This window comes from Syntrophaceae bacterium, assembly GCA_013177795.1.
Lineage (GTDB): Bacteria > Desulfobacterota > Syntrophia > Syntrophales > UBA2192 > UBA2192.
In genome coordinates this window covers 113995-337960 of sequence record JABLXY010000002.1, presented here as the reverse complement: position 1 = coordinate 337960, position 223966 = coordinate 113995, and the positions used below count along the sequence as shown (strand labels likewise).

Here is a 223966-nt window from a genome sequence, read left to right as displayed (position 1 = left end):
TACGGCGTGCAGCTCATGGCGCACACGCTGGGCGGGAAGGTCACCGCCTCGCCGCTGCGCGAGTACGGGCCCGCCGAGCTCGAGCTCAACGAGAAGGGGAAGCGGTCGCTTCTGTTTGCCGGTCTCGAGGGACGCCAGCGGATCTGGATGAGCCACGGCGACCGGGTCACGAAGCTGCCGAAGGGGTTCTCCGTCACCGGCACGACGGTCAACTGCCCCGTGGCGGTCATGGAAAACCCCGCACGCAGACTCTACGGCGTGCAGTTCCACCCCGAGGTGCACCACACGGTCAACGGCATCGCCGTCATCCAGAACTTTCTCTTCCGCATCTGCGGCTGCAGCCCCAGCTGGACCATGGGCTCCTTCATCGAGGAGAACGTCCGGCGCATCCGCGAGCAGGTGGGGGGCGAGCGGGTGCTCTGCGCCCTTTCGGGCGGCGTGGACTCGTCGGTGCTCGCCGTGCTCCTCCACAGGGCCATCGGGAAGAGGCTCGTCTCGATCTTCGTGGACAACGGGCTGCTGCGGGAAAACGAGGTCGAGGAGGTCGTCTCCACCTTCCGGGACCAGTACCACCTGAACTTCCGGCTCGTGCGGGCGGGCGAGCGCTTCCTGAAGAGGCTAGCCGGCGTGGCCGACCCCGAGCGCAAGCGCAAGATCATCGGCCGCGAGTTCATCGCCGTCTTCGAGGAGGAAGCGAGGAAACTGGGCAGGATCAAGTATCTCGCCCAGGGGACGCTCTACCCCGACGTCATCGAGAGCACCTCGTCCTTCGGCGGGCCCTCCGTCGTCATCAAGAGCCACCACAACGTGGGCGGTCTGCCCGCGCGGCTCAAGATGTCGCTCGTCGAGCCCCTGCGGGTCCTCTTCAAGGACGAGGTCCGGGAGCTGGGCCGCGAGCTGGGGCTTCCCGAGAGCCTCGTGGGGCGGCACCCCTTCCCGGGGCCGGGCCTGGCGGTGCGCATCCTGGGGCCCGTCACGAAGGAGAAGCTCGCCGTCGTGCGCAGGGCCGACGCCATCCTGCGCGAGGAGGTCTGGAAGGCGGGCCTCTTCCACCACGTCTGGCAGGAGCTGGCGGTGCTGCTGCCGGTCAAGACCGTCGGGGTCATGGGCGACGGGCGGACCTACGAGAACGTCATCGCCCTGCGGGCCGTTACGAGCACCGACGGGATGACGGCCGACTGGGTGCGCTTCCCCCACGACGTCCTCGAAAAGATCTCGAGCCGCATCGTCAACGAGGTCAAGGGCGTCAACCGTGTCGTCTACGACGTGAGCACCAAGCCGCCGAGCACGATCGAGTGGGAGTGATGACCGGGAATAATGGAGGAATGGAGCATGGGGTTTTCTTGATCCCCATCATTCCATCACTCCGTGTGTGCAGGACATACAGATAGACTGGACAACCCGAACCGACCTCACCGAAAGGCATAGCGATGCGAACGAAATACATCTTCATCACCGGCGGCGTCCTGTCGTCCCTGGGAAAGGGCCTGGCGGCGGCCTCCATCGGGTGCCTGCTCGAGGCACGCGGCCTCACCGTGACGAACATGAAGCTCGACCCCTACATCAACGTCGACCCCGGCACGATGAACCCCTTCCAGCACGGCGAGGTCTTCGTCACCGACGACGGGGCCGAGACGGACCTCGACCTGGGCCACTACGAGCGCTTCACCAGCTCGAAGCTCGGCAAGCTCAACAACCTCACGACGGGACAGGTCTACTACTCCGTCATCTCGAAGGAACGCCGGGGCGACTACCTGGGCGGGACGGTCCAGGTGATCCCGCACATCACCAACGAGATCAAGGACTACATCCACCGGGCCTCGGAGGGCTGCGACGTGGCCATCGTCGAGATCGGCGGCACCGTGGGCGACATCGAGGGGCTGCCCTTCCTCGAGGCCGCGAGGCAGTTCCGCTACGACGTGGGCAAGCAGAACGCCGTGTTCATCCACCTCACCTGGGTGCCCTACCTGAAGACGGCGGGGGAGGTGAAGACGAAACCCTCCCAGCACAGCGTGGCGGCCCTTCGGCAGATCGGTATCCAGCCCGACATCCTGCTGTGCCGCGCCGAGAACTACCTCGCCGACGGCATCAAGGCCAAGCTCGCCTTGTTCTGCAACGTCGAGGTGGAGAGCGTCTTCACGGCCAAGGACGTGGAGCACATCTACGACGTGCCCCTCATGTTCCACCAGCAGGGCGTGGACGAGAAAATCGTCAACCTCCTGAACATCTGGACGGGCCAGCCGCGCCTGAGCGAGTGGGAGGAGATGGTCAACCGGATGAAGAACCCGAAGCACGAGGTGACGATCGCCGTCGTCGGCAAGTACGTCAACCTCGTGGACTCCTACAAGAGCCTCAACGAGGCCCTCGCCCACGGCGGCATCGCCAACGACGCACGGGTGCGCCTCGTCTTCACCGACTCGGAGAAGATCGAGAAGGAGGGGGTGGGCGACAAGTTCAAGGGCATCGACGGGATCCTCGTGCCCGGGGGGTTCGGCAACCGCGGGATCGAGGGCAAGATCCAGGCGATCCAGTACGCGCGGACGAACCGGGTCCCGTACTTCGGGATCTGCCTGGGCATGCAGGTGGCCGTCATCGAGTTCGCCCGAAACGTCGCCGGGATGAAGAAGGCCAACAGCACCGAGTTCGACCCCGAGACGCCCTACCCCGTCATCGACTTCCTGCCCGAGCAGCGGCAGGTGACGGAGAAGGGGGCCTCCATGCGCCTCGGCTCCTATCCCTGCGTGCTGGACAGCAAGTCCTTTGCCTTCAGCGCCTACTGCGAGCGCGAGATCGAGGAGCGGCACCGTCACCGCTACGAGTTCAACAACGACTTCCGTGAGGCGCTCACCAAGAAGGGCCTGAAGATCACGGGGACCTCGCCGGACAAGCGCCTGGTCGAGATCGTCGAGATTCCCGATCACCCGTGGTTCCTGGGCTGCCAGTTCCACCCCGAGTTCAAGTCCAAGCCCCGCAGGCCGCACCCGCTCTTTGCGGCCTTCATCGCCGCATCCCTGAAGGCCAAACAGCAGAAGGGCAAGAGCGGGAAAAAGAAAAAAGGGGCATAGAGTATCAGGTACAGGGAAGGCAACAAAAGAGGGCGGGGCCGGAAAGCGGCCCTGCCCTCTTTGTCTGTGCTGACCGGCTTGGAAACGACGGAAGTCAGGAAGACCGGAAGTTAAGAAAGCTGGAGATAAGCAATGACCGTCAGATCCTCCAAGCTTCTCATCTTCACAGCGTTACAACTTCTCCATTGCACTCAATCCACCTGGTGCGCCTCGAGGAACATCGCCTTCTCCAGCGAGTTGAAGAAGTTCTGGTAGGGCTTCGGATCCGTAACGGGACTGCGCTGGTACTCCGCGCTGGCCCGCACCAGCAGCTGTCTCTCCCCGCGGGGGCGGACCGTCACGGTGATCCGGAGCGTGGCGGGCGCCTGCAGCTGGTAGATGTCCGCCCGGCCCTTGCTGGCCGTGACGACCCCGAGCGTGTAGTCCGCCCGGTCGAGCATGAACCCCAGGTCCTGCAGGGTCGCGATGACGGCCCGCATCGTCCTTTCCTTGTCCGTCGTGTCGAAGGCCCGCGACTGGATGCTGCGCAGCTGGACCTGGCTGGTGTCCATGTCGAGCAGCCGGTCGTGGGTCGACATGCACCCCGCCAGGAGCAGCGGGACCAGGAGAGCCAGAAGGCATCGGCAGGGTCTGTCAGAAATCATGGGCCTCCAGGAACAATGCCTTGGCAAGCTTCTCGAAGAAGCTCCGGTAGATCATCGGGTCGTCGAGCGCCTCGATCTTCGTGAGGCGGCCGTCCGTGTCGAAGACGAACCGCTCGAACACGACCCGGACGGCGGTCTGCCGTCCCTCCGGCCCGGCGGGGCGGGTTGTCACGAAGGCCCGCATGACCTGATCCTTGTCGGGCGGCAGGGAGATCCCGACCATGGCCAGGGCCAGCCGCGCCGCCACCTGTACCGCATCCGTCGCGTCGCGCTCCTTCGACGCCGTCAGGACGCCGAGCCTCGCCTCGGACTCGTCGATGGTGAACCCCGTGTCCTGCAGCAGCGCCGCGCAGGCCCGGAGAATCCTCTGCTCGTCCGCCGTGTCGAAGCGTCGCGTCTGCGCCTGCCGCCGGGCGAACAGCTCCGGCGTCAGGCTCAGGTCCTTTTCGAGCGTGACGGCGGCGCAACCCGTCAGCAGAAGCACGCCCGCCAGCAGGACGCGGCCGATGCGGAGAGACGAGCCCATAACCGTCAGAATGTCGATGAGCGGTAGGCGAAGTCCCGGACTTTCTTCTGCTCGTCGAACTTGATGATCACCGTGAGCGACTTCTGCGTCGAGGAGCTGGCGCCGGAGCCCGTCCCGGCCAGGCCGCCTCCGCCGCCGGAGCCGCCGGTGAGGATGCCGAGGATCAGGGCCGTGCTCGACGAGTAGACGTTCTCCGTCGAGATGCGGTCGTAGACCCAGACTTCCCTGCCCTTCTCGTCCGTGGTGACGACATTGGGGGAGCCGAGGGCTTCCACCACCTGGGCGCCCGACATGCCCACGCGGATTTCGCGCTGCACCGTCCCGACGGTGAGCTTGTCGCCCTCGCGGGCCTTCTGCACATCCGCCGCGTGCATGGAGGCGCAGCCCGCCGACAGGGCAATCGACAGCAAGATCAGCGCGGCCGGTTTCCAGTGTCGCATGGTTCCTCCCCTTTTGCGGACCGGTCATTCCGTTCTTTGCCGCTATTTTGATCCGGTGCCCTTTTTTGTCAAGGCCTTTTGCGGACGGTCGCAATTCCCTGTGGACCGCCGGGCCCGCTACGTATAAAGTATGAGAAAATTTACCCGGAGATTTCATGAAGGCTCCCCCCTGCGCATTCAACGGGATCGTCGACAAGATCCAGGTCCTTTCCATGGAGGTCCGGACCCGCTTGTCGCCGCCGACGCTGGGGGATCGCCTCAAGGACGTTTTCGGGAGGGGAGGCCCGGGGCTGGAGCTGACGGAGGAGGGCTCCGGGTCGTTGACCTTCCGGGGCGCAGGAGGCCACGTGTCGGCGACCTTCCACCCGGCAGGGAACGGGACGCTCCTGCGGATCACCACGATCGGGTGGGCGGCGGCGGTGAAACGGTTCGTCGCGGAATTGCCGTGAACCGATGTCCACCCCGGGGCGCGCGGACACGCCCGCGAGCCGGGTATGCGGGCAAAAAAGACAGGAGGGAACGGAGATGAGGATTCGAGACGGATGGCTGCTCTGCGCGGCTGGGCTGGCCCTTAGCGCATTTGCGGCCGCGACGCCCGCCGTCGGGCAGGACCTTCAGAAGACCATGACCTACGACGACTATGCCGCCCTGCCGAAGCTCGAGATCGTGACCGAAGAGGTCGGGGGCACCTTCGCGTCGGCGCGGATCGAACATGTCTCTTTCAGGGACGTGGAGGGCATCGACCGCTACCACATGACGGGGATCACGGCCAAGGGCAGGGCCTCGGGCATGAAACCCCTCGTGCAGGACTACAAGAAGACCCGCCTCGCCGCAAAGGACCTGATGGCCAGGCTGTGCGGGAAGAGGAAGCCCGTCGTGGAATCGGACCTGCTCTACCCCGACCACTTCACGACCCAGTTCCGATGCCAATAGGGCTCGAGGGGTTCACGCCCTCACGCCGACAACGAGACGCCCGCGGACCTTCCCGGCCAGGAGATCGGCGGCGTACCGGGGGACGTCGGCAAGGGGGATGATGCCGGGGGTGATCTTCTCGAGCGCCCCTGCCGGCAGGTCACGCACCAGCCTGGACCAGGCCGCCTTGCGCCGCGGGATCGGGCACATCACGGAGTCGACGCCGCGAAGGCTCACGGCCCGCAGGATGAAGGGCATCACCGTCGTGGGCAGATCGGAGCTGCCGGCAAGCCCGCAGTTCGCCACGCAGCCGCCGTAGTTCATCTCGGCCAGCACCCGGGCGAGGACCCTGCCGCCCACCGTGTCGATCGCACCGGCCCATCGCTGGCTCTCCAGCGGCCGGGGCATCTCGGACCACTCCGGCCCGGCGACGAAGTCCGTGGCGCCGAGGTCCTGCAGGTATTCGTGCGTGTCCTCCTGGCCGGGCGCCGTCAGGACGGCGACCCGGTAGCCCAGATTCGCCAGGACCGCCACGGCCACGCTGCCCACACCGCCGGCCGCGCCGGTCACGAGGACCGTTCCGCCGCCGGGCTTGACCCCCGCCTCCTCGAGCGTCATGATGCACAGCATGGCCGTGAAACCGGCCGTGCCGATGGCCATGGCGTGGAGCGTGCTCAGGCCTTCCGGCAGCGGGACGAGCCAGTTGGAATTGACGCGGGCCCTCTGGGTATAGCCGCCCCAGAAGCGCTCACCCACGCTCCAGCCCGTGAGGACGACCTTGTCGCCCTCCCTGTAGAACGGGGACTTCGACTCCAGGACGGTGCCCGCCAGGTCGATGCCCGGCACCATCGGGTACGTGCGGACGATCGTCCCCGTGCCGGTGACGGCCATGGCGTCCTTGTAGTTCAGCGAGGAATACTCGACGGCCACGAGAACGTCGCCCTCGGGAAGATCGCCGACCGTCAACTCCTCGACGGCGTGCCGGACCCTGTCGCCCTCCTTCCGCAGCACCAATGCCTTGAACGTGTCGGACATCTTGCCCCCCTCCTTCGTCGGGTTCGGGTCTCCCCGGTCAGTGCCGTCCATTCCGTCCGTACCGTCAAATCCCCCCTGCCCCCTCCGTGAAAGGGGGTGTTGTCTTTCCGGGTCCCCCGCTGCACCTGTGCGATGGAAGGGGATGGTCCTGCCTTGGCGCCTGATGCCTGCCGCTTGCGCCTTCTACCCAGCCTCTGCGAGCCGCACGGGCCTCTGCTCGAACTCGTCGCTGCGGATGAACTGCACCGCGTTCTTGAAAAAAGCCAGCCCCATCCCCTCCTCGGGGAGCTCCTCCCGCGTCCAGCGGGGGTGGTTCGTGAAGTGGGTGTAGGCCTCGGGGTGTGGCATCAGGCCGAAGAGGCGCCCCGTCTCGTTGCAGATCCCGGCGATCGCGTCGACGGCCCCGTTGGGGTTGGCGGGGTATTCCATGGTGGGTTTGTCGCTGTCCTGCGTGCAGTAGCGCACGACCACCTGCTGCTGCCGGTGCAGGCGCCTGAGGACCGCGGCGCTTTTGGCCATGAACTTCCCCTCGCCGTGGCGCACGGGGAGGTAGACCCTCTTGAGCCCCCGCGTGAAGACGCAGGGCGACTTCCCGTTGACCGCAAGCCACACCCAGCGGTCCTCGAAGCGGCCCGAGTCGTTGAAGGAAAGCGTCACGGTCTGCCTGAAGAATTCGTCGTCGAATGCGGGCAGGATGCCGAGCTTCACCATAAGCTGGAAGCCGTTGCACACGCCGAGGATGAGCTTGCCCTCGGCGATGAAGCGCAGGAACTGCTCGCGCAGGGGCTCACCGCTGCCCTTCACCCTCGCGTGGATGATCCGGTTGGCGGCCGCCTTGGCCGAGCCCAGGTCGTCGCCGTCGAGGAACCCGCCGGGCAGGTTCAGGAAGTGGTAATCGTCGAGGCGCTTCTCGCCGCTCAGGATCTCATGGATGTAGACGATGTCCACCTCGTCCGACCCCGCAAGCCGGCAGGCGTGGGCCATCTCCCGCTCGCAGTTCGTCCCGTTGCCCGTCAACACAATCGATTTTACGATTCTCGGCATTCTCTTCCTTCCCTGCTTTGCAGTTGAGAGGGAAAGGTTCCGAAGCCCGGGTTACGGCTTTTTCGGGCACCGCACGCATCGAAGCGGAGCGGCCGCAGCGCAAACTGTTTGAGCCCGAAGGGCGAGTTTTTGCGTCTGCAGCGCAGCGAGATGCAGTACGGTCGAAAACGCTGTATCGGGCGAGGAACGCTTTCCATCGAAATCGCTAAAAGCGAAGCGTCCTCTGCCATGCTTCCTTCAGATCTTCGATTTTCTCCTCGAGGATCACGCCGCCCCTCAGGCCCTTCACCCGGAAGAGGCCCCCGGCCGTCACGGCGCCGACGCAGGCCAGCGCGCTGCCCGCCATCGCCTCCTCGAAGGCCGCCTTCTTCTCGGGCCGGACGGTGACGACAAAGCGGCTCTGCGACTCGGAGAAGAGCATCTCGTCGTCGCGGGCGATCCCGCTTGCGGGCACCGCCGCCAGGTCGACGTCCATGCCGAACCCCCCGGAGAAGGCCGTCTCGGCCAGGGCCACCCCGAGGCCCCCGTCGGAGCAGTCGTGGCAGGAGGCCACGAGCCCCTCGCGGATGGCCCTCGCCAGGGCCCGGTAGAGCGCCAGGGCGCGCGCGCCGTCGACCTTCGGCACGTCGTTGCCCACGAAGCCGTGCAGGGCATACCACTCGGATCCCCCGAGCTCCCGTTTCGTCTCGCCGAGCACGTAGACCAGGTCCCCCGCGCGCTTGGCGTCCATCGTCACGGCCCTGCGCACGTCCTCGATGCGGCCGATGACCGAGAAGAGCAGCGTGGGCGGGATGGAGATCTTGGTGTCGCCGATCTGGTAGTCGTTCTTCATGCTGTCCTTGCCCGAGATGCAGGGCACGCCGTAGATGCGGGTGAGCTCGTAGAGGGCGAGGTTGGCCCGCACGAGCTGGGCGAGCTTGTAGTGGCCGTCGGGCGTTTTCTCCGACTGGACGGGGTCGCACCAGCAGAAGTTGTCCAGGCCCGCGAGCCTCTCCAGCGAGCCGCCCACGGCGACGGCGTTGCGCACGGCCTCGTCGATGGCGCAGGCCGCCATGTGGTAGGCGTCGATGTCGCTGTAGCGCGGGCAGATGCCGTTGGCGACGACGACCCCTTCGGTGGACTCGAGCACCGGGCGGATGACGGCGGCGTCGCTGGGCCCGTCGTTGGCGATGCCCACGAGCGGCTTGATGACGCTGCCGCCCTGGACCTCGTGGTCGTACTGGCGCACGACGTACTCCTTGCTGCAGATGTTGAGGCGCGCAAGCATCGCCCGGAGGGCCCGGCCGTAGTCGGCGGGCTCGGGGATGTCGGGCTCGGGGTGCCGCGGGGGGACCCACTTCGCGGCAAGCCGCATCTGGGGGACCCCTTCGTGGAGGAATTCCATGTCGAGGAAGGCCGCCGTCTTGCCGCCGTACCGGACGTGGAACTTGCCCGTGTCGGTGAACGTGCCCAGGATGGTGGCCTCCACCTCCATCTTGCGGGCCAGCGCCATGAACTCGTCGATGTTCTCGGGCTGGACGGCCAGGCTCATCCGCTCCTGCGCCTCGGAGAGCAGGATCTCCCAGGGGGCGAGGCCCGCGTACTTGAGGGGGGCATGGATCAGGTCCATCTCCACGCCGCCCGACATCCGCGCCATCTCGCCCACGGAGGACGAGAGGCCGCCTGCGCCGTTGTCGGTGATGGCCCGGTACAGGCCGCGGTCCCTGGCCAGGAGCAGAAAGTCCGTCATCTTCTTCTGCGTGATGGGGTCCCCGATCTGGACGGCCGAGACGGGCGAGTCCTCGTGGAGCTCCTCCGAGGAGAACGTGGCCCCGTGGATGCCGTCCTTGCCGATGCGGCCCCCGGTCATGACGACGAGGTCCCCCGGCCGGATCGACTTGACGTGGCTCGGCTCGCCGAGGATCTCGGCGGGCATGAGCCCCGCCGTGCCGCAGTACACCAGAGGCTTGCCGAGGTAGCGGTCGTCGAAGACGATGCAGCCGTTGACCGTGGGGATGCCGCTCTTGTTGCCGCCGTGCTCGACGCCCTCGCGCACGCCCTCGAAGATGCGCCGCGGGTGCAGGATCCGCTTCGGCAGCGGCCTGTCGTAGAAGGGGTCGGCGAAGCAGAAGACGTCGGTGTTGAAGATGAGCCGCGCGCCCTTGCCCGTGCCGAAGGGGTCGCGGTTGACGCCCACGATGCCCGTGAGCGCCCCGCCGTAGGGGTCGAGGGCCGAGGGGGAGTTGTGGGTCTCCACCTTGAAGACGAGGTTCCAGTCGTCGTTGAACTTGATCACGCCGGCGTTGTCCACGAAGACCGAGAGGCACCAGTCGTCGGCGCCGAGGCGCTCGCGGATCTCCTGCGTCGAGCGCTTGATGCAGCTCGCGAAGAGCGAGTCGATCTCGAGGCGCCTGCCGCCCTCCTCCTCGTAGGTGATGAAGCTGTTGAAGATCTTGTGCTTGCAGTGCTCGGACCAGGTCTGGGCGAGGGCCTCGAGCTCCATGTCCGTGATCCTGGGCCCGAGGCCGACCTCCCGGCGCGCCGCGACGACCGCCGGGTCGTTCATGTAGGCCTGGATGGCCTTCATCTCCTCGAGCGAGAGGGCGAGCGTGCCGCGGCTGCTGATGGCCATCAGTTCCGCGTCGGGCACGTTGAGGTCGATCTCCGCGATGCGGGGGTCGTCGACGCCCGTCACCTTGGGCACGGTGGGCTTCATGCCCTTTTTCGGGTCCCAGCCCTTCCCTTCGACGATGTCGTAGCGCTCGATGAGATCGTTGGCGAGCACGCCCGAGGCGATCCGCTCCGCCTCGTCCCGGCTGATCCTGCCCCGGATCACGTACTGCCGGGACGTGTAGACCTTCAGGGGCGTGCGCTTGCCGATGAGCAGCTCGATGGCCTCGGTGGCCGTCTTGCCCACGTTGTCCGTGACCCCGGGGCGGAAGCCCACCTCGATGAGCCAGTCGAAGCTCTCGGCCAGGCCGCGGTTGACGGCATACCGCTGGATCACGGGGTCCGACAGGGGGCCCGAGGCGGCCTGCCGGAGCTCCGCCTTCGTCAGGGCGCCCTCGATGGTGAAGACGTCGATGGTGCTGACCTGCTCCACGTCGAGCCGGAGGTTCTCGACGATGCGCCGCCTGACCTTCTCGCCCAAAGCGTCGCGGATGTTCTTCCTGAAACCGATTTCGATCCGGTTGACCATGGCCTCTCTTCCTTCCCCGCTCAGCGGAGACTGTATTTTGCCAGCTTCAGATGCAGGCCCCGGCGGCTCAGACCCAGCTGCCGGGCCGCCTTCGAGATGTTGCCCTCGCACTCCTCGAGCGCCCGGAGGATCATCTGCTTCTCGATGTCCTCCGTCTTCTCCCGGATGAGATCCTTGATGGACCGCTTCTCGTCCGGCGCGCCGGCCTGCGTTCGGGCCTCGACGGCCTCGATGAGTTCCGCGGGGACGTCGCCCATGACGATCCTCTCGCCCCGGGCCATGAGGACGAGCCGCTCGGTGAGGTTCTCCAGCTCACGGATGTTGCCGGGCCAGTCGTGATCCATCAGGAGATCCACGACCTCGGGGTCCGCGCCGGCGATCCGGCGGTCGAGCTTGCGGTTGAACTTCCCGATGAAGTAATCGAGCAGGGCCGGGATGTCCTCCTTGCGCTCCCGCAGGGGCGGGACGTGGATCGGCATGACGTTGAGGCGGTAGAACAGGTCCTCCCGGAAACGGCCCTCCCTGACGTCCTGCTGGAGGTTGCGGTTGGTGGCCGCCACGAGCCGGACGTCCACCTTGATCGTCTGGATGCCGCCGACGCGCTCGAACTCGTGGTCCTGGATCACCCGCAGGAGCTTCACCTGCATCTCCCGGGGCAAATCGCCGATCTCGTCGAGGAAGAGCGTCCCCTTGTGCGCGAGCTCGAAGCGCCCGGGCTTGCTGGAGACGGCTCCCGTGAAGGCGCCCTTTTCGTAGCCGAACAGCTCGCTCTCGATGAGATTCTCGGCGATCGCCGAGCAGTTGATCTTGATGAAGGGGTTGAGCTTCCGGGGGCTGCCGGCGTGGATCGCGTTGGCCACGAGCTCCTTCCCGGTCCCCGTCTCGCCGGTGATGAGGATCGTCGTCGTCGTCGGGGCCACCTTCCGGATGATCTCGAAGATCTTCGCCATGTGCGGGCTCGACCCCACGATCTCGCTGCGGTCGATCTCGGCCGGCGCCAGATGGATCTCCTCGTCGCTCAGCACCCGCGTCTTCACGGCCTTGCCGATCACACGCTTGAGCTCCTCCTGGTCGAAGGGCTTCGTGATGTAGTCAAAGGCCCCCTTCTTGAGGGCATCCACGGCCGTGGCGACGGTCCCGTGTGCCGTGATGAGGATGACGGGGATGGACGGGTATTCCTCTGCCATGCGGCTCAGGAGACCCATGCCGTCGAGCTTCGGCATCTTGAGATCGGTCACGCAGGCCGTCACGTCGTGGCGCCTGAGCAGGGCGAGGGCCTCGAGACCGTCGGCCGCGGTCTCGACCTCGTAGCCCTCCTTGGTCAGCATCGCCTTGAGCACGAGGCGCATGTTGACCTCGTCGTCGACGACGAGGATCTTTTTCCTCGGAATTTTGGACACTTGCGTTCCCATGGACGGGTGATTGAAAGCCCGACTTTAGTTTACTTTGCGCCGGGCGTCAAGGCTCTTTGAGACCGTGTGCCCGTGACGATTTTGTTTCTTCACAGGGCTGTCCGAGAGGTCTCGGCACGGGTTGCCCCGAACAAAACGAAGCTGGGAAGCTGAGAAGTTGTGAAGCTCGGATCATCCGCGGATATGAGATCGTCTCCTGCCCGTCCAAGCTTCTCAACTTCCCAACTTCTCAACTTCGCATCGTGACAGGATGCGCCCCCGGTCACCCGCCTCCTTACCCCTGGGGCAGGTTGAGCCGGATATAGAAGACCGACCCCTGACCGGGGATCGATTTCGCACGGATGGAACCGTTGTTGTTCTTCACGATCCGCTGGCAGATGGCCAGGCCCAGGCCCACGCCCCGCTCCTTCGTCGTGAAGAAGGGCTTGAAGATGCTCTGGAGATCCTCCTTGGACATCCCCCTGCCCGTGTCGCGGACGGAGATCCCCACGGCCTCGCCCTCCTCGCTCTCGATGCGGGTTGTCCGGATGGTGAGGGTGCCCCCGTCGGGCATGGCCTCGATGCCGTTGAATGCGATGTTGAGGATCACCTGCTTCATCTGCTCGCCGTCGACGCAGACCTGCGGCAGGCCGGGGTGGAGGTCCGTCTCGATTGAGATCCCCTCGGGCAGGCCGCTCACCCGGATGACCTCGACGGCCTTCTCGATGATGCCGTTGATGTCGTGGAGCTTCGGGCTCACGGCGTAGGGTTTCGCGTAGTTCATGAACTGCGTCACCACGTTGTTGAGCCGGTCCGCCTCCTCGACGATCACGTCGAGGAGCTTCTGGTTCTCGGGGTTTGCCTCCTCGGAACGAAGGACCTGGCCGGCGCCCTTGATGGAGCCCAGGGGGTTGCGGATCTCGTGGGCCAGCGCCGTGGCCATTTCCTCCAGAAGCTGCGACTTCTCCCTCTCCAGCTCCTGGTCGAAGCCGTAGATCGACGAGAAGATGTCCTTCGCCTCGGGGAAGAAGTAGTTGAAGACCTTCTTCATGATGACCCGGAAGGGGTCGTAGGAGATGACGATGATGAAGGAGGCCGTCAGCACGTGGGTGAAGTACACGGGCTCGATGCTGCCGAAGAGCCCCAGGATGAAGAAAAAGGTGCCCGTTGCGAAGAGCGTGACGACGGACAGGACGAGCCCGCGCACCATGATCTCGTAGAGCTCGGGGAGACGGGGATGCAGGATGATGATGAGCACGAAGTACAGCAGGCCCGCCAGGGCGAGGTTGGAGATCGGGGGAAAGCGGAACCCCAGGTAGTGGAAGACGTCCAGAAGGCTCACGGCCGCCGTGATGGCGCAGGCCATCGTGACGTAGACCATCCGGGTGCGCTCCACCCCGGGGGCGCGCCCGCGGATGAACAGCAGCAGGGCGCCGAGGCAGGTGAGGATCGTGAGCCACAGGTACGCCAGGAGCGCGGGCTCGAACCAGGGCGCCTGTGCAAGCGGCGTGAAGAACGCCGCGGCCCAGAGCAGACTCACGGCCGATGCGGCGGCGACCCCCTTGCGGGACAGGACGCTCTTGCCGCGGAGCATGCTGCGGGTAAACTCGATGAGGAGCGGCGGCAGGAGCAAAAACCCCGCCCGGCTCAGAAACCCCCAGAAGGGGTCCTCGAAGAGGCTGTTGAAGAACGTCCCCCCCTTGTGGAGGAAGAGGGCCAGGCACACGAGCGCGAAGGAGACCTGGACGGCGTCCCGTTCCTTCTTGAGGAGCAGGGAGACGGCGATGGTGAGGCTCACCGCCGCCAGGATGAAAAGTTCCATAGGCGGTCCCGTCCCGGGCGAAAGAAAAAAGACCATCGCCGCGCGCGCTCTGACCCGGCCGCGGCATGGCCCCTGGCTGCTCCCCCGGATCGCGTGGGGTTCCGGGGGCTCAAGTGTTTGGAATCATACCGGGAACGGCACGGCAAGTCAACACCCGGGACGTTGCAGCGCCGAAACGCCGCAGAGCGGAGAGGCCGGACGGGAGCCGGGCGGGTCCGCCGGCGGGATGACGGCGGCCCCGGCCTTTAGAATGCCCCTCCGCCCAGCACCTTGTAGAGCGTCACCAGGTTGGCAAGGCGGGCCAGGCGGACGGCGATGAGCCCCTGCCTGGCGCCGTAGAGCGAGCGCTGCGCGTCCAGGACGCGCAGATAACTGTCGATCCCGCGCTTGTAGCGCGCATCGGAGAGGCGGTAGCTCACTTCGGAGGCCTCCACGAGCGACCGCTGGGCCTCGAGCTGCTCCCCCAGGGTTGCACGCTGGGCCAGGGCGTCGGCCACTTCCCGGAACCCCGCCTGGATCGCCCGTTCGTACCGGGCCAGGGCGATCTCCCGGTCCACCTTCGTCACGTCGTAGGCCGCCCACGTGCGGGCGTCGAAAATCGGCACGACGATCCGCGGCACGAAGGACCAGGTCTCGGAGCCCGACGCGAAGAGCCCGGAGAGCTGATCGCTCGCCGTGCCGATGCTCGTGGTGAGCGTGATGCGGGGAAAGAAGGCCGCCCGGGCCGCGCCGATGTTCGCATGGGCCGCCTTGAGCTGGTGCTCGGCCGCGACGATGTCCGGCCGGCGCTGCAGCACCTCGGAGGGCAGGCCCGGGGTGAAGTCCCTTGGCTCCGCCACCTCGTCGAGGGCACCGGGCAGAAGTTCCGGGGGCACAGGGGAGCCGACCAGGAGCCTCAGCGCATTCTCATCGAGGGCCGCCTGGGCCGCGTAGCGGGCGATGTCGACCCGCGCCGCGTCCACCCGGGTCTGGGCCTGGCGCAGGTCCAGCTCGGAGGAGGCGCCCACCTCGGCTCGCTTCCGGATCATCTCGTAGGTCTGCAGCTGCGTCTCGAGGGTCGCCCGGGCGAGTTCGAGGTTCTCGCGGTCGGCGGCAAGGGCGAGGTACACAAAGGCCACCTCGGCGATCAGCGCGATCTGCGCGCCCGCGCGGGCCTGCCCCGTGGCGAGGTACTGCTCGAGCGCCGCGTCGCTTAGGTTCCGGATGCGGCCGAAGAGGTCGATCTCCCAGGCGCTGACGCCCGCGCTGACGCTGTAGTACTCCGTGGTCCTCGGCTGGCCGCTGCCCGACAGGATGCCGGGGACCCGTTCCTTGCTGAAGGCCGCGCCGGCGTTCACGGTCGGCAGCAGCTCGACGCGCTGGACGCGGTACAGGGCCTGCGTCCGCTCGACCTGCAGGGCGGCCACGCGCAGGTCGCGGTTGTTGGCAAGCGCCATGCCGATGACCTGCCGCAGTTTTTCGTCGACGAAGAAATCCTTCCACGGCACGTCGGCGGCGGCCTCCCCCGGCTTGCCCGCCTGCTGCGCGGCGCCCGGCCAGGCGGCGGGAACGGGCGCCTCGGGCCGGGAGTAGGTCGGCGCCAGGGAACACCCCGCCGCGCACAGGACGGTCAGGCCCAGCAAGACGATCAGCCGTCTGTTCATGTCATCGATCCCCCGATGGATGTGTTTCTTCTGCTCCGGTGACCCGCCCGCCGGCCCGTTTGGCCATGAACCGTTCCCGGATGCCCGAGAGCAGGCCCCCCATCCCCGCGAACACGCCCGCGGCGGGCGTCCCCTGACCCTTCCCGGCTTTCCCGATGAACGTCTCGACCAGCACGAAGAACAGGGGGGTGAAAATGATCACCAGGACGGTGGCCGTCACCATGCCGCCCAGCACGCCCGTGCCGATGGCATTCATGGCGCCCGCCCCGGCGCCGGTCGCCACGGCCAGGGGCAGGACGCCGAACCCGAAGGCCAGCGACGTCATGACGATCGGGCGGAAGCGCAGCCTCGCCCCCTCGAGGGTGGCCTCCACCAGCCCCATCCCCTGCTCGACGCCCGCCTTGGCGAACTGGACGATCAGGATCGCGTTCTTGGTGGTCAGGCCGAGCGTGGTCAGCACGCCGATCTGGAAATAGACGTCGTTGGGCAGACCCCGCAGGCTCGATGCGATGACGCCGCCGATGACCCCGAGGGGCAGGACCAGCAGGACGGCAATCGGGATGGGCCAACTCTCGTAGAGCGCCGCCAGGCACAGGAAGATCACGAAGATGGAGAAGGCGTACAGCAGCGGCGCCTGGGCTCTGGACATCCGCTCCTGGTAGGACAGCCCCTGCCAGTCATACCCGACGCCCTGGGGCAGTTCGCGGACGAACCCCTCCATCGCCTGCATCGCCTCGCCGGAACTCCGGCCCGGCGCCGCCTCGCCCACGATGTTGATCGACGGGAAGCCGTTGAAGCGCTCCAGCTTCGGGGACCCGGTCGTCCAGTAGCCCGAGGCGAAGGACGAGAAGGGCACCATCCGGCCCGCGCTGTTGCGCACGTGGAGCCGTTCCAGGTCCGTGGGCAGCATGCGGTAGGGGGCGTCGGCCTGGACGTAGACCCGCTTGACCCGACCGGCGTGGATGAAATCGTTGACGTAGGCGCTCCCGAAGGCCGCCGCGATCGTGTGGTGGATCGAGGTGATGGGGACGCCCTGGGCGCCGGCCCTCTGCCAGTCCACGTCGACCCGGTACTCGGGCACGTCCTCCAGGCCGTTGGGCCGGACCTTGGTCATCGCGGGGCTCCTGGCCGCCATGCCGAGGAGCTGGTTGCGGATCTCCATGAGCCTGGCGTGTCCCAGGCCGCCGCGGTCCAGCAGCTGGAAATCGAACCCCTTGGCCTGCCCCAGCTCCACGACCGCCGGCGGCGCGAAGGCGAACACCATGGCGTTGCGGATCTTCGAGAATTCCGCCATGGCGCGCCCGGCGACGGCCCCGACTTTCAGCTCCGCGCCTCTGCGCAGATCCCAGTCCTTGAGCTTGACGAAGGAGAACCCCGCGTTCTGCCCCCGGCCCGAAAAGCTGATGCCGGAAACGGTGAACACGGCCTCGACCGCGTCCTTTTCGTTCTCGAGGAAATAGTCCCGGACCCGCCGCAGGACCGCGTCGGTCTGCTCCAGGGTCGAGTTGGCCGGCAGCAGCGCCTGCACCGTGAGAATGCCCTGGTCCTCGTCGGGCAGGTAGGCCGTGGGCATCCGCATGAACAGGATGCCCATGGCGCCGACGATCAGGACGAAGACGGCCAGGTACCGGAGCTTGTTCGTGATGGACCGGCGGACCATGCGCATGTAGAGGTCCCGGGTTTGAAAAAACGCGCGATCGAACCGCAGGAAAAACGGGCGCAGGAACCAGACGGCGTTCTCCGCCGGCTCGTGCCCCTTCGGGACCGGCTTGAGAAGCGTCGCGCAGAGCACCGGCGTGAGGATCAGGGCCACCAGCACGGAGAGGAGCATGGCGGTGATGACCGTCACCGAGAACTGGCGGTAGATGACGCCCGTGGAGCCCGGGAAGAAGGCCATGGGGCCGAACACCGCCGAGAGCACGAGACCGATGCCGATCAGGGCGCTCGTGATCTGGTCCATGGACTTCGCCGTGGCCTCCCGGGGCGAAAGACCCTCCTCGCTCATGATCCGCTCCACGTTTTCCACGACGACGATGGCGTCGTCGACGAGCAGGCCGATGGCCAGCACCATGGCGAACATGGTCAGCATGTTGATGGAGAACCCGAAGATCCCCAGGGACGCAAAGGTCCCCAGGATGACCACGGGCACGGCGATCGTGGGGATGAGGGTGGCCCGCATGTTGCCCATGAACAGGTACATGACCAGGAACACGAGCACGATCGCCTCGAAGAGCGTCTTGAACACCTCCTTGATGGCCACCCGGACGAAGGGGGTCGTGTCGTAGGGGTAGACGACCTTCATGCCCTTGGGGAAGAAGTGGCCCAGTTCCTCCATCTTGGCCTTGACGTTGTCGGCCGTCTGCAGGGCGTTGGCCCCGGCGGCCTGGCGGATGGCCATCCCGGCGGCAGGCATGCCGTTGAACCGGGCCTGGACGTCGTAGGTCTCGGTGCCCAATTCCGTCCGGCCCACGTCCCGGACGCGCACGACGGAGCCGTCGGGGTTGGTGCGCAGGGGAATGGAGGCGAACTCCTCGGGCGTCTTGAGCAGGCTCTGGACGATGATGCTGGCGTTGAGCCGCTGCCCCTCGACGGCGGGCGCGCCGCCGAACTGCCCCGCGGAGACCTCGACGTTGTAGGCCCGGAGGGAGGTGATGACGTCCTGGATCGTCATCCCGTAGTTGGTGAGCTTGTCGGGGTTGAGCCAGATCCGCATGGCGTACTGGCTGCCGAAGATCTCCACCTCGCCCACGCCGGGGACCCGGGAGAGCACTTTTTCCAGGTTGGACTGAGCGTAGTCGCGCAGGTCGTTTCCGTCCATGCTGCCGTCTTCCGAGATCAGGCCCACGAACATCAGGTAGTTGCGGGTGGACTTGCTGACCCGCACGCCCTGGTTGCTGACGACCTCCGGCAGGTTCGCCATGGCGAGCTGCAGCTTGTTCTGCACCTGCGCCCAGGCCAGATCGGGGTCGGTGCCCGGCGCGAAGACCAGCTCGATGCGGCTCGACCCGGACGAGTCGCTCGTCGCGGTGAGGTAGAGCATCCGCTCGAAGCCGGTCATCTTCTGCTCGATGATCTGGGTGACGCTGTTCTCGACGGTTTCGGCCGAGGCCCCCGGGTAGTATGCCGTCACCGCGATGGACGGCGGGGCGATCGGCGGGTACTGGGCGATGGGCAGGTTGTAGATGGCCAGAGCGCCCCCCGCCATCATGATGATGGCGATGACCCACGCGAAGACGGGACGGTCCAGAAAGAATCTCGACAGCATCGCGCGCCTCCCCTCACCTCGGCTTCGCGGCGGCCGGCTCTGCGGCCTTGCCGTCGGGGACCTTGGCCTCGCCGTAGGGGACGGCCCTGACGGTCATGCCGGGCCTGACCTTCTGCACGCCCTCGACGATGACGCGGTCGCCCGGCGCAAGACCGTCCGAGACGAGCCACTTGTCCTTGATCGTGCGGACGACGGTGAGCACGCGCTGCTGGACCTTGCCCTCGGCATCCACGACCAGGGCCAGGGGGTTGCCCTTCGGGTCGCGGGAGACGCCCTGCTGCGGGACGAGGATCGCCTGCTCGTTGACACCCTCCTCCAGCACGGCGCGGACGAACATGCCGGGCAGCAGAATCCGCTTCGGGTTGGGGAAGATCGCCCGCACGATGAACGACCCCGTCGTCGGGTCCACCGTGACGTCCTGGAACTGCAGGGTCCCTTCCATCGGGTAGGCGGTCCCGTCCTCCAGGATCAGCCTGACCCGGGCCCGGTTGGCGCTGTCGCGCCTCAGGGCGCCGCTCGCCATGGCCTTCTGCAGCTGCAGGAGCACGGCGCTCGACTGGGTGACGTCGACGTAGACCGGGTCGATCTGCTGGATGGTCGCCAGGGACGCCGGCTGGTTCGCCGTGACCAGCGCGCCCACCGTGACCGACGACTTGCCGATCCGCCCGCCGATGGGCGCCGTCACCCGGGTGTAGCCCAGATTGATCCGCGCGGCCTCCACGGCCGCCTTGCCGGCTGCGATCTCCGCCTCGGCCTGCTTGAGGGCGGCCATGGCGTCGTCGTGTTCCTGGCGGCTCACCGCCTTGATCTCCACGAGCTCCTTGTAGCGCTCCGCCCGGAAGCGGATGGCGGTGATGTTGGCCTCCGCCCGGGCAAGCGATGCCTTGGCGCTGTCATAGGCGGCCTGGTACGTCGCCGGGTCGATCTGGTAGAGGACGTCGCCCGCCTTCACGTCGGTGCCCTCCCTGAAGAGCCTCTGCTGGATGATGCCGCTCACCTGGGGCCGCACCTCGGCGATCAGGTAGGCCGATGTCCTGCCCGGCAGCTCCGTCGTGACGGCGATACGCTCTGGCTTGACTTCGACCACGGCCACCTCCGGCGGGCCGGCCTGCCCCGGCCCCTTGCCCGCGGTGTTCTGGCAGCCGGCCAGCAGGCTCACCGCGGCGAAAACCGCGGCGGCAAGAATCACCCCGTTTTGCTTGCGGATTGGCATGCGACACCTCTGTGTTTGACTTCGTCCGCCTGCCGCAGCCGAAGCCTCGGCGGCGGGAATGGGATCCCTGCCCGTTCGACGGGTTTCCGCCCTGCCGGCGCCGACGCTCACCGGCCGGGCTCCTCCTGCCTTCTGACCGCGTCCCAGCAGGCCTCCGCCGCCTTGCGGATCAGCACATCGTCGAGTTCCACGAATCCCAGGATTTGATCACGCAGGAGGGAAAGGGCGGGCCCGAAGGCCAGGGCAAAGTGGACGGGCATGGGCAGGTCCTTCAGCTCCCGGCGGTCGATCCCCTCCTGCAGGAGATGCCGGAACAGATCGATGTCCCGCGCTTTCCCCAGGAGACGCTCCCGACGAAGGGTCACCCCGTAGGGGGAGTTCATGTACTGCTCGATGAACCGGAAGTGGATCGCGTGGTCCATGAAATACCGCATGATCATGGTGGAGAGATGCATGAAGCGCTCGCGAAGAGGGCGGCCGACGGAGTAGCCCTGCATCAGGTACTCCACCACCGTCTTCTCCAGGTCGCTGAAGATCTCGGCGATCAGCGCCTCCTTGCTCTCGAAATAGCGGTAGATCGTGCCGGCCCCCACGCCCGCCCTCTCGGCGATCATGGCCATGGGGGCCCCGTGAAAGCCCTTCTCCGCAATCAGTTCGAGGGCCGCCTGCATGATCTCCTTGCGCTTGTCCGAATTCTTCATGCTCGAACCTCTGCATCATCCCTATCGGAATGAACGTTCATTCCTTTACACCTTTCCTTCCCCCCAGGCAAATAATTTTTTCGGTCCTTGTATACCCCCCTTCCCAGTGTGAAGCGAAGTATACACCCCGGTGCCCATCCCCGGGCCTCCGGCCATTTGCCGAATTTTCTTTTTACGTATTCATTACAAAGGCTTACGATGATCTTCCCCCAACCCGGCCGCCTGGCACAACGGTTGCTCCTACACGGCCGGGCCGCAGGGAGCGGCTCGTTCGACAAAGAGAGAGACAGCGAGAAGCAGCGAAGGAGACGACGACAAATGGCCAACGGCAAGACCGCCATCGTATTTCCGGGTCAGGGTTCCCAGCGCCACGGGATGGGCAGGGATTTCTACGAGAGCATCCCCGAGTGCCGGCGGATCTACGAGGAGGCCTCCGACGCCCTCGGTTGGGACGTGGCCGCACTCTGCTTCGGCGAGGACGAGAGGCTCAACCTGACCGCCTATGCCCAGCCGAGCATCGTGGTGACGGAGATCGCCATGCTGAAGGCCATCATCGACAAGTACGGCATCACCCCCGACGTGTTCGGCGGGCACAGCCTCGGCGAGTACACGGCCCTGGTGGCCGCGGGCGTCCTGCCGCTCGAAACGGTCATCCGCATCGTCCACATCCGCGGCAGCCTCATGCAGGAGGCCGTCCCGGTGGGCGAGGGCGGCATGGCGGCCGTCATCCGCAAGGACCTCAACTCCCGGATGATCCGCGAGCTGCTCGCCGACCTGCCCATCGACGTGGCGAACATCAACTCGCCCAACCAGATCGTCATCAGCGGCCACTCCAAGGCCATGCCCGAGGCCGAGGCGCGCCTCGCGAAGGCCCTGGCCGACGAGAGCCCGGCCCGGTTCGTGGCCCTCAACGTGAGCGCCCCCTTCCACAGCCGGTTCATGCAGGTCATCGAGGAGCCCTTCGAGGAGGAGCTGGCCTGCGTGCGGCGCCGGATGAAGGCCGAAAACGCCGTCCGGGTCACCTCCAACTTCACGGGCGGCTTCCACTCCCCCGACCGGGAAGAGGTCATCGAGCGGCTCGTGGCGCAGCTCTCGGGCACCGTCCAGTGGTGCGACAACATGAGGGCCATCGCCTCGCAGGCCGACACCGTCTACGAAATCGGTCCCAACCGTCCCCTCCGGGACTTCTTCAAAACGATCGGCGTGACCTGCATCTCGCTGACCACGCTCGCCTCCGCCGAACGGGCCTTTTCCGGCAACTGACCGGCAACGGGCCGCCCCCCTGCGGGGATCATCCGAACACGCACACACGCAAGGAGAACTCCATGGATTTCCGCCTCAATGAAGACCAGCAGATGTATGTCGACACGGTCCGGCGCTTCGTGAAAAACGAGATCCTCCCGAACATCCTGCAGATCGACAAGTCGCACGAATTCCCCTACGGGATCATCGCCAAGGCCTGGGAACTGGGCATCCTCAACCTGAGCATCCCGAAGGAGGTGAAGGGCTTCGAGATCGACGCCGTCTCGTCGGCCCTCATCATCAAGGAGCTCTCCTACGGCGACACGGGCATCTCGACCTCGGCCATGTGCAACGACCTGGCCAACACGGTCATCGCCCAGCACGGCAGCGAGAAGCAGAAGCAGGATTTCCTGGGGCCCTACGTCCAGGCGCCCCTGCTGGCCTCCTTCTGCCTGACCGAGCCCGGCGCCGGGTCGGACAACTCGTCGATGAGCACCTTCATCGCAAAGGGCCCCGGCGGCAAGTACATCCTCAACGGGGCCAAGTGCTTCATCACCAACGCCTCCTACGCGAGCCAGTTCACGGTCTTCTGCAAGGTGGGCAAACCCACGGCGCAGCTGCTGGCCTGCTGCATCGTGCCGACGGAGGAGATGTTCCAGGGCGGCAGGCCCAACCTGCCGGCCAAACCGCAGACGGTGCTCACGGCCAAGGGCGGCGGCCGGATCGTCCTCGGCAAGCCCGAGGAGAAGCTCGGGCAGCATCTGTCCAACACGGCCACGGTCACCTTCGAGGACGTCGTCGTCGACGAGAGCCAGATCATCGGCGACAGGCGCCAGGGATTCAAGTACCTCATCGACGTGCTCGACTACGCCCGGCCCATGGTCGCCGCCATCGGCGTGGGCCTGGCCCGCCGGGCCCTCGATCTCACCCTGCAGTACACCCGCGAGCGCAAGCAGTTCGGCCAGCGGATCTGCGACATGCCCGTGGCGCGGGAGACGCTCGTGGCCATGTGGAAGAAGGTGGAGCTGGCGGAACTGGCCCTCATGAAGGCGGCCGTCAAGGTCCAGGAGCGCGACGAGGACCGCGGGATGTACTCGTCGCTGGCGAAGAACACCGCCGCCGAGGCGGCCCTGTTCTGCGCCAACGAGGGGCTGCACCTGCACGGCGGCTACGGCTACATGCAGGAGTACGAGATCTCGAAGCTCGTCCGCGACGCCCACATCATCGACATCTACGAGGGCGTGCGCGAGGTGCAGCACATGATCATCGGCAGGGAGCTGGTGTAGGACGGCCGGCACAGGCGGCCATAAAAGGCAAAGGGTCATCGGTAAGGCAATGCTGTACTTACATGGACTGGGGCACTTCTACCCGGAAAACGTGATCACGAACCGCTTCCTGAGCGATCTGGACATCGGGTCGAGCGAGGAGTGGATCGAGGAGCGCGTGGGGATCCGCGAGCGCCGCACGGTGCTGCCCCTCGATTACATCCGGGCGACGAAGAACCGCGACGTCCGCGCCGCCCAGGAGGCGAGCCTCTACACCAACGGCCAGACGGCGGCCCTTGCGGCCCGCATGGCCATCGAGCGGGCGGGGATCGCCGCGGGGGACATCGGCATGGTGATCTCCGGCAGCTCGGCCCCCGACGTGGCCTCGCCGGCGGAGGCCTCCACGGTGGCCGCCGAGCTGGGGATCGACGTACCCGCCTTCGACATGAACTCGGCCTGCACGAGCTTCTCCCTGCAGATGCACGTCCTGTCGAACATGCACGCGGGGGCCCTTCCCCCGTACATCCTGGTCACGCAGCCCGAGAACCTGACGCGCTGCCTCGATTACTCGGACCGCCGCTCGGCATGCCTCTTCGGCGACGGGAGCACCGCCGCCGTCGTGTCGCTCACCGTCCCGTCGGACAAGGTCATCGACGCCACCCGCTTCGACGCCAAGCCCTCGTGCTGGGACAAGGTCTCGATCCGCCGCACGGGCCACTTCGGGCAGGACGGCAACGCCGTGCAGGGCTTCGCGATCCGCAAGACGACGGATGCGCTGCGCATCCTCCAGGCGGCCAACCCCTCGCTCAACGGCCATCTCAAGTTCGTGGGCCACCAGGCCAACCTCGGCATGCTGCGGACCGTCTGCGAGCGCTGCGGGATCTCCCCCGAGAACCACTGGCACAACGTCGAGTGGTTCGGCAACACGGCCACGGCCGGGGCCCCGGGGTCGCTGAGCCTGCACTGGGCCGACCTCGCGCCGGGCGACCATGTCGCCCTCGTGCAGGTGGGCGCCGGGTTGTCCTGGGGACACATGATGCTGGCGGTAAAGGAGAGGCCATGACCTACCAGGAATTCATGGAGAAGAGCCACTTCGATCTCAAGGAGATCCTGGCCATCGCGTACGGCAACCTCGTCTCCGACCCGCCGAAGGGCATGGACGCAAAGCTCCCGGCGCCGCCGTTTCTCATGATCGACCGGATCCTGTCCGTCACGAAGGACAACCGCCACGGGGCGATCGTGGCCGAGCAGGACGTCCGCCTGGATGCCTGGTACTTCCAGTGCCACCTGCCCGGCGACCCGGTCCAGCCGGGATGCCTCTGCGTGGATGCCGTCTGGCAGCTCCTGGGCTTCTACTGCCTCTGGCGCGGTGCCCTGGGGACGGGGCGTGCGCTGGGCTGCGGCGAGATCTTCTTCAGCGGCCAGATCCGGCCCTACAACCGGGTGGTGCGCTACGAGGTGAACGTGAAGCGTTTCCAGCGGCTCAAGGACTCCGGGGCGAGCATCGTCATCGGCGACGCCAACATCTTCGTCGACGGCGAACAGATCATGACCTTGAAGGACGCCCGGACGGGCGTCTTCCACGGGATCGCCTACCCGGACTACCCGCACAAGTCGAAAAACGCCGTCGGCGGCGTGATGGTGAGGGAGGAGAGATGAGCGACAAACCGGTAGCCGTCGTGACGGGGAGCGGAACGGGGATCGGCGCGGCCTGCGCAAGGGCGCTGGCGAAGGAAGGCTTCCGCGTGGGCCTTCACTACAGGAAGAGCGCCGAGAGCGCAAAGGCCCTCCAGTCGGCGCTGGGCGACGCCTTTCTCCTGCAGGCCGACCTGGCCGACCTCGACCAGGTGGAATCCCTGGTCAACGCGATCAAGGAGCAGGCCGGCCGCGTGGACGTGCTCGTCAACAACGCGGGGCTGTCCATCAACGCCGACATCCACACCATGAAGGTGGAGCAGTTCGACGAGCAGCGGGCCATCACGCGGGGCATCTGGTTCCTCACGAAACGGGTGCTTCGCCAGTACATGCTCCGGAAGGGGAGCGGGCGCATCATCAACATCTCCAGCGTCGTGGGGCACACGGGCAACGCGGGGCAGATCCCCTACACGATGGAGAAAGCGGCCCTGGACGTCTTCACGAAGTCGCTGTGCCGCGAGCTGGCGGGCCGCAACATCCTCGTCAACTCCGTGGCGCCGGGCTTCATCGACACGGAGATGACCGCCGTGCTGCCCGGGGAGATCCGGGAGCGGCTCCTGGCGGGCGTCCCGCTGGGCCGGATGGGCAGGCCCGAGGAGGTGGCCGAGGTGGTGGCCTTCCTGGCGACGAAGGGCTCCTACATCACGGGAAGCGTCATCCACGTCAACGGGGGGCTCTATGGCGGCTGATCGCGAAACGAGGCAGAAGGTCCTGGCGGCGGTTCCGCAGCAGGCCCCCTTCCGCTTCATCGACGAGATCCTGGAGCTCGACGAGACGCACATCGTCGGGGCCTACCGGTTCAGGGAAGACGAGTGGTTCTACCCGGGGCACTTCCCGGGGCGTCCCGTCACGCCGGGGGTGATCCTCGTGGAGGCCATGGCCCAGACGGGGGTGGTCGCCTTCGGGCTCTACCTCGTCATGGCGCAGGGCCGGGAGGAAGAGCTGCAGAGAGGGAATCTGACCACCCTCTTCACCGTCATCGAGGCCGTGGAGTTCGCGGGCATGGTGAAGCCGGGCGAGCGCGTCATCATCCGGGGGGAGAAGGTCTATTTCCGGAAGGGGAACCTGAAAGCGAAGGTCAGCATGGAGAGGGAGAACGGGGAGCCCGTCGCCTCGGGTGTGCTGGCCGGCATGGGGGTCAGCGTGCAATGAGAACGAGGATTGTGATCACGGGCCTGGGGATCATGGCCCCCAACGGTCATGGCCTTGCCGAATACGAACGCGCCCTGCGCGAGGGCCGCTCGGGGATCCGGTATATCCCGCACCTCAAGGAGCTGGGGTTTGCCTGCCAGGTCGGGGGGGTCCCGCAGAACTACGAGGCGCTTCGCGACCAGTACTTCGACGCCGAGGATTTGCTCTCGGTCAACGACAACATCGGCTACGCCTGCATCGCCGCCATCGACGCGTGGCGCGACGCGGGGTTCTCCGTGCCCCGGCCGGACAGCGCCGCGGTGGACTGGGACACGGGGGCCATCATGGGATCCGGGATCGGCGGCATGGACACCATCGCCGGCCAGGTCGTCCCGAAGGTCAACGACCGCCAGATCCGGCGCCTCGGGAGCACGGTCGTCCAGATGGTCATGAACAGCTCCACGAGCGCGAAGATCGCCGGGCTGCTCGCCTTGGGCAACCAGGTGACCTCCAACTCGTCGGCCTGCAGCACGGGCAACGAGGCCATCATCGACGCCATGCTGCGCATCCGCTGCGGGCTGGCGAAGCGGATGATCGCCGGGGGCTCCGAGGGATCCTCCCCCTACATCTGGGCGGGCTTCGACGCGATGCGCGTGCTGTGCCGGAAGTTCAACGACGCCCCCGAAAAGGCCTCCCGCCCCATGAGCGCCACGGCGGCCGGCTTCGTGCCCGGCTCGGGCGCCGGCGCCCTGATCCTCGAGGACCTGGAAACGGCCCGGAAGCGGGGCGCGAGGATCTACGCCGAGCTTCTGGGCGGGGCCGTCAACTGCGGCGGGCACCGCAACGGAGGGTCCATGACCGCTCCCAACCCCGAGAGCGTCCAGCGGTGCATCCGCGCGGCCGTGGCCGACGCGGGGATCTCCGTCGCCGACGTGGACGCCGTCAACGGGCACCTGACGGCCACCTTCGCCGACCCCCACGAGGTGAAGAACTGGGCCGTCGCGCTCGAGCGGACGCCGGCCACCTTCCCCTGGATCAACGCGACCAAGTCGCTCGTGGGCCACTGCCTCGGCGGGGCCGGGGCCGTGGAGTCCGTGGGCGTGGTGCTGCAGCTCCACAAGGGGTTCATCCACCCGTCGGTGAACTGCGAGGACGTGCACCCCGAGATCGCCGACTTCGCCCCGCGGATCCCGCAGGAGATGATCGAAGACCCCAAGGTGAAGATCTTCGCCAAGGCCGGCTTCGGCTTCGGCGACGTGAACAGCTGCATGATATTCAAACGATGGGACGGCTGAGGGCTTAAGGCGAATAGCGCAATGCCCAGGGCAAATGAAACGGGCCTAAGGCGACTGGCAAAAGGCGAAGGGCCGGGGGGCAGAGAACTTCTTTGGATTTCCCCCGGCTTTGAGCCCTTTGCCCCTAGCCATTCTATTCTATTGAAGGAGTCTGACATGGACGAGAAGAAGATTTTCCAGGAGCTGTGCAACATCCTCAAGCTGTACACGAAGAACCCCGAGCTGCTCGACACGGCGACGAAGGACACCCACATCCTCAACGACCTGAAGGTCAACTCCGCGCGCCTCGTGGACGTGGTGATCAAGTGCGAGGACGTCTTCGGCATCTCCATCGACGACGACGAGGCGGACAAGATCCGGACGATCGGCGACGCCGTCGAGATCATCCTGAAGAAGGCAGCGTAGACTGCGGAAGCCGGGAAGTTGAAAAGTTCCCGGATCCAGCGATAACCCACGTCATCGCGAGCGAAGCGTGGCGATCTCGCCCTTTTCATGAGATTGCCGCGCACCCTGCGGGTGCTCGCAATGACCCGTTCTAAGGGCGTTTCAGCTTCTTGTCGCTGGATTCGGGAAGCTGTGCAGTTCGGAAAAGCCGAAAGCCACTCGTGCAATCCCCGTTTCTCCGAACTTCCCAACTTCATCGCTTCGCCGTACCATCAGCACCTGCGAAGTGAAGGAAAGAGAAGCACAAATAGAACGAAAGATGGACAGAAGCGATCAACGGTGGCTGGCGGTTCAGCAGGTGCTGAGCCTTTTGGCCGCGTTCCTCTACATCCCCCTCGTTGCCGCCGTTATCCGGCTGATGGGCTACCGGTTCCGGGACCTGAAGGCCTTCCGGCGGCAGTGCAGGGAGCACTTCAGCCGTCACGACGGCGGCTGGCTCATCTGTGCCAACCACCTGACGCTCATCGACTCGGCGTTCATCGCCTTTGCGATGCTGCCGTGGTGGCACTACCTGTTGCGATACCGGCGATTCCCGTGGAACCTCCCGGAGAGGCGCAACTTCAACCGCAACCCCCTCGACACGGCCGTCTGCTACCTCATGAAGTGCATCCCCATCACGCGGGGCGGGGACCGCGAGGAGGTGAGACGGACCCTCGAAAAGTGCGATTACCTGCTGAACACGGGTCACTCGATCCTCGTGTTTCCCGAGGGTGGCCGTTCCCGGACGGGGCGGATCGACACGGAGAATTTCGCCTACGGTGTGGGCCGGTTCGTGAAAAACCTTGACCGAATCAAGATTCTGTGCATTTACATGCGGGGTGATCGCCAGGCGACGTGGAGCTCCATCCCGGAGCCGGGCGACACCTTCACCATGGCCGCGGACGTCTTCGAACCCGAGAGGCTCGCGTACGACGGTCTCAAGGCCCAGAGGGACTATGCCGGGCAGATCATCCGGAAGCTGTCCCGGATGGAGGAGAGGTATTTTGAGAGTCGGCAACGACATCGTGGATTTGACGGAACTCCACAGCAGGGAGAAGAGCCGGGACTCCCGGTACGTCAACCGGGTGTTCACCCCCGCTGAGCGGAGGCGCATCGGAAGCTTCCCGGAGCCTGACGTTCTTCTTTGGGCGCTCTGGGCCGGAAAAGAGGCCGCCTTCAAGGTGCTCGCAAAGAAGGACCCGGCCCTGCCCTTCATCCCCCGGAACTTCGAGGTCCACCTGGACGACTACGGTCTCCGCGGCACCTCGACGGACGCCGGGACCTGCAACCCCCCCGTCGAGGGGGCCGTGCTGACCCCCGAGGGGCCGGTCCCCCTGCGGATCTACCGCCGCTGCACGTACATCCACGCCCTGGCCCTTTCGGAGGGGGAGGAGTACTTCGATTACATCTTCTGGCGGGTGGAAGTCCTGCCTGAACTGAGAGGCGTGGATTCCCTCGAAGTGGAATCCCGCATCGTCCGCGAGGCCCTCAAACGCTGTGTCGCCGCGCACATGGGCTGGAACCCGAAGGAAATGGAAATCCGCCGGACCGAGTCGGGAGGCCGTCCCGGCCCGCCCCGCCTGTACTACCAGGGGAAGCGCACGACGCTGGATCTGAGCCTCAGCCACGACGGCCGGTTCGGGGCCTACGCCGTGCTGATGCTCAACCCCGACGACAGACCTTCCCGGACCGGCAAGCCGGGCATCTCCCTCCGGGCCGGGGACGCAGCCCGTCCGTGAAGGACCACGGAGCCCGTCATCACGATTTCCCCCATCCCCTCGCCGGAGGGGCCGTGCAACCCCACCCCCCTCATCCCCAACGGGAGGGCGTGCGTAGGCGGCGGCCGCCCCGCGCGCCACGTTGCCGCTGACAGGGAAGGGGCCTAGCGGGATTTTTCCTCGGCGTCTCCCGAAATCAGGATGCCCAGGATTTCCTTTCCGTAGATTTTCGCCTTCTTGGGTGAGAGGCCCCCGCTGCGGACCAGGCCGTCGAGGGAGAGGGAATCGGTCTTCGCGATGTCGAAGAGGTCTTGGTCCGATAGGATCATGAAACGGGCCGTGTTCGTCTCCTGGGCCTTGCGGAACCGCCAGCGGTACAGGTCGCGCAGGCGCCGTTTCTTCTCGGCGGAAAGCGTGTCGTAGCCCGGGATTCCCCGGTAGCCGCGGAGGTTGAACTTCTTCTCGGACCACCGCACGGCGGCGATCCCCTCGAAGGCCCGCGCCGCCTGCCATTGGAGGCCCTTCGCCTCGATCTCCGCGTTGAGCCTCCGGTACAGCGGGATGAGGTGCTGGGTGTCCTCGACGGCGTAGTGGAGCTGGTCCTCCGTCAGGGGGCGCTTCTCCCAGCGGGATCGCTGCATCTTCTTGGGCTTCTCGAGACGCAGGCCCAGGTATTGCTCGATGACGGAGGAAAGGGACAGGTGGTTGGACCCCAGCAGGCAGGCCGCCCGGTGCGTGTCGAAGACGTTGGCGAACTCGAAGCCGTAATCCCGGTTCAGGATCCGGATGTCGTTGTCTCCGGCGTGGATGACCTTGACCTGGTTCGGGTTGGCAAAGACCCCGCCGAGAAAGGACAGATCCATGGCCGTGTCAAGGGGGTCGATGAGGTAGATGCGCTGCTCCGTCCCGATCTGCAGCAGGCAGAGCTTCTCCCTGAAATAGCGGAACGAATCGTACTCCGTGTCGATGGCGATGACCGGGGAGCCCTCGATGTCATCCCGGACTTTCGAAAGTTTTTGCTTGGCGTCCACCCACAGCCACTTGCCCTTCATGCAGCCCGCCTGACAGGTTTCTTCGGGTTTGTATATAAACCTCTTTTTCGCGAACTGCAACCGGAGATGCGGGATCAGGCCGGGCGGGGGCCGTGAGCCGCCGTCAGAGGGGAAGGAACCGCAGGGCCTCGACGCCGATCAGGAATGCCGTGACGGCCAGGAGGGCGGCGTAGTCGGCCCGGGTGAGCTTCAGCTCGTGCAGGTAGGTGCGGGGCCCCCGGTGATAGCCCCGGCCCTCCATGGCCAGGGCAAGCTCGTCGGCGCGGCGGAACGTGCAGAGGATCAGGGGGATGACGAGGGAGGCCGCCTTCCGGAGCCGCCTCACGGGGCCGCCGGCGCCGAAATCGGCGCCCCGGGCGACCTGGGCCTCCCGCATGCGCTCCACCTCCTCGAGCAGGGTGGGGACGAACCGCAGCGCCACGGAGACCATGACGGCCAGATCGTGGGACGGCAGGCCGAGGCGGCTGAAGGGCCGGAGCAGCCTCTCGAAGCCCCCCACGAGCCCGGAAGGGTCCGTCGTCATCGTGAGGATCGCGGCGCACACGACGAGGGCGACGAACTGCCAGGTCACAGCCGTCCCCCGCCACAGCCCCTCCCAGGTGACCGCCGGGAGGGCGGCGACGATCGGCCGCCCGTCGGTGAAGAACAGGTGCAGCCCGAAGAGCAGCGCAAAGAACCACGCCAGGGGCCTGAGCGCCCCCATCATCCGGCCGCCGGAGAGGCCGGCGAGCGCCGCCGCCGCCAGCAGGAAGGCCGTCACGGCGAGGCTCTCGGCGGCGCCCGCGTTCAGGATGACGATGCTCGCCAGCAGCGTCGCGACGATCTTCACCCTCGGGTCGAGCCGGTGCACCGGCGAGTCCCCGGGGACGTACTGTCCGAGGAGAAGGGTCTTCACCGGCTCCCTCCCGCCGCCTGCCCGAGGAGGGCGGTGATTTCGCGAAGCGCCTCGTCCACGGAGAGGACGTCGGGCCGCACCCCGCAGCCCCGGTCCCGGAGCCGCCCCATCAGCTCCGTGACCTGGGGCGTGGCGAGCCCGATGGCCCGCAGGGCATCGGCCTCCCGGAAAACGTCCCTCGGGACGCCGTCGCGCACAATCCTGCCGCCGCTCATGACGACGACACGGTCGGCCTCGACGATCTCCTCCATGCTGTGCGTGACGTGGATGACCGCAATGCCCTCCTGGCGGAGATCCCAGAGGACGTTGAGGACCCGCTCTCGCCCCGCCGGGTCGAGGTAGGAGGTGGGCTCGTCGAGGATCACGTAGGCCGGCCTCATGGCGAGCACGCCCGCGATGGCCACGAGCCGCTTCTCGCCGCCCGAAAGCGAGTGGGGGGCGCGCTTGGCAAGCCGCAGCATCCCCACCATCTCGAGGGCCACACCGACCCGCCCCCGGATCTCCGAGGGCGCAAGGCCGAGGTTGCCCGGCCCGAAGGCCACGTCCTCCTCGACGGTCATCCCGACGATCTGGTTGTCGGGGTTCTGGAAGACCATGCCCACGCGGCGGCGGATCTCGCGGTGGGCCTTCGGGTCTTTCGTGCTGAGGCCGTCGACCAGGACCTCCCCCTCCTGCGGGACGAGCAGGGCATTGAAGTGCTTCACCAGGGTCGTCTTGCCGCACCCGTTGGGGCCGATGAGGGCCAGGTACTGCCCCTCGGGGATCTCGAGGCTCACCTCCCGAAGCACGGGGGGGGCCTTCGGGTCGTATCGGGTCGTCAGCCCTCTTGCCTCGATCATATCCGGACCCTGTCCCTGACCCTGAGAGTGATGAACGCAGCGGCGGCGATCTTGAGCGCATCGCCCGGCAGAAAAGGCAGCACGCCGACGGCGGCGGCTTTTCCCACGGAGAGCTTGCCGACCGCGACGAGCTGGAGAACGCCCAGGGCGTAGACGGCGGCCGTGCCGGCCAGCATGGCGAAGACGACCCAGACGAGCCCTGGGTTTTCCCGCCACCGGACGATCTTGCCCGTCACGTAGGCGCCGGCCACGAACCCGACGAGGTAGCCCCCCGTGGGGCCCAAGAAGACTCCCAGGCCCGCCTTGCCGCCCGAGAACACCGGGAGGCCGATCACGCCGAGGACGAGGTAGATCAGCTGGCTGAGCGCCCCGAGGCCCCCCCCGAGAAGCGAGCCTGCCAGGTAGAGAAACAGCGTCTGGAGGGTCACGGGCACCGGCTGCAGGGGAATCGAGACGAGCGCCCCCATCGCCGTGAGCGCCCCGAACAGCGAGGCGTAGATCATTCCTCTTGTCGATAACCGGTCAGTCGTCATGGGTGATAATCCTTCATGCCATGGGCGAAGGGCTCAGGGCAATCAGAGGGGACTTCCTTGCTTTTGCCTTTTGCCTTTTGCCTTTTGCCTTTTGCCTTTTGCCTTTCGCCCATCTTCGTCTGCCTGAATCCCTTCGCCTTTCGCCCTTAGCCCTTCGCCTCTTGGATGTACTCCACATCCCCCGCGATGACGTGCTCGACGGTGCCGTCCGCCCCGGTCAGCACGAGTGCGCCGTCATCGCCGATCCCCGAGATGATGCCCTCGAGGCACCGGTCGAACGAGCGCACCCGCACCCGCCTGCCCGCCATGTCGGAGAGTTCCCTCCAGCGCCGGATCACGGGGCCGAACCCTTCGCGCGCGGCACGGTCGTAGTGGCTCTCGAAGCGCCCGAGAAAGTCGGCGAGGACCTCCGCGCGGCTCACGGGACGGACGGCCTCGGCCGCAAGCGACGTCGCCCGTTCCCGCAGCTCGGGGGGGAAGCGCCGGCGGGGCGTGTTGACGTTGATCCCCACGCCGATGATCAGGTAGTCGATGGCGTCGATCTCCGCGGCGGCCTCGACGAGGATGCCGGCGACTTTTTTCCCGCCCGCCAGGACGTCGTTCGGCCACTTGATGCTCACGCGGCCCGGGACGATCGGGATGAGCGCTTCCGCCAGGGCGACACCGGCCAGCAGGGTCGTCTTCGGCGCCTCGGCCGGCTGGAACCGCGGCCTCAGCAGCAGCGACAGGTAGATCCCCTCGCCGGCGGGGGAAAACCAGCTGCGCCCCATTCTGCCCCGCCCCGCCGTCTGTGACTCGGCAATGACGACCGTCCCTTCGGCGGCCCCTGCGATCGCCAGGTCCCTGGCCAGCCGGTTCGTCGAGTCCACTTCCCGCTCGCAAACGATACGGCGGCCCAGGCGCGCCGTGCGGAGGGAGGCCTCGATCTCCGAGGGAACGAGCCTGTCCAGGGATTCCCGGAGCAGGTAGCCTTTTCGCGTGGAGGATTCGATGACATAGCCCTCGCTGCGGAGGCTGCAGACATGCTTCCACACGGCGGTCCGGGAAATCCGCAGCTCGCGGCTCAGCTCCTCCCCGGACACCCATCCGCCCCCCGCTTTCTTGAGGCGGCTGAGCATGTGCTGTCTGGCGCTCGATTCCATGACGACATACGCCCCCTGCCGAAGGGGGCGATATGCCATATCATCATCGGCGGCAATTGTCAACCATGTGCATTGAAATGGTTGACAATCACGACGGCTCGCCGGCCGCAGGGCAGAGCACAATAGGTCTTGCCCGGCTCGGTCATTTCATGTATGCTTCCGTTCTCATTCGGAAAAACGGAGGTCACCCATGGGCAGTCACAAGAAGCACGAGAGAAAAAAGGAACTGCAGCGGAAGCGGAAGCGCCGCGAGAAGAGGAAGAAACTGATCGCCAAGGGCCTCAACCCCGACGAGAGCAACAAGATCCACAGGATGGCCTGATCGAACCCCCGTCAACCCAGGGCCGACGCCCCCTGTCAATGCGGCGTCGGCACTGCCTGCCAGAGCATGATCAGCCCCTTGCGCACCATCATGACGGCAATGGCGGCCAGGAGGATGCCCGCCAGCTTGGAGAGGGCCCTCGATCCTGCGCGGCCCAGGACCCGGTGAATGGGCTCGGAGAGCCAGAACACGGCGCCGGCGATCACGATGTTGACCACCGTGGCCGCCACGACGGGCACGACACCGTATTCGCCGACGAGGACGAAGATCGTCGTCAGCACGGCCGGCCCCACGATGAGCGGCACGCCGATGGGGACGACCCCCAGGCTTTCGGTGTCCACCTGGGCGATCCTCTTTTCCACGGTGATGACGTCGGTGAGCGAAATCGTGAACAGGAGAATCCCCCCGGCGATGAGAAAATCCGCCACGGTGATCCCGAGGTAGTGGAAGACCCACTGCCCCACCGCGAGGAACACGAGGGCCACGGCGAGCGCCGTGACCATGGACTGGACGATGATCCTCCGGACCACGCGGGGATCGGCCCCTTCCGTCAGGTGCATGAACAGCGGCAGGATGCCCACGGCATCGACGGCGACGAACAGGGGAAAGAAGCAGAACCAGAAATCACTCATGGCACAAACGATTCGGCAAGAGGACCCCTCCGGTTGACCGATTTCGCCACTGCATCACGACCCGCATCCAGCGATAAGCCTTGTCATCGCGAGCGAAGCGCGGCGATCCCGCCTTTCCCGTGAGATTGCCGCGCACCCTGCGGGTGCCCGCAATGACCCGTCCTGAAGGCGTTTTGCGTTTCTTATCGCCGGATTCGGGCATACGGTGGCAGCCCCACTCCCCCTACTTCGTCAGCTTCGAGGCGATGGCGGCCACGTGCCTCCCCTGCCAGCGGGCGGCGGCCAGCTCGTTTTCGCTGGGCATGCGTTCGCCCTTGCCGCCGGCGACCGTCGAGGCGCCGTAGGGCGATCCGCCGGTGATCTCGTCGATCCGCATCTGCCCGGCGAAGGCGTAGGGGAGCCCGACGACGACCATCCCCTGGTGCAGCAGGTAGAGGTGAAAGCTCAGGATCGTGGACTCCTGCCCCCCGTGCTGGGTCGCCGAGCTCGTGAAGACGCTGCCCGCCTTGCCGACGAGGGCCCCCTTCGCCCAAAGCCCGCCCGTCGCGTCGAGAAACTGCCGCATCTGGCCGCACATGTTCCCGAAGCGCGTCGGGGTGCCGAAGATGACGGCGTCGGCGCTGCCGAGTTCCTCGACGGTGCAGACCGGGACGCCGGCCATGGACTTCTGAGCCTCCAGGGCCCCCATCTTGCCGAGAACCTCCTCGGGGAGCGTCTCGGGAACCCTTCGCAGCACGGCCTCCGCACCGGGGACCTCCCTCACCCCCTCGGCGACAGCCTGGGCCATCTTGTAGACGTGACCGTACATCGAGTAGAACACAACGAGCACCTTCATGGGTTTCTCCTTTCGTCGAAAAAACGGGCGAACGGCACACGGCGAAAGGCTTGAGGAAATGTCCGTCCCAAGCCCCTTCCCCTCTCCGGCACACTCCAATCATGAAACGGACGGCTTCAGGTTCCGTTTTCGCTGCCCCCCTAATCCGCCGTTCCGTCCCTGAGTTGCTGAACGGCGCCGGCGATGATCTCGACGGCCCGGTCGATCTCGTCCTCCGTCGTGTATTTTCCCGTCGAGAGGCGGATCGTCCCGCGGGCCCACTCGAGGGGGACCGCCATGGCCCGCAGGGTCCTCGACACCTCGACGGACGCCCCGTGGCAGGCCGCCCCGGCCGATGCGGCAAGCCCCTCCATCGCCGCGAGCAGGGCCCCCGCATCGAGCCCCCTGAAGCTCACGCTCAGCGTGTTCGGCAGCCGTTGTTCGGGGTGACCGTTGACGCGCACGCCCTCGACGGCGCGCAGCAGGCCGTCCTGCAGCCGGTCCCGGGTCTTCCGCATGCGCTCCCGATTGCCGTCGAGGTCGCGCCGGGCAGCCTCGCAGGCCGCCCCGAGGCCGGCGATCCCGATCACGTTTTCCGTGCCGGCACGCCGCCCCGCCTCGTGACCGGCGCCGTGCATGAACGTCTCCAGGTGCACCCCCTCGCGGATGTACAGCGCGCCCACCCCCTTGGGGGCATAGAGTTTGTGCCCCGCCACGGTCAGCAGATCGACGCCCAGATCGGCCGCATCGACGGGGATCTTCCCGACGGACTGGGCCGCGTCGGTGTGCACCAGCACCCCCCGCCTGCGGGCCAGTCGGGCGATCTCGGCCACCGGCTGGATCGTGCCCACCTCGTTGTTGGCGTGCATAACGCTCACCAGGACGGTCCTGTCCCCGATGGCCCTCTCGAGGGCCGCCAGGTCGACGAGCCCCGTCGCATCGACGGGGATCACGCTGACCTCGAAGCCCTCAGCCGACAGGGCATGGCAGACCTCCATGACGGCGGGGTGCTCGACGGCCGAGGTGACGATGTGGTTGCCCCTGCGGCGCAGCGCCCGCGCGGCCCCCTTGACGGCGTGGTTGTTCGACTCGGTGCCGCCGCTCGTGAAGAGGACCTCGCCGGGACGGCAGCCCAGGAGGGATGCCACCTGCCCGCGGGCCTCCTCGACGATCCTGCGGGCCTCGACGCCGTAGACGTGGGCGCTCGAGGGGTTGCCGAAGTGCTCGCGGATGCAGGGAAGCATGGCCGCGGCCACTTCAGGGTCGATGGGCGTCGTGGCGTTGTAATCGAGGTAGATGGGCTTCATCGGACACAGGGTACGGGGGTCAGGGTCCAGTCGATCGAGGGGGACTCCCTTCTGCCTCGCTGCCTGTTGCCTGCGGCTCGAGGCGTTCAAAACGATCGCATGTCGGGAAGAATCTCCACGAGCACCAGCCCGGAGAGGATGTTGAGGAACAGAAGAACGAGGGTCATGGCGCCGGCCCAGCGGTGGGCCTTTCGGATCTCCGCCCGACGCTGCGGGAGCACGAACTGCATCTGGCCCAAAACGGGGGTCGCGACCGCGCCCAGCGCGACGACGGCGCCCGTCCAGGCATGCAGGACCTGGAAGTGGGGACCCCCGAAACCGGCCACCATGGCGACGGCCGCCGCGATGCCGCAGAGGACCGCAAGCGAGCCGCAGGCCCCCAGGACCCGGTGGCCGCGAAGCCACCAGGGCCTTTTCCGCATGAGGCGGGCCACGGTCACGCCCGCCGTCATGAGCACGAGACCGGCGATCATGCAACCGGCATGAAGATAGAGGAGCACGATCCCCCTCCGTGATGGGCTCCGGAGCCCCGCAGCGATGCGGGCGGCCGGGCCGGGATGCCCCGGCCGCGCTCTACACGCCCGGGGAATACTTCGCGGTGATGGATCCCCGGATATTGCAGACGGCGGTCACCTCGAGGGTGTCGGCGCCCGTGGCGGCCACCTGGAAGGTGTAGACGAAGGTGTCGCCGGACTGCTTGGTGTACTCGCCCCGCGCGACGACCTGGCCGTTCTTCTTCACGACCACCTCCTTGACGTAGTGCCGGTCGGGGTTGTTCGAGGGGTGGGTGATCTTCACGGAGAGCGTCTGGGTCTTGACGTCGTAGGCCAGATCCATCCTGTCGGGGCTGTGCGCCAGGCCCGAGCCGGGCAGGCTGAGAACAAAGAGGGCGCAAACCAGGATGACCAGCATGCGAGCGGAAACCGTTTTCTTCATGGGAGCACTCCTTTCAAATAATGTTGCTATTTTATCACGGGGCTTCGAGCAGCCCCAGCATTTCTTTCACCGTGTGCACCGGTTTGGCACAGGAGAAGTTCCGGCACACGTAAGCCGTCGCCCGGCCCCGGTCGGCCTTCATGTCCTTCGTATACGGGGCGATCGCCGCCAGCGCCCCCGACCCCGCCCCATGCGGCCGGAACAGCAGGACCCGGTTGGGCAGGAAGGACCGCCTCACCGCATCGAGCATCGCCTGCGTGTCCGGCGCCCCGGGTCTGCCGGCGACGATGATTTCCGCCGCGGGGCCTGCGAGAAACTCGAGGGCGACCATGAGCTGGGAATAAGCCGAGGGGATCTGCCCGACGCTCCGGGCAACGGCGCGGGAGACGCCGATCGCCTTCCTCTCCAGGTCCTGCCGCCCCGTGATCCGCGACAGGCGAAGGAGGTTGAGCATCATCACGGAGTTGCCCGAGGGGATCGCCCCGTCGTAACTGTCCTTCTGCCGAACGAGGATCGTCTCCGCGTCGTCAGCGGTAAAGAAAAAGCCCCCGTCCTTCTCATCGTGGAAATGATCGATCGTATTATCGGCAAGCTCGAGGGCGGTCTTGAGGACGCCGGGCTCCAGGGTGGCCTCGTAGAGCTCCAGGAGCCCCCAGGTCATGAAGGCATAATCATCCAGCATCCCGGCCACGGCGGCCTCGCCGTCCCGCCAGCGGTGCATGAGCCGTCCCCGGCCGTCCCGGAGGCGGTCGAGAACGAAACGGGCGGCCTGCGATGCAGCCTCGGCCCAGTCCCGGCGGCCCAGCACCGCGGCACCCCTGGCCAGTGCGGCGATCATGAGGCCGTTCCAGTCCGCGAGGACCTTGTCGTCCCTGCCGGGCCGTGTCCGGCCCCCGCGGAGACGAAAGAGCTTCTCCCGTGCCGCCTCGAGGGCGGTGCGGGCCTTCTGTGCGGGCATCGACAGCGCGTCGGCCGCCTCCTCGACGGTCCGGGCCATGGACAGGACATTCCGCCCCGTCCGCGTCCCCGTGGCCTCGTCGCGGAAGTTCCCTTCCTTCTGGATGCCGAAAACCTCGATGCAAACCGCGGCCTCGTCCGGCTCGAGGGCGTCGCGGACCTCCCGTTCGTCCCAGAGGTAGAACTTCCCCTCCTCGCCCTCGCTGTCGGCGTCCTCGGCGCAATAGAACCCCCCTTCGGGGGCCCTCAGGTCCCGCAGGACGTAGGTGAAAATCTCCTCCGCCGTGCGCGCGTAGAGGGGCTTGCCCGTGGCCTGGAAGGTCTCTAGGTAGGCCAGGGCGAGCATGGCCTGGTCGTAGAGCATCTTCTCGAAGTGCGGCAGAAGCCATCGCGCATCGGTGGAGTAACGGTGAAACCCGTAGCCGAGCTGGTCGTAGACCCCGCCGCGGCGCATGGCCGTGAGGCTCTTCTCGACCATCTCGAGGGCCTTCGTCTCGCCCGTGCGCCTGCCGTGGCGCAGCAGAAACAGGTAGTGGTGGGGCGCGGGGAACTTGGGCGCGCCGCCGAACCCCCCGTGGCCCTCGTCGAACTGCCCGGCGAGCGCGTCGAAGGCCGCGCGGCAGGCCGCGACTCCCGGGGCATCCGCCGTCGATGCCTCGGCGGAGAGGTTCCGCAGGGCCGTCATGACCTTTTCGGCCGACGCGCGCACATCGCCGCGCCGGGCCTTCCAGACGCGCTGGACACCCGGGATCAGCTCCATCATCCCGATCCTGCCGTGCCGGTTCTCCCTCGGGATGTAGGTGCCCGCGAAGAAGGGTTCCCGGTCGGGGGTCATGAAAACGGTCAGCGGCCAGCCGCCGCTCCCCGTCATGAGCTGGCAGACGGTCATGTAGACGCCGTCCACGTCGGGCCGCTCCTCGCGGTCGACCTTGATGCAGACGAAGGTCTCGTTCATGAGCCGGGCCACCTCGGCGTCCTCGAAGGACTCGCGGGCCATCACGTGGCACCAGTGGCACGTGGAGTAGCCGACGGAGAGGAAGACCGGCTTGTCCTCCCTGCGGGCCCGCTCGAAGGCCTCCTCGCACCAGGGGTACCAGTCCACGGGGTTGCGGGCGTGCTGGAGCAGGTACGGGCTCTTCTCGCGGATGAGCCGGTTGGGCTTGGAGTCGCTTTTCGACAGGTCGGCACTCATGCCTGCCTAATCCCTTAAGGTATCGGAAATCACCGCAGGTGCCGCCGCCCCAACGCGGGCGTCAGGGGACAGGCAGCAGGATCGGATTCCCGGCACTTCGCTGACGTCATTTCTTCAGGATGTCCGTCAATGCCTCCTGCAGCGTCGGGTAGCGGAACCGAAACCCCGCGGCCTGGAGCTTCCGGGGCAGCGCCCGCTGCCCCTGGAGGATCACGTTTCCGAATTCCCCCTTCATCAGGCGGAGCATGAACCCGGGCACGGGGGGCAGGAAGGTCGGCACCCCGAGAACCCTGCCCAGCGTGCGCGTGAATTCGCGGTTCCGGACGGGTTCCGGGGCCGTGCAGTTGACCGGCCCGTCGATCGCCCGGTTTTCCTCGATCAGAAACTCGAAGATCCGGGCCAGGTCCATCTCGTGGATCCACGAGAGCCACTGGTTGCCGCTTCCGAGGTCGGCCCCGAGGAACATCCGGAAGACGGGGACGATCTCGCCCAGCATGCCCCCGCTTCGGCCCATGACGATCCCGAAACGCATCAGCACGACGCGGGCCCCGTGCTCCCTCGCCCGGAGGGCCTCCGCCTCCCACTCCCGGGACAGCAGGGCCAGGAAATCGGTCCCCGGGGGGGAGTCCTCCGTGAGGTCCTCGTCGCCGTGATAGCCGTAGTACCCCGCGCCGGAGGTGCTCAAGAGGTGCGTCTCCTTTCCCTTGCGAGGCGCCAGGGCCTCGACGAGATGCCTCGTGGTGAGGATGCGGCTGTCGCGGATGATGCGCTTCGCCTCGTCGGTCCAGCGCGTGAAGATCGAGGCGCCGGCGAGGTTGATGAACACCTCGTGGTCGGGGACCTGCTCCTGCCAGGCCCCGCGGACCGTGGGGTCCCCCTGCAGGGCCTTGACGCCCGCGGGAAGGTGGCGGGACGGCTCCCCCTTGCGCATGAGAACCGTCACCGCGTGCCCCTTGGCCGTCAGCTCGCGGGCGAGCGTCGTGCCCACGAACCCCGTTCCGCCGGTCATGAAAATGTTCACGCGCCGCCCCCACGCAATCGTTCGTGTTTTCTGTTTTCCATGCTTCGTCTCAGCAGCAAGCAGCAGGGTTCAAGCAGCAAGGTGAGAAGAAGACGATCCTCTCTTGCTTTGTTGCTTGTTGCCTACAGCTTGTGCCTAATCCTTGTCCCCGATGAGCGGGAGGACCTTGTCGATCCTGAAGTAGACGATGAACTTGTTCTCGTCGCCGTACTTGCCGGCAACCTCGGGGTGCTTCTTGCGGCGCATCTCGGCGACCTGCTGAGGGTCCTGGATCTCCCGGATCCTCGTGAGGTAAAGCCGCCTGCCGACGTACCTCTCGCCCGCCTCCTTGAAGAGATAGCATGCCCGCGGGTTCTGCTTGATGTTGTGGTGGGTGAGCCGGTCGGCCATGATGAAGGCCACGGTCTCATCGTCGATGAAGTGGGGTTTGGCGTAGACCGCGGCATCGACGGCGCCTGCCGTGTCCGCCGTGGCCAGGATACCCATGCCTGACGCATTCTCGAAGTACTCGCTGAGCTTCATGGCCACCTCCAGAGGCAATAGTCTGTCTCGTCGGGTCTGTTGACGGCTGCTGGAATCGAAATCAGCCTTTTCTCTTTGCCGCCCGGTCCTGCGCGGGCCGACCCAGCATGTCCACCGCATGTCGGGCCGCGACGAGAAAGACCGGCCTCGGGTCCATGCGGTGCGCCCGGAGGCACACCTCGGTGAACTTGACGGCGTGCTCGTCGCCGGTCGCCACGGCCCGCGCGACGAGATCCTCCGTGGGCTCATCATACGCATCGTAGGGGGCCCTGTCAATTTCGCGCCCGATGGCGGCGTAAAGGGCCGCCGAGGCCTGCCAGGCGTAGCGCAGGGCGACGCGGCTGATGTCGGGCAGCAGGCTCGTCGCCATCAGGCAGACGGCCCCGGGCCCGGTCACCCCGTGGATGAAGGTGATGACGCTCCCCCGTGTCTTCGCGTTGGCCAGGTAGACGCGGACGAAGGCCTCGAGCAGATCGACGGCAAACAGCGAGATGCCTTCGGGAGGCGCCGTGAGGTTGATGACCGGCTCGAAGGGCGCAAAGCCGCTGAGCCGCCGCACTTTCTCGTAGATGAGCCCCTCCGTCAGGCGCTGCCCGTCGGGCAGGGAAGGGACCCGGTCGATCGCGGCAAGGGGGTTGCGGGTCTCCGCATCGGGCAGCGGGAAGCCCGGCAGAGACTGGTAGCGGGCGGCCCAGTAGGCCAGGGCCCGGGCCAGCTCGCGGATCTTCGCGGGGGACTCCTCCCGGTTGAGGCTGCGCACGGCATGCCCCGTTCGGATGGCGCCGTGCCAGGCCGCCCCCACCATGCCGGGCAGCAGCCGGGGCACCCACACGTTGAGCACGGTGCACCAGTGCTCCTCGCGCAGCTCCTCCTCGAAACAGCTCACCCAGTCGGCATAGCGGCCGGCACTCCCCAGCGCCTCGAACCAGTACCCGCTGAAGACGGGGAGACCCGGGGACGGGTTGCCCCGGAGACGCCTACGGTACGCCGTGACCCAGTCCACGACGGCGTCCCCGCGCCCCAAGGCCAGCAGGGCCTCGGCGGCCATGGGCCCGTGACTCGAAAACCCCGGGCCGTACTCGGGCCCGCAGTCCTCCAGGAGCTCGAGGGCCTCATCCATGACATCCATACACGTTTGCTCCCCGGCCGCGATCCCCCGCGGTCGCGGGCCGCGCGGCGCCTTGCACCGCTCAGCGGGCGCCGCCCTTGAGAAGGGCCGAAAACCGCCGGTTGGCCGCCTCCCAGTTCACGATGTTCCAGAAGGCCTCGACGAACTTCGCCCGGAGATTCTTGTAGTCCAGGTAATAGGCGTGCTCCCAGACGTCGAGAACCATCAAGACCGGCAGCGCGGGACAGACGTTCACGTTGTGCTTCTCGATCTGCAGGACGAGGGGCCGGTTCGATATCGGGCACCAGCTCAGGGCGGCCCAGCCGGAGCCCTCCACGGTGAGGGCCGCCTGGGTGAACTCCATCCGGAATCGTTCGAAGCCCCCGAACTCCTTGTCGAGGGCCGCCCCGAGAACCCCGGGGGGCTTTCCGCCGCCGCCTCTGCCCGCCGGCGCGAGGTTCTCCCAGAAGAGGCTGTGCAGCAGGTGCCCGCCCATGTGGAAGGACAACTCCTTGAGGGCGGCCTTCATGTCGAGGTCACTGCCGGCCTTCCGGGACTGCTCGAGCCGCTCGAACACCGCGTTGGCCCCCGTCACGTAGGCCTGGTGATGTTTCTCGTGGTGGAGCTGCAGCTGCTCCCCCGAGATGTGCGGCTCCAATTCCTTGTAACCGTAGGGCAGTTTTGGTAAAGAGTAAAAGTGCGGCTTTTCCATGGCTTGATCCCGTCCTTTCCCGGGAGGAATCTCCCGATCGGGTCTCCCGGCTGGAAGCGCGTACCATCCCTGCGAAGAAGGCCCGGCGGGTCCCCGACCCCGCGGGCCGCCAAAACGCATCGTGTTTGCAGTGTACCGCAACGGCGCGTAGAAAAACAGGCGAAAAATCCTCCGGGCCGCGGGACAGCCCTCGCGGTCTTCACGAGAGGAGCGGCGGGATGAAGAAAGACGAGCGCAGGACGAAGGCGGATCTCATTGAGGAGCTGGACGCCCTGCGGGCGAAGACGGCCCGGCTGCAGGAGGCCGAGACGGCGCTGCGCGACACCGACGCCCTGTACCGAAGCCTGGCGGAAAGCAGCCCGGTGGGCGTCTTTTTCCTGGTGGGCGGGAAGTTCCGGTTCCTCAACGCCCGGTTCGAGCAGAGCACGGGCTACCGTGCCGACGAGCTCCTGGGACAGGACTCGCTCGTCATTGTCCACCCGGAGGACCGGGAGCAGGTGCGCAGGGACGCCATCGAGATGCTCCGGGGACGCAGGAGCACGCCGTACGAGTTCCGCGCAATCACCAAGGACGGCAGGGTCCGGTGGATTCTCGGCACCGTGGCGCCCGTCACGTTCCGCGGCGAACGGGCCGTCCACGGCAGCTACATGGACATCACGGAACAGAGGGAGACCCGGCAGCGGCTCGCGGAGATGGAAACCGTCGGCGCCTCCATCCTCGACGCACTGCCCGTGGCGGTGCTCGTGCTGCGCGAACGGACGATCCGGTTTGCCAACCGGGCCGCGGAGGAGGTCTTCGGCTGGAAGCCCGATGAGCTCACGGGACGGAGCACCCGGGTCCTCTACCGCAGCGACGCCGAATACGAAGAGATCGGGCGGCGCTTCTACCCCGTGCTGGAGAGGCAGAGGACGCACAGCGAGGAGTTCCCCTGCCGGCACCGGGACGGCCGCGACATCCTCTGCTACGTCAGCACGTCGCGCATCGGTGAAACCCTCCAGGAGAAGGGCATCGTCGCCACCTACGAGGACATCACCGAGCGGAAGCGCGCCGAGGCGGACCTGAAGGAAAGCGAGCAGCGGCTTCACCGCATCATCGACGGGTCGCCCATCGCCGCCTTCGTCATCGGGCGGGACCACCGCGTGCTGCACTGGAACCGGGCCCTCGAGGAGATGAGCGGGCTCCGGGCGTCGGACGTAATCGGAACGGACGGGCACTGGCGGGCCTTTTACCCCGCGAAGCGGCCGTGCCTGGCCGACCTGCTCGTCGACCAGGCCTTCGAATCCATCCCCGTCTGGTACGCGGACCGCTGCAGCCCCTCGAAGCTCATCGAGGAGGCCTACGAGGCGACGGATTACTTCCCCGGCCTGGGCGACGGGGGGAAATGGCTGCGGTTCACGGCGGCCGTCATCCGCGATTCCTCGGGATCCCTGGTCGGCGCCATGGAGACGCTGGAGGATGTGACGGAGCGGAAAAGCGCCGAGGAGGCCCTGAGGGAAAGCGAGGAGAGGCTCCGGGCCATCCTGCATGGGTCGCCCACGCCCACGTTCGTCATCGACGGCCGCCACCGGGTGATCGGCTGGAACCGCGCACTCGAGGAGTTGACGGGCGTCCGGAGCGACGACGTGATCGGCACGGCAAACCATTCCAAGGCGCTCTACGGCCAGGAGCGGCCGACGGCGGCGGACCTGCTCGTCGACGGGGCGGCCGACCTGGCCGAGACGATCCGGACGTGGTACGGGCCGAACCTTCGGCGCTCGGCGCTGCTCGACGAGGCCTACGAGGCCACCGTGCCCATGGCGTTCCCCGACAGGGAGGAGAAGTGGATCCACTTCACCTCGGCGGCCGTGCGCGACAGAAAGGGGGAGAGGATCGGCGCCGTCGAGACGATGACCGACGTCTCGCCCCTGAAGCGCGCCGAGGAAGAGCTCAAGCTCACCGTCGAAAAGCTCCGGAAGGCAACGGCCGGCATCATCCGGGCCATCGACCTCATCGTCGAGACGCGCGACCCCTACACGGCGGGCCACCAGCACCAGGTGGCGCGCCTGGCCGAGGCCGTCGCGCGCGAGATGGCCCTGCCCGCGGACACGATCGAGGCGATCTACGTGGCCGCCTCGATCCACGACCTCGGCAAGATCACCGTGCCCGCCGAGATCCTCAGCAAGCCGGGGCGCATCAGCGACATCGAGAGGGGGATCATCCGCACGCACCCGCAGGTGGGATACGACATCCTCAAGACCATCGACTTCCCGTGGCCGATCGCGGAGATCGTGCTGCAGCACCACGAGCGGCTCGACGGCTCGGGCTACCCCCGCGGACTGCGGGACGGGGAGATCCGCATCGAGGCCAGGATCATCGGCCTCGCCGACGTGGTGGAATCCATGGGCTCCCACAGGCCCTACCGGCCCACGCTCGGCATGGAGCGGGCCCTCTCCGAGATCCGGAAGAACCGGGGCATCCTCTACGACCCGGAGGTCGCCGATGCGTGCCTGCATCTCATCGAGCAGGGGCGCTTCGCCTTCGAGGAGCCGCCGGGAGACCTGCATCGGTAACACGAGGCTCCGTGCGGGAGCGCAAGAAAGGAACGAGTGCATGACGAACCCCGTCGACACCTTCGCCGTCGAAGACAGGCACATGCCGCCGTTCTTCACCAAGATTCCCCTCTCGATTGAGCGCGGCGAGGGGATCTACGTCTGGGACGAGTCCGGGAGGCGCTACATCGACTTCACCGCCGGCTGGGGGGTCACCTGCCTGGGGCACGCCCACCCCGCCATCGTCGGGGCCCTGGCCGAGCAGGGGCGGAAAATTTTGCAGAACCCCAACTCGGGGCTCACCTACTCCCCCGCCCGCGCACGGCTCATCGAGCTGCTCACGGGGATCCTGCCGCCCGGTCTGACGCGGGTATTCTTCTCCAACAGCGGCGCCGAGGCCAACGACGCCGTCATCAAACTCGCGAGAAAGGCGACGGGGCGGATGGACGTCATCTCGACGGAGCAGAGCTTCCACGGAAGGACGATCAGCACGGCCTCCGCCACGGGGCAGGCGAAGCACCGGGAGCGGTTCAACCCGCTCATGCCGAACTACCTCTTCGTCCCCTACGGCGATGCGGGGGCCGTCGCGGAGGTTCTCGGCGATAAAACGGCAGCCGTCATCCTCGAGCCCATCCAGGGCGAGGGCGGGGTCAACGTGCCCCCGGAAGGCTACCTCCGGGAGGTCGAGGCGCTCTGCCGCAAGGCGGGCGCCTGCCTGATCGTCGACGAGGTGCAGACGGGCTTCTGCCGGACGGGCCCGATGTTCGCGGTCACGGAACTGGGCGTGCGGCCCGACTTCATGACGCTGGCCAAGGGGATCGCCGGGGGCTTCCCCTTCGGGGCCTTCGCGCTGACGGAAGAGGTGTCGGCGAAGCTCGAGAAGGGCGACCACGGCGGCACCTACTGCGGAAACCCCTTGGGCTGCGCCGTGGCCTACGCCGTGATCCGTCATCTCATCGACAACGACATCGAGCTCAACGTCCGCAGCGTCGGGGCCATGATCCACGAACGGATGCTCCTGTGGCAGCAGCGGTTCCCCGCGATGGTCACCGACGTGCGGGGGCGGGGCCTGCTGCTGGCCATGGAGATGGCCGGCGCCTCGACGGCGGAGCGTGTCTTCGCCGAGGCCCTCAAGCGGGGGATGATCCTCAACTTGATCCAGTCGAAGGTGATCCGCCTCTGCCCGGCCCTTAACATCACGCCCGGCGAGGCCGAGGTGGCCCTCTCGATCCTCGACGAGGCCCTCGAGGCAGCCGCCGGGACATGAGTCCCGCCGACACCGGAAGGACGGGCGCAAGGAACCCGAACCCATGATGAAAATCAACTTCACACGGACCAACGGCCCCCTGGACGAGCTGATCGACACCCTGATGGACACGGCCGGGGGCATCCGAAAACCCGAACTCGTGCGCGAGATGATCATCGCGGCGCTCAAGGCCGGGCAGGAAAGCGACGAGAGCGCCGATCTGAAGCTCATGAACTCCACGCTCAAGGAGATGCGGTTCACCTCCAAGGTCTTCGCCCCCTACCGCGCGGTGCGCAAGGTCACGGTGTTCGGCTCTGCGCGCACCCTGCCCGACGACCCGGTGTACGGCATGGCGAAGCTCTTCGGCAGGCGGCTTGCCGAGGCGGGCTACATGGTGATCACGGGCGGCGGGGGCGGCATCATGGAGGCCGTCAACGCGGGTGCCGGCCCCGAGCACTCCTTCGGCGTGAACATCCGCCTGCCCTTCGAGGAGAAGCCCAACCCCGTGATCGAGGGCAACCCGCGGTCCATCAACTACAAGTACTTCTTCAACCGCAAGGTCGCCTTCCTGAAGGAGTCGGACGCCGTGGCGCTCTTCCCGGGCGGCTTCGGCACCCTCGACGAGGCCATGGAGACCCTCACCCTGGTGCAGACGGGGAAGCGGAACCCCATGCCGCTCGTGCTCGTGGAAACCCCGGGCTCCTCTTACTGGGCCCGCATGATCCGGTTCCTCGAGGAGGAGCTGCTGTCGCACCGCTACATCTGCCCGTCGGACTTCGCGCTCTTCGAGCGGGTCCTGTCCGTGGACGAGGCCGTGGATCGGATCCAGCGGTTCTACCGCCGTTACCACAGCCTGCGCTACGTGCGCGGGAAGCTGGTGATCCGGCTCACCTCCCCGCTGGGCGACAACGACGTCGCCGCGCTGGAGGCGCGGTTCAGGGATATCCTCCTTCCCGGGGGCCGCATCGTGCCCGCGGGGGCGCTGGACGAGGAGCGGGAGGACAACGACGAGGTGGACCGCCCCCGGCTCGTGATCGATTTCAACCGGAGGGACTTCGGCCGGCTCCGGAGCCTGATCGACGCCATCAACGAGTTCTGACGCAACCCGAACGGAGACGCCCATGGAGCCCGTGAAATTCCAGGACAACACTTTCCGCGACGGCCACCAGTCCATCTTCGCGACGCGGATGACCACGGAGGACATGATCCCCGTCGCCGAGAGGATGGACGAAGTCGGGTTCTGGGCCGTGGAGGTGTGGGGGGGCGCGACGTTCGACGCCATGCACCGCTTCCTGAACGAGGACCCCTGGGAGCGGCCGCGCATCCTCAAGCGGTACATGAAAAAAACCCCCTTCGCCATGCTGCTGCGGGGCCAGAACCTCGTCGGCTACCGGCACTACGCCGACGACGTCGTCCGGGCCTTCGTCGACCGGGCCTGCGAGATCGGGATCGACGTCTTCCGCGTCTTCGACGCCCTCAACGACCTGCGGAACGTCGAGACCGCCGCCGCCCGCATCCGGGCCAACGGCAAGCACTTCGAGGGCGCCGTCGTCTACTCGCTCACGGGGCGGCGCCTCGGCGGCGACGTCTTCAACCTCCCCTACTATGTCTCGAAGGCACGAACCCTGGAGGAGATGGGGGCCGACTCGATCTGCATCAAGGACATGGCGGGCATCCTGGCGCCCTACGACGCCTTCCGGCTGTTCACGGAACTGAAGAAGGCCGTCGCGGTCCCCCTGCACCTCCACACCCACTACACGAGCGGCATGGCGTCAATGACCTGCCTGAAGGCCATCGAGGCCGGCGTGGACATCGTGGACACCTGCGTCGCCCCCTACGCCATGCGGACGTCGATGCCGCCCATCGAGCCGCTCCTGCTCACCCTGGAGGGCAGCGAGCGGGACCCGGGGATCGAGATGGGCCGCCTCGTCGAGATCGGGCATTACCTCGAGTCCCTGGCGCCCCGGTACGAGAAGCACATCGCGTCCAACTCCCTGTCGCTGATCGACGAGAGCGTGATCGCCCACCAGATCCCCGGCGGCATGACCTCCAACCTCGTCAGCCAGCTCAGGGAGATGAATGCCCTCGACCGGCTCCCCGACGTCCAGCGGGAGATCCAGGCGGTCCGCCGGGAGGCGGGGATGCCGCCGCTGGTGACGCCGACCTCCCAGATCGTCGGCTCGCAGGCTGTCATGAACGTGCTGGCGGGCCGGTACCGGACGATCAGCAACCCGTTCCGCGACCTGCTGTTCGGCCTCTACGGGAAGACGCCCGCCCCGGTCGACCCGAAGGTCCGCGAGATGGCCCTGCGCGGCAACCAGAAGGGGGTCTGGATCACGGACCGGCCGGCGAACCACCTCAAGCCGGAGATGGAGGCGGCCCGCCGAAAGCTGGGCGACCTGGCCCGGACCGAGGAGGATGTCCTGACCTACGTCCTCTACCCCGCCTCGGGGGAGCAGTTCCTGAAGCGAAAATACGGCCGGGAATAACGAGGCATTTTCGCAAGGCGGAGAGGCAGCCAAGCGGCTCACCATGCGCCGATGGCTCGAAGCGGATCCCGACGACCTCACGAAAGATGTTCGGGCCGAACCGGCCTCTGCACCCAAACGCGGCGCCGCGCACAGGCGTGAATGCCCGGGCTGGGGAGTGTTCGCACTGATAGCGTAGTGATGAAAGGCAGGCGTGGCATCCTCAGTTGGCCGAGCAACCACCATCGCGTTCAAGGCGGACGGCGTCGGCGTTCCTTCCGATATGGAATTGCCGGTGTTGAGAAGAGAATCCGGCCGAGCACCGGCAGCTGCAATCCCCGATTCAACGATCGCTGCCTGGCCGCCCGCTCTTATGTCTCAAGAAACGGCAAGGGTTCATCCCTGCGCCAGGCGGTGGCCTGGCAGGATGCGATGAGGTCGCCCGCGGCGTTTCGGACCTCGATGAGGAAGTGGCTGACCCGCCGGGTGCGGTTGACGAGCCTCGCCTCGGCCTGCAGGATGTCCCCGTCGTTCGGGGCCTTCATGTAGGAGACGCTCACGTTGAGCGCGATTTCGATCTTGCCGCTTGAATTCGAGGCGAACTGGAACGCCTCGTCGATGAGGGAGAAAAGCGCCCCGCCGTGGCAGCGGCCGTAGATGTTGCGGTGCGCATCCGTGAAGGGCATCCGCACCAGCGCATATCCATCTTCGACCCTGACGAGTTCGAGGCCCAGCAGTTTCGCGTAGGGCTCGCTCTGAGCCCGCCGGCGCAGGGCCTCAATGATCTTCTCGCTCATGTCCTCCTGCCGAAATCAAATCCCCCGAGTCCGGTCAAGAACATACAGACGTAAGCAGCCCTATGTGAGAAGGTAAGAGGGTTCGAAGGTGAGAAGGTTGGAGAATCGGAGAGCAGGCATTGGCCGCGAACTTATCCAACATTCTTACCCTCTCACCTTCTTACCTTCTCTTGCTCGGATATACCCCGTTGAACAATCGCTCAAAGGCTGTACACCTTCTCCCCCGGCAGCACCGTGAACCCGCTCTTCGTCAGGATCTCGATGGCGCGGTCCGTCGCGTTGAACCGGAAGATGATGATGGCGTGCTCGCCGCTTCGCTCGACGAAGGCGTACATGTACTCCACGTTGATGTTTTCCTTCGAGAGCGCCTCGAGGATGCTGTGCAGCCCGCCCGGCCGGTCGGGGACCAGCACGGCCACAACACTCGTGCGTCCCACGGTGAAGCCGTTCTCCTTGAGGACCTGCTTGGCCTTCTCCACGTCGTTGACGATCAGGCGGAGCACCCCGAAATCGGAGGTGTCGGCGAGCGAGAGGGCACGGATGTTGATGCCGGCATCCCGCAGCACGCGCGTGACGAATTCCAGCCCGCCCGGCTTGTTCTCGAGAAAGATGGATATCTGCTCGACCTTGTTCATGGGTGCACCCCCTTCGTGCGGTCTCAAATGGTTCGCTTGTCGATGACGCGCTGCGCCTTGCCCTCGAAGCGCTGGATCGTCTTGGGCTCCACGAGCTTCACCTTGGTCGAGATGCCCAGGTAGTCCTTGATGTCCTTCGTGATGCGGCGGCTGAGCTCCTGCAGCACCTTCACCTCGCCCGTCTCGGCGAAGACCTTCTCCCCCACCTCGACCTGCACCTCCAGGGTGTCGAGGTTGCCCTCGCGGTCCACGATGAGCATGTAATGGGGCTCGATGCCCGGGATGTTGAGCAGCACGCCCTCGATCTGGGAGGGGTAGACGTTGACGCCGCGGATGATGATCATGTCGTCGCTGCGGCCCGTGACGCGGTCCATGCGCACAAGCGTCCGGCCGCACCGGCAGGGCGCCTTCACCAGCCGGGAGACGTCCCGCGTCCGGTAGCGGATGAGCGGGAAGGCCTCCTTGGTCACCGTTGTGAAGACCAGCTCGCCGACCTCGCCCTCGGGCAGGACCTCGCCCGTTTCGGGGTTGATGATCTCGGCGATGAAGTGGTCCTCGAAGATGTGCAGACCCTGCTTGGCCTCCAGGCACTCCATGGAGACGCCGGGACCCATGACCTCCGAGAGCCCGTAGATGTCGAGTGCCGTGATGTTGAGCTTGTCCTCGATCTGCTGCCGCATCCTCTCGCTCCAAGGCTCGGCGCCCAGGACGCCCACGCGCAGCTTCAGGGATCGCATGTCGACGCCCATCTCCTCGCCCTGCTCGGCCAGGTAGAGGGTGTAGGAGGGGGTGGCGCAGATGGCGGTGGGCCCGAAGTCCTGCAGGATCATGATCTGCCGCTTCGTGTTGCCGCCCGAGATGGGGATGACGCTGGCGCCGAGCCGCTCGGCCCCGTAGTGGGCCCCGAGGCCGCCCGTGAAGAGGCCGTAGCCGTAAGCGTTGTGGATGATGTCGTTCTTCGTCAGCCCCGCCATGACGAAGCACCGGGCCATGAGCTCGGACCAGGTGTCGATGTCGCGCCTCGTGTAGCCCACGACGGTGGATCGGCCCGTGGTGCCCGAGGAGGCGTGGACCCGGACGACACTCGACATGGGGACGGCGAAGAGCCCGTAGGGGTAGTTGTCCCGCAGGTCCTGCTTGGTCGTGAAGGGGAGCCGCTTTAGGTCGTCGAGGGACCGGATGTCGTCGGGCTTGACGCCGACGTTGTCGAAGGCCCGCTTGTAGAACCCCACGGTGTGGTAGACGCGCTGCACGACCTGCTGGAGCCTCTTGACCTGCAGCGCCTCCAGTGCTTCGCGCGGCAGCGTCTCGAATTCCTCGTTGTAGATCATAGTCCCCTCGTGCCTCCTCGTGTTGGTGTCAAAAAAACGGGAAAACAGGGCGAACTATAGCCGAAATCCACGCCCTTTCATAGCGGATTTACGAGTCGTGCCTCTCGGGTATGCAGATGCTCCCATCCCGGTAGCAGCGCCGGATGTATACGTAGCCGCCGGCCAGGGCCACGATGATCACGCCGATCCCGATGAGCTTGAGCCCGTCGAGCTCCTTCACGTCGAGGATGATGACCTTTCGGGCGATCGCGATCATCGCCACCGTCATGACCACCTCCACGTGGACGAGCCGGTGGTCCAGGTACATCCGGATGGATTCGAGCAGCTCGATCCCGATGAGGATCAGCAGAAACATGCCGAAGATCTCCAGGAGGCGGTTCACGTCGAAGAGCAGGTACGGCGGCGTGCTGAGGTCGCGGATGATGATCCAGGCCAGGTCGAGGGAGGCAAAGAGGACGACCAGGGCCATCATCACGACCAGCGCCCGGATCACGACGCCTTCGAGCTTCTCCAGGTATTTGAGCATGACAGACTCCGCGGGAGGGGATGGCCTTTCAGGGTATTTCTATCACAACCGGCGGGAAGAGCAAAGGGTTTGTGGTTGGAATGCGGCTGGTTCGTGCTTATAATAACAAAAAATGCGGCAGCAGCACCGAACGCATGAAAGGAACCCGAACATCACATGGCCACGATCAAGATCAAGGGGATGACCTGCAGCCACTGCGCCACGGCCGTCACGAAGGCCCTGAGCGGCATCGAGGGGGTCCGCAACGTGAACGTGGATCTCGCGAGGGGCGAGGCGACCTTCGAGGAGACCCAGCCCGTCGACAGGGCCGTCATCGCGGAGCGCATCCGGAAGGCAGGGTACGACGTTGCCTGAGAAGATCGCGTTGGGCATTGCCGGCATGTCCTGCGCCGCCTGCGTGCGGCGCGTGGAGGAGGGCCTGAAGGCCCTGCCGGGCGTGCAGGACGCCACGGTCAACCTCGCCTCGAGCAAGGCCCTCGTGGAATACGATCCCGAGGCCGTGAGCGCGGAGGTCATGGCCGCAGCGGTGCACGACCTGGGCTACGAGGTCGTTTCCCGGGAACCGGTGGGCCGCGGCGCCCTGGAAAAGACAACCATTTCAATCGGCGGGATGACCTGCGCCGCCTGCGTGCGCCGGGTGGAGCTTGCCCTGAAGGAGGTCCCCGGCGTCGAGGAGGCCGCCGTGAACCTGGCCACGGGCCGCGCCACGGTGACCCACGGCCCGGAGTGGGCCGGTCCGGGCGCGCTCCGCAGGGCCGTCACGGAGGCGGGCTACGAATACCTGGGCCTCGTCGACGAGACGCGCGGGGACCCCATCGAGGAGGCCCGCGGGCGGGAGATCCGGGAGCTGACCGTCAAATTCGCCGTGGGCATCGTCCTGAGTGTGCTCATCTTCATCGGCACGATGCAGGAGTGGTTTCCCTTCCTGGGCGGGGTCCCGCGGCAGGCCATGCTCTACCTGCTCTTCGTGCTGACGACGCCCGTCGTCTTCTGGGCGGGAAGCCGGTTTCACTCGGGGGCCCTCAAGGCGTTGAGACAGAAGACCTCGGACATGAACACCCTGGTGTCCGTCGGGTCGCTCTCGGCCTACCTCTACTCCGCGCTGGCAACCTTTTTCCCGTCCCTCTTCACCCGCGCCGGCCTGGAACTGCACGTGTACTACGACGGGGCGGCGTTCATCGTGAGCTTCATTGTCCTGGGGCGGCTGCTCGAGGCGCGCACGAAGGGAAAGACCTCGCAGGCCATCAAGCGCCTCGCGGGGCTCAAGCCCCGGACGGCCCGCGTGATCCGCGACGGGCAGCCGGTCGACGTCCCCGTCGAAGAGGTCATGAAGGGGGACGAGATCCTCGTGCGGCCCGGCGAGAAGATCCCCACGGACGGCATCGTCCTTGCGGGCGCCTCGGCCGTGGACGAGTCCATGCTCACGGGCGAGAGCATGCCCGTCGCGAAGGAGCCCGGCAGCAGCGTCTACGGGGCCACGATCAACCGCAGCGGCAGCTTCACCTTCCGGGCGACGAAGATCGGGGCCGAGACGGCGCTTGCCCAGATCATCCGCCTCGTCGAGGAGGCCCAGGGCTCGAAGGCCCCGATCCAGCGGATCGCCGACCGCGTGGCCGCCGTGTTCGTGCCGGCCGTCATGGCGATTGCCGCCGTCACGTTCGCCGTCTGGGCCTTTTTCGTCCCCGACCCCGTCCTGACGCGGGCGCTGCTCAATTTCGTCTCCGTCCTCATCATCGCCTGCCCCTGCGCCATGGGACTGGCGACGCCGACGGCCGTCATGGTGGGCACGGGGATCGGCGCCGAGAAGGGAATCCTCATCAAGGGGGGCGAGAGCCTCGAGAAGGCCCACAGGCTGACCATGGTCGTCTTCGACAAGACGGGGACCCTGACCGTGGGCGAGCCCCGCGTCACAGACGTCGAGACGGCTCCCGGCGTGGGGCGGAACCGGGTTCTGCAGATCGCCGCCTCCGTGGAGGCGCTTTCGGAGCACCCCCTGGCCGCCGCCATCGTCGAGAAGGCGAGGGGCGAGGGGATCGCGCCGGTCGCCGTCGAGGGGTTCGAGGCCCTCTCCGGACTCGGTGCAAAGGCCCTCTTCGAGGGGGTCCCCGTGCTGCTGGGCAACCGCAGGCTCATCGAGCAGGAGGGAGTGCGCCTTGACGGGCTGGGCGCGGCGGCGGACAGGCTCTCCGGGGAGGCGAAGACCTGCGTCTACGTCGCCGTCGGGGGCCAGGCGGCCGGCGTGATTGCCCTTTCCGACGTGCCGAAGGACACGGCCGCCGAGGCGCTGCAGGACCTCAAAGGCATGGGACTCAAGGTCGCCCTGATCACGGGCGACAACGAGGCCACCGCCCGGGCCGTGGGAAGGGCCCTTGGCATCGACCGGGTGCTCGCCGAGATTCTGCCGGGCGAAAAGGCAAACGAGATCCGGCGCCTGAAGGCGCAGGGCGAGATCGTCGCCATGGTGGGCGACGGGATCAACGACGCCCCGGCCCTCTCGGCCGCCGACATCGGGATCGCCGTCGGGGCCGGGACCGACGTGGCCATCGAGGCCTCCGACATCACGCTCATCCGTGACGACCTGCGTGCCGTGCCCGAGGCGATCCGCCTTTCCTTCCGCACGATGAGGACCATCCGCCAGAACCTCTTCTGGGCCTTCATCTACAACGTCATCGGGATCCCCGTCGCCGCGGGCGTCCTCTACCCGTTTTTCGGCATCCTCCTCAATCCCGTCTACGCGGCCGCCGCCATGGCGCTGAGCTCCGTGTCGGTGGTGACCAATTCGCTCCGGCTGCGATGGTCATAGCGACTCACGCCGCGGTCAAATGCAGGGAAGCTGCGAAGCTGAAAGGTGCTAAAAAAGTTCTCGCCCTGTGCAGTTAAGGCGGGGACTGCACAGGGCGAGGAGGAAGGGGAGGGAATCCTATATCGATATCCTCACAGCAGCCTGTAAGGATAAGCGCGTTTCGTCCAGATGCTGGCCGGGTAATCGGCCTGCAGCCTTTCATAGGCCATCTTGAGCGGCTTCGCGTTGTGCGTGCTCTTGTACTGGCAGATCCCTTTCAAGTAGATCGCCTCGGCCGTCGACTCGCTCCTCGGGTACTTCTCCACGATCTGTTCGAAGTATTGCAGGGCCTTGTCAATCCTGTCGGCATCGAAATGGACCTTGCCCACCCCCAAGAGGACCGAGGGGATGAGCTCCTCGGGCGGCAAAAACCCGACGGCCCTGTGATGTTCCTTCCCTTCGCCGTTGACCGTGATCAGAGTCGGTGTCCACTTCACCATGTACTTGTCCGCCCAAGGGCCTGCATCGCCGGAAATCTTGACCGGTACGACGTTCTCCTCGATGAGATCGATGACCGTTCGATCCGGGTACGTCAGCCTCTCCATGTTGCGGCTGTCGGTCAGCCCTGGGTCGTGAAAGAAGATCAGGATCGGTTTTTCCCTGGCTTTCCGCCGCTTGAGAGCCTTTTCCAGGTCCGTCTCCCAACGAATGCGATCAGGCAAATCGATCGTCCTCCAACGTAACACGGGGACTAAACAGAACGCATGTAACGGCAAAGCAAACATTCTGCCACGATCAGGATGTCGGCCATATTCTGCCAACATGCCGATATTCCTTCATGTTTCAGAATCCTGCCGGACAGCCGCCCCCGGGGAGCAGCGACAAAATCCCCCCTCATGATTCGGGAGAGACCCTCGCCGCACCAGGGCATCCGTCCGGAAGTGCCCTCCCGACGGGCTTCCGGGGGCAGCGACCCTTTCGTCACGCCCCTGCGACATGCATGTCGCGGGACGGGAGCCGCGGCGAGCTGCCCCGGCGGGTGCAAGAGCCCGTTCCGCGGGCGTCAGGAAAGAGGGTGAAGAGCTCCCCGGCCAGGGTCAGGGTCAGGCGGGCAGGATGCAGTCCGGTCCGTCGTGGGAGGCGTTGTTGACGGCGGTCGTCACGTCGTAGGCGTCCATCTCCTCCGCGGGATAAGGCATCAGCACCGACTCGAGCAGGCCGCGGTCCTTTTCGGCGGGATCGAGCCAGAGATCCTCGAGCGTCACGGGCACGATGACGGGCATGCGGTCATGGATGGGACGGACGAGATCGTTTGCCTCCGTCGTGACGATCGTGCAGGTGCGGATCTCCTGCCCCCCAGGGGCTTTCCAGGTCTCGTAGAGGCCGGCAAAGCCGAAGGGCTTTCTCGACTTGAGGAAAATGTACACCGGCACCTTGCGCCTGCCCGCCCGCCGCCACTCGTAGAACCCGTCGGCCGCGACGAGGCAGCGGCGCTTCGCGAAGGCGCTGCGGAAGCTTGGCTTCTCCGCCAGGGTTTCGGCACGGGCGTTGACGAGGCGGTTGCCGATGGAGGGGTCTTTCGCCCAGGAAGGGATGAGCCCCCAACGCATCGGCTCGATGCGCCTTTCTCCGTCCCGGATGACGCAGAGGATGTCCTGTCCCGGGGCGATGTTGTACCGGGGCCGAAGCCCGGACGGCGGCGACGCGCGGAACCGCTCGGCAACTGCGACGAAGGGGCTGACAAGGGTGAATCTTCCGCACATGATCAGATTCCGGCTTTCCCCGATTCCGCCCGGGACCCTCCGCCGGGCGGCTATCCGTCCATGGGGCTCAACATGTGGTGCTCGTCGTACATGCATCGGTCCTGCACGAAGAGGATCCCGTTTTCCTCGGCAAGCCTGCGGGCCTCCTCGTTCCGAATCCCCATCTGGAGCCAGATAACGGAGACGTCGCCTCTTTCCTTCTTCCTGGCAACCGCCTCTTTCACCGGCTCCAGCGCCGCCTCGGAGGGCCGGAATACCTGCACCACATCGATCCGCGCCGGGATCGACTTGAGGTCGGGGTAGCATTTGCGCTTCAGGATCGTGTCGGCCGTCGGGTTCACGGGGATGATGTCATAGCCTTTCTTGGCGAGGTATGCCGGCACCCAGTGGGCCGTTTTCCCCGGGTCCTTCGACATGCCGTAGACGGCAATGGTTCGATACCTCTCCAGAATGTCCCGTATCGTTTCGCGGGTGACCATGTCTCGGCTCCTGTTTGATGTCCATGTCAATGTACCACAACCCGGGCGGCCGAAAAACCCCGAAGGCCGCAACCCTAGCCCACGTTCACATGCTTCCACCGCCCGCCGCGAAACCGCAGGCTCATGAGGATCGAGTAACCGATCATGGAGACCACCATGGCGACCCACACCCCGGTCGGCCCCCAGCCGAGCGTGATCGCCAGGACGTAGGCCAGCGGCAGCCGGATCCCCCACATGGCGGCCACGATGATCCACATGGTGGCCCTCGTGTCGCCCGCCCCCGTGATGGCCCCGGACAGGATGGTCCCCAGGGCCAGAAAGGGCTCGGAGACCATGTTGATCCGCAGGTAGTTGGCCGTCTCGTTCAGGACCTCCGGCGTCCGTGCCAGGATCGACGCGAACGCCTCGGCCCAGATGAAGATGGGCAGGGCCAGCGTCCCGAGCAGGACCATCCCCGCCCCCGCGGTCTTCCAGGCGAGCATCTCCGCCCTCTGCGGGTTGCCCGCCCCCAGGTTCTGCCCGGTGAGGACGGAGGCGGCCATGTTGAGGGCGAAGGCCGGCAGGAAGATGACGGCCTCGATCCGAAGGCCGTTGGTCAGCGCGGCCAGGGCCGTGACCGCCCCCTCGCCCACCCGGGACAGGATGTTGTAGAGCACGATGCTGCCGGCCTGCCAGGCGACCTGCATGAAAACCGACGGCCAGCCGATGTCGATGATCCGGCCGATGGTGCCGAACTCCACGCGCCAGGGCTCGGTGAACACGCCCCGCCACCGCTGCGTCGCCAGCAGGGCCAGGCTGATGAGCATCCCCGCGGCAAACGACGAGGCCGTGGCCAGCGCGATGCCCCGGTATCCCATCGCCGGGAAGGGCGGGATCCCGAAAACCAGGGCGAAATCGCCCGCGATGTTGACGAGGCTGACAAAGAACATCGTCAGCAGGGGCTTCTGCACGTCGCCCGCGGCCCGGAAGACGGCATTCGCGATGATGAGCAGGTAGTTGGGCCCCAGGGCGAAGGCGAAGATGCGCAGGAAGTCCTCCGCGACGGCGCGGATCTCTGCGGGCATGCCCGCCAGGGCCACGATCTGGCGGCAATAGACGAGCGTGGCGGCGGTGATCACGACGGCGACGACCGCGCCGAACAGCAGGGACTGCCTCGCGATCCCGACGGCCCGCCCGGGGTTCGACGCCCCGACGGCCCGGGACACCATGGCGATGGTCCCGACGCCGATGGCGTTGGCAACGATGATGACGATGAAGAAGAGCTGGGTGACGAACCCGATGGCCGCCTGGATGTCGGGCCCGATGAAGCCCGCCACGTAGAGATCGGCCAGGCCCACGAGGAAGTTGAAGACCATGATGAAGAAGGTGGGCCACGAGAGGTGCCAGATGTTCTTCCAGAGGCTTCCCTGCGTCAGCTCCGGGGGGTGATGTCCGCCGATGGTCCGTGCTCCATTTCGCCCGCCGGCCTCAGGCCGTCATTGATGATGAGGCGCGAAACCGGGAGAGACCGGGGAGTGGCGCTCTCCGGTCTCTCCGGCCGTTGTTTTTTTCGTCTTCCCCGTCCCTCTGTCCAGGACCCGATGCCCTGCCTCAGTATCGGAACAGGGCCGCCACCGGCTCCTTGTCGGGCATCCGGTCACGCTGGACGGCATAGACCTTCCCGCCCGTCCCCAGGGTCTGGACCGCCGCAAAGTCGATCAGGTCCTCGTCCCCTTTCTGCCCGCCGTTGTGCAGAACGACTTTCCCCGTCTCAGGGTTGAAGGTGCCCCATTTCTCCTTGCCCACTTCCACGAAGAGATACCCGACCCGTCCGTGATGGGCGGCCGGCACGATCTCCTCGAGGTTGTTCGAGGCGAGACCCGTCCCGAGCGACTGCCGGTAACGCACCCGGGCCTCCTCCTGCTCTCTGAGGAACCAGGGCTCCACGATGGGGAGGGCCTGCGCATGGAGCTCCTCGGCGCTTGCCTGGTCCGGGTTGCCGATGATCGCCGTCTCCATGAGGCAGGGGTGCGTGTTGACGTCCCGGTACAGGGAAAAGACATACTCGACCCCGGCGACGATGAGCGGGTCGCGCTCATCCTTCAGGACCGACCGGAGGGTCTTGTCGATCTGTTGGAGATACCGGAGCACGTTTTCCTTGGTGTACACCTCGTCGGTCCAGGCCGTCGAACCCCGGGGCCCCGTGCCCCCCGACGAGGAGGAGCGGGAACGCAGGCGCTTGCCGACCGCGTCGACCTTGATCACCTCGTCGATGTTCCGCGGCATCCCCTCGGGCCGCGTCTCCTTCACCCCGTAGCGCGAGCACACCAGCAGGCGCACGTCCTTCTGGCTCAGGGCCAGCACGTAGAAGCGGCCCTCGGTGTTGAACAGGGGCAGCAGGGGCTTGACGTTGAACCGCTCGGCCAGGATGACCGAGGGCTGGAACTCCACGGGAAGCCGGTAGCTCCGGAAAAAGTCGGGGCACAGGAACAGGGCGAGCCCGCTGGACTGCTGCCGCCAGAAGGGGTTGTTTTTCACGAGGGCCTGGACGGGTTCGAGGAATTTCTCCGCCTCGACCGCGCGGCGGCCGCCGCTGACGAGCCGCTCTTCCGCTTCCTTGAGGAGGTTCTTGAGCCGGATGGCGTTCTGCTGCACCTCCGCGCCGGCCCTGTGCGTGGGCATGTAGATGCTCAGGCTCGGCGCCTTCCCCTTTTCGATGAGAAGCCTCAGTTCGTCTTTGGAAAGCTCGTTCATAAACCCTCCGTCAACCCGTGTATTGGATGTCCGCCGCCTGTCCCGGCGTCCGGGGCTCAGCGCCCCGCCCGCACGGCAAGGGCGGCATCGGTGCGGTCCGTGATGATCCCGTCGATCCGGTCGTCATCCAGGAACCGTCTGATCCGGTCTGTGTCGTTCACGGTCCACACGGCGATCCTTTTGCCCGCTCCCCTCATGCGGTCCAGGAGATCCCCGCGGGCCAGTGTCTCCTCCGGGATCAGCCACTCCGTGTCACTGTGCAGAATCGCCCGTGTCAGGGCGCCGGCGTCGTCGAAGATGAAGCCGGTCCGGATCCCGGTGCGGCACTGCCTTGCCCTCTCGACGGCACCGGCATGGAAGGAACTCACGATGAAATCCTCCATCCGGAGCATTCCGGCAGCGAGCCCGACGATCACCTGCTCGTAGCCCTCTTCCTTCAACTCGATGTCGAGGCCGATCCGCCCGCGCGCAAGCTCGAGAGCCTCCCCGACTTCGGGAACATGAAACCCCGAGGACCGGGCCCTGTCCCGGACCTGCCGCAGGGTCATCTCGCTGAGGGGAACGCCCGAGATGTCGGGGTCGTGGTGAACGATGTACCGAAGGTCCTTCGTGCGCCGCACGTCGAATTCGATCATGTCCGCACCCAGGTCGATCGCCTTCTGGAAGGCCTCCAGGGTGTTCTCATGGGCCGGAGACGTGGCGCCCCGGTGGGCGATGATGAGCTTGTTCTTGCCGTGCAATGGCTAAGCCTTTCCCCGGGTCCGTTGACAACCCCGGAGGGGAGGCATCTTAAATGGGAAGTTTGGAAGCTGTGAAGTTATGAAATTCGGAGAAGCAGGCTGTGTGCGATCGACTCTCGGGTCATCCAAGCTTCTCAACTTCTCAACTTCGAAGCTTCTCTCTTCATGCGCGGGACGCGCCTTCGGCCGCCTAGCCGCGGATCATGACCAACATCATCTTGAACCGCTCCACCGCCTTGAGAGCATGAGGCTCGCCGGCCGGCATGATGATCATTTCCCCCTGCTTCACCACATGAGGGTTGCCGGAGATGACGACCTCCGCCCGCCCGTCCAGGATGCACACGAGGGCGTCGAAAGGCGCCGTGTGCTCGCTGAGCCCCTGCCCTTCGTCGAAGGCAAAGAGGGTCACCGTGCCCTTCTCCTTCTGGATGACGGCGCGGCTCACGACCGAACCGGCCTGGTACTCGACCAGACGGGCCATGTCGAGGGGTTTCGCGGTAAGGGACTCCTTTCTCCCCTGGATCGCGGTGACCATGCGGATGGCTCCTTTCGGCGGGGCGGGCCCTCCTCGGCAGACGGGGAGGGGCGTTCTCGAGGCGGATGGGTCCGGATAATTCAAATTAACAGACCCTCGCGGATACTGTCAAGATTGACGGGATTCTCACGCAAGCCTCTCCTGCACCGGGGCGCAGACGGGGGAGGCACGCCCCCGGACGGAACGGATGCATGCCATGAGCCCGGAAAAGGCGAACGGCTTCTCGAGGTAGCCGTCGGGTGCAGGGTGCCATTGGCGGTGCGCGGCGACCCGCCCTGCGCCCACCAGGAGGATCACCGCTCTGTCACCCGGGAGGGGCAGTTTCATCATGCTCGCCAGGATGGAGTGGCACGCCATCCCCGAGATCTCCTCGTCCAGCAGCATGAGCAGCGGCCGGTGCCGCCTCGCCGGGTCGGGGCAGCGGCCCCGCTGCCGAAGGAACTCGAGAGCCTCGCACCCGCTTCTCACCTCGTGGATTTCGTTTGCAGGCAGGCCGCGCCTCAATGCGCCGATTGTGACCTCCGCGCGCGGACGATCGAAATCGCCAAGCAGGACATCGGCTGCCCGGCCGGCTTGCACGCCTTGCCCACCGCCGGCCCGGGCCAGCCGCCAGGGACAAGGGCTGCTCTCGTCGAACCAGAGGATGCGGCCTTCCATCGGCTTCAACCTCCGCATGGCGATCAAACGGATGCGCAGCGGCCGCAAAACGAGGCCGGGGTGCGCATATCGGAGAGGCTGCCCTGTACCCGTCCCGGTCTCAGGCCCCCTTGACGGCCCTTGCAACCTCCCGGCCGAGGTTGGCGCAGGCCTCGAGGTCAGCCGGCTTCGGCTGCCACTTGGCCCTGACGCCGGGTGCGGCCACGGGGATCTTGCATCGCTGCAGGTGCTCCTCGATGAGCTTCACCGACTCGCCGCTCCAGCCATAGGACCCGAACGCCGCACCGATCTTGTTCTGGAACCGCAGCCCCCGGAGGTCCTCGAGAATCGGGGCGATCGTCGGGAGCACCCCCTGGTTGACCGTGCAGGAACCGATGATGACGGCCTTCGTCCTGAAGATCTCCGTGATCACGTCGTTGCGGTCCGTGACGGCCATGTGGAAGATCTTGTAGGGGACGCCCTCGGCGGCCAGACCGTCGCCCACGGCCTCGGCCATCCTGCGCGTCGCCTCCCACATGGTGTCGTAGAGGATCACGGCGGTTTTCTCCGGCGTCTGTGCCGCCCACTGCTTGTACTTCGTGACGATCTGCAGGGGGTCCTTCCGCCAGATCACGCCGTGGCTCGGGGCGATCATGTCCACGGGCAGGCCCAGGCCCACCACCTCGTCGATCTTCTTCGAGACGAGGGGGCTGAAGGGCGTGAGGATGTTGGCGTAGTACTTCAGGGCCTCCTCGTAGAGCTCCTCCTGGTCGACCTGGTCGTTGAACCGGAACGCCGTCGCGTAGTGTTGGCCGAAGGCGTCGTTGGGCATCAGCAGGTTGCGGCCCGCCAGGTAGGTGAACATGCTGTCGGGCCAGTGGAGCATGGTGGCCTCGATGAACACGAGCTCGCTCTTCCCGATGGGGATGCGGTCGCCCGTCTTGACGGTGCGGAATTTCCAGGGCCGGTGATAGATCCCCTCGATGCTCTCCGCCCCCCGCTTGGAGACGACAAGCTCGGCGTTGGGGGCATGCTGCATGATGAGCGGAAGCCCCCCCGAGTGATCGGGCTCGGCATGGTTGGCGACGATGATGTCGATCTCGGCCGGGTCGACGACGGCCTTGATGTTCTCGAGCCACTCCTCCTTGAAGGGGCCCCAGGCCGTGTCGACCAGGACGGTCTTCTCGTCCCGGATGAGGTAGGAATTGTAGGTGGAGCCCCGGTGCGTCGACAGCTCGTGGCCGTGAAACTTCCGCAGGCCCCAGTCGACGATGCCCACCCAGTAGACGTCCTTCATCAGTTCCGTGACCATTGCATCCTCCCGATTCGAAAGATATCTCGCGTCCATCGTCATTGTACCCATCCCCGGCCGCGAAAGAAAGGGGCAAAGCGCGGCAGGCAACTTTTTCATTCCCCGATAGGTAACGTCAAGTGTTATGTGTCATGACGAGGAAAGGGGTCATGGTTTTTTCTTTCAGGTTCTCATGGGTAAAGATGGCATAGAGGATTCTCTCCATGCTGGTTCGATCGGAGAAGACGCCCATGGGCGGGTTCTCCTGCGGACCTCGCGGAATCTGCGTTCGATGAGGTTGGTGGTCCGGATCGTGGGCCAGAGCTTGGGATGGGGCAGCCGGAAGAACGCCAGGAGTTCTTCCTCGTGGCTCATGAGGCTCTTGACGGCCTTGGGATAGAGCGGGCGCCAGATGCGGCAGAAGCGCTGCAGGACGGCTTGGGCCTCGCGCAGAGAGGCGGCATGGCTGATGGCGTGCAGGTCCTTCTTCATGGCGGCCTGGTCGCTCTTGCGGGCGTAGTTGAGGACGTTGCGGGTTTTATGCACCCAGCAGCGCTGCAGGGGCACCTGCGGATAGACAAAGGGCAGGGCGGCCAGCAGGCCCCGGCCCCCGTCGGTGATGATCATCTCGAGCCCCTCGCCCGTGAGTCCCCGTCGATACAGATCCGTGAGGAAGACCTCCCAGGCGCTCTGTGACTCGGCGTGGGCGATCCGGAAGTCGATGATCTCCTTGCGGCCCTGGGCCGTCACCCCCAGGACCACCAGGACGACGCGCGTGGAGGCCCCGGCTCCGGTTCTGCGCTTGAGCACCACCCCGTCGAACAGCAGGAACCGGTAGGCTCGGCGCAGCGGCCGTCTGTGGAAGGCGCTCACGGCCGCATCGAGCCTCCGGGCCACCCGGCTCACCGTCGTGGCGCTGACGGGCTCGCCCAGAACCGGCATCAGGGCGTGGGCGATCTTGCGGGTGGAGATCCCGAGGACAAAGCACGCCAGGATCATCCGCTCCACGCAGCCGATGCGGCGGGCGTAGGCCCGGACCACCCCGATCATGCTGGTCTTGCGGCTCCGGGGCACCCGCAGCTCGATATCCCCCAGCTCGGTGAGCAGGTGACGGCAGTAGCTGCCGTTGCGCCGGTCCGCCAGCGAGCGGCCCACCTCGTCGAGATAGCGGTCCAGCCGGTCGTTCACTGGTCTTCCAAGATCCCGACCAGGGCCTGACGGGCCGCAGAGCGGTAATCCGCATCCCACTCCGGCGACAGGTTCATCTCCTTGATTATCCGGTGCGCTTGTGACAAACTCTTGATCGGCAAACCAACTGTCCTCATGGGGTACCTCCTTATGGGATGTCGCAATCTTGGGGGTACCCCTTTCCTGTCTCTGACACAAGATATGATACGCTACCCCCCGATAAAATCACTTGACATCCCGGCCCGCTTGGTTTACTCTACGCTCCGACCTGGCGGCGACAGATAGCGAACCGGCAGGGTGCAGTAAAAGTTAGGGGACACGCAGTTTGAGGTTTGAGGTTGTTTGCCACCACACTCGCACGGGTCTGGTGGTTTTTTACTTTCTGCCAAAGCTGACATCCGACTTTTACGGGAAAATCTGAGAAAGGAGGATGGAAGCGATGTCGGAAGGTACCGTGAAGTGGTTCAACGAGCAGAAAGGCTTCGGGTTCATCCAGATGGACGACGGTGGCGATATTTTCGTCCACTACAGCGCCATTCAGACCCGCGGTTTCCGTACCCTGCGCGAAGGCCAGCGCGTGAGCTTTGAAGTCACGGAAGGGCAGAAGGGCCCCGCCGCGGCGAACGTGCAGATTCTGTAAACGGGACTCATACAGTGGAGAAGGGCACCTCGGTGCGCATCGAGGTGCCCTTCTTTTCGTTTTTTTATCGTTCCCCGGATTCATGGTCGCTCGGCCAGGATTCTTCCTGCGAATAGACGGTTTTGGACCGCTCTAACGCTCGCTGCACTGCAGACGCAAAAACTCGCCCTTCGGGCTCAAACAATTTGCGCTGCGGACGTTCCGCTTCGCGGAGAGCGGTTACCCAAAACACGTCAAACTTCGCCGTTCAGAATCCTGTCCGGGCATCGAAACAGCAGAACGTAATCCAACGGCCCATTTTCAGGCTGTTCAAAAATGCCCAGATGCAAGGCGCCTGAAGTTCCGAGGAGGGAGGCGTACTTTTCAGCGTACGTCGACCGACGAGAAACGAGGGGAACGAAGCAGATGGGTATGTTTCAACAGCCTGCCCGAAGATACACGATGAGCACAAGAAAAGATACGATTCGGAATATCGCCATCATCGCCCACGTCGACCACGGCAAGACGACCCTCGTCGACGGTATGCTCCGGCAGAGCGGCATCTTCCGGGCCAACCAGGAGGTCGTGGAGAGGGTCATGGACTCCATGGACCTCGAGCGGGAGCGCGGCATCACGATCATGGCGAAGAACACCGCCGTCTGGTACGGCCCGACCAAGATCAACATCGTGGACACGCCGGGCCACGCCGACTTCGGCGGCGAGGTGGAGCGAAGCCTCAACCTCGTGGACGGCGCCATCCTGCTCGTCGACGCCAGCGAGGGACCCCTGCCCCAGACGCGCTTCGTCCTGAAGAAGGCCCTGGCGAAGTCGCTGCCCGTCATCCTCGTCATCAACAAGATCGACCGGAACGATGCGCGCATCGAGGCCGTCGTCAGCGAGGTCTACGATCTCTTCATCGACCTCGATGCCAGCGAGGAGCAGATCGAGTTCCCCATCCTCTACACGAACGCCAAGAAGGGGATTGCCCACGCCAGTCCGGGCGACGGCTCCACCGACCTCAGGCCCCTCTTCGAGGCGATCCTCAGGCACATCCCGGGCCCGGAGGGCGACGACACCGGCCTGCCGCAGTTTCTCGTCACGAACCTCGACTACGATTCCTACGTGGGCCAGATCGGGATCGGCCGCATGATGCGCGGCAGCCTCGAGATGAACCGGCCCTACACCCTCTGCGGCCGGGACGGCAACGTGCCCGGCGTCAGGTTCTCCGCCCTGTACTCCTTCCACGGCCTCGCGAAGAAGCAGACCGACCGCGTCGAGGCGGGCGACATCGTCGCCGTGGCCGGCGTGCAGGGGATCAGCATCGGGGACACGATCACGGACCCGGAGAACCCGCAGCCCCTGCCGCGCATCCGCGTCGACGAACCGACGGTCTCCATGGTCTTCTACGTCAACAACGGGCCCTTCGCGGGCCGCGAGGGGAAATACCTCACCTCGCGCCACCTGAAGGACAGGCTCGAGCGGGAGGCCCTGCGCAACATCGCCATCCGGGTGAACCCCCTGCCGGGCCGGGCGGACGCCTTCGAGGTGTGCGGCCGCGGCGAGCTGCAGATGGCCATCCTCATCGAGACCATGCGCCGGGAGGGCTACGAGTTCATGGTCTCCCGCCCCACGGCCCTCACGAGACGCGAGAACGGGAAGCTCCTCGAGCCCGTGGAGCGTCTTTTCCTGGATGTCCCCGAGGAGTTTACCGGCGTCGTGACGGAGAAAATCTCGGCCCGCAAGGGGCGGATGATGAACCTCGTCAACCACGGCAGCGGCCGGGTCTCTCTCGAGTTTCTGGTCCCCGCCCGGGGCTTGATCGGCTTTCGCAGCCACTTCCTGACCGACACGAAGGGCGCGGGCGTCATGAACACCCTCTTCGAGGGCTGGGACGCCTGGGCCGGCCCCATCCCCCAGCGCGCCAGCGGCACGCTGGTTGCCGACCGCGTGGGGAAGGTGACCGCCTACGCGAGCCTCGCCATGGCCGACCGCGGGGAGCTCTTCGTCGAGGTGGGCACCGAGGTCTACGGCGGCATGATCGTCGGCGAGCGCAACCGCACGGGCGATCTCGATGTGAACATCGTCAAGGAGAAGAAGCTGACCAACATGCGCAGCGCGACCTCCGAGGCGACGGTCACCCTGCGGCCGCCGCGGCTCCTGTCACTCGATCAGTCCATCGAGTTCATCGCCGAGGATGAACTCGTCGAGGTCACACCGGAGAGCATCCGCCTGCGCAAGATGGAGCTCGACGCCGGCAAGCGCCTGTCCATGAAACGCAAGGAAGGCCGCATGGCCGACTCGGACTCCTGATCAGAAGGTAAGAGGATCGGAAGGTGAGAAGGTTGGAGAATCGGAGACGGACAATGGCTGCAGACGTATCCAACGTTCTCACCCTCTCACCTTCTTACCCTCTCTTTTTCGTGTCATGAACACCCGGTCCGTAACCGGACCACTCTGAAAGGTCAATCACGGCACATGTTCATCTCCATCATCGGCACGCCATCATCCGGAAAGACAACGCTCTTCAAGGCCCTCGCAGGCGCCAAGCACAACGGCAACGGCCACCCCTCGGCCCGCATCGAGGTCCCCGACGAGAGGGTCGATGCGCTGGCGAGACTCTTCAACCCCCGCAAGACGACCTACTCGCGCCTCGACGTGACCGACACGGTGGCCATCCGCGAGGGGGAGCTAAAAAACGAGACGCTCGACGCCAAATCGCTCCTGCAGATCCGGCAGAGCGACGCCGTGCTCCTGGTGCTCCGGCACTTCGACAACGGGCATGCGGCCGACCCTGCCGGCGACTTCCGGCGCATCCAGGAGGAGTTCATCCTCGCCGACATGGTCCAGACCGAGGGGCGCCTCGAGCGGCTGCGCAAGCAGAACGCCCTCAAGCCCCAGCCCGCCCTGCAGCAGGAACAGGCCCTGCTCGAGCGCTGCCTCGCGCATCTCGAGTCGGGAGCGCCCCTGGCGACCCTGGAGCTGTCCTGCGAGGACGACAAGAAGATCCGCGGCTTCCTGTATCTCTCCCGAAAGCCCATGATGATCGTCGTCAACTGCGCCGAGGAGAAGATCGCCGAGGCGGGGTCGATCGCCGCGCAGCTGCGCGGAGAGCTGCCGGGTCACATCCCCGTGGTGGCGGCCTGCGGGCAGCTCGAGGCGGAGCTGGCCGCCATGGCCCCCGCGGAACAGGGTGCCTTCATGGCCGGATACGGCATCGCCGAGTCGCTGCGCGGCCGGATCATCCGGCTTGCCTACAAAACGCTGGGGCTCATCTCCTTCCTGACCGTGGGAGAGGACGAGTGCCGCGCCTGGCCCATCCGCAGGGGGATGAGCGCCCAGGAGGCGGCCGGGACGATCCACACGGACCTCGCCCGGACGTTCATCCGGGCCGAGACGGTCTCCTACGAGGACTTCATGCGCCTCGGGGGCTTTGCGGGGTGCAAGAAGGCGGGTGTGTGGCGACTGGAAGGCAAGGGCTACATCGTGCAGGACGGCGACATCCTGTCCATCCGGGCGGGGAGCTGAGGTCCGCCCTTTACCGGCCGACCGGGTTCGGGCTCATTCCCCTTCCCCCGGACGCCCGGGCAAGACCGTGTGCAACGACGGGGAGAGCTCGTTCGCTTTTCCGCTCATCGACTCGATGACGATCCGCACGACGGCCGTGTTTTCGATGTTCTGATCCCTCATGGGGGAAACCGGGTAACCGGGCGGCACGTACTTTCGGATCATTCTCTCCAGGATCTCCTTCTTCTCCTCCGGGCTGTCGACGAGTTCGGCTCTCCCGAAGCAGACGACGCTGCGGTAGATCTGGCTGATCCCGCAGCCGCGTTCCCACAGGACCTGGGGCCCCGCCTCATCGACGAGGAAACACACGCGGGAATCCGCCCGAAGCGCATCCATCTTCCGGCCCGACAGGGCGCCGTGAAAGTAGATGCTGCCTTCCCAGAACAGGTAGTTCACCGCAACCGCATAGGGGCCTTCCGCCGTCGAGACGGCCAATCGGCCGACCGGCATCCGTTCCAGCAGCCGTTCCATATCCCGGGCGGATGGCATGGCCCGATCCTTGCGCCGCGGCTCTGTTCTCATGTGACCTCACTGCACAGGGCCGCGTCCACCGGTTCATTTGACATCCGGCGACGTCGGCCTTATTTTGACTCCGTGGATGCCCTGCGGATTCTCCTCAATATCCTGCTCTTCACGGCCTCGCTCTTCGCGGCGGCGCTGCTCGTGGAGAGGATCTACGCGGGGCGCTGGAAATGGGCCGCCTTCGGCATCCTGATGAGCTTCATCATCGGCTTTGCCCTGTTCCCCGGGACCCTCATCTGCGTTCTCGAGGCCTTTCCGGGCGAAATGTCACCCGGCAATGCGGCAACGCTGATCCTGGGCGGGGCCGCGGCGGGGTTTCTCTCCACGGGCGTCTGAATCCTGTTCCGTGTTGTTCAGGAGGTCTTCCTGAAACTCTTCCCCGATAAACAAAGGTAGCCGGCGGGAAAGACATCCGCAGGGATAACCTTTTGCCTTTTGCCTTTTGCCTTTTGCCTTTTGCCTGTTACCTGCTGCCCGTCTCCTTCTGCGCCAGTTCCCGCGACTGGGCGGGCCCCACGAGCACCCCGTCGAGTTCCAAGTCGCTCTTGATGCGCCGGGCGGCTTCCTCCGCCGCCTTCTTGCTCGGGAAGGGGCCGGCGAGGACCTGGTAGCGGTTGCCTTTCCGCACCACGAGGGCCGGGATCTGGGGCCCCTGGTGGTTCAGTACGGCGGCCAGCCGCTTCGCGTTGTCCTCCCCGATCGTCTCATCGGCGCGGACGTACCAGGCCCCGGCCTTGAACGCGGGGATGCGCGGCTGCCCCGTCAGCTGCGCGGGCCGCCGGATTTCCGCGGCCGAGGCGAGCATGCCCTCGATCCCGACTGATCCCTCGAGGATCGGAACGGGGATTCCCCGGGCCTGCGTCACCGTTTCCTCCACCCGCTTCCAGTCCACGCGCAGCCCCTCCTTCTTCTCGATGTCCCTGAGCCTTGCCAGGAGACGCTTCCGGAGGTCCGCGGCGTCCAACTCCTCGTGAGGGTCATGCGCCTGCAGGTAGAGCATCCCCCCCGAGCGGCCGATCAGGTAAGGCTGGTTGACGATGTGCACGGGTGTTTTGACCGGCACGGCCTTGTAGAGCTTCTCCACGTGCTCCGGGTAGAGCCGCAGGCACCCGTTGGTCGCCCGCAGGCCGATGCTGTAGGGCTTGTTGGTGCCGTGGATCACGTAGCTCGCCCGGCTCAGGTACAGGGCGTACTCCCCCAGCGGGTTGTCGGGGCCCGGCGGCACCTCGGCGGGCAGCGGGTCGCCCCTCTTCGCGTGGTCCCTGCGGATCGAGGCCGGCACGTACCAGGTCGGCCGGACGGCCTTGCGCTCGATGAACATCTCGCCCACCGGCGTGGAGCGGCCCTCGTCACCGATACCGACGGGATAGGTGACGATCTCCCGGTTCTTTCCCGTGTAGTGATACAGCCGCATCGCCGCCAGGTTGACGACGATCCCCTGACGGGGGGCGTCGGGCAGGATGAACAGCAGGGGCAGCACGACGCGGCTGTCGGCCTTGGGCAGCCAGACATCCACTCCCGGGTTGGCCGCCTTGACGGCGTCGTGGCCCAGGCCGAAGTGCCTCGCAATGTCGGGCAGCGTGTCGCCCTCCCGGGTGCGCACCACGGCGAGCCGGCCGATGAGATGCTCGCCCTTGGAGGGGACAAACACGTGAGGCTCGATGCGCGGTTCCGTCCGGTCGGGCTCTGGCCCGGACCCGGTGAGCCGCCACTTCGGCGGCGTCGCGCAGGCGCTGAGCACCAGGCCCGCCGCAACGAGGATGGCAAGACGGGCGGCGGGGCGGGACCAACGGTTCATGAGGCTCCTGACCTCCCGAGCGTGAAGCGCCACTTGCAGAAGTTCTCCGGGGGGTGCGGGTCGGGCGGCGCGTAGAGGCACTCCACCCGGATGGTTTCGTCGATGACGCGGGCAAAGTTGGCGAACTCCCCCCGGTGCATCTCCTTGCAGGCGAATTCCGGCAGGCCCCGGGCCAGGCGTGCGACCTGCGGCGCGCAGCGGGGGACGGTGATGATCACCTCGTCATCCCTCTGCTCGATGTCGTAGCCGATGATGAGGGTCCAGGGGAAATAGCGCAGGGCCTGCACGAAGCCGGGCAGCCCCTTGCCGAACCCGAACCGCTTGACGAGATCCCGGGCGGCGAGTTCCGCGGCCTTGTGCCAGACGCGCTCGTTGATTCCCTCGGCCGTGGCCTGGTCGAAGCGCTCCTGCACGAAGAGAAACCAGAACCCGTCGATGACGCGGTAGTGCCACAGCAGAAACTCCACGTAGGAGCGAAGCTCGGCGGGGCCCATCCGGTCGAGCAGTTTCAGGTCCATGTTGCACTCCTACAGCGCCCTGGCCCGCTCCTGCAGCGCGACATCCTCGGGGTCCGTCGCCTCGACGACGACGCCGTGCGGGACGGGCTGTCCCTGCCGGTCCACGTGGATGAAGCTGATGAACCCGTCGAGGAGGAATTCGTCGTTGGCGTTGTTGACCACCTTCACATATGACACGAGCCGCGTCTTGCCGGCGAGAACCACCCGGCTCTCGAACCGCACGATCTCGCCGTTGCGGATGGGCTTCTTGAACAGCATGCCGTGGATGTTGAGGCAGACGATGTGCTCCGGATGAGTGAGGCTCGCGGCGGCGATGAAGCCCGACTCGACGACCCACATGGCCGTCTTGCCTGCGAAGAGGGTCCCGTGGTGGTTGAGGTCCTCGCTCCTGACGAGGTGGTTGACGACGTGCGTGCGCAGTTTCATCCGTTCACTCCTTTGCCTTGAGTTTGCCGCAGAATGCAAGGCTTCGGCTTCTCTGCAGATCGCCCGGCGTGACGAAGTCGGCCGCCGCGTCGAGGAGCGCCCCCAGCACCGCCTCGCGGGGCAGGTCCGCGGTCATCGGGCGGCACCGCGCGCGGTAGAGGCTTGCCGCGAAGCGCTCGAACGAGGGCAGCAGATCCGGCGACAGGAGGTCGACCCGGGCCGCCGTCACCTTCCGATCCTGCACATCCCGGAAGTAAGCCGCGATGCGTTCCTCCACGGCGGAGACGCCCGCGGGTTGAGCCGCCCTGAGCGGCACCTCCCCGGCGCCCGGGAGGCTGCCGCCGTGCCGCTCGAGGAGACGTGACAGGGCGCTGCCGCGGCCGATCGGGACGTCCCGCCTCCCGAACCGTACAGCGGCCGGGGCCCGCACAGAGAGCGCGATGGCCCCCGGGAGCGACTCGCTGTAGCACCGGTAGACGAACTCGGAGCAGATCATGGGCTCCCGCCCCGTGTCGACGAGGTGCAGGAGGAATCCCGCGGCGGCATCGAGGGTCTCCCGGATCAGCCCCGCGAGTGCGGAGGACCCGGCAAGATTGCGGGTGAGGCACAACAGCGCGAGGAGCAGGACCTGCTCAAAGGCGTACCGCTCGCCGCGATCGAGGTAGTGCGCGGCCCGGGCCATGACGGGGTCGAGGCTTGCCGGCGGCTCCTTGAGCCGCCGCGCTTCCACCCACTCGGCGTGCCCGATGCTCGCCGGCAGCTCCCGGCGGATGACCCCCTCGCGGACCGCCTCGCCGACGGTGCGTCCCTTCTGCCCGTGCCGGCCGACGAACAGCGCAGCGTGGCTGACCTGCGAGCGGTCGATGAAACGGATGGCGTCGCTGATCAGGCCCCTACCCCTGTACAGCAGGATATCACCGGGCATCAGCCGTGCGATCGGGATGTCCCTCTTCATCTCGCGTCCCCGTTCCTTCCGGGCGCCCCGCCGCCGCGGCAGCGGGCCCGGAGGCGTTTCGCACCCCCGCCGGGCCTCTCTGAAGTATGGGAAAACCGGTCTGCCTGTCAAGGACTTTCCACCGCCGAGACCGCCGGGACAAGCGCATTTTGAGGCTTGCAGTTTCGACCGGTTGTGCTAGAACCGCATCTGACTACGACCGCCCGGGACAACCCCCTTGCGCGCGAAAAGACCCTCCCCGGGGCCGTCCACGCGGATTGCCCCTGAACTGTGGAACGACTGGCGCTGGCAGTTCCAAAACCGGATCCGCACGGCCGACGGGCTGGCGGGGCCCCTCGCGCTCCGGCGCCGGGAGCGCCTCGCGCTCGGGGAGGTGACCCGCACCGGGCAAGCCGCCGTCACCCCGTACTATTTCTCCCTCCTCGATACGGCGGACCCCGCCGACCCCATCCGCAGGCAGTGCGTCCCTGACCCCCTGGAGATCACCATGCCCGGCGGCGTCGACGACCCGCTGGGGGAGCAGGCCCACAGCCCGGTGCCCGGCCTCATCCACCGGTTCCGGGACCGCTGCCTCGTCATCGCGACGAACCGCTGCGCCGTCTACTGCCGGCACTGCAACCGCAGGCGGCTCTGGCGCCAGCGGGAGAGGATCCTCACAGCCCGCGAGCTGGAAGCCGCCGCCGCCTACATCGAACGCCGCCCCTCCCTGCGTGAGGTGATCCTGTCGGGCGGCGACCCGCTGACCCTATCCGACGGACGGCTGGAGCGGATGCTCGGGCGGCTGCGCGCCATCGGGCACGTCGAGGTCCTGCGGATCGGGAGCCGGGCGCCCGTCGTGCTGCCCATGCGGGTCACGGAGCGGCTCTGCGGCATGCTCCGAAGGTACAGGCCCCTGTGGCTGCTCACCCAGTTCAATCACCCCCGGGAGATCACGCCCGAGGCCGGCGCGGCCTGCGCACGGCTGCTCGAGGCCGGCATCCCGGTCCTGAACCAGTCCGTGCTGCTCCGGGGGGTCAATGACGACTACCGGACGATGCGTGAGCTCCTCTACGGCCTCGAGCGGATCGCCGTGAAGCCCTACTACCTCTTCCAGTGCGAAGACGTGAAGGGCACGGCGCATTTCCGGGTGGACGTCCGCGACGGGATGCGGCTGATGGAAAAGCTGTGGAAGACGACCTCGGGCGTCTGTCTGCCGCGCTACGTGGCCGACATGCCGGGCACGAAGGGAAAGGTGCCCCTCCAGCCCGCCTCGTTTCTCTGAAGGCGGCGAGGACGCAGGACGGTTTTGCGGCCTCGGCGGTCCCCTCAATTCCCTTTGACAACAAAGCAGAAATGGTTTAGAAGAATAACCTTTTCAGATGCCGAACGCCCCGAGCGGAGAACCGATATGTACAGCGCAAGCGACCTGCGGAAAAACCTCAGAATCATGCTCGACGACGAACCTTACATCGTCGTCGATTTCCAGTTCGTCAAGCCGGGCAAGGGGCAGTCCCTGTACCGCTGCAAGCTCCGCAACATGCTCACGGGCAGCCAGGTGGACCGCACCTTCCGCGAGGTGGACACCTTCCAGCCCGCCGAGACGGAAGAGAAGAACATGCAGTTCCTCTACAGGGAAGGGGACGCCTTTCACTTCATGGACAACGAGAGCTACGAGCAGATCGCCCTCACGGCGGAGCAGGTCGGCGACGCGAAGAACTTCCTCATCGAGAACATGGAATGCAAGGTCCTGCTGTTCCGCGACCGCCCGATCGACATCACGCTGCCCAACTTCGTCGACGTCGTCGTGACGGAAGCCCCTCCCTGGATCAAGGGCGACACGGTCTCGGGCAACTACAAGCCGGTCATCGTCGAGACGGGCTACAAGGTCAGCGTGCCCCCCTTCATCGAGCAGGGCGAAAAGATCCGCATCGACACGCGGACGGGCGAGTACCTGACCCGGGTCAAGGAATGATCGGACACCGGGCCCCATGAGCGCCGACCGGGAATGCGAGGGCAGGCGACGGGCCCTCGAACTGCGCGCTGACATCCTCCACGCGACGCGCGCCTTCTTCCTGTCCCGGGGCTACCTCGAGGTCGAAACCCCCAACCGCATCCCCTCCCCCCTGCCCGAATCCCACATCGACGCCGTTGCCTCCGGGCCGTGGTGGCTCCACCCCTCGCCGGAGATCTGCATGAAGCGGATGCTTGCGGCGGGCTTCGAGCGGATCTTCCAGATCGCCAAGTGCTGGCGCGGCCGCGAGCGGGGGCCCCTGCACCTGCCCGAGTTCACCCTGCTGGAATGGTACCGCGCCGGCATCGATTACCGGCAGCTCATGGAAGAGTGCGAGGACCTCTTCCTCTACGTGGCGGGCGCCCTGGGAATGGGACCCGCGCTCTCGTACCGGGGCCTTCCGATCGATCTCGCAAAACCCTGGGAGCGGCTCCCGGTGGCGGAAGCCTTCGCGCGGTACGGGTCCGTCCCCCTCGAGACGGCCCTCGCGGAGGATCGTTTCGAGGAGGTCCTGGCCCTGGAGATCGAGCCCCGGCTCGGCAGCCCGAAACCGACGCTGCTGTTCGACTACCCCCTCGCCTTCGGTTCTCTGGCGCGGCGCAAGGCGGGGAACCCGGCCGCGGCCGAGCGCTTCGAGATTTATATCGGCGGCCTCGAGCTGGCCAACGGCTTCACGGAGCTGACCGACGCGGAGGAACAGCGGAGACGGTTCGAAGCGGAAAACGAGGTGCGGATGCGCAGGGGCCGGGAGCCCTACCCTATGCCGGAGGCATTCCTCCGGGACCTGCCCCGCATGCCGGAGTCGGCCGGTATCGCCGTCGGGGTCGACCGGGTGGTGATGCTCTTCGCCGATGCGTCCTCCATCGACGAGGTCGTCGCCTTCACCCCCGAAGAGCTCTGATCCCGCCCGTTTCGTCCCACGTTCACGTGCCTCGACCTCTCCGCCCCGGTGCGTGGGCAAGCCGGTTTCCTTTCCCGATGACGGCATTGACGGGGCCTCACCCCAGCCCGCCTGCCCGTTGCTTTTGGACGAGAAATCGTTTATAAGCAAGAAAAACATAACCGGTTTCGGGGTTCGGGGGCCTTGCGGCTCCCGGAGGAAGTCTGAATGGTCGGGCCGCCATTCGATCGGGTGATCGGATGGCGGTTTCTTTTTGGATCAACCCCGGGAAAGGAGAGTTTCTATGGGATTTTTCGACAAGGTCTTCGGCGGCAAGGCCGCGGCGGGGTCAGTCCCGGGAGATTTTCGATCTCTCGACATCGGGGAGAAGGGTTTCAGCATCGCCGTGCCTCAGGACTGGACCGTGGTTGACTGCCCTGACGGGCTCGAGGCGCACCCGAAGGAATGCGGACGGGTCGCGGATCCCGTATCGGGCCGTGAGCTCTGCAGCCCCGGCCTCACGGTCACCGTATCGGAAATCGCCGATCCCCGTCAGAACGCGGTGAAGGCGACGATGCAGCGGCGGGCGGCGGAGATGACCGGTCACCGCATGGTGAAGCACATCGCCGGCCAGGTCGCAGGCGCCGATCATGGGATCGTCTACGAGTACCAGTACGGGCCCGCGGAGGCGCCCGTTCGCGCGCTGGGGGCCGTTGCCCAGAAAAAGAACAGGCTCTTCACCGTTGCCGCATCGGGTACCGTTCAGGATTTCGAAAAGAACCGTGGCGCCCTCGAAGCGATCGTATCGAGGTTCAAGCTTCTCTGACGCGCAGGATCGACCGACCGGGGGCCGGGCGGCGACGCCCGGTCCCTCTTGCACAGTCCGGCAGAAGACCCGCCAGCATCCGCGTGGCCGATACCCATGAACCTGCTCCTGCCCTGTGCCGTTACGACCTCCCGATTATCTCCCCCTTTTGCCGTTTGCCCTGCGCCTTGCCTTTCCACATTTCATGGAACCCGGTTTAACGTTTCGTTAAAAAATGCCCTGCCCGGACCGGTGCACGGCACCGGAGGGGATTCGACAGTTCATCATATTCTCCTTTTATATCAATAACATGCAATTTTTCAGCCCCCTTGCTCCGCTCATGGCATACTCTTTTCAATACATGAGGGCAAAGATCGGCAATCCATAGCATGCAATCATAGAAAACATTGGGAGGAGACATCATGAAAAGGACGCTTTCGACACTCATTCTGGCGGGTATCGTCGTGCTGATCACGGGCACCTTCTGCTTTGCCGAGTACGCCGCGGCGGGCGCGGAGAACTTCCCCTACTTCCATCTCGGATGCCTCATCGTCGGCGGCATGATCATCGTGTCCCTGAAGCAGAAGTACGAGAAGATCTACCTCGGCGAGGCAGTCGGCAGCTTCGCGATGTACGCCCTTCTCGTGGCCCTTTTCACCGCCCCGGTGGCTGAAGGCCTGAAGAATATGCTGGGGTGAGATCCTCGAAGGGAAGCAACGGACCGCTCCCTTCAGCCTGGACCGGAAGAAGAATCGAATTCGGAAGGGGAGCTGCAAAGAGGCCGCCCGGTATGCCGGGCGGCCTCTCTTTTTGCCTGCCTCTCGGCGTGAGCATTCACCCCTGCGCCTGCCTCTCAATCGTCCACGTGGTCCCCGTTTTCGAATCCTTCAGGGCAACCCCCTTTGCCGCCAGCTCGTCCCGGATCGCATCGGCCCGCGCCCAGTTCTTTTCCTTCCGCGCCCGGAGCCGCTCCTCGATGAGGGCCTCGATCTCATGGACCTGCAGCCCCCGTTTCTGAGCCTCCCTGAGCCGGTCCTTCTCGAAGTAGACATCGGGGTCCTCCATCAGGATCCCCAGCACGCCTCCCACCTCGCGGAGCGCGCGCTCGGCCTCGTTGAGGACGAACAGGGCCGGGGGGGCCGGCGTCCGCCCGTCGGCCGCAAAGGCGTTGACCTGCCGGGCGACATCGAAGATGAAGCCCATCGCCCGGGCCGTGTTGAAGTCGTCGTCCATCGCATCCCGGAAGCGCTCCGGCAGTGCCCGGATCCGCTCGAGGAGGGCCCGTTCCCTCTGCGGCAGCTGCTCCTCCGTCACCGACACGGGGCTGAGCGAGGGGTCGGCGGCGAAGAGGTCACGGATCCTCTTGAGGGTCTCGTAGAGCCGGTTCAGGGCATGGCGGGCCTCGTTCAGCGCGTCCTCGGAGAAATCCAGGGGGCTCCGGTAGTGGCCCTGCAGGACGAAGAACCGAACGACCTCGGGATGGTGGACCTTCAGAATGTCCCGGATGGTGATGAAGTTCCCCAGCGACTTGGACATCTTTTCGTGGTCCACCTTGATGAAGCCGTTGTGGAGCCAGTACCTCGCGAAGGGCTTCCCGGAGGCGCCCTCGGACTGCGCGATCTCGTTCTCGTGGTGCGGGAAGATCAGGTCCTCGCCGCCCCCGTGGATGTCGAAGGTCTCGCCGAGGAAGTGGGCGCTCATGACGGAGCACTCGATGTGCCAGCCCGGCCGGCCCTTGCCCCAGGGGCTGTCCCACCAGGGCTCCCCCTCCTTGCTCGCCTTCCAGAGGGCGAAGTCGAGCGGGTCCTTCTTCATCTCGCCCGGCGCGATGCGGGCCCCCGACATCATCTCGTCGAGGTTGCGGCCCGAGAGCTTCCCGTAGTCCTTGAACTTCTTCACGGAGAAGTAGACGTCGCCGCCGGGCACGGCGTAGGCCAGGCCTTTCTGGATCAGCCTGTTGATGAGATCGATCATGCCCGCGATGTGCTCCGTGGCCCGGGGCGTGACGGTGGGCCGCTCAACGCCGAGCCGGTCCATGTCCTCGTCGTGCTGGGCGATGTAGCGCTCGGAGATCTCCCGGAACCCCACCCCTTCCTTGTTGGCCTTCGCGATGATCTTGTCGTCCACGTCGGTGTAGTTCTTGACGTAGGTGACCCGGTAACCCCGGTAGCGCAGGTACCGGGTGATGACGTCGAAGTTGATGGCGGAGCGCGCGTGGCCGATGTGGCAGGTGTCGTAGACCGTGACCCCGCAGGCGTAGATCCCCACCTCGCCCTCCCTCACGGGGACGAAGTCCTCCTTCCGGCGGGTCAGCGTGTTGTAGAGACGAAGCGCCATGGCCTTCCCTCCCGTGCAGAAAACGAATCGACGGCGGTTTCGCTCCTCCCCGACAGGGCCTACGGGAAGAGGGCGATCATGTCCAGGGCCGTATCCTCGCGCAGGCCGCACATGAGGTTCATGTTCTGGACCGCCTGGCCCGAGGCCCCCTTCACGAGGTTGTCGATGGCCGACAGGATGATGACCCGGTTTGTCCGCTCGTCGACGGCAAGCCCGAGGTGGCAAAAGTTGGTCCCCTTCACGGAGGACACGTTCGGGTAGACGCCTTTGTCCAGGACCCGGATGAACGGTTCGCCGCCGTAGACGCTTCTATATAAGTCAATCATCTCGGCCGTGGAAAGCGTTTTTTTGAGGCTCGCGTAGACGGTGCTGAGGATGCCGCGGTTGATCGGCAGCAGGTGCGGCGTGAACGAGACCTTCACCGGCCGGCCCGCCAGCACGCTCAGCTCCTGCTCGATCTCGGGGCTGTGCCGGTGCCCGCCGACCTTGTAGGCCTTGAACCCCTCGTCGACCTCGCAGAACAGCGAGCCGATGACGGGGTCGCGCCCGGCGCCGCTCACGCCGGACTTGGAGTCGATGATGATCGTGTCCGGGTCGATGACCTTTTCCCGCAGGGCGGGCGCCAGCGCGAGGATGGCGCTCGTCACGTAGCAGCCGGGGTTGGCCACGAGGTCCGCCCTCTTCACCGCATCCCGGTAGAGCTCCGGCAGGCCGTAGACGGCGCGCTGCACGAGGTCGGGGGCCGTGTGCCGGTGGTACCACTTGGCGAAGACGTCGAGGTCCCGCAGCCGGAAATCGGCGGAGAGGTCGATGACCTTCTTGCCGGCCTCGAGAAAGGCCGGCGCGACGGCCATGGCCTCGCCGTGGGGGGTGGCCGTGAAGATCACATCGGCCATCCCGGCCAGCTCCTCGGGCGAGGCGTCGATGAAGCGGATGTCGGTGAGCCCCTCGAACAGGGGGTAGGTTTCCGAAAGGGGCTGCCCCTTGAACTTGCGCGACGTGAGCCCCGTCACCTCGACGCCGGGGTGCCGCAGCAGGATCCGCATCAGCTCGAGTCCCGTGTACCCGCTGCCGCCGTAAATACCGACTCGGATCATGTTCCCCTCCCCCGCATAAAAAAGGGGGTTCCGAGAACCCCCTGGTCTTTTCGCTTAGCGCTTCGAGAACTGGAACCGCTTCCGGGCCCCGGGCTGTCCGTATTTCTTTCGCTCCTTCACGCGGGAGTCCCTCGTGAGGAAGCCCGCTTTTTTCAGGATCGGCCGAAGCTCCGCGTCGTACTCGCACAGGGCCTTGGAGATCCCGTGCTTGACCGCATCGGCCTGGCCGGCGATTCCGCCGCCGTCGACGTTGACGTAGAAATCGAATTTCCCCATCTGGTTGGTGATCTCCAGGGGCTGCTGGATGATCTTCTTGAGGACGTCCCGCGTGAAATAGTCGTCGAAATTCCTGCTGTTGACGGTGAAGGCGCCGGAGCCTTCCTTCATCCAGACCCGGGCGATGGCCGTCTTCCTCTTTCCCGTTGCATAAATCCGCTTGTCGGTCATACGCTGCTCCATCTGCGGTCGATCTTACAGTTCAAGCCGGTGCGGCTTCTGGGCTTCGTGGGGGTGCTTGTCGCCGGCATAGACCTTGAGCTTGCGCAGCTGCTGGCGGCCCAGCGAGTTCTTGGGCAGCATGCCCTGCACGGCGCGCCGGATGAGCTCCTCGGGCCTCTTGGCCAGGAGCTTTCCTGCAGGCCACGCCTTGATCCCGCCCGGGTAGCCGGAGTGATGGTAGTAAATCTTGTCGGTGAGCTTCTTGCCCGTCAGCGCAATCTTCTCGGCGTTGATGACCACCACGAAGTCCCCCGTGTCGGCGTGGGGCGTGAAGACGGCCTTGTGCTTGCCGCGGAGGCGGTGGGCGATCTCCCGGGCGAGCCGGCCCAGGACCTTTCCCTGCGCATCGACCAGGAACCAGTCGCGGTCGACGGCGTCCTTCTTTGCCATAAACGTACTCATGGGCACACCAATCCGGTGAAATTCGAAAACGTGAAGATAGGCGAATCGACGCACTTTGTCAAGAGAAAAAACGGCTAGAAACCCAGGGTCTGCCTGGAGGCCGACAACCCGCCGACCCGCCCCAGGCCGGACAGGGAGAACAGGACGATGAACTGCCGGTCGTCCACGAGGTCCGAGTAGCTCACCTGCACGCTCCAGCACTGGCGGCGGTACTCGACGCCGACGGTCTTCTCCAGGTTCGTGTTGCCGAATTCGTCCCTGCGGAACCCGGCGAACACGTCCAGGGCGCCCGTGACGCGGGCCCTGCCCGTGAGGCCGACGGATTCGATGGAATTCTTCGTGTAGCGGTACACCAGCGACAGGCTGTCGCCCCGGTCGTCACGCAGGGCGATGTCCTGGTTGATCTGCGACCAGGACGTCGTGTTGACGTCGTAGGCGGCCCGGGTCACAAAGGCCAGGTTCTTGTAGGGGTTGATGTCGACCTCCAGGTCGATCGGCCGGAAGGGCCTGGTCGGGTCCGCTGGGAGCACGCTGGGCGTCGCGGCGGGGACCAGGAGCGTCGGCTGCGGCACGTAGATCGTCGGCGTCGTGATGTTGTAGGTCTGGCTCAGCTTCACCCGCAGGATCTCCCGGTAGCTGACGTTGCCCTTGTCATCGCGGAGCCGGGAGACCAGGGTGTTGGTCAGGGCGTAGGTGAGGCTGTTCTCGCTGTCGACGGAGGCGCTGACCCCCCCCACGGTCGTGCTGCCGGCGGGGGGGACGAAATCGGGCCGCAGGCTCGGGCCGGCGGCGGGGATGTAGCGGTACGTGACTTCGGGCCTGACGGCATGGCGGACCTTCTCCGCCCCGCCCCAGCCGACCTCGTAGGTGCGGTAAACCTCGGTGGACGCGTTCATCCCCAGCGTGTAGACGGAGCGGCTCGCCGAATCGCCCGCCGCCGAGGCGCTGGTGCTCTCCGTGTCCCACAGGGTCCCCCGGAAGCCCGCCGCCGGGGTCACCTGCAGGTAGTCGCCGAAGGCCCACGGCAGCGAGAGCTTCGGGTAGACGTCGAACGCGGAGCCCCTCTCGCCGAGGGTCCGGTAATAGTTGCCGTAGAGGCCGGTGAACTCCCACTGGAGACGGGTCCCGAAGAGGGGCTGCCGGAAGCCCGTCAGGGAGATCTCGGGGTAGCGCTGCAGGGTGTCGTCGTTGGAGGGGCTCGTCAGGTTGTCCGTGTACTGCGCAAGGGCCGTCAGGTTGACGTTGCGCCACTCCTTCACGAGCCGTGCCGTGGAGTCGTAGCTCGTGAGCTGCTGGTTGGCCAGGAAGGAGACCCGCTCGAACTTGCGGTTGCGGCTGCCCGCAAAGTGATCGAGATAGTAGTTGTGCGAGTCGAAGTCGCGGAAATAGTAGATGTCGGAGACTTTCTTGAGATCGGAGCGGAACGTGAAGCCGGGGCTGAAGGTCGTCTCGTGGCTCCAGTACCACGACCACCGGTCCTGCTTCTCCGTCCAGGTGCGGGGGATGCCCCCGAGGTTGTCGGAACCGGTCCACTGGTCCCGCAGAAAATCCCCGTAGAACAGGCCGTGAGTGCCCGCGCTGGGCGCGTAGCGGAACTCGAGGCCCTCCTTGAGCCCCCGCTTGTCCATGTAGCGCGTGTAGAGCGTGGCATCCGTGCTCTTCGAGATGGCCCAGTAGAAGGGGACCTCGATGTCGAAGCCCAGCTTCTCCTGCGAGTAGCCGACATGGGGGAACAGCAGACCGGTCTGGCGCGTCGTCTTCGCCGGGAACATCAGCCAGGGCAGCCAGACCACGGGGGTGTCGCGGACCTGGAAGGTGCCGTTCCTCAGGGTGCCGTAGCCGTCGACGGTCACATCCACCTCCCTGCCGGCGAAGCGCCAGTCGGCCACCGGGCCGTCGCAGGTGGTCGCCGTCCCGTCCTGGATCCGGTACGTGGCCTCGCCCGATTTCTCGATCTCGCGCCCCGTGATGTGGAGGTGATTCCGGACGAAGAACATCCGGGCGTCGCGGGCGATGCCGGTCTTGGACTCGAGGTTGACCTCGATGACGTCGCCTTCCAGGGTGTCGCCGTCGGTCTGGAGAAGGGCACGGCCGCGGGCCCAGGCATCGCCGCTCGCCCGGTTCAGGGTCACCGCGTCCGCCTTCAGGGAGCCGCCCGTGAACGTGATGACGACGTTGCCCTCGGCGCGGTAGATGTCCGTCTCCCGGTCATAGCTGAGCCGGTCCGCCTCGATCCGCACGGGCCCCTTCTCGGCCTTCCGCAGGTCGAGGCCCTGCTGCGCAGGGGCCGGGGCGGCCGTCAGCAGCAGGAGGAGGGCGGCGACCCCGATGACCCGCAGCGGGCGCGCCGCGCTGTGTTTTCCCCGATTCCCGGTCATCTTCCGCCAGGCCCGGCCCCTTTCGATGCGATGAGCAGGGGGCGAACCGCCCCCACGAGGTACAGCGACCCCGCGATGCAGATGAGATCGTCCGGGCCGGCTTCCCGCAGGGAGGCCCGGACCGCCTGCCGGGGGTGCTGCGCAATCTCCACGTTGCGGTTCCAGCGCCTCGCCTCCCCGGCCAGGACCTCCGGCGCCAGGGCCCGCTCCTCCGGCGGGCGCGTCAGGATGACACGGTCGGCCAGCGGGGCGAGCCGCCGGATCATGCCCCGCCAGTCCTTGTCGGCGAGAATCCCCAGCACCAGGGTGAGCCGGCGGTACGCGAACTCGCCCAGGGACCTGGCGAGGGCCGCGGCGCCCGCCGCATTGTGGGCGCCGTCCAGAACGACGGCGGGGCTCCTGCGCACGGTCTCCAGGCGCCCCTCCCAGCGAACCCGTGAGAAGCCCTTGCGGACGTCCTCGTCGCCGATCGCGAAGCCCCTCCGGCGCAAGACCCCGACGGCCCCCAGCGCGCACGCGGCGTTTTCCCGCTGGTGCGGCCCCTGCAGGGCAAGCGGGATGCCCCGGATCGCGATCGACGGGCCGCGGCAGTCGAGCAGGCCGTCCCGCCCCGCTCGCACGCGGATCTCCCGGCCGACCCGCAGCAGGCGGGCCTTTCGGCGCCTGCAGACCTCTTCGAGAACCGCCAGCACCGGGGACTGCCGGGCGGCCGTCACGCACGCGCGGTACGGCTCGATGATGCCCGCCTTCTCCCGCGCGATGTCCGTGAGCCGCGGCCCGAGAAACTCGACATGGTCCATGGCGACGTTCGAGACGATCACGAGCTCGGGACGGACGACATGGGTGGCATCGAGACGGCCCCCCATGCCCACCTCGAGGACGGCGACATCGACGGCGCACTGCGCAAAATGCAGAAAGGCCAGCGCCGTGGCGAATTCGAAGTAGGTCACCTCTTCCCGGGTCGATCCGCGCACCTGCCCGATGCACCTCTCCAGGTCCCCCCGGGGAATCGGGAGCCCGTCGACCCGGATGCGCTCCCCGAAATCGACCAGGTGGGGCGACGTGTAAAGCCCGACGCGGTATCCCGCCGCCTGCAGGACGGAGGCCAGGCTCGCCGCGATGGAGCCCTTGCCGTTCGTTCCCCCCACCAGGACGCTGCGGTAACGGTCCTGAGGGCGCCCCAGGCGATTCAGCAGCCGCCGAACGGGTCCCAGCCCCGGACGGATGCCGGCCCCCTTCAGGTTCTCGAGGTACTGAATCGGATCCTCTCCCATGCAGGCTCCCGCGCCAAACGGCCGGCCGGACTTCGCCCCACAGCCCCGCCGTCGGCGCAAATTACCACAGCCCCCCGCCGCGGGCAACCTCTTTGTATCCGCAAGGGCGCAAAAAAAGGCCGCGGGATGATGAACTCCCGCGGCCCTGTCTCATTCGGTCGGATGGAAGGTAAGAGGGTAAGAGGGTGAGAAGGTGGCAGGACGGAAGACGTGCGGCAGGCGGGCAGCCTGTCCACACGTCTCACCTTCTCAACTTCTGAATTTGTCTAGTCCGGGATGACCTTGAAGACCTCGTCGCCCGGCCTGCACCGGTCCGACACCTTGACGCCGATGTAGTCGCCCGCCACGGCCTTCTCGACCTTCGCGTTGTTGACCTCCATGGACTCGACGACGCTTTCGAAATTCGTCGTGTGGCCGACGTACTTGAGTGTGTCCCCCACCTTCACTTCACCGGCGGTGATTTTGATCGCCGCGACGCTGGGCTTCGCGAAGAATTTTACGATTTCGCCGATTTTCTCCTCCGCCATAACGATCATCCTCCTTTCTTCCGGATACCAACTACCGCTGTTGTGTAACCTGTTTCCCGGCGGAAATCAAGGGCAAAGCAGGGGCTTGGAACCAAACGAAAAAGGCAGGGGCGACACCCCTGCCTTGGATCCGTCCGTGGAGCGGCTTCACTCTTCCTTCGGCTCCGCCTTCTTGGCGGGCGCCTTCTTCGCCGCCGGCTTTTTCTCCTTCGCTTCCTTCCCGGCCTTGGGCTCTTTCGCGGCCTTCGGCTCCTTCTTCGCCTTCGGGGCCGCCTTGGGCTTGCTCTCCTTCTTCCCCGGCTTCTCCTTCTTGCCCTTCTTCTCCTCGGGCTTCGCCATCAACTCGATGACGGCCAAGGGTGCGCTGTCGCCGGTGCGGAAGCCCGTCTTGACGATGCGCGTGTAGCCGCCCTGCCGGTCGGCGAACCGCGTGCCGATCTCGTCAAAGAGCTTCTTCAGCACGTCCTTGTCCCGGATCACCGCCGCGGCCTGCCGCCGGGCGTGGAGGCTTCCCTTCTTGGCCAGCGTGATCATCCTCTCGGCGACCCGCCGGAGCTCCTTCGCCTTGGCATCGGTGGTCTCGATCCTCTCGTGCTGCAGGAACGAGGTCACCATGTTGCGGAGCATGGCCGTGCGATGGCTCGTGGTCCTGCCGAGTTTTCTTCCCCCTACCCCGTGTCGCATGAACAACATCCTTTCCGGTCGTTAGTGTCACTCCGCGCTGGCGGCCTCGTCCCTGCCCTTGGGCGGCCAGTCGATCTTCATGCCGAGCGAGAGGCCCATCTCGGAGAGGATCTCCTTGATCTCGTTGAGGGACTTCCGGCCGAAGTTGCGGGTCTTGAGCATCTCCGCTTCCGTCTTCTGGACGAGCTCGCCGATGATGTGGATGCCGGCGTTCTTGAGGCAGTTGGCCGACCGCACGGAGAGCTCCAGCTCGTCCACGCTCTTGAGGAGGTTCTCGCTGAGCTTCTCGCTCTGGCCGGCCTCCTCCTGCACCTTCTCCTCTTCCGTTTCCTCGAAGTTGATGAAGATGTCGAGCTGGTCCTTCAGGATCTTGGCCGCATAGGCGACGGCGTCCTCGGGCAGCACGCTGCCGTCGGTCCAGACCTCGAGGACGAGCTTGTCGAAGTCGGTGATCTGGCCCACGCGGGCGTGGCTCACCGTGTAGCTCACCCTCTTGATGGGCGAGAAGATGGCATCGATGTTGATGGTGCCCTCGGGCTGATCGGGGTCGCGCTCGCGCTTGGCCATGACGTAGCCCTTGCCCATCTTCACGACCATCTCGGCCTTCAGCTTGCCGCCCGTCGTGAGCGTGGCGATGGGGTGCTCGGGGTTGAGGACCTCCACGTGCGCGTCGGTGATGATGTCGCCGGCCGTGACGGGGCCCGCCTTCGAGGCGTCGATCTTGATCGTCCGGGGGACATCGCCGTGGAGCTTCAGCCGGACGCCCTTGAGATTGAGGATGATGTCCGTCACGTCCTCCTTCACGCCCGGGATGGAGGAGAACTCGTGGAGGACCTTGTCGAAGCGCACGGACACGATGGCCGCCCCCTGGATCGAGGAGAGCAGCACGCGCCGCAGGGAGTTGCCCAGCGTGATGCCGTAGCCCCGCTCGAGAGGCTGGATGGTGAATTCCGCGTAGGATTTGCTGTGGGTCTTCTCGTCGATCTCGATCCGTTTCGGCCGGATCAGGCTGCGCCAGTTTCTCTGCATATCCTTCTTCCCTCACGCAATCAGGCTCGCAAACCGCCTGGAAAAGGGGTTATCGCCCGCAACCGTCCCTGTCCGGTTACTTGGAGTACAGCTCGACCACCAGCTGTTCCTGAACGGGCATGGTGATGTCTTCCCGGGTCGGGATCGCCTTCACGATGCCCTTGAAGTTGGCCTTGTCCAGCTCCAGCCACCCCGGGATGCCCCTTCGGGCAACCGTTTCGAGGGAGTCGAGGATGGGGAGGACCTTCCGGCTCTTCTCCCGGAGCTCCACGACGTCGTCCTTGCGCACCGTGTAGGAGGGGATGTTGACCTTGCGGCCGTTGACGAGGAAGTGGCTGTGGCGCACGAGCTGCCGCGCCTCGTTGCGCGACGGCGCGAACCCCAGCCGGAACACCACGTTGTCGAGCCGCCGCTCGAGGAGCACGAGGAGGTTCGAGCCCGTGATGCCCTTCATGCGGTCGGCCCGTTCGAAGTAGCCCCGGAACTGCTTTTCGAGCAGCCCGTACATCCTCTTGAGGCGCTGCTTCTCGCGAAGCTGGACGCCGTAGTCGGAGTGCTTCTTCCGGACCTGCCCGTGCTCGCCGGGCGCGTAGCCGCGCCGTTCGAACGCGCACTTCTCGGTGTAGCAGCGGTCACCCTTGAAAAACAGCTTCAGGCCTTCCCGGCGGCAAAGCCTGCATTCTGAACCTCTGTAACGTGCCAAGTTCTTCCTCCCTGTGGGTCGATGAGTCGTTCGTCTGTGGGACTACACGCGCCTTCGCTTCGGCGGACGGCAGCCGTTGTGGGGGATGGGCGTGACGTCGCGGATCAGGCTCACCGTCAGCCCCGCCGCCTGCAGGGCCCGCAGCGCCGACTCGCGGCCCGAGCCCGGCCCCTTCACGTAGACCCGCACGGTCCGCAGCCCCTGCTCCCGGGCCTTCTTCACAGCGCTCTCGGCGGCCATCTGGGCCGCGAAGGGGGTCCCCTTGCGGGAGCCCTTGAACCCCGACATGCCGGAGGACGCCCAGGCGATGACGTTCCCGGTCAGGTCGGTGATGGTGACGATCGTGTTGTTGAACGTCGACTGGATGTGGGCGATCCCCTCGGGGACGTTCTTTTTCTCGCGCTTCTTTCCGGTCTTTCTCCTCGGACTGGCCATGTGCCCTCCAGCTGTCGAATGTCGTGTTTACTTCTTCTTCCCGGCGATCGCCCTTCGGGGCCCCTTCCGCGTCCGGGCGTTGGTGTGCGTGCGCTGGCCGCGGCTCGGGAGGCCCTTGCGGTGCCGCAGCCCCCGGTACGCCCCGATGTCCATGAGCCGCTTGATCGACATGGAGACGTCGCGGCGCAGGTCACCCTCCACCTTGTGGTCCCGGTCGATGATGTTGCGGATGGCCGTGACCTCCGCGTCGGTGAGCACGTCGGTCTTCGTGTCGTAGGGGATGCCCGCCTCGCGGAGGATCTCCTTCGCCTTGGAGCGGCCGATCCCGTAGATGTAGGTCAGGGCGATCTCCATGCGCTTGTTCTTCGGTAGGTCAACGCCTGCAATTCTTGCCACTGCTCGGGCCTCCTGGAATGGTTTCGGGTTATCCCTGGCGCTGCTTGTGCTTCGGGTTTTCGCAGATCACCCGCACGACGCCGTGGCGCTTGATGATCTTGCACTTGTCGCACATCTTTTTCACAGACGGTCTGACTTTCACGATGCAACCCCCTTTTCTCCACCGGCCCGCGGCATCCCGGGGCCCTACTTCGACCGGTAGGTGATCCGGCCCCGCGTCAGGTCGTAGGGCGACAGTTCCACCGTCACCCGGTCCCCCGGGAGGATCTTGATGAAGTGCATCCGCATCTTTCCCGAGATGTGGGCCAGCACGCGGTGCCCGTTCTGCAGTTCCACCCGGAACATGGCATTCGGCAGCGTCTCGACGACCGTGCCTTCCACCTCGATGGGTTCTTCTTTCGCCATATGCTCCCTGCGTTCAGTCGATCCGGCTCAGGATGACCGGCCCGTTTTCCGTGATCGCCACCGAGTGCTCGAAATGGGCCGACAGCTTCCCGTCGGCGGTCACCACCGTCCAGCCGTCCCGGAGGACGTCCACCCGGTAGGTGCCCTCGTTGACCATGGGCTCGATGGCAAAGACCATTCCCGGCTTCAGCTCGATCCCCCGGCCGCTCGAGCCGTAATTGGGGACCTGGGGGTCCTCGTGGAGGCTCTTTCCGATGCCGTGCCCCACGAGATCCCGCACCACGGAGAAGCCCGCGGCCTCGACGTGGCCCTGGATGGCCGCGGAGATGTCCCCGATGCGGTTCCCCGCGCGGGCCGCCGCGATGCCCCGGTAGAGCGCCTCTTCCGTGACCCGGAGCAGCCGCCTGGCCGCGGGGCTGATCTCCCCGACGGGCACCGTCACCGCCGCGTCCCCGTAGTAGCCGTCGTTGAGGATGCCGAAGTCCAGGCTGACGATGTCGCCTTCCTTGAGCTCCCTCTCCGAGGGCATCCCGTGCACGACCTCGCTGTTGACCGAGGTGCACAGGGAGTAGGGGTAGCCTCGGTATCCCTTGAAGGCCGGGCGTGCCCCCCGTTTCAGGGCCATCGTCTCGGAGAGCCTGTCCAGCTCGATCGTCTTGACCCCCGGCCTGATCTTCCTTCCGAGTTCCTCCAGGATCTCCGCGACGAGGATGTTGCTCTTCCGCATCTTTTCAATCTCTTGCCGAGATTTCAAGATGACCATCGCCGGGTCTCCCTATCGCCGCCTGGCCAGCCGCCCCTTCTTCAGGAACCCTTCGTACTGCCGCGCCAGCAGGTGCGTCTCGATCTGCCCCGCCGTGTCGAGCGCCACGCCGACGACGATCAGCAGCGCCGTCCCGCCGAAGTAGAAGGGGACGTTGAAGTAGACCATCAGGATGCTCGGCAGCACGCAGACCGCCGAGACGTAGATGGCCCCGCTGAACGTCAGCCGGCTCAGCACGTGGTCGATGTACTCGGCTGTCTTCTTCCCCGGCCGGATCCCGGGGACGAACCCGCCGTGCTTCTTCATGTTCTCCGCCACGTCCGTCGGGTTGAACACGACGGCCGTGTAGAAGAAGCAGAAGAACACGATGAACGCGACGTAGATCAGCTCGTAGAGGACCGCCCCCGGCACCAGCATGTCGGAGACCGCCTTCATCCACGGGTGGGGGATGAACTGGGCCAGGGTCGCCGGGAACATGATGATCGACGACGCGAAGATGGGCGGGATGACGCCCGACGTGTTGATCTTGAGGGGCAGGTGCGTGGTCTGCCCCCCGTACATTTTTCGCCCCACGATGCGCTTGGCGTACTGCACGGGGATCCGTCGCTGCCCCGTCTCCATGAAGACGATGGCGCCGACGACGGCCACCATGAACACGGCCAGGAAGAGGACCGCCAGGATCCCCATCTCGCCCATCGCCACGAGCCGGAACGTGTTCAGGACGGCCTCGGGGCCGCGGCAGACGATGCCGGCGAAGATGATGAGCGAGATCCCGTTGCCGATCCCGCGCTCCGTGATCTGTTCGCCCAGCCACATGATGAAGGCCGTGCCGGCCGTGAGCGTGATGACCGTCATGAGACGGAAGCCCCACCCGGGGGTGATCACGATCGAGGCGCCCGTCGGGCCCGCCATGTTCTCGAGCCCCACGGCGATGCCGAACCCCTGGATGAGGGACAGCAGGACCGTCCCGTAGCGGGTGTACTGGGTGATTTTCCGGCGGCCCGCCTCGCCCTCCTTCGAGAGCCGCTCCAAATGCGGGACGGCGATCGTGAGCAGCTGCAGGATGATGGAGGCGCTGATGTAGGGCATGATCCCCAGCGCGAAGACCGAGAGGTTCGACAGCGCGCCGCCCGCGAACAGGTCGAAGAGCCCCAGCAGGGACCCCCGGGCCTGGTCGAAGAACGCGGCGAGCGCCGCCGTGTCGATCCCCGGCGTGGGCACGTGGGCCCCGATCCGGTAGACGCCCAGGAGCAGGAACGTGAAGGCGATCCGCTTCTGGAGCTCGGGAATTTTCGGGATGTTTTTCAGTCCGCCGATCAAGTCCGATGACCCCTTATCCGATGACCTCGACCTTGCCGCCGGCCGCCTCGATCTTCTCCTTTGCGGCCGCGCTGACGGCGTGCACCCTCACGGTGAGGGCCTTCTCGATCGTCCCCTTGGCGAGGATCTTGATCCCGTCGCCCGTCCGGCGGATCACGCCGCCCGCCAGCAGGGCCGCCGCGTCGACGGGGGCCTCGCCGGAGAACCGGTTGAGCGCGCCGAGGTTGACGATGACGATGTCCTTGCGGAAGACGTTCTTGAACCCCTTCTTGGGCAGCCTCCGCGAAAGCGGCATCTGGCCGCCCTCGTACCCCGGCCGGGAGTTGTGGCCCGAGCGGGCCTTGAGGCCCTTGTGGCCCTTCGTGGAGGTCCCGCCGTGGCCGGACCCGTCGCCGCGCCCGATCCGCTTCCGCTTCTTTCTCGACCCCTCGGGGGGTCTCAGTTCGCTCAAGTTCATCTCGCTCACCCGCTGATTTCTTCCACGGCCACAAGATGGCGCACCTTGCCGACCATGCCCCGGACTTCGGGGGTGTCCTGGAGCGTCACGCTCCGGTTCAACCGCACGAGCCCCATGCCGCGCAGCACCTTGCGCTGCTTTTCGGGCCGCCCGATCGAACTCTTCACCAGTGTGATCTTCAGCTTCTTTTCCACGGCTGCATCCCCTGACGATCGTCTAGATATCCGCCACGTCCTTGCCCCTCAACGCGGCAATCTGGCCGGCGGACCGGAGCCGGCGGAGCCCGTCGAGGGTCGCCTTGACGAGGTTGTGGGGGTTGTGGGACCCCAGGCACTTCGTCAGCACGTTCTGGACGCCGGCCACCTCGAGCACCGCGCGGACGGCGCCGCCCGCGATGAGCCCCGTCCCCTCCGAGGCGGGCTTGAGCATCACCCGGCCGGCCCCGTACTCCCCGACGATCTCGTGGGGGATCGTCCGGTTGGCGATGGAGACCTTGACCATGCTCTTGCGGGCCTTCTCCATCCCCTTGCGGATCGCCTCGGGCACCTCGTTGGCCTTCCCGAGCCCGGCGCCGACGGAGCCCTTGCCGTCCCCGACGACCACGATGGCGCTGAACCGGAACCGCCGGCCGCCCTTGACGACCTTGGCCGTGCGGTTGATCGCCACGACGCGGTCCAGGATCTCCGTCTCTTCCACCATGAATTCTTTTCTGTCCCTGTCCAACGGTCGCTCCCTTTTCGCCTTTCGGATTCTAGAATTTCAGGCCCGCTTCCCGCGCCCCCTCGGCCAGGGCCTTGACCCGGCCGTGATAGAGGAACGGACCCCGGTCGTAGACCGCCGAGTCGATCTGCAGGGCCGCGAGCTTCTTCGCCATGAGCTTGCCCACCTCGGCGGCGGCGTCCGTCTTCTTCATCTTCGCGATCGTCCCGGCGATCTCCTTGCTGCGCGTGGAGGCCTCGGCCAGCGTCCGGCCGGCCTCGTCGTCGATGGCCTGCACGTAGATGTGCCTCGCGCTGCGGAACACGGAGAGACGGGGACGAACGGCCGTCCCGGACACCTTGCCCCGGACGCGCTTCTTGCGCTTGTCCCGGATCTTCTGGATCTTCTTGGCTGACGATAACACGGTTCTGCCCTCTTCGTGAGTGTGGGGTTATGGGCCCGAGAGCCTTATGCGCCGGCGGACTTGCCGACCTTGCGCCGCACGACTTCGCCCGCGTAGCGGATCCCCTTGCCCTTGTAAGGCTCGGGCTTGCGCTTGGCGCGGATCTCGGCGGCGACCCGGCCCACCAGCTCCTTATCGATCCCGGAGACGGTGAGGCTCGTCTGCTTTTCGATCTTCACCGCGATCCCCTGCGGGACCTCGTAGGTCAGCGGCACGGAATAGCCCACGAAGAGCTTGAGCGTCGTGCCGGCCATCTCCGCGCGGAACCCGACCCCGGAGATCTCGAGCCCCTTCGTGAAGCCCTCGCTCACCCCCGTGACCATGTTGGCCACGAGCGTGCGGGTGAGGCCGTGCAGGGCGCGGGCCCTCCGGCCCTCGTGGGCCGTCCGCACGGCGAGGGTCTTGCCCTCCTGGACGATCTCGATGTCCCGGGGCAGCTCCCTCGAGAGGGTCCCCTTGGGCCCGGTCACCTGGATTGTGCCGCCGGCGATCTTGACCGTCACCTTGTCCGGCAGGGCGATGAGTTTCTTCCCGATTCGTGACATGGGTGTCTCTCCTGCTGTGCGCTTACCAGACGTTGCAGACGATCTCGCCGCCCACGTTCTGCTGCCTGGCTTCCTTGTCCGTCATGATCCCCTTGGGCGTCGACACGATGGCCACCCCGAAGCCGTTGAAGACCTTCGGGATCTTCTTGCTCGAGACGTAGACCCTCCGGCCCGGCTTGCTCACCCGCTGCAGGTCCTGGATCACGCGCTGCTTCGTGTCCGTGTACTTGAGGTAGATCTTCAGGACGTCCTTCTTGTTGGCGTCCTTCTTCACGTCGAAGCCGCTGATGTAGCCGGTGCGCTTGAGGACCTTGACGATCTCCAGGTTCATCCTCGAGAGCTGGGCGTTCACGCTGCGGAACTTCATGCGGTTGGCGTTGCGGACCCTCGTCAGCATATCCGCGATCGGATCGGTCATTCCCATAAACCCTTGCTCCTCCCCGTCTACCAGCTCGACTTGATCACCCCGGGGATCTCGCCCCACGAGGCGTACTTGCGCAGGCAGATGCGGCACATGTTGAACTTGCGGTAGTACGCCCGGGGCCTGCCGCATATCGGGCAGCGGTTGTACTCCCGGACGGAAAACTTCTTCTTGCGCTTCGCTTTTGCAATCAGGGATTTCTTGGCCACCGTGTTCCTCCGTCTCGATTCCTAGTTCCGGAAGGGCATCCCCATGAGCCGCAGCAGATGCCGGGCCTCCTCGTCGGTCCGCGCCGTCGTGACGATGACCACGTTCATGCCCTTGACCTTGTCGATCTTGTCGTAGTCGATCTCCGGGAAAATGAACTGCTCCTTGATCCCCATGGCGAAGTTGCCGCGGCCGTCGAAGGCGTTCGGGGAGATCCCCCGGAAGTCGCGGATCCGGGGAAGCGCAACGTTCACGAGCCGGTCGAAGAACTCGTACATGCGCTCCTTGCGCAGGGTCACCATGCAGCCGATGGACATGCCCTTGCGCAGCTTGAAGGTGGCGATGGACTTGCGGGCCTTCGTGATGACGGGCTTCTGCCCCGTGAGGGCCCCGATCTCCGCCGACGCGCTCTCGAGGATCTTGACGTTCTGGATCGCCTCGCCCAGGCCCATGTTCACGATGATCTTCTCTAGCCGGGGCACCTGCATGGTGTTGCGGTACCCGAACTGCTTCATCATGGCCGGGACGACTTCGCTCTTGTAGTAGTCTTTGAGTCTTGCCATGGCTCCCATCCCCGGTTCACTGATCGAGCTGCTCGTTGCACTTGCGGCAGATCCGGACCTTCTTGCCGTCCTCGAGGGTCTTGAACCCGACGCGGACGCCCGTCGCGCACTTCGCGCAGACCGGCGCGACGTTCGAAGCGGCCATCGGGGCTTCCTTCTCCATGATGCCGCCCTTGCTCTTCTGGTCGGGCCGCTGGTGGCGCTTGATCATGTTGAGCTTCTCGACCACGACCTTGTCGCCGTCGGCCAGGATCTTCGTGATCTTGCCGGTCTTTCCCTTCTCCCTGCCGGCAAGGACCTTCACCGTGTCGCCCTTCTTCAGTCGGTTCGTCTGCATGCTCGTTCCCTGTCTTTGCGACTCACAGCACTTCCGGAGCCAGCGAGATGATCTTCATGAACTGCTTGGCGCGAAGCTCGCGGGCCACGGGCCCGAAGATGCGCGTCCCCACGGGCTCCATCTGGTTGTTGATGAGCACCGCCGAGTTGTCGTCGAACTTGAGGTACGTCCCGTCGACGCGCCGGACCTCCTTCTTGGTCCGGACGACGACGGCCTTCATGACGTCCCCCTTCTTCACCTTCGCGTTGGGGATCGCCTCCTTGACGGACACCACGATCACGTCCCCCACGGTGGCGGTGCGCTTGCGCGACCCGCCCAGCACGCCGATGCAGGACACCTTCCTGGCGCCCGAGTTGTCCGCGGCATTCAAAATGGTACGCATCTGAATCATATCGACACCCCGTTCTGTTCCCGATCCCGGGCTACTTCGCCTTCTCCAGGATCTGGCGGACCCTCCAGCGCTTGTCCCGGCTCAGCGGGCGGGACTCGACGATCAGCACCGTGTCGCCCACGCCGCACTCGTTGCGCTCGTCGTGGGCCTTGTACTTCTGGTGCCGGCGCACGTACTTCCGGAACCCCGTGTGCTTGACGAGCCGCTCCGTCTTGACGACGACGGTCTTGTCCATCTTGTCGCTGACGACGACCCCCTTGATGGTCCGCTTGTTTCCCCTCTGGTCCATACCTATTTCTGCAGCTCCTTCTGCTTCATGACGGTCTTGATGCGGGCGATGTCCCGGCGGACGTTCCGCAGCGCCGCGGGGGAATCCAGCTGCCCCGTCGCGTGCCGGATTTTCAGCTTGAAGAGCTCTTCCGTGAGGTCGCGCTGCTTCACCCGGAGCTCATCGAGGCTCAGGTTCCTGATTTCCTTACTCTTCATCGAAGATATCCCTCGTCAAGAATTTCGTCGGAATGGGCAGCTTGTGCGCCGCCAGGCGGAAGGCCTCGCGGGCCACCTCCGGGGCGACGCCCTCCATCTCGTACATGACGGTCCCGGGCCGCACGGTCGCGATCCACCCTTCCGGTGCGCCCTTGCCCTTGCCCATGCGGGTCTCGGCGGGCTTTTTCGTGAAGGACTTGTGCGGGAAGATGCGGATCCAGATCTTCCCGCCGCGCTTGATGTGACGGGTCATGGCGACACGGGCGCTCTCGATCTGCTGGGCCGTGATCCGGCCCGGCGCCAGGGCCTGGAGCCCGTACTGGCCGAAGGACACCTGGTTGCCCTTGGTGGCCTTGCCGCCCAGTCTCCCCTTCTGGATCTTGCGGAACTTGATACGTTTCGGGCTGAGCATGATTTATATCTCCTGATTCCCTGACTCCACGATCCTATGCGCTGGCCTGCTTCTTGTCGGGCAGCACGTCCCCGTGATAGATGAGCACCTTGACCCCGATGACCCCGTAGGTCGTCCGCGCCTCGGCAAAACCGTAGTCGATATCGGCCCGCAGGGTGTGCAGGGGCACCTTGCCCTCGCGGTACCACTCCATCCGGGACATCTCGGCCCCCCCGAGGCGGCCCGAGCAGGTGATGCGGATGCCCTTGGCGCCGAACTTCAGGGCCGAGGTCACGCTCTTCTTCATGGCCCGCCGGAAGGCGATGCGGCGCTCGAGCTGCAGGGCCACGTTCTCCGCGACGAGCTGGGCGTCGATTTCGGGCTTGCGGACCTCCAGGATGTTGATGATCGTCTCGCCGCCGGTCATGCCGTCGAGGTCTTTCTTGAGCTTCTCGATCTCGGAGCCCTTCTTGCCGATGATGATGCCGGGGCGGGCGGCGTGGATGTTCACCTTCGCCTTGTCGGCGGCCCGCTCGATCTCGATCTTCGAGATGCCCGCGTGGTAGAATTTCTTCTTCAGAAACTGGCGGAGCTTGATGTCCTGGTGGACGAGGGCGCCGTAGTTCTTCTCGGCGAACCACTTCGAGCTCCAGCCCTTGTTGATCCCCAGCCTCAGTCCGATCGGGTTTACCTTCTGACCCAAGGTCCAGTCCTCCTTCTCTTACTGCTCGTCGAGCACGACGGTGATGTGGCTCATCCGGCGCTTGATGGGCGCCACGCGCCCCATGGTCTTCGCCTTGTGGCGCTTCAGGGCCGGCCCCTGGTCCACGAAGATCTCCTTGACGAAGAGGATCTTCTCGTCGATGTTCGGGTTCTGCGTCGCGTTGGCCACGGCGCTCTTGAGCACCTTCTGGACGAGTCCGGCGGCCCGCTTGCGCGAGAAGGCCAGCACCCGGTTGGCCTCCTCGACCTTGAGGCCCCGGACCAGATCGACGACGAGCCGCGCCTTCTGCGGCGAAATCCTCACGAATCGTGCAACTGCTCTCGCTTCCATGACGTCCCTGTCTCCGGTTCTCCCGTTTCACCCCGTGCGGCTACTTGCGCACCTTGGTCTTGCGGTCGCCTGCGTGGCTGAAGAATGTCCGCGTCGGCGCGAACTCCCCGAGCTTGTGGCCCACCATGTTCTCCGTGACGAACACGGGGATGAACTTCTTGCCGTTGTGGACGGCAAAGGTGTGCCCGATCAGTTCCGGGGTGATCGTGGAGCGTCGCGACCAGGTCTTGATGACCCCCCGGTCCCCCGCCGCCTCCGCTCTCCGGACCTTCTCCACCAGCTTCGCCTCGATGTACGGGCCCTTTTTGATTGAGCGTGCCACTATTTCTTGTCCCTCTTCTTGATGATGTATTTGTCCGTGGTCTTGTTGCGGCGCGTCTTGTACCCCTTCGTCGGCACGCCCCAGGGGCTGCAGGGGTGACGGCCCCCCGAGGTCTTGCCCTCGCCGCCGCCCATGGGGTGGTCGATGGGGTTCATGGCCACGCCGCGCACCCGGGGCCTCTTGCCCAGCCAGCGGCTGCGTCCCGCCTTGCCGATGCTGATCCCCTCGTGGGTGACGTTGCCCACCTGGCCGATCGTGGCCTTGCACTCGATGTGGACCTTCCGGACCTCGCCGGAGGGGAGCCGCACTTGGGCGTAGGCGCCCTCCTTGGCCATGAGCTGGGCGTAGGTGCCGGCGGAGCGGACCATCTGGGCCCCCTTGCCGGGCCGCAGCTCGATGTTGTGGATGAGCGACCCCAGGGGAACGTGGCGCAGGGCCATCGCGTTGCCGGGCTTGATGTCGGCCGAGGCGCTCGTGATGACCGCGTCGCCCACCTTGAGGTCCACGGGGGCGACGATGTAGCGCTTCTCGCCGTCGGCGTAGCTCACCAGCGCGATCCGCGCCGAGCGGTTGGGGTCGTACTCGATCGTCTTCACCGTGGCCGGGATGTCCGCCTTCTCGCGGCGGAAGTCCACCACGCGGTACTTGCGCTTGTGCCCGCCGCCGCGGTGGCGGCTCGTCATGCGGCCCGCGTTGTTCCGGCCGCCCGTCTTCTTGACCGGCTTCGTGAGGCTCTTCTCGGGCTTTTCCGCGGTGATCTCCTCGAAGGTCGAGTAGGTCTGGAAGCGCCGGGCCGGTGTCGTGGGCTTCATGGTTTTGATCGCCATGGGTCGTTTCCCCTATCCTAGACTTTGTCGAAGATTTCGATGGTGCTGCCGGGCGCCAGGGTCACGACGGCCTTCTTCCAGTCGCTCTTTTTGCCCATGAGCCGTCCGTAGCGCTTTTTCTTGCCCAGCACGTTCTGGGTCCGCACGCCGATCACCTTCACCTTGAAGAGCTTCTCCACGGCCTTCTCGATCTCGATCTTGTTGGCCCGCGGGTCCACCTCGAAGGCGTACTGGTTTCCCTCGCGCATGAGGGTCGTCTTTTCGGTCACGAGCGGCCGTCGGATGATCTGGTGGAGTTCCATTATGCCAGCGCCCCCTCTATCTTTTGGATCGAGGGCTCCAGAAGCACGAGGCTGTCGTACTTCAGCAGGTCGTAGACGTTGATGCCCTCGCATCGCATCATTTTCACATCGGGAAGGTTCCGGGAGGACTTCTCGAGGACCTCGTCGGGCCGGTCGATCACGAAGAGGGTCTTCTTGAGCCCGAAGCGGTCGAGGACCTCCTTGAACTTCTTCGTCTTCGCCTCGGCCAGGGGAAAGTCCTTCAGCACCAGGAGCTTTTCCTCCTTGACCTTCATGCTGAGCGCCGAGACGAGGGCGAGCCGCCGCACCTTCTTGGGCACCGTGAAGGAATAGTCCCTCGGTGTGGGCCCGAAGACCGTCCCGCCGCCCCTCCAGAGGGGGGAGCGGGTGGTGCCCGCACGGGCCCGCCCGGTGCCTTTCTGGCGCCAGGGCTTCTTGCCGCCGCCGCTGATCTCGCCGCGTTCCTTGGTGTCGTGGGTGCCCTGCCGCCTGGCGGCCATCTGCATCCGGACGACCTCGTAGATGACGTCCTGATTGACCTCGGCCCCGAAGACGGCGTCGCTGAGCGTCACCTCGGCCACCTTGTTCTTCTCGATATCGTATACACTCACCACGGGCATGGCTCGTTCACTCCAGTCGGTTCTCAGCTCTTCTTGACGGCGTTCTTGATGACGACGATCCCGTTCTTGCTCCCCGGGACGGCCCCCTTGACGAGGATGACGTTGAGCTCGGGGCGCACGCCCATGACCAGGAGGTTCTGCACCGTCTTGCGCTCGTCACCCATGTGGCCCGGAAGCCGGTGCCCCTTGAAGACGCGCGAGGGGAAGGCGCTCGACCCGATGGAGCCGGGGGCCCGGTGGAACATGGAGCCGTGCGAGGCCCGGCCGCCGCGGAAGCCGTGCCGCTTCACGCCGCCGGCAAACCCGCGGCCCTTGCTTGTCCCGGTGACGTCGACGTAATCGCCCACCTGGAACAGGGACGCCGTCAGCTCCTGGCCCAGCTCGAACTCGGCGGCCCGCTGCATCCGGAACTCGCGCAGCACCCGGAAGAAGCCCCGGTCGGCCTTGGCGAAGTGGCCCTGCAGGGGCTTGGTCACGTTGGCCTGCCGCTTGCGGTCGAAGCCGAGCTGGACGGCGTTGTAGCCGTCGGTCGCCACGGTCTTCTTCTGGATCACGTAACAGGGCCCCGCCTCGATCACCGTGACGGGCACCGCAGCCCCGTCGGCGGCGAAGATCTGGGTCATCCCCAACTTTCTGCCTATCAGTCCCTTTTCCATAGCATCCACTTCCGCGCTGGCTGTGCGTGAGGGGACGAAAAAGGAGATGGACCGGGGAGCTCCCCGCCCATCTCCGTGCCGTCACGCGTTACAACTTGATTTCCACGTCGACGCCGGCGGACAGGTCGAGCTTCATCAGGGCGTCCACCGTGGCCTGCGTGGGATCGATGATGTCGATGAGCCGCTTGTGGGTCCTCACCTCGAACTGCTCCCGGGACTTCTTGTCCACGTGCGGCGAGCGGTTCACGCAGAACTTGTTGATCATCGTGGGAAGCGGGATCGGCCCCGCGACGCGGGCGCCGGTGCGCTTCGCCGTGTCCACGATGTCCTCGGCGGACCGGTCCAGCAGCTTGTAGTCGTACGCCTTCAGACGGATTCGAATCTTCTGATCGGCCATGATCGGTTCTCGTTTCCTCGCTTACTCGATGATCTCGCTGATGACGCCGGCGCCCACGGTCTTGCCGCCCTCGCGGATGGCGAACCGCAGCTGCTTCTCCATGGCGATGGGGGTGATGAGGACCACTTCCATCTCCACGTTGTCGCCGGGCATGACCATCTCCACGCCCGGGGGCAGCGAGGTGACGCCCGTCACGTCCGTCGTCCGGAAGTAGAACTGGGGCCGGTAGCCGGAGAAGAACGGCGTGTGGCGCCCGCCCTCTTCCTTCGTCAGGACGTAGACCTGGGCCTTGAACTTCGTGTGGGGCGTGATCGAGCCGGGCTTGGCCACGACCTGCCCGCGCTCCACCTCCTCGCGCTTCGTGCCGCGCAGCAGGATGCCGATGTCGTCACCCGCGCGCCCCTCGTCGAGGGTCTTGCGGAACATCTCGACACCCGTGCAGACGGTCTTGAAGGTGGGCCGGATCCCGATGATCTCCACCTCGTCGCCCGTCCGGATGATCCCGCGGTCCACGCGCCCCGTCACGACGGTGCCGCGGCCGGAGATGCTGAAGACGTCGCCCACGGGCATCAGGAAGGGCTTCTCGAGGTCGCGCTGGGGCTCGGGGATGTAGCTGTCGACGGCGTCCATGAGCTCGAAGATGCACTTGGCGTCGGGCGAGTTGGAGTCGTCGGTCTCGAGGGCCTTCAGGGCCGAGCCCCGGATGATGGGCGTCTTGTCGCCGGGGAAGCCGTACTTCGTGAGCAGCTCGCGGAGCTCGAGCTCGACGAGGTCCAGCAGCTCGGGGTCGTCCACGAGGTCCACCTTGTTCAGGAAGACGAGCATGTAGGGCACCTGCACCTGGCGGGCCAGCAGGATGTGCTCGCGGGTCTGGGGCATGGGGCCTTCGGAGGCGGCGACGACGAGGATGGCGCCGTCCATGTGGGCGGCTCCCGAGATCATGTTCTTGATGTAGTCGGAGTGCCCCGGGCAGTCGACGTGGGCGTAGTGGCGCTTCGCGGTCTCGTATTCCACGTGGGCGATGTTGATGGTCACGCCGCGCTCCTTCTCCTCGGGGGCGTTGTCGATCATATCGAAGGACATGTACTGGGCCAGGCCCTTGTTCGCCAGGTGCTTCGTGATCGCGGCGGTCAGCGTGGTCTTGCCGTGGTCGACGTGCCCGATGGTCCCGATATTGACATGCGGCTTCGTCCTTTCGAATTTTTTCTTCGCCATCTCCAGTTACCTCCTTGCATTCCGTATGATGATCGATAGTGGGTTACTTGGCCCTGTGCCTCGGTTCTTTCTTCTCGATGATGTCCCTGGCCTGCTCCTCCGACACGGCCGCGTAGTGCAGAAACTGCATCGTGTAGGTGGCCCGCCCCTGGGTCTTGGACCGCAGGTCCGTTGCGTAGCCGAACATCTCGGCCAGCGGCACTTCCGCCTGGACCGCCTCGGAGCCCGGCCGGGACTCGATCGAGACGATCTTGCCGCGCCGCGCGGTCAGGTTGCCGATCACGTCCCCCAGGTACTCCTTGGGGACGACGACCTCGACGGACATCACGGGCTCCAGCAGGACCGGGTGCGCCCGCCGGATGCCGTTCTTGAATCCCATGGAGGCGGCGATCTTGAATGCCAGCTCCGACGAGTCCACCTCGTGGTAGGAGCCGTCCACGAGGGCAACTTTCACGTCCACGACCGGGTAGCCGGCCAGCACGCCTTCCTCCATCGCCTCGAGGATGCCCTTCTCGACGGCGGGGACGTACTCGCGGGGCACCGCGCCGCCGATGATCCGGTTTTCAAAGGTCAGGCCCCTGCCCGGCTCGTTGGGCGCGATCTCGAGCCAGACGTGGCCGAAATGGCCGCGGCCCCCGGACTGCCGGACGAACCGTCCCTCCGCGCGGACCGCCTTGCGGATCGTTTCCTTGTAGGCCACCCGGGGCCGGCCGATGTCGGCCCCCAGCCCGAATTCCCTCGAGAGGCGGTCCACGATGATCTCGAGGTGAAGCTCGCCCATCCCCGTGATCAGCGTCTGCCCCGTCTCCCGGTCCACCCGGACCCGGAACGAGGGGTCCTCCCTCTGGATCTTCTCCAGCGCGACGCCCATCTTCTCCTCGTCGGCCTTCGTCTTCGGCTCGATGGCGATGGCGATGACCGGCTCGGGGAAGCTCAGGGTCTCGAGGACGATCGGGTGCTCCGGGTCGCACAGCGTGTCGCCCGTCGCCGTCGACGCCAGGCCCACGGCGGCCACGATGTCGCCCGTCCGGGCCTCCCGGATGTCCTCACGCTTGTCGGCGTGCATCTTGAGGATGCGGCCGACACGCTCCCGTTTTTTCTTCGTTGCGTTGAAGAGGGTGGAACCCGCGTCGAGCACCCCCGAGTACACCCGGAGGTAGGTCAGCTGCCCGACGTAGGGGTCCGTGACAATTTTGAAAGCGAGCGCAGCGAAAGGCTCGTCGTCGCTTGCCGCCCGCAGGACCTCGGCGTCGTTGGGCCCCTTCCCCGCCACCGGCGGCATGTCCGCAGGCGAGGGGAGGAAATCGACGACCGCGTCCAGGAGCGGCTGGATCCCTTTGTTCTTGAAGGCGGCGCCGCAGCACACCGGGACGACCTTCATGGCGAGGGTCTGTCTGCGGAGCGCGGCCACGATCTCCTCGCGGCCCGGCGCGTCGCCCTGCAGGTATTTCCTCATGATCGCCTCATCGACGTCCGCCAGGGACTCGATGAGCCTCTCCCGTGCGGCACGGGCCTCGCCGAGGATCTCGGGCGGGACCTCCCCGACCGAGAACTCCGCCCCGAGCCGGTCGACGTCGTAGAGCACCGCCCGCATGCCGATCAGATCGACGACCCCCCGGAACCGCTCCTCGGCGCCGACGGGGATCTGGACCGGCACGGCGTTGGCGCCCAGCCGGTCGCGGATCATCTCGACGACCCGCTCGAACCCTGCCCCCACGCGGTCCATCTTGTTGATGAAGGCGATGCGGGGCACGCGGTAGCGGTCGGCCTGCCGCCAGACCGTCTCGGACTGGGGCTCCACCCCCTCGACGGCCGTGAAGAGCGCCACGGCCCCGTCGAGAACCCGCAGCGAGCGCTCCACCTCGATCGTGAAATCGACGTGGCCGGGGGTGTCGATGAGGTTGATGCGGCAGTTGCGCCATGTGCAGGTCGTCGCGGCGGAGGTGATCGTGATGCCCCGCTCCTGCTCCTGCTCCATGTAGTCCATGACGGCCGTGCCGTCGTGGACCTCCCCCATCTTGTAGGAGATGCCCGTGTAGTAGAGGATGCGTTCGGTCACGGTCGTCTTGCCCGCATCGATATGAGCCATGATGCCGATGTTACGGACATTCTCCAATGCGGTCTGCCGTGCCACGATGAAACACCCAGCTGTTGTGAAAGAGCGCTAGAACCGGTAGTGGGCGAAGGCCTTGTTGGCCTCGGCCATCTTGTGGACGTCCTCCCGCTTCTTGACGGAGGCGCCACGGTTTTGCGCGGCGTCCATGAGCTCGCCGGCGAGCTTTTCCCGCATGGTCTTTTCCGACCGGGCCATGGCGTTGCCGATGATCCACCGGAAGGCCAAGGCCTGCCTGCGGCCCGGGGCCACTTCCGTGGGGACCTGGTAGGTGGCGCCGCCGACCCGGCGGGAGCGCACCTCGATGACCGGCTTGACGTTGTCCAGGGCCTTCTCGAAGACGGCCAGGGGCTGCTCCTTGGCCCGCTTCTCGATGATGTCGAAGGCCCCGTAGAGGATGCTCTCGGCGGTGCTCTTCTTGCCCTTCTTCATGAGGCTGTTGACGAACTTCGCCACGAGCACGCTGCCGTACTTCGCGTCGGGCGTGATCTGCCGCTTCTGGATCTCTCGTCGTCTTGGCATGCTGTCAACCCCGATCAGCTCGGCTTCTTGGCGCCGTACTTCGAACGCCCCTGCTTGCGGTCCTGGACGCCGACGGCATCCAGGGTGCCCCGGACGATGTGGTACCGAACCCCCGGGAGGTCCTTCACGCGACCGCCCCGGACCAGGACGACCGAGTGCTCCTGCAGGTTGTGGCCGATGCCCGGGATGTACGCCGTCACCTCGTAGCCGCTCGTCAGGCGCACGCGGGCCACCTTGCGGAGCGCCGAGTTGGGCTTCTTGGGCGTCGTCGTGTAGACGCGGACGCAGACGCCGCGGCGCTGCGGGCACGACACGAGGGCGGGGGTCGTCGTCTTTTTCCGGACCTGCCGCCTCCCTTTCCGCACTAGCTGGTTGATCGTCGGCATGAAACTCCTTCTATCCCTTTCCGTCCAAATTGAAGGGGTCTGCGAAAGCTTGATCTTCTATCAATTAGAGGCCTGAATGTCAAGCATTTTCTCTGCGGGTGCGGCGATTTCCTCGTCTGCCCCCTCGACCACCATGCCGAGCTTCTTGTAGAGGGGCAGCCCCGAGCCGGCCGGGATGAGGCGGCCCATGATGACATTCTCTTTGATTCCGCGCAGGTAGTCGATCTTGCCGGCCAGGGCCGCCTCGGTGAGCACCCGGGTCGTCTCCTGGAAGGAGGCCGCCGAGATGAAGCTCTGCGTGGAGAGCGACGCCTTCGTGATGCCCAGCAGGATCGGCTCGCCCACGGCGGGACGGCCGCCCTTCTCGATCACCCGGTCGTTTTCCTCCTGGAAACGGCTCTTCTCGACCTGCTCGTCGGCCAGGAAGTTCGTGTCCCCGGGGTCGGTGACCCGAACCCGGCGCAGCATCTGGCGGACGATGATCTCGATGTGCTTGTCGTTGATCTTGACGCCCTGCAGGCGGTAGACCTCCTGCACCTCGTCGACGAGGTACCGGGCGAGCTCCTTTTCCCCCTTGATGCTCAGCAGGTCGTGGGGGTTGGAGGCCCCGTCCATGAGGGGCTCGCCCGCCGTGACCCGGTCGCCTTCCTGGACGGTGATGTGCTTGCCCTTCGGGATGAGGTACTCCTTCTTTTCGCCCACCTCGGGGGTCACGATCACCCGGCGGCGGCCCTTGACGTCCTTGCCGAAGGACACCACGCCGTCGATCTCGGAGATGACCGCGAATTCCTTCGGCTTTCTCGCCTCGAAGAGCTCCGCCACGCGGGGCAGGCCGCCCGTGATGTCCTTGGTCTTCGTGGTCTCGCGGGGGATCTTGGCGATGATGTCGCCCGCCTCGACCCTGTCGCCCTCGTTGACGCCGATGTTGACGCCCACGGAGAGGAGGTAGCGGGCCTGGCTGTTCGTGCCCGGCACCCTGGCCGTCCGGCCCTCCTTGTCCTTGATCGAGATCCGGGGCCGCAGGTCGGGGTCGGAAAACTCGATGATGACCTTTCTCGAGAGGCCCGTCACCTCGTCGACCTGCTCCTGCACGGTCTTGCCCTCGATGATGTCGCCGTACTTCACCGTCCCGGCCACCTCGGCGAGGATCGGGATGGAGAAGGGGTCCCACTCGGCGATGCGGTCGCCGCGCTTGACCTTGGCGTTCTCGCCGACCTTGAGGTGCGCCCCGTAGGGGACGGGGTACTTGCCGCGGTTGCGGCCCTCCTCGTCGAGGACGTGGATCTCGCCGTTGCGGTTCATCACGACGAGGTCCTTGCCGCGCTTGACGCAGTTGAGGTTGACGAACTTCAGCGTCCCGTCGTGCCGGGCCTCCAGGGTCGAGTGCTCCTCGAACTTCGCCGTGCCGCCGATGTGGAAGGTCCGCATCGTGAGCTGCGTGCCCGGCTCGCCGATGGACTGGGCCGCGATGATCCCCACGGCCTCGCCGATGTTGACGAGGTGGCCGTGGGCGAGATCCCGGCCGTAGCACTTCGCGCAGACGCCGAACTTGGACTTGCAGGTGAGCACCGAGCGGATCTGGACGCGCTCGATGCCGGCGTCGTCGAGCTTCTTCGCGAGCGTCTCGTCGATCTCCTCGTTGGCCTTCACGATCACCTCGCCCGTGAAGGGGTCCAGGATGTCCTCGAGGGCCACGCGGCCCAGGACGCGCTCGCCGGCCGTCTCGATGATCTCGCCGCCCTCGACCAGGGCCTGGACGAAGATCCCGTCGAGGGTCCGGCAGTCGTCCTCGCTGATCGTGCAGTCCTGGGCCACGTCGACGAGCCGGCGCGTCAGGTAGCCCGAGTTGGCCGTCTTGAGGGCCGTGTCGGCCAGACCCTTGCGCGCGCCGTGGGTCGAGATGAAGTACTGCAGCACCGTGAGGCCCTCGCGGAAGTTGGCCGTGATCGGGGTCTCGATGATCTCGCCCGAGGGTTTGGCCATCAGGCCGCGCATGCCCGCGAGCTGGCGGATCTGGGCGGCGCTGCCGCGGGCCCCCGAGTCGGCCATCATGTAGATGGGGTTGAAGCTCTCAAGGGTGCGCTTCCTGCCGTCGGCCAGCTCGATCTCCTCGGAGCCGATGGAGGAGAGCATCTCGGCGGCGACCTTTTCGGTGGCCTGCGCCCAGATGTCGATGACCTTGTTGTAGCGCTCGCCGTCGGTGATGAGGCCGTCCATGTACTGCCGCTGCACCTCGAGGACGTCCTTGTCGGCCTTGGCGACGATGTCCCGCTTGCCCGCGGGGATCACCATGTTGTGGATCGCGATGGAGGCCCCGGAGACGGTGGCGTAGCGGAAGCCCGTGTCCTTGAGGCGGTCGGCGAGGATGACCGTCGCCTTGTCGCCGCAGGAGCGGTAGCAGTAGTCGATGAGGTTGGCGACCTCCTTCTTGTTCATCACCTTGTTGATGACCTCGAAGGGGATCTCCTTGGGCACGATCTCGTAGAGCAGCACGCGGCCCACCGTCGTCTCGGCGAGGTGCCCGTTCATGCGGACCTTCACCTTGGCCTGGAGGTCCACCTCGCCCGCGTCGAAGGCCTGGCGCACCTCCTCGGGGCTCGAGAAGATCGTCCCCGTGCCGCGGCTGTCCGAGCGGGCCCGGGTCATGTAGTAGAGCCCCAGGACGATGTCCTGGGAGGGCACGATGATGGGCTTGCCGTGGGCCGGCGACAGGATGTTGTTCGTCGACATCATGAGCACGCGGCTCTCGACCTGCGCCTCGATGGACAGCGGCACATGGACCGCCATCTGGTCGCCGTCGAAGTCCGCGTTGAAGGCCGTGCAGACCAGCGGGTGGAGCTGGATCGCCTTGCCCTCGATGAGTACGGGCTCGAAGGCCTGCATGCCCAGCCGGTGCAGGGTGGGGGCGCGGTTGAGGATGACGGGGTACTCGCGCACCACCTCGTCCAGGGCGTCCCAGACCTCGGGGGTCTCGCGCTCGACCATCTTCTTGGCGCTCTTGACCGTCGTGACGTAGCCCTTCTCCATGAGGCGGTTGTAGATGAAAGGCTTGAAGAGCTCGAGGGCCATCTTCTTGGGCAGCCCGCACTGGTGGAGCCGCAGGTCGGGACCGACGGTGATGACGGAGCGGCCCGAGTAGTCCACGCGCTTGCCCAGAAGGTTCTGGCGGAACCGGCCCTGCTTGCCCTTGAGCATGTCCGAGAGCGACCGCAGGGGGCGCTTGTTGGAGCCTGTGATGGCCCGGCCGCGCCGGCCGTTGTCGAAGAGCACGTCGACGGCCTCCTGGAGCATGCGCTTCTCGTTGCGGATGATGATCTCGGGGGCGTTCAGTTCCATGAGCCGCTTGAGGCGGTTGTTGCGGTTGATGACGCGCCGGTAGAGGTCGTTGAGGTCCGAGGTGGCGAAGCGCCCGCCCTCGAGGGGCACCAGGGGCCGCAGGTCCGGCGGGATCACGGGGATCGTCGTCAGGATCATCCACTCGGGGCGGTTGCCGCTCTTGCGCAGGGCCTCGACGACGCGCAGGCGCTTGGTGAGCTTCTTGCGCTTCGTGTCGGAGGTGGCCTCCTTGAGCTCGGCCCGCAGCTCCGCGTCGAGCTCGTCCAGGTTCGTCTCCTGCAGGAGCACGCGGGCCGCCTCGGCGCCGATGCCGGCCACGAACCCGTCGGCCCCGTACTTCTCGCGGCACTCGATGTAGCGCTCCTCCGAGAGGAGCTCCTTCTTCCGGAGGGGGGTGTCCTTCGGGTCGAGCACGATCCACGACTCGAAGTACAGGACCTTCTCGAGCTCCTTGAGGGAGAGATCGATGACGTTGCCGATCCGGCTCGGGAGGCTCTTCAGGAACCAGATGTGCGCCACGGGGGCCGCCAGCGTGATGTGGCCCATCCGCTCGCGGCGGACCTTGGACTGGATGACCTCGACGCCGCACTTCTCGCAGACCACCCCGCGGTGCTTCATCCGCTTGTAGCGGCCGCAGAGGCACTCGTAGTCCTTCACGGGCCCGAAGATCTTGGCGCAGAACAGGCCGTCGCGCTCGGGCTTGAAGGTCCGGTAGTTGATCGTCTCGGGCTTCTTCACCTCGCCGTGCGACCACGAGGCGATCTTCTCCGGGGAGGCGATGGACATTTTGATGGCGTTGAACCGGATGGGATCCTTCGGCTTTTCGAAAAAGCTGAAAATGTCTTCCACGGGGGTACTCCTTTATGTTGTCGGCATGAGGCTTCAGGCTCCGGGAAATGAAAGCGGCGGAGAAGCGCTCTCTCCTCGCCTGGCGCCTGAGGCCCGTTGCCTGGTGCCTATTCTTTTTCGATCAACTCCACGTCCAGGCAGAGGCTCTGGAGCTCCTTGACGAGCACGCTGAAGGACTCGGGCAGGCCCGGCTCGAGCGAGTGCTCGCCCTTCACGATGGCCTCGTAGATCCTCGTGCGGCCCGCCACGTCGTCGGACTTCACCGTGAGGAACTCCTGCAGGGTGTGCGCCGCGCCGTAGGCCTCCATGGCCCAGACCTCCATCTCGCCCAGCCGCTGGCCGCCGAACTGGGCCTTGCCGCCCAGGGGCTGCTGGGTCACGAGCGAGTAGGGGCCGATGGAGCGGGCGTGGATCTTGTTGTCCACCAGGTGGTGGAGCTTGAGCATGTAGATCATGCCCACGGTGACCTGCTGCTCGAAGGGCTCGCCCGTGCGGCCGTCGAAGAGGACGGCCTGGCCCTTGACGGGCAGGTTCGCCTTGCCGAGCATGTCCCGGATCTCCTCCTCCGTGGCCCCGTCGAAGACGGGCGTGGCCACCGAGATGCCCTTCTTGAGGCGCCGCACGAAGCTGCGGATCTCCTCCTCCGTGGCCCCGTCGATGAAGCGGCTGAACTCCTCGGATCCGTAGATGCGCTTCATCTCCTTCTTGAGGGCGTCGATCGCCGCATTCTTCTCGACCAGGGCGTTGATCTTCTCGCCGATCTCCCGGGCGGCCCAGCCGAGGTGGGTCTCCAGGATCTGCCCCACGTTCATGCGGGAGGGGACGCCCAGGGGGTTGAGGATGATGTCCACGGGCGTGCCGTCCTCGAAGAAGGGCATGTCCTCGTCGGGCAGGATGCGCGACAGGACCCCCTTGTTGCCGTGGCGCCCCGCCATCTTGTCGCCCACGGAGAGCTTGCGCTTGATGGCGACGTAGACCTTGACGAGCTTGATGACGCCCGGGGGCAACTCATCGCCGGCCTTCTGCTTCTCCACCTTCTCCTCGAAGTAGGCCTCGATGAGGTCGATCTTGCGCCCGAGGTTCTCGATCATGCCCCGCAGGTTCTCCTCGAGGGCCTCGTCCTCGAGCGAGATGCCCTTCCAGAGGCTGAAGGGGATCTTCTCGAGGACCTCGACGGTGATCTCCTCGCCCTTCTTGAGCACCGTTTTCTTCTTCTTGGGGTCGATGAGCTTGCCCGCGGAGACCTTCCCGACGAGCAGGTCCTGGATCTTGCTCTTGACCGCCTCGGTGATGATCCGGATCTCGTCGTCGCGGTCCTGGTAGATGCGGCGGATCTCGTCCTCCTCGATCTGGACCGAGCGGCGGTCCTTCTCGGCGCCCTTGCGGGTGAAGATCTTGGCGTCGATGACGATCCCCTCGACCCCCGGGGGCACCCGCAGCGAGGTGTCGCGCACGTCGCCCGCCTTCTCGCCGAAGATGGCCCGCAGCAGCTTCTCCTCGGGGGACAGGGTCGTCTCGCCCTTGGGCGTGATCTTGCCCACGAGGATGTCGCCGGGCTTCACGTAGACGCCCATCCGGACGATGCCGCTGTCGTCGAGGTTGCGCAGGGCCTCCTCGCCCACGTTGGGGATGTCGCGGGTGATCTCCTCCTTGCCGAGCTTCGTGTCCCGGGCCATCGTCTCGAACTCCTCGATGTGCACCGAGGTGTAGACGTCCTCCTTCACGATCCGCTCGGACACGAGGATGGAGTCCTCGTAGTTGTAGCCGCCCCAGGACATGAAGGCGACCATGACGTTGCGGCCCAGGGCGAGTTCGCCGTCCTGCGTGGCCGGGCCGTCGGCGATGATGTCGCCGGCCTCGACGCGTTCGCCCGTCACGACGACGGGGCGCTGGTTGAAGCAGGTGTCCTGGTTGGTGCGCTGGTACTTGGTCAGGTTGTAGATGTCGACGCCCGTGTCGAAGCTGCCCCGCCCGGCCTCGTCGCACTTGATGACGATTCGCTCGGCATCGACGCTCTCGACGACACCGGCGCGCCGGGCCGTCACGACGGCCCCCGAGTCCTTGGCCACGACGGGTTCCATCCCCGTGCCGATGAGCGGCACCTCGGGCTGCAGCAGGGGCACGGCCTGGCGCTGCATGTTGGAGCCCATCAGCGCGCGGTTGGCGTCGTCGTGCTCCAGGAACGGGATGAGGGCGGCGGCCACCGAGACGAGCTGGTTCGGGGAGACGTCCATGAGCTCCACCTCCTCGGGGACGACGGTGACGAACTCGCCGCCCTTGCGGGCGTAGATGAGCGACTCCGTGAAGCGTCCCTTGGCATCCAGGGCGGCGTCGGCCTGGGCGATGATGAACTTCTCCTCCTCGATGGCGGTGAGGTACTTGATGTCGTTGAGGACGCGGCCGTTCTCCACGAGACGGTACGGGGTCTCGATGAAGCCGAACTCGTTGACCCGGGCGTAGGTCGACAGCGACACGATGAGGCCGATGTTGGGGCCCTCCGGCGTCTCGACGGGGCAGATCCGGCCGTAGTGGCTGTTGTGGACGTCGCGGACCTCGAAGCCCGCCCGCTCGCGGGTGAGGCCGCCCGGCCCCAGGGCCGAGAGCCTGCGCTTGTGCGTGATCTCGGACAGGGGGTTGGTCTGGTCCATGAACTGCGACAGCTGGCTCGAGCCGAAGAACTCGTTGACGACGGCCGAGACGGGCTTCGCGTTCACCAGGTCGTGGGGCATCATGGTCTCCACGTCCTGGAGGCTCATCTTCTCCTTGATGGCGCGCTCCATGCGGATGAGCCCGATGCGGTACTGGTTCTCGATCAGCTCGCCCACGGAGCGGATGCGCCGGTTGCCCAGGTGGTCGATGTCGTCGACGCTGCAGTCGCCCTCGCCGAGCTTGAGATGGATGAGGTACCGGACCGCCTCGATGATGTCCTCGCTGCGCAGGGTCGTCACGTCGGTCGGCACGTCGAGCCGCAGCTTGTAGTTCATCTTGACGCGGCCCACGTCGGAGATGTCATAGGTCTCGGGGTCGAAGAAGAGGCTCTTGAAGAAGCGCCGCGCCGTCTCCGGGGTCGGCGGGTTCGAGGGCCGCAGGCGGCGGTAGATCTCGATGATGGCCTCCTCGGCGGACTCGATCCTGTCGATGAGCAGGGTCTCCATGATGGAGGCGTTCATCCGGTCCTCGTCGAGGTGGATGCACTCGACACCCTGGACACCCTTCTGCTGCAGGAGCTCCAGGCGCTCCGGCGTGATCTCCTGGTTGCAGCGCACCAGGACCTCGCCTGTCGCGGGGTCCGTCACGTTGCGCGACAGCACCTTTCCGATGATGTAGTCCCTGCCGACGGGGATGCGCCGGATCTTGAGCTCTTCGAGCCGCTTGAGGGCCTGCTTCGTGATCTTGCGGCCCTTCTTGACGAGGACCTCGCCCTTGGGCTTCGTCTCGATGTCCTCGGGGGCCTTCTCGTTGGCCAGGAAGGGGCCGACGTCGAGGTAGGCCTTGCCGTCCTCGAAGGTGATTTTCTCGATCGCGTAGAAGGTGTTGAGGATGTCCTCCGTCGAAAGGCCCATGGCCTTCAGCAGGATGGTCACGGGCATCTTGCGGCGCCGGTCGATGCGCACGTAGAGCAGGTCCTTCACGTCGAACTCGAAGTCGAGCCAGGAGCCCCGGATGGGGATGATGCGCGCCGAGTAGATCAGCTTGCCGCTGGCGTGGGTCTTGCCCTTGTCGTGGTCGAAGAAGATGCCCGGCGAGCGGTGGAGCTGGCTCACGATGACCCGCTCGGTGCCGTTGACGATGAAGGTGCCGTTTTCGGTCATCAGGGGGATCTCGCCGAAGTAGATCTCCTGCTCCTTGATGTCCCGGATGATCTTCTGCTCGCTCGTCCGGTCGGCGTCGAAAACGACGAGCCGCACCACGATCTTCAGGGGCGCCGCATAGGTCAAGCCCTTGGCGATGCACTCCTTGACGTCGTAGCGGCTCTCGCCGATCTTGTAGCTCACGAACTCGAGGGAGCACTTCCCGCTGAAGTCGCTGATCGGGAAGATGCTCCTGAAGGCCCCCTGGAGCCCGACGGCGGCCCGCTTCTCGGGCTGCACGTCCTTCTGGAGGAACTTCTCGTAGGACTTCATCTGGATGTCGATCAGGTTCGGGACGTCGATAATCTTCTGGATCCGACCGAAATTCTTCCTGAATTCACGCATCATCGTTTCTCAATCCTCAAAAAAATGGACGACCCCATCTGCGTCCCCGGGCTTCCCCCGGCCCGCCGCGCAGGCCGCACCGGGAACCGGAGGGCTTCCGGCCGAGCCGGAAGAGCCCTCCCTTCCCTGATTCGTGGAAACCCGTAACGCCGTACGGGGTGTCAAGATGGGTTGCCTTACGATCAAATCGCCTTACTTGATCTCGACGGTGGCGCCCACGGCCTCGAGCTTCTTCTTGATCTCGTCGGCCTCCGCCTTGGCGATGCCTTCCTTGACGGGCTTGGGCACGCCTTCGACGAGGTCCTTGGCTTCCTTCAGGCCGAGACCCGTGATGGCGCGGATTTCCTTGATGACCTGGATTTTCTCGGCGCCGAAGCTCGTGAGGATGACGTCGAACTCCGTCTTCTCCTCGGCCGCCGCCGCCGCCGCGGGGGCCGCAGCACCGGCCACGGCCGCCACGGCCACCGGGGCCGCCGCCGAGACGCCGAACTTCGCTTCCAGTTCCTTGACGAGCTCGGAGAGCTCGAGCACCGTCATGCCTTCGATATACTTGACAACGTCTTCCCTCGTGATCGCCATGTTTCTCCACTCCTTCTATGCGTTTTCTTTTTCTTTCTTTTGCCTGTAGGCCTCGAGGACCTGCACGAGACCGCGCGGCACGGCGCTCAGCACCGTGACGAGCTGCGTCGGCGCCGCCACGAGGGTGCCCAGGAGCTTCGCCAGCAGCACCTCCCGGCTCGGCAGCTCGGAGATGAGATCGAGCTGCTGACGGCTGACCATCCGTCCGTCCATCCAGGCGAACTTGATGTCCAGCTCGGGGTTCTTCTTGGCGAAGTCGATGAGGACCTTGGTGGGGGCCGCCACGTCGCCGCCGATCATGGACAGCGACAGGGGACCTTTGAGGTTGTCCTTCAGGCCGGCGAAGTCCGTCCCCTGGGCGGCGATGCCCAGCAGGGTGTTCTTGACGACCCGGAACTCGGTTCCCGTCTTGCGCAGTTCATTCCTCAGGGCAGTGATCTTCTCGACGTTCATGCCGCTGTACCCGGCCAGAACGGCGAGCTTGACGCTCTTGAGCTTCTCGTGAAGCTCCGCGACTGCCTGCTCCTTTTCCTTTCTGTCCAACCTTGAACCTCCTTTCCCGCGGTCAATTCCCCTTCCCGGTTTCAGGGACCGGAAGGCTTCGAAAGTCGGAGCGCGCTACAGGGAGAAACATGACTGCCTGAACGAGGATCCACCCGGCGGAAGGGTCCGCCGCTTCCTGTTCCATCCCGCCTCGCCGCCCCGGGGGCGGCTCGGTCCGGGGATGTCGTCTCGGCAGGCCGGCGCGGGGCCGATTAAACTCCCGGTACCTGCTGTCTCCGACTCTTCGGTTACACGTTATGACATGACGGCCGGCGCTACTTCATCAGGTTCCGAACATCCAGGGGATCGACCTTGACCCCCGGACCCATGGTGGTGGATAGGGAGATGCTCTTGAGATAGGTGCCTTTGCTCGATGCCGGTTTGAGCTTGATGATCGTCTCCAGCAGGGCCGTCACGTTTTCCAGAAGCTTCTCGGCGCCGAAGGAGGCCTTGCCGACGGGGCTGTGGACGATGCCCGCCTTCTCCACGCGGAACTCCACCTTGCCCGCCTTGAGCTCCTTGACGACCTTTCCCACGTCGAAGGTCACGGTGCCGACCTTCGGGTTGGGCATGAGCCCGCGGGGCCCCAGGATTTTGCCCAGCTTGCCCACGGTGCCCATCATGTCCGGGGTGGCCACGACGCGGTCGAACTCGAGCCAGCCCCCCTTGATCTTCTCGACGAGATCGTCGGACCCCGCGTAATCGGCCCCGGCGTCCAGGGCCTCCTTCTCCTTTTCGCCCTTGGCGAACACGAGGACCCGCACCGTCTTGCCCAGGCCGTGGGGCAGCGCGACGCTGCCGCGGACCATCTGGTCGGCGTGCTTCGGGTCGACGCCGAGGCGGATCGCCGCGTCGAGCGTCTCGTCGAACTTGGCGCCCGCCGTGCTGACCGCGATCTCCACGGCCTCCTTGAGGGGATAGCGCTTCCCCGGTTCGATCTTCTTCTTTGCCTCCGTGTATCTCTTGCCTCTGGCCATTGCCCCAAACCCCTCGCTATGCCGTGATCTCGATGCCCATCGACCGGGCGGTCCCCGCCACGGTCCGGACGGCGGCCTCGATGTCCACGCAGTTGAGATCCTTGAACTTCAGCTCCGCGATGTCCCTGACCTGCTTGCCCGTCACCCTGCCCACGGTCTCCCGCTTGGGGTCACTCGCGCCCTTGGCGATCTTGGCGGCCTGCTTGAGCAGCACCGAGACGGGAGGCGTCTTCGTCACGAAGGTGAAGGAGCGGTCGGCGTACACGGTGATCACCACGGGAATGATCATGCCCTCCTGCTTGGCCGTCATGGCGTTGTAGGCCTTGCAGAACTCCATGATGTTCACGCCGTGCTGGCCGAGGGCCGGGCCGATCGGCGGGGAGGGCGTGGCCTTGCCCGCCTGGATCTGCAGTTTGATGTTCGCGATGACTTTCTTTGCCATGATGTCTCACCCTGTGGTGTGATGTAAGCGGTTGCTGAACCGTGCGGGCCTAGGCCGCGACAACCTGGATGAAGTCCAGCTCCACGGGCGTTGACCGTCCGAAGATGCTGACGATGACCCGGAGCTTGCCCTTCTCGGGCTTCACCTCGTCGACGATGCCGTCGAAGTTGGTGAAGGGCCCGTCGATGATCTTGACGTGATCGCCCACGTCGAAGGAGAACTTCGGCTTGGGCTTCAGGGTCCCTTCCTCGATGCGGGTCCGGAGCGCCAAGACGTCCTCCTCGGGGATCGGGGTCGGCTTCTCCTTCGTGCCGATGAAGCCCGTCACCTTGGGGGTGTTCTTGACGATGTGCCACGTGTCGTCGTTGAGCTCCATCTTCACGAGCACGTAGCCGGGGAAGAACTTGCGCTTCGAGGTCTTCTTCTCGCCGCTGACGAGCTCGACGATGTCCTCCTCGGGCACGAGGATGTCGGCGAAGTAGGCCTGCATGCCCGCCGCCTCGATGCGCTCCTGGAGCGAGAGCTTGACCTTGTTCTCGAAGCCCGAATAGGTATGGACGACGTACCAGCGGAATGCCATCGGTTGCCTACCCCAGAACCAGGCGGATGATCTTGGCGAGTCCGAAGTCCACGAGCCCCAGGACCAGCGACATGATCACCGTGACGACGATCACGACCGAGGTGGAGGTGATCGCCTGCTTCGGGGTGGGCCATGTCACCTTTTTCAGTTCCGCCCGTGATTCCTTCAGGAACTGCTGAACGACGTTCAGGATCTCTTTTGCCTTGTCCAATTCCCCGTCCTGTGCGGCCGGTCGGGAGGAAATGGCAGGCCAGGAGGGATTCGAACCCCCAGCATCCGGATTTGGAGTCCGGCGCTCTAGCCGTTAGAGCTACTGGCCTGTCTCCCGTTCCTTCCCGCCGTTACTTGGTTTCCTTGTGCTGCGTGTGGGTCTTGCAGAACTTGCAGTACTTCTTCATCTCGAGACGGTCCTGCATGGTCCGCTTGTTCTTCGTCGTCGTGTAGTTGCGGCGCTTGCATTCCGTGCAGGCCAGCGTAATGTTGTTTCGCATCCCCGTCCACCCTGACTGAAATGGAGCCCACGACCAGGATTGAACTGGTGACCTCATCCTTACCAAGGATGTGCTCTACCGACTGAGCTACGTGGGCTGAAAACCGGTTGCCCGGGGCCCGGCGCCGGCCGATCGCCGAGGCCGCCCCGGTCCGTCATCCTCAAATAGTTGGAGCGGGAAACGGGATTCGAACCCGCGACCCTCAGCTTGGAAGGCTGACGCTCTAGCCACTGAGCTACTCCCGCTCATCCCCGCCCGGGGCTCACTCACGGTCCGCCTCGCGGGGCGCGGTGAATGAGAGAAAAAATATGGTGGAGGGGGGAGGGTTCGAACCTCCGTAGGCTGCGCCGGCAGATTTACAGTCTGCTCCCTTTGACCACTCGGGAACCCCTCCGGATCTCAATGATCGCTGTGGGCGATATGGAGCTGGCGATGGGACTCGAACCCGCAACCGGCTGATTACAAATCAGCTGCTCTACCTGTTGAGCTACGCCAGCCATTTCATACAATCTTCCAAAGAATCCCGGCTCTTCGGGCGAATCCAGACGCACGCCGGGCGTAGAAGCAATGAAGGTTAGTGTTAAAAGGGGAGTTTGTCAAGACTTTTTTTGCATCGGGGCCGCGGAAAAAGGCAAAGGGCCAAAGGAAAGGAAAAGCCCTCCATTTCCCCTTGTCCACCTCTGCCCCCTGGCCCCGCGCCCGCTGCCTACTCCTCACCGAACACGTCGGCCGAAAACAGGTAGATCTCCGTCCCCGGGTCGCGCCAGGCATCGGGGGCAAGGCCCGCCTTGCGGCAGGTTTCCCTGAGGAACGTCTCGCGGTCCCAGCGCCACTCGGTTGCCACCTGGGGCAGCAGGAGCCCCGCCCGGGCCCCCCTGCGGATGTACAGACCGTGCTTGCCGATCTCGACGGCGCCCACATCGTCGACCCGCTGCAGGGGGGTGAGCACGGAGATCTCCACCCGGAGGTCCTTGAGCTCGTCCTTCCGCAGCGGCGGGAATCGGGGGTCCTGGAACGCCGCGGCCGCGGCCATCTCCTCCACGGTGCGCGCCAGGGGCTTGCGTGCCTCGATCATGCCGATGCAGCCGCGCAGCTTCCCCCGCTTCTTCAGGGAGACGAAGGCCCCCCGCTTCTCGCCCAGGGCCCCTTTCGCCTCGGCGGCCGGCGGGGGTTGCCCCTTCAGTTCGGCCTCGATCGACTCGCGGGCGATCCGCAGAAGCGCCTGCTTCTCCTCGTCGCCCAGTTGCAGCCCGGTTGCGGTCTTGCCGTCTGCCATCGCTTCACCCCCGAGGCTCCCGGAAGAAGGCTGCCGACAGATACCCCACCACCTGGCGCCTGTCGCCGGTCACGTCCCCGGAATTGGCGTACCGGAGGATCTGCACGCCCCTGGCACCGGCCTTCTCGGCGAAGAGCATGGCCGTGACCACCGGGCCGCCGCCGCAGGCCTCGCAGGAACCCTCCTCGAGCCGGCGCGCGAGCCCCCTGGCATCCCGTTTGCGCACGAGGTCGACGACGACCGCATCGAGCCGCTTCGCCTGGTCGTAGGCATGGAAGTGGGAGAGGTCCGAGCTGCCCACGACGAGAACCTCCTTTCCCTTCGCGGCCCGCCAGATGCTGTCAGCAAGGGCCTCGCAGGTCGGGAGATCCTGGCTTCCCATCACGATGGGGACGAAGGCGAAGGCACCGAGAGCCACCTGCAGGAAGGGCAGCTGGATCTCGACGGAGTGCTCGGCCGCGTGGGGCCTGCGGTCGGCGTTCATGACGGGGTCCGCCCCGAGGATGGCGGCAGCCAGCTCCCCGTCCACGGGGACGACGCCCAGGGGCGTTTCGTACCCCCCCGATGCCCAGACCGAGGCGCCGCGGAACAGGACGCGGTGGCTCGGCCCGATGACCACGACGGCGTCGTAGCGCATGCCCTCGATGAGCCGGTATCCGTGCGCCGCGACCTGCCCCGAGTAGACGTAGCCCGCATGGGGCGACACGAGCCCGACCACGGGGCCATCGACGGGCCTTGCGGGGACCGCCTCGAGGTACCGGCGGATCTCGCCCCTCAGGACGGCGGGGTCCCCCGGGTACCACGTCCCAGCAATGACGGATTTGCGGATGTCCTTCTCCATGCTGATCGCCGATTGGCAACGGCACCGGCCGGGGGAGCCGTCAGGGCAGACGGGGCCGGGAGGGGAATTCTGCTTTCCTTCCTTGCCGTTAGCGCTTTGTCTCGTATGTTATGCGTACCCCTTCGCGGGCCGCCCTGTCAAGGGGGAAAAGGCGGGGCCGGGCCTGCCGGGACAAAAAAAGATTGACTCGGGAACCGGGGCTGTTTAAGAGTAAACGATTTTTATGCAAGCGCGCAATCTTCCCGGCTCGAACGGCACCGGTTCTGCATGCATCGGGTAGCGACCGGCAGGGCGAGACGGACAGCCGGACATCCCGCCTTCCCGAGGTTCCACCGCCCGGGGAGCTTCAATATCGAACCAAGGAGGTCAACCCATGGGTGTCAAGTGCGCAGTGAACGGTTTCGGCCGCGTCGGACGGTACCTGGTCAGGGCCGCCCTCAATTACGACGACCTCGAGATCGTCGCCGTCAACTCCCGGGCCAAGGCCCCGATCCTTGCCCACCTGCTCAAGTACGACTCCGTCCACGGGAAATTCCCCGGCGACGTCTCCGCAACCGACGGGGCGCTCGTCGTCAACGGCAAGGAGATCCGGATCACCAACATCACCGACAACTGCGCCCTGCTGCCCTGGAAGGAGATGGGCATCGACATCGTGCTGGAGTCGACGGGCGAATTCCGGAAGAAGGCCGAGGTGGCCCCCCACCTCGAGGCCGGGGCGAAGAAAGTCATCATCGCGGCCCCCGGCAAGGGCATCGACGGCACCTTCGTCATCGGCGTCAACGAGCAGACCTACGACCCGGCGAAGCACCACATCGTCTCCAACGCCTCGTGCACGACCAACTGCCTGGCCCCCGTCGCGAAGGTGATCCACGAGGCCTTCGGGATCAAGCGGGGCTTCATGACGACCTGCCACGCCTACACGATGGACCAGCGCCTGCTCGACGGGTCCCACAAGGACCTGCGGCGGGCCCGCGCGGCCGGCCTCTCCATCGTCCCCACCACGACGGGGGCGGCCAAGACCGTGGGCGAGGTCATCCCGGCGCTCAAGGGGAAGATGGACGGCGTGGCCCTGCGCGTGCCGACGCCGAACGTGAGCTGCGTGGACTTCGTCGCCGAGGTGGGCCGCAGCGTCACCGTGCAGGAGATCAACGACGCCGTCAAGGCCGCCGCGGCGGGCGCGATGAAGGGGATCATCCAGTACTGCGAGGAGGAGCTGGTCTCCGTGGACTTCGTGAGCAGCCCCTACTCGGCCATCTTCGACGCGCCGCTCACCAACGTCGTCGACGGCAACCTCGTGAAGATCTTCGCGTGGTACGACAACGAGAGCGGCTTCGCCTTCCGCATGCTCGATCTGGCGCGGTATATGGCGAAACGGTTCTAGGCCGGCGACAAGCATCAAGCAACAAGCATCAAGGTTCAGATTCCAATCCCCTTCCGTTGACGACCTTGCTGCTTGGACCTTGCTGCTTGCTACTGACGGGGCAATACGATCACGCGGATCAATCGGCCACTGGCAGCGGGGAACAAACGTGCGGAAGGCTCTGATCATCGGCAACTGGAAGATGCACAAGACCGTGGCGGAGGCCGTCGCGTTCGCGCGGGCCCTGGCGGCCTCCCTGCCGGATGCGGCCGACCGCGACGTGGCCATCGCCCCGCCCTTCACGGCCCTGTACGCCCTCCGGGAGGTCCTCGGCGGCACGCCGATCGCCCTGTGCGCCCAGGACGTCCACGGGGAGGACCAGGGTCCCTTCACCGGCGAGATCTCGGCGCCCATGCTCGCCGACGTGGGATGCCGCTACGGGCTCGTGGGGCACTCGGAGCGACGACGCCTCTTCGGGGAGTCCAACGAGGACGTCAACCGCAAGGCCCGGGCCCTGCTCCGCGCGGGCATCGGGCCCGTCGTGTGCGTGGGGGAGTCCCTCGAGGAGCGGGAGGCGGGGCAGACCTTCAGCGTGATCCGGCGCCAGCTGAAAGAGGGATTGAATAATCTCTCCGCCGATGATATAAGGCGCACCATTGTCGCCTATGAGCCCGTGTGGGCCATCGGGACGGGAAAGACGGCATCGCCCGGCCAGGCCCAGGAGGTCCACGACTTCATCCGGCAGTTCATCGGGCACCTGGCGGGCAAGGAGACGGCCGCCGGGGTCCGGATCCTCTACGGGGGCAGCGTCACCCCCGAGAACGCCGCTTCGCTCATGGCGCAGAGAGACATCGACGGGGTCCTGGCGGGAGGCGCAAGCCTCGAGGTGGACTCCTTCCGCAAGATCATTCAACACTGAGAGGAACGAACGTTGCACATCTTCATCAGCATCATCCACATCGTGGTCTGCATCCTGCTGGTCGTCATCGTGCTGCTCCAGCGGGGCAAGGGGGCCAGCATGGGGGCCGCCTTCGGCGGCTCGAGCCAGACGCTGTTCGGCAGCGCCGGCCCCGGCACCCTGCTCGGCAAGATGACCACGGGTGTCGCCGTCGTCTTCATGCTGACGTCCCTGTGGCTGGCCTACTTCGCCGTGCACAAGGGAAGCTCCGTCATGCAGGGGGGCGCCCCGGCGCCCGTCGAGCAACCCGCGCCCGCCCCGGCCGTCCCCCCGGCGCCGGCGCCGGAGAAGAAATAGCGCAGCGCTATTGACAAAAGAGCCCGAACAGGCTAATGAAACCTCAACAGCCGCCGAAGTGGTGGAACTTGGTAGACACGCTATCTTGAGGGGGTAGTGGGGAAACCCGTCCGGGTTCAAGTCCCGGCTTCGGCACCATGCATCCGACCAGGGGGTTGGCCCGGCCGCGGGCCAACCCCCTGTGCGTTGCGGCTCACTTTCTCTTGACACCGGCCGGACGGGCGGCTATGGAAGCAGTCGGGCCCCTGCGCACCGGGGCCGCGGCGCGGGCAGGGCGTTTGGGGGAAACCGGACAGCGCAAGACGACGGAGACGACCGATGAGATCCTACGTTGTGTTTTCATCCATGGGGCCCGACCGCCCGGGCCTGGCAAGGCAGATCGCGGAGTTCTTCACGGCGCGGGGCATCAACATCGAGCGCTCCCGCGGCTGCGTCCTGGGGGGCGAGTTCGGCATGGTCATCCTCACCTCGGGGAGCACCGAGGCCATCGAGCGGCTCATCACGGACCTGGACAGCCTGCGCGAGAAGACGGGCCTCGAGATCCACGTCCGGAAGACCAAGGCGCCCCTGCACCGGGAGGTCGCACCGTCGATCCCCTACAAGCTCATCGCCACCGCCATCGACCGGCCGGGGATCATCCACCAGATCTGCAAGGCCCTCCACAGCCGGGGCATCAACATCGACGACATCGCCACCAACGTGGACAGCAACCCCGTCACGGGCGCCAATGTCTTCCAGATGGTCTGCTATTTCTCGCTGCCGCCGGCCGTGAAGATCCTGGACCTGAAAAACGAACTCAACCGCATCGGCGACGAGTCCAACATCGACATCCGCTTCGACGCGGTGATCAGCAAGTAGGCCCATGACCCGACGCAACCATCACGTGCCGGCGCCGATCCTCAAGCCGATCGTGGACATCGCGGCATCCGTCGGGCTCAAGGAGGAGGACCTCGAACTCTACGGCCGCTACAAGGCCAAGGTCAGGCTCGAGGCGATCCGCCGTTTCCAGCGGCGCCCCGATGCCGCCCTGATCCTCGTTTCGGCCATGACGCCGACGCCGGCGGGAGAGGGGAAGACCACCGTCACCATCGGGCTGGCCCAGGCGCTGGCCCGGCTGGGCAAGGCCACCATCGCCGCGCTCCGGGAGCCGTCCCTGGGCCCCGTCTTCGGCATGAAGGGCGGCGCCACGGGCGGGGGGCTCTCGCGGGTCCACCCGGTGGACGACATCAACCTGCACTTCACCAACGATTTCCCCGCCGTCGAGAGCGCCCACAACCTGCTGTCCACCCTGGTCGACAACTCGGTCTACCACGACAACCCCCTGCACATCGACCCGCGGAAGATCACTTGGCGCCGCGTTCTGGACATGAACGACCGCTTCCTGCGGGACATCGTCATCGGCCTCGGCGGCTCCGTCAACGGCGTGCCCCGGGAAACGGGGTTCGACATCGTCCCCTCCAGCGAGATCATGGCCATCCTGTGCCTGTCGCGGTCCTACGCGGAGCTCAAGGAGAGAATCCGAAGGATCCTGGTCGGGTTCACCCATGACGACCGGCCGGTGATGGCCGGCGACCTGAAGGTCGAGGGGGCCGTCACGGCGCTTCTGAAATACGCCCTGCTGCCGAACCTGGTCCAGACCACGGAGCACGTCCCGGCCATCGTCCACGGCGGGCCCTTCGCCAACATCGCCCAGGGGACCAACAGCATCATCGGCACGGACCTGGCGCTGCGCCTGGCCGATTACGTCGTGACCGAGGCGGGCTTCGGGTTCGACCTGGGCGCGGAGAAGTTCTTCGACATCGTGGCCCCCTACGGCAACCTCGACCCGCGCATCGTGGTCCTCGTGGCGACGGTGCGCGCCCTGAAGTACCACGCGGGCGTGGCCCGGGAAGACCTCGAACGGCCCAACCCCCGGGCGGCCGTCCTCGGGATGGCGAACCTCCGGAAGCACTACCAGAACATCGACAAGTTCGGCATCCCCTGCATCGTCGCCCTCAACCGCTTCGCCTCCGACACGGACGAGGAGATCCGGGCCGTCGTCCAGGCGGCGGGCGACGAGGGGATGAACATCGCCCCCTGCGACATCTTCCGCCGGGGCGGCGAAGGGGGGCTCGAGCTGGCGGAGAAGACCGTCGCGATCCTCGGGCGGAGCCGCGGCGGCTTCCGGCCGCTCTACGACTGGAACCTCCCCGTGGAAGACAAGATCTTCACGGTGGCCAGCGAGATCTACGGAGCCGTCTCGATCGACTACCAGCCCCTGGCCCGGCGCAACCTCGACCTGATCAACCGCTACGGCTTCGACAAGCTGCCCGTCTGCATCGCGAAGACGCAGCAGTCCCTGTCGGACAACCCCAACCTCCTGGGGCTTCCCCGCGACTTCATCGTCACCGTCCGGGAGATCAAGATCGCCTCCGGGGCCGGGTTCCTCATCCCCATCACGGGCGAGATCCTCCGGATGCCCGGCCTGTCCAGGATGCCCGCCGCCTTCAACATCGACATCGACGACGAGGGCAACATCACCGGCGTGAGCAGCCCCGGCGAGATCGCGCCTCTCACCTGACGGACCCGGCGCCCACCGCGGGCGGCTCCGGCCCTTACTTGATCCTGGGCTGCACGGACTCGCAGCGCTTTCTTGCCGTCTGCATGAAGTGTGCGGCGTGGACGATGCACCGCTCGTGACGGCCGCGGGCGATCTGGCCCAGCTCGTCGAAGGCCATGATCTCGAAGACGAGCCTTCGGCCTTCCACTGCCGCCAGGACCGATTCAGCCGTGACGGTCATCCCGATGAAGGTCGGGTTCAGATAGGTCAGTGAGGTCGACAGCCCGACCGTCACGTATCCCTCCGGCAACATCGGGTCGATCACGGAGACGGAAGCCTCGATGAGCAGGGCCGTCAGCGTCGGGGTGGCCATCAGCTCCGTGAGCGCCCCGTGTCCGAAGGACAGGGTGTCGGCCGGCTCGATGGTCTTCTGATACGTCTTGGACAGGCCGGGCTTGAGATGGGGCAAAGTGAAGGGAAGAGGCTTGTGCATGGATCGTACTCCCTTTCTTCTTGTCTGGATCGCCGGAACCGATCGACCCCGGGGTTTCGACGCTAGCCCTTGAAGAGCGACAGCAGCACCCCGGCCGCTACCGCCGAGCCGATCACCCCGGCCACGTTGGGCCCCATCGCGTGCATCAGCAAAAAGTTCCGCGGGTTCTCCCGCTGACCCACCACCTGCGAGACCCGCGCCGCCATCGGCACCGCCGACACCCCCGCCGAACCGATCAGCGGGTTGACCTTCCCGCCCGAAACGAAGTACATGAGCACCCCGAACAGCACCCCGCCCGCCGTGCCCACCGCAAAGGCCGCCAGCCCAAGCACCACGATCGAGATCGTCTGGAAGGTCAAAAAGCTCTCCGCGCTCGCCGTCGCCCCCACCGTCACCCCCAAAAAGATCGTCACGATGTTGATCAGCGCGTTCTGCGCCGTGTCGTTGAGCCGAGCCACCACCCCCGCCTCACGGAACAGGTTGCCCAGCATCAGCATCCCGATCAGCGGCGTGGCGTCCGGCAGCATCAGCGAGCACACCAGCGTCACCGCGATCGGGAAGATGATCCGCTCGGTCTTCGACACCGGCCGCAGCTGCTCCATCACCACCATCCGCATCTTCTTCGTCGTCAGCAGACGCATGATCGGCGGCTGGATGATCGGCACCAGCGCCATGTACGAGTAGGCCGCAATCGCAATGGCCCCCAACAGGTGCGGCGCCAGCTTCGAGGTCACGAAGATCGCCGTCGGGCCGTCCGCACCCCCGATGATCCCGATCGAGCTGCACTCCTGCGGCGTAAAGCCCAAGTACAGCGCCCCGATGAACGTCGTGAAGATCCCCAGCTGCGCCGCCGCCCCCAGCAAGAGCGTCTTGGGGTTTGCGATCAGCGGCCCGAAGTCCGTCATCGCCCCCACCCCCAAAAAGATCAGCGGCGGGTAAATCCCCAGCTTCACGCCCTGGTAGAGGTACCACAACAGCCCCCCCACCACCGTCTTCTCCTTGCCCGTCACCGCGTCGATCTCCGCCGACGGCGGCGCCATCAGCCCCGCCGAGGGGATGTTCGCCAACAGCATCCCGAAGGCGATCGGCAGCAGCAGCAGCGGCTCGAACCCCCTCGCAATCGCCAGGTACAGCAGCACAAGCGAAATCCCCAGCATGATCGCCTGCTGGCAGGTGATCGACAAAAACCCCGTGCTCTGCGCCAGGGCCTGCACGGCGTGCAGAATGTCGATTTCCATCGGCGTGTCCTTTCCCCGTTGCGACCGCCCCGGCGATCAGCCGATCACGGCCAGCGGGTCCCCCGTGTTGACCGTGGCGTTGACGCTCACCCCGATCTGCTTGACCACCCCGTCGCGGCCGCAAACGATCTCGTTCTCCATCTTCATCGCCTCGAGAACCAAAATCAGATCCCCCGCCTTGACCGACTGCCCCGTCTGCACCGCGATCGACAACACCTTCCCCGGCATCGGCGCCGCAATCACCTCGTCACCCGCCGCCGCCGGGGCCGCTGGCTTCGGCGCCGCCGCAGGGGCTGCCGCCGGGGCCGGAGCCTCCGACGAACCGATGATCTCCTCCACTTCCACCTCGTACGTCCTGCCGTTGACGCGAATGCGAAACTTCTTCATGTCCGCCGTCTCCTCGTCCGGGTTCCGAGCCGCGAGGCGCTGCTCCCCGTTGTGTTCCCCTGCCCACCTCAACGGCCTTGGCCGCGATAGGCCCTGATGGCCGCCGCAATCACCGCCGGCAGTTCCCCGTCGTCCGCCGTCGGAGACGAACCCGGAGCCCTTGCCGGGACCGCAGCCGCCTTCGGAGCCCTCGGTGACGCCGCAAGACGCGTTGCCCGGCCCATCAGCGTGATGAACCCTACGAGCAGGATCAGGACCGCAAACACGGTCCCCATCCCGATCAATGCCACCGTCAAGCCGAACATCAATGTCAGCACGGCTGTTTCCCCTTTCCGAGAGACGTGGGCGGCGAGCCCGCCGCACATGGCAGCGAGCCTGAACCGACGCTGTCCGCGGACGTCCGATCCTGGAGTCCTTCTCCCTGCTATGGGTAATTGCCCAGGGCCGCCCCGTGTCAGCGCCGCACCGCCGTCCCGAGAGAGACACGGAAGACCTGCAATTGGCGCCGGGGTCGGCCCCGCTCTGGATGGTAGTGAGTTGTCCCTTTCTTAAGGTTGAGCAGAGGGAGCGAGGTATCGGCCAGGACCTCCCCGGAAAGCTGCCCTCCCTTTCCGTCTTGCAGGTGTCCGCGACACGGGTCAAAAGGGCCGGCGGCAACCGAACGTTTTGCGCCGCGAGGCCCGTGCTCTTGCCCGGGCGCCGCGGTCGGATCGGCAACGGCATCCCCGAGGCGCCGGGAGCACGGTTCGGGCTGTCCGGCCGGGGCCCGCGGACGCCGCACCGTCGAGATCGGCATCACGGCGATCCATCCCGTCAGCGGGAGACCGGACTCCCTGCGGCCTGCCGAAAAAAACGGGGGGAACTGATTCCTTTGTCAAACCGGCCGGGGAGGTCTTGACCCCTCCGGCCTGACGCCGCCTCCCGGCGCCGGCCCGTGGAGCGCGGGCATTTGCCGCGCTCCACGAGGGGCCGTGTGCGGGATCTCAGGCCGCGCCCTCCGGCTTCATCGTGCCCGTCTCGTTGAAGCGCACGTGCCAGCTGAAGGCCTCGTCGAGCAGCATCGGGTGATGGCCGCCCACCTTCTTCTTGGCGCGGTTGAAGTAATCCCAGAGCAGAGGACGGTACTCGGGTGCCGCACAGTTCTCGATGATGACGGGCACCTTCTCCCTCGGGTCGAGCCCCCGCAGGTCGGCCACCCCCTGGTCCGTCACGATGAGGTGCACCTCGTGCTCCGTGTGGTCCGTGTGGGTCACGTGGGGCACGACGCGCGAGATGGCCCCCTTCTTGGCCATTGCCGGCGTCAGGAAGACAACGAGCCCCGCATTGCGGGAGAAGTCGCCCGAGCCCCCGATGCCGTTGACCATGGTGGTGCCGAAGGTGTGGGTGGAGTTGACGTTGCCGTAGATGTCCACCTCGAGGGCCGTGTTCATGGCGATGAGGCCCAGCCTGCGGGCGATCTCGGCGTTGTTGCTGATCTCCTGGGGCCGCAGGACGATCTTGTCGCGGTACTTCATGATGTCCCGGTAGAAGCGCTGGAGGCCCTCGGGCGAGGGGGACAGCGAGGTGCCGGAGACGGCGTTGAGCTTGCCCGCGTCGATGAGGTCGAACATGGCGTCCTGGATGACCTCCGTCCAGACCCGCAGGTTCTTGTAGTCGCTCTCCACGAGGCCCGCCATGACGGCGTTGGCCACGTTTCCCACCCCCGACTGCAGGGGCGGGAGCACTGCCCCGTAGTTTTTCTCCAGGAACTTGATCAGATGCCGGGCCATGGCCTTGGACTGCTCGTCGATGGGGGCCAGGGGCCGCGTCTTGTCGCCGATGTCACAGGGCACGACGGCCACGACCTTCCTCGGGTCGCAGGGCATGTAGATCGTGCCGATGCGCTGGTTCACATCGGTGATCGGCAGGGGATGCCGGGCCGGCGGGTCGGCGGGGATGAAGATGTCGCTCATCCCGACGAGTTCCATGGGCTGGCTCGTGTTCACCTCGATGATCACCTTCTCGGCCTGCTGGAGGAAGGTGGGCGAGTTGCCGACCGAGGTGGAGGGGACGATCCCGCCGTTTTCCAGGATGCAGACGGCCTCGACGATGGCCACGTCCATCTTGCCCAGGAAACCGTAGCGCAGCTGCTGGGCCATCTGGCTCAGGTGGATGTCGAAGAACATCGTGTCGCCCGCGTTGATCCGCTGGTTGATCTTCTTGCCCGTCTGGTAGGGGAAGCGCTTGGCGATGCAGTTCACCTCCGCCCAGGCCTCGTCGAGCTCGACGCCGACGGAGGCGCCCGTCAACAGGGACAGCCGGAGCTTCTCGCCCTTCTTGACCCTTTCGGCCACGGCCAGCGGCACCGCCTTGGGGTACCCGCAGGGGGTGAACCCGCTCGTGCCGACGACCATGCCGTCCTTGATGTGCTTGGCGGCCTCCTCGGCCGTCGTGATCTTGGACAACAGTTCCTTGTTGAAGATACGGCTCTCGATTCCCATCTTGGCATTGCCTCCTTGTCTTGGATTGAAACCGGCAACTCCCCACGTCAACGGTTACAGATCCTGCGACAGGTCGATACGATAGAAAGAATGCGGGGCCCCCGGGGCCCCGCCTTGTGTGCTAGTCTAGTAACTCGCGTTGATGATGCCTTCCTTCTTGAGCTGTTCGAGCGTCTCGTCGCTGTAGCCCAGGAGCGACTTCAGGACCTCGTCGGTGTGCTGTCCCAGAAGCGGTGCCGGCGCGTAGACCTCGCCGGGCGTCTCGGTCATTTTGATGGGCGAGTTGGCGATCCGCATCTTGCCCACGCGGGGCTGGTCGATCTCGGCGAGCATCTTCCGGTAGGCGATGTGGGGGTCCTCGCTGATCTGCTTCAAGTTGTTGATCGGCGAGTAGGGCAGCCCCTCCTTCTTGAAGATGACCTCCCATTCCGGCGTGGTCTTCGAGGCCATGATCGGCTCGAGGATCTCGTTGAGGGCCTTGCGGTTCTTCGTCCGCAGGGGGTTGGTCTTGAACCGCTCGTCCTCGGGCAGGTCAGGCCTGCCGATCACCTTCGCGAAGCGGACGAAAAGGGCGTCGGTCCCGATGGCGGCGATGATGTAGGAGCCGTCCTTCGTCTTGTAGCCCTGGAACGGGGTGATCGAGGGGTGGATCCCTCCGAGGGGCCCGGGGATTTCCCCCTTCAGCGTGTAGCGGACGACGGCGTTTTCGAGCGTGGAGTAGAGGCTGTCGATCATGGAGATGTCGACGTGCTGGCCCCGTCCCGACTTCTCCCGGTACCGCAGGGCCGCCAGGATGCCGATCGCGGCCTGCATCCCAGAGATGATGTCGCCTACGGAGGACCCCACCCGGCAGGGCGGGCCGCCCTCGGGCCCGGTGATGCTCATGAGCCCGCTGTAGGCCTGGGCCACCATGTCATAGGAGGGCCTCTCGGCGTACTCGGGCAGCGAGTCGTGACCGAAGCCGCAGATGGAGCAATAGATGATTCTCGGATTGATCTTCTTCAGGTCCTCCCAGTGCAGGCCCATCTTCTTCATCGTCGTGGGCCGGAAGTTCTCCACGACCACGTCGGCCTTCTTGATCATCTCGATCAGGATGTCCTTGGCCTTCTGGTGCTTGAGGTTCAGCACGATCCCTTTCTTGTTGCGGTTGAGGCTGATGAAGTAGCCGCTGTGGTTCTTGTCCACCTCCCCGGCAAAAGGCCCGAACTCGCGGGCGTCGTCCCCATGGGGCGGCTCGACGTGGATGACCTCGGCCCCGAGGTCGGCGAGAATCATCGTCGTCGTGGGGGCCGCCAGCACGTGACTCAGGTCAATGACTCGGATACCTTCCAGCGCTCGTGGCATATCTGTTTTCCCTCCCAACGGTTTGATCTTCGATGCGGGTCGTCGACCCGTCGTGTCGGGGGCAGCGGCATCCGCCCCCCTCTGTTTTTGCACCCGTCTACACAATTTCGCCCCCGGATTTCAAGTAAATATTTGATCCCAAACATTCGCACCGCCGGCCCGTAAACGGCCCGGCGGCGGGGTGCTGTGCCCTGAAACCATCATTTTTCCGCGGTTTTCAGGCCTTGTCAGACAAACGCCGACAAATCGTCCTGTTCAATTCCTACACCAGAATCAGACGGCCCCCGATGGTGTTCGCCCTGTCGCGGTGCTAATACCGCCGCGAGTCAATTCCCCACGTTGGTTGCACCTGTTTTTCGGCAGGTCGCGTCATCTCAAGCAGAGTCGGTCATGTTGGTTTGTCCTCGATGCGGCGGAAGAAATTTCTGGCGGCTGGCCACGGGGCAGCGGCGTTGCGGCCGGTGCGGCCTGACGCGCAAGTTCGACAGGACCTACTGGGACACCACCAAAATGTCGCCCTACTGGAAGGGCCGTCTCCTCGAGTACTTTTGCCTCGGGGTGCCGGCCTACCGGCTCCGGCACCAGGTGCCGCTCGACCTCAAGACGGTCCAGCGCTGGTTCCGTATCCTGCGTCTCGCCATCTACGCGCACGAGATGAAGGAGATGAGGGCCCTGCTTGCCGGAAAGGGGGCCGCCGCGGCACCGGCCGGGGCAGCAGTCCGGTTCGGCGCGGACTTCACGATGTCGAACGGAAAGCTGGCCCTCGCCATCTACAAGGGCAACGGCCGCGTCTTCGCGCTGCCCGCCCTCCTGCCCGAGGGGGGCGCGGGCGCGGCGGCCATCGCCGAGACGGGTCGGCTCCACGTCTGCGATGAAACGCTGGCCTGCACGCTTTTCGACGTCCGCGGCAACAGCGTCGTGGTCAACGGCGACAAGACGACCCGGAAGGGCCGCGAGGCCGCGGAGGACATCGAGGGGTTCTGGGTCTTCGCCCGGCAGTGGCTCAAACATTACCGGGGCGTGCCCCGGATGTATTTCCCGCTCTACCTCAAGGAAATCGAGTGGAGGTTCAATCACCGCAGCGAGAACCTCGTCAAGCTCATACGCAACCTCCTGAACCAGAGGGTGCCGGCGGGCTCGGACCTTCTGCGTCCCTGAGGCCCGGGAAAGACCAGGAACACGCGATGGGGCCTCCCGCGTAGAGGCCGCATCCAGGAAATCGGCAACCATGCAGGAAAAACAGGCCTTTCACGGACAGGCTGAACCAAGGAGGAAGAAAATGGCTGAACACCCCCAGATGAAGAAGTGGCAGGAACTGGTCGCAAAGGAACTCAAGGGAAAGCCCCTGGAGTCTCTCAACTGGGAGACGCCCGAGGGCATCACCGTGAAGCCCATCTACACGGCGGAAGACCTGGAGGGGCTGGACTTCGTCAACACCCTCTCCGGCATGCCCCCCTACGTCCGCGGCCCCGTGGCCTCCATGTACGCCAACCAGCCCTGGACGATCCGCCAGTATGCCGGGTTCGCCACGGCCAAGGAATCGAACGCCTTCTATAGGCGGAATCTGGCCGCCGGGCAGACGGGCCTCTCCGTCGCCTTCGACCTGGCCACGCACCGCGGCTACGACTCCGACCACCCGCGCGTGGCCGGCGACGTGGGCAAGGCCGGCGTGGCGATCGACTCCGTCGAGGACATGAAGGTCCTCTTCGACGGCATCCCCCTGGACAAGGTCACCGTTTCGATGACGATGAACGGTGCCGTTCTCCCGATCCTCGCGGGCTACATCGTGGCCGCCGAGGAGCAGGGCGTCAAGCAGGAGCAGCTCGCGGGCACGATCCAGAACGACATCCTCAAGGAGTTCCTCACCCGCAACACCTACATCTACCCGCCCCAGCCCTCCATGCGGATCGTCTCGGACATCATCGCCTACTGCTCGAAGCACATGCCGCGCTACAACACGATCTCCATCAGCGGCTACCACATCATGGAGGCGGGCGCCAACTCGGTGCTGCAGACGGCCTTCACGCTCGCCGACGGCAAGCAGTACATCCGCGCGGCCATCGACGCCGGGCTCCACATCGACGAGTTCGCCCCGCGGCTCTCCTTCTTCTTCGGCGTGGGCATGAACTTCTTCATGGAGATCGCCATGCTGCGGGCGGCCCGCTACCTGTGGCACAAGACGGTCAGTGAGTTCAACCCGAAGAACCCCCGCTCCACCGTGCTGCGCACCCACGTGCAGACCTCCGGCTGGAGCCTCACGGAGCAGGACCCGTACAACAACATCATCCGCACGACCCTCGAGGCCCTCGCGGCGGCGCTGGGCGGCACCCAGTCGCTCCACACGAACTCCTTCGACGAGGCCATCAGCCTGCCGACGGACTTCTCGGCCCGCATCGCCCGCAACACCCAGATCATCATCCAGGAGGAGTCCCAGATCTGCCACGTGGTGGACCCCCTGGGAGGCTCCTACTACGTCGAGGCCCTCACGGGCGCCATCATCCGCGAGGCCAAGAAGATCATGGACGAGATCGAGGCCCTCGGCGGCATGGCCCGCGCCATCGAGACGGGCATGCCGAAGCTCCGCATCGAGGAGTCGGCGGCGCGCCGCCAGGCCCGGATCGACCAGGGCAAGGACGTCATCGTCGGCGTCAACAAGTACCGCATCCCGGAGCCGCCCGCCGTGGAGGTGCTCGAGGTGCCCAACACGGTCCGTGACGAGCAGATCGCCCGGATCAAGGAACTCAAGGCGAAGCGCGACAACGCCGCCGTGAAGAAGGCCCTCGAGGAGATCACGGCCGTGGCCGAGAAGGGCGGCAACCTCCTCGAGGCCTCCATCAAGGCCATCCGCCTGCGCGCCACCGTGGGCGAGGTGAGCGACGCCATGGAGAAGGTCTTCGGCCGCTACGTGGCCACCACCCGGATGATCTCCGGCGTCTACTCCTCCGAGTACGGCGAGAGCGACGTGATCAAGAGCCTGCAGAAGCGGACGGAGAACTTCCTCAAGCAGACGGGCCGGCGGCCCCGGATGCTCGTGACCAAGATGGGCCAGGACGGCCACGACCGCGGCATCAAGGTCGTCGCCACGGCCTTCGCGGACCTGGGGTTCGACATCGACATCAGCCCGATGTTCCAGACTCCCGAGGAGGCCGCCAAGATGGCCATCGAGAACGACGTCCACATCGTGGGGGCCTCGAGCCTCACGGCCGGCCACAAGACCCTGGTGCCGGAGCTGATCCGGAAGCTCAAGGAGATGGGCGGCGAGGAGATCCTCGTGATTGCCGGCGGCGTCATCCCCCCGACGGACTACGACTTCCTCTACAAGGCGGGCGTCGTCGGGATCTTCGGGCCGGGCACCTCGATTCCGGAGTCGGCGGACAAGGTGCTCTCCCTGCTGGAGAACAAGTACCTGAAGAAGGCGGCATAGAGCGATTGCCGGGGGAGGATCCCTCCCCCGGCAATTCCGCATCTCCACGATCTTTCGGACCCGGTGCAGGGTGATGGCGCAGCAGACGATTGACTACTACGTACAGGGCGTGATCGGCGGCAACCGGCTGGTCATGGCAAAGACGATCACGCTGATCGAGAGCGTCCTGCCCGAGCACCAGGAGATGGCCCGGCAGGTCATGGACGCCCTGCTCCCCCACACGGGGAAGGCCGTCCGCATGGGGATCACGGGCGTGCCCGGCGCCGGCAAGAGCACCTTCATCGAGAGCTTCGGCACGATGCTCACGGAGAGGGGCCACCGGGTGGCCGTGCTGGCCGTGGACCCCAGCAGCCCCCGCACGGGCGGCAGCATCCTGGCCGACAAGACCCGGATGGAGAAGCTCTCGGTGAACGAGCGGGCCTTCATCCGCCCCTCCCCCTCGGGGGGCACCCTCGGCGGGGTGGCCCGCAAGACCCGCGAGACCATGATGATCTGCGAGGCCGCGGGGTACGACGTCATCCTGGTGGAGACGGTGGGCGTGGGGCAGTCGGAGGTCGCCGTGGCCTCCATGGTGGACTTCTTCCTCGTGCTCATGATCGCCGGGGCCGGCGACGAGCTGCAGGGCATCAAGAAGGGCGTGCTGGAGCTGGCCGACGCCATCACGGTCAACAAGGCCGACGGTGACAACGTGGAGAGGGCCAAGCTCGCCCGGGCCCAGTATGAGACGGCCATGCACCTGCTCTCGCCGCCCTCGCCCGACTGGAGCACGCCGGTCCTGATCTGCAGCTCCCTGACGGGCAGCGGGCTCCCGGAGATCTGGGAGACGGTCCTGAAACACCGGAAGATCATGAGCGACAAGGGGGAGCTGGAGCGCAAGCGAAGCGAGCAGGCGCGCCTGTGGATGTGGGCCCTGGTGAAGGAAGGCCTCGAAGAGTGGTTCTACAAGAACGCGCAGGTCGTCAACCTGCTGCCCCTCATCGAGAGGGAAGTGGTCAGCGGGAAGATCACGGCCACGTCGGGGGCGGCGCGGATCCTCTCGTTTCTCCAGAACTACAGCTTAACCGTAACGTGAAGAAATCAGACGAGTCAGGAGGGTCAGGACACATGAAAGTTACCCGGTTGGATCACATCGGAATCGCGGTGAAGAGCATCGCCGAGTCCCTGAAGGTCTACGAGGCGATGGGCCTGAAATCCGTGGGCGTCGAGGAAGTGGCCGAGCAGAAGGTGCGCGTGGCGTTCCTCCCCATCGGCGAGACGGAGATCGAGCTGCTCGAGTCCACGGCGCCGGACGGACCCGTGGCCAAGTACATCGAGAAGAACGGTGAGGGGATCCAGCACCTGGCACTGCGCGTGGACAACCTCGAGGCGGCCCTCGCGGAGATGAAGGCCAAGGGCGTGCGGCTCATCGACGAGAAGCCCCGCTACGGCGCGGGCGGCGCGAAGATCGCCTTCGTGCACCCCCGCTCCACGGGCGGCGTGCTGCTCGAGCTCAGCGAGAGGCAGTAGGCACCGCGACAACCCCACACAGAAACCCGGAAGGAGAAGCACCGTGACGAATGAAGAAAAAATCGCACTCATGAGGGCCCGCGAGCAGAAGATCGAGCTCGGCGGAGGCGCCAAGGCCCTCGAAAAGGTAAAGGCCACGGGGCGGCTGACGGCCCGCGAGAGGCTTGCGCGTCTCTTCGACGCGGGCAGCTTCGTGGAGATGGACAAGTTCGTCGAGCACCGCTGCACGAACTTCGGCATGGACAAGATGGAAGTCCCCGGCGAGGGCGTCGTGACGGGTTACGGGATGGTCAACGGCCGGACCGTGTTCGCCTTCGCACAGGACTTCAGCACCATGGGCGGCTCACTGGGCGAGATGCACGCCGCCAAGATCGTCAAGTGTCAGGAGCGTGCCCTGTCGGCGGGATGCCCCATCGTGGGCCTCAACGACTCGGGCGGCGCGCGGATCCAGGAGGCCGTCGACTCGCTGGCGGGCTACGGCCGGATCTTCTACCGCAACACCATGGCCTCGGGCATCATCCCCCAGATCAGCGCCATCATGGGCCCGTCGGCCGGCGGCGCCGTCTACTCGCCGGCACTCATGGACTTCATCTACATGGTCAACAAGGAATACGCCCAGATGTTCATCACGGGCCCGCAGGTCGTCAAGGCCGTCATGGGCGAGGAAGTGACGGCCATGGAGCTCGGCGGGGCCATGACGCACAACACGAAGAGCGGCGTGGCGCACTTCGTGGCCGAGAGCGACGAGGACTGCATCGACCAGATCAAGAAGCTCCTGAGCTACCTCCCCCTCAACAACCGCGAGAAGCCGCCCGTCGTCGCCTGCACCGACCCGGTCGACCGCATGGAGGAAAAGCTCAACACGATCGTCCCCGAGGCGAGCAACCGACCCTACGACATGAAGCGGGTCATCAAGATGGTCGTGGACAACGGCGAGATCTACGAGAGCCAGGCCCTCTACGCCATGAACATGATCACCTGCTTCGCCCGGATGAACGGCCAGCCCGTGGGCATCATCGCCAACCAGCCGGCGGTGCTTGCGGGGTGCCTCGACATCAACTCCTCCGACAAGGCCTCGCGGTTCATCCGGTTCTGCGACTGCTTCAACCTGCCGATCCTCACCTTCGTCGACGTGCCGGGCTACCTCCCGGGGACGGCGCAGGAGTACGGCGGCATCATCCGCCACGGCGCGAAGATGCTCTACGTCTACCCCGAGGCGACGGTGCCGAAGATCACGATCGTTCTGCGCAAGGCCTACGGCGGCTCCTACCTCGGCATGTGCTCCGGGCAGACGGGCGCTGACGTGGTCATGGCGTGGCCCTCGGCGGAGATCGCCGTCATGGGCGCCGAGGGGGCGGCCAAGATCATCTTCCGCAAGGAGGACCCCGAGAGCCTCAAGAAGAAGACGCAGGAGTACATCGACAACTTCGCAACCCCCTACCAGGCGGCGCGGCACGGCCTGATCGAGCACGTCATCGAGCCCAAGGAGACGAGGCCCATGATCATCAAGGCCCTCAAGATGCTCGAGAACAAGCGCGAAGACCGCCCCTGGAAGAAACACGGCAACATCCCTCTGTAGGGCCCATGCCGGCTGGGAGCCGGCGGGGCCTCTTGTAGAGGGTGGGCATTCATGCATCGAAACGTACGAAGGAGGTTTCTTACAATGGAGATGGACAATTTCACATTCGGCATCACGATGCTGGTGGCCGGGATGGGGGGCACGCTGGTGACCCTGGGGCTGCTGAGCCTGATGATGGCCGGCCTGGGCAAGCTCTTCCCTCACAGGGAAGAGGACGGGAAGGAGGGCTGAGACCATGCTGGAAGCGATCATTGCGGGACTGGGCGGGCTGGTTATCGGCTTCAAGTTTTTGTTTGTCAACTGGCAGAACCTGATCATGCTGGGCGTGGGCGGGGTGCTGCTGTGGCTGGGGATCAAGAAGGACTGCGAGCCGCTGTTGCTGGTGCCGATCGGGTTCGGCTGCATTTTGGTCAACATCCCGATGTCGGACGTCATGTTGAAGGACGGCTTCATCCGGACGATCTACGACGCGGGGGTGGACACGGAGCTCTTTCCGCTGCTGATCTTCATCGGCATCGGGGCGATGACGGACTTTGGTCCGGTGCTGGCGCAGCCCTACACGTTTCTCTTGGGGGCGGCGGGGCAGTTCGGGATCTTCCTGACGCTGCTGGTGGCGCTGTGGCTGGGCTTTCCGAAGCTCGACGCGGTCTCGATCGGGATCATCGGGGCCTGCGACGGTCCGACGGCGATCTACGTGACCTCGAAGTACGCCCCGCACCTGCTGGGGGCGGTGGCGGTGGCGGCCTACTCGTACATGTCGCTGGTGCCGGTGATCCAGCCGCCGATCATGCGCCTGCTGACCACGGAGAAGGAGAAGAAGACGGTGATGAAGTACACCGCCAAGCCGGTTTCGAAGACCACGAAGCTGCTCTTCCCGATCGTGATCACGGTGGTGGGGGGCTGCATTGCGCCCAAGGGCCTGCCGCTGCTGGCGACGATCATGCTGGGCAACCTCATGAGGGAGTCCGGGGTGGTGGCGCGGCTCACGGGGGCGGCGGAGAACGAGATCGCCAACGTGGTGACGCTCTTCCTGGGTCTCTCGATCGGGGCGACGATGGCGGGCCCGGCCTTCATCCGGGCCGAGACGCTGATCATTTTGGCGCTGGGCTTCATGGCGATCTGCCTGGACACGGTCTGCGGGGTGCTGTTCGGCAAGCTGCTCTACGTGGTGACGGGCGGCAAGATCAACCCGCTGATCGGCGCGGCGGGGATCTCGGCCTTCCCGATGGCGGCCCGGGTGGTGCAGAAGGTGGGTTCGCAGTATAATAAAAAGAGTTACCTGTTGATGCACGCCATGGGGGCCAACGCCGGCGGGCAGATCGGCTCGGTGATCGCCGCGGCCGTCATGCTCTCCGTGCTGGCCGGCATGGGCGTGATCCGGTAAATCAGTCCCCGCACCCTTTTCCCCTCTGCCGTGACGGGAGAGGGTCGGGGTGCGGGCGGAAAGAGGAACCGATTCAAGGGCTTTATGCAATACAGGCTGCAATTTAAACAAGGAAAGGAGGCGAGACCCCAATGGCAATCGACGTTGTAGCCCCGATGCCCGGCACGATCAAGGAGATCATCGTGAAGGCGGGCGATGCGGTGAAGGAGGACGAGGAGCTGATCATCCTCGAGGCCATGAAGATGGAGAACCCCATCGTGGCCCCCGGCAACGGCACGGTGCAGGAGATCAAGGTCAAGGAAGGGGACAAGGTCAACACCAGCCAGGTCCTCATGGTGCTCGGATAACGGGATGCAGCCCCTGACCGCCCGAGGGCGGTCAGGGGCTGCCGCGCCTCGAACGCTCTCATTCTCGCATTTTCTAAAGGGGGGCGCGAACCGGCATGAATAATCCACGCAAAGCGGTGGACTTTTTTGACAAACTGGAATACTCAAGCATAGGCTGAACCCTATCAAAAAATCCAATAGGGAGGGAGATCAACATGGAATTTCTCGGCGTATCCCTGGCGGCCTGGATGTCCATCCTGGCCTTGACCATCGTCATCATCATCAGCTGCGTGAACGAGGAGCTTCACGTCGGCAACTTGAGCATCGCCTTCGCGATCATCGTCGGGGCAGTCTTCATGAACATGGCGGCCTCCAAGGTCGTGGCGGGCTTTCCGCTGAGCCTCTTCATGATATTGGTCGGCGTGACCTTCATGTTCGCCATGGCCCAAGTCAACGGGACGCTCGGTAAAATCACCAGTTACTGTATCCGCATCTGCGGCGGCAACATGATGCTGCTGCCCTTCATCATCTACTTCCTGACGATCTTCATCACCACGATCGGCCCGGGCAACATCGCCGGTGTCGCGCTGCTGGCGCCCATCACCATGGCCATCGCGGGCCAGGTGGGGATGTCGGCCTTCTGCATGACGCTCATCGTCGTCGGGGCCGCCAACTCGGCCTGCTTCTCGCCGTTTGCCCCCACGGGGATCATCTCCCACGGCCTCATCGAGAGGATGGGGCCGCAGATCCCCGGCCTCTTCGACCAGTACTCACTGGCCGCACTCGACTGGAAGGTCTACTTCAACTCCATCATCGCGCAGGGCATCGTCGTCATCCCCGGCTTCCTCATCTTCGGCGGCTGGAAGTGGATGATGCAGCACAAGGGCAAGACGGTGGACATCAACACGATCGCCCCGAAGCCCGAACCCTTCACGAAGCAGCAGTGGTTCACCACGATCTGCATCGTCGTCCTGATCTTCATGGTCGTCGTGCCGGCCCTGCCCGGCATGAAGGCGTACTTCCCGAAGTGGATGCTCCTGATGGCCTCCAACGTGGGCACCGTCGGGTTCGTCCTGGGCGGCCTGATGATGCTGTTCAACATCGCCGACAGCAAGGCGGCCATCAAGACGATGCCCTGGTTCGTCATCATGATGGTCTGCGGCGTCACCGTGCTCATCGAGATCATGGAGAAGTCGGGAGGCCTCAATGCCATGACGAAGGCCATCGCGGCCTTTTCGGGCCCCACGACGGTGCACTTCTGGCTGGGTCTCGTGACGGGCGTCATCTCGGCCTACTCGAGCTCCTCCGGCGTCGTCATGCCGGCCTTCCTGCCTCTGGTGCCGGGGCTCCTGAAGCTTGTACCGGGCGCGGATCCCGTCGGCATGATCTCGTCGATCAACGTCGGCGCGCACCTCGTCGACGCCTCGCCGCTCTCCACGCTGGGCGCGCTCTGCATCGCCTGCGCGGCCGAGCACGAGGACAAGCAGAAGCTCTTCCGCAATCTGCTGATCTGGGGGCTCTCGATGTCCATCGTCGGCGCCGTCATCTGCTGGCTCTTCTTCGGCATCCTGGGCATCTAGGATCCGGGGTTTCATGACAATGCAAAAGGCCGGGGGGTTCAGCCTCCCGGCCTTTTTCGTTGCGCTATGCTTCGGAGCAGAGGGTAAGAGGGCATGAAGGTGAGAAGGTTGGAGAAGCCCGTCGCTCATCGTAGAGCCACTCCATGCCTCTTACCCTCTCAGCCTCTCACCTTCGATACTTTTTCGCCCCCTCGACGTACAGATCGTTTCCCTTCGTGTCGTTGATGACGACGACGGGGAAGTCCTCCACCTCCAGGCGCTGGATGGCCTCGGGCCCGAGGTCTTCGTAGGCGACGGTCTCCGCCTTCCGGATGCTGCGGGCCAGCAGGGCCCCCGCCCCGCCCGTGGCGCCGAAGTAGACGGCCTTGTACTTCTTCATGGCCTCCACCACCTCGGCCCCGCGGTTTCCCTTGCCGATCATGCCCTTGAGGCCCATCTCCATGAGTTTGGGGGCATAGGGGTCCATCCGGTAGCTCGTCGTCGGGCCCGCCGAGCCGATGGGCCTGCCGGGCTTTGCCGGCGCCGGGCCCACGTAGTAGATCACCTGCCCGCGGATGTCGACGGGAAGATCCTTCCCCGCCTGGATGAGGTCGAAGAGCCGCTTGTGCGCCGCATCGCGTGCCGAGTAGAGCACCCCCGTGAGGAGCACCCTGTCGCCGATCCCGAGCTTCTCCACATCCCCCTCGGTCAGCGGGGTCTTCAGTCTGATTTCAGCCATATTGCTTGCCTTCTGACCCTCTCGCCCCCGTGTCTTCTTGCTCTAGAGGACGGTTTCCTTGTGCCGCATCGCATGGCACTGGACGTTCACCGCCACGGGGAGGCTTGCGATGTGGCAGGGCTCGACCTCGAAGAAGACGTCGAGCGCCGTCGTGTTGCCGCCGTAGCCCATGGGCCCGATGCCCAGCCTGTTGATCCGTTCCAGGACCTCGATTTCGACCTTCGCGAGCTCCGGGTCGGCGTTTCGCTCGCCGATGCGCCTTGTGAGGGCCTTCTTTGCGAGAAGAGCCGAGCGCTCGAAGGTGCCGCCGACCCCGACACCCACCACCGTGGGCGGGCAGGGGTTCGAACCCGAGGCCTCGATGCGCCGCACGACAAACTCCTTGATCCCCTCGAGCCCCGCAGAGGGGGAGAGCATGTCCACGCGGCTCATGTTCTCCGCGCCCCCGCCCTTCGGGACGGCCACGATCCGGATGCGGTCGCCGGGCACGATGTCGAAGTGGATCACGGCGGGCGTGTTGTCCTTCGTGTTGGCCCGCGTGAAGGGGTGGCAGGCGGATTTGCGCAGGTAGCCTTCGCCGTAGCCCTTCCGGACCCCCTCGTTGAGGGCCTCCTTCAGGCCGCCTCCCGTCACGTGCACATCCTGGCCGACCTCGACGAAGAGAACGGCAAGCCCCGTGTCCTGGCAGATGGGGGACTGCTCGTCCCGGGCGATGCGGGCATTCTCCTTGAGCTCCCGGATGACCTCGCGGGCCACGGGGGACTCGTCCGTCTCGATGGCCCGGTCGAAGGCCGCGAGCACGTCCTCGCCGAGATTGCAGTTGGCGTCGATGAAGAGGTCGCGCACGGCCCGCACGATTTGCTCAGCCTGAATTTCTCTCATGTCTCACCCTCTGCGGGATCCCCCACGGCTGCTGCCACCTTACGGCTTCGCCATTTTCAGGATCTCGGCCACGAGCTTCTCGATGCCCTGGGCCACCTTTGAGATCGTGGGCCCCAGCATGTAGGCCGGAGTGGTGACGATTTTGTTGACCTCGTCGACGACGATCCCCTCGACGGGGGCCTGCACGTGCTTGCCGCCCATGGCTTCGATGGCGCCGGAGGCGCCGGGGTCATTGCCGATCGTCAGTTTCGGTTTCGCAGCGCCGAGGACCTTGGCCGCAATCACCGGGGCGATGCAGATGAAGCCGATGGGCTTCTTCGCCGCGTGGATCTCCTTGATGAGTCTTGCCACCTCCGGGTTCACCGTGCAGTCGGGGCCCTTTACGGCGAAGTCGCAAAGGTTCTTGGCGGCGCCGAACCCTCCGGGGAAGATGAGGGCGTCGATGTCGGCCGCCTTCACGTCCTTCATGTTCCTGATATCGCCGCGGGCGATGCGGGCCGACTCGCACAGGACGTTTCTCGACTCCCCGGTGGGTTGCCCTTTCGTGTGATCGATCACGTGCATCTGGTTGATGTCCGGCGCCATGCAGAGGATCTCGGCGCCCGCCTTGTCCAGAAAATAAAGGGTCAAGGTGGCCTCGTGGATCTCGGCCCCATCGTAGACACCGCAGCCCGACAGAACGACACCGACCTTCGCCATGGGATGCACCTCCTGGATTTCGTGGATGACTGAAACAGACGGGGGCCGTGCGACAGGACCGGCCGGGGCGGCCTCGGCTTCCCGCAGACCCCGGGCAGAACTATAGATGAAGCGGCCCGGGGGTGTCAACGAAAAACGCCCCGGCTGCAGCCGGGGCGCCCCGATCCCGATATCGCCGGTCGCTCACTCCACGGAGGTTTTCCGCGGGTACCGGTAGATCTCGTACTCCGTGGGGGTCCCGATGAGTTTGTCGATCTCGCCCTGGATGGCCTTGCGCTCGTCGGTGGCGATCCATTTCTTCCAGAAATACTCGTCATCCCACACGCTGATGACGAGAAACTCGTCGGGCCTTTCGCTGCTGTGCAGTGTCTCCCCGGAGATGTACCCGGGCTGCTTCGAGGCCTCGCTTCGAAGCTTCGTGATCAGGTCCAGGAGTTCCTTTTGCTTGTCCGCCGGCGCTTTTCTCTTGATCATGACCTTGATCATATCCCATCCCTCCTTTCTCGCAAGCCGTGGGCGAAGGAATACCCGCCTCATGCATCGCATGCGGTGTCGGGCAGCCCGGTCCTCTCGACCAACCGGGCCACGGGGTGACTACGGTTTGATGACGGTCATGCCGCTCCCCGGCAGGGGACGGTCAACGCTTGCCGCCGGGAGATCGAGCCGGAAATACAGACGTCGCTGTCAAAAGAAGCCTTGCCAACGCGCGGGAAACCGATGCCTGAGACGAACGGTCACTTCTTGGGTTGAGACGGCGACCGCTCCAGGTAATCAGTGGGATCGGCCCTGTGGTAGCGCTTCTCGGGATAGTGGTACATCTCGTAGGTGGTCGGCTTCCCGAGGAGCTTGTCAATCTTGTCCTGCAGCGCCTTCCTGGGCGGGCTCGCGGCCCACCTCTCCCAGTCTTCCAGCGTATCCCAGGTGCTGATGACAAGGTACTCTTCGGGGTTCTTGATGTTCCGCATGGTCTCGCCGGAGATGTAGCCGGGTTGCCTCGAAGCCATGCTCCGCAGTTCCGTGATGAGGCCAACGAGGTCTTTCTCCTTTTCGGCGGGGACCCATCGTTTCAACAGGATTCGGACGGCCATCGTGTTCACCTCCTCTCGGACGAAACTGATCCGAAACAGCTTGATTAAAAAATACATCCGGCGTGCGGCGAGTTCAAGTGCAAAGATTGCGGGGTGACGGAATGGGGTCAATCGGCGGCGATACGCATGATCTCGAGAATCCCTTCCTCGGCGCCGAGAGGGATGGCGATGTGACCCGGCGGGACGTCGGTGTCGCGGGGGTTGATCCGGATGAGCGTGCCGCGGCCTCCCCGGACGGCGGCCTCGGACGTCATGCGGACCGTCGCCACGGCCTTGCCGGCGCCCAGCTCCACCACGGCAAGAGAGGCCTTTCTGCCGGAGATCCCTTCGAGCCAGCGATGAAAGAGCTCGCCCTGCGCCCGGGTGCGGTGGGGGATCCAGTCCCAGTCGTTGAACATGAGGACGTTGGGCCGGGCGAGGGCCCCGCATCGGGGGCAGCGCGGCAGCGGCTCGCGGGCGCGGAACTGCGCCTCGTCGACATCGATGCTGACCCCCCGGGCCTCCCAGATGTCCTGCGAGCAGGGGCGCTGGCACTGCAAGTGGTGGATGGAGCCGTGACACTCCTCGATGCGGTCCTCGTCGTACCCGGCCTTCTGGAACTGACCGTCCACGTTGGAGGTGAAGACGAAGTAGCCCTCCCGCTTCGATCGGCCGATCTCGAGGAGCCTTCCGAACCCGGCGTGGGGAACCGTGCGCCGGTACAGGTGGAGCCGGTGGCCGTAGAAGCCCCAGGCAAGCGAGGGGTCGCGCTCAAACCACAAGGGGTTGGCCATCTCCACGAAGGAAACCCCCAGCTTCGCCATGGGAGGGTAGGCCTTCCAGAACCCCTCGTTGCCGCGGAAGTCCGGCAGCCCCGAGTCGACGCCCATGCCCGCGCCCGCCGTCACGAGAAGCGCATCGGCCTCGCGCAGGGCCCTGGCGGCCCGGTTGATCTGATCATTCATATCCATATCGATAGCTCGGTGTCCCGCCGTGTCGGGTGGGGCGTCCTAAACGAGGCGCCGGTGCAGCTCGTTCCGCAGGGCCCGCCCCTCCAGGGAGCCGAGGACGATCTCCTCGATCATCTGCTGCTCTTTCTGGCTGTGGACGACGCCTTCCAGCACGATCCTGCTGCCGTCGTAGGAGACCTTCAGGGTCGGCACGTGGATGCGGGGGTTGGTGAGGATGCGGGCCCGGATGCGGGCGGCAACGGCCCTTCCCGCGAGGACGTCCCACGTGTCGGGGGTGATCATCTGGTCCTTCGCCTTCAGGGCGTCGACGATGATCCTCGCGATCTGGTCGTAGGGCTGCGTCGCGGCGTTGAAGACCATGTCGTAGTTCTTGAGGTCGAACCAGTCCTTGCCGTAGATGGCCTTGACGTAGCCGACACGGGCCTTGTCCGTGCGCCGGACGATATCCTCTGCGGCCTTCTCGCCGATCTCGCTCTTCTCCATGAGCCGCCGGACCCGGACCTCGAAGGGGGCCGTGAGCCGGACCCTCAGGACGAAGGGCAGACCGGTGAGCACGAAGCTGCCGCCCTGGCCGATGATGATCGCCTTGTCCCGCGAGGCATGCTCGTAGATGTACGCCTCGAGAAGCGCCACGAAGCCGCGGTATTCCCAGTCGTAGCGGTCCCACAGGGAAGGCCGCTCCTCGTCGAGCTCCCGGAAAAGCTTCTCCCAGCGCTCTCCCGCGGCCTTCATGTAGGCGAGGCTGTGGTCCTTGCCGAAGCACTTGTAACCCAGGGCCTCGCCGACCAGGGTTGCGACCTCCTGCCCGCCGCTTCTGAAATCGAGTGACATTGCCAGAATGGCCATGATTGCCTCGCCCCGACGGGGTCTGATCTGCCTGGATTGCCGGACCCCTTCGACTGCCCGCGCCGGGTTTTGCGGCTGAACGGTGCGCCGCAGGGAGGGGAATTTCGGCTTCATGCATCATAGCGATCTGGGCCCCCTTGTCAAGAAAAAAAAGAGCGCCTCATATGCCATAACCCATCGGATATTCAATAAAATTTCTCTTCGCCGGCCCGGTGGAGCGAAGGGGTGCCGAAAGGTCCGGCCGCCGGATTCAGTCCCTTTCGGCTGAGAGGGTTTCGATGCGGAAATATCTTCCCGGCGTCACCCCCAGCGCCTTCCGGAACGCGGACACAAAGGCGCTGAGGCTGCTGTAGCCGACGTCGAGGGCCACGTTGGTGATCGGATCGCCCCGGCCGAGAAGCCTCAGCGCCTCGAGCAGCCGCAGCTGCTGGCGCCACTGGTGGAAACTCATCCCCGTCTCGGCCCGGAAGAGCCGCGAGAGCGTTCTGCCCGCAGCCCCCACCTGATGGCCCCACTGCTCGAGTGTCCGGCGCTCCGAGGGGTGGGCGGACAGCCGCTCGAAGATCTTCCGCAGCCGCGGGTCCCGGGGGATCGGCAGATCGAGGGGCGCCGGTTCGCTGAACCGGATGAGATCCAGGATAAGCCGCATGACGCGCTCGGCATGGCTGCCGGGGTCGTAGAAGCGCGGCAGGGTGGTGCTGTAGACGATGAGCTCGCGAAGCAGCGGGGAGACAGAGACAATCCGGCAGGCCGGCGGGAAATGCGGCGCGGCATCGGGCCGGATGTACAGCGTCCGCATCGAGAGATGCCCCGAGGCGCGGATGCGGTGCTCCGTGAAGGCGGGGATCCACATGGCCCTCAGCGGCGGCAGGACCCAGACCCCGCTGCCCGTCGTCACGGTCATCACCCCGGAGGAGGCGTAAAGGAGTTGGGCGCGGGAGTGCCAGTGCAGCGGGATCCGGTGTCCGTCGGGCTCGTCCAGGGCCAGCGCGATGACGGGCTGCGATGCGCCCATGAGGTGCCCCTGGCGCTCCGCGGACCTCGGCTTTGTCCGCTTTTCGACATTTTTTGTCTTCATGGCGCAAGCAGGATAACCGCGGGTGCGGGTAGAGTCAAGCCATCCTGCGAAACCGGGGCGCACCCGTGAAAAGCCGATTCGTCTGGCTGGCCGCGCTGGGGCACCTGCTCACGGACCTCAACCAGGGGGCCGTGCCGGCGCTGCTGCCCTTCTTCATCTCCGACTATCACCTGAGCTACGCGGCGGCTGCCGGCCTCGTCGCCGCCCTGAGCGTCGCATCCACGGTCATTCAGCCGCTGTTCGGCTTCTACGCCGACAGGCTGTCGAGGCCCTGGCTCATCCCCGCGGGGGTCGCCATGGCCGGCTGCGGCATGGCCTTCAGCACCCTCCTGCCCGATTACGGGTTCGCCGTCGCGATGATCGTCCTGAGCGGCATCGGGATCGCGGCCTTCCACCCCGAGGGGGCGAGACTGGTCCACAGCCACGCCGGCGAGAGAAAGGCCACGGCCATGAGCGTCTTTGCCGTGGGGGGCCAGATGGGCATCGCGCTGGGGCCGATCATGGCGGCCGCCGTCGTCTCGGCGTGGGGCCTGCGAGGGACGGCGTTTCTTGCGATTCCCTTCGTTCTGATGGCCGCGTTCCTGGCCGTTCAGCTGGCGGGCACGGGCGGAGGGCACGCAACGGCAGGAGCAGCCGGCGGCGCCCGGGCGGGCGGGGATCCGGAGGATCAGTGGGTCGCCTTTGCCGTCGTCACGGGCGTCGTGATCATCCGCTCGGTCATCTTCTACGGGCTCAACACCTTCATCCCGCTCTACTGGATCCATGTCTTCGGTCAGACCGCCACGGCGGCCGGCACGGCCCTGTCCGTCATGTTCGGCGCCGGGGTCGCCGGGACGCTCTGGGGGGGCCGCCTGGCCGACCGATACGGCCATCGGAGAGCCGTCCTCGCCGGGTATGCCGCCCTGATTCCCCTTCTCGTCCTGTTCGTCCAGGTCCGCGATGTCGCCCTCGCCACGGCGCTGCTCGTGCCGATCGGCATCGTCCTGCTCTCCACGTACAGTCCGCTGGTCGTCATGGGCCAGCGCTTCCTGCCGAACCAGGTAGGCCTCGCCTCGGGCATCACGCTGGGAGTGGCCGTTTCCATCGGGGGGATCGTGGCGCCCCTGCTCGGCCATGTCGCCGACGGCCACGGCCTGCCCTCGGCGCTCATGGTGCTGTCTTTCCTCACCGTCCCGGCCGTCCTGCTGACCATGCTGCTGCCGCGGACCGGGGCCGGCACGAACAGGAGACCGGACCGCTAGACCGCGTGGGCAAGCGGAAGCGCCGACCGGCCCGCCGTGTCACGGCCTGCCGTCCCGGTATCCGTGAAAGGCAAGGACCGCAAGGGCGGCCACGATCAGCGCGCCGCCCCAGGCCTCCCAGAAGGAAAACCTCTCCCCCAGCAGGGCATAGGCGAAGACAAGGCCCAGGACCGGCGTGGCCAGGGAGGCGAGGCCGGCGATGCCGGCCGGAAGGACCTTCAGCACGTAGAACCACATCAGGACGGCCACGCCGCTCGTGAGCAGGACGTTGTAGGCCATGGCCCCGGCCATCCAGGGGGTCCACCGGATCGGCGCCGAGGGGACGGCGAGCGCCGCACCCGCGAGAAAGAGTCCGCCGAAGAGAATCTGCCAGGCCGACAGGGACAGCACGTTTACCCCGCCGTTTCGGTCCATCCGCTTCGTCACGACGGCGCTGGCCGCCCAGGACAGACCGCTCGCAACGGCAAGCGCGCTCGGGAACCCGTCGCCCCGGTAACTCCAGGGCTCGACGAGCAGGACAAGCCCTGCGAGGGCCAGGGCCATGGCCGGCCACTGCAAGCCCCGGGGCCGCTCGCCCAGCAGCGGCCAGGCCATGAGGATGAGCCAGAAGGGCATCGCGTAGACGAGGATGGCCATCTTCCCGGCGCCCCCCTCGACGAGCGCCCACGTGGCGAACCCCACGGAGAAGGTCGTGCAGAGAAGCCCGACGAGGAGCGTCCGGGGCCAGTCCGGGGGCCGCAGCGACTCGCCCCGCCAGGCCAGGACGCCCAGGAGGACCAGGCCGCCCCCGACCGTGCGGAGAGCCGAGAAGTCGAAGGGAGAGGCGAGGCGCATGGCCTCTTTGACGAGGACCCAGTTGTAGCCCCAGATGAGCGACATGACGATCAGGGCGAGGATGGCGCGGGGCACGGCATTCGCTTTCCCGGACAAAAAAAGGAGCCTGACGGCGGCGTCAGGCTCCTTTTGCGTTTCTGGTGGTCCCACAGGGAATCGAACCCTGGTTTCCGGCGTGAGAGGCCAGCGTCCTGACCGCTAGACGATGGGACCTTGGCTGGGGGACAAGGATTCGAACCTTGGTAGCAAGATCCAGAGTCTTGAGTCCTACCACTAGACGATCCCCCAGAATCTTTTTGATCTGGAAGTATTGGAAGCTAAATGAAACCGGATGAAAAGTCAAGGCGAAAAATTCCCTTGCCGGGGAGGTCACCCCCCGGCAAGGGCGGGTTTCATCCCCGATCCGGCAGGGTTGACGGCTCGGCATCGGATCAAAAAGGGCTTGACAGAATAGGGGTTTTTCCATTAACAAGTACACTTTCGCAAAGGCTTCCCGCGGGAAGCGTGAATCCATTCGCCAGGGACTCTCTTTGAAGATCCAGGTATCGCTCATTCCCGAGGAGGGGCGCCGGCTCCAGTACAGGCTCGAAGGGGACTGGTACCGGGAATTCCTGCAGCAGGGCGGACGGATCGACTTCCGGATCCGCCCGGCGGAGGTCACCGTCGAGATCCACAAGATCCTCGATGCGGTCACCCTCGACATCCGCGTGGAGGCGGCACTGGATCTCGACTGCGGGCGATGCCTGGAGACCTTCCAGACGCCCGTGCAGGGCGGGTTCCGCTACACCCTGGTCCCCTCGCGCGGCCCGGAAGAGCCGGGGGAGGAACCCGACGACGAGGACATCTCGTTCGGGCACTACCGGGAGGACACGATCGACCTCGACGCCCTGGTCTTCGAGCAGGTCCTGCTCCAGGTCCCCATGAAACCGCTTTGCGCCGAAACCTGCCGGGGCCTCTGCGCGCAGTGCGGCGCCAACCTCAACGCGGAATCCTGTGCGTGCCGCCCCGGCGCGGTCGACCGCCGCCTGGAGGCGCTGAAGAACTTCAAGGCAAGAACACCAACGTGACGGAGAAACGCAAGCCATGCCGAACCCAGTCAAGAGACACTCGAAATCGAGACGCAACAGCCGGAGGGCCCACGACTTCCTCAAGGCGCCGGCCGGCTCGGTCTGCCCCCAGTGCAACGAGCCCAAGCTGCCCCACCGCGCCTGCCCCAACTGCGGCACCTACAAGGGCAGGGAAGTGCTGAACGTCGAAAAGGGCGATTAGCATCGCCGCCGGGGATCCTATGGCCAGGCTGGGCGTCCTTTTCCCCGGACAGGGCTCGCAGTACGTGGGCATGGGCCGGGACCTGTTCCTGCAGTTCGAGCCTGCCAGGGCGTGCTTCGAGGAGGCGCAGGCGGTGCTCGGCATGGACATCGGGCGCCTGTGCTTCGAGGGCCCCCGGGAGTCGCTGGATCTGACCGAGAACACCCAGGTGGCGACCCTGACCCTCGAGATCGCCGCCTGGCGGGTGCTGGAGCGGCACCTCGGCGTGCGCCCGACGGCCATGGCGGGCCACAGCCTCGGGGAATACGGGGCGCTCTGCGCGGCAGGGGCCCTCGGGTTCGCCGACACGCTGCGGCTCGTCCGGAAGCGGGCCGCCCGGCAGCAGGAAGCCGTCGCCCCCGGCGTGGGCGCCAACGCCGCCATCCAGGGACTGGGGCGTGACCGGGTCGAGGCCCTGTGCCGGGAAATCACCGCCGGCGAGGGGCTCGTGAGCCCCTCGTGCTACAACGCGCCGGACCAGACCGTCGTCTCGGGGTACGCGGCCCCGGTGGAGTCGGTCATGGCGCGCGCCCTCGCGGAGGGGGCGAAGCGGGCCCTCAAGCTCCCGCTGAGCGCGCCCTTCCACTGCGCCCTGCTGGAGGGTGCGGCCGAGCGGTTCGGCGCGGATCTCGACGGGGTCGAGTTCCGGGACGGCTCGGTGCCCGTCATCCCGAACTGCGAGCCGGGGGTGCTGCACTCGGCCGCCGCGACGCGGGGGCTGCTCGTCCGGCAGATCCACCAGCCCGTGCGCTGGATCGAGACGATCGAGAGAATGGCCGCAATGGGGATCGACACGGTCATCGAGGTGGGCCCCAAGAGGGTGCTGTCGGTCCTGGCCCTGCGGATCCGCCGGGACCTCAGGGTCCTGAACGTGGAGAATCCCGAGTCCCTGCAGCGGACCGTCGAGGTCCTCTCGGGGAAGAGCTGAGACGATGCACTGCAAGGGCAAGGTCGCGCTGGTCACGGGGGGGTCGCGGGGAATCGGCCGGGCCGTGAGCGTGCGGCTGGCCGCCGCGGGGGCCTTCGTCGCCGTCAATTACGCCCGCAACGAGGAGGCGGCCCGCGAGACGCTCCGTCTCATCGGCGAGGCGGGAGGCGAAGGGGAGGCCCTGCGATTCGACGTGGCGGACCCCGGGGCCGCGAGCGACGCGATCGCGGACCTGATCCGGCGCAAAGGGCGCATCGACATCCTGGTGAACAACGCCGGCGAGAGCCGCGACGGGCTCCTGGTGCGGATGAAGGAGCAGGACTGGGACCGGGTCATCGACACGAACCTCAAGGGGGCCTTCCACTGCTGCCGCGCCGTGGCCTACGCCATGATGAAGCAGCGCGGGGGCCGCATCATCAACATCTCGTCGGTCGTCGCCCTGGCGGGCAACGCCGGCCAGTCCAATTACAGCGCCTCGAAGGCCGGGCTCATCGGGCTGACGAAGTCGCTGGCCCGGGAGCTGGCGCCGCGCGGCATCTGCGTCAACGCCGTCGCCCCCGGCCTCATTGACACGGATATGACCTCCGCCCTGACGGAGGAGCAGCGGGAGAAGGTGCTCGGCGAGATCCCCCTCTCCCGGCTGGGCACACCGGACGATGTCGCCGGTGTCGTGCTGTTCCTGGCCTCCGATGAAGCCGGATACATCACGGGACAGGTGATCGGGGTCAACGGCGGGCTCTACATGTGATCGCGTGCAGCGCGCCCCGACCCGGGGACAGGCCATTCGAGCGGAAACGGAACGCATACGTCTGAAGGAGGCGGATTGATGTCCATCGAGGAAAAAGTCATCGAGATCATCGTGGAGCAGCTGGATGTGACCCGGGAGGAGTGCGTGCCCGAGGCGGCATTCATCGAGGATTTGGGCGCGGATTCGCTCGACCTGGTCGAGCTGATCATGGCCATGGAGGAGAACTTCGGCATCGAGATCTCCGACGAGGAGCTGCAGAAGATCCGCACGATCCAGGACGCCATCAACTACATCAAGAAGAAGAAGGGACTGGCCAGCTAGGCTGCCCTTGTGGGGACCCCCGTGGAGAGGCGCGTCGTCATCACCGGCATGGGCACCGTGAACCCCGTCGGCAACACCGTCGACGAAACCTGGGCGGCCCTCTGCGCCGGCCGCTCGGGCATCGGGCCCATCACGACGTTCGACACCACCGGGCTCGCAACGAAGATCGCGGGCGAGGTGAAGGGCTTCGACCCCCTGCGCCACGTGGAGAAGAAGGAACTGCGCCGGCTCGACGATTTCATCGTCTACGCCCTGGCCTGCGCCGACATGGCCGTCCAGGACGCGGGCCTCGCGATCGGCGCAGGCAACGCCGAGCGCGTGGGCACCGTCGTCGGCTCGGGCATCGGCGGGCTCAGGACGATCGTCAGGGAGCACGCCGTCCTCGAGCACAGCGGCCCCCGGAGGCTCTCCCCCTTCACGATCCCGGCCGTCCTGCCCAACCTCGCCGCCGGGCAGATCTCCATCCGGTACGGGGCCAAGGGGCCCATCAGCTGCCCCGTCACGGCCTGCGCGGCGGGGACGAGCGCCATCGGGATGTCGTTTCGGCTGATCAAGGACGGCTACGCGGACGCCATGATCACGGGGGGCGTCGAGGCGGCCGTCAGCGCCTTCGGGATCGCCGGGTTCAACGCCATGCGCGCGCTCTCCACCCGCAACGACGAGCCCGAGAAGGCCAGCCGCCCCTTCGACCGCAGCCGCGACGGGTTCGTGATGGCCGACGGGGGCGGCATTCTCGTCCTGGAGGATCTCGCCCACGCGCGCCGGCGCGGCGCGAGGATCTACGCCGAGATCTGCGGCTACGGCTGCACGGCCGACGCCCACCACATGGCCGCCCCGCCGCCCGGGCACGAGGGGGCCGCGCGATGCATGGCGATCGCTCTGCAGTCCTGCGGCATGGAGCCGGAAGCGGTCGGCTACATCAACGCCCACGGGACGGCCACCCCGCTCAACGACGTCTACGAGACGGAGGCCATCAAGCGGGTCTTCGGGGAGCACAGCCGGCGGCTGGCCGTCTCCTCCACGAAGTCCATGACGGGGCACCTCCTGGGGGGCGCGGGGGGCCTCGAGGCCATCGTGGCCGTCAAGGTCCTCTGCGAAGGGGTCGTGCCGCCCACGATCAACCTCGACGAACCCGACGCGGGGTGCGACCTGGACTACGTGCCGCACCGGGCGAGGGCCATGCCCGTCGAGGCCGCGCTGTCCAACACCTTCGGGTTCGGCGGCGTCAACGCGGTCCTCGTTTTCCGCAAGTTCAGGGACTGAGGAGGGGGCGTGCACATCGTCATCGGTTCCGACCACGCGGGGTTCACCCTCAAGGAGGCCGTCAAGGCATCGCTCACGGCAGCGGGCCACCGGGTCGTCGACATCGGGACGGAAACGGGGGACCCCGTCGACTACCCCGATTACGGCATCCTCGCGGCTGAAGCGGTCTCGTCGGGCCGGTTCGAGCGGGGCATCCTCGTCTGCGGCTCCGGCGTGGGGATGGCGATCGTGGCCAACAAGTTCCCCGGCGTGCGGGCGGCCCTGTGCCTCGACGCGGAGACGGCACGGCTGTCCCGGCAGCACAACGACTCGAACGTCCTCGTGCTGGCCGGGCGCAAGACCGACCCCGAGACGGCGGGGCGGATCGCCCGGGCATGGCTGGAGACCCCCTTCGACGGGGGGCGCCACCAGAGGCGCCTCGACAAGATCCGGGAACTGGAACAGAGACTCTGCAAGTAACGCAGGAGGGTGAGGAGACGATGTCAATGCTCAAGAAAGTGGACCCCGAGGTGGCGGCCGCCATCCTGGAGGAGACGAAGCGGCAGGCCGGAAAGCTCGAACTGATCCCGTCGGAGAACTTCGTCGACGAGGCGGTCCTGGAGGCCCAGGGCTGCATCATGACGAACAAGTACGCCGAGGGATACCCGGGGAAGCGGTACTACCACGGGTGCGAGTTCGTCGACATCGTCGAGGCGCTGGCCATCGAGCGCGCGAAGAAACTCTTCGGGGCCGACCACGCCAACGTGCAGCCCCACTCGGGCACGCAGGCCAACATGGCGGTCTACTTCGCCATGCTGCAGCCCGGGGACACGATCCTGGGGATGAACCTCGCCCACGGCGGGCACCTCTCCCACGGCAGCCCCGCCAACTTCTCGGGCCGCTTCTACAACGTCGTGCACTACGGCGTCGACAGGGCGACGGAGCGGATCGACTTCAACGAGGTGGAGGCCCAGGCGAAGAAGCACAAGCCCAAGGTCATCGTCGTGGGCGCGAGCGCCTACCCCCGCGAGATCCCCGCCGAGCCCTTCCGGCAGATCGCCGATCAGGTCGGGGCCGTGGTGCTCTTCGACATCGCGCACATCGCCGGGCTCGTGGCGGCGGGGGTCCACCCGAACCCCGTGCCGCTGTGCGAGTTCGTGACGACCACGACACACAAGACGCTGCGGGGCCCCCGCGGCGGCATGATCCTGTGCAAGGCCGATTACCAGAAGGCCCTCGACGGCCGGGTATTCCCGGGGATGCAGGGCGGCCCGCTCATGCACATCATCGCCGCCAAGGCCGTGGCCCTCAAGGAGGCCCTGACGGAGGAGTTCCGGCAATACCAGCGGCAGATCCAGAGCAACGCCCGCACCCTGGCGGAGACGCTGATGGCCGAGGGGTTCCGCCTCGTATCGGGCGGCACCGACAACCACCTCATGCTCATCGACGTCACCTCCATCGGGGTGACCGGCGCCGAGGGCGCCGACGCCCTGGACCGGGCGGGCATCACGGCCAACAAGAACATGATCCCCTTCGACACGAGGGGCCCGCAGGTGACCAGCGGCATCCGCGTGGGCACCCCTGCCGTCACCTCCCGCGGGATGAAGGAACCGGAGATGAAGCTCGTGGGCCGTTTCATCTCGACGGTCCTCAAGGACCTCAAGAACGAGTCGACGATCCGCAAGGTCCGCGAGGAGGTCCGCGAGCTCTGCGAGCGCTTCCCGCTGTACGCCGAGCGCATCGCGCGCGGGTAAACCGGCCCGGCCGAACGTCTCGAGGGACAGCGCATCGGCCAACCGGCCAGGTGACGGGCAACAGGTGACAGGTGGCAGGCAGCAAGAGAAAAACCGCCGCAACAGCACCCCGGCAAGGCGTCCGCCGCCCCAGCTGGGACGAGTACTTCATGGACATCGTCGATCTCGTCTCGAGGCGCTCCACGTGCCTGCGGCGGGGCGTGGGGGCCGTCCTGGTCAAGGACAAGCGCCTGCTGACGACGGGATACAACGGCGCCCCGAGCGGCCTGCGGCACTGCCTCGAGGTCGGGTGCCTGCGGGAGGAGATGAAGGTGTCCTCCGGCGAGCGCCACGAGCTCTGCCGGGGACTCCACGCCGAGCAGAACGCGATCATCCAGGCCGCCGTCCACGGCGTGAGCATCCGGGGGGCGACCCTGTACTGCACGAACCACCCCTGCAGCATCTGCCTCAAGATGCTCATCAACGCCGGGATCACGGAGATCGTCTATCGGGAGGGCTACAGCGACGAGCTGGCCGCCCGCCTGCTCGAGGAGTCGGGCATCCAGGTGAGGAAGCGATGAAGTGCCCCTTTTGCGCCGACACGGAGAACCGGGTGATCGACTCCCGGATCAGCAAGGAGGGCAACGCCATCCGCAGGCGGCGCGAGTGCGCATCCTGCGGCAAGCGGTTCACGACCTACGAGTTCGTCGAGGAAGTGCTGCCCATGGTCGTCAAGAAGGACGGCCGGCGCGAGGCCTTCGACCGCGGGAAGATCCTCGTGGGCATCAAGAAGGCCTGCGAGAAGCGGCCCGTGAGCATCGACGCGATCGAGGCCGTCGTGGAGCGCATCGAGAGGGCCTGCCAGGAATCGCAGCTTAAGGAGATCCCCTCATCGTTCGTGGGCGAGCGGGTCATGCAGGAGCTCCACGACCTCGACAAGGTGGCCTACGTGCGGTTCGCCTCGGTGTACCGGCAGTTCCGCGACGCCAACGAGTTCCTCGACGAACTGAAGGAGCTGCTGAAGACGAAATGACAAGGCATCAGGCACGAGGCGCCGGGCATCAGGAAAGAGGTTCCGGAACTCATTTCCTGATCCTGAAGCCTGAGGCCTGAAGCCCGGAGCCTGTTTTTTCATGTTCACCGGCATCATCCAGGACACGGGGACCGTCCGCAGTCTCACCCGCAGGGGCGAAGACGCCCGGCTCGAGGTGGCGACGGCCCTGCCCCTCGACGACGTGAAGATCGGCGACAGCATCGCCGTGAGCGGCGCCTGCCTGACGGTGACGGCCCTGGGCGCGGGGAGCTTCACCTTCGACGTCTCCGCCGAGTCGCTCTCGAAAACGACCCTCGGGCGGCTCCGGGCGGGCGACCGGGTGAACCTGGAAAAGGCCCTGCGGATGAGCGATTTCCTCGGCGGGCATTTCGTCCTGGGGCACGTGGACGGCGTGGGGCGCATCGCCGAGAGGACGCAGCGGGCCGGCTCCATCGTCTTCGGGATCGTCACGGAGCCGGGCCTCTCGAAGTACGTGGTCCCCAAGGGGTCCGTCGCCGTCGACGGGATCAGCCTCACGGTTAATTCGTGCGAGGGCGACCGGTTTTATGTTAATATCATCCCCCTGACGGCGCAGAAGACGACGCTGCCGGACAAGAGGCCGGGGGATGCCGTGAACCTCGAGACGGACATCCTCGGCAAGTACGTGGAAAAGCTCCTGCGCACCGGCAAGGGAATCGACAGGGACTTCCTCCGGGAGCACGGGTTCATCAAATAAGCGGCAAACGGCGCAAGGCTAACGGCGAATGGCGCAGATCGATGTATTTCTTTGCCTTTCGCCCTTTGCCGTAAGCCTTTAGCCTTCTTTAGGTGCGTACCATGGCAATCAGCACGATTCCCGAAGCGATCGAAGACATCAAGAACGGCAAGATGGTCATCCTCGTCGACGACGAGGACCGCGAAAACGAGGGCGATCTCTGCATGGCCGCCGAGTTCGTCACCCCCGAGGCCATCAACTTCATGGCCAAGTACGGCCGCGGCCTCATCTGCCTCACCCTCACCGAGGAGCTGGCCCAGAAGATCAACCTCCACCTGATGGTCAACGACAACCAGTCGCGCTTCAAGACGGCCTTCACGGTCTCCATCGAGGCCCGGCGCGGCGTCACGACGGGCATCTCGGCCCACGACCGGGCCACGACGATCCGCACGGCCATCGCGGACAATGTGAAGCCCGAGGACATCGTGAGCCCGGGGCACGTCTTCCCGATCCTGGCCCGCAGGGGCGGCGTGCTGGTCCGCACGGGCCAGACCGAGGGCTCCGTGGACCTGGCGCGGCTGGCGGGGCTCAAGCCCAGCGGGGTGATCTGCGAGATCATGAAGGACGACGGCACCATGGCGCGGATGCCCGACCTGGAGATCTTCGCGAAGGAGCACGGCCTCAAGATCGTCACCATCGCCGACCTCATCAACTTCCGGATGAAGACGGAATCCTTCGTCCGCCGCGCGGCGACGGCCACGCTGCCCACCGCCTTCGGCGGGGACTTCAAGTTCATCGTCTACGAGAACGACGTGGACGACTACAAGCATGTGGCCCTCGTCAAGGGCGAGATCGGCCCCGAGGACGCCGTGCTCGTCCGGGTGCACTCGGAGTGCATGACGGGCGACGTCTTCGGCTCCATGCGCTGCGACTGCGGGGACCAGCTCCACCGGGCCATGGAGATGATCCACGAGGCCGGCAAGGGGGTGATCGTCTACATGCACCAGGAGGGCCGTGGGATCGGCCTCGTCAACAAGGTCAAGGCCTACGAGCTCCAGGAGCACGGCCGCGACACCGTGGAGGCGAACCTCGAGCTGGGGTTCAAGGAGGACCTGCGGGACTACGGTATCGGCGCCCAGATCCTGGTGGACCTCGGCGTGCGGAAGATCCGGCTGCTCACGAACAACCCCAAGAAGGTCGTCGGCCTCGAGGGCTACGGGATGACGATCGTCGAGCGGGTCCCCATCGAGATCAAGCCCAGCGAGGCGAACCTGCGGTACCTGCGGACGAAGAAGGAGAAGATGGGTCACATCCTGAAGGTCTAGCAGAGGGCGCGGGGCATGGGGCGCAAGGGGCTGAAACAAGAAACCCATCAAGCTGACAGGGAGCGGGAAAACGGCATGAAGAACATCACGGAAGGGAAAATCGTTGCCCAGGGGATGAAGTTCGCCGTCGTGGCGAGCCGGTTCAACGATTTCATCAGCGGCAAGCTCATCGAGGGCGCCCTCGACGGGCTGACCCGGGCGGGCGCCCGGGAGCAGGACATCCGGGTCTTCAAGTGTCCCGGGGCCTTCGAGATCCCGCTGGTGGCCAAGAAGGTCGCCAAGACGGGCAAATTCGACGCCGTCATCTGCCTGGGCGCGGTGATCCGCGGGGCGACGCCCCATTTCGACTACGTCGCGGCGGAGGTCTCCAAGGGCGTGGCCCAGGTGGCCCTGGAGACGGAAGTGCCCGTCGTGTTCGGGGTGCTCACCACCGACTCGATCGAGCAGGCCATCGAGCGCGCGGGCACCAAGAGCGGCAACAAGGGCTGGGATGCCGCCATGTCCGCGATCGAGATGGTGGACCTGTTCCGAAACCTCTAAAGCCGGTTCCCGGGCGACTCCGGCAGGACATGCCATGCGTCTCAGAAGGAAGGCAAGGGAAATCGCCTTGCAGGTTCTTTATCAGCTCGATGTGCTGAGAATCGATCCCCGGGAGGCCATCCAGCTTTTCTGGGATCACTTCACTGCGCCCGCAGAGGCCCGCGCGTTCGCCTCGGAGCTCGTCGAGGGGACGTGGGCACACCGGGAGGCGATCGACCGGATGATCAGTGCCTGCTCGGAGAACTGGTCCCTCGAGCGCATGGCCCGGGTCGACCGGAACATCCTTCGCCTGGCCGTCTACGAGCTGGTGTACGGCCGGGGGATCCCCCCCAAGGTGGCCCTCAACGAGGCTATCGACCTCGGCAAGGAATTCGGTTCCGAAAACTCGGGTTCCTTTATCAACGGCATCCTCGATGCCCTGTACTCGAAACTGCTGAAGGACCATGCGGATCAAGGTGACGACGGAAAGCCTGGACCGGCTTCATCATGAGTGCCTGGTGCTGGGCTTTTTCTCCGACGAGCGGCCCCCCCGCGGAAACGGGGGGTTCGTCGACTGGCGCCTCAACGGGCTCGTCTCGAAGCTCATCGCCGAGGGCAGGATCCGGGGGGATTTCGCTGAGAGGGTCCTCATCGGCCCGCAGCAGCGGATCCCCCCGCAGAAGATCGTCCTCTTCGGGCTCGGCAAGCGCCGGGATCTCAGTTACGAGACGCTCCGGGACGCGGGGGCCCGGATGGCGGAGACGGCCGTCCGGATTCACTGTTACGACTTCGCCGTCGAGGTTCCCGCCGCGGACCGCTCGCCGCTCGAGGTGGCGGAGATGACGGCCCACTTCACGACGGGGATGTTCGAGTTCCTCTCCGGCGATCTCGCAACTCTTTCCGCCGCGGCACCCTGCCTCCTGTCCGACGAGTCTTTTTTCCAGAAGACCCTGTTGGGGATCCACCGGCTGCGGCAGAGCGTCAAGAACCGGGTCCAGCTCGAGATCCGCATCGAGCGGGAGGAAGAGACCCTCCCGATCGGCTGAGCCCGGCAACGGCGGGGTACGACACATGAAGGTCATCATCATCGGGGCGGGGGAGGTCGGGTATCACATCGCCGACATCCTCTCCAAGGAGAAGCAGGACGTCATCCTCATCGACCGCAACGAGGAGCGGCTCCAGGAACTCGCCGAGATCCTCGACGTCATGACGCTCCACGGCAGCGGCAGCAGCCCCGAGATCCTCCGGAGGGCGGGCCTCGAGCAGGCGGACATGGTCATCGCCGTCACGGACAGCGACGAGACCAACATGGTGGCCTGCCTGCTCGCCTCGACGCAGTCCCGGGTCTCCTTCAAGATCGCCCGGATCCGCAACCCCGAGCTCGACGAGTACTCCGCCATCTTCGGCAAGGACCACCTCAACATCAACCTCTGCATCAACCCCGAGCGCGAGGCCGTCAAGAACGCCCTGGACCTCATCGAGTTCCCCGGCGCCACGGAGGTGACGGACTTCCACGACGGACGCATCAAGCTCATTGGGTTTCCCGTCCTGAACAGCGACGTCACCGGGAAGACCCTCCAGGAGCTCCGCAAGGGCCACCCGAACAGCAAGATGCTCATCACCTCCATCATCCGCGACGAGATGCTCATCGAGCCCCGGGGGGACTCGGTCATCCGGGAGGGCGACTACTTCTTCGCCGTCGCCGCCGCGGAGGAGGCGAAGGAGCTGCTGCGGATCTTCGGACGCAAGGCGGAGCCGGCCCGGCGGATCGTCATCATGGGCGGGGGCAACACGGGGCGGATGCTCGCCGAGGCCCTCGAGGCCAAGGGTGTGGCCGTCAAGATCATCGAGAAGCGCAAGGACCGCTGCCGCTTCCTCGCGGAGAGGCTCGACCGGGCCGTCGTCCTGCACGGCGACGGCACGAGCCAGGATCTCCTGCTGGAGGAGAACATCCGGGACATGGACGTCTTCGTCGCCGTCACCAACGACGAGGAGGCCAACATCCTCGGCGCGCTGCTGGCCAAGCGGCTGGGGGTGAGGAAGACGCTCGCCCTCATCAACCGCGTCGAGTACATGCCGCTGGTCTCCCGGGTGGGCATCGATGGGGTCATCAACCCGCGGCACGCCGCCATCAGCAAGATCCTGCACTACGTGCGCCGCGGGAAGATCGTCACCGCCGCCCCGCTGCACGATGAGCGGGTCGAGGCCTTCGAGGTCGTCGCCCTGGCGACCTCCGAGATCACGAGCAGGCCCATCAAGGACATCGCCTTCCCGCCGGGCACGATCGTGGGCGCCGTCATCCGGGGCCAGGAAATGATCATCGCCAGCGGCGACACGCTCATCCAGCCGGGTGACCACGTCATCATCTTCACCTTCCGCTCGTCCATCCCGCAGGTCGAGAAGATCCTCATGGTGAAGCTGGAATACTTCGAATGAACCTCAAGAACATCGTCTACATCCTGGGGATCTTCGTCCTTCTCATCGGGGCCGCCATGCTGCCGGCCGTCGTCATCGCGGCGGCCCTGCACGAGGAGGCCTGGAAGGCCATCGGCCTTGCTTCCCTCGTCACGATGGGGACGGGAGTCGGGACATACCTCGTCATCCCGAGGACGGGCGAGCGGATCAGCCTGAGCCACCGGGAGGGGTTCGTGATCGTGACCCTCGCATGGGTCCTGGCCTCGGCCTTCGGGGCGCTGCCGTTCCTGTTCTCGGGAGTCGTGCCGACCTATTGCGACGCCTTCTTCGAAACCATGTCGGGCTTCACGACCACGGGGGCCTCGGTCATGTCGAACCTCGACAAGACCCCCAGGGGAATCCTCTTCTGGCGGGCCCTGACCCAGTGGCTGGGCGGCATGGGGATCATCATCCTCTCCATCGCCATCCTCCCGATCCTGGGCGTCGGCGGGATGCAGCTCTTCAAGGCGGAGATCCCCTCCCCCGTCAAGGACCGGCTCACCCCCCGGATCGCCGAGACGGCCAGGAACCTCTGGCTCGTCTACATCGCCATCTCCGCCGTCGAGTTCGTCCTCCTGTTCCTGGGCGGCATGAGCGCCTTCGACGCCGTCTGCCACACCTTCGCGACCATGGCGACAGGGGGGTTCGGAAACTACGACGCGAGCATCGCCCGCTTCAACAGCCTCTACATCGAGATCGTGATCCTCGTCTTCATGTTCATCGCCGGGACGAATTTCGCCCTCCACTACCGGTTCTTCAAGGGCGATGCCCGGCCGTTTGTCCGGGACCCCGAATTCCGTTTCTACGTCTCCGTGGTGGTCGTCGCGACGGCCGTGATCACCCTCGATTTGAGATCGCACTTTTCCAGCCTCGGCGAGGCGCTGCGCCACGCCGCCTTCCAGGTGGTCTCCATCCTCACCACGACGGGCTTCGTCACCGTCAACTTCGATCTCTGGCCCGTCCCCTCGAAGATCATCCTCCTGATCCTCATGTTCATCGGCGGCTGCGCCGGCTCCACGGGGGGCGCTATCAAGTGCCTGCGGTTCATGATCGTCATCAAGCAGACCGTCATCGAGCTCACCCGCCTGATCCACCCCCATGCCGTCCTCTCCGTCAAGATCGCCAAGTCGCCCGTGCCGCCGGAGATCGTCTCGAGCATCCGCAGCTTCTTCTTCCTCTACATCGCCCTGGCCATGGCGGCAACCCTGACCCTGACCTTCCTCGGCGTCGACATGCTCACCTCCGTCTCGGGGGTGGCCGCCACGCTCGGCAACGTGGGCCCCGGCATGGGGGTCGTCCACGCGGACTCGAACTACGCCGGGCTTCCCCAGGCGGCCAAGTGGGTCCTCTCCCTGTGCATGCTCCTCGGACGGCTCGAGATCTACACCGTCCTCGTCCTCCTCGTGCCCGATTTCTGGAAAAAATAGCGTTGAAAGAAACCGGCCCCTGTGCTACGCCTTTTTGACCTGCACGCAAGGGAACCTGTGAGGAGATGGCCATGGAAACGAGATACCGACCCCACGCGATCGAGGAAAAGTGGCAGAAATTCTGGGAAGAAAAGAAGATCTTCAAGGTCACCGAAGATCCCGGGAAGAAGAAGTACTACCTCCTCGAGATGTTCCCCTACCCCTCGGGCCGCATCCACATGGGGCACGTGCGCAACTACACCATCGGTGACGTCGTCGCCCGCTACAAGCGCATGCGGGGCTTCAACGTCCTGCACCCCATGGGCTGGGACGCCTTCGGCATGCCCGCCGAGAACGCCGCCATCGACCACGGCGTCCATCCCGCGAAGTGGACGAACGACAACATCGCGAACATGAAGGCCCAGCTCAAGCGCATGGGCTTCAGCTACGACTGGGACCGCGAGATCTCGACCTGCGAGCCCTACTACTATAAATGGGAGCAGCTCTTCTTCCTCTGGATGTACGAGAAGGGCCTTGTCTACAAGAAGGAATCGGCGGTCAACTGGTGCCCGAAGTGCCAGACGGTGCTGGCCAACGAGCAGGTCGAGGCGGGCCAGTGCTGGCGGTGCGGCACCGAGGTTCAGGAGGAGCACCTCTCGCAGTGGTTCTTCCGGATCACCCGGTACGTGGAGGAGCTGCTGGAGTACTGCGACCGGCTCACGGGATGGCCCGAGCGCGTCATCACCATGCAGAAGAACTGGATCGGCAAGAGCTACGGCGTCGAGATCACGTTCCCCATGGCCGACGGCGGCGAGCCCATCCGGGTCTTCACGACGCGGCAGGACACGATCTACGGGGCCACCTTCATGCTCGTGGCCGCCGAGCACCCGCTCGTCATGCAGCTCGCCAAGGGCAAGCCCATCGAGAAAGACGTCATGGAGTACGTGGAGCGCGTCAAGAAGCAGGACAGGCTCATGCGGACCTCCGACTACTACGAGAAGGAGGGCGTCTTCCTCGACGCCTACTGCCTCAACCCCGTGACGGGCCGCAAGATGCCCATCTACGCCGCCAATTTCGTCCTGGCCGACTACGGCACGGGCTGCGTCATGGCCGTCCCCACCCACGACCAGCGCGACTTCGAGTTCGCCAAGAAGTACAAGCTTCCCCTGATCGTCGTCATCCAGGACCCGAAGAAGGCCCTCAACGTGGAAACGATGACGGAAGCCTACGTGGACGAGGGGATCCTCGTCAACTCGGGACCCTTCGACGGGATGAAGAACACGGAGGCCATGGAGGCCATCGCATCGCACCTGGAGTCGATCGGGAAGGGGAAGAAGACCGTCCAGTACCGCCTGCGCGACTGGGGGATCTCCCGGCAGCGCTACTGGGGCGCCCCGATCCCTATCGTCTACTGCGACAAGTGCGGGACGGTGCCCGTGGCGGAAGCGGACCTGCCCGTCGTGCTCCCGATGGACGTGGAGCTCACCGGCGAGGGCGGCTCGCCCCTGGCCCGGGTCGAGTCCTTCGTGAACACGACCTGCCCGGGCTGCAAGGGCCCCGCCAGGCGCGAGACGGACACGATGGACACCTTCGTGGAGTCCTCCTGGTACTTCGACCGCTTCGCCTCGCCGCACTGCGACGTCAAGCCCGGTCTCGACCGCAAGGCCATGGACTACTGGCTCCCCGTGGACCAGTACATCGGCGGGATCGAGCACGCCATCCTGCACCTGCTCTACTCGCGGTTCTACACGAAGGTGCTGCGGGACTTCGGCGTGCTGGGAATCGACGAGCCCTTCACGAACCTCCTCACCCAGGGCATGGTCTGCAAGGAGACGGCGAAGTGCCCCGAGCACGGGTTCCTCTACCCCGACGAGGTCGAGGGGGAAACGTGCAAAAAGTGCGGCAAGCCCGTCGTCATCGGCAAGACCGAGAAGATGTCCAAGTCGCTCAAGAACGTCGTCGACCCGGATTACCTCATCGAGAAGTACGGCTGCGACACGGCGCGGATGTTCTGCCTCTTCGCCGCGCCGCCGGAGAAGGACCTCGAGTGGAGCGACCAGGGCGTGGAGGGGTCCTTCCGGTTCCTGGGCCGGGTGTGGCGGCTGGCCGTGGACTACCTGGAGGATATCCGGGGAGCCGGGCCCCTGACGGGCTCGGAGGACCTCGGCGAGGACTTCAAGAAACTGCGCCGAAAGACGCACCAGACGATCCGCAAGGTGACGACGGACATCGAGGACCGTTTCCGCTTCAACACGGCCATCAGCGCCGTCATGGAGCTGGTCAACCTCGTCTACCAGGTCCCGAGGCCGGCCAAAGAGGACAAGGCGTCCCTGGCGGTCATCCGGGAGGCCATCGAGGCGGTGGTCGTCCTGCTGGCGCCCATCGTGCCCCACATCACGGAAGAGCTGTGGGAGATGATGGGCAACAGGGAGTCTCTCACGGCCGTGCCCTGGCCCTCCTACGACCCGCAGCTCGCCTCGGAGGAGGAGCTGACGATCGTCGTCCAGGTCAACGGGAAGCTGCGGAGCCGCATCACCGTCAGCGCCGACGAGTCGGAGGAACGGATCAAGGAGATGGCCCTTGCAGACGAGAAGACGAGGAAGTTCCTCGAGGGCGTTCAGATCGTCAGGGTCATCACCGTGCCGAGAAAGCTGGTCAACATCGTCGTGAAGGGCTAGGCGTCAGGCTTTGGGCATCAGGCATCGGATTCAGGAAAAACGGATTCTCACAGGGGCCCTTGCGGCGCTGTGCCTCGCCGTCACGCTCTGCGGGTGCGGGTACCGGTTCTCGCCCGGCGGCGAGTGGATCGACAGCGGGATCCGGGCGATCTTCGTGGACAACATCGTCAACTCGACGAGCGAGCCCCTCGTGGAGGTATACGTCCGCAGCGCCTTCGAGGACCGGATCCAGAAGAGCCCCCGGTTCCGCCTGGCCTCCAGCCGCGAGGCGGCCGATGCGGTTCTCAGGGGCACGATCACGTCCCTGTCCGCGACCTACGTCGCGCACGACCGCTTCGACAAGGGGTCGGAGAGCCGTGCGGTCATGGTGCTGAATCTCTCGTTCGAGGAGCGCAGGACGGGCAAGACGCTCTGGAGCGTGGCGAACTTCACGGGCAACGAGAGCTTCCGCGTCGAGCAGGCCAACCCCGGCGCCACGTCGAACAACAGGCAGGCCGCCCTGCAGAAGCTCTCCTCCGACATGGCCGAAAGGGCCTTCCGGAACCTGATGTCGGGATTTTAGGGCCGCTGCGCGCCGGGCCTTGCGGCCTGGAAGCCGGGGGGGACCGGGAATCAGGAGGTGAAAAACGAGAAAGCCTGAAGGATTTCGCCTTCAGGCTTTTGCTTTGTCCGTGTAACGAATGCTGCGCTCTTCTACGCCTTCTTCAGGGCAGCGACCTTGCGCGTCAGGCGGGAAACCTTGCGGGAGGCGTTGTTCTTGTGATAGACGCCCTTGGAGGCGGCCTTCTTGATCACCCGGATGGCGTTCTTGAGGGCCTTTTCGGACCCCTCACCGTCCCCGCTCTCCACCGCTGCCAGCACTTTCTTGATCTCGGTCTTCGTCTGCGACTTCACGGCCGCATTCCGGGCCTTGCGCTTCTTGTTCTGCCGGTCCCTTTTTTCCGCCGAACGATGGGTAGCCAAATGCGTGTCCTCCTTGCGGATGCAATCGGAAAGTTATCTTAATACATAAGTTTGCAGCCCCTGTCAAGCCTAAAAAGGGGCCAGGGTCGAAGGATCAGGGCTCAGGAAAAACAACGGAAGAGGGATCTTCCCCTGTGCCCTGCATCGCGGGGGCCTCACCCGCGGAAACTCTTCCGCGGTGCCCGGCAGCACGGGCATGACCCTGCGGCGGCCCGTCTCCCCGGAGATTCCCCTGCGGGCGCCGAAAGGCCCGGGTCCCGTCCCGCCGAAGTGCCGCTTTGCGCACGGGCCGGTTTCTGGTAGGATCACCGCATCACAGGGGAAGCGGATGCTCCCCGTCGACCGGGGGTGCCATGGCTGCAACGTTTTATGAACATCCGGTCCGAACCCGTCTCTGCACGGCCGCACTCATATGGTCCGAAGACCGGCGGGGGCCCCGGGTGGTGAGGATTTTCTTTCCCGCCGTGCCCGGCATGATCGGCGCGGCATTCCCGGGAGCCGAGAGGAAATCCGCCGGCGCCGTCACGAAACTCGGCGATGAGCTCGCTGCATTCGCGGAGGGACAGCCGGTCTCCTTCGACACGGCCCTTCTCGACATGGGCCGGGTGACGCCCTTCCAGCGGAAGGTGCTGGCGGTACTCGCGGCCATTCCCCGCGGAAAGGTCATGAGCTACGGGGGTGTCGCGGCCAAAACGGGCTCTCCCGGCGGGGCGAGGGCCGCGGGCCGGTGCTGCGCGAAGAACCCCTTTCCCGTCGTCTACCCCTGCCACCGGGTGATCCGGGCGGACGGCTCGCTGGGGGGCTTCCTCGGCGGGCTCGAGCTCAAGAGGGCCCTGCTGGAAATGGAGGGGATCCGTTTCGGCAAGGACGGGAAGGTCCTGCCGGGCCAGATCCTGGGCTGAGGCGCGTCAGGCTACCTTGGCCGCCTTCTGGGCCTTCGGGGCCTTCTGGACGGCCATGTTGTCCCGGTGGATGACCTCGTCGTAGTGCTTGTAGCCGAGGACCTGCTCGATCTTGGAGGACTTGAGGCCCTGGATCTTGTGCAGCTCCTGGGCGCTGTAGTTGACCAGGCCCTTGGCGACGGCCTTCCCGTCGGGGCCGATCACGAGGACCGGGTCTCCCACGGCGAATTCCCCCTCCACCCGCTCGATGCCCGAGGGCAGGAGGCTCTTGCCGTTCTCCACGATGGCCTTCTTGGCGCCTTCGTCGATGAAGAGCTTCCCCCGGGAACGCAGCGTGAAGGCGATCCAGTACTCCCGGCTCGAGAGGCGTTCCGTCATGGGGATGAAGAGGGTCCCCACGTCCTTGCCCGAAAAGATCTCGCCGAGGATCCCCTTCCTCTTCCCCCGGGCGATGATGTAGGGAATCCCGCAGGCCGTGACCTTCCGCGCCGCGAGGACCTTGCTCCGCATCCCGCCCATGCCGGTGGGGTCCGTCTCGGCCGTGGCCATGGATTCGATCTCGTCGGTGATCTCGCGCACCACCCCGATCAGTTTCGCTTTTTTCGCTCCCGGGGTCTTGGGGTTGCGGTCGAAGAGCCCCTCCGTGTTCGTCATGCTGATGACGAGGTCCGCCTCGGTGATGTTGGCCACCATGGCGGCCAGGTGATCGTTGTCGCCGAACTTGATCTCGTCGACGGCGACGGTGTCGTTTTCGTTGATGATGGGGATGACGTGCCACTCCATGAGGGTGGACAGGGTGTTCTTGACGTTGATGAAGCGCTTGCGGTCTGTCAGGTCGTCCATGGTCAGCAGGATCTGGGCCACGTACAGATCGTGCTTGCCGAAGGCCGTGGAGTAGACGCGCATGACCCGGCTCTGCCCGATGGCCGCGCAGGCCTGCTTTTCCGGCATGCTCTTGAGCTTCCCGGTGATGCCCATGCGGTGCTTGCCCGAGGCGATGGCCCCCGAGGTGACGATGACGATCTGGTAGCCCTTCTTGATCAGCCCCGCCATCTCGTCGACGAGCTGCTGGATGATTTCACGGTCGAGGCCGTCGCTGCCCGTGAGGACGCCCGTCCCGATTTTCACGATGACCCGGCGGACGCCGGCGAGGATCTTCTTGCGCTCAATGCTCATGCTTTCCCCATGCACCCTGTTGCAATCTTTTCACAACCGCCGCGATCAGGGCCTCGACCCCCTCGCCCGTAACTGCTGAAATTCCGTAGACTTCTATCCCCTTTTCCCGAAAGAAGTCAATTTCTTTTTTCGCCCGTTCCCGGGTTTCCGGCAGATCCATCTTGCCGATCGCCACGACCTGCGGCTTTTTCGCCAGGGCCGGGTCGTAGAGCTCGAGTTCCCGGTTGATCGTTTCAAAACGGTTCCACCCGCTGACGGGGCCCTCGCCGGAAATATCGAGAAGGTGGATCAGGACGGCCGTCCGCTCCACGTGCCGCAGGAACCGGGTCCCGAGGCCGACGCCCCGGTGGGCCCCCTCGATGAGGCCGGGGATGTCGGCGATCACGAAGGTGCCGAAATTCTTGTACTGCACGACGCCGAGATTCGGGGTGAGCGTTGTGAAGGGGTAGTCGGCGATCTTCGGTTTGGCCGCCGAGACCCGCGAGATGAGGGTCGACTTGCCGGCATTGGGGTACCCGATGACCCCGACATCGGCCAGCAGTTTCAGCTCGAGGCGGATCCAGCGTTCCTCGCCCTTCTCGCCCGGCTGGGCATAGCGGGGCGCCCGGTTCGTCGACGTGGCGAAAAAGGCGTTGCCCCTGCCGCCCCGGCCCCCCCTCGCCACGACGACGCGCTGGCCGTCCTCGACGAGGTCCGCCAGGACCTCGCCCGTTGCGTCATCGGAGACGATCGTCCCGACCGGCACGGGGATCACGACGTCCTCGGAATTGCGCCCCGTGCGGTCGCTGCCCTCGCCGTGGCCCCCGTGGCGCGCCACGTGGTGCTGCTGAAACTTGAGATCCAGCAGGGTCCGGTGGCTTGCCGAGGCCACGACGACCACGTCGCCGCCCTTGCCGCCGTCGCCCCCGTTGGGGCCGCCCCGGGGGACGTACTTCTCCCTCCGGAAGCTCACGCACCCGCGGCCCCCGTCGCCCGCCTTGACATAGATCCTGGCCTCGTCGACGAATTTCAAGAATCTGCCCCTGCGAAGAATCTCTTCCCGGGGATCCCGGCTGCGGGATCCGATGCCAAAAAAAGGCCCTCGATCGATCACCGAGGGCCTGGACAATCTGATACACGCCGGGTTGCGCGGCTCGGAGGGCCGGGAAGGCTAGGACGCGTACACGCTGACCTTCTTGCGGTCCTTCCCTAAGCGCTCGAATTTCACGACGCCGTCGATCTTGGCGAAAATCGTATAATCCTTGCCGATGCCGACGTTGCGTCCCGGGTGGATCTTCGTGCCGAGCTGGCGGACGAGAATGGAGCCGGCGCTGACGGTTTCGCCGCCGAACACCTTGACCCCCCTGCGCTGGGCGTTGCTGTCTCTTCCGTTGCGGCTGCTGCCCTGGCCTTTCTTGTGTGCCATCGTTCCACGCTCCTGAAGCTGATTACAGCGATATTTCCTTGATCCGGACCTCGGTGAGAGGCTGCCGGTGCCCCGTCTTCTTCAGATACCCCTTGCGGCGCTTCTTCTTGAAGATGATGATCTTGGGGCCCTTGCCCTGGCGGACGATCTCGCCGACGACCCTGGCGCCCGCGACGACCGGGGTGCCCACGCGGGTCTGGTCCTCCTTCGAGACCATCAGGACCTCCTCGAACACCACGGTGTCGCCCTTGAGGCCCTCGAGCTTTTCCACCCGCAGGACGTCCCCCTCGGAGACCCTGTGCTGTTTTCCGCCCGTTCTGATCACTGCGTACATGTCCAGTTCCTTGAAGGGAAATAGAAAACAGCAATTATATGGATTCGACCCTGTTTGTCAACAACTTTTATCGGCCGGCGATGCTGGCTTTTTCCGTCCATGAGGTTCGGTGGTTTCTTTCTACCACTTTCCCACGGAATTTGCATGCCTCATCTCTGCGAGATCAGCGAAAGGACTGCCCATCTATGCCCAAGATACCCGTCGAGCAGCTCAGGCCGGGCATGAAGCTGGCCCGGCCCCTGGAGAACGCCTCCGGCATGGTCCTGATGGCCGAGGGGACCGAGCTCACGGAGGCCCGCATCTCGAAGATCGAGAACATGGGCATCGACAGCGTCACCATCGAGGGGCCGTCCCGGCCTGCCCTGCCGAAAGAGGAGCTTCTCGCCGCCCTGGAGGAGCGCTTCCGGAAGGTTGGAAACAACCCCGCGATGGCGGTCATCAAGAAGGCGGTCAAAGAGCACATCGAGGCGATGTATGGCTAGCATGGACCCCAAGGCCCTCCGGAGCCGGGTGGAAAACATCAGCTCCATCCCCACGATCCCCAGCGTGCTGAAGCAGCTGTCGGCGATCATCGAGAACCCCAAGATATCCCTCAATGAAATCAGCCACTTCGTGTCCCAGGACCCCGCGCTGACGACCAAGATCCTCCAGATGGTGAACTCGGCCCTCTACGGGTTCCCGGGCCGGATCTCGTCGGTCAACCACGCCGTCATGCTGCTGGGCCTCAACGTGGTGAAGGGGCTGCTGCTGAGCGTGTCGGTCTTCGAGATCATGCACAAGGCGATGATCGGGCTTCGGGAGCACTCGATCGGGGTCGCCATCGCCTCGAAGGTCCTGGGCCGCAAGAAGGGCCTCAAGGAGCCGGAGGAGGTCTTCGTGGCGGGTCTGCTGCACGACGTGGGCAAGGTCATCCTCACCCTCGCCTGGCCCGAGGAGTACGAGAAGACGGTCAGGGACGCCGAGGAAGCGGGGATCGTCATCTTCGACGCCGAGCGCGGCCGCTTCTCGGAGACCCATGCCGCCGTGGCGGGCTGGCTGGCGGAAAAATGGCACTTCCCCCGGAAGCTCTGCGAGTGCATCGCAAACCACCACCGGCCCCAGGTCTCGACGCTGGCGCCCCTCGAGACGGCCATCGTCCACACGGCCGACGTGATCGTGAAGGCCCGGGGCATCGGGTATTCGGGCGACCGCCTCGTCCCCGAGGTGAACCCCAAGGCCTGGGAGGCCCTGGCCCTGTCGGAAGCGGACCTGAAGGAAATCCTCAAGGAGCTGGAGGATTCCGTCGAGCAGACGGAAGAGGAGTTCAGGGCATAAAAACAACCCGTTTCCTTTAATCGTCCTCTCCCTTGACGGGAGAGGATAGAGGTGAGGGTGACTCTTTTTCGTTCCCCCTCACCCAGCCCTCTCCCTCCGAGGAGGCTGTGTCGCAACAGTCAAGAGGGGACGAGTTGTTTACCCGTTCTTTGACAACAAAATATCCGTAACGTCTATCCGCGCACGGTCTGTCGGGCAGGTTTTGATGGTTCAGGGCCCCAGCGAGCGCCGCGAGCCCCCATGCGCCGGTGCGAAGCAGGCCTGAGGGCCCGGAGCCTCTCGATGAGCCCGTTGACCCCGAGCAGCGGAGACTGTGGCGAGCTTCACATTGAGGCTAACTGGCCAGCACCGAGATCCGGCTCGCGCCCCTCGAGCTCCCCCGCAGCAGGAAGGCATCGACCCGAGGTTGCGCTTGATGCCCGGAAGGGTGCTCCGCCCGCTCTTGCGCCTTCCTCGCATCAGGCCCGCGAGGCGGCCTCCTCGTACTGGGGCTCCAGCCCGAGCTTAACCCCTGTTGGGCAACCGGATGATCTTGCGCCCCCTGCGCGCCTGGGTACAGATTCCATAGTGCCGGCACGCGTGGCAGATGGCCGCGCCGGTGATCACGCAGCGCCGCTGCGTTCCGTGCGTTTTTCCGTCGATTCATACCGGAGCTCGTGACCTTCAGGCAGCTGCCAGCCCGGAGCCATCATACGCAAATGGCTTTGCTGAACGGCTTTTCTCCGGCTCTTTCCTCGCCTGCCGCCGTGAAGGTATCGATCACCGGGATCCTCTGGCGGTCGATCTTCTCGAGCTCCGCTGTGTCGGCATATTGGCATCGGCGCAGGCCGTCCTGCAGGGACTCTCCAGCAGCGCGTTGGCGGCCTCGATCTGCCGGGCGAACTGGTTGACATCATCAGTCTTTCTGACGGCATCGGCCTGCAGTGCAGAAGCCCCTGCTGGTCATCCACCACCAACTGACGCGTTGTAGGCCGCGTGGCTGCCCTGACGCCTTTCATCAGGGCGCCCGGGTCGGTGAGGTTGACGCCGGCGGCTGCCTCGCTGAAGCTCCTGCAGGGCCTCCTGGACCCGGTCCTTGAGCGTGTTCGTCTGGGCAAGGTCCTTCTGCATCGCCACGTACGAGTCCATGTGCCGCCCCCGGCGGTCGATAACCCTGCAGTCCTGCAACAGCTGCTCGATGCGCTGATCCAGATCGGCCAGCTTCTTCTCCCGTACCAGGCCCGGTCAGTGGCTGCGGTAGCGGGAGGCATTGGGCTGATCTGTGCCGTCGACAAACAGCACGTTGCCCGCGATTAGGTCGAGCTTGATGGTGAGCCGGGCGCAGTGCCGGAGCACCCGCTTGAGGGCTGCCTTGTGGTTGCGCTCTAAACTCCGCGATGGTCTTCGTGGTCGGGCCTCAGCCCGCCATATCAGCCAGCCACAAAGGCCAGGTTGTGGTGGCACCCTGTTCGAGCTTGCGGGAACTGCGCGTACCCGCAGGAGTAGCCGTAGACCAGCAGCTTGAGCATCGCGCGGATCGTAGGCGGCGTTGCCGACCTGGCTGGGGTCCACCTCGATGCCCAGCTGCGGCAGATCCAAGGCTCCACGAAGGCATCGTAGGCTCCGTACCGGGTCCTCGGGGACACGTAGTCCCGATGCCGGCGGGCAGCAGCCCTATTGCAGACGGTCGCCGGTTCGGATAGGCCATGAGCGCATCTCCTTTCGCGGAGCACTCTAGCACACCGGGCCGGGGTTGGCGATCCTTCGAGGTGCGTTACGGATATTTTTTTGTCAAAGAACTCAGCCCCTACTCCCTATTGCGACACAGCCTCGAGGGGAGAGGGGGCCTCTGTTCGCGCGACGGATACTCATGAAGACCGTCATCGTCATCTCCCGCGACGTGGCGCTCACGAGCACCGTGGAGAGCCGCATCCGGCACGGCTACCGGGTCATACTCTTCGACCGCGTCCAGTCGGCCATGGGGCTGATCTGCAGCACGAGCCCGCCCGACCTCGTCGTCCTCGACGTGGACCCCAAGGACCTCGTCTCCGTCGGCGCGCTCGGCCAGCTCAAGGAGGACCCCATGTTCCGCAACCTCACGGTGCTGGCCGTGCTGGGCGACGACGACGCCTTCTCGCAGGGGGACTCCCTGCTGTTCGAGGACTACATCTGGCGGCGGGCCCTGGACAGGGAGATCCTGCGGAGAGTCAACCTGTGCATCCTGCGCTCGGAGCGGATCGTGGAGATCAACCCCCTGACGCGGCTCCCCGGCAACATCTCCATCAACCGCGAGATCCAGGAGCGTCTCGACCGGGGGGAGCCCTTCGCGCTTGCCTGGGCGGACCTGGACCAGTTCAAGCCCCTGAACGACAAGTACGGCTTCTCCCGCGGCGACGACATCATCCGCATCACGGGCCGGCTCATTCTCGGCGCGGTGAAGGACAAGCAGCGCGAGCGCAGCTTCGTGGGCCACATCGGGGGCGACGACTTCGTCTACATCATGAGCCCCGAGGCCATCGAGGCCGCGTCGCAGGAGCTGGTGACCACCTTCGACCAGATCATCCCGGGCTTCTACGACGCCGAGGACCGCGAGCGGGGCTGCATCCGCTCGGTGGACCGGCAGGGAAACGAGAGGGCCTTCCCGCTCACGAGCATCTCCATCGGGATCACCGACACGTCCGCGGGGCCCTTCAGCCACTTCGGTGAGATGACGGAGCGGGCCTCGGAGATGAAAAAGTACGCCAAGCAGTTTCCGGGAAGCTGCTTCAAGTGGGACCGCCGGAAGGGCTGACCGCAGGCCGGCAGACAATCCCCGCCCTGCCCCTATTCCGCCCGCCCCCCGTCGCCCTCCAGGATGGTCCGCGTCTTGACGATCCGCAGGCCCCGGACGACCTCGTCGTCCAGGCCGAGGGCGCGGCCGAGGATCTCGGCCGGCCGCGCGGTCTTGCCGTCGGCAAACCGCAGGCCCATCTCCAGGACGCCGGCACCGCGGTCCAGCACAATCCCCTCCACGTAGGGACGCACATCCTTGCGCGAAACCCCCTGCCGTCCCTCGCGCTCCACGATCACGGAAGGCGACGCGAGGAAACGGGCGATGCGCTCCTCCAGGTCCTTCGCGGCGCAGCCGGGGGGCAGGGACACGCGGTAGCGAAACCCCCTGACGAGCTTCGCCACGGCCGCCTCGCCGCCGCCGAGGCGCTCGATCCGCCGGACCTCGAGCCCCCGGGGGAGGGCGGCGTTGATCCGCTCCGCGGCCTTTGAGACGTCGCCGATCCCGCCCTCGAGCTGGATGTCGGCAAGCTCCTCGAGGCTCTCCATCCCCACGGCCGTGGCGAAGGGAAAGGAGATCTTCGGGTGCGGATGGAACCCCTCCGAGTATCGAAGGGCGAGGCCGCTGCGCTTGACGGCGCGGGTCAGGGCCGAGGAGACCTCAAGGTGGGAGAGGAACCGCGACATTCCCGTCTTGGCAAAGACGAGCCGCCAGCGCGAAACCGCAGGCACGCCGGCCGCCGGCGCCGCACCGGCGGCCCCGGGCACCGGGCCGTCGGCGGCCCCTTCGGCCTCCCGGATGGCGACGAGCGTGCCGTCGCAGACCCCGCAGCCCCGGCAGCCCTCGCGGCGGCAGTCCGGGGTCGCCTCGCCCCGGACGGATTTCTCGTACTCGTCGAGCAGGAATTCCCTGTCGAGCCCGGCATCGACCACCTCCCAGGGCAGCGGCTCCGCCGTGCCCCGCCCGCGCAGGTGATCCTCGAGGCGGATGCCCGCTTGCCGGAGGGCCTCCTCCCAGCGCTCGAAGAGGAAACGGTCGCTCCACCCGTCGAACCGGGCGCCGAGCGACCAGGCCTGTTCGACCAGATCCGCGAGCCGCTCGTCGCCCCGCGAGAAGAGCCCCTCCAGGAGGCTCATCCGGGCGTCGTGCCACTTGAAGCTGATGTTGCGGTTCGCCAGGCGGCGCTTGAGAAACCCCTGCGCCGCCAGCGTTTCCTCGAGGCCGATCTGCCGGACCCACTGGAAGGGCGTGTGCGGCTTGGGGACCAGCGTGGAGAGCCCCACGTTGACCTGCCGCCCCCTGCCCTCCTGCATGACGCGGTGGGCCAGGTCGGCGATCCCCTCGAGATCCTCCTCGCGCTCGCCGGGCAGGCCGATCATGAAGTAGAGCTTGATGGACTTCCACCCGCCCGCGAAGACGCGCCGGGCCGTCTCGAGGAGGTCCGCCTCGGTGTTGCCCTTGTTGATGATGTCGCGCAGCCTCTGCGTCCCGGCCTCGGGGGCGATGGTGAAGCTCGTCTTGCGCACCCGGCGGATCTCCTCGATGAGCCTCGGGGTCAGTGTCTCGACGCGAAGCGACGGCAGCCCCAGGGCGACCCGCCGGCCGCTGTAGCGGTTCATCAGCTCGCCCAGCAGCGGCTCGATCCGCGAGTAGTCGCCGGCGCTGAGCGACAGCAGCGAGATCTCGTCGTAGCCCGTCGCCCGGAGGGCCTCCTCGGCCATCGCGAGCAGCGTCGAGGGGTTGCGCTCCCGCACCGGCCGCCACACCATCCCCGCCTGGCAGAACCGGCATCCCCGGGTGCACCCCCGGGCGATCTCGAGGGAGATGCGGTCGTGGATCGTGTTCATGAGGGGGACGACGGGCCGCAGCGGGTGGTGCCACCGGTCGAGATCGGCGACGATGCGCTTGCGCACCCGGCCTCCCCGGAACAGGGCCGGGACATAAAGGCCGTCGAGGGCGCCGAGGCGCTCCAGGACCTCCGCGCGACGCAGCCCCTTCTCCCTGGCCCGCAGGAGGACCTCGGCGATCTCGGAGATCACCTCCTCCCCCTCGCCGATGACGAGGGCATCGAAGAAGGGGGCCATGGGCAGCGGGTTGAACGTGCAGGGCCCCCCGGCGATCACGACCGGGTCCCCCTCGCGCCGGTCCTTCGCGCGCCGGGGCACCCCGCCGAGGTCGAGCATGGTCAGCACGTTCGTGTAGGACAGCTCGTACTGCAGGGAGAAGCCGATGAGGTCGAAGGCCCAAAGCGGCGTGCCGGACTCGAGCGTCGCGAGCGGCAGCCCATGCTCCCGCAGCCTCGCCTCCATGTCCGGCCACGGGGCGTAGACGCGCTCGGCGCAGATGTGCGGGTGGGCGTTCAGGATGGCATAGAGGATCTGCAGGCCCAGGTGGGACATGCCCACCTCGTAGGCGTCCGGGAAGGCCAGGGCGACGCTCAGGCGGCAGGCGGAGCGGTCCTTGTCCGCGGCGTTGGCCTCGCCGCCGATGTAGCGGCTCGGTTTCTCGACGAGGGCCAGAAAGGCCTCGAGCAGATGCCGATTCGGTCCGTTGCAGGACATGTCCACCGTTCGCTCATTCCTCACAATCCGGGTACTTCCACGGGTGCTTCACGATATCCCGGTGCTTCGACAGGACGTACCGCTTGGGGAAATGCTCCTTCGACAGGTAGGGCAGGACGTCCTTCCTGAAGGTGTCGAGAAATTCCTCGAAAAGCGCCTCCCGCTCCCCGGCGGGGACGAAGGTCCGCTCGTTGCGGTACTCGAAGACGATCTCGGGGCCGAAGGCCCGCCGTGTCCTCTCGCAGTCGGCCGCCGCCTCGAAGTACTCCGCAAGCACGGCGACGGGAACCCTGACGACGAGCACGACGCTGGCCGTGTCGGCGGCGATCATCCGGGACCCGTCCCAGATCTCCGCCACCAGCCCGTTGGGCAACCGGATCTCCCCGCGCCGGTTCATATGGTCTTCCCCTCCACGTTTGTTCTTGACCCTGAAAGTGATTTGCCGATATACCCGCCTCGAAGGGCGGCGGGTGGCCACGGCCCGCGTCTTCCATCCGGCACCGAAAGGCAGGCCGAGGGCAACAACTTATGCGCGATCGGGAAATTTTTCAAGTCATGTGTGCGCACCGAACACGGGGGCCCGTCCATGGCTAGCAGACCCCTGTCCCTGCATGACGGGCCCGACAGCCCCTTCGTCCATCTCTGCCAGCCGGACGCCTCGAAGTCCTGCGGCGCCTGCTGCGGGCTCTACAACTACGCCGACTCGGGCCGCGAGGCCCTGGCGGAAAGGCTCAGACGGCGCACGGCGCTCTTTCGCGCCTCCGTCCGCGGCCCCGAAGACCTTGCGCGCTTCGCCGAGACGGTCCGGGCGACGGAGGACGGGGCGAGGCGCTACGAGGTGATCCACTGCTGCGAGTACGTGGGGTTCCTCGACGCGGGGGAGCGCAGGGTGGGCTGCCTGCTGCACCCCATGCAGAACGGCGGGCGGGAGCTCCGGGACGCCTCCTTCTACGGCCGCGAGCTCTGCGACGGCCATTTCTGCCCGAGCTACAGCTACATCGCGCGGGACGAGAAGCTCGCCCTGATCGAGATCCTCGACGACTGGTACCTCTACGGCGTCTGCGTCACCGACATCGACCTCGTGAAGGAGTTCTTCCGGCTCGTGAGCGAGGCCGCGGGCGAGATGCCGCCGCCGGCGCGGTTCCGGGACCCGGGGCTGCGGCAGGAGGCCCGCCGGTTCTTCGGGCTCAAGCTCGCCTGGCCCTTCCGCTCCCCGGCGGCAAACCGCTTCGGGAAGTACAGCTTCGACGGGACGGAATACGCCGTCCACGCGATCGACTACGGGGCCCTGGGCTGCGGGAAATCCCCGTTCGACCGGATATTCCTCAGCCTGCAGTCCGATTTCGCAAGCGCCGGCGACGTGCGGAGGGCCGAGGCGATCGTCCGGGAACGCCTGGATGCCGTGGTGCGCCGGTACCGGGAACTCGCGGATTAGCATTGACATTCCCTTCTCTCTTGGCTAGTGTCAGATTTCGTTGGAGGAGGGGGCATGGAAAAGCTCCGGATGAAAATCCTCTTCTCCCGAGACGAGATCGGCCGGGTCGTCAGGGACATGGCGGAGAGGATTTCGCGGGACTACGAGGGGAAGGACCTCGTGGTGGTCTGCGTCCTCAAGGGCGCCTTCATGTTCATGGCGGACCTCGTGAGGCACCTCAAGACGCCCTGCGTCATCGATTTCGTCCGGCTCGCGAGCTACGGGTCCGGGACGGCCACCTCGGGCAAGGTCCTCGTCACGAAGGACCTCGAGACCCCCATCGCCGGCAAGGACGTCCTCATCGTGGAGGACATCGTCGACACGGGGATCACCCTGGACTTCCTGGTCAGAAAACTCAGGGACCAGAACCCCCGTTCCCTCAGGGTCTGCGCCCTGGTGGACAAGAAGCACCGCCGCAAGATCGATTTCACCGCCGATTACGTGGGCTTCGATCTCGACGAGGGGTTCATCCTCGGCTACGGGATCGACTTCGACGAGAAGGCCCGTTATCTGCCGGACATCTACGTGTTGGAGGAGTGAGCAGGACCGATGATCATCCAGTGCAAACAGTGCGCGACGAAATTTCGGTTCAACGACGAGCTGATGACGGGCGACGGGGTCTGGGTGCGATGCGGCCGATGCGGTCACGAGTTCTTCGAAATCAACACGAAAAGAGAATCCTTCGTTCCCCCGATGGGTCCCGCCCGCACCGCCGGGGAGGAAATGCCGGCTCCCCGGGAGGTCAAGGCGGAGCCGCCCCCGGAAGCGCCCGTCCCAAAGGCGGCCGCCACACCGGAGCCGGCGCCCGCGGCGGCGGCCCGCACCCCGGCCGGCGCTGACGCGATGCCGGACGTGCCGAAGGCCCTGCCGGCGGAGGAAGAGCCGGAAGAGGAAGAGGCGGAGGAGGAAGAGCCGCGCAGGGGCTTCTGGACGCCCTCCCGCATCGTCGTCTACAGCATCCTGGTCCTTCTCGTCGTCACCGGCGTCTACCTGTGGCTCTTCCCCCAGATGGGGCGGGAAGTCTTGAACTACGCCTACCCCGGATCGGGGGACCGGGTGTTCGGGCCCGCCCCGAAGCCGGCCGCCGCCACCGCGCCCGGGGGGATCAACTTTGCCGAGGTCAAGGAGCGCTTCACCAAGAGCACGGCATCGGGGGATCTGCTCGTCATCTCGGGCCTCGCCGTGAACGAGTTCGATCACCCCGTGGCCCGGATCAGGCTCAAGGGCAAAATCCTGGACAACACCGGCAAGGTGCTCGGGGAGATCGAGAGTTATGCGGGCAACCTCCTGACCGACGAGGAGCTCAACCGGCTCACCGACAGGGAGATCCTCGCGGAGCTGCAGAGGCAGGAAGGGAGCGACATGCCGAACTCGAACATCCGCACGCGGGCCAGCATCCCCTTCATGATCGTGTTCGCGAACCCCCCCAAGGAGGTCGATGAATACATCATCGAGCTCTCGGGGGTCGAGCGGAGCGCCGCCTCGAATTGAAAGGCCCCCCTCCCGTCCCCGCACCCTGGACCCTGTGGACATGGACCGGCTGATCACCTTCGAACGAATCCCCATCGAGCCGCCGCTCAAGGCGATCTACCGCAGGCTGGGGTTCCGGAAGGGACGCACCCGGATGCGGCCCGATGAGGCCAGGGCCCTGGACGACCGGATCGGGCAGGCCCGGGCACTCATCACCCTGAAAGGGGCCGCGAGGCGGCTCCCCATCCTCTCCAAGGACGCACGGCGGATCCGGCTTCCCGGCGATTCCATCCTGGAGAGTGCCCAGCTGGCCGCCCTGCTGGCGGACTCGCGGGAAGTCATCCTCCTGGGGGCCACGGCCGGCCCGGCCGTGATCGAGGCCATCCAGCGCGACACGGCGCACGGCAACCTCACGCGCGCCGTCGTCTTCGACGCCACGGCCAGCGAGATGGTCGACGCCGCCCTGGACTGGATGGAGACCTTCTTCGGGCGGGAGCTCAGGCGCGAGGGGCGGCGGCTGACGAAGAGCCGATTTTCCTGCGGCTACGGGGACCTGGCGCTGGAAAACCAGAAACTCTTCCACGAGCTGCTCGAACTCGGGCGTCTCGGCGTCGAGCTGACGGAGCATTACGTTCTCGTGCCCGAGAAGTCCGTCACGGCCGTGGCGGGGGTCGAGACGATCGGCTGAGGGAGCGGACATGGCGAAGGGACAGCGGAAATTTCTCGACATCCTGGAGAGGCGGCCCCTGATCCTCGACGGGGCCACGGGCACGGAGCTTCAGAAGCGGGGGATGCCCCCAGGGGTCTCGCCGGAGCTGTGGTGCCTCGAAAACCCCGGGGTGATCGCGGGCGTACACCGCGACTACGCCCGGGCGGGCTCCGACGCGGTCTACACCTGCACCTTCGGGGCGAACCGCCTCAAGCTCGGCCAGTACGGCGAGCACGACGTCCCGGCCGTGAACCGCAGCCTCGCGCTCGCCGCACGGGAGGCCGTGAGGGGCAAGGCGCTGGTCCTAGGCGACATCGGCCCCACGGGCCGCTTCATCCAGCCCTTCGGGGATCTCGACTTCGAGGAGGCCGTCTCGGTCTTCAAGGAACAGGTCCGGGGGCTGCTCGAGGGCGGCGTCGACGGCTTCGTCATCGAGACGATGATGGACATCCAGGAGGCCCGCGCCGCGCTGATCGCCGTGCAGGAGACCTGCGACCTCTTCACGATGGTCACCATGACCTTCGAGCGCGACGGCCGGACGCTCAACGGGACGGACCCCCTGACGGCGCTCGTCACCCTGCAGGCCCTCGGCGCCGGGGCCGTGGGGTGCAACTGCTCCACGGGTCCCGACGACATGGCGCGCTTCATCGCGGCGATGCGCCCGTACGCGAAGGTGCCGCTGATCGCAAAGCCCAATGCCGGGCTGCCCCGCTCATCGGGCGGTCTCACCGTCTACGACATGGACGGCGCCGAGTTCGCCCGGCGCGCGGGGGCCCTCGTCGGCGCGGGCGCGGCAATCCTGGGCGGCTGCTGCGGGACGACGCCGACGCACGTGGCGGCCCTGAGAAAGGCCGTGTCCCGGAAGAAAGCGCCCCTCCCCCTGCGCAAGTCGCTCGCCGCCCTCAGCTCGGCCCGCAGGACGGTCGTCCTCGATCCGGGGAGGCCGCTTGTCGTCATCGGCGAGGGCATCAACCCGACGGGGAAGAAGGCCCTCCAGGAGGAGCTCCGGGAGGGCAAAACGGCGCTCGTGCGCCAGATGGCCCGCGACCAGGAGGCGGCCGGCGCCGACCTGCTGGACGTCAACGTCGGGGTCCCCGGCATCGACCAGGAAGCGGCCATGCGAGACGTCGTGCTGATGTTGGCGGCCGCGACGGAGCTGCCCCTCGTCATCGACTCGGCCAAGCCGGAGCCCATCGAGAGGGCCCTGCGCGTCTACCCGGGCCGGGCGCTCATCAACTCCATCTCGGGGGAGACGGAAAAGCTCAGGAGGCTCCTGCCCGTGGCGGCGAAGTACGGGGCCATGTTCATCCTGCTGCCGCTGACCGACAGGGGCATCCCCGAGACGGCCGAGGGGCGCGCCGACGTGGTGCGCGCCGTCGCGCGCGAGGCGCGCAGGCACGGCTTCACGCGCGATGACGTCCTCGTGGACGGCGTCGTCATGACGGCCGCCTCGAACCCGGACGCCCCCCGGGAGACGCTGCGCACCGTCCGCTGGGCGTCGGAGTCCTTCGGGACCCGCACGGTGGTGGGTCTCTCGAATGTCTCCTTCGGCCTGCCGGAGCGCCGGTGGGTGAACGCGGCCTTCCTGGCCATGGCCTCCGCGTCGGGCCTCACGGCGGCCATCGCCAACCCCGCGAGCGAAGAGCTCATGTTCGTCAAGAAGGCGGCCGACGTCCTCGGCGGCCGGGACCGCGACGCGGCGGGCTGGATCGCCCACTGCGCCGGGAGGGGCGCGGCGGCGAGATGCGCGCCCGCTGAGCCCCTGCCGCCCGGGCAGAGGCTCCGGGACGCGATCCTGGAGGGGAACCGGGAGGCCGTGGGCGGCCTCGTGACCGATTGCCTCAAGGCGGGGATGGACGCGGCGGCGCTCGCCCGGGAAATCATGATCCCGGCCATCGTCGAGGTGGGCGAGCGGTTCGGCCGCAAGGAGTACTTCCTGCCGCAGCTCATCGCGAGCGGCGAGACGATGAAGATCGGCATGGAGGCCCTCGAGCCCTTCCTGCGGGAGGCCTCACGGGAGGCGGCCGGCCGGGGGACGGTCCTCATCGCCACGGTCAAGGGCGACATCCACGACATCGGCAAGAACATCGTCGCCCTCATGCTGCGCAACCACGGCTACCGGGTCGTCGACCTGGGCAAGGACGTGGCCTCCGAGCGGATCGTCCGGGAGATCGAAAGGCACCGGCCGCACGTGGTGGGCCTCTCGGCCCTCATGACGACCACCATGACCCGGATGCAGGAGGTCATCGAGCTGGCCCGAAGGCAGGGCCAGCAGTGTCCCTTCCTCGTCGGCGGCGCCGTGGTGACCCGGGCCTACGCCGACTCGATCGGTGCCGCGTACGCCCGCGACGGGGTCGAGGCGGTGCGCGTCGTCGAGGGGCTGATCCGCTGAACACCTGGCGGAAAAGAAGTGAAGGTTCCCTTCCGTCCCCTTTTGGAACCGTGTCGTCATCCCGATCCTGTCATTCCGCACAAGCGCAGCGCGATGCGGAATCCAGGATTGTCAATACGTTCCGGACGCCCGCTCCCCGCCTTCGCGAGGACAGGCTTCGTGGGCATGACCCCTGGAATTTGCAAAGGGGAGCTGGGGGACTGGAAGACTTTTGCGATAAGCCTCAGATTGGTGTATAGTGTCCGCCGCGTTTGGGAACGCGATCGAACCCGGGCGCAGAAGGCGTCAAGCACAGGAGCATTCGATGGACCACGCCGCGATGAAGGAGAGACTCGCCAGGGTCATCTTGGAGAAGTCTTTCAAATACAGCGACAATCCTCCCTTCACCCTGGCCTCGGGGAGGAAGAGCAACTATTACTTCAACTGCAAGCCCACGACCCTCGACCCGGAGGGGATGAACCTCATCGGGCATCTCCTCTTCGACATGATCGGGGACCTCGACGTGACGGCGGCAGGCGGGCTTACGCTGGGGGCCGACCCGATGGCCAATGCGCTGTCGGTCATCTCCTTCCAGCGCGGCAGGCCCGTCAAGTCCTTCATCGTGCGCAAGGAAACCAAGGACCACGGGACGAAGAGCCGGATCGAGGGGAACGTCAAGGCGGGGGAGAGCGTCGTCATCCTCGACGACGTCATCACCACCGGCGGCTCCACGCTTGCGGCCATTGCGGCCGCCCGCGAGGCGGGGCTCAACGTCAGGCGGGTCATCGCCCTCATCGACCGCGAGGAGGGCGGCAGGGAAAACATCGAAAAAGAGGTCAGCGATGTCAGGGCCGTGCTGACGAGGACGGAAGTCATGGCCTACTACAGCGGCAAGGCAGGTTGACCTCTTGAGAAGAATCCGACTGCTCTCCTGGCTGTCCCTTGCAGCCATTGTTGCGTTTGCGAACGGCGACGCGGCGGGCGCCGCCGAGCGCATCCCCATCACGACGTTCACCTCGTCGGCCCTCGAAAACGGCGTTCCCCCGGGGTGGAACCTCGAACTGCGCCACGGCAGGCCGAACATCCGCATCGAGAGGCTGGATCTGGCGGGCCTCCATCCTGCCCGCAAGCGCGGTTCCTTCGGGCCGGGCGAGGCGGAGGCCTCCTCCCGGCAGGGGCAGTACTGCCTGCACCTGGCAAGCGACGGGGAGTCCTCCTTCGGGATCAGCCGCCAGATGAAGGTCAACCCGAAGGAGTTCCCGTACCTGAACTGGAAGTGGGCCGCCGTCCGCCTGCCGGACGGGGCGGACATCCGCAGGCGGGCCACCGACGACCAGGCCGCCCAGGTCTACGTGGTCTTCACGCCCACGGGGATCCCCCACGCCCTCACGGCGCCCCTGCTGGGATACATCTGGGACACGGAGTGCCCGAAGGGGACGACCGCCACAAGCCCCCACCCGCTCGCCGGGCGCGTCCGCTACGTCGTGCTGCGGAACAAGACCGACAGGCTCGGCCAGTGGGTCACGGAGAAGCGCAACATCTACGAGGACTACCGCAGGCTCTTCAAGGACATCAACGGCGGCGAGCCCCCCGAGGTGGTCGGCGTCACGTTCTTCATCAACGCCCACAACACGAAGACCCAGGCCGAGAGCCTGTTCTGCGACGCCTACTTCTCGAAAAACTAGGCGCCAGGCACCAGGCTCAGCATTGAAGGCGAAAACGGGTCGGCCCCTTCCGTTCAATCCCGTCACGCGTCACCCGCCTGCCGTCTGATTCTGTTCACCAGCATGTGCGCGCGGCGGATGGGCTCCGGGATGCGGTAGCGCCGCGCACAGCGCAGGACGATCTCCACGGCCCCCTCGAGGCTCACCCGGTGCCCCTGGGAGACGAAGACCGGCTTCACGCGGTCCCTCGTCCGCAGGACGGCTCCGATGACCCTTCCGTCGTGCACGAGCGGCGAAGACTGCCCCCGCATCGGGCCCGGCTCCCCGTGCGAGCCGATGAGCCGTGTCTTGGCGCAGCCGACGGCCGGCACGTCCAGGATCAGCCCCAGGTGGGCCGCCAGCCCGAATCCCCGGGGGTGGGCGATTCCCTGCCCGTCGAAGAGGACTGCATCGGGCCGGTTCCGCAGCCGGCCGAAGGCCCGCAGCAGGGCAGGCCCCTCGCGGAAGGAGAGCAGGCCCGGGATGTAGGGAAACGGCGTGCGGCCGCAGTACACGGCCTCCTCCACGACCTCCAGGCTCTCGGCGTCCAGGAGCACGACAGCCGCAAAGACCCGGTCGTCACCCCTCGCGCAGGAGACGTCGGCCCCGGCGACGAGGCGGATATCCCCGGAAATCCCGTCTTCCAGGATGAGCCGTTCACGCAGCTCGGCCTGCATGGCCACCGCCGCCTTGTAATCGACGTTCCAGGGGTGCAGTTGGCGAAATTTCAAAGCTCAGTCCAGATTGCAAGGAAAGCCAAACTCGAAGGAGTTCCTCGAGGCTGGTCAAAAGGGTGCAGATGCAAGGCGCCCTGAAAAGATGGAAGTTAGGAAGCTATGAAGTTATGAAGCTCGGAGAAGCGGAAACGGTGAGAGTGGCTTTGAGCCTTCCCAAGCTTCAAAACTTCTCAACTTCCCAACTTCAACAATTCTCTATTGCGGATGCCGCCGGTCACCGCCCTTACAACTGGAAGGTCATGTCGCAGCAGGCCCCCAGTATCCCCACCTGGCGGTTTGCGTCCCGGACGATGCGCCGGCAGTGCTCCACCACCTTGTCCATCGCCCGGTCGGTGCGGTCCTGGTTGATGTGGAACAGGGCGAACTGCCTGGCCCCGGCATCCATCGCCAGGCTCAGGGCGTCGAGGTAGGAGGAGTGCCCCCAGCCGCGGTGCCGCTCGTACTCCTCTCCGGTGAACTCGGCGTCGTGCACGAGCAGGTCGGCGCCGGCGCAGAATTGCACGTATTTCTCGTAGGGCAGGCCGCCGGGGTGCGGATGGCCCAGCTCGTGGTCCGTCATGAAGACGAAACGCCTGCCGCCCTCGACGAAGGCATACCCCTTGCCCCCGCCGGGGTGGCTGACGTCGATGGGGCAGATGGTGACCGAGTCGATCTCAAACGCCTCGGGACACCCCTCGGTGTACTCTATGCGCGCCTTCAGGTCCCCGTAGTTGACCGGGAAGTTGGGCGGGGACATCATCCGGCCCAGCATGGCCCGGACGAACTCCTCCGCGAAGGGGCAGCCGTGGATGCGCAGGCGGGTCTTCCCGGAGTACAGGGGCCGGAAGAAGGGGAAGCCGATCACATGGTCCCAGTGGGCATGGGTGAAGATGAGATCGTACTCCGTCAGCCCCTCGGCCAGGAGCGACTTGCCCAGCCTCCGGATCCCCGTGCCGGCGTCGACGACGATGACGCGGCCGTTCTTCGTCCGGATCTCGATGCAGGTGGTGTCGCCGCCGTAGCGGACGTACTCCTGGCCGCAGACGGGAATGGATCCCCGGGCACCCCAGATTTTGATGACCATGCGCGGCACTCCGTGTGGCGGAAACGTCAGGACTCCGTGAGATGCGGCCTCAGGAGTTCCCTGGCCCGGTCGATGTCTCGGCCGATCTGCCTGACCAGCTCCTGGGGGCTTTCGAACTTCATCTCGTCCCGGATCCGCTCGATGAAGAAGACCTCGATCGGTTTCCCGTACAGCTCCTCCCGCGGAAAATCCAGCAGGTGCACCTCCACGGTCAGCCGGTTGTCGCCGAAGGTGGGGCTGTAGCCGATGTTCAAGACACCGGGGTGCCGCCTGCCCTCGAGCATGGCCGTGACGGCGTACACCCCCTGGGCCGGTATGAGCTCCTTCTCCGAGGCGATGTTCGCCGTCGGGACACCGATGTCGGAGCCCCTCCTGTAGCCCTTCACGACGGAGCCGCTCAAATTGTACGGCCTGCCCAGGAGCTGCCTGGCGCGGCGCACGTCCCCTTCCAGCAGGGCGTTCCGGATGCTGGTGCTGCTCACGAGGACGCCCTCGACCTGCACGCCCTCGATGGCCTCCACGTCGAACCCCAGCCTCTGGCCCATGGCCCGCAGGAACGCCTCGTTGCCCGTCTTTCGGTTTCCGAAGGCCGTGTCGTGGCCGATGACGAGTTTGACGAGGTGGAGCCGGTCCCAGAGAATGCTTTGGACGAAGCGCTCGGCGCTGGTCTTTGCGAACTCCGGGGTGAACTCGATGAGGATGACCGCGTCGATGCCCAGGCCTTCGATGAGCCTGAGCTTCTCCTCGAGCGTCGTGAGGAGGTAGAAGGGGCGGCGCTCGGGGTGCAGGACCTTCTGGGGATGGGGCTCAAAGGTCAGCACGACGCCGCTGCACTTCCTTTCGGCGGCCTCTGCAACGACCCTCCGCAGGAGCCCCTGGTGCGCGAGATGGATCCCGTCGAAGTTGCCGATCGTCACGACGGAGCACTCGTATTTTGCGGGGATCTTCTCCAGGCCCCTGATGACATCCATGAACGCGTCCGCCTCTCCCAAGCGTGATTCCGGGCATGCCCCGAGGGCGCGCCAGATGCGTACCATATCACGTAGGCCTCTTATATCAAGCCTGTTTTTGCTTGACAAGATTTCGGGGATCATTATAGATTTAGGCCTCTTTCAGGCGTGCCGAAGTGGCGGAATTGGTAGACGCGCTAGGTTCAGGGTCTAGTGGGCGTAGGCCTGTCCGGGTTCAAATCCCGGCTTCGGCACCATGAAAACATATGGCGCAATCCGGATCGGGTTGCGCCATTTTTGTTCATGATTTCAATCTTCTAGTGATACAGCCCCAGAAATTCGTCCACCGAAAGCCCGGCAACGGAGATTAGATGGCGGATGAGTCCCTGCTTGATCGGCTTCCCCTTGTGAACGGGAATAGAATATAAGAACTGCCCGGCTTTGACAGGATCACATGGCTGCCCGTCGTCCTCTCAATCCGCCAGCCAGCCCTCTCGAATGCCTTGACGACTCTCTGGGGTCTGAGGTTGTTGAGCCCGCTCATAATGCTTTCCTGGCCTTCTTTTTGCCGGAAAGCACTGCAAGACATCCCTCAATGGCATCCTTGATCATTCCGAGGGCCTCTTCCACCGTGTCTCCCTGGGACACGCAGCCGGGGATGTCAGCGGCCTCGACCCAATAACCGCCGTCTTCGGTATCGGCATGAAGCACGACGGGATATTTCTTTTTGCCCACTTTGACCTCGTATGCCCTTTTCTTCGACAACGTTAGCACCTGGCCCTTGAGTTCCTCGATGATGCTCCCCACCGCCACCGTCAAGACGGCCTGTCCCTGGTTGAGGGTGTCTATGACCTCCCTGTCGTTCTTGGTGAGAACGAAAATGGAGCTCCCGTCCGTCAGGAATTTCAGATCGGCAAGAGGTTTCTTGATATCGGGCATGTGCTTCTTGAGATAACTGACCGCTTTTCTCATCTTCTGCACGCTGATGCCCTGGTCCTTCAGAGTCTTGGCAACTTTCAACTGAACGAGATCCCCGAAGGAGTACAGCCGGGCACTTCCATACCCGGCGGCCTCACTGATGGAAGGCTTGATGAAGTGCGAGCTGTCCCAGTAACTGATCTGCCTGACCGTCAGGCCCGTGACCGCTGCCGCCGTTGCGGTGTTGTAGTTCATGATGCTTTCCCTCTTTTGCCTTAAAAATACATCTGTGTATTTATAAATTCATATTAGATATTAGTCAAGCATTATCGGGAAGCAAGAAAAATGGGGACTGTCCCCATTTTTCAGAACTTGAAGTTCCCGAAGTTGGACTCCTTGATGGGCTGCAGCATCGCCACCTCGAACCCCAGGGCCAGGGCGTCGCGGCAGTCCTTGAGCGGCAGCGTCCCGTCGTTGAAGAGCCGCGCCTCCATGTAGAAGGGGTGCGCCTCGCGGTTGTACTTGTCGATCATCCCCTGCTGGAACTTCCTGGCCGCCTCCTCGTCCATCTCCTGGCCGCGCTTCTTGCGGTTAGCGCGCTCGAGGCTCGTGAGGATGAAGCCCGCCGTCTCGCCGGACATGACGGAGGTCCGCGCGCGCATGGTGGCGAAGATGAAGAGCGGGTCGAAGGTGCGGCCGCTCATGCCGAAGTTGGCCGCGCCGTGGTCGGGCCCGATGACCCACTGGATCCGCGGCACCTCCGTGCAGGCCACGGCCCGGACCATGCCGGAGCCGTACTTGCCGATGCCGGCGTACTCCTCGGCCGTCCCCACCATGTAGCCCGGCGAGTTCTGGATGTAGAGCAGGGGGATCTTCATCGTGGAGCAGCGGATGACCCACTCGATGGCCTTGCGGGCCGAGTCGACGAAGATGACGCCGTTGTTGTTGCTGGCGATGACCCCCACGGGGATCCCCTTGAGGTGGATCTTCCCGCAGACGACATTGTCACCCCGGCCGATGCTGTAATGCCGCTTGTACTCGCTGAAGTAGCTGTCGTCGGCGATGCAGGCGATGACCTCGCGGACGTTGATGCCCCGGGACACCTCCTTCGGCAGGACCGAGTAGAGGTGATCGGCGGGCACCCGCGGCTCGACGGTCTTGCGGCGCTCGCAGTGCAGGGTCTGCTTCGGGTCGAAGGCCAGGAGCTCCCGGAGCTTCTCGATGCCCTCGTCCTGGGAGCGCACGAAGTGGTCGGCCCCGCCGGAGATGTGGGTGTGGACCCGCGCGCCCCCGAGGTCCTCCATGCTCACCGTCTCGCCGATGGCGGATTTCACCATGGGGGGACCGCCCAGGAAGGAGTAGGACATCTTGTCGATCATGATGGACTCGCAGGCGAGGTAGACGATGTAGGCCCCGCCCGCCGTGTTGCCGCCCGTGCTCAGCGTGTACTGCTTGAGCCCCTTGGCCGACATGCGGCACATGTTGTAGAAGAAGTGGCCGAACTGGTTGCGGCCCGGGAAGATCCGGTCCTGCAGCGGCAGGTAGGCGCCCGCCGAGTCGGCGATGTAGACGAAGTTCAGGCCGCAGCGCTCGGCGATCTCCTGGGCCCGCAGGTGCTTCTTGCAGCTGATGGGGTAGTAGGCCCCGGCGCTCACGCGGCTGTCGTTGGCGAGGATCATGACCCAGTTGCCGTGGATCTTGCCGATGCCCGTGACGAGCCCCGCGCAGGGGACGTCCATCACGCCCTCGTAGCCGATCCCGAAGCCCGCCCCGCGGCTCAGCTCGAAAAACTCCGTCCCCGGGTCGATGAGCTGCCGGATGAGCTGGCGCGGCGGCTTCTTGCCCTGCTGGGCCAGCCGGTCGTTCTGGGCCTGCCCGCCCGGGTTGTAGGCCCGCTCCCACAGCTCGTAGATCTTCTGCTCCTCCGCCAGCCAGTGCTCGCGGTTCTCCCGGTGTTCCTGCTCCCTTTTCTGCTGGCGGCTCGACTGCTTCCCGGACGTCTCCGTCATACCCCGACCTCCTTTTTTGCCCCTGCCGCGGGCAGTCCCCATGACGGGGGCCCGCCCGCAGTGAATGAAAACCCGTCAGGCGGGCCTTTTGCCGCAGTAGAGCTTCATCACGAAGGTGGCGACCGTCTCGTCTCTCTGATTGACGATCCGGTTGCGCACGGTCAGGACTCCCGCGTCCCTGCCCTTGTCGGTGATCTCGATGACCTCCACCTCGCAGCGGATGGTGTCGCCGATCCGCGTGGGCGCCGTGAAGCGCACCCCCTCCATCCCGTAGAAGGCGATGAATGACTTGGGCAGGTAGCTCGAGTATTCGCCCAGCCGGAAGGGGAGCGCGAGGCCGATGCTCAGGACGAGCATGCCGTGGGCGATGCGGCCCTTGAAGGGCGTCTTTGCCGCGTATTCGATGTCCGTGTGAAGGGGGTGCCAGTCGCCGGTGAGGGCCGCGAAATTCACGATGTCCGCCTCGGTGATCGTCCTGGCGGGCGAGACCATCCTGTCGCCGATCCGGTAGTCGTCGAGATACAGGTACTCCTTTGCCATCTGCCACCTCCCCGGTCCTTTGGACCTCTCGGCGCGGGGCCGCCATGGGACACCCGGTGCATCCGTTGCACCTATGCCCGCAGCCCCGACAGGCCGCATTCTCTCCCCAAACTCTCTGCCACTTTTCCCCCCGGAATGCAAAAGTTATCTGGATGAGGGCGCTACCGCGCGCCTGGTCCGGAACTTGCAGAATACCCGTAGGATTTATCGCCAAAAAACAAGGAGTTATCGCCATGCTGACCTGGAACCCGTTCAACCCGACCGTTGCGGCGCCGAAGTGGCTCTTCGACGCCTGGGAATACACCCTTGACACGGCGCAGCGCCAGATCCTCTTCTGGGACGTCCTGCGCAAGCGCGGCAACAACTACATCGAGCACCTGCGCAACGGCCAGCCGCCGGTGCTCACCTTCCACTACGAGATGATCCTCGACGGCCGCACGTTCGAGAAGCCCGTGAACTTCGCCCTCGTCCGCATCGTGGACCGCCGCAGCGAGAACAGGGGCTGCCCGGAAGGGGCCGAGCGCCGGAAGGGCGACCGCCGCAAGGCGCCCGAGACGCCCAAGCGGCCCATCGTGATCATCGACCCCCGGGCGGGCCACGGCCCCGGCATCGGGGGCTCGAAGCGCGACTCCGAGATCGGCATGGCCCTCGACCACGGCCACCCGGTCTACTTCATCCTGTTCTACACGGAGCCGATGCCCGGCCAGACGCTCAAGCACGTGGTCGAGGCCGAGGAGCGCTTCATCGAGGAGGTCTGCCGCAGGCACCCCGAGGCGGGCAACCCCGCCATCATGGGCAACTGCCAGGCGGGCTGGGCCTCGGCCCTGCTGTGCGCCGACCGGCCCGACATCGCGGGGCCGCTCATCCTCAACGGGGCCCCCATGTCCTACTGGGCGGGTGTTTCGGGCGTCAACCCCATGCGCTACAAGGGGGGCATGCTGGGCGGCGTGTGGCTCACCTCGCTGCTGTGCGACCTGGGCAACGGCAAGTTCGACGGGGCGAACCTCGTCTGGAACTTCGAGTCGCTCAACCCGGCCAACACGTACTGGACGAAGAACTATAAGGTCTACTCCGAGATCGACACGGAGGAGCAGCGCTTCCTGAATTTCGAGAAGTGGTGGGGCGGCTTCTACATGATGAACGCCGAGGAGATCCACTTCATCGTGAGCAACCTCTTCGTGGGCAACAAGCTCGAGCAGGGCAAGCTCGAGCTCCACGAGGGCGAGCCCCTGAGCCTCAAGAACATCCAGAGCCCCATCCTGGTCTTCGCCTCGAAGGGCGACAACATCACCCCGCCGCAGCAGGCCCTCTCGTGGATCCCGCGGGTGTACCGCTCTATCGACGAGATCCGGGGGCTCGGCCAGGTGATCGTCTACATCATCCACGAGGACATCGGCCACCTGGGCATCTTCGTCGCGGCCAGCGTGGCGAAGAAGGAGCACAAGGAGATCATCCGCAGCTCCGAGATGATCGACTTCCTCCCGCCGGGGCTCTACGAGATGGTCATCGAGGGGGACGTCGCGAAGGGCGACTTCACGACGCGCTTCGAGGAGCGGACCCTGGAGGACATCACCGCCCTCGGCGATCCCCCGGAGACGGAGGAGGACTTCAGCATCGTGGCGCAGGTCTCGGAATTCAACGACCGGATGTACAGGACCTTCCTGAGCCCCTGGGTGAAGGCCTGCACGACGGAGCTCTCGGCGGAGATGATGCGCTGGCTCCACCCCCTGCGGGTGCAGCGCTACGCGATCTCGGACATGAACCCGGCGCTGCGCCACCTCGGCGCGGCGGCGGCGCAGGTCCGCGCCTTCCGCCGGCCGGCGCGGGAGGGCAACGCCTTCTCGGCCATGGAGAAGACGCTTTCATCCTTCATCGAGGACTGGCTCGACTTCTACCGCGACTGCCGCGACCGCGGCCAGGAGGCCTTGTTCCGCGCGGTCTACGGCCACGAGGCCCTTCAGTACTCCTCGATCGCCGCGGGCACGCTCGAGGCCCTCACCCGCGAGAAAGAGGCCGAGATGTCCTGGGAGGGCTATGAGTCCTGGCTGCGGCAGAGATGGATCGACGGCGCAGCAAAGGGAGGCCTCGCCGAGGGCCTCGTCCGGGCCATGATTGCCATGGCGCGGGCGGGCGGCGTCATCGGCCGCCGGCACTACGCCGTCGCCGAGGAGATCGCCAAGACCCACAAGGTCCTCCGGAAGATCCGGCCGTCCGACTTCCGCCGCATGGTGAAGGAGCAGTACTGCATCCTGGCGGCCGACGAGGACCGGGCGCTCGGGGCCCTCTCCGGGCTCATCCCCGGCGAGCACGACCGCGACGAGGCCCTGGCCCTGGCCCGGCGCATCGCCCTGGCCGACGGCTCGTACCGGGAGCCGGAGAAGGCCATGCTCGCGAGGATCGCCCGCGGCCTCGGGATCGGTCACGAGGAGCCGGCGGAGAATAAACTCTTGAAATTCCGGAGCGGGGAACGTATGTAGTGAAAAAAAAGGAGGGCTCAGGGATGTTCAAGGTCATGAAGCTCAAGCAGCTGACGTTCGTCGTGCCCAACCGGGTGGGCCTGCTTTCGGAGGTCACCACGTTCCTGGCAAACGGGAAGATCAACATCGAGGCCCTCTGCGCCTACGGCCGCGGCCCGGAGGGCGTCTTCATGATCGTGACGGACAACAACGCCAAGGCAAAGAAGATCCTCACCCAGATGGGCGCCGAGGTCAAGGTGGAGGAGATCATCGCCGTGGAGCTGCCCAACAGGCCCGGGCAGCTGCAGAAGGTGGCCAAGAGGGCCTCCGATGCCCTCGTGGACATCCAGTACGTCTACGGCAGCCCCTCGGGGAGCAAGATGACCGTCGTGTTCAAGACGGCCGACGACAAGAAGGTCCTCAAGGCTCTGAAAAAGAAATGAGCGCGGGGGACGCCCCGGCTCCCCCAGGCGATGAAGGCGCAGCAAGCCATGCTGCGCCTTTTCTCTGCCGCCCGCCCTTGCCACAGACGTCCATTTGTGGCATGAACGGATGGTCGGGATCACGGGCATTGTCCGTATCCATCCGTCCAATGCTCCATCACCCCGGAATTCCTGTTCCGCGGGACGAAAGGAGAGACATGAAGACAGCGGATCTGTTCAGGCTCGACGGCAAGACGGCCCTGGTCACGGGCGGGGGCCGGGGAATCGGCAGGTTCATCGCCACGGGGCTGGCCGAGGCGGGGGCGAACCTCGTCATCGCCTCGCGCAAGATGAAAAACCTGGAGGCCGCGGCGGCCGACATCCGTCAGTCGTGCGGCGCGGAGGTCCTGCCCGTGGCCTGCGACGTGGCCCGCGAAGAGGACCTCGACGCCCTCGTCAAGGCCGCCCTCGACCGCTTCGGCCGCATCGACATCCTGGTGAACAACGCGGGGGCCACGTGGGGCGCCCCGACGCTGCAATTCCCCCTGGAGCGCTGGGACCAGGTGTTCAGCGTCAACGTCCGCGGCGTCTGGATCCTGACGCAGAAGGTGGCGGGGGTCATGAAGGCCCAGGGGGGAGGCAACATCATCAACATCTCCTCGATCATGGGCTTCCGGGGCTCCGACGAGTCCCTGCACCCCGCCGTCCCCTACAACTCCACGAAGGCAGCCGTCAACGCCCTCACGATGAACCTCGCCGTGAAGCTCGCCCCGCACAAGATCCGGGTGAACGCCATCGCGCCGGGCTTTTTCCGCACCGACATGATGGCCTACATCGAGACGCCCGACTTCAAGGAGTCCTACGCGAGGGCCATGGAACTCGTCCCCATGCGCCGCTTCGGGGACGTGGACGACATGAAGGGGGTCGCCGTGTTTCTGGCATCGGATGCCTCGGCGTACATGACGGGGCACGTCCTGGTCGTCGACGGGGGGTTCCTGGCGAGGTGACCCGCACCGGGGAGATGCGCGGCAGGGCCGTGCGGCTAGCCCCGGCCCCACCAGAAGACGCGCACCGGGTCTTCGTCGACTTCCCGCAGGAGCATCTCGAAATTCGCCCTGGGCCTGAGGTAGTAGGCGTGCCACGCCGACTCGGCGTCGCTGTAGTAGAGCGTCCACTTGCCGGTCCGCGGGTCGAACCGGAACCGAGCCATGTCCAGGCGGACCCACTTCCCGGAGTCCAGGAGGCTGCGGCGCTCCTCGAAGAGCGTCACGCAGTCCCCCTCGATGACCCAGCCCAGACGCAGGCGGTGACCCAGCGCCTCGTGGATGCGCCCCGCGCAGTACTCGCGGAGCTTCTTCTCGACCAGCCTGAGGGTGAACTCCGAAAGGGCCATGATGTCCTGCCTCCTGCCCCGTTCATATCACAAATCCGCCGGGGCCGGAACGGGGGCCCCCGCGGCAGAAATTCCTTGTCAAAAAGGCGGCGAATTGTTAAACATCCTGAGAGTTTGAACGAGGGGACGGGATGATGGAGAACAACACGAGAAACATATCGGACTACACGAAGTTCATCGTCGATCTGCGCCGCCACATGTGGATGGCGGGCGTCGAGCTGGACCTGCGGCGGCTCATCTGGCAGATCGCCATCACGGGCAAGTACATCTCGGCCAAGATCCACGAGTCGAACCGCAAGTTCGCGGGCCTGCGCAACATCCACGGCGACGAGCAGCTGGCCCTCGACAAGAGCGCGGACATCATCCTCCAGAACCAGCTCCAGTACTCGGGGTTCGTGAAGGCCTACTGCTCCGAGGAGCTGGACCGCATCGTGTCCTTCGAGGCCCCCTCCAGCAAGTACTACGTCACGGCGGACCCCCTCGACGGATCGTCTCTCGTGGACACGAACCTCGCGATCGGCACGATCATCGGCATCCACCGGGACTCGCCGCTGGCCGCCGAGGGCCGCATAACGATGGTCGGGGCCATGTACATCACCTACGGGCCCCTCATCACGATGGTCTACTCGGCCGGCAAGGGCACCCACGAGTTCGTGCTGAACCGGGAAGGCGAATACGTCCTGTCCGAGGAGAACATCACCTTCGACGAGAAGGGCTCGATCTACAGCCTGGGCGGCCTGCGCAAGGACTGGCTGCCGGAGCACCTGAAGTACGTCGAGGCTCTCGAGAGCGAGGGATACAAGCTGCGCTACAGCGGCGGGTTCGTCCCCGACATCAACCAGGTGCTCATCAAGCGGGGCGGCGTTTTCACGTACCCCGGGACGAAGAAGGACCCCAAGGGGAAGCTCCGCCTGATCTTCGAGCTCCAGCCCATGGCCTTCCTGACCGAGCAGGCCGGGGGCATGGCCACCGACGGCAAGCAGGACATCCTGGCCATCAAGCCCGAGAGCCTCAACCACCGCTCCCCGATCTACATCGGGAGCCGCTACGAGGTGGAGAAGGCGCGGGAGTTCATGGCCTGAACGACCAGACACAGGGGGAAGCATGATCTTTAGCAGCGTCGATCAGCTGAAGAAGGCCGTCGAGGGGACTCTCAGGATCGAGGGGGACAACGTCCGGGTCCTCGACGAGAACAAGCTGCGCGGCTCGCTCGTCGATCACCTCGTCTACTCCGCCGTGCTGTCGGGCGACGCGGGCGTCAGGCAGGCCGCCCGCTGGCTCATCCGCCGGGCCGGCGTCACCCTCGGCGTGCTGCCCTCCTCCATCCAGTCGCTCTACGAGGCCATGGGACGGGGCGAGGTGACGGGGTTCACCGTGCCGGCCATCAACATCCGGGGGCTCACCTACGAGACGGCGCAGGCCGTCTTCCGCGCCGGGATCAAGGGGTCGGTGGGCCCCATCATCTTCGAGATCGCCCGCTCCGAGATCGGCTACACGGAGCAGCGCCCCGACGAGTACGGCTGCGCCGTCACGGCGGCGGCCATCAAGACGGGCTGGCGGGGGCCCCTGTTTTTGCAGGGCGACCACTTCCAGATCGGCGCGAAGAAATTCGCGGCCGATCCCCAGAAGGAAATCGACGCCGTGAAGGACCTCGTCCGCGAGGCGATCGAGGCGGGCTTCTACAACATCGACATCGACTCCTCCACCGTCGTGGACCTCAGCAAGCCCACCGAGGAGGAGCAGCAGCGCAGCAACTACACGATCGCCGCCGACATCACGGCCTTCATCCGCCGGATTCAGCCCCGGGGCGTTGAGGTCTCCGTCGGGGGGGAGATCGGCGAGGTGGGCAGCAAGAACAGCACCGTCGGGGAGCTGCGCGCCTTCATGGGCGGATACCGCAGGGAGCTCGAGAAGCACGGCCAGGGGCTCAAGGGGATCAGCAAGATCAGCGTCCAGACGGGGACCTCCCACGGCGGCGTCGTGCTGCCCGACGGCAGCATCGCCAAGGTGAAGCTCGACTTCGACACCCTGCAGACCCTCTCCGAAGCCGCACGGAAGGAGTTCGGCATGGCGGGCGCCGTCCAGCACGGGGCGTCGACCCTGCCCGACGAAGCCTTCGACCACTTCCCGAAGCGCGGCACGGCCGAGGTGCACCTGGCCACGGCCTTCCAGAACATGATCTACGACAGCGCATATTTCCCGGCCCAGCTCCGGGAGAGGATCTACGAGTACATCCGGAAGGAGCTGGCCGCCGAGAAGGGCGCCAAGGACACGGACGAGCAGTTCATCTACAAGACGCGCAAGAAGGGGTTCGGCCCGTTTAAAAAGGACATGTGGAACCTCCCGCCCGATGTCCTGCGGGGGATCGGGAAGGAGCTGGAGGACAAGTTCTTCTTCCTCTTCGACAAGCTCGCCGTCCTCCGCACGCGGGACGTGACGGCAAAGTACATCAAGCCCGTCGACGTGCCCGTCCCCGCCCCGGCGAGCCTCACGGGCAAGGGGCCCGTGAAGGGCGAGAAAAAGGCCGAGGCCTTCGACGAGGGGGAGTAGGCGCTGCGCGCGGACAGGGCCGGGGCTCAGGGCCCGGAAACGAAGAGAGAAAAGGCCTGCGATCTGCATCGCGGGCCTTTTTTAGGGCGCGCCCATCAGCGGGGCAGGAGCAGCAGGAGCAGGCTGACGAACAGGCACAGCAGGAGGCCGCCCAGCATGAGCCCGCGGGAGGAGGAACCCTGCGGGGCCATGGGCCTCGGGCGGGTCGAGTGCCCCGGGCCGCTCCGGATGCACTGCATCGCCACAGCGTACATCTCGCGCACACCGTCCGGCATGCGGCGGACATCGCCGCTGCCCCTCCCATGGGCCTCGGCTCCATCTGACATGCCGTCACGCGCTGTCCCACGGGGCGGCAACTGAGCGCCGCGAGGGTGTGCAGGCAAAGCGGCGGGGACTTCCCCTGGGGAGCGGGTCGCGCTGTCTTCGATTCCCATGGCCGGCTCCTGAAACGCTCCGATGCCCCGGCGGCTTCCCCGCCGGGGCGGACAGAACACCTATCGGCTCTTTTCGGTGGAACTGAAGAAGGGTCCTTGCCTACGGGCATTCGGCTGTCGGGGCATTGGACGAGGCTGTCTCATTTCGCGGCGGCGCTTTCTGCGCCTTTCTCGACCTGCCGTGCACGCTCTTCGGCCTGATCGAGCGTCTTGTCAATCTTTTTTCGCATCTGGCTCCCGCTGTAGCCGACGGCCGATGCGGCCTCGACGGCCTTCGTCTCTGCGCGGCCCGGGGCGGCATCCCTCGCCTTCGGGGCGGGGCTGCCGGAGCCGCAGCCGAGGATCAGGGCCGTCGTCATCGCAGCGGCAAGCAGGCGGCGAAATGAAAACATGGCCAGTTTCCTCCGTACGGTGTGACCGGGGGATACTGCAACAATTGGACCGTACAAGAGCTTGCAGTTTACTTGATGCTGTAGACGCTGTTGGCAAAGTTGCCGCCGCAGATCTCGGCGGGGTTGCCGGCGCACTTCATGTCGCAGTTCGTCGCCGGGCCGTACTTGCCGTAGGTGTTGCCGCAGAAGCACTGCTGGCCGTACTGCGTGGCAGCGTAGGCGGTCCCCTTCTCCCGGCAGAGGCTCACGCACTTCTCGGTCGTCATCCCCGGGTTGCTGGTCATGAACACGGACAGGTCCCTGGTCCAGGTGTCCTTGAAGCAGCCGATGTAGCGCAACCCGGCCGTCGGCGGTGGTGGGGGCGGCGTCCCCTTCATGGTGAAGCAGGTCGCCCGGCAGAGCTGGGACTCGCCGGTCCAGGGATCGGGCTTGGGGGGATCGATGGCCGTGAGGACCCAGTTCTCTCCCTGCTTCTGGATCACGCACATGCTGTTGAAGCCCCCCGAGAGCACGGCCGTGAGCGCGCAGAAGTCGTACTTGCCCATCGTGACGGAGACGCTGCCCTGGTCGTGGCTGACCACCTCGAACTCGCGGGTCTCCATCGCCTGCGCCGCAACCGGGAAGACCAGGATCATCATGGCCGCAAGAATGCAGAAGAAACCGGATCTCATCATCGTACCCTCCCCTGAGCTTGAAAACGATTGCCTGCGCCGCCCCCGCAGCCTGCCGAGGGGCAGGACTTTTTCTTCGCCGAGCGGCAGCCCACTGTAAATGAAAGCGCCGGCTGAGTCAACCGCCTCTCCTCGGAGATTCGTCTTGACAACGTACGCATCCATATGTCATTTTCGTAATACAATAGCATCGTGAGGTTTCGTATGAACACGGCCATATCCGTCAGGCTTCCCAAGGAGATCGCGGACCAGCTGGACAGCATCGCTCGGGACACGCAGCGGCCCCGCTCCTTCATCATCCAGAAGGCCCTGGAGGCCTACATCGAGGATTACGCCGATCTCCAGGTGGCCCTGGATAGGCTTCATGACAGGTCCGACCCCGTCGTTTCCGGAAAGTCGCTGAGGAAGTCTCTTGGCCTATAACATCGGGTACAAGAAATCGGTCGAGAGGGACCTGAAGAAGCTGCCCAAGGCGGAAGCCCGGCGAGTTCTCGACCGGATCGAGGAAGAACTTTCCGAAAAGGCCGACTCGTACCCTGTTTTGAAAGGACCGTTCGCGGGCCTGCGGAAATTTCGCATCGGGGACTACCGGGTGATCTACGCCATTCTGGGCAACGATGTGCTTGTTCTCCGGATCGGGCACCGGAAAGAAGTCTACAGGAAAGACCTGTGAAGGGAGCCATCAGGAGGGGCCAGCTGATGGATCTTCAGAAGAACCTGGATGTCATCGCGGGGGTTCTCATCCGGTGTTTTCTGGGCGGGGTGGCGCTGCTGACGGCCTGGTTCGTGACGTTCGTCTTTGCGGGCGACTGGGTGTACCGGGTCCACTCGATCTGGTTCCAGGTCCCGAGGCAGACCTTCGATGCGATCCACTACGCGGGCATGGCCTGCACCAAGATCGCGGCCGTCCTGCTCTTCCTGCTTCCCTGGATCGCCGTCAGGCTCGTGTCGAAAAGGGGTCTGTGAGACGCGGATTCATTGCCGGGTCCGGCCCGCCCGGGTCTCTCCCGGCGGACAGACGCACTGCGGGGGCCGGCAGCGAACCGGCCCCCGCCTGCGGCATGTCTCCGTTGCGTGCGGCCTACTGCTGAGTGACGCCGCGCTTGAGAACGCCCGGGGCCACGAGGGGCAGCACCTTGTCGATCTTGAAGAAGACGGCGTACTTGGACTCCTGGCTGTACTTGATGCTGAAGATGGGATAGCGCTTCTTGCGGATCTCCTCGATCACCGCCATGTCGCGTGACTCCCTGACCTTCGTGAGGTGGAGGCGCACGCCGTCGTACTTCTCGCCCTGCTCGAGGAAGAAATACGCCGCCTTGGGATTGGACTGCAGGTTCTTGTGCGTCAGGTTGCCCGTCATGACGAAGGCCACCGTGTCCTCATCGACCACGAAGGGCTTCGAGATCGCCGATGCGTTGACGTTCCCCTTGGAGTCGGCCGTGGACAGGATGCTGATCCCCTTCACCTTGTCGAAGTAGTTCGCTAGCTTCATTCGCAATTCCTCCCTCCATCTGTTTGAGTGCGGGCCTTCGGACCCGGGGTTGACGCCGACGGGGACTCCTCGCGGCAGATCCGCTCACCGAGGCGTTTCCGCGATGCACCGATTATAGGGGACCGCGGTCCCGTGTCAACGGTTATTTGCCCGGCGCCCCTACCGCACCTTCGCCCCCGGCGCCACGTCCTTGTCGAACCCGACGAGGGCCAGGCCGCCCTGCGCGGCGTCGGTGGCCAGCAGCATCCCGCGGCTCTCGACGCCCATGAGCTTCGTGGGCTTGAGGTTCACGACGACGAGGATCGAGCGGCCGACCATCTCCTCGGGCCTGTAGTCCTGCAGGATGCCCGCCACGATGGTCCGGACCTCGCCGCAGTCGATCTTGAGCTTCATGAGCTTCGAGGACTTGGGCACGGCCTCGGCCTCGAGGACCTTCGCCACCCGCAGGTCGACCTTGCCGAAGTCGTCCCAGGTGATCTCGGGGAGCATTTCGAATTTCTTCGCCGGCGCCTCTTCCTCCTTCCTGTACTCCACCCGCGGGAAGAGGGCCTCGCCGCGCGTCACGGCACGTCCCGGCTCGAGGCCGCCCCAGCTGCGGATCGCGTCGAGGCGGAACTCTTTGACGTCCGCGAGGCCGATCTGGTCGAGGATCCTGCGCGCCGCGTCGGGCATGAAGGGGTAGATGAAGTAGGCCGTCAGCCGCAGGGACTCCAGCAGGTTGTAGATGACCGTACCGAGACGGCCGCTCTTCGCCGGGTCCTTGGCGAGCACCCAGGGCTCGTTTTCCACGATGTACTTGTTGGCGACGTTGATGAACTCCCAGATCGAGATGAGCACCTTGTGGAAGGCGAGCTCCCGGAAGAACTGCTCGACCTCGGCCAGCGTCTTGGCCGCCGCCTCGGTGAGCCTGCGGTCCGCCTCCTCGGCGGCGCCCGGGGCCGGGACCTTTCCCTTGAAGTACTTCACGTCCATCGCGACGACGCGGCTCACGAGGTTGCCCAGGTCGTTGGCCAGATCGGAATTGATCCGCTGGACGAGGGCCTCCTCGCTGAAGCTCGAGTCGAGCCCGAAGACCATGTCGCGCAGCAGGAAGTAGCGGAAGGCGTCGAGGCCGTACTTGTCCTTGAGATCGAGGGGGCGGACCACGTTGCCCAGGCTCTTGGACATCTTGCTCTGGTCCACGTTCCAGTAGCCGTGCACGTTGAGGTTCTTGTAGGGCCCGATCCCGGCGGACTTGAGCATCGTGGGCCAGTAGATGCCGTGCGGCTTGACGATGTCCTTGGCGATGAGGTGCTCGCTTGCGGCCCAGTACTTCTGGAAGTCCTTGCCGTCGGGGTAGCCGATGCCCGTGACGTAGTTGATGAGCGCGTCGAACCAGACGTAGGTGACGTAGTTCTTGTCCCAGGGGATCTCGATGCCCCAGGTCAGCCGCGTCTTGGGCCGCGAGATGCAGAGGTCCTCCAGCGGCTGCTGCAGGAAGGCCAGGACCTCGTTGCGGTACCGCTCGGGCCGGATGAAGTCGGGGTTGTCGTGGATGTACCGGATGAGCCACTGCTGGTACTTGCTCATCCGGAAGAAGTAGTTGCTCTCCTTGCGGAACTCGGGGACCGTCTGGTGGTCGGGGCACTTGCCGTCGACCAGCTCCGTCTCCGTGTAGAAGCGCTCGCAGCCCACGCAGTAGTGGCCGCCGTACTCGCCGAAGTAGATGTCGCCCGCGTCGTAGACCTTCTGCAGGATGTACTGGACCGTGCGGACGTGGTTTTCGTCGGTCGTGCGGATGAAGTAGTCGTTGGTGATGGCCAGCTGGGGCCAGAGGGCGCGGAACTGGGCGCTGATGCGGTCCGTGAAGGCCTTGGGCGACTCGTTGTTCTTGCGCGCCGCCTCGGCGATCTTGTCGCCGTGCTCGTCCGTGCCCGTCAGGAAGAAGACGTCGTAGCCCGACATCCGGTAGAAGCGGGCCATGACGTCGGCCACGATCGTCGTGTAGGCGTGGCCGATGTGGGGCGAGGCGTTGACGTAGTAGATCGGTGTCGTGACGTAGAAAACCTTCTGGGCGTTCACGGTGCCTCCTTTGTGGAATGCGGGATCGTGTTGTCGGGATGTCGGCGGGACGCGCCCCGGCGGGGGCGGCGGATCGAGGCGAGGGGTCTCAGCGCTGTCTCCTGCCCCCGTTTTTCGGTCCCCTGGGCGGCGGCCCCTCGGCCGGCGCAGCCGGCAGGGGCTGGGCTTCCCGGAGGTCCTTGATCTCGACCTCGACCTCCTTGCCCTCCTCGGTGTAGACGGCCAGGGTGCCCTTGAGGATGTTCTGGCGGATCACCTTGCCCGATCCCCCCTGGGCGATCGCGACCCGCTTGCCGCACTTCGGCATCCCGCGCTTCATGTCCAGGTACGAGTCGTACTCGAAGGCCAGGCAGCACATCAAGCGGCCGCACAACCCCGATATCTTCTCCGGGTTGAGCGGCATGTTCTGCTCCTTGGCCATCTTCACGGACACGCGGTCGAGGTTGTAGAGGAAACTGGTGCAGCAGATCTTCTGGCCGCAGACCCCGAGGCCGCCGAAAATCCGGGACTCGTTGCGGGCCCCGACCTGCCGCAGCTCGATCCGCGTCTTGAACCTGTGGACGAGGTCCTTCACGAGCTCGCGGAAGTCGACGCGGTTCTCGGCGGTGAAGAAGAAGATGAGCTTGCTGCGGTCGAACAGGCACTCCACGCCGATGAGCTTCATCGGGAGGCCCCGCTCGCGGATGCGGCGGAAGCAGAAGTCCCGCGCGTCGCGCTCGAGCTTCCGGTTCTGCTCGAGCACGCGGAGATCCTCGTCGGTGCACTTGCGGACGATGCTCCGGATGTCCGTCGGCAGCAGGTGCAGGGGGACGGCCTTGCTGTCCGTCGCCACGACACCGACGCACAGCCCGTTTTCCGCGTTGACGATGACGGCGTCGTTCTTCTTCAGGGTCCCGTCCGGGGTCTGGAAGTTGAGCACCCGCCCTTCCTTCTCCGCCCGGACGCCTACGATGTGTCTCACGTCGGGTTCACCTTCCCGGCCCCTCAGCCCGGGGGCTGCGGCGGGAATCCTCAACAAAATGGGCCTTGTCGGCAAACAATGTAAAGACCATCGATTCCAAAGTCAATGCTTTATTCGCGTTGCGCTCGACGGCCTCGGCGGCCCTGCGGATCGCCCGCATGGCGTCCAGCAGGGACTTGCGGCTGAGGGCGGCGGCCAGGCGGCCGATGTCCTCGGCGCGGTCACGGTGGATCAGCGCCTCGGGACGGCCCGTTTCCTTGAACACGAGAATGTCCCGGTACCACGCCTTCAGGATTTCGAGGGCCTCGAGGATGTTTTCTTTCTCCCCGGCGAGGCGCCCCGCCAGGGCAAGGCAGCCCATCGGGTCGAGCCTCCCCTTCGCGAGCCGGTCCAGGATGCCGTCCCGCAGGGCGATGTAGTCGGCCCGGTGCAGGTCGAGGGCCCGGCCGAGGCTCCCGCCGGCAGACGAGGCCAGGACGCGCGCCTCGGCCGGCGCAAGACGCCGCTCCGTTTCGAGGAAGGCGGCGATGACGTCCTGCGGCAGGGGGTTGAAGCGGAGCCAGTGGCACCTCGACAGGATGGTCACCGGCAGCAGGTGCGGGCGCGACGAGACGAGGATGAAGACGTTCGCGGCCGACGGCTCCTCGAGGGTCTTCAGCAGCGAATTGGCCGACGTGAGGTTCATGCGCTCGGCCTCGTCGATGATCACGACGCGCCGGGCCCCCTCGAGGGGCCGGAAGCGAATCCGCTCCTGCAGCTCCTTGATGTCGGCCACCTTGATGAACTGCCCCTCGGGCTCGATCCGGATCACGTCGGGGTGGCTGCCCCGGGCTATCTTGCGGCAGGAGGCGCAGGCGTCGCAGGCATCCGCTGTGCCCTTTTCGCAGTTGATCGCCGCGGCAAAGGCGAGGGCGGCCGTCCGCTTGCCGACCCCCTCGGCCCCGCAGAAGAGAAGCGCGTGGGGAACTCGGTTTTTCTCGAGGGCGTTCTTGAGGACGGCAACGGGCCCTTCCTGACCGTAGACTCCCGACAGGGACATGGCTCAACCCTCCAGGAACGCAGAGAGAATGCCCCGGACGTCCTGCCGGGTGGGCTCGATGCCCCTCGAGGCGTCGATGACCCTCACCCGGCCCGGCTCCTGACGGGCGATGGCGAGATAGCCCTCCCGGATGCGGCGGTGAAAATCGAGGCTCTCCCGCTCGAAGCGGTCCTCGCGGGGACCGCCCCCGCGGCCGGCGATGCGCCGGAAGGCCCTCTCGAGGCCCTCCTCGACGGGAAGGTCGAACAGCAGGGTGAGGTGGGGCGTGAGGCCCCCGGAGGCCAGCCGGCAGATCTCCCCGACGGTCTCCGGGGGAAGACCCCGCCCGTAGGCCTGGTAGGCGATCGTGGCGTCGGAAAAGCGGTCGCACAGGACGATCTTCCCCGCTTCGAGGGCGGGGCGGATCACGGTGCCGGCGTGCTGGGCCCGGGCCGCGGCAAACAGAAAGACCTCGGCCTCGCCCGAGATGTCGAAGCCGCCGCGGTTGAGCAGGATCTCCCGGATACGCTCCCCCAGCGGTGTGCCGCCCGGCTCCTGCGTCACGACGACCGCAAGGCCCCGGGCCCGCAGGAACTCCGCCGCGAGTCGGAGCTGGGTGGACTTGCCGGACCCTTCGACGCCCTCAAAGGTGATGAACCGTCCTGCCATGACCGATCGGCATCCCTGCCGGTACGAACCGGGTTTTCGCTCTCCGCCGGGTTTCCGGGCAAAAAAGAAAAGAGGGAAGGCGGGCGCCCTTCCCCTCGTTTCATGCGGCCACGGCGGCGAACCTACTCCTCGTCACCGGGGCTGATTGCCTCGACGGGGCAGACATCCGCACAGGCCCCGCAGTTGGTGCAGAGGTTGGGGTCGATGACGTACTTCTCGTCGCCCTCGCTGATTGCCTCGACGGGACACTCTTCCTCGCAGCTCCCGCAGGCGATGCACTCATCGCTGATGACGTAGGCCATTTCCAGAAACTCCTTCGTGTGAATATTCGCTTGCCGGGTCACGGGTCGCCGCTCTAAACGGACTCGACGGCCTTCACGTCCGGGACGTTCGTCTTCAAAAAGCGCTCGATCCCCATCTTCAGGGTCATCTGGGACATGGGGCAGCCGCGGCAGCGGCCGGTGAGCTTCACCTTCACGACCCCGTCCTCGGTCACGTCCACCAGCTCCACGTCCCCCCCGTCGCGCTGGAGGTTGGGCCGGACCTGGTCAAGGGCCGCCTGGACTTTTTCTTTCATCGTGACACTCCGTTGAGGCATCAGGCACCGGGCATCAGGCATCGGGTCATGGGAAAACCGCATGCCCCTCTTCGGCGGATGCTCCGCGCTCCGGTTGACCATCCATGTAATGATGAACTTGCCGAAAACAAGGTCCTTCCCGGCGCCTGCGGCCTGAGGCTCATTCCATCAATGCGGCATCCGGTCGATCATTTTCCGCACCATGGACCGGCCCATGCCGGCGAGGTCCGGCTTCAGGAACCGGTACTCCTCGGTGACCTGGTGGCCGGCCCTCCACATGGTCTTGCCCGTCCCCGTGTCGACGAGCCGCATGGAGATGCCCACCCGGGCGACCTTGTCGCCGCCGAGCATCGTGTACTCCCACACATCGACGGTGGGGATGAGGACGGCCTCGATCCCGCAGAGCTCGGCGATCACCTTGCAGAGATCGGGGTCCGAGAAGTTCAGCTCCCGAAGCTTCGCGAGATAGAGATCGACGGACTTCCGGAGATCCTCGTTCGCCTCGATCCGCCTGCGGATCTCCTCGCCGCCGACCACCCGGGTGAACCACTTCGTCCCGACGAGGACCTCGGCGATGATGCCGTCGATCTTGCCCTGCGCGTCCCTGTAGATCCCCACGTCGGCGGGCAGCACCCCGATCGTCTTGGGGTGGAAGTCCTTCGCCTCCTCGGCCGTCTGGACGAAACGCAGGCCCTCGCATCCGGCGACGAGCCAGGCGGCGAGCATCGCTGCGGCAGCCAGGGCCGCTGCGGAATTCCTTCGCAAGGGTCCTCCCGTCCTCACGCGAGCAGCCGCTGGGCAACGAGCCAGCCCGCCGTGCATAACCCCGCGAGAACATAGTTGGTTTCCAGCAGTCCGTTGATCGCGGCCGCGGAAAGCGCCGTTTTTCTATCACAAAGATTGAAACAAATCCACATGTAAAATACGCAGGGGAGCAGCATGAAACTGAGCGATGTCGTCCACTTGAGGGGATAGGAAAGGACGAGCAGGCAGGCCAGGGACAGGGAGATCCCCTTGAGAAGCTGGCGGGTGCGCTCCTCGCCGATCACGACGGGGATGGTTTCGCGGCCCAGCAGGCGGTCGCTCTGGATCTCGATGAGGTCAGACAGGGACGACCGGACGAAGACGATCGCGAAGACGAACAGGGCGGCCACGACCATGTCCGCCGAGATCTCGATCGGCGAGCCCACGTAGGGGACGACGGCGATGACGAGTGCCCAGGCGGCGGCCATGAACAGGTTCTTCGTTCCCGGCAGGTCGCGGAGCCTGCGGAACCGCCACCCCTTCGGGAAGACGCGCAGGTTGTACAGGGCGCCGAAGAGGGAGATCAGGGCCAGCAGCAGGTAGGGCACGAGCCCGATCACGTAGGCAAGGCCCAGGGACAGCAGCATGCCCGTGAAGGCCAGGACGACGTAGAGCCGGGCGTTGCGGGCGTAGGACTCCTCCCGGAACGTCCCCCGCAGGCCGCTGACCTCCCGGTCGACGAAGCGGTTGAGGGTGTGGACGGAGAACACGTAGAAGGCCGCCATGAGGAGCTGCAGGATGCTGAAGGAGACCCCCTGGAGATACTGGGCCGCGAGGGCCAGGCAGGCGGCGCCGATCGCGGAGTAGACGTCGACGCGCACGGAGGCAAGCCAGAGGTTGACGAACCATCCCCGCGCGTCGGCCCCCAGCCGCGCGTTCTGAACCGCGTCGACGGCCCGCTCGATGATCCAGTTCGGCGTCGAGGCCCCGGCGGAGATCCCGATGCGGTTGTACCGGCCGAGAGGGATGTTGCGGATCTCCTCGGCCGTCTCGATGTGGAACGTGGGGGTGCCCATGGACTCGGAGATCTGCACGAGGCGCCGGGTGTTGCCGCTGTTGCGCCCGCCGACGATGACGACGGCGTCCATCGAGCAGGCGAGCTCCTTGATCTCGGCCTGGCGTTTTTCCGTGGAGTCGCAGATCGTGTCGAAGACGACCGTCTCGGGGACGCGCCCCCGGATCTCCGCGACGATGTCCCGGTAATCGTCCGCGCTCTGCGTCGTCTGGGCCACGATGCAGACCTTGTCCATGGGCGGAAGGCGCCTGGCGTCCTCGAGGCTGCTGACGACCATGCCGCGCCCCCCGGCGTACCCCAGCAGGCCGTTGACCTCGGGGTGCTCGGCGTCGCCCGCGATGACGATCCGGTAGCCCTGCGCGGCGTGCTTCTTGATCACCGACTGCACGCGGCCCACCTTCGGGCAGGTGGCGTCGACGATCATGACCCCCTTTTTCTTCAGCATCTCCCGCTCCCGGGGCGAGATGCCGTGGGCCCGGATGATGACGGTCGCCCCCTCCTCGATCTCGTCGAGGTCCTGCGCGGGGATGATGCCGCGTCTTCGCAGCAGCTCGACGGTCTGGGGGTTGTGGATGAGAGGCCCGTAGGAATATATCTTCCTGTCTCCCTTGTGCTGTGCCAGGTCGAGGACCATGTCGACGGCCCTGCGCACGCCCATGCAGAAGCCCGCCGTCTCGGCCAGCCGGATCTCGATGTTCTTGACGAAGCGCTTGATCATGAAAAGACACGGTACAGGGTCAAGGGTTCAGGGCCCAGGGTTTGGAAGGAACCGGTTACAGATCTTTGTCTCACCTTCTTACCCTCTCACCCTCTTACCTTCTATTCCTTGATCGCGTAAATGAAGAACTCGCGGTTTCCCTCGGGTCCGGTGAGCGGCGACTCGCACGTCCCCCTGACCGAAAGGCCCTGCTCCTCGAAAAACGCCACGAGCCCCTCCACCACCCTGGCATGGACCGCCGGGTCGCGGACGACCCCCTTCTTGCCCACCTCGCCCCGGCCCGCCTCGAACTGCGGCTTGACGAGGGCCAGCAGCGTGCCGCCCTCCCGCACGAACCGCAGCGTCGCCGGGACGACATGCCGCAGCGAGATGAAGGAGGTGTCGATCGTCGCGATGTCGACGGCCTCCTCGATGCCCACGCCCTGGAAGTGCCGGATGTTGCTCCGCTCGAAGAGCACCACCCGCGGGTCGTTGCGCAGCTTCCAGGCGATCTGCCCGTAGCCCACGTCGACGGCGTAGACCTTACGCGCCCCCTCCTGCAGCAGGCAGTCCGTGAAGCCCCCCGTCGAGGCGCCCACGTCGAGCGCCGTCAGCCCGGAGACCCGGATCCCGAAGGCATCCAGGGCCCCCTTGAGCTTCACGCCGCCGCGGCTCACGTACGGGTGATCCCCGCCGCGGAGCCGGATGGCCGCGCCCTCGGCGACGAGCGCCCCCGCCTTGTCGACGGGCTCGTCGTTCACGAGCACCGCCCCGGCCAGGATGAGGGCCCGCGCCCGCTCCCGGGACGCGGCGAGGCCCCGGTTCACGAGAAGCGTGTCGAGCCTGGTTCTGGGGGATTTTTCTTTCATCGGATGGCAGGCCGCGGGCAAACGGCCGGCAGGTACATCCCGGGATTCGTCGTTCCCGCGATCGTCTTTACTTCGCCGACACTTCCCGCAGCACCGGCTTTGCCGGCCCCGCGAGCTTTCGCGCGGCCTCGAGGATCCCCTGCGCGTCGATGCCGTATTTGCGCCGCATCTCCGCCTGGGTGGCGTGCTCGACGAACTCGTCGGGGATGCCCAGGCGCTTGACCGCGATGCCCGTGAGGCCCCTGGCCTCGAACATCTCGAGCACGGCGCTGCCGAAGCCCCCCGCGAGGACGTTCTCCTCGACGGTGAGGACCTTGCCCGTCACGGACGCCACGCGGGCGAGGAGCTCCTCGTCCAGGGGCTTGACGAACCGGCAGTTGACGACGGTGGCCTCGATCCCCTCCTCGCGCAGGCGCCTCGCGGCGTCCAGGGACGGCTGCACCGCGTAGCCGATGGCGAAGACGGCCAGGTCGGTGCCCTCCATGAGGATCTCGGCCCTGCCGATCTCGAGGGGTTTCGGCGTCTCGTCGAGCGCCACGCCAAGCCCCTTGCCGCGGGGGTACCGCACCGAGGCGGGGCCGCCGCACTCCACGGCCGTCTTGAGCATGTGCTGCAGCTCGTTTTCGTCCTTGGGCGCCATGACGACGATGTTCGGGATGGCCCGCAGGTAGGAGAAGTCGAAGACGCCGTTATGGGTCGCGCCGTCGTCTCCGGCGATGCCGCCGCGGTCCATGGCGAGAACCACGGGGAGCCTCTGGAGGCAGACGTCGTGGAGGACCTGGTCGTAGGCCCTCTGCATGAAGGTGGAGTAGATGGCCACGACGGGGATGATCCCCTCCGTCGCCATCCCCGCGGCAAAGGTCACCCCGTGCTGCTCGGCGATCCCCACGTCGAAGAAGCGCTCGGGGAACTCCTTTGCGTAGGCGTCGAGCCCCGTCCCGCTGCACATCGCCGCCGTGATGGCCACGATCTTCGGGTTTTCCCGGGCCAGCTTGATCATCGTCCGGCCGAAGACCTCCGTGTAGCTGGGGATCCCGCCCGTATCGGCGGCCAGGTCCCCCGTGCGGGGGTTGAAGGGGCCGATCCCGTGGAACTTCGTGGGCTCGAGCTCGGCAAAGGGGTACCCCTTCCCCTTCTTCGTCAGCACGTGGACCAGCACGGGCCGGTTGTGTTCCTTGACGTTGCGCAGCATCGGGATGAGGTGGTCGAGGCGGTGGCCCTCCAGGGGCCCCACGTACTCGAAGCCCAGCTCCTCGAAAAGGGCCCCGGGGGTCAGGAAGCTCTTGAGGGCCTCCTCGGCCTGGCGCGAGAGCTTGACCATCTGCTCGCCCACGTTGGGGATGCTCCGGAGAAACTGCTTGACCTCGTTGCGCAGGCGGGTGACCCTGCGGCCCGTCATGATCTGGTTGAGGTAGGCCGACAGGGCGCCCACGTTGGGCGAGATCGACATCTCGTTGTCGTTGAGGATGATGATGAGGTCCTTCTTGCGGTCGCCGGCCCAGTTGAGGCCCTCGAAGGCCATGCCCGCCGTCATGGACCCGTCGCCGATCACGGCGACGACCTTGTAGTTCTCGCCGTTGAGGCAGCGCGCCTCGGCGATTCCCGCCGACGCGGAGATCGAGGTGCTGCTGTGGCCCACGCTGAAGACGTCGTAGGGGCTCTCCTCGCGGCGGGGGAAGCCGCAGACCCCTCCCCGCTGGCGCAGCGTGTGGAACCGCTCGCGCCGGCCCGTGATGAGCTTGTGGGCGTAGGCCTGGTGGCCCACGTCCCAGACGATCTTGTCGCGGGGGGCGTCGAAGACGTAGTGCAGGGCGAGGGTGAGCTCCACGGTGCCCAGCGACGGGGCGAGGTGACCGCCGTTGCGGGAGCAGGTCTCGATGATCACCTTGCGGATCTCTTCCGCGAGGAGCTCGAGCTCAGCCTGGCTGAGCCGCTTGATGTCGGCCGGCGAATTGATGGTTTCGAGCATGCCTGGTCTGATCCGTCCTCCGTGCCTGCGAGCCTGGATGCCCCGTCACCCGCTCCCGGAAAGGGGGGAAGGGGGCATCATGTCTTTCGTTCCACGATGAACCGCGCGATTCCCCTCAGCGGCTCGGCCCGTTCGTCCATGGCGCTCAGGTCCCCGAGGGCCTTTTCCACGAGTTCCGCGGCGACCCGCCTCGAGGCCTCGAGACCGACCAGCGCCGGGTAGGTGAGCTTCCCCCGGGAGCGGTCGCTCCCGGTCCCCTTGCCCAGGGCCTTCGCATCGCCCTCGACGTTTAAGATATCATCGGCGATCTGGAACGCAAGCCCCACGTGGCGCCCGTATTCGGTCAGCGCGTCGAGGGCGTCGGCGTCCGCCCCGCCGAGCAGGGCCCCGGCCCGGAGCGAGACCGTGATCAGGGCGCCCGTCTTGCGCGTGTGGATGAAGTTGAGGGTCTTCTCCTCGGGTACCTTGCCCTCCGATTCGATGTCCACCACCTGGCCGCCCACCATGCCGAACCAGCCCGCCGCGATGGCGATCTCCTGGATCACCTGCAGCAGCGTCTCGGGTTTCACGACCCCGAGGGGGGTCTGCCCGGCGATGATGCGGAAGGCGTCCGTGAGCAGGGCATCGCCTGCCAGGATGGCGACGGCCTCGCCGAAGACCTTGTGGCTCGTCGGCTTGCCGCGCCGGGTGTCGTCGTTGTCCATGGCCGGGAGATCGTCGTGGATGAGGGAATAGGTGTGGATGAGCTCGAGCGCGCAGGCCGCAGGCATGACGGCGTCGATCGGGCCGCCGACGGCCTCGGCGGCTGCGATGCAGAGGATCGGGCGAAGGCGCTTCCCCCCGGCGAAAACACTGTAGCGGGCGGACCTGAAGATCACGGAGGGCTCGGTCGACTCGGCGGGGAGGTAGAGCTCGAGAGCCTGATCGACGAGGGTCTTCCGTGACTCGAGGTACTCGTCCAGGGATATGGGGTTACTGATCATCTCCTTCCGGTCCGAGGTCGAAGGGCTTGACCTCCGTCCCGCCCTCCTTCTTCAGAAGGATCTCGATCCTTCGTTCGGCCTCGTCGAGTTTCGCTGCGCAGAGCCTGGAGAGGCGGATCCCCTCCTCGAAGGCGGCCAGGGACTCGTCGAGCGTCAGCTCGCCCTGCTCCATCTTCCGGACGATCTCCTCGAGCTTCGCCAGGGCGTCCTCGAACTTGACCTCCGCCATCCCCTCATTCTTCTTCGACCGTGGTGACGACGGCATTGAACCGACCTTTCGCAACATTTATGCCAACGGGGTCCCCCGCTGCGAGATCCTGTGCACGCCGGATGATCTTTCCTTCCGGGATCGTCCGGGCGATGGCGTACCCCCGGGCCAGGACGGAAAGAGGGCTCACGCTGTCGAGAACGGCCGTGAGGACAGCGAGCCTCGACCGGAGCCCCTCGAGCCGGCGGAAGCTTCCCGTTATCATGCTTTTTCGCAGGTTTTCAAGCACAAAGGTGAGGGTTTCGACCTTCACCGCGGGGCTCAGGTACTGCAGGTGCGTCTCGAGGTGACGAAGCCGCTCCCGGTCGGTGCGCACCCGCCGGACCAGGGAGGCGGTCAGGCCGCTGAACCGCTCGTCGAGGGCGAGCCGCAGATCGACGAGGCGACGCCGCGGGTCGCGGACCCTCTCGGTGAGCCTCTCCAGCCGCTCCCGCCGGAGCTTCAGGAACCGCTCGGCGGCACGGGCGGCACGGGATTCCAGAGTCCGGAGCTGCTGGACGAGGTCGGCGCGCCGGGGCACGACGAGTTCGGCGGCCGCCGAGGGGGTGGGCGCCCTCACGTCGGCGACGAAATCGGCGATGGTGAAGTCGATCTCGTGACCCACGGCGGAGACGACGGGCACGCGGGAGGCGAAGATGGCCCGGGCCACCCCCTCGTCGTTGAAGGCCATGAGGTCCTCGAGTGACCCTCCGCCCCTGGCCACGATGATCACGTCGACGCCGGGGGTCTCGTTCAGGAGGCGCAGGGCCTCGACGATCTCCGCGGGCGCCTCGGCGCCCTGGACGCGCACGGGGGCGACGAGGATGTCCACCGAGGGAAAGCGGCGCTTCGTGATGTTCAGGATGTCGCGGATCACGGCGCCCGAGGGCGAGGTGACGACCGCGATCCGGGAGGGCAGAAACGGCAGCGGCTTCTTGTGGACAGGGTCGAAGAGGCCCTCGGCCTGCAGCTTCGCCTTGAGCTGCTCGAAGGCGATCTGCAGGGCCCCCACTCCGCGGGGTTCGGCATAATCGAGGATGAGCTGGTACTCGCCGCGGGGCCTGTAGACGTTCATCCGGGCCCGGCAGACGATGTGCATCCCGTCTTCGAGGTCGAACTTGAGCGCCCGGGCGGCGGGCCGGAAGAGCACCGCCCGGACTTGGCTTTCTTCATCCTTGAGGGTGAAGTAGAGATGACCCGATGCGGGCCGGCGGAGGTTGGAAACCTCGCCCTCGACCCAGAGATGATCGAAGGCGGCCTCCAGGACGTCCTGGATCTGGCGGGTGAGTTCCGAGACGGTGAGAACCTCGCGGCCTGAAAAGAGATCCATGCACAGGGAGTAGCTGACAAGTGTCACGACATAGGTAACCCGGGTCTAAGGGTAAAAAGTGTCATGACATAGGTTACCCAAGGACGTTATTCCCAAGTTTCGGTAGGCATTCGATACTCGAAGGCCTCCACCAACTCTTCCCGAGATAGACTTTCAAAACGTGATCCGCAGTGACGATCACGGCTTTGACATACGAGTAGACCAGCTCTTTGGCAACGACGAACCGCTCCCCGAAGATATCCAGCTTCCGGTCGCTGCGGATGAACCGGATCAGGATGATGGTCCCCTCGGGGATCTCTTCGAGTCGGGGCACCCGAGCATTGGGAGGCACCCTCATGGGCTGGTAGCCGGAGGCGGCCAGAACCTCCATCGGGGTTTTGCCGCCCAGGCAGCTGTACCGATGATGGCGGTTATGGAACCGCTGGAAGTTTTTGCTTTGCCGCTTGAGGGCCTCGTAGCTCGGGAACCACTGCCTGCGAAAGAACATCTTGTCGTAGGTCTCGTTGAACCGCTCCACATCCCCGTTTCGCCAAGGCTCGCTGATGGGGATAAAGACCGGCGTGACCCCGTAATAGAGACACAGCCGGATCACGATCCCGAAGGATCGGGGATAACGGTTGCTGCCCCGGAAGCTCAGCTCGTTGTCGAACTGGGCAAAGTCCGGGATGCCCATGGCCTTCCAACTCCGCAAGAGACTGGCGGCCACCGGGTCATCGGCCTTGGTTCGCTGCGACTCGAGATAGACCGCATGGCTGAAGCGATCCATCACGTTGAGCGAGTAGAACCGGCCGTCGCCTTTGATATACCGGGGCCCCACCAGGTCGATCTGGTGGATGTTGTTGACCTCCAGGGCCTCCGCAAAGTAGGGGTAGGTGACCCCTTTGGCGACGTACGCAGTTTTTTTTAACGAGCCCTGCCCGCTTCAGGATCCGGGTGATGTGCCGGTCCGAAGGGAACGGGGCCTTGAGCTTCTTCAGGGCCCACTTGATGGCGGTTACACCCGTCTGGGCATAAGGCTCAGTCTCCAGACGCTGTCGGGTGGCAATGATGAGATCCTGCTGCTTTTGGCTCGTCTGGGTCGGACGCCGCCGGGGTGCACGGCCCTGATCCTTGAACCAGTCGGCATCTCCCGTTTGGTAGCGTTTGAGCCATTTGAAGAACCATTTTTTCGATCGCTTCAGGCTCGTGTAAATGCTCTTGGGAGATTCGCCATCTGCGATATGCCGGTAAATGGCTTGCCTGCGGATCTCTTCTTCCATGGATACTCTCCTTTCGGGGTTCTTCAAAGAGAGTATCGTACAGGATATGTTCCGTCAGGGTAACCGATGTCCTGACACCAAAAGGACCCTTAAGAGTAACCTATGTCATGACACTTTTGGGTAACCGATGTCCTGACATTTGACAAGTAGCAGACGGGGCAAGGCGATGCAAGGGATTTGTGCGCCGGCACGCGGCGGGCAACGGCTTTCGGCCTTTGACTTTTCCGGGGCCTTGGGGTAAGGAATGGCCATCATCACCGAAGGGGAAAAGAGTATTTCATGGCAAAGAAACCCGTCAAGACGAAGCAGGACTACCTGAAAACCAAGGTCGAGCACATCGACATGACGAAGATCGATGCCGTCGACATCGTGAAGGCCATGAAGAAGATGTCCTTCTCGGCCCGCGACCTCGCCTCGGCGGCCGAGATCTACGACCGGATGCTCGCCGACCGCAACTGTGTCATCTTCCTCACCATCGCCGGCAGCACGAGCGCCGCGGGCTGCATGCAGATCTACGCCGACCTGGTGAAGTACAACATGGTGGACGCCGTCGTGGCCACGGGGGCTTCCATCGTGGACATGGACTTCTTCGAGGCCCTGGGCTTCCGCCACTACCAGGGCACGCCCCACGTCGACGACCGCGAGCTCCGCAGGCTCTACATCGACCGCATCTACGACACCTACATCGACGAGGAGCAGCTGCAGCAGTGCGACCGCACCATCACGGAGATCGCCGACGCCCTCGCGCCCCGGCCCTACTCGTCGCGCGAGTTCATCCGGGAGATGGGCAGGTACCTGACGAGGAAGGCCAAGAAGAAGGGGTCCCTCGTCCAGACGGCCTACGAGAACGACGTCCCGATCTTCTGCCCCGCCTTCTCGGACTCCAGCGCGGGCTTCGGCCTGGTGCTCCACCAGCACCGGCGGCCGGAAAGCCACATCTCCATCGACTCGGTGAAGGACTTCCGGGAGCTGACGGAGATCAAGATCGCCGCGCCCACCTCGGGCCTTCTCATGATCGGCGGCGGCGTGCCGAAGAACTTCATCCAGGACACGGTGATCTGCGCGGAGATCCTCGGGAAGGACGTCCCCATGCACCAGTACGCCGTCCAGATCACCGTGGCCGACGTGCGCGACGGGGCCTGCTCGAGCTCGACCCTCAAGGAGGCCGCCTCCTGGGGCAAGGTGGACACCGTCTCGGAGCAGATGGTCTTCGCCGAGGCAACGTTGGCCCTGCCGCTCCTGGCCAGCTACGCCTTCCACAGGGGAAGCTGGAAGAAGCGCAAGAAGTGGAGATTCGCGAAGATGTACAAGGATTGACCACCCAGCCCCCTCACAGGCTGTATACCCCGAAGGGCCGGCGCCTCAGCGCCGGCCTTTCCGTTTCGGCGGTCCAAACAGGGCCGTGCCGATTTGGGACACCCCCCGGGAAGCCCCTCATTGCTGCATTTTCAGGGCCGGTAGGCCGTTTCGGCCCGGTTCCGAGGGGGCCACCCCGCTGCCCGCTGCCGGCCTGCAAATTTACAACATCCCGCATTTGTTAAAGAATTTCGAGACGCGCCTCCCGATCCCCCCGTGGCACAACCGGTGCTCCCGCAGGGTGCCAGATTCAACCCCAAGGAGGCTCGTCATGAACGGGACGACGAAAGAAAGAGGGAAAATGAGACCGGCAAGCTGGCTCCATGCGATTGCGCTGCTCGCGATGGTCATTGCCTCGGGGCCGGCCTGGGCGGACGACCCGCTGAGCGAGGAGGGGCTCTTCACGGCCGTCGCCCCCGACGCCATGATCGTCCTCGACCTCTCCGGCAGCATGAAGTGGAACCCGCCCGGGGACCACGACGCGTGGAATTACCCGACGAAGCAGTACAGCAACCCCACCTGCTCGGGTCCCTTCTACGACGACCAGAGCGTGCCGGGCTACACGACCTACTGCTCGCGCTTCGAGATCGCCCGCAAGACCCTGTTCACCATCCTGGATGACAACCGCGACGGGACGGTCAACACCGACGACGAGACGAGCATGAACATCCGCTTCGGCCTCGGCAAGTTCCAGGGGAGCTCCTACGTCAAGCTGCGGGACATCGCAACGAAGTATTCCCAGATCTACTGCGGCAACACGACCTCCTGCACCGTGGACCAGGTGTCGGGGGACTATTCCAGCATCAATTACTGGATGACCTATTCCAACGTCGTCGGGGCCACCCCGCTCGTTTCGGCCCTCTCCGGCGTGAAGGCCTACCTCGACGCCCACAAGGCGGCCGATGCCTACCAGAGCTGCCGGCAGAAGTTCGTCATTCTCGTCTCCGACGGGGCCGACACGATGAGCTGCGGCGGTACAGGCTACGAGACGCAGGCCGACCAGTACAAGCGCCGCCGCGAGTCGGTGCTGGCAGCCAAGGCCCTGGCCGACGCAGGCTACAGGGTCTTCGTCATCGGCATGGGCAGCAACATGCCCGACCACCTGAAGAACACCCTCAACTGGATGGCCTATTACGGGGGCACAGACAACCCCCTGGTCCCGAACACCGGAAACGTGTCGGGCTTCGACCCCTCGGCGGTCACGACCTGCGGCGGCTCCTCCACGACGGGCATATGCAACGGGACGAGCGACCAGTGCTTTGCGACCACAAACGACCCGGGAACGGCGCCGCTCTCCGGCTACGCCTTCCTGGCCAACAACGCCGCGGAGCTCGAGGCGGCCTTCCGGCAGGCCGTCAACCACATCCGCGAGGCGACCTACTCCTTCACGCAGGCCTCGGTGGCCTCCACACGGCTCGTGGACGAGAACTACCTTTACGAGGCGACCTTCCAGCCCGCCAACGGCGAGCCTTTCTGGCAGGGCCACATCAAGAAGTACAATATCAACGCCGACGGCAGCATCGGGGCCGTGGCCTGGGACGCCGGCGCCGTGCTGCAGTCGATGCCGGCCTCGGCGCGCAACATCTACACCTACAAGGCCGGCTCGCTTGCCGCCTTCACCGTGTCGAACATCACGACCGCGGACCTCGGCGTGGCCGACAACACGAGGCGCAACGAGGTCGTGGGCTTCATCCGGGGCGAGAGCGCCTACAACCCCGACAACTGGAAGCTGGGCGACACCTTCCGCTCGAACCCCATCACGGTGGGCACGCCCGCCCAGTACTTCCGTGACATGTGGGACACGGCCAATGCCTTCGCGACCTTCCGCGCCAACAACGTCCGCTCCACGGCCAACGGCAAGCGGATCGTCGTGGCCGGCGCCAACGACGGGCAGCTCCACGCCTTCCGGACGAGCGACGGGGCCGAGCTCTGGAGCTTCATCGCACCCAACCTGCTGAGCAAGCTCAAGGACATCGCCCATGTCTCGCACCCCACGGGCCTGACGCACCAGTACTACGTCGACGGCCCCATCTCGGTGGCCGACGTGTGGCTGGGAAGCGGCGACGGGACGGTCAAGAGCGCCTCGGACTGGAGGACCCTGCTCATCTTCGCCCAGGGCCGCGGTGCCACCCAGACCCTCTGGAGCTCGTCGACCCACTGCGACAGCGGCTTCAGCAACGTCTACTCGGCATCCTATCCCTACTACTGCGGATACCACGCCCTGGACATCACGGACACGGCAACCCCCGTCTACCGCTGGCGCATCAGCCCCTCGGCTAGCCAGGCGCCCTATCTCGGCGACCCGTGGAGCAAGATGATGGTGCACCGCGTGAAGGTCGGCGGACAGGAGAAGTGGGTCGGATTCATCGGCGGCGGCCACAACTACTCGAGCTGCACGGGGACCGGCTGCGACACCCGGGGGAAGGGGTTCTTCGTGGTCGAGCTGGCGACCGGCAACATCCTGTGGAGCTACACCCTGGCGGACAATGCAAACCTGGCCTATGCGATGCCCGGGACCCCGACGATGATCGACTCCGACAACGACGGCTTCATCGACGCGGCCTACATCGGCGACCTGGGCGGCAACATCTGGCGCTTCACGTTCTGCTTCAATGCCGACGGGCCGTCCTGCTCGACGGCCGACTGGCGCGGCTCGCGCCTCTTCGCCCGGGAGCCCGGCATCGGGCCCGTCTACGACGCCCCGGCCGCGACCCGCGACGCCAACGGAACCATCTGGCTCTACTGGGGAACCGGCGACAAGGCCGAGCCCATCGTCGTGGGGACCGCCACGGACCGGCTCTTCGGCGTGAAGGACAAGACGCTCTCCGGCACGCTGCAGCTCGCGAACCTCGAAAACATCACGAGCGGCACCTACGCGGACAGCGCGGGCAAGAACGGCTGGTTCATCAACCTCCCGGGGGCGGGCGAGAAGTGCCTGTCCGACCCCTCCATCTTCGGGGGCCAGGTCTACTTCACCACCTACACCCCCGCAGGCGGCACGGGCGACCCCTGCAGCCAGGCGGGCACGGCGAAGCTCTATGCGATCAACTACGTGAGCGGCGCCGGCTCCCTGACCGGCGGCAGCCGCAGCATGACGCTCGGCGTGGGCATCCCCACGGCGCCCGTGCTGTCCATGAACCCCTTCAGCAGCACGCCGGACCTCTACGTGACCGTGAGCGGGGGCGCGGGGATCGGCTCGAACACCCAGAAGGCGGCCATCAGCCCGCCCTCGATCGCGAGCCGGACCAACATCCTGCACTGGAGGGACCGGCGGGTGCGGTAGCCACTAGCGCGGACAGACGGCCTCGATTTCGGCAATCCGGCCCCTGAGCCTCTCCGGCACAGGGGCCTTTTTATTCTGCCGGTAATCGAAGCAGACCAGGGTCCCCTCACCCTCGGCTGCGAGGCGTCCCAGCCTGTGGCTCAAGACGGCGTAGCGCATGACGAAGCGGTCCTCGCCGACGCTCTCCACCCGTGCCCCGACCGAGACCGTGTCCGGGTAGGACAGGGCCGCGCGGAAGCGGCAGGCCGTCTCGGCAAGGATCGGGCCCACGGGGTCCCTGGCCAGGAACTCGGGGACGTCGAGCCTCTCGAAATAGGCGATCCGGGCCGTCTCGAAATACCGGAAGTAGACGATGTTGTTGACGTGGCCGAAGGCGTCCATCTCGCCCCAGGCCACGGGGACCTCCACGACGACGGGGTAACGCGCCAGTGCATCCTGCATTCTCTTCCCTCCGCTGCGATATGCGGAACCCATCCTAACAGACCCGCCCTCCGGGCTCAATCACGGCCCTCCGGACGCCACCCGTCAAAGCGCGGGGACCCGCATGAGATTGCGTGATTATCTGTTTTCACAGGGTCTGCAGCACCTGACGAACATTGAAACCAACAGACGCGAAAATCCCCCTCGAACCTCCTTTTGCAAAGGGGGACGATTGAAGCTCCCTCCTTATCGCACATCGCCAAAATGGCACAATGAATACAACTCTTTGACTTTGAAGGATAATATTCGAGACAACCCCCGATCAGGCACCCTTCATTCGCAGCCCCAAGCGTCCGCACGAAGAGGGAGAAGATCTCAAGTATTCGATTTCAAAGCACTATTCAAAGTTGCGCCGTGGCGGCACAGCAGATGCTCCCTCACTGTACAAACACAAGCGAAGGAGCAGGACCATGAGCGTGACGCTGACGGAAAGGACAATCGGCGGGAAGGCATTTTGTGAAGGGCAGACGCCGGTAGACGACCGCTGCATCTTCGACCAGATCGTGGAAGTGGACTCCCCCGATGACAGCGCGGCGTTCATCGTGATCGACTGCTTCATGACCCTGCTGGTCTACCTCGCCCCCGTGGCGGTCTTCGGCTGCCTGGTCGCCCCGGTCGTCGCCCGCCTTCTGAGCATGCCCGTCTCCCACTGATCCGGACCATCCGCCGCCCGACACCGCCGGGACCGGCCTTCCCTCGGGCCGCCGTCCCGGCGGTTTGCCGTCTGCCGGGGAATCGCCGGGGCCGACCCGCGCGGCGAGGAACCGCGGCCGCGCCCCCGCGCAACGGAAAGAATGAGACGGCAGGGTTCGGTGCGCACGCAGTCAGACCAGGCAGAAGAACCGCTCCACGCGCTCGTGGATCCACAGCGAAGCCTGAACGCGGCTCCGCACGTTGATCTTGCGGAAGATGTTGTAGAGGTGCGTTCTGACCGTGTGGCCGCTGATGGCCAGGTGGGCTGCGATGTCGCTGTTGTGGAGGCCGCCGGCCATCAGGAAGAGGATGTGGAACTCCCGCGGGCTCAGGGGGTGCCCCTCCGCGGCGTCGCAGGCGCTCCCCGGCCTCGTGAAGGCGACGGGAGGCCCCCCGGGCGCCGCCGGCCGGCAAGCCGGAAGATCCCGCAGGGCTTCGACGAACCGCTCCGCGGCGTCAAAACGATAGAAGAACCCGCATGGAAACTCCGGGGCGGCCCGGTTTTGACCGTTGCCGTTTGGGCCTTCCCGGAAGAGAACGGAGAGAAGCCCTGCAGGCAGCATCCCGCCATCCCGGCCGTTGTCCTGCGGGCCCGGCGCCCTGAGCCCCGGCTCCAGGGGGTCCACGAGAAAGAGCAGGCTCCCCGGGGGGTGTGATGCACGCGCCAGGGCCTCCATCTGCCCAAAGGAGACCGCCTCGCAGCGGGCGCCTGTCCGCCGCTCGAGAAACTGCGCGAGGGCTTCGTTGTCCAGCCGTCGCGTGCCGGCGATGTAAATCGACCGCGGCTCGATCACCCGGTAGATGACGTCCATGGCTCTATCCTCTCTTTCCGCGGTCGCGGCGGATCGCCCGCCGCACCGCATCGAACAGGTCTGGAATCTGGAAGGGCTTCTGCAGGAACCCCCTGCAGCCCTGCGCGAGGAGTTCCCGGACCTCGTCGGGCAGGCTGTAGCCGCTGATGATGAGCACGGACACCCCCGGGTCCATTTCCTTCAACTTCCTGAAGGTCTCCGTGCCGCCCATGCCGGGCATGATCATGTCGAGCAGCACGAGGTCGATGTCGCCTCCCCAGGCCTCGTAGATCTCGAGGGCCTCGCGGCCGCTGGACGCCGTCAGCACCTGGTAGCCCGCGGCCTCCAGGATCTCGCGGAGCAGGCCGGTGAGGACCTCGTCGTCATCGACCAGGAGTATCGTTTCGCCCGACGACCCGGCCGCCGGCCGGGCAGCGGATTCGGGGGACGCCGGCCCTGCGGCCGGCAGCAGGATGTGCATCGCCGACGGGGCCCGCTCGTCCCCGCTGAGGGTCACGACCCCGCCGTGACCCTGCACGATGCACTGCGCGTAGGTCAGGCTCAGGTTGTCGCGCAGCCCGGCGTCGTTCATGAGCGCCGAGAGGCGCAGCGCCCTCGGCCGCCCGGTCTGCGCCTGCGTCAGGGCGCCTGCCGACAGGCTCACCTTCGCGTACTTGCCCGGCTTGACCCGGTAGAGCGTGGATTCCGGCGCGAAGAGGCAAACGTTTTCGGCCTCGATGTGGAACTCGGAACACGCCGGGGAGACCTGCTGCAGATGAAAGTAGAGGTGGATGAACATCTTCTCGAGCTGGACCCGGTCGACGTCGACGGGCCAGAGCTTCTCGTCGAGCTTCCGCCGCACGGTGATCCCGCCCCGGGTGTTGGCGAAGACGGTGGAGGTCTTGCGGATGATCTCCTTGAGGTCGACCGGCCGGCCCCCGTTCACCGGGCCGCCGGCAAATCCCCGGATCTTCTGCAGCAGTTCCCTGGCGGATTGCGACTCCTGCTCGATGGCCTGCAGCTTCCTGACGACGGGGGTGTTCTGCCCCTGGATGGTCTCCAGCAGCTCCCGGAGACCCTCGGCGATCCCGTCCAGGATGAGGGCAAGGCCGCCGGTGAGAATGCCCACCGAGTCGATTTTCGTGTACTGCAGCTCCGACTCGATGCGGCCCCGATCGGCCACATTTTCGTAAGTCGTCAGCAGGCGTCCGTCGGCAAGGCCCACGAAGTGGACCTGGCACAGGCGTCTGCCGCCCTGCCGGGTCCGGACGGCGATCACCGTCTCCCGGTGGATCCCCGCCGTCCGCGGGGTCCGGCCGCGGAAGAGCTGATCGAGCATGCCGTTCGACACGGGCTTGTGCGCAAAGGTATCGAACCAGGAGCGGATGTCGGGGATTTCGTCGATCCCGTACCCGAACATCTCCACGAATTTTCCGTTGACGTAATCCACGGTGTAGTCGGGCCGCGCCGTAAGGACGCCGAACGGAAGCTGCTCCATGAACGCCCGGCATGCGTCGTGCGGCGCAGGCAGGGGCGAATCCCCGGATGTCCCGGCAGGATTCCCTTCGGGCCGATTCGCCGCCCCATCGCCGCTCTCCCCGCCGGGAACGGTCTCGATCCGGCTTGCCGTGCGGTCCGGGTCACGTCCCGTAAAGTTTCTGTCTGACATGGCCTCACCTCGGCTGCGTGGGTTGCCGCCATGCAGAGCACCGCTCGTACCAAATGCGTACGAAACAATTTCATCAGCAATTACGAAGAGTTGGATGATTACGGAAGTGGGCGGGCCCGGCCGGGGCGAAGGCGGCCTGTGCCGCAATGGACCGGTGAAGGGGGAAAAACCGAATCTTTTCGGGCAGGAAGAGAAAGTGTGCCGATCCGGGATGGTCCGGCAGGGAAGCCGCCGGATCGCACCGGCTCGATAGGCAGGACATCACGTCTAAGGCCAGCGCTCCCGGGTCACCCCACGCGTCGTGCGGGAAAAGGCCCCGCTCGTGGCCGGCCCGGATCGTGATGGAGTTTCAAGGGGTTCAGTCCACCCCGTAGGAGGCGAGCTTCCTTCTCAGCGTGTTGAGGCCGATCCCCAGTAGCCTGGCCGTCCTGAGCTTGTTGCGGGTCGTTTCCTCGTAGGCCTTGAGGATGTGGGCCCGCTCCACCTCGGCCAGGGGGACGATCGGCCCGCCGCCGCCAGCCGGAACCGCCGCCTTCGGCCTGGATTTCCTCAGGTATTCCGGGAGGTGCCGCGCCGCGATCGGCCTTTGCTGCGCGAGGTTGCCCGAGGACTGGATGATCGAGCGCAGCTCCCGGACGTTTCCGGGGTAGTCGTACCCCATGAGAATCTCCAGCGCGTCTTCCTCGATATCGTGACCGGTGAGCTCCCCGCGGAACTCCCGGAGGAAGACGTTGATGAGCAGCGGGATGTCCTCCCGGCGTTCCCGCAGGGGCAGCATGGAGAGCCAGGCCCCCTTGAGACGGTAGTAGAGGTCCTTCCGGAACTGTCCCTTGGCCAGCAGCTTGTCGAGATCGGCGTTGGTGGCCGCGATGAAGCGCACGTCCACCTTGCGCGCCGTGCTGGTGCCGAGCTTGATGATCTCCCCCTCCTGGAGGGCCCGCAGGAGCTTCCCCTGGAAATCGAGGGGCAAATCCCCGATCTCGTCCATGAAGAGGGTCCCCCGGTGGGTGGACTCGAGGTAGCCCGCGCGGTCCTTCTCCGCCCCGGTAAAGGCCCCCTTGGTGTGGCCGAAGAACTCGGCATCGAAGAGGCTTCCCGTCAGGGAGGCCATGTTGATCGAGGTGAACGGGAACGACGCCCGGGGGCTCGAGCGGTGAATCGCCTTGGCGAGCAGTTCCTTGCCGGTGCCGCTCTCGCCGGTGATGAGGACGGGCACGTCGCTGGCGGCGTGCAGCTCCGCCTCCTTGAGCAGGCGCAACATCTTATCCGACCGGGTCACGATCGGCGCGAAGGCGTCCTTGTGCTTGATCTGCGGCA

235 protein-coding genes, 9 tRNA genes and 1 pseudogene (2 of these 245 running past the window's edge) are annotated in these 223966 nt (G+C 65.8%); 88 read left to right on the top strand and 157 right to left on the bottom strand.

The annotated features are described in order from the left end of the window. Both guaA and HPY67_06590 read left to right on the top strand, forming a co-directional pair. On the top strand, nucleotides 1-1305 hold the 3' portion of the coding sequence (gene guaA / locus HPY67_06595; GenBank protein NPV04381.1) for a glutamine-hydrolyzing GMP synthase. The gene continues 234 nt to the left of window position 1, outside the view; the window shows 1305 of its 1539 coding nt (coding positions 235-1539); its start codon lies off the left edge, out of view; its stop codon occupies nucleotides 1303-1305. A gap of 125 nt (nucleotides 1306-1430) precedes the next feature. Further along, on the top strand, nucleotides 1431-3065 hold the full coding sequence (locus HPY67_06590; protein NPV04380.1) for a CTP synthase: 1635 nt from the start codon (nucleotides 1431-1433) through the stop codon (nucleotides 3063-3065). Nucleotides 3066-3256: 191 nt separating this feature from the next. On the opposite strand, the gene HPY67_06585 is transcribed toward HPY67_06590, so the two are convergent. The 3 genes from HPY67_06585 to HPY67_06575 are packed head-to-tail and all read right to left on the bottom strand — an operon-like array spanning nucleotide 3257 to nucleotide 4675. Beyond that, nucleotides 3257-3709: a hypothetical protein gene (locus tag HPY67_06585; protein NPV04379.1), complete on the bottom strand. Its 453-nt coding sequence runs from the start codon at nucleotides 3707-3709 to the stop codon at nucleotides 3257-3259. Then, nucleotides 3699-4235, bottom strand: a complete 537-nt coding sequence (locus tag HPY67_06580; GenBank protein NPV04378.1) for a hypothetical protein — start codon at nucleotides 4233-4235, stop codon at nucleotides 3699-3701. The genes HPY67_06585 and HPY67_06580 overlap by 11 nt, the downstream gene beginning before the upstream one ends. Before the next feature lie 5 nt (nucleotides 4236-4240). Further along, nucleotides 4241-4675, bottom strand: coding sequence for a hypothetical protein (locus tag HPY67_06575; protein ID NPV04377.1), 435 nt, complete (start codon nucleotides 4673-4675; stop codon nucleotides 4241-4243). Nucleotides 4676-4830: 155 nt separating this feature from the next. Here HPY67_06575 and HPY67_06570 point away from each other — a divergent pair, with 155 nt between their 5' ends. Both HPY67_06570 and HPY67_06565 read left to right on the top strand, forming a co-directional pair. Then, nucleotides 4831-5124, top strand: coding sequence for a hypothetical protein (locus HPY67_06570; protein NPV04376.1), 294 nt, complete (start codon nucleotides 4831-4833; stop codon nucleotides 5122-5124). A 76-nt stretch (nucleotides 5125-5200) separates the two neighbouring features. After that, the gene (locus tag HPY67_06565; protein NPV04375.1) at nucleotides 5201-5608 is read left to right on the top strand and encodes a hypothetical protein; all 408 of its coding nucleotides are present in this window, start codon (nucleotides 5201-5203) and stop codon (nucleotides 5606-5608) included. Nucleotides 5609-5620: 12 nt separating this feature from the next. Here HPY67_06565 and HPY67_06560 read toward each other — a convergent pair whose 3' ends face one another. From HPY67_06560 to HPY67_06520, 9 genes are all read right to left on the bottom strand, one after another. Next, on the bottom strand, nucleotides 5621-6622 hold the full coding sequence (locus HPY67_06560) for an oxidoreductase (protein NPV04374.1): 1002 nt from the start codon (nucleotides 6620-6622) through the stop codon (nucleotides 5621-5623). A 183-nt stretch (nucleotides 6623-6805) separates the two neighbouring features. After that, nucleotides 6806-7666 (bottom strand): phosphoribosylformylglycinamidine synthase subunit PurQ, encoded by an 861-nt coding sequence (locus HPY67_06555; GenBank protein ID NPV04373.1) that lies wholly within the window; start codon nucleotides 7664-7666, stop codon nucleotides 6806-6808. Between the two features lie 205 nt (nucleotides 7667-7871). Beyond that, entirely contained in the window at nucleotides 7872-10844 is a 2973-nt protein-coding gene (purL, locus tag HPY67_06550) for a phosphoribosylformylglycinamidine synthase subunit PurL (protein NPV04372.1), read from the bottom strand. Nucleotides 10845-10864: 20 nt separating this feature from the next. Then, nucleotides 10865-12256, bottom strand: coding sequence for a sigma-54-dependent Fis family transcriptional regulator (locus HPY67_06545; GenBank protein ID NPV04371.1), 1392 nt, complete (start codon nucleotides 12254-12256; stop codon nucleotides 10865-10867). Nucleotides 12257-12530: 274 nt separating this feature from the next. Further along, nucleotides 12531-14057, bottom strand: a complete 1527-nt coding sequence (locus tag HPY67_06540) for a hypothetical protein (GenBank protein ID NPV04370.1) — start codon at nucleotides 14055-14057, stop codon at nucleotides 12531-12533. Nucleotides 14058-14302: 245 nt separating this feature from the next. Next, nucleotides 14303-15700, bottom strand: coding sequence for an efflux transporter outer membrane subunit (locus HPY67_06535; protein NPV04369.1), 1398 nt, complete (start codon nucleotides 15698-15700; stop codon nucleotides 14303-14305). A gap of 1 nt (nucleotide 15701) precedes the next feature. Next, a complete protein-coding gene (locus HPY67_06530) occupies nucleotides 15702-18962 on the bottom strand; it encodes an efflux RND transporter permease subunit (protein ID NPV04368.1) in 3261 nt (1086 codons plus the stop codon). Between the two features lie 16 nt (nucleotides 18963-18978). Further along, complete coding sequence (locus HPY67_06525) at nucleotides 18979-20178, bottom strand: efflux RND transporter periplasmic adaptor subunit (GenBank protein NPV04367.1); 1200 nt, start codon at nucleotides 20176-20178, stop codon at nucleotides 18979-18981. Nucleotides 20179-20285: 107 nt separating this feature from the next. Further along, nucleotides 20286-20879 (bottom strand): TetR/AcrR family transcriptional regulator, encoded by a 594-nt coding sequence (locus HPY67_06520; protein NPV04366.1) that lies wholly within the window; start codon nucleotides 20877-20879, stop codon nucleotides 20286-20288. A 318-nt stretch (nucleotides 20880-21197) separates the two neighbouring features. Here HPY67_06520 and HPY67_06515 point away from each other — a divergent pair, with 318 nt between their 5' ends. The 10 genes from HPY67_06515 to HPY67_06470 all read left to right on the top strand — a co-directional run bounded on the left by HPY67_06515 (nucleotide 21198) and on the right by HPY67_06470 (nucleotide 29669). After that, a complete protein-coding gene (locus HPY67_06515; GenBank protein ID NPV04365.1) occupies nucleotides 21198-22142 on the top strand; it encodes an ACP S-malonyltransferase in 945 nt (314 codons plus the stop codon). A 62-nt stretch (nucleotides 22143-22204) separates the two neighbouring features. After that, nucleotides 22205-23407: a hypothetical protein gene (locus HPY67_06510; protein ID NPV04364.1), complete on the top strand. Its 1203-nt coding sequence runs from the start codon at nucleotides 22205-22207 to the stop codon at nucleotides 23405-23407. Between the two features lie 52 nt (nucleotides 23408-23459). Beyond that, the gene (locus HPY67_06505; protein ID NPV04363.1) at nucleotides 23460-24449 is read left to right on the top strand and encodes a ketoacyl-ACP synthase III; all 990 of its coding nucleotides are present in this window, start codon (nucleotides 23460-23462) and stop codon (nucleotides 24447-24449) included. Further along, a complete protein-coding gene (gene fabA, locus HPY67_06500) occupies nucleotides 24446-25045 on the top strand; it encodes a bifunctional 3-hydroxydecanoyl-ACP dehydratase/trans-2-decenoyl-ACP isomerase (GenBank protein ID NPV04362.1) in 600 nt (199 codons plus the stop codon). Before HPY67_06505 ends, fabA begins: the two co-directional genes overlap by 4 nt. Then, nucleotides 25042-25770, top strand: coding sequence for a 3-oxoacyl-ACP reductase FabG (locus HPY67_06495; protein ID NPV04361.1), 729 nt, complete (start codon nucleotides 25042-25044; stop codon nucleotides 25768-25770). The genes fabA and HPY67_06495 overlap by 4 nt, the downstream gene beginning before the upstream one ends. Beyond that, a complete protein-coding gene (locus HPY67_06490; GenBank protein NPV04360.1) occupies nucleotides 25760-26233 on the top strand; it encodes a beta-hydroxyacyl-ACP dehydratase in 474 nt (157 codons plus the stop codon). Before HPY67_06495 ends, HPY67_06490 begins: the two co-directional genes overlap by 11 nt. Then, nucleotides 26230-27507: a beta-ketoacyl-[acyl-carrier-protein] synthase family protein gene (locus HPY67_06485; protein NPV04359.1), complete on the top strand. Its 1278-nt coding sequence runs from the start codon at nucleotides 26230-26232 to the stop codon at nucleotides 27505-27507. The genes HPY67_06490 and HPY67_06485 overlap by 4 nt, the downstream gene beginning before the upstream one ends. Nucleotides 27508-27663: 156 nt before the next feature. After that, nucleotides 27664-27912 carry an acyl carrier protein gene (locus HPY67_06480; protein NPV04358.1) on the top strand — a complete coding sequence of 83 codons (249 nt, stop codon included), beginning with the start codon at nucleotides 27664-27666 and terminating at the stop codon, nucleotides 27910-27912. 298 nt (nucleotides 27913-28210) lie between these two features. After that, complete coding sequence (locus HPY67_06475) at nucleotides 28211-29032, top strand: 1-acyl-sn-glycerol-3-phosphate acyltransferase (protein ID NPV04357.1); 822 nt, start codon at nucleotides 28211-28213, stop codon at nucleotides 29030-29032. Then, nucleotides 28935-29669 (top strand): 4-phosphopantetheinyl transferase family protein, encoded by a 735-nt coding sequence (locus tag HPY67_06470; GenBank protein NPV04356.1) that lies wholly within the window; start codon nucleotides 28935-28937, stop codon nucleotides 29667-29669. Before HPY67_06475 ends, HPY67_06470 begins: the two co-directional genes overlap by 98 nt. Nucleotides 29670-29812: 143 nt before the next feature. Here the strand turns inward: HPY67_06470 and HPY67_06465 are convergent, their stop codons facing one another. The 15 genes from HPY67_06465 to HPY67_06395 all read right to left on the bottom strand — a co-directional run bounded on the left by HPY67_06465 (nucleotide 29813) and on the right by HPY67_06395 (nucleotide 43632). After that, entirely contained in the window at nucleotides 29813-30700 is an 888-nt protein-coding gene (locus HPY67_06465) for a ribonuclease D (protein NPV04355.1), read from the bottom strand. A gap of 103 nt (nucleotides 30701-30803) precedes the next feature. Then, the gene (locus HPY67_06460) at nucleotides 30804-31595 is read right to left on the bottom strand and encodes an energy-coupling factor transporter transmembrane protein EcfT (GenBank protein ID NPV04354.1); all 792 of its coding nucleotides are present in this window, start codon (nucleotides 31593-31595) and stop codon (nucleotides 30804-30806) included. Further along, nucleotides 31592-32434 carry an energy-coupling factor transporter ATPase gene (locus tag HPY67_06455; GenBank protein ID NPV04353.1) on the bottom strand — a complete coding sequence of 281 codons (843 nt, stop codon included), beginning with the start codon at nucleotides 32432-32434 and terminating at the stop codon, nucleotides 31592-31594. Before HPY67_06455 ends, HPY67_06460 begins: the two co-directional genes overlap by 4 nt. After that, a complete protein-coding gene (locus HPY67_06450) occupies nucleotides 32431-32967 on the bottom strand; it encodes a biotin transporter BioY (GenBank protein NPV04352.1) in 537 nt (178 codons plus the stop codon). Before HPY67_06450 ends, HPY67_06455 begins: the two co-directional genes overlap by 4 nt. A gap of 146 nt (nucleotides 32968-33113) precedes the next feature. After that, nucleotides 33114-34109, bottom strand: coding sequence for a biotin--[acetyl-CoA-carboxylase] ligase (locus HPY67_06445; protein ID NPV04351.1), 996 nt, complete (start codon nucleotides 34107-34109; stop codon nucleotides 33114-33116). Between the two features lie 357 nt (nucleotides 34110-34466). After that, a complete protein-coding gene (locus HPY67_06440) occupies nucleotides 34467-35063 on the bottom strand; it encodes a MarC family protein (protein ID NPV04350.1) in 597 nt (198 codons plus the stop codon). Nucleotides 35064-35286: 223 nt separating this feature from the next. After that, nucleotides 35287-35898 (bottom strand): NAD(P)H:quinone oxidoreductase, encoded by a 612-nt coding sequence (wrbA, locus tag HPY67_06435; protein ID NPV04349.1) that lies wholly within the window; start codon nucleotides 35896-35898, stop codon nucleotides 35287-35289. Between the two features lie 140 nt (nucleotides 35899-36038). Next, nucleotides 36039-37184, bottom strand: a complete 1146-nt coding sequence (locus HPY67_06430; GenBank protein NPV04348.1) for a cysteine desulfurase — start codon at nucleotides 37182-37184, stop codon at nucleotides 36039-36041. A gap of 86 nt (nucleotides 37185-37270) precedes the next feature. Continuing rightward, the gene (locus HPY67_06425) at nucleotides 37271-37684 is read right to left on the bottom strand and encodes a hypothetical protein (protein ID NPV04347.1); all 414 of its coding nucleotides are present in this window, start codon (nucleotides 37682-37684) and stop codon (nucleotides 37271-37273) included. 73 nt (nucleotides 37685-37757) lie between these two features. Continuing rightward, entirely contained in the window at nucleotides 37758-38120 is a 363-nt protein-coding gene (locus HPY67_06420; protein ID NPV04346.1) for a hypothetical protein, read from the bottom strand. Between the two features lie 34 nt (nucleotides 38121-38154). After that, nucleotides 38155-40269, bottom strand: coding sequence for a thioredoxin domain-containing protein (locus HPY67_06415; GenBank protein ID NPV04345.1), 2115 nt, complete (start codon nucleotides 40267-40269; stop codon nucleotides 38155-38157). 106 nt (nucleotides 40270-40375) lie between these two features. Then, nucleotides 40376-41290: a TIGR01777 family protein gene (locus HPY67_06410; protein NPV04344.1), complete on the bottom strand. Its 915-nt coding sequence runs from the start codon at nucleotides 41288-41290 to the stop codon at nucleotides 40376-40378. Between the two features lie 135 nt (nucleotides 41291-41425). Further along, a complete protein-coding gene (locus HPY67_06405) occupies nucleotides 41426-41812 on the bottom strand; it encodes a pyridoxamine 5'-phosphate oxidase family protein (GenBank protein NPV04343.1) in 387 nt (128 codons plus the stop codon). Nucleotides 41813-41873: 61 nt separating this feature from the next. Beyond that, a complete protein-coding gene (locus HPY67_06400; GenBank protein NPV04342.1) occupies nucleotides 41874-42941 on the bottom strand; it encodes a DUF4243 domain-containing protein in 1068 nt (355 codons plus the stop codon). 61 nt (nucleotides 42942-43002) lie between these two features. Next, a complete protein-coding gene (locus HPY67_06395; GenBank protein NPV04341.1) occupies nucleotides 43003-43632 on the bottom strand; it encodes a superoxide dismutase in 630 nt (209 codons plus the stop codon). Between the two features lie 218 nt (nucleotides 43633-43850). On the opposite strand from HPY67_06395, the gene HPY67_06390 reads away from it, so the two are divergent. Genes HPY67_06390 through HPY67_06375 form a run of 4 tightly spaced genes read left to right on the top strand, consistent with a single transcriptional unit; the run spans nucleotide 43851 to nucleotide 49895 of the window. Then, nucleotides 43851-46181 (top strand): PAS domain S-box protein, encoded by a 2331-nt coding sequence (locus tag HPY67_06390; GenBank protein NPV04340.1) that lies wholly within the window; start codon nucleotides 43851-43853, stop codon nucleotides 46179-46181. A 40-nt stretch (nucleotides 46182-46221) separates the two neighbouring features. Then, the gene (locus HPY67_06385; protein NPV04339.1) at nucleotides 46222-47427 is read left to right on the top strand and encodes an aspartate aminotransferase family protein; all 1206 of its coding nucleotides are present in this window, start codon (nucleotides 46222-46224) and stop codon (nucleotides 47425-47427) included. Nucleotides 47428-47473: 46 nt separating this feature from the next. Further along, nucleotides 47474-48505: a TIGR00730 family Rossman fold protein gene (locus tag HPY67_06380; GenBank protein NPV04338.1), complete on the top strand. Its 1032-nt coding sequence runs from the start codon at nucleotides 47474-47476 to the stop codon at nucleotides 48503-48505. Between the two features lie 22 nt (nucleotides 48506-48527). Further along, nucleotides 48528-49895: a pyruvate carboxylase subunit B gene (locus HPY67_06375; GenBank protein NPV04337.1), complete on the top strand. Its 1368-nt coding sequence runs from the start codon at nucleotides 48528-48530 to the stop codon at nucleotides 49893-49895. Nucleotides 49896-50245: 350 nt separating this feature from the next. On the opposite strand, the gene HPY67_06370 is transcribed toward HPY67_06375, so the two are convergent. The 4 genes from HPY67_06370 to HPY67_06355 form a co-directional block, all read right to left on the bottom strand. After that, the gene (locus HPY67_06370; GenBank protein ID NPV04336.1) at nucleotides 50246-50671 is read right to left on the bottom strand and encodes a PaaI family thioesterase; all 426 of its coding nucleotides are present in this window, start codon (nucleotides 50669-50671) and stop codon (nucleotides 50246-50248) included. Between the two features lie 200 nt (nucleotides 50672-50871). Beyond that, a complete protein-coding gene (locus HPY67_06365; GenBank protein ID NPV04335.1) occupies nucleotides 50872-51306 on the bottom strand; it encodes an ACT domain-containing protein in 435 nt (144 codons plus the stop codon). Nucleotides 51307-51329: 23 nt separating this feature from the next. Beyond that, nucleotides 51330-52637: a phenylacetate--CoA ligase gene (locus HPY67_06360; protein NPV04334.1), complete on the bottom strand. Its 1308-nt coding sequence runs from the start codon at nucleotides 52635-52637 to the stop codon at nucleotides 51330-51332. An 88-nt stretch (nucleotides 52638-52725) separates the two neighbouring features. Continuing rightward, entirely contained in the window at nucleotides 52726-53163 is a 438-nt protein-coding gene (locus HPY67_06355; GenBank protein NPV04333.1) for a phosphate-starvation-inducible PsiE family protein, read from the bottom strand. Nucleotides 53164-53319: 156 nt separating this feature from the next. Between HPY67_06355 and HPY67_06350 the strand changes: the two genes are divergently transcribed. Beyond that, the gene (locus tag HPY67_06350) at nucleotides 53320-53517 is read left to right on the top strand and encodes a heavy-metal-associated domain-containing protein (GenBank protein ID NPV04332.1); all 198 of its coding nucleotides are present in this window, start codon (nucleotides 53320-53322) and stop codon (nucleotides 53515-53517) included. Next, the gene (locus HPY67_06345; GenBank protein ID NPV04331.1) at nucleotides 53510-55966 is read left to right on the top strand and encodes a copper-translocating P-type ATPase; all 2457 of its coding nucleotides are present in this window, start codon (nucleotides 53510-53512) and stop codon (nucleotides 55964-55966) included. Before HPY67_06350 ends, HPY67_06345 begins: the two co-directional genes overlap by 8 nt. Before the next feature lie 131 nt (nucleotides 55967-56097). On the opposite strand, the gene HPY67_06340 is transcribed toward HPY67_06345, so the two are convergent. From HPY67_06340 to HPY67_06290, 11 genes are all read right to left on the bottom strand, one after another. After that, entirely contained in the window at nucleotides 56098-56730 is a 633-nt protein-coding gene (locus HPY67_06340; GenBank protein ID NPV04330.1) for a tetratricopeptide repeat protein, read from the bottom strand. Nucleotides 56731-57048: 318 nt separating this feature from the next. Then, complete coding sequence (locus tag HPY67_06335; GenBank protein ID NPV04329.1) at nucleotides 57049-57708, bottom strand: SOS response-associated peptidase; 660 nt, start codon at nucleotides 57706-57708, stop codon at nucleotides 57049-57051. Between the two features lie 50 nt (nucleotides 57709-57758). Next, entirely contained in the window at nucleotides 57759-58187 is a 429-nt protein-coding gene (locus tag HPY67_06330) for a CoA-binding protein (GenBank protein ID NPV04328.1), read from the bottom strand. Between the two features lie 74 nt (nucleotides 58188-58261). Next, the gene (locus HPY67_06325) at nucleotides 58262-59542 is read right to left on the bottom strand and encodes an MATE family efflux transporter (GenBank protein NPV04327.1); all 1281 of its coding nucleotides are present in this window, start codon (nucleotides 59540-59542) and stop codon (nucleotides 58262-58264) included. 235 nt (nucleotides 59543-59777) lie between these two features. Beyond that, nucleotides 59778-60920 (bottom strand): hypothetical protein, encoded by a 1143-nt coding sequence (locus tag HPY67_06320; protein ID NPV04326.1) that lies wholly within the window; start codon nucleotides 60918-60920, stop codon nucleotides 59778-59780. 56 nt (nucleotides 60921-60976) lie between these two features. Continuing rightward, nucleotides 60977-61660: a glycerophosphodiester phosphodiesterase gene (locus HPY67_06315; protein ID NPV04325.1), complete on the bottom strand. Its 684-nt coding sequence runs from the start codon at nucleotides 61658-61660 to the stop codon at nucleotides 60977-60979. Between the two features lie 190 nt (nucleotides 61661-61850). Continuing rightward, complete coding sequence (locus HPY67_06310; GenBank protein ID NPV04324.1) at nucleotides 61851-62195, bottom strand: cupin domain-containing protein; 345 nt, start codon at nucleotides 62193-62195, stop codon at nucleotides 61851-61853. Between the two features lie 126 nt (nucleotides 62196-62321). Further along, entirely contained in the window at nucleotides 62322-62852 is a 531-nt protein-coding gene (locus tag HPY67_06305) for a hypothetical protein (GenBank protein NPV04323.1), read from the bottom strand. A 100-nt stretch (nucleotides 62853-62952) separates the two neighbouring features. Continuing rightward, nucleotides 62953-64143: an MBL fold metallo-hydrolase gene (locus HPY67_06300; GenBank protein NPV04322.1), complete on the bottom strand. Its 1191-nt coding sequence runs from the start codon at nucleotides 64141-64143 to the stop codon at nucleotides 62953-62955. 162 nt (nucleotides 64144-64305) lie between these two features. Further along, nucleotides 64306-65310, bottom strand: coding sequence for an IS256 family transposase (locus HPY67_06295; GenBank protein NPV04321.1), 1005 nt, complete (start codon nucleotides 65308-65310; stop codon nucleotides 64306-64308). Then, the gene (locus HPY67_06290) at nucleotides 65307-65447 is read right to left on the bottom strand and encodes a hypothetical protein (protein NPV04320.1); all 141 of its coding nucleotides are present in this window, start codon (nucleotides 65445-65447) and stop codon (nucleotides 65307-65309) included. Before HPY67_06290 ends, HPY67_06295 begins: the two co-directional genes overlap by 4 nt. Nucleotides 65448-65749: 302 nt before the next feature. On the opposite strand from HPY67_06290, the gene HPY67_06285 reads away from it, so the two are divergent. The 3 genes from HPY67_06285 to ychF all read left to right on the top strand — a co-directional run bounded on the left by HPY67_06285 (nucleotide 65750) and on the right by ychF (nucleotide 69454). Then, on the top strand, nucleotides 65750-65950 hold the full coding sequence (locus HPY67_06285) for a cold-shock protein (protein NPV04319.1): 201 nt from the start codon (nucleotides 65750-65752) through the stop codon (nucleotides 65948-65950). Between the two features lie 441 nt (nucleotides 65951-66391). Continuing rightward, entirely contained in the window at nucleotides 66392-68239 is a 1848-nt protein-coding gene (gene typA, locus HPY67_06280) for a translational GTPase TypA (protein NPV04318.1), read from the top strand. A gap of 165 nt (nucleotides 68240-68404) precedes the next feature. Beyond that, complete coding sequence (gene ychF, locus HPY67_06275) at nucleotides 68405-69454, top strand: redox-regulated ATPase YchF (protein ID NPV04317.1); 1050 nt, start codon at nucleotides 68405-68407, stop codon at nucleotides 69452-69454. Nucleotides 69455-69487: 33 nt separating this feature from the next. Here the strand turns inward: ychF and HPY67_06270 are convergent, their stop codons facing one another. After that, on the bottom strand, nucleotides 69488-70015 hold the full coding sequence (locus HPY67_06270) for a pyridoxamine 5'-phosphate oxidase family protein (GenBank protein NPV04316.1): 528 nt from the start codon (nucleotides 70013-70015) through the stop codon (nucleotides 69488-69490). Nucleotides 70016-70087: 72 nt separating this feature from the next. Between HPY67_06270 and HPY67_06265 the strand changes: the two genes are divergently transcribed. Beyond that, nucleotides 70088-70351 (top strand): hypothetical protein, encoded by a 264-nt coding sequence (locus tag HPY67_06265; GenBank protein NPV04315.1) that lies wholly within the window; start codon nucleotides 70088-70090, stop codon nucleotides 70349-70351. Between the two features lie 127 nt (nucleotides 70352-70478). Here HPY67_06265 and HPY67_06260 read toward each other — a convergent pair whose 3' ends face one another. The 4 genes from HPY67_06260 to HPY67_06245 are packed head-to-tail and all read right to left on the bottom strand — an operon-like array spanning nucleotide 70479 to nucleotide 73712. Continuing rightward, nucleotides 70479-71813 (bottom strand): L,D-transpeptidase family protein, encoded by a 1335-nt coding sequence (locus tag HPY67_06260; protein ID NPV04314.1) that lies wholly within the window; start codon nucleotides 71811-71813, stop codon nucleotides 70479-70481. Beyond that, nucleotides 71810-72331, bottom strand: a complete 522-nt coding sequence (locus HPY67_06255) for a hypothetical protein (GenBank protein ID NPV04313.1) — start codon at nucleotides 72329-72331, stop codon at nucleotides 71810-71812. The genes HPY67_06260 and HPY67_06255 overlap by 4 nt, the downstream gene beginning before the upstream one ends. A gap of 9 nt (nucleotides 72332-72340) precedes the next feature. Further along, the gene (locus HPY67_06250) at nucleotides 72341-72757 is read right to left on the bottom strand and encodes an acyl-CoA thioesterase (protein NPV04312.1); all 417 of its coding nucleotides are present in this window, start codon (nucleotides 72755-72757) and stop codon (nucleotides 72341-72343) included. Nucleotides 72758-72761: 4 nt separating this feature from the next. Next, nucleotides 72762-73712: a hypothetical protein gene (locus HPY67_06245; protein NPV04311.1), complete on the bottom strand. Its 951-nt coding sequence runs from the start codon at nucleotides 73710-73712 to the stop codon at nucleotides 72762-72764. A 256-nt stretch (nucleotides 73713-73968) separates the two neighbouring features. Between HPY67_06245 and HPY67_06240 the strand changes: the two genes are divergently transcribed. The 5 genes from HPY67_06240 to HPY67_06220 all read left to right on the top strand — a co-directional run bounded on the left by HPY67_06240 (nucleotide 73969) and on the right by HPY67_06220 (nucleotide 78085). Further along, on the top strand, nucleotides 73969-74973 hold the full coding sequence (locus HPY67_06240) for a KamA family radical SAM protein (protein ID NPV04310.1): 1005 nt from the start codon (nucleotides 73969-73971) through the stop codon (nucleotides 74971-74973). A gap of 126 nt (nucleotides 74974-75099) precedes the next feature. Then, complete coding sequence (efp, locus tag HPY67_06235; GenBank protein ID NPV04309.1) at nucleotides 75100-75663, top strand: elongation factor P; 564 nt, start codon at nucleotides 75100-75102, stop codon at nucleotides 75661-75663. Nucleotides 75664-75679: 16 nt separating this feature from the next. Next, on the top strand, nucleotides 75680-76603 hold the full coding sequence (gene genX / locus HPY67_06230; protein NPV04308.1) for an EF-P lysine aminoacylase GenX: 924 nt from the start codon (nucleotides 75680-75682) through the stop codon (nucleotides 76601-76603). A 283-nt stretch (nucleotides 76604-76886) separates the two neighbouring features. Further along, nucleotides 76887-77408 carry a hypothetical protein gene (locus HPY67_06225; GenBank protein NPV04307.1) on the top strand — a complete coding sequence of 174 codons (522 nt, stop codon included), beginning with the start codon at nucleotides 76887-76889 and terminating at the stop codon, nucleotides 77406-77408. Nucleotides 77409-77809: 401 nt separating this feature from the next. Beyond that, nucleotides 77810-78085, top strand: coding sequence for a hypothetical protein (locus tag HPY67_06220; GenBank protein ID NPV04306.1), 276 nt, complete (start codon nucleotides 77810-77812; stop codon nucleotides 78083-78085). Nucleotides 78086-78221: 136 nt separating this feature from the next. Here HPY67_06220 and HPY67_06215 read toward each other — a convergent pair whose 3' ends face one another. Genes HPY67_06215 through rplM form a run of 4 tightly spaced genes read right to left on the bottom strand, consistent with a single transcriptional unit; the run spans nucleotide 78222 to nucleotide 81721 of the window. Continuing rightward, on the bottom strand, nucleotides 78222-79724 hold the full coding sequence (locus HPY67_06215; protein NPV04305.1) for a cysteine--tRNA ligase: 1503 nt from the start codon (nucleotides 79722-79724) through the stop codon (nucleotides 78222-78224). Between the two features lie 59 nt (nucleotides 79725-79783). Then, entirely contained in the window at nucleotides 79784-80821 is a 1038-nt protein-coding gene (locus tag HPY67_06210; protein NPV04304.1) for an N-acetyl-gamma-glutamyl-phosphate reductase, read from the bottom strand. A 54-nt stretch (nucleotides 80822-80875) separates the two neighbouring features. Beyond that, entirely contained in the window at nucleotides 80876-81268 is a 393-nt protein-coding gene (gene rpsI / locus HPY67_06205; GenBank protein NPV04303.1) for a 30S ribosomal protein S9, read from the bottom strand. 24 nt (nucleotides 81269-81292) lie between these two features. Beyond that, nucleotides 81293-81721, bottom strand: coding sequence for a 50S ribosomal protein L13 (gene rplM, locus HPY67_06200; protein ID NPV04302.1), 429 nt, complete (start codon nucleotides 81719-81721; stop codon nucleotides 81293-81295). Between the two features lie 1801 nt (nucleotides 81722-83522). Here rplM and HPY67_06195 point away from each other — a divergent pair. Beyond that, nucleotides 83523-83609, top strand: a pseudogene (locus tag HPY67_06195) (molecular chaperone DnaJ). A gap of 486 nt (nucleotides 83610-84095) precedes the next feature. Here HPY67_06195 and HPY67_06190 read toward each other — a convergent pair. The 52 genes from HPY67_06190 to amrB all read right to left on the bottom strand — a co-directional run bounded on the left by HPY67_06190 (nucleotide 84096) and on the right by amrB (nucleotide 119119). Continuing rightward, entirely contained in the window at nucleotides 84096-85373 is a 1278-nt protein-coding gene (locus HPY67_06190; GenBank protein NPV04301.1) for a bifunctional folylpolyglutamate synthase/dihydrofolate synthase, read from the bottom strand. Between the two features lie 266 nt (nucleotides 85374-85639). Next, the gene (locus HPY67_06185; protein ID NPV04300.1) at nucleotides 85640-85900 is read right to left on the bottom strand and encodes a translation elongation factor-like protein; all 261 of its coding nucleotides are present in this window, start codon (nucleotides 85898-85900) and stop codon (nucleotides 85640-85642) included. Nucleotides 85901-86047: 147 nt separating this feature from the next. Next, entirely contained in the window at nucleotides 86048-86584 is a 537-nt protein-coding gene (rplQ, locus tag HPY67_06180) for a 50S ribosomal protein L17 (GenBank protein ID NPV04299.1), read from the bottom strand. A gap of 27 nt (nucleotides 86585-86611) precedes the next feature. Continuing rightward, nucleotides 86612-87613 carry a DNA-directed RNA polymerase subunit alpha gene (locus HPY67_06175; GenBank protein ID NPV04298.1) on the bottom strand — a complete coding sequence of 334 codons (1002 nt, stop codon included), beginning with the start codon at nucleotides 87611-87613 and terminating at the stop codon, nucleotides 86612-86614. 76 nt (nucleotides 87614-87689) lie between these two features. Further along, nucleotides 87690-88316, bottom strand: a complete 627-nt coding sequence (gene rpsD / locus HPY67_06170; GenBank protein NPV04297.1) for a 30S ribosomal protein S4 — start codon at nucleotides 88314-88316, stop codon at nucleotides 87690-87692. A gap of 42 nt (nucleotides 88317-88358) precedes the next feature. Further along, a complete protein-coding gene (gene rpsK, locus HPY67_06165) occupies nucleotides 88359-88751 on the bottom strand; it encodes a 30S ribosomal protein S11 (GenBank protein ID NPV04296.1) in 393 nt (130 codons plus the stop codon). 27 nt (nucleotides 88752-88778) lie between these two features. Beyond that, nucleotides 88779-89147: a 30S ribosomal protein S13 gene (rpsM, locus tag HPY67_06160; GenBank protein NPV04295.1), complete on the bottom strand. Its 369-nt coding sequence runs from the start codon at nucleotides 89145-89147 to the stop codon at nucleotides 88779-88781. 28 nt (nucleotides 89148-89175) lie between these two features. Continuing rightward, complete coding sequence (gene rpmJ, locus HPY67_06155; protein ID NPV04294.1) at nucleotides 89176-89289, bottom strand: 50S ribosomal protein L36; 114 nt, start codon at nucleotides 89287-89289, stop codon at nucleotides 89176-89178. Nucleotides 89290-89333: 44 nt separating this feature from the next. Beyond that, entirely contained in the window at nucleotides 89334-89552 is a 219-nt protein-coding gene (gene infA / locus HPY67_06150; GenBank protein ID NPV04293.1) for a translation initiation factor IF-1, read from the bottom strand. A 13-nt stretch (nucleotides 89553-89565) separates the two neighbouring features. Then, nucleotides 89566-90315 (bottom strand): type I methionyl aminopeptidase, encoded by a 750-nt coding sequence (map, locus tag HPY67_06145; protein NPV04292.1) that lies wholly within the window; start codon nucleotides 90313-90315, stop codon nucleotides 89566-89568. A gap of 12 nt (nucleotides 90316-90327) precedes the next feature. Then, nucleotides 90328-91635 (bottom strand): preprotein translocase subunit SecY, encoded by a 1308-nt coding sequence (secY, locus tag HPY67_06140; GenBank protein ID NPV04291.1) that lies wholly within the window; start codon nucleotides 91633-91635, stop codon nucleotides 90328-90330. Nucleotides 91636-91648: 13 nt separating this feature from the next. Further along, entirely contained in the window at nucleotides 91649-92092 is a 444-nt protein-coding gene (gene rplO, locus HPY67_06135) for a 50S ribosomal protein L15 (GenBank protein NPV04290.1), read from the bottom strand. Nucleotides 92093-92097: 5 nt separating this feature from the next. Then, nucleotides 92098-92286, bottom strand: a complete 189-nt coding sequence (gene rpmD / locus HPY67_06130) for a 50S ribosomal protein L30 (protein ID NPV04289.1) — start codon at nucleotides 92284-92286, stop codon at nucleotides 92098-92100. 22 nt (nucleotides 92287-92308) lie between these two features. After that, nucleotides 92309-92791, bottom strand: a complete 483-nt coding sequence (gene rpsE / locus HPY67_06125) for a 30S ribosomal protein S5 (protein ID NPV04288.1) — start codon at nucleotides 92789-92791, stop codon at nucleotides 92309-92311. Between the two features lie 52 nt (nucleotides 92792-92843). Then, nucleotides 92844-93194 carry a 50S ribosomal protein L18 gene (locus tag HPY67_06120; GenBank protein ID NPV04287.1) on the bottom strand — a complete coding sequence of 117 codons (351 nt, stop codon included), beginning with the start codon at nucleotides 93192-93194 and terminating at the stop codon, nucleotides 92844-92846. Nucleotides 93195-93259: 65 nt separating this feature from the next. After that, nucleotides 93260-93799 carry a 50S ribosomal protein L6 gene (gene rplF, locus HPY67_06115; GenBank protein NPV04286.1) on the bottom strand — a complete coding sequence of 180 codons (540 nt, stop codon included), beginning with the start codon at nucleotides 93797-93799 and terminating at the stop codon, nucleotides 93260-93262. Nucleotides 93800-93821: 22 nt separating this feature from the next. Next, nucleotides 93822-94223: a 30S ribosomal protein S8 gene (gene rpsH, locus HPY67_06110; protein ID NPV04285.1), complete on the bottom strand. Its 402-nt coding sequence runs from the start codon at nucleotides 94221-94223 to the stop codon at nucleotides 93822-93824. A gap of 20 nt (nucleotides 94224-94243) precedes the next feature. Further along, a complete protein-coding gene (locus HPY67_06105) occupies nucleotides 94244-94429 on the bottom strand; it encodes a type Z 30S ribosomal protein S14 (GenBank protein ID NPV04284.1) in 186 nt (61 codons plus the stop codon). A 21-nt stretch (nucleotides 94430-94450) separates the two neighbouring features. Further along, nucleotides 94451-94990 carry a 50S ribosomal protein L5 gene (gene rplE, locus HPY67_06100; protein NPV04283.1) on the bottom strand — a complete coding sequence of 180 codons (540 nt, stop codon included), beginning with the start codon at nucleotides 94988-94990 and terminating at the stop codon, nucleotides 94451-94453. Nucleotides 94991-95006: 16 nt separating this feature from the next. Then, a complete protein-coding gene (locus tag HPY67_06095; protein NPV04282.1) occupies nucleotides 95007-95327 on the bottom strand; it encodes a 50S ribosomal protein L24 in 321 nt (106 codons plus the stop codon). Between the two features lie 22 nt (nucleotides 95328-95349). Beyond that, on the bottom strand, nucleotides 95350-95718 hold the full coding sequence (gene rplN, locus HPY67_06090; GenBank protein NPV04281.1) for a 50S ribosomal protein L14: 369 nt from the start codon (nucleotides 95716-95718) through the stop codon (nucleotides 95350-95352). 31 nt (nucleotides 95719-95749) lie between these two features. Beyond that, nucleotides 95750-96007, bottom strand: a complete 258-nt coding sequence (gene rpsQ / locus HPY67_06085; GenBank protein ID NPV04280.1) for a 30S ribosomal protein S17 — start codon at nucleotides 96005-96007, stop codon at nucleotides 95750-95752. A 2-nt stretch (nucleotides 96008-96009) separates the two neighbouring features. Beyond that, complete coding sequence (gene rpmC / locus HPY67_06080) at nucleotides 96010-96204, bottom strand: 50S ribosomal protein L29 (GenBank protein ID NPV04279.1); 195 nt, start codon at nucleotides 96202-96204, stop codon at nucleotides 96010-96012. Continuing rightward, nucleotides 96194-96616, bottom strand: coding sequence for a 50S ribosomal protein L16 (rplP, locus tag HPY67_06075; protein ID NPV04278.1), 423 nt, complete (start codon nucleotides 96614-96616; stop codon nucleotides 96194-96196). The genes rpmC and rplP overlap by 11 nt, the downstream gene beginning before the upstream one ends. Before the next feature lie 34 nt (nucleotides 96617-96650). Next, the gene (rpsC, locus tag HPY67_06070) at nucleotides 96651-97298 is read right to left on the bottom strand and encodes a 30S ribosomal protein S3 (protein NPV04277.1); all 648 of its coding nucleotides are present in this window, start codon (nucleotides 97296-97298) and stop codon (nucleotides 96651-96653) included. A gap of 18 nt (nucleotides 97299-97316) precedes the next feature. Beyond that, nucleotides 97317-97649, bottom strand: coding sequence for a 50S ribosomal protein L22 (gene rplV, locus HPY67_06065; protein ID NPV04276.1), 333 nt, complete (start codon nucleotides 97647-97649; stop codon nucleotides 97317-97319). Between the two features lie 40 nt (nucleotides 97650-97689). Next, on the bottom strand, nucleotides 97690-97971 hold the full coding sequence (gene rpsS / locus HPY67_06060) for a 30S ribosomal protein S19 (protein ID NPV04275.1): 282 nt from the start codon (nucleotides 97969-97971) through the stop codon (nucleotides 97690-97692). Beyond that, complete coding sequence (rplB, locus tag HPY67_06055) at nucleotides 97971-98798, bottom strand: 50S ribosomal protein L2 (GenBank protein ID NPV04274.1); 828 nt, start codon at nucleotides 98796-98798, stop codon at nucleotides 97971-97973. The genes rpsS and rplB overlap by 1 nt, the downstream gene beginning before the upstream one ends. A gap of 17 nt (nucleotides 98799-98815) precedes the next feature. Then, on the bottom strand, nucleotides 98816-99100 hold the full coding sequence (gene rplW, locus HPY67_06050; GenBank protein ID NPV04273.1) for a 50S ribosomal protein L23: 285 nt from the start codon (nucleotides 99098-99100) through the stop codon (nucleotides 98816-98818). Beyond that, on the bottom strand, nucleotides 99100-99720 hold the full coding sequence (gene rplD, locus HPY67_06045) for a 50S ribosomal protein L4 (protein ID NPV04272.1): 621 nt from the start codon (nucleotides 99718-99720) through the stop codon (nucleotides 99100-99102). The genes rplW and rplD overlap by 1 nt, the downstream gene beginning before the upstream one ends. Nucleotides 99721-99743: 23 nt before the next feature. After that, nucleotides 99744-100376, bottom strand: coding sequence for a 50S ribosomal protein L3 (rplC, locus tag HPY67_06040; protein ID NPV04271.1), 633 nt, complete (start codon nucleotides 100374-100376; stop codon nucleotides 99744-99746). 88 nt (nucleotides 100377-100464) lie between these two features. Then, complete coding sequence (gene rpsJ, locus HPY67_06035) at nucleotides 100465-100773, bottom strand: 30S ribosomal protein S10 (protein ID NPV04270.1); 309 nt, start codon at nucleotides 100771-100773, stop codon at nucleotides 100465-100467. Between the two features lie 21 nt (nucleotides 100774-100794). Continuing rightward, nucleotides 100795-101988, bottom strand: coding sequence for an elongation factor Tu (gene tuf, locus HPY67_06030; protein ID NPV04269.1), 1194 nt, complete (start codon nucleotides 101986-101988; stop codon nucleotides 100795-100797). Between the two features lie 43 nt (nucleotides 101989-102031). After that, entirely contained in the window at nucleotides 102032-104122 is a 2091-nt protein-coding gene (fusA, locus tag HPY67_06025) for an elongation factor G (GenBank protein ID NPV04268.1), read from the bottom strand. 30 nt (nucleotides 104123-104152) lie between these two features. Further along, the gene (rpsG, locus tag HPY67_06020; GenBank protein ID NPV04267.1) at nucleotides 104153-104623 is read right to left on the bottom strand and encodes a 30S ribosomal protein S7; all 471 of its coding nucleotides are present in this window, start codon (nucleotides 104621-104623) and stop codon (nucleotides 104153-104155) included. 14 nt (nucleotides 104624-104637) lie between these two features. After that, nucleotides 104638-105009: a 30S ribosomal protein S12 gene (locus HPY67_06015; GenBank protein ID NPV04266.1), complete on the bottom strand. Its 372-nt coding sequence runs from the start codon at nucleotides 105007-105009 to the stop codon at nucleotides 104638-104640. Between the two features lie 60 nt (nucleotides 105010-105069). Further along, nucleotides 105070-109194 (bottom strand): DNA-directed RNA polymerase subunit beta', encoded by a 4125-nt coding sequence (rpoC, locus tag HPY67_06010; protein NPV04265.1) that lies wholly within the window; start codon nucleotides 109192-109194, stop codon nucleotides 105070-105072. A gap of 107 nt (nucleotides 109195-109301) precedes the next feature. Beyond that, nucleotides 109302-113390 carry a DNA-directed RNA polymerase subunit beta gene (rpoB, locus tag HPY67_06005; GenBank protein NPV04264.1) on the bottom strand — a complete coding sequence of 1363 codons (4089 nt, stop codon included), beginning with the start codon at nucleotides 113388-113390 and terminating at the stop codon, nucleotides 109302-109304. Between the two features lie 192 nt (nucleotides 113391-113582). Next, on the bottom strand, nucleotides 113583-113969 hold the full coding sequence (rplL, locus tag HPY67_06000) for a 50S ribosomal protein L7/L12 (protein NPV04263.1): 387 nt from the start codon (nucleotides 113967-113969) through the stop codon (nucleotides 113583-113585). A gap of 15 nt (nucleotides 113970-113984) precedes the next feature. Then, nucleotides 113985-114512 carry a 50S ribosomal protein L10 gene (rplJ, locus tag HPY67_05995; GenBank protein NPV04262.1) on the bottom strand — a complete coding sequence of 176 codons (528 nt, stop codon included), beginning with the start codon at nucleotides 114510-114512 and terminating at the stop codon, nucleotides 113985-113987. A gap of 275 nt (nucleotides 114513-114787) precedes the next feature. Continuing rightward, complete coding sequence (locus HPY67_05990; protein NPV04261.1) at nucleotides 114788-115489, bottom strand: 50S ribosomal protein L1; 702 nt, start codon at nucleotides 115487-115489, stop codon at nucleotides 114788-114790. 16 nt (nucleotides 115490-115505) lie between these two features. Then, on the bottom strand, nucleotides 115506-115931 hold the full coding sequence (gene rplK / locus HPY67_05985) for a 50S ribosomal protein L11 (protein ID NPV04260.1): 426 nt from the start codon (nucleotides 115929-115931) through the stop codon (nucleotides 115506-115508). A gap of 49 nt (nucleotides 115932-115980) precedes the next feature. After that, on the bottom strand, nucleotides 115981-116511 hold the full coding sequence (gene nusG, locus HPY67_05980; protein ID NPV04259.1) for a transcription termination/antitermination protein NusG: 531 nt from the start codon (nucleotides 116509-116511) through the stop codon (nucleotides 115981-115983). A 7-nt stretch (nucleotides 116512-116518) separates the two neighbouring features. Beyond that, nucleotides 116519-116722: a preprotein translocase subunit SecE gene (gene secE / locus HPY67_05975; protein ID NPV04258.1), complete on the bottom strand. Its 204-nt coding sequence runs from the start codon at nucleotides 116720-116722 to the stop codon at nucleotides 116519-116521. A 32-nt stretch (nucleotides 116723-116754) separates the two neighbouring features. Next, a tRNA-Trp gene (locus tag HPY67_05970) sits at nucleotides 116755-116831 on the bottom strand. 21 nt (nucleotides 116832-116852) lie between these two features. Next, the gene (rpmG, locus tag HPY67_05965; protein ID NPV04257.1) at nucleotides 116853-117002 is read right to left on the bottom strand and encodes a 50S ribosomal protein L33; all 150 of its coding nucleotides are present in this window, start codon (nucleotides 117000-117002) and stop codon (nucleotides 116853-116855) included. Between the two features lie 21 nt (nucleotides 117003-117023). Beyond that, nucleotides 117024-117099: transfer RNA gene (locus tag HPY67_05960), tRNA-Thr, on the bottom strand. 72 nt (nucleotides 117100-117171) lie between these two features. Next, a tRNA-Gly gene (locus HPY67_05955) sits at nucleotides 117172-117247 on the bottom strand. A gap of 64 nt (nucleotides 117248-117311) precedes the next feature. Beyond that, a tRNA-Tyr gene (locus HPY67_05950) sits at nucleotides 117312-117396 on the bottom strand. A 27-nt stretch (nucleotides 117397-117423) separates the two neighbouring features. Next, nucleotides 117424-117499: transfer RNA gene (locus HPY67_05945), tRNA-Thr, on the bottom strand. Between the two features lie 209 nt (nucleotides 117500-117708). Continuing rightward, nucleotides 117709-118278 carry an AmmeMemoRadiSam system protein A gene (gene amrA / locus HPY67_05940; GenBank protein ID NPV04256.1) on the bottom strand — a complete coding sequence of 190 codons (570 nt, stop codon included), beginning with the start codon at nucleotides 118276-118278 and terminating at the stop codon, nucleotides 117709-117711. Nucleotides 118279-118282: 4 nt separating this feature from the next. Further along, nucleotides 118283-119119 (bottom strand): AmmeMemoRadiSam system protein B, encoded by an 837-nt coding sequence (amrB, locus tag HPY67_05935; GenBank protein NPV04255.1) that lies wholly within the window; start codon nucleotides 119117-119119, stop codon nucleotides 118283-118285. A gap of 373 nt (nucleotides 119120-119492) precedes the next feature. Here amrB and gap point away from each other — a divergent pair, with 373 nt between their 5' ends. The 6 genes from gap to HPY67_05905 all read left to right on the top strand — a co-directional run bounded on the left by gap (nucleotide 119493) and on the right by HPY67_05905 (nucleotide 124294). Then, the gene (gene gap / locus HPY67_05930) at nucleotides 119493-120500 is read left to right on the top strand and encodes a type I glyceraldehyde-3-phosphate dehydrogenase (protein NPV04254.1); all 1008 of its coding nucleotides are present in this window, start codon (nucleotides 119493-119495) and stop codon (nucleotides 120498-120500) included. 148 nt (nucleotides 120501-120648) lie between these two features. Next, complete coding sequence (locus HPY67_05925; GenBank protein NPV04253.1) at nucleotides 120649-121398, top strand: triose-phosphate isomerase; 750 nt, start codon at nucleotides 120649-120651, stop codon at nucleotides 121396-121398. Between the two features lie 12 nt (nucleotides 121399-121410). Beyond that, a complete protein-coding gene (gene secG / locus HPY67_05920; protein NPV04252.1) occupies nucleotides 121411-121734 on the top strand; it encodes a preprotein translocase subunit SecG in 324 nt (107 codons plus the stop codon). 52 nt (nucleotides 121735-121786) lie between these two features. Then, nucleotides 121787-121872 (top strand) — tRNA-Leu (locus HPY67_05915). A 180-nt stretch (nucleotides 121873-122052) separates the two neighbouring features. Continuing rightward, nucleotides 122053-122592: a hypothetical protein gene (locus HPY67_05910; GenBank protein NPV04251.1), complete on the top strand. Its 540-nt coding sequence runs from the start codon at nucleotides 122053-122055 to the stop codon at nucleotides 122590-122592. 4 nt (nucleotides 122593-122596) lie between these two features. Continuing rightward, the gene (locus HPY67_05905) at nucleotides 122597-124294 is read left to right on the top strand and encodes a formate--tetrahydrofolate ligase (GenBank protein NPV04250.1); all 1698 of its coding nucleotides are present in this window, start codon (nucleotides 122597-122599) and stop codon (nucleotides 124292-124294) included. 34 nt (nucleotides 124295-124328) lie between these two features. On the opposite strand, the gene HPY67_05900 is transcribed toward HPY67_05905, so the two are convergent. The 6 genes from HPY67_05900 to HPY67_05875 form a co-directional block, all read right to left on the bottom strand. Beyond that, nucleotides 124329-124766 carry a hypothetical protein gene (locus tag HPY67_05900; GenBank protein NPV04249.1) on the bottom strand — a complete coding sequence of 146 codons (438 nt, stop codon included), beginning with the start codon at nucleotides 124764-124766 and terminating at the stop codon, nucleotides 124329-124331. A 62-nt stretch (nucleotides 124767-124828) separates the two neighbouring features. Further along, the gene (locus HPY67_05895; protein NPV04248.1) at nucleotides 124829-126004 is read right to left on the bottom strand and encodes a sodium ion-translocating decarboxylase subunit beta; all 1176 of its coding nucleotides are present in this window, start codon (nucleotides 126002-126004) and stop codon (nucleotides 124829-124831) included. A 36-nt stretch (nucleotides 126005-126040) separates the two neighbouring features. Next, the gene (locus tag HPY67_05890; protein NPV04247.1) at nucleotides 126041-126391 is read right to left on the bottom strand and encodes a biotin/lipoyl-binding protein; all 351 of its coding nucleotides are present in this window, start codon (nucleotides 126389-126391) and stop codon (nucleotides 126041-126043) included. Between the two features lie 68 nt (nucleotides 126392-126459). Then, the gene (locus tag HPY67_05885; GenBank protein NPV04246.1) at nucleotides 126460-126708 is read right to left on the bottom strand and encodes an OadG family protein; all 249 of its coding nucleotides are present in this window, start codon (nucleotides 126706-126708) and stop codon (nucleotides 126460-126462) included. Between the two features lie 666 nt (nucleotides 126709-127374). Beyond that, complete coding sequence (locus tag HPY67_05880; protein ID NPV04245.1) at nucleotides 127375-128871, bottom strand: succinate CoA transferase; 1497 nt, start codon at nucleotides 128869-128871, stop codon at nucleotides 127375-127377. Nucleotides 128872-128997: 126 nt separating this feature from the next. Continuing rightward, nucleotides 128998-130215 carry a CoA transferase gene (locus HPY67_05875; GenBank protein ID NPV04244.1) on the bottom strand — a complete coding sequence of 406 codons (1218 nt, stop codon included), beginning with the start codon at nucleotides 130213-130215 and terminating at the stop codon, nucleotides 128998-129000. Between the two features lie 390 nt (nucleotides 130216-130605). Here HPY67_05875 and HPY67_05870 point away from each other — a divergent pair, with 390 nt between their 5' ends. The 9 genes from HPY67_05870 (at nucleotide 130606) to HPY67_05830 (ending at nucleotide 140014) form a co-directional block, all read left to right on the top strand. Continuing rightward, a complete protein-coding gene (locus tag HPY67_05870) occupies nucleotides 130606-131373 on the top strand; it encodes a hypothetical protein (GenBank protein NPV04243.1) in 768 nt (255 codons plus the stop codon). 121 nt (nucleotides 131374-131494) lie between these two features. Continuing rightward, the gene (scpA, locus tag HPY67_05865) at nucleotides 131495-133639 is read left to right on the top strand and encodes a methylmalonyl-CoA mutase (protein NPV04242.1); all 2145 of its coding nucleotides are present in this window, start codon (nucleotides 131495-131497) and stop codon (nucleotides 133637-133639) included. Between the two features lie 73 nt (nucleotides 133640-133712). Then, on the top strand, nucleotides 133713-134711 hold the full coding sequence (gene meaB, locus HPY67_05860) for a methylmalonyl Co-A mutase-associated GTPase MeaB (GenBank protein ID NPV04241.1): 999 nt from the start codon (nucleotides 133713-133715) through the stop codon (nucleotides 134709-134711). Nucleotides 134712-134743: 32 nt separating this feature from the next. After that, nucleotides 134744-135145 (top strand): methylmalonyl-CoA epimerase, encoded by a 402-nt coding sequence (mce, locus tag HPY67_05855; GenBank protein ID NPV04240.1) that lies wholly within the window; start codon nucleotides 134744-134746, stop codon nucleotides 135143-135145. A 70-nt stretch (nucleotides 135146-135215) separates the two neighbouring features. Then, a complete protein-coding gene (locus tag HPY67_05850) occupies nucleotides 135216-136724 on the top strand; it encodes a methylmalonyl-CoA carboxyltransferase (GenBank protein NPV04239.1) in 1509 nt (502 codons plus the stop codon). Between the two features lie 84 nt (nucleotides 136725-136808). After that, nucleotides 136809-136955, top strand: coding sequence for a hypothetical protein (locus HPY67_05845; protein ID NPV04238.1), 147 nt, complete (start codon nucleotides 136809-136811; stop codon nucleotides 136953-136955). A gap of 4 nt (nucleotides 136956-136959) precedes the next feature. After that, on the top strand, nucleotides 136960-138108 hold the full coding sequence (locus tag HPY67_05840; GenBank protein ID NPV04237.1) for a sodium ion-translocating decarboxylase subunit beta: 1149 nt from the start codon (nucleotides 136960-136962) through the stop codon (nucleotides 138106-138108). Nucleotides 138109-138239: 131 nt separating this feature from the next. Further along, on the top strand, nucleotides 138240-138455 hold the full coding sequence (locus tag HPY67_05835) for an acetyl-CoA carboxylase biotin carboxyl carrier protein subunit (protein NPV04236.1): 216 nt from the start codon (nucleotides 138240-138242) through the stop codon (nucleotides 138453-138455). A gap of 194 nt (nucleotides 138456-138649) precedes the next feature. Beyond that, complete coding sequence (locus tag HPY67_05830) at nucleotides 138650-140014, top strand: C4-dicarboxylate ABC transporter (protein NPV04235.1); 1365 nt, start codon at nucleotides 138650-138652, stop codon at nucleotides 140012-140014. 166 nt (nucleotides 140015-140180) lie between these two features. Here the strand turns inward: HPY67_05830 and HPY67_05825 are convergent, their stop codons facing one another. The 8 genes from HPY67_05825 to HPY67_05790 all read right to left on the bottom strand — a co-directional run bounded on the left by HPY67_05825 (nucleotide 140181) and on the right by HPY67_05790 (nucleotide 146212). Continuing rightward, nucleotides 140181-140732 (bottom strand): Fe-S-containing hydro-lyase, encoded by a 552-nt coding sequence (locus tag HPY67_05825; GenBank protein NPV04234.1) that lies wholly within the window; start codon nucleotides 140730-140732, stop codon nucleotides 140181-140183. A 42-nt stretch (nucleotides 140733-140774) separates the two neighbouring features. Continuing rightward, nucleotides 140775-141614: a fumarate hydratase gene (locus HPY67_05820; protein NPV04233.1), complete on the bottom strand. Its 840-nt coding sequence runs from the start codon at nucleotides 141612-141614 to the stop codon at nucleotides 140775-140777. A 39-nt stretch (nucleotides 141615-141653) separates the two neighbouring features. Beyond that, nucleotides 141654-142313 (bottom strand): isoprenoid biosynthesis glyoxalase ElbB, encoded by a 660-nt coding sequence (elbB, locus tag HPY67_05815; protein NPV04232.1) that lies wholly within the window; start codon nucleotides 142311-142313, stop codon nucleotides 141654-141656. Between the two features lie 183 nt (nucleotides 142314-142496). After that, entirely contained in the window at nucleotides 142497-142799 is a 303-nt protein-coding gene (locus tag HPY67_05810; GenBank protein ID NPV04231.1) for an antibiotic biosynthesis monooxygenase, read from the bottom strand. A 248-nt stretch (nucleotides 142800-143047) separates the two neighbouring features. Then, nucleotides 143048-143401 carry an antibiotic biosynthesis monooxygenase gene (locus HPY67_05805; GenBank protein NPV04230.1) on the bottom strand — a complete coding sequence of 118 codons (354 nt, stop codon included), beginning with the start codon at nucleotides 143399-143401 and terminating at the stop codon, nucleotides 143048-143050. Between the two features lie 107 nt (nucleotides 143402-143508). Further along, nucleotides 143509-144351, bottom strand: coding sequence for an NAD-dependent deacetylase (locus tag HPY67_05800; protein ID NPV04229.1), 843 nt, complete (start codon nucleotides 144349-144351; stop codon nucleotides 143509-143511). A 39-nt stretch (nucleotides 144352-144390) separates the two neighbouring features. Beyond that, complete coding sequence (locus HPY67_05795) at nucleotides 144391-145197, bottom strand: cytidylate kinase-like family protein (GenBank protein NPV04228.1); 807 nt, start codon at nucleotides 145195-145197, stop codon at nucleotides 144391-144393. Between the two features lie 250 nt (nucleotides 145198-145447). After that, nucleotides 145448-146212 carry a helix-turn-helix transcriptional regulator gene (locus tag HPY67_05790; GenBank protein NPV04227.1) on the bottom strand — a complete coding sequence of 255 codons (765 nt, stop codon included), beginning with the start codon at nucleotides 146210-146212 and terminating at the stop codon, nucleotides 145448-145450. A gap of 128 nt (nucleotides 146213-146340) precedes the next feature. Here HPY67_05790 and HPY67_05785 point away from each other — a divergent pair, with 128 nt between their 5' ends. Then, complete coding sequence (locus tag HPY67_05785) at nucleotides 146341-147516, top strand: MFS transporter (GenBank protein NPV04226.1); 1176 nt, start codon at nucleotides 146341-146343, stop codon at nucleotides 147514-147516. Between the two features lie 39 nt (nucleotides 147517-147555). On the opposite strand, the gene HPY67_05780 is transcribed toward HPY67_05785, so the two are convergent. The 3 genes from HPY67_05780 to HPY67_05770 form a co-directional block, all read right to left on the bottom strand. Beyond that, nucleotides 147556-148425: an EamA family transporter gene (locus HPY67_05780; GenBank protein NPV04225.1), complete on the bottom strand. Its 870-nt coding sequence runs from the start codon at nucleotides 148423-148425 to the stop codon at nucleotides 147556-147558. A gap of 63 nt (nucleotides 148426-148488) precedes the next feature. Beyond that, nucleotides 148489-148563 (bottom strand) — tRNA-Glu (locus HPY67_05775). Nucleotide 148564: 1 nt separating this feature from the next. Next, nucleotides 148565-148638, bottom strand: a tRNA-Gln gene (locus HPY67_05770). 224 nt (nucleotides 148639-148862) lie between these two features. Between HPY67_05770 and HPY67_05765 the strand changes: the two genes are divergently transcribed. From HPY67_05765 to HPY67_05675, 19 genes are all read left to right on the top strand, one after another. After that, nucleotides 148863-149417: a DUF177 domain-containing protein gene (locus HPY67_05765; protein ID NPV04224.1), complete on the top strand. Its 555-nt coding sequence runs from the start codon at nucleotides 148863-148865 to the stop codon at nucleotides 149415-149417. 16 nt (nucleotides 149418-149433) lie between these two features. Continuing rightward, complete coding sequence (gene rpmF, locus HPY67_05760; protein NPV04223.1) at nucleotides 149434-149619, top strand: 50S ribosomal protein L32; 186 nt, start codon at nucleotides 149434-149436, stop codon at nucleotides 149617-149619. Nucleotides 149620-149638: 19 nt separating this feature from the next. Then, on the top strand, nucleotides 149639-150586 hold the full coding sequence (gene fabD / locus HPY67_05755; GenBank protein ID NPV04222.1) for an ACP S-malonyltransferase: 948 nt from the start codon (nucleotides 149639-149641) through the stop codon (nucleotides 150584-150586). A gap of 4 nt (nucleotides 150587-150590) precedes the next feature. Further along, the gene (fabG, locus tag HPY67_05750; GenBank protein ID NPV04221.1) at nucleotides 150591-151334 is read left to right on the top strand and encodes a 3-oxoacyl-[acyl-carrier-protein] reductase; all 744 of its coding nucleotides are present in this window, start codon (nucleotides 150591-150593) and stop codon (nucleotides 151332-151334) included. 78 nt (nucleotides 151335-151412) lie between these two features. Further along, nucleotides 151413-151655: an acyl carrier protein gene (acpP, locus tag HPY67_05745; protein ID NPV04220.1), complete on the top strand. Its 243-nt coding sequence runs from the start codon at nucleotides 151413-151415 to the stop codon at nucleotides 151653-151655. A 21-nt stretch (nucleotides 151656-151676) separates the two neighbouring features. Then, a complete protein-coding gene (gene fabF / locus HPY67_05740; GenBank protein NPV04219.1) occupies nucleotides 151677-152918 on the top strand; it encodes a beta-ketoacyl-ACP synthase II in 1242 nt (413 codons plus the stop codon). Between the two features lie 9 nt (nucleotides 152919-152927). Next, entirely contained in the window at nucleotides 152928-153377 is a 450-nt protein-coding gene (gene rpiB, locus HPY67_05735; GenBank protein NPV04218.1) for a ribose 5-phosphate isomerase B, read from the top strand. A 20-nt stretch (nucleotides 153378-153397) separates the two neighbouring features. Further along, nucleotides 153398-154651, top strand: coding sequence for a serine hydroxymethyltransferase (locus HPY67_05730; GenBank protein ID NPV04217.1), 1254 nt, complete (start codon nucleotides 153398-153400; stop codon nucleotides 154649-154651). A 149-nt stretch (nucleotides 154652-154800) separates the two neighbouring features. Further along, complete coding sequence (locus HPY67_05725) at nucleotides 154801-155211, top strand: cytidine deaminase (GenBank protein NPV04216.1); 411 nt, start codon at nucleotides 154801-154803, stop codon at nucleotides 155209-155211. Further along, entirely contained in the window at nucleotides 155208-155663 is a 456-nt protein-coding gene (nrdR, locus tag HPY67_05720) for a transcriptional repressor NrdR (protein NPV04215.1), read from the top strand. Before HPY67_05725 ends, nrdR begins: the two co-directional genes overlap by 4 nt. Nucleotides 155664-155763: 100 nt before the next feature. Then, the gene (locus HPY67_05715) at nucleotides 155764-156399 is read left to right on the top strand and encodes a riboflavin synthase (GenBank protein ID NPV04214.1); all 636 of its coding nucleotides are present in this window, start codon (nucleotides 155764-155766) and stop codon (nucleotides 156397-156399) included. A gap of 101 nt (nucleotides 156400-156500) precedes the next feature. Beyond that, entirely contained in the window at nucleotides 156501-157703 is a 1203-nt protein-coding gene (locus HPY67_05710; protein NPV04213.1) for a bifunctional 3,4-dihydroxy-2-butanone-4-phosphate synthase/GTP cyclohydrolase II, read from the top strand. A 75-nt stretch (nucleotides 157704-157778) separates the two neighbouring features. Continuing rightward, the gene (locus tag HPY67_05705; protein ID NPV04212.1) at nucleotides 157779-158243 is read left to right on the top strand and encodes a 6,7-dimethyl-8-ribityllumazine synthase; all 465 of its coding nucleotides are present in this window, start codon (nucleotides 157779-157781) and stop codon (nucleotides 158241-158243) included. Nucleotides 158244-158277: 34 nt separating this feature from the next. After that, nucleotides 158278-158733, top strand: coding sequence for a transcription antitermination factor NusB (gene nusB, locus HPY67_05700; protein NPV04211.1), 456 nt, complete (start codon nucleotides 158278-158280; stop codon nucleotides 158731-158733). Beyond that, a complete protein-coding gene (locus tag HPY67_05695; GenBank protein ID NPV04210.1) occupies nucleotides 158687-159268 on the top strand; it encodes a hypothetical protein in 582 nt (193 codons plus the stop codon). Before nusB ends, HPY67_05695 begins: the two co-directional genes overlap by 47 nt. A 25-nt stretch (nucleotides 159269-159293) precedes the next feature. Beyond that, nucleotides 159294-160658, top strand: coding sequence for a Trk system potassium transporter TrkA (gene trkA / locus HPY67_05690; GenBank protein NPV04209.1), 1365 nt, complete (start codon nucleotides 159294-159296; stop codon nucleotides 160656-160658). Next, nucleotides 160655-162103 carry a TrkH family potassium uptake protein gene (locus HPY67_05685; GenBank protein NPV04208.1) on the top strand — a complete coding sequence of 483 codons (1449 nt, stop codon included), beginning with the start codon at nucleotides 160655-160657 and terminating at the stop codon, nucleotides 162101-162103. Before trkA ends, HPY67_05685 begins: the two co-directional genes overlap by 4 nt. Nucleotides 162104-162174: 71 nt before the next feature. After that, nucleotides 162175-164760: a leucine--tRNA ligase gene (locus tag HPY67_05680; protein ID NPV04207.1), complete on the top strand. Its 2586-nt coding sequence runs from the start codon at nucleotides 162175-162177 to the stop codon at nucleotides 164758-164760. Between the two features lie 10 nt (nucleotides 164761-164770). After that, complete coding sequence (locus HPY67_05675; protein ID NPV04206.1) at nucleotides 164771-165322, top strand: hypothetical protein; 552 nt, start codon at nucleotides 164771-164773, stop codon at nucleotides 165320-165322. A gap of 131 nt (nucleotides 165323-165453) precedes the next feature. Here HPY67_05675 and rpsT read toward each other — a convergent pair whose 3' ends face one another. Continuing rightward, entirely contained in the window at nucleotides 165454-165723 is a 270-nt protein-coding gene (gene rpsT / locus HPY67_05670; GenBank protein ID NPV04205.1) for a 30S ribosomal protein S20, read from the bottom strand. A gap of 353 nt (nucleotides 165724-166076) precedes the next feature. Here rpsT and HPY67_05665 point away from each other — a divergent pair, with 353 nt between their 5' ends. Beyond that, on the top strand, nucleotides 166077-166625 hold the full coding sequence (locus HPY67_05665; GenBank protein ID NPV04204.1) for a methylated-DNA--[protein]-cysteine S-methyltransferase: 549 nt from the start codon (nucleotides 166077-166079) through the stop codon (nucleotides 166623-166625). Nucleotides 166626-166631: 6 nt separating this feature from the next. Here HPY67_05665 and proB read toward each other — a convergent pair whose 3' ends face one another. The 4 genes from proB to rplU all read right to left on the bottom strand — a co-directional run bounded on the left by proB (nucleotide 166632) and on the right by rplU (nucleotide 169540). Then, entirely contained in the window at nucleotides 166632-167801 is a 1170-nt protein-coding gene (proB, locus tag HPY67_05660; GenBank protein NPV04203.1) for a glutamate 5-kinase, read from the bottom strand. Further along, nucleotides 167791-168813, bottom strand: coding sequence for a GTPase ObgE (gene obgE, locus HPY67_05655; protein ID NPV04202.1), 1023 nt, complete (start codon nucleotides 168811-168813; stop codon nucleotides 167791-167793). The genes proB and obgE overlap by 11 nt, the downstream gene beginning before the upstream one ends. A gap of 138 nt (nucleotides 168814-168951) precedes the next feature. Then, nucleotides 168952-169206: a 50S ribosomal protein L27 gene (gene rpmA, locus HPY67_05650; GenBank protein ID NPV04201.1), complete on the bottom strand. Its 255-nt coding sequence runs from the start codon at nucleotides 169204-169206 to the stop codon at nucleotides 168952-168954. Nucleotides 169207-169228: 22 nt separating this feature from the next. Next, nucleotides 169229-169540, bottom strand: coding sequence for a 50S ribosomal protein L21 (gene rplU, locus HPY67_05645; protein NPV04200.1), 312 nt, complete (start codon nucleotides 169538-169540; stop codon nucleotides 169229-169231). A gap of 185 nt (nucleotides 169541-169725) precedes the next feature. On the opposite strand from rplU, the gene HPY67_05640 reads away from it, so the two are divergent. The 3 genes from HPY67_05640 (at nucleotide 169726) to HPY67_05630 (ending at nucleotide 173624) form a co-directional block, all read left to right on the top strand. Further along, nucleotides 169726-170022, top strand: coding sequence for a hypothetical protein (locus HPY67_05640; GenBank protein ID NPV04199.1), 297 nt, complete (start codon nucleotides 169726-169728; stop codon nucleotides 170020-170022). Next, a complete protein-coding gene (locus tag HPY67_05635) occupies nucleotides 170015-170854 on the top strand; it encodes an HDOD domain-containing protein (protein NPV04198.1) in 840 nt (279 codons plus the stop codon). Before HPY67_05640 ends, HPY67_05635 begins: the two co-directional genes overlap by 8 nt. 1849 nt (nucleotides 170855-172703) lie before the next feature. After that, entirely contained in the window at nucleotides 172704-173624 is a 921-nt protein-coding gene (locus tag HPY67_05630; GenBank protein NPV04197.1) for a diguanylate cyclase, read from the top strand. A 32-nt stretch (nucleotides 173625-173656) separates the two neighbouring features. On the opposite strand, the gene HPY67_05625 is transcribed toward HPY67_05630, so the two are convergent. Further along, a complete protein-coding gene (locus tag HPY67_05625; GenBank protein ID NPV04196.1) occupies nucleotides 173657-176164 on the bottom strand; it encodes a DUF2344 domain-containing protein in 2508 nt (835 codons plus the stop codon). 13 nt (nucleotides 176165-176177) lie between these two features. Beyond that, nucleotides 176178-176561: a hypothetical protein gene (locus HPY67_05620; protein NPV04195.1), complete on the bottom strand. Its 384-nt coding sequence runs from the start codon at nucleotides 176559-176561 to the stop codon at nucleotides 176178-176180. A 189-nt stretch (nucleotides 176562-176750) separates the two neighbouring features. On the opposite strand from HPY67_05620, the gene HPY67_05615 reads away from it, so the two are divergent. The 7 genes from HPY67_05615 (at nucleotide 176751) to HPY67_05585 (ending at nucleotide 183873) form a co-directional block, all read left to right on the top strand. Beyond that, on the top strand, nucleotides 176751-177599 hold the full coding sequence (locus HPY67_05615; protein NPV04194.1) for a hypothetical protein: 849 nt from the start codon (nucleotides 176751-176753) through the stop codon (nucleotides 177597-177599). 54 nt (nucleotides 177600-177653) lie between these two features. Beyond that, nucleotides 177654-178178 (top strand): hypoxanthine phosphoribosyltransferase, encoded by a 525-nt coding sequence (gene hpt / locus HPY67_05610; GenBank protein NPV04193.1) that lies wholly within the window; start codon nucleotides 177654-177656, stop codon nucleotides 178176-178178. A 9-nt stretch (nucleotides 178179-178187) separates the two neighbouring features. Continuing rightward, nucleotides 178188-179129, top strand: a complete 942-nt coding sequence (locus HPY67_05605) for a DUF3426 domain-containing protein (protein ID NPV04192.1) — start codon at nucleotides 178188-178190, stop codon at nucleotides 179127-179129. A 40-nt stretch (nucleotides 179130-179169) separates the two neighbouring features. After that, entirely contained in the window at nucleotides 179170-179796 is a 627-nt protein-coding gene (locus HPY67_05600; GenBank protein NPV04191.1) for a methionine synthase, read from the top strand. A 10-nt stretch (nucleotides 179797-179806) separates the two neighbouring features. Further along, nucleotides 179807-182209, top strand: a complete 2403-nt coding sequence (locus HPY67_05595) for a dihydropteroate synthase (protein NPV04190.1) — start codon at nucleotides 179807-179809, stop codon at nucleotides 182207-182209. A gap of 304 nt (nucleotides 182210-182513) precedes the next feature. Then, nucleotides 182514-183092: an orotate phosphoribosyltransferase gene (gene pyrE / locus HPY67_05590; protein NPV04189.1), complete on the top strand. Its 579-nt coding sequence runs from the start codon at nucleotides 182514-182516 to the stop codon at nucleotides 183090-183092. A gap of 4 nt (nucleotides 183093-183096) precedes the next feature. After that, a complete protein-coding gene (locus HPY67_05585; GenBank protein ID NPV04188.1) occupies nucleotides 183097-183873 on the top strand; it encodes a DUF3047 domain-containing protein in 777 nt (258 codons plus the stop codon). Between the two features lie 62 nt (nucleotides 183874-183935). On the opposite strand, the gene nfi is transcribed toward HPY67_05585, so the two are convergent. The 3 genes from nfi to HPY67_05570 form a co-directional block, all read right to left on the bottom strand. Continuing rightward, complete coding sequence (gene nfi / locus HPY67_05580; protein ID NPV04187.1) at nucleotides 183936-184622, bottom strand: deoxyribonuclease V; 687 nt, start codon at nucleotides 184620-184622, stop codon at nucleotides 183936-183938. Nucleotides 184623-184851: 229 nt separating this feature from the next. Continuing rightward, complete coding sequence (locus HPY67_05575) at nucleotides 184852-185691, bottom strand: MBL fold metallo-hydrolase (GenBank protein NPV04186.1); 840 nt, start codon at nucleotides 185689-185691, stop codon at nucleotides 184852-184854. A gap of 26 nt (nucleotides 185692-185717) precedes the next feature. Further along, entirely contained in the window at nucleotides 185718-186662 is a 945-nt protein-coding gene (locus tag HPY67_05570) for a bifunctional riboflavin kinase/FAD synthetase (protein NPV04185.1), read from the bottom strand. Nucleotides 186663-186811: 149 nt separating this feature from the next. Here HPY67_05570 and HPY67_05565 point away from each other — a divergent pair. Then, nucleotides 186812-186898: transfer RNA gene (locus HPY67_05565), tRNA-Leu, on the top strand. A gap of 110 nt (nucleotides 186899-187008) precedes the next feature. Here the strand turns inward: HPY67_05565 and HPY67_05560 are convergent. From HPY67_05560 to HPY67_05545, 4 genes are all read right to left on the bottom strand, one after another. Further along, on the bottom strand, nucleotides 187009-187185 hold the full coding sequence (locus HPY67_05560) for a type II toxin-antitoxin system HicA family toxin (GenBank protein ID NPV04184.1): 177 nt from the start codon (nucleotides 187183-187185) through the stop codon (nucleotides 187009-187011). Further along, nucleotides 187182-187814, bottom strand: coding sequence for a MerR family transcriptional regulator (locus tag HPY67_05555; protein ID NPV04183.1), 633 nt, complete (start codon nucleotides 187812-187814; stop codon nucleotides 187182-187184). The genes HPY67_05560 and HPY67_05555 overlap by 4 nt, the downstream gene beginning before the upstream one ends. Nucleotides 187815-187924: 110 nt before the next feature. After that, nucleotides 187925-189568 carry a propionyl-CoA carboxylase gene (locus tag HPY67_05550; protein ID NPV04182.1) on the bottom strand — a complete coding sequence of 548 codons (1644 nt, stop codon included), beginning with the start codon at nucleotides 189566-189568 and terminating at the stop codon, nucleotides 187925-187927. Nucleotides 189569-189643: 75 nt separating this feature from the next. After that, nucleotides 189644-190108, bottom strand: coding sequence for a dehydratase (locus tag HPY67_05545; protein NPV04181.1), 465 nt, complete (start codon nucleotides 190106-190108; stop codon nucleotides 189644-189646). A 233-nt stretch (nucleotides 190109-190341) separates the two neighbouring features. Between HPY67_05545 and HPY67_05540 the strand changes: the two genes are divergently transcribed. From HPY67_05540 to HPY67_05530, 3 genes are all read left to right on the top strand, one after another. Beyond that, nucleotides 190342-192585, top strand: a complete 2244-nt coding sequence (locus HPY67_05540; protein ID NPV04180.1) for a DUF3141 domain-containing protein — start codon at nucleotides 190342-190344, stop codon at nucleotides 192583-192585. A gap of 23 nt (nucleotides 192586-192608) precedes the next feature. After that, nucleotides 192609-193007: a hypothetical protein gene (locus HPY67_05535; protein ID NPV04179.1), complete on the top strand. Its 399-nt coding sequence runs from the start codon at nucleotides 192609-192611 to the stop codon at nucleotides 193005-193007. Between the two features lie 197 nt (nucleotides 193008-193204). After that, nucleotides 193205-193993: a glucose 1-dehydrogenase gene (locus HPY67_05530; GenBank protein ID NPV04178.1), complete on the top strand. Its 789-nt coding sequence runs from the start codon at nucleotides 193205-193207 to the stop codon at nucleotides 193991-193993. 35 nt (nucleotides 193994-194028) lie between these two features. Here HPY67_05530 and HPY67_05525 read toward each other — a convergent pair whose 3' ends face one another. After that, entirely contained in the window at nucleotides 194029-194379 is a 351-nt protein-coding gene (locus HPY67_05525) for a DUF3024 domain-containing protein (GenBank protein ID NPV04177.1), read from the bottom strand. 134 nt (nucleotides 194380-194513) lie between these two features. On the opposite strand from HPY67_05525, the gene HPY67_05520 reads away from it, so the two are divergent. Both HPY67_05520 and HPY67_05515 read left to right on the top strand, forming a co-directional pair. Next, nucleotides 194514-195461, top strand: coding sequence for a fructose-1,6-bisphosphatase (locus HPY67_05520; protein NPV04176.1), 948 nt, complete (start codon nucleotides 194514-194516; stop codon nucleotides 195459-195461). A 22-nt stretch (nucleotides 195462-195483) separates the two neighbouring features. Beyond that, complete coding sequence (locus HPY67_05515) at nucleotides 195484-196929, top strand: aldolase (GenBank protein ID NPV04175.1); 1446 nt, start codon at nucleotides 195484-195486, stop codon at nucleotides 196927-196929. Nucleotides 196930-197024: 95 nt separating this feature from the next. Here the strand turns inward: HPY67_05515 and HPY67_05510 are convergent, their stop codons facing one another. The 3 genes from HPY67_05510 to HPY67_05500 all read right to left on the bottom strand — a co-directional run bounded on the left by HPY67_05510 (nucleotide 197025) and on the right by HPY67_05500 (nucleotide 198429). Next, on the bottom strand, nucleotides 197025-197204 hold the full coding sequence (locus HPY67_05510) for a hypothetical protein (GenBank protein NPV04174.1): 180 nt from the start codon (nucleotides 197202-197204) through the stop codon (nucleotides 197025-197027). 299 nt (nucleotides 197205-197503) lie between these two features. Beyond that, nucleotides 197504-197755 (bottom strand): hypothetical protein, encoded by a 252-nt coding sequence (locus tag HPY67_05505; GenBank protein NPV04173.1) that lies wholly within the window; start codon nucleotides 197753-197755, stop codon nucleotides 197504-197506. Nucleotides 197756-197823: 68 nt separating this feature from the next. After that, nucleotides 197824-198429: a hypothetical protein gene (locus tag HPY67_05500; GenBank protein ID NPV04172.1), complete on the bottom strand. Its 606-nt coding sequence runs from the start codon at nucleotides 198427-198429 to the stop codon at nucleotides 197824-197826. A gap of 201 nt (nucleotides 198430-198630) precedes the next feature. Between HPY67_05500 and HPY67_05495 the strand changes: the two genes are divergently transcribed. The 3 genes from HPY67_05495 to HPY67_05485 are packed head-to-tail and all read left to right on the top strand — an operon-like array spanning nucleotide 198631 to nucleotide 199392. Beyond that, complete coding sequence (locus HPY67_05495) at nucleotides 198631-198849, top strand: ribbon-helix-helix protein, CopG family (GenBank protein NPV04171.1); 219 nt, start codon at nucleotides 198631-198633, stop codon at nucleotides 198847-198849. Then, nucleotides 198839-199099 (top strand): type II toxin-antitoxin system RelE/ParE family toxin, encoded by a 261-nt coding sequence (locus HPY67_05490; protein NPV04170.1) that lies wholly within the window; start codon nucleotides 198839-198841, stop codon nucleotides 199097-199099. The genes HPY67_05495 and HPY67_05490 overlap by 11 nt, the downstream gene beginning before the upstream one ends. 44 nt (nucleotides 199100-199143) lie before the next feature. Next, nucleotides 199144-199392, top strand: coding sequence for a hypothetical protein (locus tag HPY67_05485; GenBank protein NPV04169.1), 249 nt, complete (start codon nucleotides 199144-199146; stop codon nucleotides 199390-199392). Between the two features lie 115 nt (nucleotides 199393-199507). Here the strand turns inward: HPY67_05485 and HPY67_05480 are convergent, their stop codons facing one another. From HPY67_05480 to HPY67_05410, 15 genes are all read right to left on the bottom strand, one after another. Beyond that, complete coding sequence (locus HPY67_05480) at nucleotides 199508-199918, bottom strand: pyridoxamine 5'-phosphate oxidase family protein (GenBank protein ID NPV04168.1); 411 nt, start codon at nucleotides 199916-199918, stop codon at nucleotides 199508-199510. 159 nt (nucleotides 199919-200077) lie between these two features. Next, the gene (metG, locus tag HPY67_05475; protein NPV04167.1) at nucleotides 200078-202129 is read right to left on the bottom strand and encodes a methionine--tRNA ligase; all 2052 of its coding nucleotides are present in this window, start codon (nucleotides 202127-202129) and stop codon (nucleotides 200078-200080) included. Next, nucleotides 202068-202940 carry a stage 0 sporulation family protein gene (locus HPY67_05470; GenBank protein ID NPV04166.1) on the bottom strand — a complete coding sequence of 291 codons (873 nt, stop codon included), beginning with the start codon at nucleotides 202938-202940 and terminating at the stop codon, nucleotides 202068-202070. Before HPY67_05470 ends, metG begins: the two co-directional genes overlap by 62 nt. Nucleotides 202941-202947: 7 nt before the next feature. Then, nucleotides 202948-203979: a DNA polymerase III subunit delta' gene (holB, locus tag HPY67_05465; GenBank protein NPV04165.1), complete on the bottom strand. Its 1032-nt coding sequence runs from the start codon at nucleotides 203977-203979 to the stop codon at nucleotides 202948-202950. Nucleotides 203980-203982: 3 nt separating this feature from the next. Further along, on the bottom strand, nucleotides 203983-204627 hold the full coding sequence (locus tag HPY67_05460; GenBank protein NPV04164.1) for a dTMP kinase: 645 nt from the start codon (nucleotides 204625-204627) through the stop codon (nucleotides 203983-203985). Between the two features lie 122 nt (nucleotides 204628-204749). Then, a complete protein-coding gene (locus HPY67_05455) occupies nucleotides 204750-204929 on the bottom strand; it encodes a 4Fe-4S binding protein (protein NPV04163.1) in 180 nt (59 codons plus the stop codon). A gap of 53 nt (nucleotides 204930-204982) precedes the next feature. Continuing rightward, entirely contained in the window at nucleotides 204983-205204 is a 222-nt protein-coding gene (locus HPY67_05450) for a NifU family protein (protein ID NPV04162.1), read from the bottom strand. Nucleotides 205205-205372: 168 nt separating this feature from the next. Next, on the bottom strand, nucleotides 205373-205969 hold the full coding sequence (locus HPY67_05445; GenBank protein ID NPV04161.1) for a hypothetical protein: 597 nt from the start codon (nucleotides 205967-205969) through the stop codon (nucleotides 205373-205375). A 14-nt stretch (nucleotides 205970-205983) separates the two neighbouring features. Beyond that, nucleotides 205984-207741, bottom strand: a complete 1758-nt coding sequence (ispH, locus tag HPY67_05440) for a 4-hydroxy-3-methylbut-2-enyl diphosphate reductase (GenBank protein ID NPV04160.1) — start codon at nucleotides 207739-207741, stop codon at nucleotides 205984-205986. Nucleotides 207742-207842: 101 nt separating this feature from the next. Continuing rightward, nucleotides 207843-208589 carry a TlyA family RNA methyltransferase gene (locus HPY67_05435; protein ID NPV04159.1) on the bottom strand — a complete coding sequence of 249 codons (747 nt, stop codon included), beginning with the start codon at nucleotides 208587-208589 and terminating at the stop codon, nucleotides 207843-207845. Nucleotides 208590-208656: 67 nt separating this feature from the next. Beyond that, nucleotides 208657-210558 (bottom strand): 1-deoxy-D-xylulose-5-phosphate synthase, encoded by a 1902-nt coding sequence (locus tag HPY67_05430; protein ID NPV04158.1) that lies wholly within the window; start codon nucleotides 210556-210558, stop codon nucleotides 208657-208659. Between the two features lie 77 nt (nucleotides 210559-210635). Further along, nucleotides 210636-211526 (bottom strand): polyprenyl synthetase family protein, encoded by an 891-nt coding sequence (locus HPY67_05425; protein NPV04157.1) that lies wholly within the window; start codon nucleotides 211524-211526, stop codon nucleotides 210636-210638. Between the two features lie 4 nt (nucleotides 211527-211530). Then, nucleotides 211531-211770, bottom strand: a complete 240-nt coding sequence (locus HPY67_05420) for an exodeoxyribonuclease VII small subunit (GenBank protein ID NPV04156.1) — start codon at nucleotides 211768-211770, stop codon at nucleotides 211531-211533. Between the two features lie 4 nt (nucleotides 211771-211774). Then, nucleotides 211775-213118, bottom strand: coding sequence for an exodeoxyribonuclease VII large subunit (locus HPY67_05415; GenBank protein NPV04155.1), 1344 nt, complete (start codon nucleotides 213116-213118; stop codon nucleotides 211775-211777). A 73-nt stretch (nucleotides 213119-213191) separates the two neighbouring features. Then, complete coding sequence (locus HPY67_05410; protein NPV04154.1) at nucleotides 213192-213935, bottom strand: transposase; 744 nt, start codon at nucleotides 213933-213935, stop codon at nucleotides 213192-213194. A 721-nt stretch (nucleotides 213936-214656) separates the two neighbouring features. Here HPY67_05410 and HPY67_05405 point away from each other — a divergent pair. Together HPY67_05405 and HPY67_05400 are read left to right on the top strand one after the other, a co-directional pair. Beyond that, nucleotides 214657-215694: a deoxyhypusine synthase gene (locus HPY67_05405; protein NPV04153.1), complete on the top strand. Its 1038-nt coding sequence runs from the start codon at nucleotides 214657-214659 to the stop codon at nucleotides 215692-215694. Nucleotides 215695-216034: 340 nt separating this feature from the next. After that, on the top strand, nucleotides 216035-219016 hold the full coding sequence (locus HPY67_05400; protein NPV04152.1) for a hypothetical protein: 2982 nt from the start codon (nucleotides 216035-216037) through the stop codon (nucleotides 219014-219016). A gap of 3 nt (nucleotides 219017-219019) precedes the next feature. Here HPY67_05400 and HPY67_05395 read toward each other — a convergent pair whose 3' ends face one another. Then, a complete protein-coding gene (locus HPY67_05395; GenBank protein ID NPV04151.1) occupies nucleotides 219020-219457 on the bottom strand; it encodes an acyl-CoA thioesterase in 438 nt (145 codons plus the stop codon). 449 nt (nucleotides 219458-219906) lie between these two features. On the opposite strand from HPY67_05395, the gene HPY67_05390 reads away from it, so the two are divergent. Further along, on the top strand, nucleotides 219907-220149 hold the full coding sequence (locus HPY67_05390; protein NPV04150.1) for a hypothetical protein: 243 nt from the start codon (nucleotides 219907-219909) through the stop codon (nucleotides 220147-220149). A gap of 171 nt (nucleotides 220150-220320) precedes the next feature. On the opposite strand, the gene HPY67_05385 is transcribed toward HPY67_05390, so the two are convergent. The 3 genes from HPY67_05385 to HPY67_05375 all read right to left on the bottom strand — a co-directional run. Then, nucleotides 220321-221001, bottom strand: a complete 681-nt coding sequence (locus HPY67_05385; protein NPV04149.1) for a helix-turn-helix transcriptional regulator — start codon at nucleotides 220999-221001, stop codon at nucleotides 220321-220323. A 4-nt stretch (nucleotides 221002-221005) separates the two neighbouring features. After that, nucleotides 221006-222649, bottom strand: coding sequence for a response regulator (locus HPY67_05380; GenBank protein ID NPV04148.1), 1644 nt, complete (start codon nucleotides 222647-222649; stop codon nucleotides 221006-221008). A 358-nt stretch (nucleotides 222650-223007) separates the two neighbouring features. Further along, nucleotides 223008-223966 carry the 3' portion of a sigma-54-dependent Fis family transcriptional regulator gene (locus HPY67_05375; GenBank protein ID NPV04147.1) on the bottom strand. The gene runs 409 nt beyond the window's last position, so only the last 959 of its 1368 coding nucleotides appear in the window; the start codon falls outside the window, past its right edge; it ends in the stop codon at nucleotides 223008-223010.

Excerpts from the sequence above, each read along its gene's own strand:
- HPY67_05430 (NPV04158.1), bottom strand. The coding sequence starts at position 210,558 with ATGCTCGAAACCATCAATTCGCCGGCCGACATCAAGCGGCTCAGCCAG.
- HPY67_06220 (NPV04306.1), top strand. The coding sequence starts at position 77,810 with ATGAAAAGGACGCTTTCGACACTCATTCTGGCGGGTATCGTCGTGCTG.
- HPY67_06440 (NPV04350.1), bottom strand. The coding sequence starts at position 35,063 with ATGAGTGATTTCTGGTTCTGCTTCTTTCCCCTGTTCGTCGCCGTCGAT.
- HPY67_05890 (NPV04247.1), bottom strand. The coding sequence starts at position 126,391 with ATGAAGAAGTTTCGCATTCGCGTCAACGGCAGGACGTACGAGGTGGAA.
- HPY67_05405 (NPV04153.1), top strand. The coding sequence starts at position 214,657 with ATGGCAAAGAAACCCGTCAAGACGAAGCAGGACTACCTGAAAACCAAG.
- trkA (NPV04209.1), top strand. The coding sequence starts at position 159,294 with ATGAAGGTCATCATCATCGGGGCGGGGGAGGTCGGGTATCACATCGCC.
- acpP (NPV04220.1), top strand. The coding sequence starts at position 151,413 with ATGTCCATCGAGGAAAAAGTCATCGAGATCATCGTGGAGCAGCTGGAT.
- HPY67_05910 (NPV04251.1), top strand. The coding sequence starts at position 122,053 with ATGAGATCCTACGTTGTGTTTTCATCCATGGGGCCCGACCGCCCGGGC.
- rpmC (NPV04279.1), bottom strand. The coding sequence starts at position 96,204 with ATGAAGAGTAAGGAAATCAGGAACCTGAGCCTCGATGAGCTCCGGGTG.
- amrA (NPV04256.1), bottom strand. The coding sequence starts at position 118,278 with ATGGCAGACGGCAAGACCGCAACCGGGCTGCAACTGGGCGACGAGGAG.
- HPY67_05810 (NPV04231.1), bottom strand. The coding sequence starts at position 142,799 with ATGATCAAGGTCATGATCAAGAGAAAAGCGCCGGCGGACAAGCAAAAG.
- HPY67_05535 (NPV04179.1), top strand. The coding sequence starts at position 192,609 with ATGTTCAAGGTCATGAAGCTCAAGCAGCTGACGTTCGTCGTGCCCAAC.
- rplN (NPV04281.1), bottom strand. The coding sequence starts at position 95,718 with ATGATTCAGATGCGTACCATTTTGAATGCCGCGGACAACTCGGGCGCC.
- HPY67_06565 (NPV04375.1), top strand. The coding sequence starts at position 5,201 with ATGAGGATTCGAGACGGATGGCTGCTCTGCGCGGCTGGGCTGGCCCTT.
- HPY67_05895 (NPV04248.1), bottom strand. The coding sequence starts at position 126,004 with ATGGAAATCGACATTCTGCACGCCGTGCAGGCCCTGGCGCAGAGCACG.
- HPY67_05710 (NPV04213.1), top strand. The coding sequence starts at position 156,501 with ATGGCAATCAGCACGATTCCCGAAGCGATCGAAGACATCAAGAACGGC.
- map (NPV04292.1), bottom strand. The coding sequence starts at position 90,315 with ATGGTCATCTTGAAATCTCGGCAAGAGATTGAAAAGATGCGGAAGAGC.
- HPY67_06520 (NPV04366.1), bottom strand. The coding sequence starts at position 20,879 with ATGAAGAATTCGGACAAGCGCAAGGAGATCATGCAGGCGGCCCTCGAA.
- HPY67_05695 (NPV04210.1), top strand. The coding sequence starts at position 158,687 with ATGCGGATCAAGGTGACGACGGAAAGCCTGGACCGGCTTCATCATGAG.
- HPY67_05845 (NPV04238.1), top strand. The coding sequence starts at position 136,809 with ATGGAGATGGACAATTTCACATTCGGCATCACGATGCTGGTGGCCGGG.
- HPY67_05525 (NPV04177.1), bottom strand. The coding sequence starts at position 194,379 with ATGGCCCTTTCGGAGTTCACCCTCAGGCTGGTCGAGAAGAAGCTCCGC.
- HPY67_06495 (NPV04361.1), top strand. The coding sequence starts at position 25,042 with ATGAGCGACAAACCGGTAGCCGTCGTGACGGGGAGCGGAACGGGGATC.
- HPY67_05850 (NPV04239.1), top strand. The coding sequence starts at position 135,216 with ATGAGGGCCCGCGAGCAGAAGATCGAGCTCGGCGGAGGCGCCAAGGCC.
- HPY67_06590 (NPV04380.1), top strand. The coding sequence starts at position 1,431 with ATGCGAACGAAATACATCTTCATCACCGGCGGCGTCCTGTCGTCCCTG.
- pyrE (NPV04189.1), top strand. The coding sequence starts at position 182,514 with ATGGACCACGCCGCGATGAAGGAGAGACTCGCCAGGGTCATCTTGGAG.
- HPY67_06260 (NPV04314.1), bottom strand. The coding sequence starts at position 71,813 with ATGAACCGTTGGTCCCGCCCCGCCGCCCGTCTTGCCATCCTCGTTGCG.
- gap (NPV04254.1), top strand. The coding sequence starts at position 119,493 with ATGGGTGTCAAGTGCGCAGTGAACGGTTTCGGCCGCGTCGGACGGTAC.
- rplO (NPV04290.1), bottom strand. The coding sequence starts at position 92,092 with ATGAACTTGAGCGAACTGAGACCCCCCGAGGGGTCGAGAAAGAAGCGG.
- rplK (NPV04260.1), bottom strand. The coding sequence starts at position 115,931 with ATGGCAAAGAAAGTCATCGCGAACATCAAACTGCAGATCCAGGCGGGC.
- HPY67_05805 (NPV04230.1), bottom strand. The coding sequence starts at position 143,401 with ATGGCCGTCCGAATCCTGTTGAAACGATGGGTCCCCGCCGAAAAGGAG.
- meaB (NPV04241.1), top strand. The coding sequence starts at position 133,713 with ATGGCGCAGCAGACGATTGACTACTACGTACAGGGCGTGATCGGCGGC.
- HPY67_06480 (NPV04358.1), top strand. The coding sequence starts at position 27,664 with ATGGACGAGAAGAAGATTTTCCAGGAGCTGTGCAACATCCTCAAGCTG.
- HPY67_06575 (NPV04377.1), bottom strand. The coding sequence starts at position 4,675 with ATGCGACACTGGAAACCGGCCGCGCTGATCTTGCTGTCGATTGCCCTG.
- HPY67_05615 (NPV04194.1), top strand. The coding sequence starts at position 176,751 with ATGGCTAGCAGACCCCTGTCCCTGCATGACGGGCCCGACAGCCCCTTC.
- fabA (NPV04362.1), top strand. The coding sequence starts at position 24,446 with ATGACCTACCAGGAATTCATGGAGAAGAGCCACTTCGATCTCAAGGAG.
- HPY67_05635 (NPV04198.1), top strand. The coding sequence starts at position 170,015 with ATGGCTAGCATGGACCCCAAGGCCCTCCGGAGCCGGGTGGAAAACATC.
- HPY67_05505 (NPV04173.1), bottom strand. The coding sequence starts at position 197,755 with ATGTTTTCATTTCGCCGCCTGCTTGCCGCTGCGATGACGACGGCCCTG.
- HPY67_06450 (NPV04352.1), bottom strand. The coding sequence starts at position 32,967 with ATGACGACTGACCGGTTATCGACAAGAGGAATGATCTACGCCTCGCTG.
- HPY67_06415 (NPV04345.1), bottom strand. The coding sequence starts at position 40,269 with ATGAGTGCCGACCTGTCGAAAAGCGACTCCAAGCCCAACCGGCTCATC.
- HPY67_06190 (NPV04301.1), bottom strand. The coding sequence starts at position 85,373 with ATGGGAGAGGATCCGATTCAGTACCTCGAGAACCTGAAGGGGGCCGGC.
- HPY67_06380 (NPV04338.1), top strand. The coding sequence starts at position 47,474 with ATGAAAATCAACTTCACACGGACCAACGGCCCCCTGGACGAGCTGATC.
- HPY67_05450 (NPV04162.1), bottom strand. The coding sequence starts at position 205,204 with ATGAAAGAAAAAGTCCAGGCGGCCCTTGACCAGGTCCGGCCCAACCTC.
- HPY67_06525 (NPV04367.1), bottom strand. The coding sequence starts at position 20,178 with ATGCCAATCCGCAAGCAAAACGGGGTGATTCTTGCCGCCGCGGTTTTC.
- HPY67_06185 (NPV04300.1), bottom strand. The coding sequence starts at position 85,900 with ATGGCGGAGGAGAAAATCGGCGAAATCGTAAAATTCTTCGCGAAGCCC.
- HPY67_06540 (NPV04370.1), bottom strand. The coding sequence starts at position 14,057 with ATGGAACTTTTCATCCTGGCGGCGGTGAGCCTCACCATCGCCGTCTCC.
- nusB (NPV04211.1), top strand. The coding sequence starts at position 158,278 with ATGCGTCTCAGAAGGAAGGCAAGGGAAATCGCCTTGCAGGTTCTTTAT.
- HPY67_06395 (NPV04341.1), bottom strand. The coding sequence starts at position 43,632 with ATGGAAAAGCCGCACTTTTACTCTTTACCAAAACTGCCCTACGGTTAC.
- HPY67_06015 (NPV04266.1), bottom strand. The coding sequence starts at position 105,009 with ATGCCGACGATCAACCAGCTAGTGCGGAAAGGGAGGCGGCAGGTCCGG.
- HPY67_06250 (NPV04312.1), bottom strand. The coding sequence starts at position 72,757 with ATGAAACTGCGCACGCACGTCGTCAACCACCTCGTCAGGAGCGAGGAC.
- HPY67_05680 (NPV04207.1), top strand. The coding sequence starts at position 162,175 with ATGGAAACGAGATACCGACCCCACGCGATCGAGGAAAAGTGGCAGAAA.
- HPY67_05385 (NPV04149.1), bottom strand. The coding sequence starts at position 221,001 with ATGGACGTCATCTACCGGGTGATCGAGCCGCGGTCGATTTACATCGCC.
- rplL (NPV04263.1), bottom strand. The coding sequence starts at position 113,969 with ATGGCGATCACGAGGGAAGACGTTGTCAAGTATATCGAAGGCATGACG.
- HPY67_06560 (NPV04374.1), bottom strand. The coding sequence starts at position 6,622 with ATGTCCGACACGTTCAAGGCATTGGTGCTGCGGAAGGAGGGCGACAGG.
- HPY67_06355 (NPV04333.1), bottom strand. The coding sequence starts at position 53,163 with ATGCTCAAATACCTGGAGAAGCTCGAAGGCGTCGTGATCCGGGCGCTG.
- rpsE (NPV04288.1), bottom strand. The coding sequence starts at position 92,791 with ATGGTGGAAGAGACGGAGATCCTGGACCGCGTCGTGGCGATCAACCGC.
- HPY67_05830 (NPV04235.1), top strand. The coding sequence starts at position 138,650 with ATGGAATTTCTCGGCGTATCCCTGGCGGCCTGGATGTCCATCCTGGCC.
- HPY67_06475 (NPV04357.1), top strand. The coding sequence starts at position 28,211 with ATGGACAGAAGCGATCAACGGTGGCTGGCGGTTCAGCAGGTGCTGAGC.
- HPY67_05800 (NPV04229.1), bottom strand. The coding sequence starts at position 144,351 with ATGGATATGAATGATCAGATCAACCGGGCCGCCAGGGCCCTGCGCGAG.
- typA (NPV04318.1), top strand. The coding sequence starts at position 66,392 with ATGAGCACAAGAAAAGATACGATTCGGAATATCGCCATCATCGCCCAC.
- holB (NPV04165.1), bottom strand. The coding sequence starts at position 203,979 with ATGTCCCTGTCGGGAGTCTACGGTCAGGAAGGGCCCGTTGCCGTCCTC.
- HPY67_06420 (NPV04346.1), bottom strand. The coding sequence starts at position 38,120 with ATGAAGAAAACGGTTTCCGCTCGCATGCTGGTCATCCTGGTTTGCGCC.
- HPY67_05870 (NPV04243.1), top strand. The coding sequence starts at position 130,606 with ATGTTGGTTTGTCCTCGATGCGGCGGAAGAAATTTCTGGCGGCTGGCC.
- ispH (NPV04160.1), bottom strand. The coding sequence starts at position 207,741 with ATGATCAAGCGCTTCGTCAAGAACATCGAGATCCGGCTGGCCGAGACG.
- HPY67_05395 (NPV04151.1), bottom strand. The coding sequence starts at position 219,457 with ATGCAGGATGCACTGGCGCGTTACCCCGTCGTCGTGGAGGTCCCCGTG.
- HPY67_06255 (NPV04313.1), bottom strand. The coding sequence starts at position 72,331 with ATGGACCTGAAACTGCTCGACCGGATGGGCCCCGCCGAGCTTCGCTCC.
- nrdR (NPV04215.1), top strand. The coding sequence starts at position 155,208 with ATGAAGTGCCCCTTTTGCGCCGACACGGAGAACCGGGTGATCGACTCC.
- HPY67_05715 (NPV04214.1), top strand. The coding sequence starts at position 155,764 with ATGTTCACCGGCATCATCCAGGACACGGGGACCGTCCGCAGTCTCACC.
- HPY67_06385 (NPV04339.1), top strand. The coding sequence starts at position 46,222 with ATGACGAACCCCGTCGACACCTTCGCCGTCGAAGACAGGCACATGCCG.
- HPY67_06485 (NPV04359.1), top strand. The coding sequence starts at position 26,230 with ATGAGAACGAGGATTGTGATCACGGGCCTGGGGATCATGGCCCCCAAC.
- HPY67_05480 (NPV04168.1), bottom strand. The coding sequence starts at position 199,918 with ATGAAGCTAGCGAACTACTTCGACAAGGTGAAGGGGATCAGCATCCTG.
- efp (NPV04309.1), top strand. The coding sequence starts at position 75,100 with ATGTACAGCGCAAGCGACCTGCGGAAAAACCTCAGAATCATGCTCGAC.
- HPY67_06535 (NPV04369.1), bottom strand. The coding sequence starts at position 15,700 with ATGAACAGACGGCTGATCGTCTTGCTGGGCCTGACCGTCCTGTGCGCG.
- HPY67_06325 (NPV04327.1), bottom strand. The coding sequence starts at position 59,542 with ATGGTCTTCAACTTCCTCGTGGGCCTGGCCGATCTCTACGTGGCGGGC.
- HPY67_06455 (NPV04353.1), bottom strand. The coding sequence starts at position 32,434 with ATGATCGAGGCAAGAGGGCTGACGACCCGATACGACCCGAAGGCCCCC.
- HPY67_05905 (NPV04250.1), top strand. The coding sequence starts at position 122,597 with ATGACCCGACGCAACCATCACGTGCCGGCGCCGATCCTCAAGCCGATC.
- HPY67_05880 (NPV04245.1), bottom strand. The coding sequence starts at position 128,871 with ATGGGAATCGAGAGCCGTATCTTCAACAAGGAACTGTTGTCCAAGATC.
- HPY67_06175 (NPV04298.1), bottom strand. The coding sequence starts at position 87,613 with ATGCAGAGAAACTGGCGCAGCCTGATCCGGCCGAAACGGATCGAGATC.
- rpoB (NPV04264.1), bottom strand. The coding sequence starts at position 113,390 with ATGCGTGAATTCAGGAAGAATTTCGGTCGGATCCAGAAGATTATCGAC.
- fabD (NPV04222.1), top strand. The coding sequence starts at position 149,639 with ATGGCCAGGCTGGGCGTCCTTTTCCCCGGACAGGGCTCGCAGTACGTG.
- HPY67_05725 (NPV04216.1), top strand. The coding sequence starts at position 154,801 with ATGGACATCGTCGATCTCGTCTCGAGGCGCTCCACGTGCCTGCGGCGG.
- HPY67_06215 (NPV04305.1), bottom strand. The coding sequence starts at position 79,724 with ATGGCGCTTCGTCTCTACAACACGCTGACCCGCCGGAAGGAGGACTTC.
- HPY67_05665 (NPV04204.1), top strand. The coding sequence starts at position 166,077 with ATGGCTGCAACGTTTTATGAACATCCGGTCCGAACCCGTCTCTGCACG.
- infA (NPV04293.1), bottom strand. The coding sequence starts at position 89,552 with ATGGCGAAAGAAGAACCCATCGAGGTGGAAGGCACGGTCGTCGAGACG.
- rplU (NPV04200.1), bottom strand. The coding sequence starts at position 169,540 with ATGTACGCAGTGATCAGAACGGGCGGAAAACAGCACAGGGTCTCCGAG.
- HPY67_05550 (NPV04182.1), bottom strand. The coding sequence starts at position 189,568 with ATGACGGAGACGTCCGGGAAGCAGTCGAGCCGCCAGCAGAAAAGGGAG.
- HPY67_05520 (NPV04176.1), top strand. The coding sequence starts at position 194,514 with ATGGAGAACAACACGAGAAACATATCGGACTACACGAAGTTCATCGTC.
- HPY67_06445 (NPV04351.1), bottom strand. The coding sequence starts at position 34,109 with ATGGAATCGAGCGCCAGACAGCACATGCTCAGCCGCCTCAAGAAAGCG.
- HPY67_05515 (NPV04175.1), top strand. The coding sequence starts at position 195,484 with ATGATCTTTAGCAGCGTCGATCAGCTGAAGAAGGCCGTCGAGGGGACT.
- HPY67_05400 (NPV04152.1), top strand. The coding sequence starts at position 216,035 with ATGAGACCGGCAAGCTGGCTCCATGCGATTGCGCTGCTCGCGATGGTC.
- HPY67_06430 (NPV04348.1), bottom strand. The coding sequence starts at position 37,184 with ATGAAGCCCATCTACCTCGATTACAACGCCACGACGCCCATCGACCCT.
- HPY67_06555 (NPV04373.1), bottom strand. The coding sequence starts at position 7,666 with ATGCCGAGAATCGTAAAATCGATTGTGTTGACGGGCAACGGGACGAAC.
- rpmG (NPV04257.1), bottom strand. The coding sequence starts at position 117,002 with ATGCGAAACAACATTACGCTGGCCTGCACGGAATGCAAGCGCCGCAAC.
- amrB (NPV04255.1), bottom strand. The coding sequence starts at position 119,119 with ATGGAGAAGGACATCCGCAAATCCGTCATTGCTGGGACGTGGTACCCG.
- rpmA (NPV04201.1), bottom strand. The coding sequence starts at position 169,206 with ATGGCACACAAGAAAGGCCAGGGCAGCAGCCGCAACGGAAGAGACAGC.
- rplE (NPV04283.1), bottom strand. The coding sequence starts at position 94,990 with ATGGCAAGACTCAAAGACTACTACAAGAGCGAAGTCGTCCCGGCCATG.
- rplV (NPV04276.1), bottom strand. The coding sequence starts at position 97,649 with ATGGAAGCGAGAGCAGTTGCACGATTCGTGAGGATTTCGCCGCAGAAG.
- HPY67_05605 (NPV04192.1), top strand. The coding sequence starts at position 178,188 with ATGATCATCCAGTGCAAACAGTGCGCGACGAAATTTCGGTTCAACGAC.
- HPY67_05820 (NPV04233.1), bottom strand. The coding sequence starts at position 141,614 with ATGAGAGAAATTCAGGCTGAGCAAATCGTGCGGGCCGTGCGCGACCTC.
- HPY67_06350 (NPV04332.1), top strand. The coding sequence starts at position 53,320 with ATGGCCACGATCAAGATCAAGGGGATGACCTGCAGCCACTGCGCCACG.
- scpA (NPV04242.1), top strand. The coding sequence starts at position 131,495 with ATGGCTGAACACCCCCAGATGAAGAAGTGGCAGGAACTGGTCGCAAAG.
- wrbA (NPV04349.1), bottom strand. The coding sequence starts at position 35,898 with ATGAAGGTGCTCGTTGTGTTCTACTCGATGTACGGTCACGTCTACAAG.
- HPY67_05625 (NPV04196.1), bottom strand. The coding sequence starts at position 176,164 with ATGTCCTGCAACGGACCGAATCGGCATCTGCTCGAGGCCTTTCTGGCC.
- rplB (NPV04274.1), bottom strand. The coding sequence starts at position 98,798 with ATGGCGATCAAAACCATGAAGCCCACGACACCGGCCCGGCGCTTCCAG.
- HPY67_06285 (NPV04319.1), top strand. The coding sequence starts at position 65,750 with ATGTCGGAAGGTACCGTGAAGTGGTTCAACGAGCAGAAAGGCTTCGGG.
- HPY67_06400 (NPV04342.1), bottom strand. The coding sequence starts at position 42,941 with ATGGATGTCATGGATGAGGCCCTCGAGCTCCTGGAGGACTGCGGGCCC.
- HPY67_06585 (NPV04379.1), bottom strand. The coding sequence starts at position 3,709 with ATGATTTCTGACAGACCCTGCCGATGCCTTCTGGCTCTCCTGGTCCCG.
- genX (NPV04308.1), top strand. The coding sequence starts at position 75,680 with ATGAGCGCCGACCGGGAATGCGAGGGCAGGCGACGGGCCCTCGAACTG.
- HPY67_05555 (NPV04183.1), bottom strand. The coding sequence starts at position 187,814 with ATGAACTACAACACCGCAACGGCGGCAGCGGTCACGGGCCTGACGGTC.
- elbB (NPV04232.1), bottom strand. The coding sequence starts at position 142,313 with ATGGCGAAGGTCGGTGTCGTTCTGTCGGGCTGCGGTGTCTACGATGGG.
- HPY67_06245 (NPV04311.1), bottom strand. The coding sequence starts at position 73,712 with ATGAAGAGGGACATCCCGATCGCACGGCTGATGCCCGGTGATATCCTG.
- rpsH (NPV04285.1), bottom strand. The coding sequence starts at position 94,223 with ATGGGAATGACCGATCCGATCGCGGATATGCTGACGAGGGTCCGCAAC.
- HPY67_05875 (NPV04244.1), bottom strand. The coding sequence starts at position 130,215 with ATGCCACGAGCGCTGGAAGGTATCCGAGTCATTGACCTGAGTCACGTG.
- HPY67_06365 (NPV04335.1), bottom strand. The coding sequence starts at position 51,306 with ATGAACAAGGTCGAGCAGATATCCATCTTTCTCGAGAACAAGCCGGGC.
- HPY67_05540 (NPV04180.1), top strand. The coding sequence starts at position 190,342 with ATGCTGACCTGGAACCCGTTCAACCCGACCGTTGCGGCGCCGAAGTGG.
- HPY67_05560 (NPV04184.1), bottom strand. The coding sequence starts at position 187,185 with ATGAGCGGGCTCAACAACCTCAGACCCCAGAGAGTCGTCAAGGCATTC.
- HPY67_06375 (NPV04337.1), top strand. The coding sequence starts at position 48,528 with ATGGAGCCCGTGAAATTCCAGGACAACACTTTCCGCGACGGCCACCAG.
- HPY67_05835 (NPV04236.1), top strand. The coding sequence starts at position 138,240 with ATGGCAATCGACGTTGTAGCCCCGATGCCCGGCACGATCAAGGAGATC.
- HPY67_06340 (NPV04330.1), bottom strand. The coding sequence starts at position 56,730 with ATGTTTGCTTTGCCGTTACATGCGTTCTGTTTAGTCCCCGTGTTACGT.
- HPY67_05620 (NPV04195.1), bottom strand. The coding sequence starts at position 176,561 with ATGAACCGGCGCGGGGAGATCCGGTTGCCCAACGGGCTGGTGGCGGAG.
- rpsG (NPV04267.1), bottom strand. The coding sequence starts at position 104,623 with ATGCCAAGACGACGAGAGATCCAGAAGCGGCAGATCACGCCCGACGCG.
- HPY67_05500 (NPV04172.1), bottom strand. The coding sequence starts at position 198,429 with ATGATGAGATCCGGTTTCTTCTGCATTCTTGCGGCCATGATGATCCTG.
- HPY67_06335 (NPV04329.1), bottom strand. The coding sequence starts at position 57,708 with ATGTGCGGAAGATTCACCCTTGTCAGCCCCTTCGTCGCAGTTGCCGAG.
- HPY67_06515 (NPV04365.1), top strand. The coding sequence starts at position 21,198 with ATGGCCAACGGCAAGACCGCCATCGTATTTCCGGGTCAGGGTTCCCAG.
- HPY67_05575 (NPV04186.1), bottom strand. The coding sequence starts at position 185,691 with ATGGTCATCAAAATCTGGGGTGCCCGGGGATCCATTCCCGTCTGCGGC.
- ychF (NPV04317.1), top strand. The coding sequence starts at position 68,405 with ATGTTCATCTCCATCATCGGCACGCCATCATCCGGAAAGACAACGCTC.
- HPY67_05600 (NPV04191.1), top strand. The coding sequence starts at position 179,170 with ATGGACCGGCTGATCACCTTCGAACGAATCCCCATCGAGCCGCCGCTC.
- HPY67_05595 (NPV04190.1), top strand. The coding sequence starts at position 179,807 with ATGGCGAAGGGACAGCGGAAATTTCTCGACATCCTGGAGAGGCGGCCC.
- HPY67_05415 (NPV04155.1), bottom strand. The coding sequence starts at position 213,118 with ATGGATCTCTTTTCAGGCCGCGAGGTTCTCACCGTCTCGGAACTCACC.
- HPY67_06095 (NPV04282.1), bottom strand. The coding sequence starts at position 95,327 with ATGCAGACGAACCGACTGAAGAAGGGCGACACGGTGAAGGTCCTTGCC.
- HPY67_06320 (NPV04326.1), bottom strand. The coding sequence starts at position 60,920 with ATGAACGAGCTTTCCAAAGACGAACTGAGGCTTCTCATCGAAAAGGGG.
- HPY67_06465 (NPV04355.1), bottom strand. The coding sequence starts at position 30,700 with ATGAAGGGCAAGTGGCTGTGGGTGGACGCCAAGCAAAAACTTTCGAAA.
- HPY67_06290 (NPV04320.1), bottom strand. The coding sequence starts at position 65,447 with ATGAGGACAGTTGGTTTGCCGATCAAGAGTTTGTCACAAGCGCACCGG.
- hpt (NPV04193.1), top strand. The coding sequence starts at position 177,654 with ATGGAAAAGCTCCGGATGAAAATCCTCTTCTCCCGAGACGAGATCGGC.
- rpmF (NPV04223.1), top strand. The coding sequence starts at position 149,434 with ATGCCGAACCCAGTCAAGAGACACTCGAAATCGAGACGCAACAGCCGG.
- rpsQ (NPV04280.1), bottom strand. The coding sequence starts at position 96,007 with ATGGACCAGAGGGGAAACAAGCGGACCATCAAGGGGGTCGTCGTCAGC.
- HPY67_05390 (NPV04150.1), top strand. The coding sequence starts at position 219,907 with ATGAGCGTGACGCTGACGGAAAGGACAATCGGCGGGAAGGCATTTTGT.
- purL (NPV04372.1), bottom strand. The coding sequence starts at position 10,844 with ATGGTCAACCGGATCGAAATCGGTTTCAGGAAGAACATCCGCGACGCT.
- HPY67_05510 (NPV04174.1), bottom strand. The coding sequence starts at position 197,204 with ATGCCGGACGGTGTGCGCGAGATGTACGCTGTGGCGATGCAGTGCATC.
- rplF (NPV04286.1), bottom strand. The coding sequence starts at position 93,799 with ATGTCACGAATCGGGAAGAAACTCATCGCCCTGCCGGACAAGGTGACG.
- HPY67_05705 (NPV04212.1), top strand. The coding sequence starts at position 157,779 with ATGAAGAACATCACGGAAGGGAAAATCGTTGCCCAGGGGATGAAGTTC.
- HPY67_06330 (NPV04328.1), bottom strand. The coding sequence starts at position 58,187 with ATGGTCACCCGCGAAACGATACGGGACATTCTGGAGAGGTATCGAACC.
- HPY67_06490 (NPV04360.1), top strand. The coding sequence starts at position 25,760 with ATGGCGGCTGATCGCGAAACGAGGCAGAAGGTCCTGGCGGCGGTTCCG.
- HPY67_05455 (NPV04163.1), bottom strand. The coding sequence starts at position 204,929 with ATGGCCTACGTCATCAGCGATGAGTGCATCGCCTGCGGGAGCTGCGAG.
- mce (NPV04240.1), top strand. The coding sequence starts at position 134,744 with ATGAAAGTTACCCGGTTGGATCACATCGGAATCGCGGTGAAGAGCATC.
- HPY67_05795 (NPV04228.1), bottom strand. The coding sequence starts at position 145,197 with ATGGCCATTCTGGCAATGTCACTCGATTTCAGAAGCGGCGGGCAGGAG.
- HPY67_06580 (NPV04378.1), bottom strand. The coding sequence starts at position 4,235 with ATGGGCTCGTCTCTCCGCATCGGCCGCGTCCTGCTGGCGGGCGTGCTT.
- HPY67_06210 (NPV04304.1), bottom strand. The coding sequence starts at position 80,821 with ATGATCCGAGTCGGTATTTACGGCGGCAGCGGGTACACGGGACTCGAG.
- HPY67_05640 (NPV04199.1), top strand. The coding sequence starts at position 169,726 with ATGCCCAAGATACCCGTCGAGCAGCTCAGGCCGGGCATGAAGCTGGCC.
- rplC (NPV04271.1), bottom strand. The coding sequence starts at position 100,376 with ATGGAAAAGGGACTGATAGGCAGAAAGTTGGGGATGACCCAGATCTTC.
- HPY67_06510 (NPV04364.1), top strand. The coding sequence starts at position 22,205 with ATGGATTTCCGCCTCAATGAAGACCAGCAGATGTATGTCGACACGGTC.
- HPY67_06370 (NPV04336.1), bottom strand. The coding sequence starts at position 50,671 with ATGAGCGAGAAGATCATTGAGGCCCTGCGCCGGCGGGCTCAGAGCGAG.
- HPY67_05530 (NPV04178.1), top strand. The coding sequence starts at position 193,205 with ATGAAGACAGCGGATCTGTTCAGGCTCGACGGCAAGACGGCCCTGGTC.
- HPY67_05570 (NPV04185.1), bottom strand. The coding sequence starts at position 186,662 with ATGGATGTCATCAGGGGCCTGGAGAAGATCCCCGCAAAATACGAGTGC.
- HPY67_05840 (NPV04237.1), top strand. The coding sequence starts at position 136,960 with ATGCTGGAAGCGATCATTGCGGGACTGGGCGGGCTGGTTATCGGCTTC.
- HPY67_05990 (NPV04261.1), bottom strand. The coding sequence starts at position 115,489 with ATGGCCAGAGGCAAGAGATACACGGAGGCAAAGAAGAAGATCGAACCG.
- HPY67_06300 (NPV04322.1), bottom strand. The coding sequence starts at position 64,143 with ATGGTCACGGAACTGATGAAGGACGTCTACTGGGTGGGCATCGTCGAC.
- rplW (NPV04273.1), bottom strand. The coding sequence starts at position 99,100 with ATGGAACTCCACCAGATCATCCGACGGCCGCTCGTGACCGAAAAGACG.
- HPY67_06305 (NPV04323.1), bottom strand. The coding sequence starts at position 62,852 with ATGGAAGGCCGCATCCTCTGGTTCGACGAGAGCAGCCCTTGTCCCTGG.
- rplP (NPV04278.1), bottom strand. The coding sequence starts at position 96,616 with ATGCTCAGCCCGAAACGTATCAAGTTCCGCAAGATCCAGAAGGGGAGA.
- HPY67_06310 (NPV04324.1), bottom strand. The coding sequence starts at position 62,195 with ATGGTCACCGCGATCCAGGGGAGAAAGGAGTCCCTTACCGCGAAACCC.
- rplM (NPV04302.1), bottom strand. The coding sequence starts at position 81,721 with ATGAGTACGTTTATGGCAAAGAAGGACGCCGTCGACCGCGACTGGTTC.
- HPY67_06360 (NPV04334.1), bottom strand. The coding sequence starts at position 52,637 with ATGATCTACAACGAGGAATTCGAGACGCTGCCGCGCGAAGCACTGGAG.
- HPY67_05900 (NPV04249.1), bottom strand. The coding sequence starts at position 124,766 with ATGCACAAGCCTCTTCCCTTCACTTTGCCCCATCTCAAGCCCGGCCTG.
- HPY67_05495 (NPV04171.1), top strand. The coding sequence starts at position 198,631 with ATGAACACGGCCATATCCGTCAGGCTTCCCAAGGAGATCGCGGACCAG.
- HPY67_06270 (NPV04316.1), bottom strand. The coding sequence starts at position 70,015 with ATGAGAACAGAGCCGCGGCGCAAGGATCGGGCCATGCCATCCGCCCGG.
- HPY67_05825 (NPV04234.1), bottom strand. The coding sequence starts at position 140,732 with ATGGCTGAAATCAGACTGAAGACCCCGCTGACCGAGGGGGATGTGGAG.
- HPY67_05435 (NPV04159.1), bottom strand. The coding sequence starts at position 208,589 with ATGAAAGAAAAATCCCCCAGAACCAGGCTCGACACGCTTCTCGTGAAC.
- rpsI (NPV04303.1), bottom strand. The coding sequence starts at position 81,268 with ATGACCGACAAGCGGATTTATGCAACGGGAAAGAGGAAGACGGCCATC.
- rpsJ (NPV04270.1), bottom strand. The coding sequence starts at position 100,773 with ATGGCCGATCAGAAGATTCGAATCCGTCTGAAGGCGTACGACTACAAG.
- fabG (NPV04221.1), top strand. The coding sequence starts at position 150,591 with ATGCACTGCAAGGGCAAGGTCGCGCTGGTCACGGGGGGGTCGCGGGGA.
- HPY67_05420 (NPV04156.1), bottom strand. The coding sequence starts at position 211,770 with ATGGCGGAGGTCAAGTTCGAGGACGCCCTGGCGAAGCTCGAGGAGATC.
- HPY67_06545 (NPV04371.1), bottom strand. The coding sequence starts at position 12,256 with ATGGGAACGCAAGTGTCCAAAATTCCGAGGAAAAAGATCCTCGTCGTC.
- rplD (NPV04272.1), bottom strand. The coding sequence starts at position 99,720 with ATGCCCGTGGTGAGTGTATACGATATCGAGAAGAACAAGGTGGCCGAG.
- HPY67_05545 (NPV04181.1), bottom strand. The coding sequence starts at position 190,108 with ATGGCAAAGGAGTACCTGTATCTCGACGACTACCGGATCGGCGACAGG.
- tuf (NPV04269.1), bottom strand. The coding sequence starts at position 101,988 with ATGGCGAAGAAAAAATTCGAAAGGACGAAGCCGCATGTCAATATCGGG.
- HPY67_05630 (NPV04197.1), top strand. The coding sequence starts at position 172,704 with ATGAAGACCGTCATCGTCATCTCCCGCGACGTGGCGCTCACGAGCACC.
- rpsK (NPV04296.1), bottom strand. The coding sequence starts at position 88,751 with ATGGCCAGTCCGAGGAGAAAGACCGGAAAGAAGCGCGAGAAAAAGAAC.
- HPY67_06390 (NPV04340.1), top strand. The coding sequence starts at position 43,851 with ATGAAGAAAGACGAGCGCAGGACGAAGGCGGATCTCATTGAGGAGCTG.
- proB (NPV04203.1), bottom strand. The coding sequence starts at position 167,801 with ATGAGCATTGAGCGCAAGAAGATCCTCGCCGGCGTCCGCCGGGTCATC.
- HPY67_05790 (NPV04227.1), bottom strand. The coding sequence starts at position 146,212 with ATGGGCGCATCGCAGCCCGTCATCGCGCTGGCCCTGGACGAGCCCGAC.
- HPY67_05460 (NPV04164.1), bottom strand. The coding sequence starts at position 204,627 with ATGGCAGGACGGTTCATCACCTTTGAGGGCGTCGAAGGGTCCGGCAAG.
- HPY67_06570 (NPV04376.1), top strand. The coding sequence starts at position 4,831 with ATGAAGGCTCCCCCCTGCGCATTCAACGGGATCGTCGACAAGATCCAG.
- nusG (NPV04259.1), bottom strand. The coding sequence starts at position 116,511 with ATGGCATTCCGCTGGTACGTCGTCCATACCTATTCGGGCTTCGAGAAC.
- HPY67_05730 (NPV04217.1), top strand. The coding sequence starts at position 153,398 with ATGTCAATGCTCAAGAAAGTGGACCCCGAGGTGGCGGCCGCCATCCTG.
- HPY67_06225 (NPV04307.1), top strand. The coding sequence starts at position 76,887 with ATGGGATTTTTCGACAAGGTCTTCGGCGGCAAGGCCGCGGCGGGGTCA.
- HPY67_06405 (NPV04343.1), bottom strand. The coding sequence starts at position 41,812 with ATGAAGCTCAGCGAGTACTTCGAGAATGCGTCAGGCATGGGTATCCTG.
- rplQ (NPV04299.1), bottom strand. The coding sequence starts at position 86,584 with ATGCGACACGGGGTAGGGGGAAGAAAACTCGGCAGGACCACGAGCCAT.
- HPY67_05380 (NPV04148.1), bottom strand. The coding sequence starts at position 222,649 with ATGTCAGACAGAAACTTTACGGGACGTGACCCGGACCGCACGGCAAGC.
- HPY67_05685 (NPV04208.1), top strand. The coding sequence starts at position 160,655 with ATGAACCTCAAGAACATCGTCTACATCCTGGGGATCTTCGTCCTTCTC.